Annotated in this window: 212 protein-coding genes, 5 tRNA genes and 1 other RNA gene (2 of these 218 cut by a window edge); 83 read left to right on the top strand and 135 right to left on the bottom strand. The window is 56.2% G+C overall.

Features of this window, described 5'->3' with window-relative positions; genetic code table 11:
- From ispD to cysG, 7 genes are all read right to left on the bottom strand, one after another.
- Nucleotides 1–567 carry the 5' portion of a 2-C-methyl-D-erythritol 4-phosphate cytidylyltransferase gene (gene ispD, locus ACOTX4_RS02450; RefSeq protein ID WP_022651774.1) on the bottom strand. It extends 144 nt beyond the left edge of the window, so only the first 567 of its 711 coding nucleotides appear in the window; its start codon is at nt 565–567; its stop codon lies beyond the left edge, outside the window.
- A 19-nt stretch (nt 568–586) separates the two neighbouring features.
- Nucleotides 587–898 (bottom strand): cell division protein FtsB, encoded by a 312-nt coding sequence (gene ftsB / locus ACOTX4_RS02445; protein WP_003862095.1) that lies wholly within the window; start codon nt 896–898, stop codon nt 587–589.
- A 79-nt stretch (nt 899–977) separates the two neighbouring features.
- Nucleotides 978–1,304 (bottom strand): DUF3561 family protein, encoded by a 327-nt coding sequence (locus ACOTX4_RS02440; protein ID WP_006811767.1) that lies wholly within the window; start codon nt 1,302–1,304, stop codon nt 978–980.
- Between the two features lie 58 nt (nt 1,305–1,362).
- Nucleotides 1,363–1,968 carry an adenylyl-sulfate kinase gene (gene cysC / locus ACOTX4_RS02435; protein ID WP_022651775.1) on the bottom strand — a complete coding sequence of 202 codons (606 nt, stop codon included), beginning with the start codon at nt 1,966–1,968 and terminating at the stop codon, nt 1,363–1,365.
- Complete coding sequence (gene cysN / locus ACOTX4_RS02430) at nt 1,968–3,392, bottom strand: sulfate adenylyltransferase subunit CysN (protein WP_045331308.1); 1,425 nt, start codon at nt 3,390–3,392, stop codon at nt 1,968–1,970. Before cysN ends, cysC begins: the two co-directional genes overlap by 1 nt.
- A gap of 9 nt (nt 3,393–3,401) precedes the next feature.
- Nucleotides 3,402–4,310: a sulfate adenylyltransferase subunit CysD gene (gene cysD, locus ACOTX4_RS02425; RefSeq protein ID WP_006811770.1), complete on the bottom strand. Its 909-nt coding sequence runs from the start codon at nt 4,308–4,310 to the stop codon at nt 3,402–3,404.
- A 9-nt stretch (nt 4,311–4,319) separates the two neighbouring features.
- Nucleotides 4,320–5,678, bottom strand: a complete 1,359-nt coding sequence (gene cysG, locus ACOTX4_RS02420; protein WP_022651777.1) for a siroheme synthase CysG — start codon at nt 5,676–5,678, stop codon at nt 4,320–4,322.
- A gap of 237 nt (nt 5,679–5,915) precedes the next feature.
- Between cysG and ACOTX4_RS02415 the strand changes: the two genes are divergently transcribed.
- Nucleotides 5,916–6,959 carry an aminopeptidase gene (locus ACOTX4_RS02415; protein WP_023314743.1) on the top strand — a complete coding sequence of 348 codons (1,044 nt, stop codon included), beginning with the start codon at nt 5,916–5,918 and terminating at the stop codon, nt 6,957–6,959.
- A 547-nt stretch (nt 6,960–7,506) separates the two neighbouring features.
- On the opposite strand, the gene cysH is transcribed toward ACOTX4_RS02415, so the two are convergent.
- The 3 genes from cysH to cysJ are packed head-to-tail and all read right to left on the bottom strand — an operon-like array spanning nt 7,507 to nt 11,774.
- The gene (gene cysH / locus ACOTX4_RS02410; RefSeq protein WP_003862694.1) at nt 7,507–8,241 is read right to left on the bottom strand and encodes a phosphoadenosine phosphosulfate reductase; all 735 of its coding nucleotides are present in this window, start codon (nt 8,239–8,241) and stop codon (nt 7,507–7,509) included.
- 15 nt (nt 8,242–8,256) lie between these two features.
- Nucleotides 8,257–9,969, bottom strand: a complete 1,713-nt coding sequence (gene cysI / locus ACOTX4_RS02405; RefSeq protein WP_045337392.1) for an assimilatory sulfite reductase (NADPH) hemoprotein subunit — start codon at nt 9,967–9,969, stop codon at nt 8,257–8,259.
- Nucleotides 9,969–11,774, bottom strand: a complete 1,806-nt coding sequence (gene cysJ, locus ACOTX4_RS02400) for an NADPH-dependent assimilatory sulfite reductase flavoprotein subunit (protein ID WP_023314744.1) — start codon at nt 11,772–11,774, stop codon at nt 9,969–9,971. The genes cysI and cysJ overlap by 1 nt, the downstream gene beginning before the upstream one ends.
- 303 nt (nt 11,775–12,077) lie before the next feature.
- On the opposite strand from cysJ, the gene queD reads away from it, so the two are divergent.
- Nucleotides 12,078–12,443 carry a 6-carboxytetrahydropterin synthase QueD gene (gene queD, locus ACOTX4_RS02395; RefSeq protein ID WP_006811776.1) on the top strand — a complete coding sequence of 122 codons (366 nt, stop codon included), beginning with the start codon at nt 12,078–12,080 and terminating at the stop codon, nt 12,441–12,443.
- Here the strand turns inward: queD and ACOTX4_RS02390 are convergent.
- Nucleotides 12,428–14,782 carry a helix-turn-helix domain-containing protein gene (locus ACOTX4_RS02390; RefSeq protein ID WP_045332257.1) on the bottom strand — a complete coding sequence of 785 codons (2,355 nt, stop codon included), beginning with the start codon at nt 14,780–14,782 and terminating at the stop codon, nt 12,428–12,430. The genes queD and ACOTX4_RS02390 overlap by 16 nt on opposite strands.
- A gap of 171 nt (nt 14,783–14,953) precedes the next feature.
- Here ACOTX4_RS02390 and ACOTX4_RS02385 point away from each other — a divergent pair, with 171 nt between their 5' ends.
- Both ACOTX4_RS02385 and ACOTX4_RS02380 read left to right on the top strand, forming a co-directional pair.
- Nucleotides 14,954–16,123, top strand: coding sequence for a M20 aminoacylase family protein (locus tag ACOTX4_RS02385; RefSeq protein ID WP_017692754.1), 1,170 nt, complete (start codon nt 14,954–14,956; stop codon nt 16,121–16,123).
- Between the two features lie 27 nt (nt 16,124–16,150).
- Nucleotides 16,151–17,548, top strand: coding sequence for an MFS transporter (locus ACOTX4_RS02380; protein WP_045332260.1), 1,398 nt, complete (start codon nt 16,151–16,153; stop codon nt 17,546–17,548).
- Between the two features lie 17 nt (nt 17,549–17,565).
- Here the strand turns inward: ACOTX4_RS02380 and queE are convergent, their stop codons facing one another.
- From queE to ACOTX4_RS02365, 3 genes are read right to left on the bottom strand one after another with little or no spacing between them, the layout of a single operon-like run.
- On the bottom strand, nt 17,566–18,237 hold the full coding sequence (queE, locus tag ACOTX4_RS02375) for a 7-carboxy-7-deazaguanine synthase QueE (RefSeq protein ID WP_006811780.1): 672 nt from the start codon (nt 18,235–18,237) through the stop codon (nt 17,566–17,568).
- A gap of 54 nt (nt 18,238–18,291) precedes the next feature.
- Complete coding sequence (locus tag ACOTX4_RS02370; RefSeq protein ID WP_023314748.1) at nt 18,292–18,999, bottom strand: N-acetylmannosamine-6-phosphate 2-epimerase; 708 nt, start codon at nt 18,997–18,999, stop codon at nt 18,292–18,294.
- Complete coding sequence (locus tag ACOTX4_RS02365) at nt 18,999–20,558, bottom strand: PTS transporter subunit EIIC (RefSeq protein WP_032660167.1); 1,560 nt, start codon at nt 20,556–20,558, stop codon at nt 18,999–19,001. Before ACOTX4_RS02365 ends, ACOTX4_RS02370 begins: the two co-directional genes overlap by 1 nt.
- A 166-nt stretch (nt 20,559–20,724) precedes the next feature.
- On the opposite strand from ACOTX4_RS02365, the gene ACOTX4_RS02360 reads away from it, so the two are divergent.
- A complete protein-coding gene (locus ACOTX4_RS02360; RefSeq protein ID WP_032610051.1) occupies nt 20,725–21,549 on the top strand; it encodes a MurR/RpiR family transcriptional regulator in 825 nt (274 codons plus the stop codon).
- A gap of 52 nt (nt 21,550–21,601) precedes the next feature.
- On the opposite strand, the gene eno is transcribed toward ACOTX4_RS02360, so the two are convergent.
- The 5 genes from eno to rlmD all read right to left on the bottom strand — a co-directional run bounded on the left by eno (nt 21,602) and on the right by rlmD (nt 29,284).
- Nucleotides 21,602–22,900: a phosphopyruvate hydratase gene (gene eno / locus ACOTX4_RS02355; protein WP_006811784.1), complete on the bottom strand. Its 1,299-nt coding sequence runs from the start codon at nt 22,898–22,900 to the stop codon at nt 21,602–21,604.
- An 82-nt stretch (nt 22,901–22,982) separates the two neighbouring features.
- Nucleotides 22,983–24,620, bottom strand: coding sequence for a glutamine hydrolyzing CTP synthase (gene pyrG, locus ACOTX4_RS02350; protein ID WP_003862718.1), 1,638 nt, complete (start codon nt 24,618–24,620; stop codon nt 22,983–22,985).
- Nucleotides 24,621–24,843: 223 nt separating this feature from the next.
- Nucleotides 24,844–25,635 (bottom strand): nucleoside triphosphate pyrophosphohydrolase, encoded by a 792-nt coding sequence (gene mazG, locus ACOTX4_RS02345; RefSeq protein ID WP_045332263.1) that lies wholly within the window; start codon nt 25,633–25,635, stop codon nt 24,844–24,846.
- Between the two features lie 67 nt (nt 25,636–25,702).
- Nucleotides 25,703–27,934 (bottom strand): GTP diphosphokinase, encoded by a 2,232-nt coding sequence (relA, locus tag ACOTX4_RS02340; RefSeq protein WP_003862722.1) that lies wholly within the window; start codon nt 27,932–27,934, stop codon nt 25,703–25,705.
- Between the two features lie 51 nt (nt 27,935–27,985).
- Nucleotides 27,986–29,284 (bottom strand): 23S rRNA (uracil(1939)-C(5))-methyltransferase RlmD, encoded by a 1,299-nt coding sequence (rlmD, locus tag ACOTX4_RS02335; protein WP_003862724.1) that lies wholly within the window; start codon nt 29,282–29,284, stop codon nt 27,986–27,988.
- Nucleotides 29,285–29,341: 57 nt separating this feature from the next.
- Here rlmD and barA point away from each other — a divergent pair, with 57 nt between their 5' ends.
- Nucleotides 29,342–32,101 (top strand): two-component sensor histidine kinase BarA, encoded by a 2,760-nt coding sequence (gene barA / locus ACOTX4_RS02330; RefSeq protein WP_003862726.1) that lies wholly within the window; start codon nt 29,342–29,344, stop codon nt 32,099–32,101.
- Between the two features lie 50 nt (nt 32,102–32,151).
- On the opposite strand, the gene ACOTX4_RS02325 is transcribed toward barA, so the two are convergent.
- The 8 genes from ACOTX4_RS02325 to syd form a co-directional block, all read right to left on the bottom strand.
- Entirely contained in the window at nt 32,152–33,297 is a 1,146-nt protein-coding gene (locus ACOTX4_RS02325) for a glycerate kinase (RefSeq protein WP_063937900.1), read from the bottom strand.
- 77 nt (nt 33,298–33,374) lie between these two features.
- Nucleotides 33,375–34,712, bottom strand: a complete 1,338-nt coding sequence (gudD, locus tag ACOTX4_RS02320; RefSeq protein WP_003862731.1) for a glucarate dehydratase — start codon at nt 34,710–34,712, stop codon at nt 33,375–33,377.
- Between the two features lie 15 nt (nt 34,713–34,727).
- Nucleotides 34,728–36,068 (bottom strand): enolase C-terminal domain-like protein, encoded by a 1,341-nt coding sequence (locus ACOTX4_RS02315; protein WP_003862733.1) that lies wholly within the window; start codon nt 36,066–36,068, stop codon nt 34,728–34,730.
- A complete protein-coding gene (gudP, locus tag ACOTX4_RS02310; RefSeq protein WP_003862734.1) occupies nt 36,068–37,423 on the bottom strand; it encodes a galactarate/glucarate/glycerate transporter GudP in 1,356 nt (451 codons plus the stop codon). The genes ACOTX4_RS02315 and gudP overlap by 1 nt, the downstream gene beginning before the upstream one ends.
- A 308-nt stretch (nt 37,424–37,731) precedes the next feature.
- Entirely contained in the window at nt 37,732–38,181 is a 450-nt protein-coding gene (locus tag ACOTX4_RS02305) for a flavodoxin (protein ID WP_023295346.1), read from the bottom strand.
- Between the two features lie 15 nt (nt 38,182–38,196).
- A complete protein-coding gene (truC, locus tag ACOTX4_RS02300) occupies nt 38,197–38,982 on the bottom strand; it encodes a tRNA pseudouridine(65) synthase TruC (protein ID WP_003862739.1) in 786 nt (261 codons plus the stop codon).
- Nucleotides 38,979–39,308 (bottom strand): YqcC family protein, encoded by a 330-nt coding sequence (locus ACOTX4_RS02295; RefSeq protein WP_003862740.1) that lies wholly within the window; start codon nt 39,306–39,308, stop codon nt 38,979–38,981. The genes truC and ACOTX4_RS02295 overlap by 4 nt, the downstream gene beginning before the upstream one ends.
- A gap of 631 nt (nt 39,309–39,939) precedes the next feature.
- The gene (gene syd, locus ACOTX4_RS02290) at nt 39,940–40,485 is read right to left on the bottom strand and encodes a SecY-interacting protein (protein WP_003862744.1); all 546 of its coding nucleotides are present in this window, start codon (nt 40,483–40,485) and stop codon (nt 39,940–39,942) included.
- A gap of 69 nt (nt 40,486–40,554) precedes the next feature.
- On the opposite strand from syd, the gene queF reads away from it, so the two are divergent.
- The 5 genes from queF (at nt 40,555) to xni (ending at nt 46,970) form a co-directional block, all read left to right on the top strand.
- Entirely contained in the window at nt 40,555–41,397 is an 843-nt protein-coding gene (gene queF / locus ACOTX4_RS02285) for an NADPH-dependent 7-cyano-7-deazaguanine reductase QueF (protein ID WP_023323687.1), read from the top strand.
- 116 nt (nt 41,398–41,513) lie between these two features.
- Nucleotides 41,514–42,878: a nucleotide 5'-monophosphate nucleosidase PpnN gene (gene ppnN, locus ACOTX4_RS02280; RefSeq protein ID WP_003862748.1), complete on the top strand. Its 1,365-nt coding sequence runs from the start codon at nt 41,514–41,516 to the stop codon at nt 42,876–42,878.
- Between the two features lie 504 nt (nt 42,879–43,382).
- Nucleotides 43,383–44,672 carry an HAAAP family serine/threonine permease gene (locus ACOTX4_RS02275; protein WP_003862749.1) on the top strand — a complete coding sequence of 430 codons (1,290 nt, stop codon included), beginning with the start codon at nt 43,383–43,385 and terminating at the stop codon, nt 44,670–44,672.
- 62 nt (nt 44,673–44,734) lie between these two features.
- Entirely contained in the window at nt 44,735–46,102 is a 1,368-nt protein-coding gene (locus ACOTX4_RS02270; protein WP_003862751.1) for an L-serine ammonia-lyase, read from the top strand.
- Nucleotides 46,103–46,214: 112 nt separating this feature from the next.
- Nucleotides 46,215–46,970 (top strand): flap endonuclease Xni, encoded by a 756-nt coding sequence (xni, locus tag ACOTX4_RS02265; protein WP_003862753.1) that lies wholly within the window; start codon nt 46,215–46,217, stop codon nt 46,968–46,970.
- A gap of 57 nt (nt 46,971–47,027) precedes the next feature.
- Here the strand turns inward: xni and rlmM are convergent, their stop codons facing one another.
- The 4 genes from rlmM to ACOTX4_RS02245 form a co-directional block, all read right to left on the bottom strand.
- Nucleotides 47,028–48,128, bottom strand: coding sequence for a 23S rRNA (cytidine(2498)-2'-O)-methyltransferase RlmM (gene rlmM, locus ACOTX4_RS02260; protein ID WP_003862754.1), 1,101 nt, complete (start codon nt 48,126–48,128; stop codon nt 47,028–47,030).
- A complete protein-coding gene (locus ACOTX4_RS02255; protein ID WP_003862756.1) occupies nt 48,121–48,516 on the bottom strand; it encodes a DUF423 domain-containing protein in 396 nt (131 codons plus the stop codon). Before ACOTX4_RS02255 ends, rlmM begins: the two co-directional genes overlap by 8 nt.
- 39 nt (nt 48,517–48,555) lie before the next feature.
- Entirely contained in the window at nt 48,556–49,473 is a 918-nt protein-coding gene (gcvA, locus tag ACOTX4_RS02250) for a glycine cleavage system transcriptional regulator GcvA (RefSeq protein WP_003862758.1), read from the bottom strand.
- 350 nt (nt 49,474–49,823) lie between these two features.
- Nucleotides 49,824–50,051 (bottom strand): YgdI/YgdR family lipoprotein, encoded by a 228-nt coding sequence (locus tag ACOTX4_RS02245; RefSeq protein WP_003862759.1) that lies wholly within the window; start codon nt 50,049–50,051, stop codon nt 49,824–49,826.
- A gap of 191 nt (nt 50,052–50,242) precedes the next feature.
- Between ACOTX4_RS02245 and csdA the strand changes: the two genes are divergently transcribed.
- The gene (csdA, locus tag ACOTX4_RS02240) at nt 50,243–51,448 is read left to right on the top strand and encodes a cysteine desulfurase CsdA (RefSeq protein ID WP_063937896.1); all 1,206 of its coding nucleotides are present in this window, start codon (nt 50,243–50,245) and stop codon (nt 51,446–51,448) included.
- A complete protein-coding gene (gene csdE, locus ACOTX4_RS02235) occupies nt 51,448–51,894 on the top strand; it encodes a cysteine desulfurase sulfur acceptor subunit CsdE (protein WP_003862762.1) in 447 nt (148 codons plus the stop codon). Before csdA ends, csdE begins: the two co-directional genes overlap by 1 nt.
- On the opposite strand, the gene tcdA is transcribed toward csdE, so the two are convergent.
- Together tcdA and mltA are read right to left on the bottom strand one after the other, a co-directional pair.
- Nucleotides 51,885–52,691 (bottom strand): tRNA cyclic N6-threonylcarbamoyladenosine(37) synthase TcdA, encoded by an 807-nt coding sequence (gene tcdA, locus ACOTX4_RS02230; protein ID WP_047654172.1) that lies wholly within the window; start codon nt 52,689–52,691, stop codon nt 51,885–51,887. The two genes, csdE and tcdA, sit on opposite strands and share 10 nt — an antisense overlap.
- 74 nt (nt 52,692–52,765) lie before the next feature.
- Nucleotides 52,766–53,863 carry a murein transglycosylase A gene (gene mltA / locus ACOTX4_RS02225; RefSeq protein WP_003862765.1) on the bottom strand — a complete coding sequence of 366 codons (1,098 nt, stop codon included), beginning with the start codon at nt 53,861–53,863 and terminating at the stop codon, nt 52,766–52,768.
- 208 nt (nt 53,864–54,071) lie between these two features.
- Here mltA and ACOTX4_RS02220 point away from each other — a divergent pair.
- The 3 genes from ACOTX4_RS02220 (at nt 54,072) to ACOTX4_RS02210 (ending at nt 54,517) form a co-directional block, all read left to right on the top strand.
- A tRNA-Met gene (locus tag ACOTX4_RS02220) sits at nt 54,072–54,148 on the top strand.
- 171 nt (nt 54,149–54,319) lie between these two features.
- Nucleotides 54,320–54,396 (top strand) — tRNA-Met (locus ACOTX4_RS02215).
- A 44-nt stretch (nt 54,397–54,440) separates the two neighbouring features.
- Nucleotides 54,441–54,517: transfer RNA gene (locus tag ACOTX4_RS02210), tRNA-Met, on the top strand.
- A gap of 89 nt (nt 54,518–54,606) precedes the next feature.
- Here the strand turns inward: ACOTX4_RS02210 and amiC are convergent.
- Nucleotides 54,607–55,860: an N-acetylmuramoyl-L-alanine amidase AmiC gene (amiC, locus tag ACOTX4_RS02205; protein WP_003862766.1), complete on the bottom strand. Its 1,254-nt coding sequence runs from the start codon at nt 55,858–55,860 to the stop codon at nt 54,607–54,609.
- Between the two features lie 227 nt (nt 55,861–56,087).
- Between amiC and argA the strand changes: the two genes are divergently transcribed.
- Entirely contained in the window at nt 56,088–57,419 is a 1,332-nt protein-coding gene (gene argA / locus ACOTX4_RS02200; protein WP_003862767.1) for an amino-acid N-acetyltransferase, read from the top strand.
- A 33-nt stretch (nt 57,420–57,452) separates the two neighbouring features.
- Here argA and recD read toward each other — a convergent pair whose 3' ends face one another.
- From recD to rppH, 12 genes are all read right to left on the bottom strand, one after another.
- A complete protein-coding gene (gene recD, locus ACOTX4_RS02195; RefSeq protein ID WP_023323692.1) occupies nt 57,453–59,273 on the bottom strand; it encodes an exodeoxyribonuclease V subunit alpha in 1,821 nt (606 codons plus the stop codon).
- A complete protein-coding gene (recB, locus tag ACOTX4_RS02190; RefSeq protein WP_193147449.1) occupies nt 59,270–62,812 on the bottom strand; it encodes an exodeoxyribonuclease V subunit beta in 3,543 nt (1,180 codons plus the stop codon). Before recB ends, recD begins: the two co-directional genes overlap by 4 nt.
- Complete coding sequence (ptrA, locus tag ACOTX4_RS02185) at nt 62,809–65,691, bottom strand: pitrilysin (RefSeq protein ID WP_063937892.1); 2,883 nt, start codon at nt 65,689–65,691, stop codon at nt 62,809–62,811. Before ptrA ends, recB begins: the two co-directional genes overlap by 4 nt.
- Nucleotides 65,692–65,830: 139 nt before the next feature.
- Nucleotides 65,831–69,205, bottom strand: coding sequence for an exodeoxyribonuclease V subunit gamma (gene recC, locus ACOTX4_RS02180; protein WP_047654174.1), 3,375 nt, complete (start codon nt 69,203–69,205; stop codon nt 65,831–65,833).
- A gap of 12 nt (nt 69,206–69,217) precedes the next feature.
- Nucleotides 69,218–69,541, bottom strand: a complete 324-nt coding sequence (locus ACOTX4_RS02175) for a prepilin-type N-terminal cleavage/methylation domain-containing protein (protein WP_003862776.1) — start codon at nt 69,539–69,541, stop codon at nt 69,218–69,220.
- Nucleotides 69,526–69,924: a DUF2509 family protein gene (locus ACOTX4_RS02170; RefSeq protein ID WP_003862778.1), complete on the bottom strand. Its 399-nt coding sequence runs from the start codon at nt 69,922–69,924 to the stop codon at nt 69,526–69,528. The genes ACOTX4_RS02175 and ACOTX4_RS02170 overlap by 16 nt, the downstream gene beginning before the upstream one ends.
- Nucleotides 69,921–70,481, bottom strand: coding sequence for a prepilin peptidase-dependent protein (locus tag ACOTX4_RS02165; protein WP_032610062.1), 561 nt, complete (start codon nt 70,479–70,481; stop codon nt 69,921–69,923). Before ACOTX4_RS02165 ends, ACOTX4_RS02170 begins: the two co-directional genes overlap by 4 nt.
- Nucleotides 70,472–70,936: a prepilin peptidase-dependent protein gene (locus ACOTX4_RS02160; protein ID WP_047654175.1), complete on the bottom strand. Its 465-nt coding sequence runs from the start codon at nt 70,934–70,936 to the stop codon at nt 70,472–70,474. Before ACOTX4_RS02160 ends, ACOTX4_RS02165 begins: the two co-directional genes overlap by 10 nt.
- A 184-nt stretch (nt 70,937–71,120) precedes the next feature.
- The gene (thyA, locus tag ACOTX4_RS02155; protein ID WP_003862785.1) at nt 71,121–71,915 is read right to left on the bottom strand and encodes a thymidylate synthase; all 795 of its coding nucleotides are present in this window, start codon (nt 71,913–71,915) and stop codon (nt 71,121–71,123) included.
- Nucleotides 71,916–71,921: 6 nt separating this feature from the next.
- The gene (lgt, locus tag ACOTX4_RS02150; RefSeq protein ID WP_032610063.1) at nt 71,922–72,797 is read right to left on the bottom strand and encodes a prolipoprotein diacylglyceryl transferase; all 876 of its coding nucleotides are present in this window, start codon (nt 72,795–72,797) and stop codon (nt 71,922–71,924) included.
- A 227-nt stretch (nt 72,798–73,024) separates the two neighbouring features.
- Complete coding sequence (ptsP, locus tag ACOTX4_RS02145; RefSeq protein WP_060580302.1) at nt 73,025–75,271, bottom strand: phosphoenolpyruvate--protein phosphotransferase; 2,247 nt, start codon at nt 75,269–75,271, stop codon at nt 73,025–73,027.
- 12 nt (nt 75,272–75,283) lie between these two features.
- On the bottom strand, nt 75,284–75,814 hold the full coding sequence (gene rppH / locus ACOTX4_RS02140) for an RNA pyrophosphohydrolase (protein WP_003862791.1): 531 nt from the start codon (nt 75,812–75,814) through the stop codon (nt 75,284–75,286).
- A 683-nt stretch (nt 75,815–76,497) separates the two neighbouring features.
- Here rppH and mutH point away from each other — a divergent pair.
- The 3 genes from mutH (at nt 76,498) to ACOTX4_RS02125 (ending at nt 78,710) form a co-directional block, all read left to right on the top strand.
- On the top strand, nt 76,498–77,190 hold the full coding sequence (gene mutH, locus ACOTX4_RS02135; protein ID WP_003862792.1) for a DNA mismatch repair endonuclease MutH: 693 nt from the start codon (nt 76,498–76,500) through the stop codon (nt 77,188–77,190).
- 128 nt (nt 77,191–77,318) lie between these two features.
- Nucleotides 77,319–77,537: a YgdI/YgdR family lipoprotein gene (locus ACOTX4_RS02130; RefSeq protein WP_003862794.1), complete on the top strand. Its 219-nt coding sequence runs from the start codon at nt 77,319–77,321 to the stop codon at nt 77,535–77,537.
- 132 nt (nt 77,538–77,669) lie between these two features.
- Nucleotides 77,670–78,710 carry an NADP(H)-dependent aldo-keto reductase gene (locus tag ACOTX4_RS02125; protein ID WP_003862795.1) on the top strand — a complete coding sequence of 347 codons (1,041 nt, stop codon included), beginning with the start codon at nt 77,670–77,672 and terminating at the stop codon, nt 78,708–78,710.
- A 93-nt stretch (nt 78,711–78,803) separates the two neighbouring features.
- On the opposite strand, the gene lplT is transcribed toward ACOTX4_RS02125, so the two are convergent.
- Both lplT and aas read right to left on the bottom strand, forming a co-directional pair.
- Entirely contained in the window at nt 78,804–79,997 is a 1,194-nt protein-coding gene (gene lplT, locus ACOTX4_RS02120; RefSeq protein ID WP_003862801.1) for a lysophospholipid transporter LplT, read from the bottom strand.
- Complete coding sequence (gene aas, locus ACOTX4_RS02115; RefSeq protein WP_023314771.1) at nt 79,990–82,149, bottom strand: bifunctional acyl-ACP--phospholipid O-acyltransferase/long-chain-fatty-acid--ACP ligase; 2,160 nt, start codon at nt 82,147–82,149, stop codon at nt 79,990–79,992. The genes lplT and aas overlap by 8 nt, the downstream gene beginning before the upstream one ends.
- Nucleotides 82,150–82,766: 617 nt before the next feature.
- On the opposite strand from aas, the gene galR reads away from it, so the two are divergent.
- Entirely contained in the window at nt 82,767–83,789 is a 1,023-nt protein-coding gene (galR, locus tag ACOTX4_RS02110) for an HTH-type transcriptional regulator GalR (protein ID WP_003862806.1), read from the top strand.
- On the opposite strand, the gene ACOTX4_RS02105 is transcribed toward galR, so the two are convergent.
- The 4 genes from ACOTX4_RS02105 to ACOTX4_RS02090 all read right to left on the bottom strand — a co-directional run bounded on the left by ACOTX4_RS02105 (nt 83,744) and on the right by ACOTX4_RS02090 (nt 87,829).
- Complete coding sequence (locus ACOTX4_RS02105; RefSeq protein ID WP_003862808.1) at nt 83,744–84,220, bottom strand: GNAT family N-acetyltransferase; 477 nt, start codon at nt 84,218–84,220, stop codon at nt 83,744–83,746. The genes galR and ACOTX4_RS02105 overlap by 46 nt on opposite strands.
- Nucleotides 84,217–84,990 (bottom strand): GntR family transcriptional regulator, encoded by a 774-nt coding sequence (locus tag ACOTX4_RS02100; protein ID WP_003862809.1) that lies wholly within the window; start codon nt 84,988–84,990, stop codon nt 84,217–84,219. The genes ACOTX4_RS02105 and ACOTX4_RS02100 overlap by 4 nt, the downstream gene beginning before the upstream one ends.
- 78 nt (nt 84,991–85,068) lie before the next feature.
- Nucleotides 85,069–86,496 (bottom strand): glycoside hydrolase family 1 protein, encoded by a 1,428-nt coding sequence (locus ACOTX4_RS02095; protein ID WP_045895001.1) that lies wholly within the window; start codon nt 86,494–86,496, stop codon nt 85,069–85,071.
- A gap of 7 nt (nt 86,497–86,503) precedes the next feature.
- Nucleotides 86,504–87,829, bottom strand: a complete 1,326-nt coding sequence (locus tag ACOTX4_RS02090) for a PTS sugar transporter subunit IIC (protein WP_003862812.1) — start codon at nt 87,827–87,829, stop codon at nt 86,504–86,506.
- 299 nt (nt 87,830–88,128) lie between these two features.
- Between ACOTX4_RS02090 and ACOTX4_RS02085 the strand changes: the two genes are divergently transcribed.
- The gene (locus ACOTX4_RS02085) at nt 88,129–89,166 is read left to right on the top strand and encodes a LacI family DNA-binding transcriptional regulator (RefSeq protein WP_023314776.1); all 1,038 of its coding nucleotides are present in this window, start codon (nt 88,129–88,131) and stop codon (nt 89,164–89,166) included.
- On the opposite strand, the gene lysA is transcribed toward ACOTX4_RS02085, so the two are convergent.
- Nucleotides 89,136–90,398: a diaminopimelate decarboxylase gene (gene lysA, locus ACOTX4_RS02080; protein WP_003862815.1), complete on the bottom strand. Its 1,263-nt coding sequence runs from the start codon at nt 90,396–90,398 to the stop codon at nt 89,136–89,138. The genes ACOTX4_RS02085 and lysA overlap by 31 nt on opposite strands.
- Nucleotides 90,399–90,518: 120 nt before the next feature.
- Here lysA and ACOTX4_RS02075 point away from each other — a divergent pair, with 120 nt between their 5' ends.
- Nucleotides 90,519–91,445, top strand: coding sequence for a LysR family transcriptional regulator (locus ACOTX4_RS02075; protein WP_023295367.1), 927 nt, complete (start codon nt 90,519–90,521; stop codon nt 91,443–91,445).
- On the opposite strand, the gene ACOTX4_RS02070 is transcribed toward ACOTX4_RS02075, so the two are convergent.
- Nucleotides 91,440–92,132 carry an aspartate/glutamate racemase gene (locus tag ACOTX4_RS02070; RefSeq protein WP_023314778.1) on the bottom strand — a complete coding sequence of 231 codons (693 nt, stop codon included), beginning with the start codon at nt 92,130–92,132 and terminating at the stop codon, nt 91,440–91,442. The two genes, ACOTX4_RS02075 and ACOTX4_RS02070, sit on opposite strands and share 6 nt — an antisense overlap.
- A 135-nt stretch (nt 92,133–92,267) precedes the next feature.
- Here ACOTX4_RS02070 and ACOTX4_RS02065 point away from each other — a divergent pair, with 135 nt between their 5' ends.
- Complete coding sequence (locus ACOTX4_RS02065; RefSeq protein ID WP_003862821.1) at nt 92,268–92,591, top strand: cupin domain-containing protein; 324 nt, start codon at nt 92,268–92,270, stop codon at nt 92,589–92,591.
- Between the two features lie 33 nt (nt 92,592–92,624).
- Here the strand turns inward: ACOTX4_RS02065 and wzz(fepE) are convergent, their stop codons facing one another.
- Nucleotides 92,625–93,761 carry an LPS O-antigen length regulator Wzz(fepE) gene (gene wzz(fepE), locus ACOTX4_RS02060; RefSeq protein WP_023314779.1) on the bottom strand — a complete coding sequence of 379 codons (1,137 nt, stop codon included), beginning with the start codon at nt 93,759–93,761 and terminating at the stop codon, nt 92,625–92,627.
- A 544-nt stretch (nt 93,762–94,305) separates the two neighbouring features.
- Here wzz(fepE) and ACOTX4_RS02055 point away from each other — a divergent pair.
- From ACOTX4_RS02055 to ACOTX4_RS02040, 4 genes are read left to right on the top strand one after another with little or no spacing between them, the layout of a single operon-like run.
- Nucleotides 94,306–95,196, top strand: a complete 891-nt coding sequence (locus ACOTX4_RS02055; protein WP_003862825.1) for a carbohydrate ABC transporter permease — start codon at nt 94,306–94,308, stop codon at nt 95,194–95,196.
- Entirely contained in the window at nt 95,189–96,091 is a 903-nt protein-coding gene (locus ACOTX4_RS02050) for a carbohydrate ABC transporter permease (protein WP_421635349.1), read from the top strand. Before ACOTX4_RS02055 ends, ACOTX4_RS02050 begins: the two co-directional genes overlap by 8 nt.
- A 12-nt stretch (nt 96,092–96,103) precedes the next feature.
- Nucleotides 96,104–97,231, top strand: a complete 1,128-nt coding sequence (locus tag ACOTX4_RS02045) for an ABC transporter ATP-binding protein (protein ID WP_003862829.1) — start codon at nt 96,104–96,106, stop codon at nt 97,229–97,231.
- 13 nt (nt 97,232–97,244) lie between these two features.
- The gene (locus ACOTX4_RS02040; protein WP_003862832.1) at nt 97,245–98,531 is read left to right on the top strand and encodes an ABC transporter substrate-binding protein; all 1,287 of its coding nucleotides are present in this window, start codon (nt 97,245–97,247) and stop codon (nt 98,529–98,531) included.
- Between the two features lie 82 nt (nt 98,532–98,613).
- Here ACOTX4_RS02040 and ACOTX4_RS02035 read toward each other — a convergent pair whose 3' ends face one another.
- From ACOTX4_RS02035 to kduI, 3 genes are all read right to left on the bottom strand, one after another.
- Nucleotides 98,614–100,029, bottom strand: a complete 1,416-nt coding sequence (locus ACOTX4_RS02035; protein WP_003862834.1) for a sugar porter family MFS transporter — start codon at nt 100,027–100,029, stop codon at nt 98,614–98,616.
- A gap of 312 nt (nt 100,030–100,341) precedes the next feature.
- Complete coding sequence (gene kduD, locus ACOTX4_RS02030; protein WP_003862835.1) at nt 100,342–101,103, bottom strand: 2-dehydro-3-deoxy-D-gluconate 5-dehydrogenase KduD; 762 nt, start codon at nt 101,101–101,103, stop codon at nt 100,342–100,344.
- Between the two features lie 63 nt (nt 101,104–101,166).
- Nucleotides 101,167–102,003 carry a 5-dehydro-4-deoxy-D-glucuronate isomerase gene (gene kduI, locus ACOTX4_RS02025; protein ID WP_003862837.1) on the bottom strand — a complete coding sequence of 279 codons (837 nt, stop codon included), beginning with the start codon at nt 102,001–102,003 and terminating at the stop codon, nt 101,167–101,169.
- Between the two features lie 300 nt (nt 102,004–102,303).
- On the opposite strand from kduI, the gene ACOTX4_RS02020 reads away from it, so the two are divergent.
- Nucleotides 102,304–103,479 carry an oligogalacturonate lyase family protein gene (locus ACOTX4_RS02020; protein WP_045332841.1) on the top strand — a complete coding sequence of 392 codons (1,176 nt, stop codon included), beginning with the start codon at nt 102,304–102,306 and terminating at the stop codon, nt 103,477–103,479.
- 186 nt (nt 103,480–103,665) lie between these two features.
- Here the strand turns inward: ACOTX4_RS02020 and ACOTX4_RS02015 are convergent, their stop codons facing one another.
- The 3 genes from ACOTX4_RS02015 to ACOTX4_RS02005 form a co-directional block, all read right to left on the bottom strand.
- Nucleotides 103,666–104,349 carry an oligogalacturonate-specific porin KdgM family protein gene (locus tag ACOTX4_RS02015; protein ID WP_003862842.1) on the bottom strand — a complete coding sequence of 228 codons (684 nt, stop codon included), beginning with the start codon at nt 104,347–104,349 and terminating at the stop codon, nt 103,666–103,668.
- 318 nt (nt 104,350–104,667) lie between these two features.
- Nucleotides 104,668–105,846 carry an acetyl-CoA C-acetyltransferase gene (locus ACOTX4_RS02010; protein WP_003862843.1) on the bottom strand — a complete coding sequence of 393 codons (1,179 nt, stop codon included), beginning with the start codon at nt 105,844–105,846 and terminating at the stop codon, nt 104,668–104,670.
- A gap of 92 nt (nt 105,847–105,938) precedes the next feature.
- Entirely contained in the window at nt 105,939–106,805 is an 867-nt protein-coding gene (locus tag ACOTX4_RS02005) for a LysR family transcriptional regulator (protein WP_003862845.1), read from the bottom strand.
- 101 nt (nt 106,806–106,906) lie between these two features.
- Here ACOTX4_RS02005 and ACOTX4_RS02000 point away from each other — a divergent pair, with 101 nt between their 5' ends.
- Both ACOTX4_RS02000 and ACOTX4_RS01995 read left to right on the top strand, forming a co-directional pair.
- Nucleotides 106,907–107,371 (top strand): multidrug/biocide efflux PACE transporter, encoded by a 465-nt coding sequence (locus ACOTX4_RS02000; RefSeq protein ID WP_022651793.1) that lies wholly within the window; start codon nt 106,907–106,909, stop codon nt 107,369–107,371.
- A gap of 115 nt (nt 107,372–107,486) precedes the next feature.
- Nucleotides 107,487–108,716 (top strand): amino acid permease, encoded by a 1,230-nt coding sequence (locus tag ACOTX4_RS01995; RefSeq protein WP_003862847.1) that lies wholly within the window; start codon nt 107,487–107,489, stop codon nt 108,714–108,716.
- 33 nt (nt 108,717–108,749) lie between these two features.
- Here ACOTX4_RS01995 and ACOTX4_RS01990 read toward each other — a convergent pair whose 3' ends face one another.
- Both ACOTX4_RS01990 and yjdI read right to left on the bottom strand, forming a co-directional pair.
- Nucleotides 108,750–109,022: a GNAT family N-acetyltransferase gene (locus tag ACOTX4_RS01990; RefSeq protein WP_023314784.1), complete on the bottom strand. Its 273-nt coding sequence runs from the start codon at nt 109,020–109,022 to the stop codon at nt 108,750–108,752.
- A gap of 10 nt (nt 109,023–109,032) precedes the next feature.
- On the bottom strand, nt 109,033–109,263 hold the full coding sequence (yjdI, locus tag ACOTX4_RS01985) for a 4Fe-4S mono-cluster protein YjdI (protein WP_003862849.1): 231 nt from the start codon (nt 109,261–109,263) through the stop codon (nt 109,033–109,035).
- A 453-nt stretch (nt 109,264–109,716) separates the two neighbouring features.
- On the opposite strand from yjdI, the gene ACOTX4_RS01980 reads away from it, so the two are divergent.
- The 7 genes from ACOTX4_RS01980 to ACOTX4_RS01950 all read left to right on the top strand — a co-directional run bounded on the left by ACOTX4_RS01980 (nt 109,717) and on the right by ACOTX4_RS01950 (nt 116,070).
- Nucleotides 109,717–109,905, top strand: coding sequence for a general stress protein (locus ACOTX4_RS01980; protein WP_022651794.1), 189 nt, complete (start codon nt 109,717–109,719; stop codon nt 109,903–109,905).
- 90 nt (nt 109,906–109,995) lie between these two features.
- Nucleotides 109,996–110,493 (top strand): ferritin-like domain-containing protein, encoded by a 498-nt coding sequence (locus ACOTX4_RS01975; protein WP_003862851.1) that lies wholly within the window; start codon nt 109,996–109,998, stop codon nt 110,491–110,493.
- A gap of 62 nt (nt 110,494–110,555) precedes the next feature.
- Nucleotides 110,556–111,062 carry a ferritin-like domain-containing protein gene (locus ACOTX4_RS01970; protein ID WP_003862853.1) on the top strand — a complete coding sequence of 169 codons (507 nt, stop codon included), beginning with the start codon at nt 110,556–110,558 and terminating at the stop codon, nt 111,060–111,062.
- Between the two features lie 17 nt (nt 111,063–111,079).
- A complete protein-coding gene (locus ACOTX4_RS01965; RefSeq protein ID WP_023314785.1) occupies nt 111,080–111,952 on the top strand; it encodes a manganese catalase family protein in 873 nt (290 codons plus the stop codon).
- A gap of 70 nt (nt 111,953–112,022) precedes the next feature.
- Nucleotides 112,023–113,426, top strand: coding sequence for a cytochrome ubiquinol oxidase subunit I (locus tag ACOTX4_RS01960; protein WP_003862857.1), 1,404 nt, complete (start codon nt 112,023–112,025; stop codon nt 113,424–113,426).
- The gene (gene cydB / locus ACOTX4_RS01955) at nt 113,426–114,436 is read left to right on the top strand and encodes a cytochrome d ubiquinol oxidase subunit II (RefSeq protein WP_015571779.1); all 1,011 of its coding nucleotides are present in this window, start codon (nt 113,426–113,428) and stop codon (nt 114,434–114,436) included. Before ACOTX4_RS01960 ends, cydB begins: the two co-directional genes overlap by 1 nt.
- Before the next feature lie 8 nt (nt 114,437–114,444).
- Nucleotides 114,445–116,070: an alpha-amylase family protein gene (locus tag ACOTX4_RS01950; RefSeq protein WP_032660237.1), complete on the top strand. Its 1,626-nt coding sequence runs from the start codon at nt 114,445–114,447 to the stop codon at nt 116,068–116,070.
- Here the strand turns inward: ACOTX4_RS01950 and ACOTX4_RS01945 are convergent, their stop codons facing one another.
- Genes ACOTX4_RS01945 through ACOTX4_RS01930 form a run of 4 tightly spaced genes read right to left on the bottom strand, consistent with a single transcriptional unit; the run spans nt 116,071 to nt 118,562 of the window.
- Nucleotides 116,071–117,057 carry an SDR family oxidoreductase gene (locus ACOTX4_RS01945; protein WP_022651797.1) on the bottom strand — a complete coding sequence of 329 codons (987 nt, stop codon included), beginning with the start codon at nt 117,055–117,057 and terminating at the stop codon, nt 116,071–116,073.
- A 16-nt stretch (nt 117,058–117,073) separates the two neighbouring features.
- Nucleotides 117,074–117,592, bottom strand: a complete 519-nt coding sequence (locus ACOTX4_RS01940; RefSeq protein WP_032645678.1) for a 2-oxo-tetronate isomerase — start codon at nt 117,590–117,592, stop codon at nt 117,074–117,076.
- Between the two features lie 10 nt (nt 117,593–117,602).
- Nucleotides 117,603–118,049: a DUF421 domain-containing protein gene (locus ACOTX4_RS01935; protein ID WP_003862865.1), complete on the bottom strand. Its 447-nt coding sequence runs from the start codon at nt 118,047–118,049 to the stop codon at nt 117,603–117,605.
- A gap of 9 nt (nt 118,050–118,058) precedes the next feature.
- Nucleotides 118,059–118,562: a hypothetical protein gene (locus ACOTX4_RS01930; RefSeq protein WP_045332845.1), complete on the bottom strand. Its 504-nt coding sequence runs from the start codon at nt 118,560–118,562 to the stop codon at nt 118,059–118,061.
- 139 nt (nt 118,563–118,701) lie between these two features.
- Between ACOTX4_RS01930 and ACOTX4_RS01925 the strand changes: the two genes are divergently transcribed.
- Together ACOTX4_RS01925 and ACOTX4_RS01920 are read left to right on the top strand one after the other, a co-directional pair.
- A complete protein-coding gene (locus ACOTX4_RS01925) occupies nt 118,702–119,091 on the top strand; it encodes a YdeI family stress tolerance OB fold protein (protein WP_045332846.1) in 390 nt (129 codons plus the stop codon).
- Between the two features lie 61 nt (nt 119,092–119,152).
- Nucleotides 119,153–120,037, top strand: coding sequence for an SDR family oxidoreductase (locus ACOTX4_RS01920; protein WP_022651800.1), 885 nt, complete (start codon nt 119,153–119,155; stop codon nt 120,035–120,037).
- Nucleotides 120,038–120,070: 33 nt separating this feature from the next.
- Here ACOTX4_RS01920 and ACOTX4_RS01915 read toward each other — a convergent pair whose 3' ends face one another.
- The gene (locus ACOTX4_RS01915; protein WP_045332847.1) at nt 120,071–122,053 is read right to left on the bottom strand and encodes an alkyl/aryl-sulfatase; all 1,983 of its coding nucleotides are present in this window, start codon (nt 122,051–122,053) and stop codon (nt 120,071–120,073) included.
- Between the two features lie 171 nt (nt 122,054–122,224).
- On the opposite strand from ACOTX4_RS01915, the gene ACOTX4_RS01910 reads away from it, so the two are divergent.
- The gene (locus ACOTX4_RS01910) at nt 122,225–122,623 is read left to right on the top strand and encodes a hypothetical protein (protein WP_023323707.1); all 399 of its coding nucleotides are present in this window, start codon (nt 122,225–122,227) and stop codon (nt 122,621–122,623) included.
- A 59-nt stretch (nt 122,624–122,682) separates the two neighbouring features.
- Here ACOTX4_RS01910 and ACOTX4_RS01905 read toward each other — a convergent pair whose 3' ends face one another.
- The 5 genes from ACOTX4_RS01905 to ACOTX4_RS01885 form a co-directional block, all read right to left on the bottom strand.
- Entirely contained in the window at nt 122,683–123,294 is a 612-nt protein-coding gene (locus ACOTX4_RS01905) for an outer membrane beta-barrel protein (protein WP_003862873.1), read from the bottom strand.
- Nucleotides 123,295–123,394: 100 nt separating this feature from the next.
- Nucleotides 123,395–124,024 carry a helix-turn-helix domain-containing protein gene (locus ACOTX4_RS01900; RefSeq protein WP_421635348.1) on the bottom strand — a complete coding sequence of 210 codons (630 nt, stop codon included), beginning with the start codon at nt 124,022–124,024 and terminating at the stop codon, nt 123,395–123,397.
- A gap of 63 nt (nt 124,025–124,087) precedes the next feature.
- On the bottom strand, nt 124,088–125,263 hold the full coding sequence (locus ACOTX4_RS01895; protein ID WP_032610079.1) for an OmpP1/FadL family transporter: 1,176 nt from the start codon (nt 125,261–125,263) through the stop codon (nt 124,088–124,090).
- 223 nt (nt 125,264–125,486) lie between these two features.
- Nucleotides 125,487–126,155, bottom strand: a complete 669-nt coding sequence (locus tag ACOTX4_RS01890; RefSeq protein ID WP_032610080.1) for an isochorismatase family protein — start codon at nt 126,153–126,155, stop codon at nt 125,487–125,489.
- A 259-nt stretch (nt 126,156–126,414) separates the two neighbouring features.
- Entirely contained in the window at nt 126,415–126,558 is a 144-nt protein-coding gene (locus ACOTX4_RS01885) for a hypothetical protein (RefSeq protein ID WP_015571788.1), read from the bottom strand.
- A gap of 412 nt (nt 126,559–126,970) precedes the next feature.
- Between ACOTX4_RS01885 and ACOTX4_RS01880 the strand changes: the two genes are divergently transcribed.
- A complete protein-coding gene (locus tag ACOTX4_RS01880; RefSeq protein WP_003862880.1) occupies nt 126,971–127,780 on the top strand; it encodes a DUF4225 domain-containing protein in 810 nt (269 codons plus the stop codon).
- Here ACOTX4_RS01880 and ACOTX4_RS01875 read toward each other — a convergent pair.
- The 3 genes from ACOTX4_RS01875 to actS all read right to left on the bottom strand — a co-directional run bounded on the left by ACOTX4_RS01875 (nt 127,777) and on the right by actS (nt 129,506).
- Nucleotides 127,777–128,091, bottom strand: coding sequence for a hypothetical protein (locus ACOTX4_RS01875; RefSeq protein WP_003862882.1), 315 nt, complete (start codon nt 128,089–128,091; stop codon nt 127,777–127,779). The two genes, ACOTX4_RS01880 and ACOTX4_RS01875, sit on opposite strands and share 4 nt — an antisense overlap.
- Nucleotides 128,092–128,611: 520 nt before the next feature.
- Nucleotides 128,612–128,685, bottom strand: a tRNA-Gly gene (locus tag ACOTX4_RS01870).
- 80 nt (nt 128,686–128,765) lie between these two features.
- Nucleotides 128,766–129,506: an amidase activator ActS gene (actS, locus tag ACOTX4_RS01865; RefSeq protein WP_022651807.1), complete on the bottom strand. Its 741-nt coding sequence runs from the start codon at nt 129,504–129,506 to the stop codon at nt 128,766–128,768.
- A gap of 163 nt (nt 129,507–129,669) precedes the next feature.
- Between actS and idi the strand changes: the two genes are divergently transcribed.
- Nucleotides 129,670–130,212 (top strand): isopentenyl-diphosphate Delta-isomerase, encoded by a 543-nt coding sequence (gene idi / locus ACOTX4_RS01860; protein ID WP_003863454.1) that lies wholly within the window; start codon nt 129,670–129,672, stop codon nt 130,210–130,212.
- Between the two features lie 48 nt (nt 130,213–130,260).
- On the opposite strand, the gene lysS is transcribed toward idi, so the two are convergent.
- The 5 genes from lysS to xerD form a co-directional block, all read right to left on the bottom strand.
- Nucleotides 130,261–131,778 (bottom strand): lysine--tRNA ligase, encoded by a 1,518-nt coding sequence (gene lysS, locus ACOTX4_RS01855; protein WP_003863452.1) that lies wholly within the window; start codon nt 131,776–131,778, stop codon nt 130,261–130,263.
- 9 nt (nt 131,779–131,787) lie between these two features.
- A protein-coding gene (gene prfB, locus ACOTX4_RS01850; RefSeq protein ID WP_096147815.1) for a peptide chain release factor 2 occupies nt 131,788–132,886 on the bottom strand; the annotation gives its coding sequence in 2 pieces (ribosomal slippage) (nt 131,788–132,810 and nt 132,812–132,886; 1,098 coding nt in all).
- A gap of 90 nt (nt 132,887–132,976) precedes the next feature.
- The gene (gene recJ, locus ACOTX4_RS01845) at nt 132,977–134,710 is read right to left on the bottom strand and encodes a single-stranded-DNA-specific exonuclease RecJ (RefSeq protein WP_045332852.1); all 1,734 of its coding nucleotides are present in this window, start codon (nt 134,708–134,710) and stop codon (nt 132,977–132,979) included.
- Between the two features lie 5 nt (nt 134,711–134,715).
- Nucleotides 134,716–135,429: a bifunctional protein-disulfide isomerase/oxidoreductase DsbC gene (gene dsbC / locus ACOTX4_RS01840; RefSeq protein ID WP_003863443.1), complete on the bottom strand. Its 714-nt coding sequence runs from the start codon at nt 135,427–135,429 to the stop codon at nt 134,716–134,718.
- A gap of 28 nt (nt 135,430–135,457) precedes the next feature.
- Nucleotides 135,458–136,354, bottom strand: a complete 897-nt coding sequence (gene xerD, locus ACOTX4_RS01835; protein WP_003863442.1) for a site-specific tyrosine recombinase XerD — start codon at nt 136,352–136,354, stop codon at nt 135,458–135,460.
- Between the two features lie 101 nt (nt 136,355–136,455).
- Here xerD and fldB point away from each other — a divergent pair, with 101 nt between their 5' ends.
- Complete coding sequence (gene fldB / locus ACOTX4_RS01830) at nt 136,456–136,977, top strand: flavodoxin FldB (protein ID WP_003863440.1); 522 nt, start codon at nt 136,456–136,458, stop codon at nt 136,975–136,977.
- A 1-nt stretch (nt 136,978) separates the two neighbouring features.
- Here fldB and ACOTX4_RS01825 read toward each other — a convergent pair whose 3' ends face one another.
- On the bottom strand, nt 136,979–137,389 hold the full coding sequence (locus ACOTX4_RS01825; protein ID WP_022649305.1) for a protein YgfX: 411 nt from the start codon (nt 137,387–137,389) through the stop codon (nt 136,979–136,981).
- Nucleotides 137,370–137,636 (bottom strand): FAD assembly factor SdhE, encoded by a 267-nt coding sequence (sdhE, locus tag ACOTX4_RS01820; protein ID WP_003863437.1) that lies wholly within the window; start codon nt 137,634–137,636, stop codon nt 137,370–137,372. The genes ACOTX4_RS01825 and sdhE overlap by 20 nt, the downstream gene beginning before the upstream one ends.
- 294 nt (nt 137,637–137,930) lie before the next feature.
- Between sdhE and ygfZ the strand changes: the two genes are divergently transcribed.
- Nucleotides 137,931–138,911 (top strand): tRNA-modifying protein YgfZ, encoded by a 981-nt coding sequence (gene ygfZ, locus ACOTX4_RS01815; RefSeq protein ID WP_023314796.1) that lies wholly within the window; start codon nt 137,931–137,933, stop codon nt 138,909–138,911.
- 85 nt (nt 138,912–138,996) lie between these two features.
- Here the strand turns inward: ygfZ and trhA are convergent, their stop codons facing one another.
- Complete coding sequence (trhA, locus tag ACOTX4_RS01810) at nt 138,997–139,656, bottom strand: PAQR family membrane homeostasis protein TrhA (RefSeq protein ID WP_003863433.1); 660 nt, start codon at nt 139,654–139,656, stop codon at nt 138,997–138,999.
- Between the two features lie 266 nt (nt 139,657–139,922).
- On the opposite strand from trhA, the gene ACOTX4_RS01805 reads away from it, so the two are divergent.
- From ACOTX4_RS01805 to ACOTX4_RS01780, 6 genes are all read left to right on the top strand, one after another.
- A complete protein-coding gene (locus tag ACOTX4_RS01805) occupies nt 139,923–140,654 on the top strand; it encodes a MurR/RpiR family transcriptional regulator (protein WP_023314798.1) in 732 nt (243 codons plus the stop codon).
- A gap of 116 nt (nt 140,655–140,770) precedes the next feature.
- A complete protein-coding gene (gene bglA / locus ACOTX4_RS01800) occupies nt 140,771–142,204 on the top strand; it encodes a 6-phospho-beta-glucosidase BglA (RefSeq protein ID WP_003863430.1) in 1,434 nt (477 codons plus the stop codon).
- Nucleotides 142,205–142,328: 124 nt separating this feature from the next.
- Nucleotides 142,329–142,688: a hypothetical protein gene (locus ACOTX4_RS01795; protein WP_003863427.1), complete on the top strand. Its 360-nt coding sequence runs from the start codon at nt 142,329–142,331 to the stop codon at nt 142,686–142,688.
- 48 nt (nt 142,689–142,736) lie between these two features.
- Entirely contained in the window at nt 142,737–144,746 is a 2,010-nt protein-coding gene (locus ACOTX4_RS01790; protein ID WP_045332853.1) for a protein-disulfide reductase DsbD family protein, read from the top strand.
- Between the two features lies 1 nt (nt 144,747).
- Complete coding sequence (locus tag ACOTX4_RS01785; protein WP_045332855.1) at nt 144,748–145,350, top strand: DsbA family protein; 603 nt, start codon at nt 144,748–144,750, stop codon at nt 145,348–145,350.
- The gene (locus ACOTX4_RS01780) at nt 145,340–145,840 is read left to right on the top strand and encodes a protein disulfide oxidoreductase (RefSeq protein WP_003863422.1); all 501 of its coding nucleotides are present in this window, start codon (nt 145,340–145,342) and stop codon (nt 145,838–145,840) included. Before ACOTX4_RS01785 ends, ACOTX4_RS01780 begins: the two co-directional genes overlap by 11 nt.
- Before the next feature lie 2 nt (nt 145,841–145,842).
- On the opposite strand, the gene ACOTX4_RS01775 is transcribed toward ACOTX4_RS01780, so the two are convergent.
- The 8 genes from ACOTX4_RS01775 to ACOTX4_RS01740 all read right to left on the bottom strand — a co-directional run bounded on the left by ACOTX4_RS01775 (nt 145,843) and on the right by ACOTX4_RS01740 (nt 155,873).
- Nucleotides 145,843–146,586: an SDR family oxidoreductase gene (locus ACOTX4_RS01775; RefSeq protein ID WP_022651814.1), complete on the bottom strand. Its 744-nt coding sequence runs from the start codon at nt 146,584–146,586 to the stop codon at nt 145,843–145,845.
- 70 nt (nt 146,587–146,656) lie between these two features.
- A complete protein-coding gene (gcvP, locus tag ACOTX4_RS01770; RefSeq protein ID WP_047053937.1) occupies nt 146,657–149,530 on the bottom strand; it encodes an aminomethyl-transferring glycine dehydrogenase in 2,874 nt (957 codons plus the stop codon).
- A gap of 124 nt (nt 149,531–149,654) precedes the next feature.
- Complete coding sequence (gcvH, locus tag ACOTX4_RS01765) at nt 149,655–150,044, bottom strand: glycine cleavage system protein GcvH (protein WP_006811885.1); 390 nt, start codon at nt 150,042–150,044, stop codon at nt 149,655–149,657.
- Nucleotides 150,045–150,067: 23 nt separating this feature from the next.
- A complete protein-coding gene (gene gcvT, locus ACOTX4_RS01760) occupies nt 150,068–151,162 on the bottom strand; it encodes a glycine cleavage system aminomethyltransferase GcvT (RefSeq protein WP_003860107.1) in 1,095 nt (364 codons plus the stop codon).
- A gap of 397 nt (nt 151,163–151,559) precedes the next feature.
- On the bottom strand, nt 151,560–152,762 hold the full coding sequence (gene ubiI / locus ACOTX4_RS01755; protein WP_022651816.1) for an FAD-dependent 2-octaprenylphenol hydroxylase: 1,203 nt from the start codon (nt 152,760–152,762) through the stop codon (nt 151,560–151,562).
- A 12-nt stretch (nt 152,763–152,774) separates the two neighbouring features.
- Nucleotides 152,775–153,953, bottom strand: coding sequence for a 2-octaprenyl-6-methoxyphenyl hydroxylase (gene ubiH, locus ACOTX4_RS01750; RefSeq protein WP_003860103.1), 1,179 nt, complete (start codon nt 153,951–153,953; stop codon nt 152,775–152,777).
- A complete protein-coding gene (pepP, locus tag ACOTX4_RS01745) occupies nt 153,950–155,263 on the bottom strand; it encodes a Xaa-Pro aminopeptidase (protein WP_086527952.1) in 1,314 nt (437 codons plus the stop codon). Before pepP ends, ubiH begins: the two co-directional genes overlap by 4 nt.
- Before the next feature lie 31 nt (nt 155,264–155,294).
- Nucleotides 155,295–155,873 carry a YecA family protein gene (locus ACOTX4_RS01740; protein ID WP_003860099.1) on the bottom strand — a complete coding sequence of 193 codons (579 nt, stop codon included), beginning with the start codon at nt 155,871–155,873 and terminating at the stop codon, nt 155,295–155,297.
- Between the two features lie 167 nt (nt 155,874–156,040).
- Between ACOTX4_RS01740 and zapA the strand changes: the two genes are divergently transcribed.
- The 3 genes from zapA (at nt 156,041) to ACOTX4_RS01725 (ending at nt 157,216) form a co-directional block, all read left to right on the top strand.
- Nucleotides 156,041–156,370, top strand: a complete 330-nt coding sequence (zapA, locus tag ACOTX4_RS01735; RefSeq protein ID WP_421635347.1) for a cell division protein ZapA — start codon at nt 156,041–156,043, stop codon at nt 156,368–156,370.
- Nucleotides 156,371–156,411: 41 nt separating this feature from the next.
- A non-coding RNA gene (gene ssrS, locus ACOTX4_RS01730) (6S RNA) lies at nt 156,412–156,595 on the top strand.
- A 24-nt stretch (nt 156,596–156,619) separates the two neighbouring features.
- A complete protein-coding gene (locus tag ACOTX4_RS01725) occupies nt 156,620–157,216 on the top strand; it encodes a 5-formyltetrahydrofolate cyclo-ligase (RefSeq protein ID WP_003860095.1) in 597 nt (198 codons plus the stop codon).
- Nucleotides 157,217–157,318: 102 nt separating this feature from the next.
- Here ACOTX4_RS01725 and serA read toward each other — a convergent pair whose 3' ends face one another.
- Both serA and rpiA read right to left on the bottom strand, forming a co-directional pair.
- The gene (gene serA / locus ACOTX4_RS01720; protein ID WP_023314806.1) at nt 157,319–158,551 is read right to left on the bottom strand and encodes a phosphoglycerate dehydrogenase; all 1,233 of its coding nucleotides are present in this window, start codon (nt 158,549–158,551) and stop codon (nt 157,319–157,321) included.
- 266 nt (nt 158,552–158,817) lie between these two features.
- Entirely contained in the window at nt 158,818–159,477 is a 660-nt protein-coding gene (rpiA, locus tag ACOTX4_RS01715) for a ribose-5-phosphate isomerase RpiA (protein WP_003860091.1), read from the bottom strand.
- A gap of 127 nt (nt 159,478–159,604) precedes the next feature.
- Here rpiA and argP point away from each other — a divergent pair, with 127 nt between their 5' ends.
- Complete coding sequence (gene argP / locus ACOTX4_RS01710; protein ID WP_003860089.1) at nt 159,605–160,498, top strand: DNA-binding transcriptional regulator ArgP; 894 nt, start codon at nt 159,605–159,607, stop codon at nt 160,496–160,498.
- A 48-nt stretch (nt 160,499–160,546) separates the two neighbouring features.
- On the opposite strand, the gene ACOTX4_RS01705 is transcribed toward argP, so the two are convergent.
- From ACOTX4_RS01705 to tkt, 7 genes are all read right to left on the bottom strand, one after another.
- Nucleotides 160,547–161,287, bottom strand: a complete 741-nt coding sequence (locus ACOTX4_RS01705) for an oxidative stress defense protein (RefSeq protein WP_003860087.1) — start codon at nt 161,285–161,287, stop codon at nt 160,547–160,549.
- A 92-nt stretch (nt 161,288–161,379) separates the two neighbouring features.
- Nucleotides 161,380–162,015, bottom strand: a complete 636-nt coding sequence (argO, locus tag ACOTX4_RS01700) for an arginine exporter ArgO (protein ID WP_039269094.1) — start codon at nt 162,013–162,015, stop codon at nt 161,380–161,382.
- A gap of 145 nt (nt 162,016–162,160) precedes the next feature.
- Nucleotides 162,161–163,015, bottom strand: a complete 855-nt coding sequence (locus tag ACOTX4_RS01695; protein WP_022651818.1) for a small-conductance mechanosensitive channel MscS — start codon at nt 163,013–163,015, stop codon at nt 162,161–162,163.
- A 187-nt stretch (nt 163,016–163,202) separates the two neighbouring features.
- Entirely contained in the window at nt 163,203–164,282 is a 1,080-nt protein-coding gene (gene fbaA / locus ACOTX4_RS01690) for a class II fructose-bisphosphate aldolase (RefSeq protein ID WP_003860079.1), read from the bottom strand.
- Nucleotides 164,283–164,374: 92 nt separating this feature from the next.
- Nucleotides 164,375–165,538, bottom strand: coding sequence for a phosphoglycerate kinase (gene pgk, locus ACOTX4_RS01685; RefSeq protein ID WP_003860077.1), 1,164 nt, complete (start codon nt 165,536–165,538; stop codon nt 164,375–164,377).
- Between the two features lie 49 nt (nt 165,539–165,587).
- Nucleotides 165,588–166,607: an erythrose-4-phosphate dehydrogenase gene (gene epd / locus ACOTX4_RS01680; RefSeq protein WP_003860076.1), complete on the bottom strand. Its 1,020-nt coding sequence runs from the start codon at nt 166,605–166,607 to the stop codon at nt 165,588–165,590.
- Between the two features lie 337 nt (nt 166,608–166,944).
- Entirely contained in the window at nt 166,945–168,936 is a 1,992-nt protein-coding gene (tkt, locus tag ACOTX4_RS01675; protein ID WP_003860074.1) for a transketolase, read from the bottom strand.
- Between the two features lie 272 nt (nt 168,937–169,208).
- Between tkt and ACOTX4_RS01670 the strand changes: the two genes are divergently transcribed.
- A complete protein-coding gene (locus ACOTX4_RS01670) occupies nt 169,209–169,967 on the top strand; it encodes a M48 family metallopeptidase (RefSeq protein ID WP_003860073.1) in 759 nt (252 codons plus the stop codon).
- 45 nt (nt 169,968–170,012) lie between these two features.
- On the opposite strand, the gene ACOTX4_RS01665 is transcribed toward ACOTX4_RS01670, so the two are convergent.
- From ACOTX4_RS01665 to ACOTX4_RS01600, 14 genes are all read right to left on the bottom strand, one after another.
- Nucleotides 170,013–171,653, bottom strand: a complete 1,641-nt coding sequence (locus tag ACOTX4_RS01665; protein ID WP_022651819.1) for a thiamine pyrophosphate-binding protein — start codon at nt 171,651–171,653, stop codon at nt 170,013–170,015.
- Between the two features lie 13 nt (nt 171,654–171,666).
- Nucleotides 171,667–173,136, bottom strand: a complete 1,470-nt coding sequence (locus ACOTX4_RS01660) for an aldehyde dehydrogenase (protein WP_032667307.1) — start codon at nt 173,134–173,136, stop codon at nt 171,667–171,669.
- Nucleotides 173,137–173,145: 9 nt separating this feature from the next.
- Entirely contained in the window at nt 173,146–173,916 is a 771-nt protein-coding gene (locus ACOTX4_RS01655; RefSeq protein ID WP_045332859.1) for an aspartate dehydrogenase, read from the bottom strand.
- Between the two features lie 9 nt (nt 173,917–173,925).
- Nucleotides 173,926–174,720: an SDR family oxidoreductase gene (locus ACOTX4_RS01650; protein WP_045332860.1), complete on the bottom strand. Its 795-nt coding sequence runs from the start codon at nt 174,718–174,720 to the stop codon at nt 173,926–173,928.
- Nucleotides 174,704–175,474: an alpha/beta fold hydrolase gene (locus tag ACOTX4_RS01645; RefSeq protein WP_022651823.1), complete on the bottom strand. Its 771-nt coding sequence runs from the start codon at nt 175,472–175,474 to the stop codon at nt 174,704–174,706. Before ACOTX4_RS01645 ends, ACOTX4_RS01650 begins: the two co-directional genes overlap by 17 nt.
- A 9-nt stretch (nt 175,475–175,483) precedes the next feature.
- Nucleotides 175,484–176,014, bottom strand: a complete 531-nt coding sequence (locus ACOTX4_RS01640) for a cupin domain-containing protein (protein WP_003860061.1) — start codon at nt 176,012–176,014, stop codon at nt 175,484–175,486.
- A 10-nt stretch (nt 176,015–176,024) separates the two neighbouring features.
- Nucleotides 176,025–177,281 carry an MFS transporter gene (locus ACOTX4_RS01635; protein ID WP_003860059.1) on the bottom strand — a complete coding sequence of 419 codons (1,257 nt, stop codon included), beginning with the start codon at nt 177,279–177,281 and terminating at the stop codon, nt 176,025–176,027.
- 25 nt (nt 177,282–177,306) lie between these two features.
- On the bottom strand, nt 177,307–178,494 hold the full coding sequence (locus tag ACOTX4_RS01630; protein ID WP_022651824.1) for an NAD(P)/FAD-dependent oxidoreductase: 1,188 nt from the start codon (nt 178,492–178,494) through the stop codon (nt 177,307–177,309).
- Nucleotides 178,491–179,417: a VOC family protein gene (locus tag ACOTX4_RS01625; RefSeq protein WP_003860055.1), complete on the bottom strand. Its 927-nt coding sequence runs from the start codon at nt 179,415–179,417 to the stop codon at nt 178,491–178,493. The genes ACOTX4_RS01630 and ACOTX4_RS01625 overlap by 4 nt, the downstream gene beginning before the upstream one ends.
- A gap of 78 nt (nt 179,418–179,495) precedes the next feature.
- Nucleotides 179,496–180,284 (bottom strand): IclR family transcriptional regulator, encoded by a 789-nt coding sequence (locus ACOTX4_RS01620; RefSeq protein ID WP_003860053.1) that lies wholly within the window; start codon nt 180,282–180,284, stop codon nt 179,496–179,498.
- Nucleotides 180,285–180,296: 12 nt separating this feature from the next.
- The gene (locus ACOTX4_RS01615) at nt 180,297–181,046 is read right to left on the bottom strand and encodes an SDR family oxidoreductase (RefSeq protein WP_003860050.1); all 750 of its coding nucleotides are present in this window, start codon (nt 181,044–181,046) and stop codon (nt 180,297–180,299) included.
- The gene (locus tag ACOTX4_RS01610) at nt 181,046–182,068 is read right to left on the bottom strand and encodes an aromatic ring-hydroxylating oxygenase subunit alpha (protein WP_003860047.1); all 1,023 of its coding nucleotides are present in this window, start codon (nt 182,066–182,068) and stop codon (nt 181,046–181,048) included. The genes ACOTX4_RS01615 and ACOTX4_RS01610 overlap by 1 nt, the downstream gene beginning before the upstream one ends.
- A gap of 10 nt (nt 182,069–182,078) precedes the next feature.
- Entirely contained in the window at nt 182,079–182,387 is a 309-nt protein-coding gene (locus ACOTX4_RS01605) for a recombinase-like helix-turn-helix domain-containing protein (RefSeq protein ID WP_003860045.1), read from the bottom strand.
- The gene (locus tag ACOTX4_RS01600) at nt 182,384–182,707 is read right to left on the bottom strand and encodes a Rieske (2Fe-2S) protein (protein ID WP_003860044.1); all 324 of its coding nucleotides are present in this window, start codon (nt 182,705–182,707) and stop codon (nt 182,384–182,386) included. The genes ACOTX4_RS01605 and ACOTX4_RS01600 overlap by 4 nt, the downstream gene beginning before the upstream one ends.
- Nucleotides 182,708–183,122: 415 nt before the next feature.
- Here ACOTX4_RS01600 and ACOTX4_RS01595 point away from each other — a divergent pair, with 415 nt between their 5' ends.
- Entirely contained in the window at nt 183,123–184,334 is a 1,212-nt protein-coding gene (locus ACOTX4_RS01595; protein WP_045332930.1) for an MFS transporter, read from the top strand.
- A 3-nt stretch (nt 184,335–184,337) separates the two neighbouring features.
- Here ACOTX4_RS01595 and speB read toward each other — a convergent pair whose 3' ends face one another.
- From speB to ACOTX4_RS01575, 4 genes are all read right to left on the bottom strand, one after another.
- Nucleotides 184,338–185,258: an agmatinase gene (gene speB / locus ACOTX4_RS01590; protein ID WP_017382921.1), complete on the bottom strand. Its 921-nt coding sequence runs from the start codon at nt 185,256–185,258 to the stop codon at nt 184,338–184,340.
- Between the two features lie 209 nt (nt 185,259–185,467).
- Entirely contained in the window at nt 185,468–187,444 is a 1,977-nt protein-coding gene (gene speA / locus ACOTX4_RS01585) for a biosynthetic arginine decarboxylase (protein ID WP_017382922.1), read from the bottom strand.
- 8 nt (nt 187,445–187,452) lie between these two features.
- The gene (gene yqgB / locus ACOTX4_RS01580) at nt 187,453–187,584 is read right to left on the bottom strand and encodes an acid stress response protein YqgB (RefSeq protein ID WP_057979949.1); all 132 of its coding nucleotides are present in this window, start codon (nt 187,582–187,584) and stop codon (nt 187,453–187,455) included.
- 94 nt (nt 187,585–187,678) lie between these two features.
- Nucleotides 187,679–187,819 carry a hypothetical protein gene (locus ACOTX4_RS01575; RefSeq protein WP_418235904.1) on the bottom strand — a complete coding sequence of 47 codons (141 nt, stop codon included), beginning with the start codon at nt 187,817–187,819 and terminating at the stop codon, nt 187,679–187,681.
- 425 nt (nt 187,820–188,244) lie between these two features.
- Between ACOTX4_RS01575 and metK the strand changes: the two genes are divergently transcribed.
- The 8 genes from metK to ruvX all read left to right on the top strand — a co-directional run bounded on the left by metK (nt 188,245) and on the right by ruvX (nt 195,380).
- On the top strand, nt 188,245–189,399 hold the full coding sequence (metK, locus tag ACOTX4_RS01570) for a methionine adenosyltransferase (protein ID WP_003860037.1): 1,155 nt from the start codon (nt 188,245–188,247) through the stop codon (nt 189,397–189,399).
- 416 nt (nt 189,400–189,815) lie between these two features.
- On the top strand, nt 189,816–191,213 hold the full coding sequence (gene galP, locus ACOTX4_RS01565) for a galactose/proton symporter (protein WP_015571832.1): 1,398 nt from the start codon (nt 189,816–189,818) through the stop codon (nt 191,211–191,213).
- A gap of 58 nt (nt 191,214–191,271) precedes the next feature.
- The gene (locus tag ACOTX4_RS01560; RefSeq protein WP_003860035.1) at nt 191,272–191,769 is read left to right on the top strand and encodes a SprT family zinc-dependent metalloprotease; all 498 of its coding nucleotides are present in this window, start codon (nt 191,272–191,274) and stop codon (nt 191,767–191,769) included.
- 94 nt (nt 191,770–191,863) lie between these two features.
- The gene (gene endA / locus ACOTX4_RS01555) at nt 191,864–192,571 is read left to right on the top strand and encodes a deoxyribonuclease I (RefSeq protein WP_003860034.1); all 708 of its coding nucleotides are present in this window, start codon (nt 191,864–191,866) and stop codon (nt 192,569–192,571) included.
- Between the two features lie 51 nt (nt 192,572–192,622).
- Nucleotides 192,623–193,354: a 16S rRNA (uracil(1498)-N(3))-methyltransferase gene (rsmE, locus tag ACOTX4_RS01550; protein WP_022651829.1), complete on the top strand. Its 732-nt coding sequence runs from the start codon at nt 192,623–192,625 to the stop codon at nt 193,352–193,354.
- Nucleotides 193,355–193,381: 27 nt separating this feature from the next.
- Complete coding sequence (gene gshB / locus ACOTX4_RS01545) at nt 193,382–194,329, top strand: glutathione synthase (protein WP_003860032.1); 948 nt, start codon at nt 193,382–193,384, stop codon at nt 194,327–194,329.
- 74 nt (nt 194,330–194,403) lie between these two features.
- Nucleotides 194,404–194,964, top strand: coding sequence for a YqgE/AlgH family protein (locus ACOTX4_RS01540; protein WP_003860031.1), 561 nt, complete (start codon nt 194,404–194,406; stop codon nt 194,962–194,964).
- Nucleotides 194,964–195,380 (top strand): Holliday junction resolvase RuvX, encoded by a 417-nt coding sequence (ruvX, locus tag ACOTX4_RS01535; protein ID WP_003860030.1) that lies wholly within the window; start codon nt 194,964–194,966, stop codon nt 195,378–195,380. The genes ACOTX4_RS01540 and ruvX overlap by 1 nt, the downstream gene beginning before the upstream one ends.
- Before the next feature lie 10 nt (nt 195,381–195,390).
- On the opposite strand, the gene ACOTX4_RS01530 is transcribed toward ruvX, so the two are convergent.
- The gene (locus tag ACOTX4_RS01530; protein WP_421635346.1) at nt 195,391–196,371 is read right to left on the bottom strand and encodes a type IV pilus twitching motility protein PilT; all 981 of its coding nucleotides are present in this window, start codon (nt 196,369–196,371) and stop codon (nt 195,391–195,393) included.
- A gap of 17 nt (nt 196,372–196,388) precedes the next feature.
- On the opposite strand from ACOTX4_RS01530, the gene ACOTX4_RS01525 reads away from it, so the two are divergent.
- The 6 genes from ACOTX4_RS01525 to ACOTX4_RS01500 are packed head-to-tail and all read left to right on the top strand — an operon-like array spanning nt 196,389 to nt 200,128.
- Complete coding sequence (locus ACOTX4_RS01525; RefSeq protein ID WP_023314824.1) at nt 196,389–197,087, top strand: YggS family pyridoxal phosphate-dependent enzyme; 699 nt, start codon at nt 196,389–196,391, stop codon at nt 197,085–197,087.
- Between the two features lie 24 nt (nt 197,088–197,111).
- The gene (locus ACOTX4_RS01520; protein ID WP_063937884.1) at nt 197,112–197,678 is read left to right on the top strand and encodes a YggT family protein; all 567 of its coding nucleotides are present in this window, start codon (nt 197,112–197,114) and stop codon (nt 197,676–197,678) included.
- A complete protein-coding gene (yggU, locus tag ACOTX4_RS01515) occupies nt 197,675–197,971 on the top strand; it encodes a DUF167 family protein YggU (protein ID WP_003860023.1) in 297 nt (98 codons plus the stop codon). The genes ACOTX4_RS01520 and yggU overlap by 4 nt, the downstream gene beginning before the upstream one ends.
- A 3-nt stretch (nt 197,972–197,974) precedes the next feature.
- A complete protein-coding gene (locus ACOTX4_RS01510) occupies nt 197,975–198,568 on the top strand; it encodes an XTP/dITP diphosphatase (protein ID WP_022651831.1) in 594 nt (197 codons plus the stop codon).
- The gene (gene hemW / locus ACOTX4_RS01505; RefSeq protein WP_023323732.1) at nt 198,561–199,709 is read left to right on the top strand and encodes a radical SAM family heme chaperone HemW; all 1,149 of its coding nucleotides are present in this window, start codon (nt 198,561–198,563) and stop codon (nt 199,707–199,709) included. The genes ACOTX4_RS01510 and hemW overlap by 8 nt, the downstream gene beginning before the upstream one ends.
- Before the next feature lie 56 nt (nt 199,710–199,765).
- On the top strand, nt 199,766–200,128 hold the full coding sequence (locus tag ACOTX4_RS01500) for an endonuclease domain-containing protein (protein WP_022651832.1): 363 nt from the start codon (nt 199,766–199,768) through the stop codon (nt 200,126–200,128).
- A 112-nt stretch (nt 200,129–200,240) separates the two neighbouring features.
- Here the strand turns inward: ACOTX4_RS01500 and ACOTX4_RS01495 are convergent, their stop codons facing one another.
- The 3 genes from ACOTX4_RS01495 to trmB are packed head-to-tail and all read right to left on the bottom strand — an operon-like array spanning nt 200,241 to nt 202,060.
- Complete coding sequence (locus ACOTX4_RS01495; protein ID WP_003862419.1) at nt 200,241–200,957, bottom strand: DUF2884 domain-containing protein; 717 nt, start codon at nt 200,955–200,957, stop codon at nt 200,241–200,243.
- 57 nt (nt 200,958–201,014) lie between these two features.
- Nucleotides 201,015–201,341: a YggL family protein gene (locus ACOTX4_RS01490; RefSeq protein WP_003862421.1), complete on the bottom strand. Its 327-nt coding sequence runs from the start codon at nt 201,339–201,341 to the stop codon at nt 201,015–201,017.
- Nucleotides 201,341–202,060 carry a tRNA (guanosine(46)-N7)-methyltransferase TrmB gene (gene trmB / locus ACOTX4_RS01485; protein WP_063937882.1) on the bottom strand — a complete coding sequence of 240 codons (720 nt, stop codon included), beginning with the start codon at nt 202,058–202,060 and terminating at the stop codon, nt 201,341–201,343. The genes ACOTX4_RS01490 and trmB overlap by 1 nt, the downstream gene beginning before the upstream one ends.
- 144 nt (nt 202,061–202,204) lie before the next feature.
- On the opposite strand from trmB, the gene mutY reads away from it, so the two are divergent.
- The 4 genes from mutY (at nt 202,205) to ACOTX4_RS01465 (ending at nt 206,306) form a co-directional block, all read left to right on the top strand.
- Nucleotides 202,205–203,257, top strand: a complete 1,053-nt coding sequence (gene mutY, locus ACOTX4_RS01480; RefSeq protein ID WP_168714450.1) for an A/G-specific adenine glycosylase — start codon at nt 202,205–202,207, stop codon at nt 203,255–203,257.
- A gap of 26 nt (nt 203,258–203,283) precedes the next feature.
- Nucleotides 203,284–203,556 (top strand): oxidative damage protection protein, encoded by a 273-nt coding sequence (locus ACOTX4_RS01475; protein WP_003862425.1) that lies wholly within the window; start codon nt 203,284–203,286, stop codon nt 203,554–203,556.
- A 124-nt stretch (nt 203,557–203,680) separates the two neighbouring features.
- Nucleotides 203,681–204,757 (top strand): membrane-bound lytic murein transglycosylase MltC, encoded by a 1,077-nt coding sequence (gene mltC / locus ACOTX4_RS01470; RefSeq protein WP_003862427.1) that lies wholly within the window; start codon nt 203,681–203,683, stop codon nt 204,755–204,757.
- A 292-nt stretch (nt 204,758–205,049) separates the two neighbouring features.
- Nucleotides 205,050–206,306, top strand: coding sequence for a nucleoside permease (locus ACOTX4_RS01465; protein WP_063869248.1), 1,257 nt, complete (start codon nt 205,050–205,052; stop codon nt 206,304–206,306).
- Nucleotides 206,307–206,385: 79 nt separating this feature from the next.
- On the opposite strand, the gene citG is transcribed toward ACOTX4_RS01465, so the two are convergent.
- Genes citG through ACOTX4_RS01425 form a run of 8 tightly spaced genes read right to left on the bottom strand, consistent with a single transcriptional unit; the run spans nt 206,386 to nt 213,697 of the window.
- On the bottom strand, nt 206,386–207,189 hold the full coding sequence (gene citG, locus ACOTX4_RS01460; protein WP_032610106.1) for a triphosphoribosyl-dephospho-CoA synthase CitG: 804 nt from the start codon (nt 207,187–207,189) through the stop codon (nt 206,386–206,388).
- Nucleotides 207,167–207,706, bottom strand: coding sequence for a citrate lyase holo-[acyl-carrier protein] synthase (gene citX / locus ACOTX4_RS01455; RefSeq protein WP_047053917.1), 540 nt, complete (start codon nt 207,704–207,706; stop codon nt 207,167–207,169). The genes citG and citX overlap by 23 nt, the downstream gene beginning before the upstream one ends.
- A complete protein-coding gene (gene citF / locus ACOTX4_RS01450; protein ID WP_047654200.1) occupies nt 207,703–209,226 on the bottom strand; it encodes a citrate lyase subunit alpha in 1,524 nt (507 codons plus the stop codon). Before citF ends, citX begins: the two co-directional genes overlap by 4 nt.
- Before the next feature lie 10 nt (nt 209,227–209,236).
- Nucleotides 209,237–210,112: a citrate (pro-3S)-lyase subunit beta gene (citE, locus tag ACOTX4_RS01445; protein ID WP_003862436.1), complete on the bottom strand. Its 876-nt coding sequence runs from the start codon at nt 210,110–210,112 to the stop codon at nt 209,237–209,239.
- Nucleotides 210,109–210,402: a citrate lyase acyl carrier protein gene (gene citD / locus ACOTX4_RS01440; RefSeq protein WP_003862439.1), complete on the bottom strand. Its 294-nt coding sequence runs from the start codon at nt 210,400–210,402 to the stop codon at nt 210,109–210,111. Before citD ends, citE begins: the two co-directional genes overlap by 4 nt.
- Nucleotides 210,403–210,418: 16 nt before the next feature.
- A complete protein-coding gene (gene citC / locus ACOTX4_RS01435) occupies nt 210,419–211,441 on the bottom strand; it encodes a [citrate (pro-3S)-lyase] ligase (protein ID WP_045337263.1) in 1,023 nt (340 codons plus the stop codon).
- A gap of 13 nt (nt 211,442–211,454) precedes the next feature.
- On the bottom strand, nt 211,455–212,318 hold the full coding sequence (locus ACOTX4_RS01430; RefSeq protein ID WP_023314832.1) for a fumarylacetoacetate hydrolase family protein: 864 nt from the start codon (nt 212,316–212,318) through the stop codon (nt 211,455–211,457).
- A gap of 17 nt (nt 212,319–212,335) precedes the next feature.
- Nucleotides 212,336–213,697, bottom strand: coding sequence for a 2-hydroxycarboxylate transporter family protein (locus ACOTX4_RS01425; protein ID WP_045332874.1), 1,362 nt, complete (start codon nt 213,695–213,697; stop codon nt 212,336–212,338).
- 345 nt (nt 213,698–214,042) lie between these two features.
- On the opposite strand from ACOTX4_RS01425, the gene ACOTX4_RS01420 reads away from it, so the two are divergent.
- Nucleotides 214,043–215,680 (top strand): ATP-binding protein, encoded by a 1,638-nt coding sequence (locus ACOTX4_RS01420; RefSeq protein ID WP_003862446.1) that lies wholly within the window; start codon nt 214,043–214,045, stop codon nt 215,678–215,680.
- Nucleotides 215,670–216,362 carry a response regulator gene (locus ACOTX4_RS01415; RefSeq protein WP_003862448.1) on the top strand — a complete coding sequence of 231 codons (693 nt, stop codon included), beginning with the start codon at nt 215,670–215,672 and terminating at the stop codon, nt 216,360–216,362. The genes ACOTX4_RS01420 and ACOTX4_RS01415 overlap by 11 nt, the downstream gene beginning before the upstream one ends.
- A gap of 99 nt (nt 216,363–216,461) precedes the next feature.
- Here the strand turns inward: ACOTX4_RS01415 and ACOTX4_RS01410 are convergent, their stop codons facing one another.
- Entirely contained in the window at nt 216,462–218,597 is a 2,136-nt protein-coding gene (locus tag ACOTX4_RS01410; RefSeq protein ID WP_003862450.1) for an ornithine decarboxylase, read from the bottom strand.
- 181 nt (nt 218,598–218,778) lie between these two features.
- On the opposite strand from ACOTX4_RS01410, the gene ACOTX4_RS01405 reads away from it, so the two are divergent.
- Both ACOTX4_RS01405 and ACOTX4_RS01400 read left to right on the top strand, forming a co-directional pair.
- Nucleotides 218,779–219,492 carry a DUF554 domain-containing protein gene (locus ACOTX4_RS01405; protein ID WP_003862452.1) on the top strand — a complete coding sequence of 238 codons (714 nt, stop codon included), beginning with the start codon at nt 218,779–218,781 and terminating at the stop codon, nt 219,490–219,492.
- A gap of 95 nt (nt 219,493–219,587) precedes the next feature.
- Nucleotides 219,588–219,663, top strand: a tRNA-Phe gene (locus ACOTX4_RS01400).
- A 77-nt stretch (nt 219,664–219,740) separates the two neighbouring features.
- Here ACOTX4_RS01400 and ACOTX4_RS01395 read toward each other — a convergent pair.
- Together ACOTX4_RS01395 and ACOTX4_RS01390 are read right to left on the bottom strand one after the other, a co-directional pair.
- Entirely contained in the window at nt 219,741–221,525 is a 1,785-nt protein-coding gene (locus ACOTX4_RS01395) for a hybrid sensor histidine kinase/response regulator (protein WP_003862454.1), read from the bottom strand.
- Complete coding sequence (locus tag ACOTX4_RS01390) at nt 221,522–222,154, bottom strand: response regulator transcription factor (protein WP_003862456.1); 633 nt, start codon at nt 222,152–222,154, stop codon at nt 221,522–221,524. Before ACOTX4_RS01390 ends, ACOTX4_RS01395 begins: the two co-directional genes overlap by 4 nt.
- A 175-nt stretch (nt 222,155–222,329) precedes the next feature.
- Between ACOTX4_RS01390 and ACOTX4_RS01385 the strand changes: the two genes are divergently transcribed.
- Both ACOTX4_RS01385 and ACOTX4_RS01380 read left to right on the top strand, forming a co-directional pair.
- Nucleotides 222,330–222,644, top strand: coding sequence for a lipoprotein (locus ACOTX4_RS01385; RefSeq protein WP_003862457.1), 315 nt, complete (start codon nt 222,330–222,332; stop codon nt 222,642–222,644).
- Between the two features lie 115 nt (nt 222,645–222,759).
- Nucleotides 222,760–225,837 (top strand): autotransporter outer membrane beta-barrel domain-containing protein, encoded by a 3,078-nt coding sequence (locus tag ACOTX4_RS01380; RefSeq protein WP_421635345.1) that lies wholly within the window; start codon nt 222,760–222,762, stop codon nt 225,835–225,837.
- 61 nt (nt 225,838–225,898) lie between these two features.
- Here ACOTX4_RS01380 and ACOTX4_RS01375 read toward each other — a convergent pair whose 3' ends face one another.
- The gene (locus tag ACOTX4_RS01375; protein WP_003862459.1) at nt 225,899–226,426 is read right to left on the bottom strand and encodes a helix-turn-helix transcriptional regulator; all 528 of its coding nucleotides are present in this window, start codon (nt 226,424–226,426) and stop codon (nt 225,899–225,901) included.
- A 668-nt stretch (nt 226,427–227,094) separates the two neighbouring features.
- Here ACOTX4_RS01375 and pgaA point away from each other — a divergent pair.
- Nucleotides 227,095–229,533, top strand: a complete 2,439-nt coding sequence (gene pgaA / locus ACOTX4_RS01370; RefSeq protein WP_045332878.1) for a poly-beta-1,6 N-acetyl-D-glucosamine export porin PgaA — start codon at nt 227,095–227,097, stop codon at nt 229,531–229,533.
- A gap of 8 nt (nt 229,534–229,541) precedes the next feature.
- On the top strand, nt 229,542–230,686 hold the 5' portion of the coding sequence (gene pgaB, locus ACOTX4_RS01365; RefSeq protein WP_045332879.1) for a poly-beta-1,6-N-acetyl-D-glucosamine N-deacetylase PgaB. The gene runs 793 nt beyond the window's last position; the window shows 1,145 of its 1,938 coding nt (coding positions 1–1,145); it begins with the start codon at nt 229,542–229,544; its stop codon lies beyond the right edge, outside the window.

Below are 230,686 nucleotides of genomic sequence, written 5' to 3'. Positions count from 1 at the left end.
CGTAATGGTCGCACCTTCTTTAAGCGCACGCGTTAAGCAGTCGTGGAGTAATTCGCGGGGGAAAAATTGTGGCGTCAGCGCGTGCCATAGATCGACGCGCTCGACGGTGTGGGCAATCGCCGGTTTACCCGGTTCGGCACGCTTCATGGTGTCACGCACCGGGGCGGCCAGAATGCCGCCCACGTTACTGGTTTCACTCAGGGCCAGCAGACGCGACAGATCGTCGTGATGCAGACAGGGACGCGCGGCATCGTGCACCAGCACCCACTGCGCGTTCCCGGCAGCCTGAATGCCCGCCAGAACGGAGTCAGCCCGCTCTGCGCCGCCGTCAACGACGGTAATCTGAGGGTGATTCGCCAGCGGGAGCTGGGCAAAACGTGCATCGCCGGGGCTGATGGCAATAACAACGCGTTTCACCCGAGAATGCGCCAGCAGCGCCGCCACGGCGTGCTCGAGGATCGTTTTATCGCCAATTGAGAGGTACTGCTTAGGACATTCTGTCTGCATGCGCCGGCCAAAACCTGCGGCCGGCACCACGGCACAGACGTCCGAAAAAGTTGCTGCCATGTCGTAATCCTGGGCCTGATTATCGATTGTTTTGTGCGGAGCCCTGATTGCGTTTAGACGCATCCGGAACCAGGCGATAAAACGTTTCGCCCGGCTTAGTCATACTGAGTTCATTGCGTGCGCGCTCCTCAATCGCCTCCTGGCCGCCATTGAGGTCATCAATTTCAGCAAAAAGTTGATCGTTACGCGCTTTAAGTTTGGCGTTTGTCGCCTGCTGTGCCGCGACGTCATCGCTCACCCGGCTGTAGTCGTGCAGTCCGTTTTTGCCGAACCACAGCGAATATTGCAGCCAGACCAGCAAAGCCAGCAACAGCAGCGTTAGTTTACCCATCCTGCCCCCTGAAAAAACGGCATCATCATCCCATAACTTTCCGCTGGACTCTACTGCGGGGTTTTAATTATGCCGTAAGTTAGCCCATCAGCCATAAAAACAGCAGGCCAAAGATGACCACAACGGTGGCGATAGTGATGAGCGTACTATACAGGAGCTTGCCGTTGAAAAGGGAGTGCAGCGCCACGCCCACAACCACCGCAACGGGCATCAGCGCCAAAAAGAAAGGCCAGGTATAGAGGAAGAAAAAGAGGGTGTTACCACCGTAGATCAAAAACGGGATACCCAGCGCCAGTAGCCACGACACAAAGCCGACTATCGCCCCAGGGAAGGACCAGGTCGTCTCGTCGTCGGTCGTTAACGGTTCCGACCCGGTGGTAATCATGTAGTTTTCACTGTTGCGCATAGCTAATCCTGTGACCGTGACTCATCGCTCGGGAAGACAGCTCCCGAACGATACCGTCTCAGGATCTGATAATATCGTCCCGTCTGAGCAGGTCTAATAATTGGCTTACTAAATTTGTTACCAATTGTTGACCTTCCAGCTGAATCTCAGGGGATTCAGGCGCTTCGTAAACGGAGTCAATGCCGGTGAAGTTTCGCAGCTCTCCCGCGCGGGCTTTTTTGTACAGCCCTTTAGGATCGCGCGCTTCGCAGATTGCCAGCGGGGTATCCACAAACACTTCAATAAAGCGATTCTGCCCCACGCGCTCACGCACCATCTGACGTTCGGCGCGGTGCGGTGAGATAAACGCCGTCAGCACCACCAGCCCGGCATCCGCCATCAGGCTGGCGACTTCCCCCACCCGACGAATGTTCTCTTTACGATCTTCATCGCTGAACCCTAAATCGCTGCACAGGCCGTGACGCACGTTGTCGCCGTCCAGCAGGTAGGTGCTCACCCCCTGCTGATGCAGCGCCTCTTCCAGTGCGCCTGCCACCGTGGATTTACCGGAGCCAGACAGCCCGGTAAACCACAGCACAACCCCACGGTGACCGTGGAGCTGTTCGCGCTGGGCGACGGTGACCGGATGAGGATGCCACACGACGTTCTCATCATGGGCGGCCATCACTTGCCTCCCAGCAGATCGCGTGCGCCCCAGTGCGGGAAGTGCTTACGCACCAGCGCGTTCAGTTCCAGCTCGAAGGCGCTGAACTCAGACGTCACGCTCGCCTGCGCGTCAGGCTCGCGCACCATGCCGGCACCGACGGTAACGTTAGTCAGGCGGTCAATGAAGATGAGCCCGCCCGTAACAGGGTTCTGCTGATACGGATCCAGCACCAGCGGCTCGTCGAAGGTCATATCCACCAGACCGATGCCGTTCAGCGGCAGCTCGCTCACGTCACGGTGGGTCAGGTTGTTGATGTCCACCTGGAACTGAATGCCGTCCACGCGGGCGCGGGTTTTCTTGCCGGCGATTTTAATGTCATAGCTCTGGCCTGCGGTCAGCGGCTGTTCCGCCATCCACACCACGTCCACGGATGCGCCCTGCACCGCCGCCAGCGTTTCCTGCGCGTCGACCAGCAGGTCGCCGCGGCTGATATCAATTTCGTCTTTCAGTACCAGGGTTACCGCTTCACCTGCTCCGGCTTCCTCCAGATCGCCATCAAAGGTGACGATTCGGGCAATGGCCGATTCCACACCGGACGGCAGCACCTTCACGCGCTGGCCCACTTTGACCGAGCCGGACGCAATGGTGCCCGAGAAGCCGCGGAAATCGAGGTTCGGACGGTTCACGTATTGCACCGGGAAGCGCATCGGCTGGGTATCAACCACGCGCTGAATTTCAACGGTTTCCAGCACTTCCAGCAGCGTCGGGCCGCTGTACCACGGCATGTTCCCGCTCTGAGAGGCGACGTTATCCCCTTCCAGCGCCGACAGCGGCACAAAGCGAATATCGAGGTTGCCCGGCAGCTGTTCAGCAAAGGTCAGGTAGCTCTGACGGATCTCGTCGAATCGCGCTTCGCTGTAGTCCACCAGATCCATTTTGTTCACCGCCACCACCAGATGTTTGATCCCCAGCAGCGTAGAGATAAAGCTGTGACGACGAGTCTGATCCAGCACACCTTTACGGGCGTCAATCAGCAGGATCGCCAGATCACAGGTGGACGCGCCGGTCGCCATGTTACGGGTGTACTGCTCGTGCCCCGGGGTGTCGGCGATAATAAATTTGCGCTTTTCGGTAGAGAAGTAGCGATAGGCGACATCAATGGTAATGCCCTGCTCGCGCTCCGCCTGCAAGCCGTCTACCAGCAGCGCCAGGTCGAGTTTTTCGCCCTGGGTGCCGTGGCGTTTACTGTCATTGTGCAGGGAAGAGAGCTGATCTTCGTAGATCTGGCGCGTGTCGTGCAGCAGACGTCCTATCAGGGTACTTTTCCCGTCATCCACGCTGCCGCAGGTCAGGAAACGCAGCAGACTTTTGTACTGTTGGGCGTGCAGATAAGCTTCTACGCCGCCTTCATCGGCAATTTGTTGGGCAATAGTCGTATTCATGGCGGCTCCTTAGAAATAACCCTGACGTTTCTTCAGCTCCATGGAGCCTGCCTGGTCGCGGTCAATCACGCGCCCCTGTCGCTCACTGGTAGTCGACACCAGCATCTCCTCGATGATCTCCGGCAGCGTCTGCGCACTGGATTCCACCGCGCCGGTCAACGGCCAGCAGCCGAGAGTACGGAAACGGACCATCTGTTTTTTGATCACTTCGCCCGGCTGTAAATCAATGCGATCGTCGTCGATCATCATCAGCATGCCGTCGCGCTCCAGCACCGGGCGCTCGGCCGCCAGATACAGCGGAACGATCTCAATATTTTCCAGATAGATATACTGCCAGATATCCAGCTCGGTCCAGTTGGAGAGCGGGAAGACGCGAATGCTTTCGCCCTTGTTGATCTGGCCGTTGTAGTTGTGCCACAGCTCCGGACGCTGGTTTTTCGGGTCCCAGCGGTGGAAGCGGTCGCGGAAAGAGTAGATACGCTCTTTGGCGCGGGATTTCTCTTCGTCACGGCGCGCGCCGCCGAAGGCCGCATCAAAACCGTATTTATTCAGCGCCTGCTTCAGCCCTTCGGTTTTCATGATGTCGGTATGCTTGGCGCTGCCGTGCACGAACGGGTTGATACCCATCGCCACCCCTTCCGGGTTTTTGTGCACCAGCAGCTCGCAGCCGTAGGCTTTGGCGGTACGGTCACGAAACTCGTACATCTCGCGGAATTTCCAGCCGGTATCCACGTGCAGCAGCGGGAACGGCAGCGTACCCGGATAAAACGCTTTACGCGCCAGGTGCAGCATGACGCTGGAATCTTTACCGATGGAGTACATCATCACCGGGTTAGAAAACTCGGCGGCCACTTCGCGGATAATGTGGATACTTTCCGCTTCGAGCTGCCGCAGGTGAGTAAGTCGTTTTTGGTCCATAACCGTTCCTTAAGCCAAATTTATAACAGAAGCGCCAAAGCCTTCTGTGTCGGTTGTGTGTTGGAACCAGGCGAGCGTGCTGTGCAGCTGCACCACTTCTCCCACCACAATCAGGGCGGGCATTGGGGCGTCTTTCGCCAGGGTTGCAAGGTCTTGTAAAGTGCCGATGGCGACATGCTGATCGACGCGTGTCCCGCGGGAGATCACCGCTACCGGCGTCGCCGCATCGCGACCGTGCTGAATAAGCTGTTCGCTGATGTCTGCCGCTTTCATCGTGCCCATATAAATCGCCAGCGTTTGCCGGCTCTGGGCGAGATGCGACCAGTCAAACGGCGTACTGTCGGCTTTATAGTGCCCGGTCACAAAGGTCACGCTCTGGGCGTAATCGCGATGGGTCAGCGGAATACCGGCGTAGGCCGTGACGGCAGACGCCGCCGTAATGCCGGGAACCACCTGGAACGGGACGCCCGCTTCGGCTGCCGCCTGCAACTCCTCGCCACCACGACCGAAGATAAACGGATCGCCCCCTTTCAGGCGCACCACGGTTTTGCCCGCTTTCGCAGCGGCAATCAGCATTTGATTGGTGTCGTGCTGCGGCACGGAGTGCTCGCCGGCACGTTTGCCGACGCAGATTTGCTCCGCGTCACGGCGGATCAGCTCGCGAATACCGTCGGTGACCAGGTGGTCGTAGAACACGACATCCGCATCCTGAAGAACCTGGAGGCCACGCAGCGTGAGCAGCCCGGCATCGCCCGGCCCGGCGCCCACCAGAATGATCTCCCCGCCCGTACTGCCGGGGTTATCCAGTTCGTCTTCGAGGATTTGTTGCGCCGCCGTCTCGTTACCGGCCTGCATCAGGCTGGCAAAGCGGCCGCGAAACACACGCTCCCAGAAGCGACGGCGTTCCGTCACGCTGGTCAGACGCGTTTTCAGATGGTTGCGCCAGTAGCTGGCCTTCTCCGCCATACGTCCGAGGCTGGTCGGAAGCAGCGCTTCGATTTTTTCTCTCAGCACGCGCGCCAGCACCGGGGCGGTGCCGCCGGAGGAGATCGCCACCAGCAGCGGCGAGCGGTCGACAATCGACGGGAAGATAAATGAACATAACGGCTGGTCGTCTACCACGTTCACCAGGCGGTGACGGGCCTGGGCTGCGTCGGAGATTCGGCTGTTGAGCGCCCGATCTTCGGTTGCCGCAATCACCAGTACCACGCTGTCGATCTGAGACTCTGCAAAATCCGCCTCTGCAACGATCTGCACCTGCGCCCCGGCGCGTTGCAGGAAGGCGATTTTGCGATCGGCAATTTCACCCGTCCCGACAACCAATACCGGTCGGTCTTTTAAGGCAGCAAAAAGGGGGAGATAGTCCACAGGCAACAACTCACTAACAACCACGAATAAAGGGACTATAGGGGGCGGCTTAGATCGAATGAAATTACGAATTGGAATGAGTAGTTACTCAATGGAATAACGCCGTGGAAAAGCAAATATCAAAAAGTGCTTAACACGCGAAATTTCGGGCATTTAAGAGCAATTCAAATTGTGTCTACCCGATCACAGTTTCATACTATGCGGGTTAAAATTTTGCTCTGTTTTTAAGGACTCACTATGTTTTCCGCAATGCGCCACCGATTCGTTGCCCTGGCGCTCGGCGTTTGCTTTATCCTTCCGGCTCAGGCAAAAAATCCATCTTACGGTGAAATAGCCAGTATGCAGGCGCGGCATATTGCGACGGTCTTTCCGGGCCGTATGACCGGAACCCCAGCCGAGATGCTCTCGGCAGACTATATTCGTCAGCAGTTTGCGGATATGGGCTATGAAAGCGACATTCGCGCTTTCCACAGCCGCTACATCTATACCACTCGCAATAAAACGCAAAACTGGCATAACGTAACCGGCAGCACGGTCATTGCGGCGCACGAAGGAAAGGCGGCTGAGCAGATTATTATTATGGCGCACCTTGATACCTACACGCCGTTGAGCGATGCCGATGTCGATAATAATCTCGGCGGGCTGACGCTTCAGGGACTGGATGATAATGCGGCGGGTCTGGGCGTGATGCTTGAGCTGGCCGAACGCCTGAAGAATATTCCGACGAAATACAGCATTCGCTTTGTTGCGACCAGCGGCGAAGAAGAAGGAAAACTCGGCGCTGAGAATCTCCTTAAGCGCATGAGCGCTGAGGAGAAGAAAAATACGTTGCTGGTGATTAACCTCGATAATCTGATCGTGGGGGATAAGCTCTATTTTAATAGCGGACAGAGCACGCCGAGCAGCGTACGTAAACTCACCCGCGACCGCGCGCTGGCGCTTGCCCGCACGCATGGCGTCTATGCCGCGACAAATCCGGGCGGTAACCCAGAGTATCCTAAAGGCACAGGCTGCTGTAATGACGGTGAAGTGTTTGATAAGGCGGGCATTCCGGTGCTGTACGTCGAGGCGACGAACTGGGCGCTGGGCAAAAAAGATGGCTATCAGCAGCGCAGCAAATCGAAAGCGTTCCCGGACGGGACCAGCTGGCATGATGTGCGGCTGGATAATCAGCAGCACATTGATAAAGCGCTGCCGCAGCGGATTGAGCACCGCAGCCGGGATGTCGTTAAAGTGATGCTGCCGCTGGTGAAGGAGCTGGCGAAAGCGGGGAAAGCCTGAGGCCGTTAAGCATAGTGCGGCCTTATGCCCTCACCCCAACCCTCTCCCACGGGGCTGAGGGTTCCCCACAAAATAATGCCTGCACAGACGGCCCCCTCTCCCTTGAGGGAGAGGGCTGGGGTGAGGGGGAACATACGGCTCTGGTGGTCATTCCGTTCACTTTATGTTCCTTGCTACTCTGTCACGACATGACCGGTGAACGTGCCAGGGTGGCTCAGTCGCCACCACCCTGGCGACCCGGGCTTCCGGCGGAAAATCGCCGCTTCGCGGTGCCTTCGGCTCATTCCTTCCGGCTTATCGGGGACGGGCGGAGGTAACATCCCTGTAAAGCCCGCCCTCTCGGCGCATCCCTGCGCCTCGCCCCGGCCTACAGGAAACGCCTCAGCGATTTACAGCCGGACCGAGGCATCGCTGAAAGCCCTCAGTTATTCTGAGGCAACGTTATCGCTTTTGCTTTCAAATTACTGGGGAACCCTCTACCCACGGAGAGAGGGAGAATTAAGCCTTTGTAGGCCCGGTAAGCGCAGCGCCACCGGGCGAAAAAACATTACCCTTCGTGCAGCCCGCACTCGCGCTTCAGCCCGAAGAATCGCGTCTCTTCTTCCGCCATTCCCGGTTCCCATTTACGCGTGGTGTGGGTGTCGCCTACCGACAGGTAGCCTTGATCCCACAGCGGATGGTACTTCAGCCCGTGCTTTTGCAGATACTGGTACACCGTGCGGTTATCCCAGTCGATGATCGGCAGCACTTTGAACACGCCGCGCTGCACCGCCAGCACCGGCAGCGTGGCCCGGCTCCCGGACTGCTCGCGGCGCAGGCCCGCAAACCAGGTCTGAGCGTTCAGTTCTTTTAGCGCCCGGTTCATCGGCTCGACCTTGTTGATCTCATTGTATTTCTCAATGCCCTCAACGCCCTGCTCCCACAGCTTGCCGTAACGCGCCTCCTGCCAGGCCGCGCTTTCCGTCGCACGGTAGACTTTCAGGTTCAGCCTGAGCTTATCCGTCAGCTCGTCGATAAACTGATAGGTCTCCGGGAACAGATAGCCGGTATCGGTGAGGATCACCGGAATGTCCGGACGGATCTGATTCACCAGATGCAGACTGACCGCCGCCTGAATGCCAAAGCTCGACGAAAGCACATAGTCTCCCGGCAGGTTTTCCAGCGCCCACGCCACGCGCCCTTCGGCGTCCAGCTTTTCCAGTTGGGCGTTAGTTTCCGCGAGTGCCAGAATGCGTTCGACTTTTGGCAATGCGTTAAGCGCGTTTAGATCGAGTACGGACATAATTACCTCTCGTGGTTACTCCCAGAAATCCCTTGCGGGATCGAGCACCGGGCGAATGATGCCCGCACGTACCGTAAAGTCGCCGAAGCCTTCACCCGCTTCGCGCTCTTTCGCCCAGCGTCCGATAAGCACGTCGAGGGAATCGAGAATTTCCGGCTCGGTGATGTTCTCGCGGAACATACGCGGAATACGCGTCCCGATACGGTTACCGCCCAGGTGCAGGTTATAGCGACCCGGCGCTTTCCCTACCAGACCGAGTTCGGCCAGCATCGCGCGGCCGCAGCCGTTCGGGCAGCCCGTCACGCGCATAACAATATGCTCGTCCGGAATACCGTGTTTTTCCAGAATCGCTTCCACTTTATCAGTGAAGGACGGCAGGAAACGCTCGGCTTCGGCCATCGCCAGCGGACAGGTCGGGAACGACACGCAGGCCATCGAGTTTTCACGCTGCACGCTCACCGCATTCATCAACCCGTGCTCGCGGGCCAGCTCTTCAATTCTCGCCTTTTCGCTTTCCGGCACGCTGGCGACGATCAGGTTCTGGTTAGCGGTGATACGGAACTCGCCTTTGTGGATCTTCGCGATTTCCAGCAGGCCGGTTTTCAGCGGACGGCCCGGATAATCAAGAATACGGCCGTTTTCGATAAACAGCGTCAGGTGCCATTTATTATCGATACCTTTAACCCAGCCGATGCGATCGCCGCGACCGGTAAATTCGTAAGGGCGGATCGGCTCAAACTTGATGCCCGCGCGACGCTCCACTTCTTCTTTGAACGTCTCGACGCCTACGCGCTCCAGAGTGTATTTGGTTTTCGCATTTTTACGGTCGGTACGGTTACCCCAGTCGCGCTGGGTAGTAACCACCGCCTCAGCCACAGCCAGCGTGTGCTCCAGCGGCAGGAAGCCGAACTCGCTCGCGGTGCGGGCGTAGGTTTTCTTGTTCCCATGCTCAATGGACAAACCGCCGCCCACCAGCAGGTTAAAGCCGACCAGCTTGCCGTTTTCGGCAATCGCCACGAAGTTCATGTCGTTGGCGTGCAGGTCGATATCGTTCTGCGGCGGGATCACCACCGTGGTTTTGAACTTACGCGGCAGGTAGGTCTGACCGAGGATCGGCTCTTCATCGGTGGTGGCGACTTTCTCCTGATCGAGCCAGATCTCCGCATAGGCGCGGGTACGTGGCAGCAGATGTTCGGAGATTTTTTTTGCCCACTCGTACGCTTCGGCGTGCAGTTCGGACTCGTACGGATTCGAGGTGCAGAGCACGTTACGGTTCATGTCGTTGGCGGTCGCCAGCGCGTCCAGACCCACGGAGTGCAGCATCTGGTGAACCGGCTTGACGTTCTTCTTCAGAATGCCGTGGAACTGGAAGGTCTGACGGTTGGTCAGACGAATGCTGCCGTAAATCGTGTTGTCATGGGCAAACTTGTCGATCGCCTGCCACTGTTTGGTGGTGATGATGCCACCCGGCAGACGACAGCGCAGCAGCATCGCGTGACGCGGCTCCAGCTTCTGCTCGGCACGTTCGGCGCGGATATCGCGGTCGTCCTGCTGGTACATACCGTGGAAACGGATCAGCAGGAAGTTGTCGCCTTTGAAACCGCCGGTCAGGCCGTCATTTAAATCTTCGGCAATGGTACCGCGCAGGTAGTTGCTCTCTACCTTCATGCGCTCGGCATCAGACAGTTTGCCTTCGACCACCAGTGGGCCAGGATGTTTTTCGCTCATTAGTAGACATCTCGCTGATAACGGCGCTCTACGCGCAGCTCACTTAAAAATTCATCCGCCGTTTCGGCATCCATACCGCCGAATTCGGCAATCACTTCCAGCAGTGCCTGCTCAACGTCTTTCGCCATGCGATTGGCGTCGCCGCAGACATAAATGTGGGCACCGTCATTGATCCAGCGCCACAGCTCTGCGCCCTGTTCGCGCAGTTTGTCTTGTACGTATACTTTTTCTTTCTGGTCACGAGACCAGGCCAGATCGATGCGGGTCAGCACACCCTCTTTGACGTAGCGCTGCCATTCAACCTGGTAGAGGAAATCCTCGGTAAAATGCGGGTTGCCGAAGAACAGCCAGTTTTTACCCGGTGCCTCGTCCGCTGCACGCTGCTGCATAAAGGCGCGGAACGGTGCGATGCCGGTGCCCGGGCCAATCATGATCACCGGCGTTTCCGGGTTCGCCGGCAGACGGAAGTTGTCGTTGTGCTCGATAAAGACGCGCACCTCGCCCTCTTCTTCCACGCGGTCGGCCAGGAAGCCCGAGGCCCCGCCCGCCCGCGCGCGGCCTTCGATGTCGTAACGCACCACGCCAACGGTGATGTGGACTTCGTTTTCCACTTCCGCCTGTGAGGAGGCGATGGAGTAAAGACGCGGCGTCAGTGGACGCAGCAGGCCGATCAGCGCGTCGGCATCCAGCTGTGCCGGTGAGAAACGCACCATATCGACAATCGGCGTTGTCGCCGCGTATTGCTGTAACTTCGCCTTATCCCCGACCAGCGGAAGGAGCGATTCGCTGCGGGTTAAGGTGGCGTAGTTTTCAACGATGTTGGCGGTGTTCACCGTCAGCTCGAAATGCCACTGAAGCGCCTCAGAGAGCGGTAAGGTTTTACCCTCCACCTGGACCGGCTCCGTGCCTTTCAGCCACAGCAGTTCGACCAGCTCTTTCACCAGCGCCGGATCGTTCTGATACCAGACGCCCAGCGCATCGCCAGGCTGATAACGCAGGCCGGAGTCACCGAGATCGATTTCGATATGGCGCACGTCTTTTTCCGAATCACGGCCCGTGATTTTCTGGTTTACCGACAGGCTCGCCGTCAGCGGCGCCTCTTTCGTGTAAGGGCTGGTGTGGATTTCGTTGACGGTGCCCGCTGCGGTAACGGCGGCCTGCGCTGGCGTCTCTTTCGGGACGCGGGCCTTCAGCACCTCAACGATGCGCGCCCGCCATTCGGCGGCGGCGGCCTGGTATTCGACATCAGCGTCTACGCGATCCAGCAGGCGCTCTGCGCCCAGCTCCGCCAGCTTGCTGTCGAAATCTTTACCGGACTGGCAGAAAAATTCATAGGACGTATCACCGAGGCCGAAGACGGCAAAGGCGGTGCCCTCGAGCTTTGGCGCTTTTTTCGAGAACAGGAACTTATGCAGCGCGACGGCTTCTTCCGCAGGCTCGCCTTCGCCCTGCGTTGACGCCACCACCACCAGCAGTTTTTCTGACGCGATCTGTTTGAATTTATAATCCCCGGCGTTGACCAGGTTAACGTTCAGCTTCGCGGCGAGCAGGTCATCACGCAGCGCTTCGGCCACACGACGGGCATTACCCGTTTGCGAAGCGGAGATAAGCGTGATGGCAGGAATTTCAACGGCCGTTGGCGGGACGCCAGCCACAGCACCCGGCTGCTGGTTCAGCATTCCCCAGAAATAGCCGGAGACCCAGGCGAGCTGGGTGGGTGAAAAATCGGAAGTCGCGGCCTGGAGGCGCGCCAGTTGCTCCGGGTTAAGGGGAAGCAAATTTGAAGGTGGGGCCTGTGTTGTCATGCGTCGTTATGTTCCAGTAGCAAAGCGGACTTTAAGCGAATAAATCCAAACTGAAGATAAGGTTAACGGCGGGGATAATAACAATTAAAGAAGGGATGGAAATAATAAATAACCAAATGGACTAACCTGTTTTAGTTATCGTTCTTAACGATAAAAGCGATTAAACAACTGTCTGAAATAAAACAACAAAAGTCGATAAACGCCATGAATACGAGGCGGCGACAGTTCAGAGCCGTTTTAGTTAATGATAAAAATTGTGCTTTCCGGTACTATGCGGCGGTTTTTTCCGCATTCCTGAGAGCTATGATGTCCACCACACTGTTTAAAGATTTCACCTTCGAAGCCGCACACCACCTTCCACACGTTCCTGCCGGGCACAAATGTGGCCGCCTGCATGGACACTCGTTTATGGTGCGTCTTGAAATCACCGGTGAAGTCGATCCCCATACGGGCTGGATCATGGACTTTGCCGAACTGAAGGCCGCGTTTAAGCCGACCTACGATCGTCTCGATCACTACTATCTGAATGATATTCCGGGCCTTGAAAACCCGACCAGCGAGGTGCTGGCGAAATGGATTTGGGATCAGATGAAACCGCTGGTCCCGCTGCTGAGCGCGGTGATGATCAAAGAGACCTGCACGGCAGGCTGCGTCTACCGCGGGGAGTGAATCTCCTCCGTTTCGGCCTCACGAGGCACGAGCGGCGTAAACTCGTAGAGCACCAGCGCATTACTCTCCAGTGATTCACTCAGTTGCCAGCCGTCATAAAGGCGTTCATCGCGTACGGAAAGCGTTGGACGCGCTTTATGCGCTATCCAGCGCCACATCTCTTCATCAGGGCCGCTTTCGCTGCCAACCCCTTCAAGCAACGGATAGAGCGCGCCGTTGTGCTGATCAAACAGATGACATTTAATTCGCCATTTACCGCGCATTCCCTTCAGGTGTAAATGATACTGCTGGCGAAAACGCTGGATGAAGGCTTCTTCACTGGATAGGAGCGGATTAAAAACCACCACATTACGCAGCAACAGCTGATAACCATTGCGATGGCGCGTAAGCAGGACACGCTTATCATTGACCAGCACCTCGCCCCGCAGACGTTGCCAGAGCCAGAGTACCCAATAAACCGGACGCGGCAGACCATGGTTATACTGTAGCGCAAGGCTTGAGGTATCGATGGTGTTGTTCGCACGGGCTTCTCCCTGAAGGCCCGAATTGAGCCAGAATCCCGCCAGCCAGACCTGCTCCGAAAGCCCGAGCAGGTTCTGCATCAGCAGCGCCCCACGAAAAAACCAGCCGTTTGTCGCCCGCGTGTTGCCGGTGAGGGTATTCCAGGAGAGAAGCCAGACGGGAAGCGAACATTTTCGCAGGCGAAGGTCAGCGAGGATCTGGCGGACCTTCAGTATCGGATAATTTTCCGTTGAGGAGAGAGGGGTTACCTCCAGCTGCGCGGGATCGAGAAGTTCATTGGCATCGGCAGAGCAGGCAAGAAAATCGGCCTGCATCAGGATGTCTGAACTGAACAGGGTATCGTCGCTTACGCCCGCGCTGACGGGGGCAAATCGGTGCCATAAACCAAACTTTGCCTGCGGAAGATAAGTTCGTATTGCCTTTTGCTGGGCCAGCCAGACCTGCTCCCGGGTCTCCTCACTCGCCTGTGTTGACCAGTGCATGACGAAGTGCCAGCCCGCGGTGATTTCTGGCGAAAAATGATTAACCGACTGTTGTAAAAAGCGGGTGAGAAGATCGCGACGGGTGGTTACGCCGGTGTGCAGTAGCACCGTCCACTGCTTTTTTGCCAGCCAGGTGAAGAGCTGATGCAGATTGTACCAGCAGGCGTAGCCCGCCATCTGGGGGTCATCCCACCCGGTAGCAAACAGACGACTGCTGAGAAAAGGTTCGGCGATATCAATTCCCTCAATGGGAATGGCCTCATTTATCGCCTCCAGATTTTGTCGAACGTCCTCACGGAGCAAATCGTCGAGCTCACGCAGGGTAATGACCACCCGCATACGGCGCAGCGAGGCAGAAAGAGGATTGAGCTGCTCAAGATCCAGTCTCTGCTCCTGCTGCGGGTGAACGACGAGCGGCGAGGCTCCCCAACCGCGCGCCACCGGTTCATTGAGCAGGCTAAACAGCTTGTCCACGGCGACCGGATAGCGCTGCTCACGCCTGTCCGTCCGAATACGTGCCGCCTCCGGGTGCTGGCGTCGGGCCTTACGAAACTCACCCGGAGACATATTGTGAACACGCCTGAACCGATCGCTCATCATGCGCGTGCTGGCGAAACCCTGCTCAAGCGCAATCTGGTGCAGCGGTCGGTTCGTCAGCCGGAGAGCGTTGGCCGCCTTTTCCAGCCGCAGGCGGGTGATGTACTGCATGAAACTGATCCCCACCTCCTTGCGAAAGAGACGAGAGAGCCAGGCTTCAGAAACATATTCACTCGCGGCGATTTCCGCAAGCGTAATACGGCGGGAATAACTGGCATTGATTCGCTCTATCACCCGGGCGATGCGTTTGCTGTGCGCTGAGGAAAGTTCCCGGGACAGCATACGGGCGGGCTGTTGAAAGCGGCTGGTCAGCAACAGCAAAATCTCGCTCAGCCAGCGGTACGCCTCCAGCCGGTAGCGGTGCGGGTCGTTGATGAGGGTGACCACAAGAAGCTGGCGCAGCAGATCGCGAAGCGCATCGCACTGGGGCCAGACGCCTCCGGCTTCTGCCGGTACAGCATAATCATGGGCAAAAAAATCATTGCAGAGCTGGACGACCCAGCGCCCGGAAAGGGTTACGCGCAGGGTGACATTTGCCGTTTCGCTCGTGAACTGCCAGCGCCGATGACGGTTTATGATGGCAAGGGTATTGGCCTCCAGGATGTCACGTCCCGCATCGGTGTTCAGCTCTGCCCGCCCTTCCAGCACCCAGAGCAACGTTAGCGTATCGCCTTCATCCTCCACGCAGTGGCGAATGTCCTGAATCTCTATCCAAAATTCATCTCCCCGTTGCGCCATCTTACCCCTCATCAAAGACAAATAATGACCTGCTCTTTTTTGTCATAACTGAATTGTATGAAAAACAATCAAAATAAAGCCGTCGCTTTACAACAAAAAAATGCATTTTCAGGCGGGACGATCGTCATAGACTCGAAATTATCATCGTTTGGCAGAAAAAGGATAACAAAAATGACACATCCAATTATCGAAGCTCTGCGTGGCAACGAAGCTCGGTTCACTGAATTACGGCGCTATTTTCATCAGCATCCTGAAATTGGTTTTGAGGAGCACAACACGAGCGATCGCGTTGCTGCGCTGCTTCAGGAATGGGGATATGAGGTTCATCGCGGGCTGGCGAAAACCGGTGTGGTCGGCACACTGAAGGTGGGTAACGGGCATAAACGCCTGGGCCTGCGCGCCGATATGGATGCGCTGCCAATGCAGGAAAACAACGGCAAGGCGTGGAGCAGTACCGTTGAGGGTAAATTCCACGGCTGCGGTCATGACGGCCACACCACAACGCTCCTGTATGCAGCGGAGTACCTGGCACGCACCCGTAATTTTAACGGCACGCTGCACCTTATTTTTCAGCCCGCGGAAGAACTTCTGTATGGCGGACGCGTTATGGTAGAGGACGGTTTGTTTGACCTGTTCCCCTGCGACCACATCTTTGGTCTGCACAATATGCCGTCACAGCCCCTCGGAAAAATTGGTCTGCGCGATGGCGCCATGATGGCCTCTTCCGACACCCTTCATATTGAGGTTAACGGCGTGGGGGGTCACGGTGCGGTGCCAGAACATACCGTTGACGCCACCCTGGTTGCCTGTCATATCACTATCGCGTTGCAGTCGATTGTTTCGCGCAACATTACCCCCTTCCAGCCAGCCGTCGTTACCGTAGGCAGCATTCAGGCCGGGCACGCCCCTAACATTATCAACGACAAAGTGTTGATGAAACTTACCGTGCGCACGCTGGATGAACGCGTGCGGCAAACCGTGCTACAGCGTATCCATGATATCGCCGTTGCACAGGCGGAAAGTTTCAATGCGACGGCCACCATTCGACACATTAACGGCAGCCCGGTACTGAAAAACAATCCGCAAGCCAACGAGATGGTGCGCAGCGTCGCCACCGATCTGTTCGGTCAGGATGCCGTCGCGGAGGTCAATGCGTTTATGGGCAGCGAGGACTTTGCTTTCATGCTCGAGAAAAATCCCAATGGATGCTATTTCACGCTTGGCGCCGGGGATGAGCCTGACCGCTGCATGGTACATAACCCGGGCTACGACTTTAACGACAACATTCTCCTCACCGGCGCGGCGCTGTGGGCCGCACTGACCGAACACTATCTGCGCTGATTCGCACCTTCCCGGGAGGGCTGCACTATGAGTACCGTTTCCCTGACAGGCGCATCCGCCTACGCCGGTAACGATCGGCTGCTGGCGGGTATCGTCATGAGCGTTCTGACATTCTGGCTGTTTGCCCAGTCGGTTATCAACGTGGTTCCGGCCATGCAGAATAGCCTCGATATTGCCCTCGAAACCCTTACGCTGGCCGTCAGCCTTAGCGCGTTGTTCAGCGGCTGTTTTGTCGTCGCCTGCGGTGGGTTTGCCGATAAGTATGGGCGCATGCGCCTGACCATGATTGGCCTGATACTGAGCATGATCGGGAGTGGTCTGCTGTTCATTTCATGGGAGCCCGTCCTGTTTCTGTTGGGAAGAGCGATACAGGGGCTATCAGCGGCCTGCATCATGCCCGCCACGCTGGCGCTGATTAAGACCTGGTATGACGGTAAAGCACGCCAGCGCGCCATCAGCTTTTGGGTTATCGGCTCCTGGGGCGGCAGTGGCCTGAGCTCGTTTGTGGGAGGCGCCATCGCCACCACGCTGGGCTGGCGCTGGATATTTATTTTCTCCATGGTGGTGGCTCTGGCGGCGCTATTGCTTATCCGCGCCACCCCGGAAAGCCGCAGCCCTGATGCGTGTCGACACAAACTGGATATCAGCGGCCTGGTGAGTTTTGTCCTTATGCTGGTGCTGTTCAATCTGTTTATTAGCAAAGGACACAGCTGGGGCTGGAGCAGCAGTTTATCGCTTCTTGTACTGTGTGGAGCCGTGATTGCACTGATGTGTTTTGTCGTTACCGGGCGACGGAAAGGCGATGCGGCACTGATCGATTTCGCCCTTTTTAAAAACCGGGCCTATAGCGCCTCGGTATTCTCAAATTTCCTGCTCAACGGCTGCATTGGCACCATGATGATCGCCAGCATCTGGTTGCAGCAAGGCCATCATCTGTCACCACTACAGACAGGCATGATGACGCTGGGGTATCTGGTTACCGTACTGGCGATGATCCGGGTGGGTGAAAAACTGCTTCAGCGCTATGGCGCCAGGCTGCCGATGATGACCGGCCCGCTGCTGACCGCAACAGGTATTTCGCTGATTTCATGCACCTTCTTAAGCAAAGAGGTCTACATTGTTACCGTTTTTCTGAGCAATATTTTATTCGGGCTGGGGCTCGGATGTTACGCCACGCCCTCAACGGACACGGCGGTAATGAATGCCCCTGAAAACAAAGTGGGGGTGGCTTCAGGGATCTATAAGATGGGCAGTTCCCTGGGCGGCGCAATGGGTATCGCGGTCACCGCATCGCTGTACGCGCTATGGCTGCCGATGGGAACGGCCAGTGCCGCGCAGTATGCCTTGCTGTTCAACAGTGCGATTTGCCTTGGGTCGGCAGTCGTGACCTGGGCTTTACTGCCAACAACAAAAGCCCCGCGTTAAGCGGGGCCACAAAAGTATCAGGCAATGTTCAAATATTTGTGCGTCTGCATCGACAGGCGCCAGTTGCGGGCGATACAGGTTTCAATGCACAGACGGGTTGCATCGTCTTTCTGGCTGATAGGCTGTAGCGCGATCACGCGCTGCTTTTCGTCCGTCAGCGTCGCCAGCAGTTCATCCAGCGCTTCGATGTCACGCACGCGCCCCACCGGATGTTTGATCTCATCAGCACGCTCAAGCGCCTGCGATAGTACGTCATACCCGCCGCGCATATTCACTTTCGGTGAAACCGTTACCCACGTTGAATGGGAGCAGCGCACTTCATGGGTACCGCTGGTTTCAATCTGACAGCTATAGCCGTTCTTTTCGAGCAGTTCGGTGAGCGGCATCAGATCATGAATGCAGGGTTCCCCGCCGGTGATCACCACGTGCCGCGCCGTCCAGCCCTGACGACCAATAATGGCAAGCAGATCTTCCGCGCTGCCCGCGCCCCATTTATCGCTCTCTTTGGTTTTCGCCAGAATGCTGAACAGCGACACTTCCCGATCTGCGAGCTTATCCCACGTATGTTTGGTATCACACCAGGCGCAGCCAACCGGGCATCCCTGTAAACGAATAAAGATAGCGGGAACGCCGGTAAAGTAACCCTCGCCTTGAAGGGTCTGGAACATCTCGTTAATCGGGTACTGCATAGTCAACTCTGTTAAGGGGATAAACGATAAGTATCGCAGATCCCCGTCAGATGATCATGCTCCATCGGTGCTTTGCGCGCCAATTGCCGCCATAAACCGTTCCGTAATTTGCTGCGGTCGGGTGATCGCCCCGCCGACGACAACCGTGTGCGCCCCCAGCGCCAGACACCTGGCCGCGCGATCGGGGGTATTCACGTTACCTTCGGCAATCACGGGGATCGTGACGGCAGACAGCACCTCTTTCAAAAACGCGCAGTCATTTTCCGGTAGCGAATGGCCCGCGGTCTCCGCCGTATAACCGTAAAGGGTGGTTCCGACACAATCAAACCCCAGCGCCTGCGCGGTCACGGCCTCCTGCACGGTGGCAATATCCGCCATCAGCAGCAGCGAAGGGTAACGGGTGCGGATCTGCGCGATCAGCATGTCCAGCGATACGCCACCGGGCCGTTTCCGGGCGGTCGCATCCAGCGCAACGATCTCCGGGGCGACCGCCATCAGCTCATCCACTTCTTTGAGCGTCGCGGTGATGAACACCTCGCTGTCCGGATAGTCTCGTTTGATGATGCCGATGACCGGCAGTGAGACCAGCCCTTTGATAGCCTCGATATCCACCACGCTATTGGCGCGGATCGCAGCGGCACCGCCCTGGGCCGCCGCCAGCGCCATTCGCGACATAATAAACGGGCTGTGCAGCGGTTCGTTTTCCAGCGCCTGGCAGGAGACGACCAGTTTTCCTTTCAGGTTATCCAGTACAGTTTTCATTACGATAAGATCTCTTCCACTTCGTTTTTGATAATGGTGACGTGCGGGCCATAGATGACCTGAACCCCGTTACCGCGCACGATGACGCCGCGCGCGCCGGTCGCTTTCAGTGCAGATTCATTGACTTTGCTACCGTCTTTCACCGTGACGCGAAGGCGCGTGGCGCAGCAGTCAACGTCATCCAGATTGTCTTTTCCTCCCAGCCCGGCGATCACCGCCGCGGCGCGCTCGCTTTGCGGCAGGGTAGCCTCGTCAGCCAACGCCTCCTTTTCACGGCCCGGCGTGGCAAAATCAAAACGTTTGATCAGATAGCGGAAGGTACAGTAGTAAAGGAAGAACCACGGTACGCCCACCAGCGGGACGAACATCCAGTTAGTTTTCGCTTCCCCCTGCAAAATGCCGAACAGCACGAAATCAATAAACCCGCCGGAGAAAGTTTGTCCGATGGTGATGTGCAGAATGTGCGCGAGCATGAACGCCAGCCCGTCAAACAGCGCATGAATGACGTACAGCACCGGGGCAATAAACAGGAATGAGAACTCGACAGGCTCAGTAATGCCGGTCAGGAAAGAAGTTAACGCCGCAGAAAGCAGCAGCCCGGCGACGCGCTTCTTATTCTCCGGCCTGGCCGTGTGGTACATCGCAAGGCAGGCGCCCAGCAGGCCAAACATCATGGTAATAAAGCGCCCGGACATGAAGCGCGACGTGCCCTCATAGAAATGCTGCGTGTTCGGGTCGGCGAGCTGGGCGAAGAAGATCCGCTGCGTGCCCTCAACCAGGTGACCGTTAACAATTTCACTGCCACCAAGCGCGGTGGTCCAGAACGGAAGATAGAAGATGTGGTGCAAACCAAACGGGCCAAGCATGCGCAGGATGAAGCCGTACAGCAAAGTCCCCAGATAGCCGGTGGCATCCACCAGCCCGCCGAGGCCAAAGATCAGCTTCTGAAAATGCGGCCATACCACGGTCATCAGCGCGCCGACGAGTATCGCCGCCAGTGAGCTGATAATGGGAACGAAGCGCGAGCCGCCAAAAAAGCCCAGGAATTGCGGAAGCGCGATTTTATTGAATCGATGATGCAGTGCGCAGGTCACCAGCCCAATAACTACCCCACCAAACACGCCCGTTTCAAGCGTCTGAATACCCAGCGTCATGCCCTGCCCTGCGGCGCCCGGGTTCTCATGCGCCAGTTTTCCGGTCAGGATCAGCAGCGCATTGATAGTGGCATTCATCACCAGATAAGCGAGCAACGCCGCCAGCCCTGCCGTGCCTTTATCATTTTTCGCCAGCCCAACGGCGACCCCAACAGCAAACAGTACCGACAGGTTTGCAAACACAATCGAGCCTGCGCTGCTCATGATGGTAAAGATGGCCTGTAGCCAGCCAACGTCTAAAAATGGATACGCGGTAAGCGTATTCGGATTCGATAGCGCCCCGCCGATCCCCAGCAACAGACCTGCTGCGGGCAGTATGGCGATGGGTAACATAAAGGATTTGCCAAAGCGCTGCGCTTTTTCAAACCATCCGCCGGAAGACGCTCCGCTGAACATTTGCATCATTTTTTTATCCCCCTGGTTGTTGATGAAAATTTTTACCACATATATTTTAAATTGTGAAAATTACCACCAAAAACCAGGACGCCGATCATACTTTTTCGAAATGACTGGCATCTCTCCCCCGCTTTCCGCCACACTAGTTGGCAGAGAAACGCATTAAGGATCTAGCATGTCGGACCATGAAAACCTGCTGCTGAAGCTACGCCAGGAGGCTTCCGGGTACAGCCCAACGCAACAAAAACTGGGGGAGTTTGTCCTCAACGATCCTGCCAGGGTGCTCTACCTGACGATCACCGAGCTGGCGCGTGAAAGCGGCACCAGCGAGGCCAGCGTCACACGCCTTTGCCGCACGCTGGGCTGTAAGGGATATAACGAATTTAAAATGGCGCTTGCGCTGGATATTCAGCAGGGTTTGCCGGAGCGTCAGGCAGGAGATGCAATAGATAACGTGGTGGATGAGTCTGTCCAGGCGCTGCAAGATACCGCAAAACTCCTCGACCGGGCCCAGCTTGAACAGGCGACACTGGCCCTGCATCAGGCGCAGTCAGTGCAAATTTACGGAGTGGCGGCCAGCGCGATTCTGGGGGAATATTTGCATTACAAGCTCCTGCGGCTGGGCAAACCCGCGCAGCTGTTTAGCGATATGCATCGCGCGGCCATGAATGCGGCAACGCTGTCTGACGAGACGCTGGTGGTCGCTATCTCAAGTTCGGGATCGACCCGCGATTTACTCCACGTCGTGAAGCTAGCCCGCAAGCGGGGCGTTAAGGTACTGGCGCTCAGCAATACGCCCCGCAGCCCGCTGGCCTCCCTGAGCGATTTACAGCTGGTTGCAGCCAAACCCGAGGGACCGCTGAGCGCGGGTGCGCTCAATGCCAAGGTTGGCGTGATGCTGCTGGTTGAACTGCTAACCACTTCCCTTATTGCAGTAGACAGCCATTACGGTGACGTTAGCCAGCAAACGGCAAGCGCCACGTTGCCGCTTCTGCTATAGAAAACAAAAAACCCGCCGAAGCGGGTTTTTTCGTAAGAACGAAGGTTCAGGCTTATGCCTGGCCTTTGATCTCTTTACGACCGTTGTAAGGTGCTTTTTCGCCCAGCGCTTCTTCGATACGAATCAGCTGGTTGTATTTAGCAACACGGTCAGAACGGCTCATAGAACCGGTTTTGATCTGGCCAGCAGCGGTACCAACAGCCAGGTCAGCGATGGTAGCGTCTTCAGTTTCGCCAGAACGGTGAGAGATAACCGCGGTGTAGCCAGCGTCTTTCGCCATTTTGATCGCAGCCAGCGTTTCGGTCAGAGAACCGATCTGGTTGAATTTGATCAGGATGGAGTTAACGATGCCTTTCTCGATGCCTTCTTTCAGGATCTTGGTGTTGGTTACGAACAGATCGTCACCAACCAGCTGGATTTTGTCGCCCAGTACTTTGGTCTGGTATGCGAAACCATCCCAATCAGACTCGTCCAGACCGTCTTCGATAGAAACGATTGGGTACTGTTTGGTCAGGTCTTCCAGGAAGTGGGTGAACTCTTCAGAGGTGAACGCTTTGTTGCCTTCGCCAGCCAGAACGTATTTACCGTCTTTGTAGAATTCAGATGCTGCGCAGTCCATCGCCAGGGTGATGTCTTTGCCCAGCTCGTAGCCTGCTGCTTTAACCGCTTCAGCGATAACAGCCAGTGCTTCTGCGTTAGAACCCAGGTTTGGCGCGTAGCCGCCTTCGTCACCAACAGCCGTGTTCATACCTTTAGCTTTCAGAACTTTAGCCAGGTTGTGGAACACTTCAGAACCCATACGTACCGCTTCTTTCAGGGTTTTCGCGCCAACTGGCTGAATCATGAATTCCTGAATATCAACGTTGTTGTCTGCGTGCTCACCACCGTTGATGATGTTCATCATTGGTACAGGCATAGAGTATTTGCCTGGGGTGCCGTTCAGTTCAGCGATGTGCTCGAACAGTGGCATGCCCTTAGCTGCTGCTGCCGCTTTGGCGTTCGCCAGGGAAACCGCCAGGATTGCGTTCGCACCGAAGTTAGATTTGTTTTCAGTACCGTCCAGATCGATCATGATCTTGTCGATGCCAGCCTGATCTTTAGCATCTTTGCCAACGATAGCCTGAGCAATAGGACCGTTAACAGCGCCAACCGCTTTCAGTACGCCTTTGCCCATGAAACGGGATTTGTCGCCATCACGCAGTTCCAGCGCTTCGCGGGAACCTGTAGAAGCACCTGATGGAGCCGCTGCCATACCGACGAAACCACCTTCCAGATGAACTTCAGCTTCAACGGTCGGGTTACCACGGGAGTCGATGATTTCACGACCGATGACTTTAACGATTTTGGACATTAGATTTTCCTCAGTACAAGTTAAACTAAAACTCCAGACAAACAACGCGTACCAAAGGTACGCGTTGCCGTTCTAACTTTTTTTACTTCGCCTGACGCTTCTGGTACTCGCTGGCGGCTTTCACGAAGCCTGCAAACAGCGGATGCCCGTCACGCGGCGTTGAAGTAAATTCCGGGTGGAATTGGCAGGCCACGAACCACGGATGGTTAGGCACTTCGATGATCTCGACTAACTGATCATCCCCGGAACGGCCCGCAACACGCAGACCCGCAGCTTCAATTTGTTTCAACAACATGTTGTTGACTTCATAGCGGTGACGATGGCGCTCGGTGATGACCGGCTCGCCGTACAGCTTGCGTACCACGCTATCGTCGGACAGCTGGCAGGCCTGTGCGCCAAGACGCATGGTGCCACCCAGATCGCTCTTCTCGGTACGGACTTCGACGTTACCGTCTTCGTCGCGCCATTCCGTAATCAGCGCCACAACAGGGTACTTACAGTCTGGCACAAATTCCGTAGAGTTCGCGTTTTCCATTCCCGCTACGTTGCGCGCAAATTCAATCAGCGCAACCTGCATACCCAGGCAGATACCGAGGTATGGAATATTGTTTTCACGCGCATAGCGTGCAGTGGCGATCTTGCCTTCAACACCACGGTAGCCGAAGCCGCCAGGGATGAGAATCGCATCCAGATCTTTGAGAATTTCGACGCCGCGCGTCTCCACATCCTGCGAATCAATCAGCTTGATGTTCACAGAGACGCGATTCTTCAGACCACCGTGTTTCAGCGCTTCGATAACTGACTTATAGGCATCTGGCAGTTCGATGTACTTGCCGACCATACCGATAGTCACTTCGCCGCCCGGATTGGCTTCTTCGTAAATCACCTGCTCCCATTCAGACAGGTTAGCTTCCGGACAGTTCAAGCTGAATCGTTTACAAATATAATCGTCCAGACCCTGTGATTTCAACAGGCCCGGGATTTTATAAATGGAATCGACATCTTTCATTGAAATAACGGCTTTTTCAGGCACGTTACAGAACAATGCAATTTTCGCACGTTCGTTCGCCGGAATCGCGCGATCGGAACGGCAAACCAGGATGTCAGGCTGAATACCGATGGAGAGCAGCTCTTTAACAGAGTGCTGAGTCGGTTTGGTTTTCACTTCACCAGCTGCCGCCATGTAAGGCACCAGCGTCAGGTGCATGAACAGCGCGTGCTCACGACCAATATCTACCGCCAGCTGACGAATCGCTTCGAGGAACGGCAGGGATTCGATATCCCCCACGGTACCGCCGATTTCAACCAGCACAACGTCATGCCCTTCGCCACCGGCAAGGACACGCTCTTTGATGGCGTTAGTGATGTGCGGGATGACCTGCACGGTCGCGCCCAGGTAGTCACCACGGCGCTCTTTACGCAGAACGTCAGAGTAGATACGGCCAGTCGTAAAGTTGTTACGACGGGTCATTTTGGTACGGATGAAACGCTCGTAGTGGCCAAGATCCAGATCGGTTTCAGCGCCGTCTTCAGTAACGAACACTTCCCCGTGTTGGGTTGGGCTCATGGTGCCAGGATCGACATTGATGTACGGATCCAGTTTCATCATGGTCACATTGAGGCCACGGGCTTCAAGAATGGCTGCGAGGGAGGCTGCGGCAATGCCTTTACCCAGAGAGGATACGACCCCGCCGGTCACAAAAATATAGTTCGTTGTCATGCTGAACCTGAGAAGTTAGGGTGAAACGATGGAATAACCAGGACGGGAAAGTAGTATACCCGAACACGACGAGCGCCACAAACTTTCATTCTCCGTCTCCATTCCAGGCCATGACAAACATAAGGAGTGAGAAAATAGCCCCTTTTGGGTAAATGTTTTTGACGCAAATCAAGCGCTTGTCATTTAAAAAATCACACAAATTGCGCTTGATCGCAAAATCTCGTTAGAGATCATGTTCCTGGCGTTTTACTTCCTGCCAGACTTCTTCCATCGCGTCGAGGTCAATCCCGCTCATTTCCAGGCCGCGCAAGGCCACAATCCGCTCAACTTCGCGAAAGCGTCGTTCGAATTTAATGTTCGCTTTTTGCAGGGCGGTTTCCGCTTTTACACCGAGGTGGCGTGAAAGGTTGACGGTTGCAAACAGCAGATCGCCCATCTCCTCTTCCAGCTTTGCTTCATCCACAACGGCCTGCTGCGCTTCATGCATCACTTCGTCGATCTCTTCGTGTACTTTTTCCAGCACCGGGCCGAGAGAGGTCCAGTCAAACCCTACCGCCGAGCAGCGCTTTTGAATTTTGTGCGCGCGCATCAGCGCGGGAAGGTTCAGGGGAATGTCGTCCAGCGCCGAGTGCTGGGATTTTTCAGCGCGTTCAGCGCTTTTTATCTGCTCCCAGCGCGCCAGCACTTCCGCACTGTTACCTGCGGAGGCATCACCAAAGATATGCGGATGACGACGCTCCAGCTTGTCGCTGATAGCGGCGCAGATATCGTCAAAGTTAAAGCGCCCCTCTTCCTGCGCCATCTGCGCGTAGAACACCACCTGGAACAGCAGGTCGCCCAGCTCACCGCGCAGATCGTCGAAATCCTCTCGCGAAATGGCGTCCAGCACTTCGTAGGTCTCTTCCAGCGTGTAAGGCGCAATGGTGGTGAAAGTCTGCTCTTTATCCCACGGGCAGCCGTTTTCCGGGTCGCGCAGGCGTTTCATGATGCCGAGCAGGCGGTCGATTTGAGTCATAACAGATTCCATTAAATGCCTGAGCCGGGTGGCGGCGTTGCCTTACCCGGCCTACAGAAGAGGATGTTTAGCCGCCGTGCAGACGACGCGCGTCAATCACATCCGGCACCTGGTTCAGTTTGCCGAGTACGCGGCCCAGCACCTGAAGGTTATAGATTTCGATAGTCATATCGATGGTGGCAAGCTGCTCGCGGGTATCGCTGCGGCTGGCAACGCCCAGCACGTTGACCTTCTCGTTGGCGAGAATGGTGGTGATGTCGCGCAGCAGGCCGCTGCGGTCGTTGGCAGTGACGCGCACCACCAGCGAGTAACCCGCCGAGTAGCTCTCCCCCCAGACGGCTTCCACGATACGTTCCGGCGCATGCGATTGCAGCTCTGCAAGCTGGTCGCAGTCGGAGCGGTGAATCGAGATCCCGCGCCCCTGGGTGATAAAGCCGACAATATCATCTCCCGGGATCGGCTGGCAGCAGCGGGCAATATGGTGCATGAGGTTACCCACCCCTTCAACCACCACGCGGCCATTGTCCTTGCTGCGCTGCTGCGGAGCGTAGGTTTTCTGCTGGAGCTGTTTCAGCGCCGCCGCATCCTGCTCCGCTGCGCTTGGCTTGTTGAACTGCGCTTGCAGGAAGTTCACCATCTGGTTCAGGCGGATATCGCCGCCACCAATCGCCGCTAACAGTTCGTCGAGCTCGTTGAAGTTGTAGCGCGGCAGCAGGAACTTCTCCGCTTCTTTCAGGCTAATACCAATATGTTCCAGCTCGTCGTCCAGGATCTGGCGACCGGCAAGGATGTTCTTGTCACGATCCTGCTTACGGAACCAGGCGTGAATTTTTGAGCGCCCACGGCTGGTGGTAACGTAACCGAGGTTCGGGTTCAGCCAGTCGCGGCTTGGGTTTGGCTGCTTCTGGGTGATGATTTCAATCTGATCGCCCATCTGGAGCTGGTAGGTAAACGGTACGATACGTCCGCCGATCTTCGCCCCGATGCAACGGTGCCCCACATCGCTGTGGATGTGGTAGGCGAAATCGAGCGGCGTGGAGCCTGCCGGCAAATCCACCACGTCCCCTTTCGGGGTAAAGACGTAGACGCGATCGTCGAAGACCTGACTGCGCACTTCGTCGAGCATTTCGCCGGAGTCGGCCATCTCTTCCTGCCACGCAATCAGCTTACGCAGCCAGGCGATACGGTCCTCGTGACCGGAGCGACCGCCGCCGGAGGTACCCTCTTTATATTTCCAGTGCGCCGCCACGCCCAGCTCGGCGTCTTCGTGCATCTGTTTGGTACGGATCTGAATTTCCACCGTTTTGCCGCCAGGGCCGAGCACCACGGTATGAATAGACTGATAGCCGTTTGGTTTCGGGTTCGCGACGTAGTCATCGAACTCATCCGGCAGATGGCGGAAGTGAGTATGCACTATCCCCAGCGCGGCATAGCAGTCCTGAAGACGCTCCGCCACGATACGCACCGCGCGCACGTCAAACAGCTCGTCAAAGGCGAGGTGTTTCTTCTGCATTTTGCGCCAGATGCTGTAGATGTGCTTTGGACGCCCGTAGACCTCGGCGCGCACATTCTCCTCTTTCATCGACTGGCGCAGCCCGCTGACAAATTCCTCGATATAGTGCTCGCGGTCAATGCGGCGTTCGTGCAGCAATTTTGCAATGCGTTTGTATTCCGCCGGATGCAGGTAGCGGAAGCAGTAATCTTCCAGCTCCCACTTCAGTTGCCCGATACCCAGACGGTTCGCCAGCGGCGCATAGATATTCGTACACTCTTTGGCGGCCAGGACGCGCTCGTCTTCCGGCGCATCCTTTACTTCACGCAGATGGGCAACCCGTTCGGCCAGCTTGATCACCACGCAGCGGAAATCATCTACCATCGCCAGCAGCATACGACGAACGTTATCCACCTGCTCGGAAGAGACAGAGTCAGTTTGCGCGGCTTTAAGCTGACGAATGGCTGCCATATCACGTACGCCGTGGATAAGCGCCACGACGGACTGGCCGACGCTTTCACGCAGGACGTCTTCCGTCACCACGTCGGCGTCCGCCAGGGGGAACAGCAGTGCGGCCTGTAGCGTTTCGATGTCCATGTTCAGCATGGAGAGAATTTCAACCATCTCCACGCCGCGCCACAACAGCAGTTCAGCGTCCGGATGCCCCTGCGTTGTGCGTAAACAATAGGCCCAGGTTTCGGTTAAGCGTTCACACGACTGCTGGCTGGAAATCCCCAGACTTGCGATCCATTTTTGAGGGTCAAACTCACCAGCTTTATTTAAATGTGCACTTCTTACCGCAACCATCGTCCTCTCCTTTAGGGACAAGGGCCTGTCGAAGTCGACAAGCCAAACTCATTAGATGTGCTCGAACAACACCATCGATTCCAGATGACCAGTGTGCGGGAACATGTCCAGCATTGCCAGACGCCGAATCTGGTAACCCCCGCTCAATAATGCTTCGCTGTCACGGGCAAGCGTCGCCGGGTTACAGGAAACATAGACCACGCGTTCAGGCGCGAGTTTAATTATATGCTGCATCACGCCTGGCGCACCTGCGCGCGCCGGATCGAGCAGGATCTTATCAAAGCCCTGCTTAGCCCACGGTTGCTGAGTGACATCATCCTCAAGATTTTGATGAAAGAATGTCACATTTTGCAAACCGTTCTGTTGGGCGTTCTCCTGGCCTTTCGCCACCAGCGCCTCAACGCCTTCCACTCCGACCACGCTTGCTGCTCTGCGGGCCAGCGGCAGGGTAAAGTTCCCCATGCCGCAGAACAGATCGAGCACCCGGTCAGTGGGCTGTACGTCGAGCCATTCCAGCGCATTCGCCACCATCTGCTGGTTCACGCCGTCGTTGACCTGGATAAAATCCCGCGGGCTGAACGTTAAGCGTAGCCCGTCTGACGCATACCAGGGCGCTTCTCCGCTGACCTGCTCAAGTATCTCGCTTTGCGGCGCGAGGAAAAGCGCAAGCTCATGAGAATGCGAAAAGCGTTCCAGTTTTTCGCGATCCGCCTTTGACAGCGGCGCGGTGTGGCGCAGCACCATCAGCGGGGCACTGTTGGCCAACACCAGTTCGACATGGCCGAGCGAACGCACGCCATCCAGCGATGCAAGACAGTGGTGCACGTCCGGGAGCAATGCCTCAAGATGGGGCACCAAAACAGGGCACTGCGTGACAGAGACGATATCGCTGGAGCCGGCTTTGCGAAACCCCATCTCCAGCCGCTCGGTTTTGGGCTGGTAGCTGAGGCTCAGGCGAGCGCGGCGACGGTAGCCCCAGGGCCGATCGGCAATGATGTCATTCACGTCGTGTCCGACCAGGCGGGCCAGCGCGCTGCTTTTACTTTTTTGCTGTAATTCAGTGCTGGCATGCTGTTGCTGGCAGCCACCGCAGACGCCAAAATGGGGGCAGCGAGGCGTCACGCGCTCCGGGCTATCATTAAGACGGCGCTTGACCTGACCGCGCGCATACTGACGTTTGTCTTCCGTCAGCGTAATATCTGCACGTTCTCCTGGCAGCAAACCTGTGATAAACAGTGTTTTACCCTTGTGACGCGCCACCCCCTGTCCAAAAGGATCGAGGTCAGAGGCTTCAACAGTTATGATCTGACGCGTCGTCACGCGTCGTTTTGCAGAGTAGAATTGCGCCATCGCCGAGATTGTTCTCAAATAAACATAATTAGCCTGATTGTCCCATAACGGAACTCCATGACCAACTACAGCCTGCGCGCGCGCATGATGATTTTGATCCTCGCTCCTACCGTTCTCATCGGTTTGCTGCTGAGCATTTTCTTTGTGGTGCATCGCTATAACGATTTGCAGAGACAGCTTGAAGATGCCGGGGCCAGCATTATCGAACCGCTGGCCGTCTCCAGCGAGTACGGTATGAACCTGCAAAACCGTGAATCCATTGGTCAGTTAATCAGCGTGCTGCACCGCCGTCATTCAGAGATTGTACGCGCCATTTCCGTTTACGATGAGCATAACCGTCTGTTCGTCACCTCGAATTTCCATCTGGATCCCACGTCGCTGAAAATCCCGGATGGTACCCCCTTCCCGCGTCATCTTACGGTGTTGCGGCGAGGCGATATCATGATCCTGCGCACGCCGATTATCTCCGAAAGCTATTCACCCGACGAATCTGCCCAGTCCGATGCGAAGTCCAGCAATAATATGCTTGGATATGTGGCGCTGGAGCTGGATCTCAAGTCGGTGCGGCTCCAGCAGTACAAAGAAATTTTCATCTCCGGCGTGATGATGCTGTTCTGTATTGGCATCGCGCTGATCTTCGGCTGGCGACTGATGCGCGACGTCACGGGGCCTATCCGCAACATGGTGAATACCGTTGACCGGATCCGCCGGGGTCAGCTCGACAGCCGCGTGGAAGGCTTTATGCTCGGCGAGCTGGATATGCTGAAAAACGGCATCAACTCAATGGCGATGTCGCTGGCGGCTTATCACGAAGAGATGCAGCACAACGTTGACCAGGCCACCTCTGACCTGCGCGAAACGCTGGAGCAGATGGAGATCCAGAACGTGGAGCTGGATCTGGCGAAAAAACGTGCTCAGGAGGCGGCGCGTATTAAGTCTGAATTCCTGGCGAACATGTCGCACGAGCTGCGCACGCCGCTGAACGGGGTGATTGGCTTTACCCGTCTGACGCTCAAAAGCGAGCTGAACCCGACCCAGCGTGACCATCTGCATACCATTGAACGCTCAGCCAACAACCTGCTGACCATTATTAACGACGTACTGGACTTCTCGAAGCTGGAAGCGGGCAAGCTGATTCTGGAGAGTATTCCCTTCCCGCTGCGCAGCACGCTGGATGACGTGGTCACGCTTCTTGCCCACTCATCGCATGATAAGGGTCTGGAACTGACGCTCAATATTAAAAATGATGTGCCGGATAACGTCATTGGCGACCCGCTGCGCCTGCAACAGGTCATTACCAATCTGGTGGGCAACGCGATTAAGTTCACCGAGAGCGGCAACATCGACATTCTGGTCGAAAAAAGGGCGCTCAGTAATAACAAAGTCCAGATTGAAGTGCAGATCCGGGATACCGGCATCGGTATTCCGGAGCGCGATCAGACGCGTCTGTTCCAGGCTTTCCGCCAGGCCGATGCGAGCATTTCCCGTCGTCACGGCGGAACGGGCCTGGGGCTGGTGATCACCCAAAAGCTGGTGAAAGAGATGGGAGGCGATATCTCCTTCCACAGCCAGCCTAACCGGGGCTCAACCTTCTGGTTCCATATCAACCTTGATCTTAACCCGAACGTGCAGACCGACGGCCCGGTCACCGGGTGCCTGAAGGGGATGCGTCTGGCCTATGTGGAACCGAACGCCGCGGCAGCGCAGTGTACGCTTGATGTATTAAGCAGCACGCCGCTGGAGGTCATCTACAGCCCGACCTTCTCCGCGCTGGCGAACGATCATTACGATATCCTGTTGTTGGGGATTCCGGTGACGTTTACCGGAGAACTGACCATGCAGCAGGAACGCCTGGCGAAGGCGGCCTCAATGACGGACTACCTGCTGCTGGCGCTGCCGTGCCACGCCCAAATCAACGCCGAAGAGCTGAAAAACGACGGAGCGGCGGCGTGTCTGCTGAAACCCCTCACCGCCACACGGCTGTTACCTGCGTTGACCGAATATTGCCGTCTGACGCATCAGTCCCTGCCGCTGGAAAACGACGAACATAAGCTGCCGATGACGGTGATGGCCGTGGACGATAACCCGGCGAACCTGAAGCTGATTGGCGTGCTGCTTGAGGATCAGGTTCAGCATGTTGAGCTGTGTACCAGCGGCGCCGAAGCCGTGGAACAAGCCAAACAGATGCAGTTCGACCTGATCCTGATGGATATTCAGATGCCGGGCATGGATGGCATCCGCGCCTGCGAGTTGATTCGCCAGCTTCCGCACCAGCAGCAGACGCCGGTGATTGCCGTGACGGCGCACGCGATGGCGGGGCAAAAGGAGAAACTGCTGGGTGCGGGTATGAACGATTATCTGGCGAAACCGATCGACGAAGAGAAGCTGCACAGCCTGCTGCTGCGCTACAAGCCGGGGCACATTGGCGGGACATACACCATTACAGCTGAATCGCCGGAGATCAGCGTTAACCAGAATGCCACGTTTGACTGGCAACTGGCGCTGCGCCAGGCGGCGGGCAAACCCGATCTGGCCCGCGATATGCTGCAAATGCTGGTGGACTTCCTGCCTGAGATCCGTAACAAGGTTGAAGAACAGCTGGTGGGTGAAAACCCCGAAGGACTGCTGGAAGCCATTCATAAACTGCATGGCAGCTGCGGCTACAGCGGCGTACCGCGGTTGAAAAATCTCTGCCAGTTGCTTGAACAGCAGCTCCGCGCGGGTACGCCAGAATCCGATCTCGAACCGGAGTTCCTGGAGCTGCTGGACGAGATGGACAACGTGACGCGGGAAGCAATGAAGGTGTTGGGGAGCTAAGACCAAAGCCCGGTGGCGCTTCGCTTACCGGGCCTACAGGAGCACGAACGTTAACGCGACATCCCCTGCCCCATCTTTATCACCGCCGCAATATTCCTTGCGGCCATCTGTACATTCTGTTGCGCATTTTCCAGCGCATCCTCCAGCGAGCAGATGGTGTAAATCACGCTGAATACGGCATCCAGTCCGTGCTCATGCACCACGCCAACATCCGCCGTCAGGCTGCCGGCAATGCCAATAACCGGCTTGTTATAGCGTTTCGCGACTCTCGCCACGCCAACGGGCACTTTTCCGTGGATCGTCTGGCTGTCGATACGCCCTTCGCCCGTGATCACCAGATCGGCGTCCGCGACCTGTTCATCGAGATGCAGGGCATCGGTGACAATCTCAATCCCCTGACGGAGCTGTGCGCCGAAAAATGCATACAGCGCCGCCCCCATTCCGCCGGCCGCACCACCGCCCGCCAGGTTTAAGACGTCAATATCCATATCCCGGGCGATAATTTTTGCGTAATGCGCAAGCGCGTTGTCCAGCATCCTGACCATCTCCGGCGTCGCCCCTTTCTGCGGACCAAATACCGCAGAAGCACCTGTCTCGCCGATCAGGGGGTTGGTCACATCGCAGGCCACTTCAATTCGACAGGCTGCCAGCCGCTTATCCAGCCCGCTAAGATCGATATGCGCAAGGCTTGCCAGTTCGCCGCCGCCCGGCCCAACGGGCTGCGCTTTCGCATCCAGCAGTTTTACGCCCAGCGCCTGCACCATGCCTGCGCCACCGTCATTGGTCGCGCTGCCTCCAATGCCAATAATGATATGCTTAACGCCCGCATCCAGCGCATGACGGATCAGTTCCCCGGTTCCCCAGGAGGTGGTGATTAACGGGTTACGCTTTGCAGGAGCAACAAGCTCCAGACCGCTCGCTGCCGCCATCTCGATAAAGGCGCTTTTCCCGTCTCCGGATAACCCGAAAAACCCTTCCACGCGTTCACCCAAAGGCCCGGTAACAGGAACATGGACAAGACGCCCATGCGTGGCTGCCACCATCGCTTCCACCGTCCCTTCGCCACCATCGGCAACCGGTAATTTGACATATTCCGCTGACGGGAAAATTTCGCGAAAACCGACCTCTATCGCTGTCGCCACCTCCAGCGCGCTCAAGCTTTCCTTATACGAGTCCGGAGCGATAACAATTTTCATAAGCCATCCTTACGCATGTTAGTTACGTTAAGCATACACCACGTAAGGGACCACTCATGGGAGCGGTCCCAATGAGCTTATCGTACCATGCACGGACGTTTATTGTCGAATCTCCACTCTGGGATCAGGTATTGCATCGCCAGCGCGTCATCACGCGCGCCCAGGCCGTGTTTCTGGTAAAGCTCATGCGCTTTCATGACCTGGTCCATATCCAGCTCAACGCCCAGCCCCGGCGTAGCAGGAACTTGCACCATGCCGCCTTTGATTTCAAACGGCTGTTTGGTCAGGCGCTGGTTGCCCTCCTGCCAGATCCAGTGGGTGTCGATGGCGGTAATGTTGCCCGGCGCAGCGGCCGCCACGTGGGTGAACATCGCCAGCGAGATGTCGAAGTGGTTGTTGGAGTGGGAGCCCCAGGTCAGGCCGAACTCATGGCACATCTGCGCCACGCGAACCGAGCCCTGCATCGTCCAGAAGTGCGGGTCTGCCAGCGGAATGTCCACCGATTGCAGCGAGAGCGTGTGCCCCATCTGACGCCAGTCGGTCGCGATCATGTTGGTGGCGGTTGGCAGCCCGGTGGCGCGACGGAACTCCGCCATTACTTCACGTCCGGAGAACCCCTGCTCGGCGCCGCACGGATCTTCCGCGTAGGCCAGCACGCCTTTAAGCTGCTTACCGATTTTGATCGCCTCATCAAGCGACCAGGCACCGTTCGGATCCAGCGTGACGCGCGCCTGCGGGAAGCGCTTCGCCAGCGCGGCGATCGCCTCTGCTTCTTCTTCACCCGCCAGTACGCCGCCTTTCAGCTTGAAGTCATTAAAGCCATATTTTTCATACGCGGCTTCCGCCAGGCGCACCACCGCGTCCGGGGTCATCGCTTCATCGTGACGCACACGATACCAGTCGCATTTTTCGTCCGGCTGGCTCTGGTACGGCAGCGGGGTGAGTTTGCGGTTGCCGATAAAGAACAGGTAGCCGAGCATTTCCACTTCGCTGCGCTGTTGGCCGTCGCCCAGCAGGGAGGCGACATTGACGCCCAGATGCTGGCCCAGCAGATCCAGCATCGCGGCTTCAATGCCCGTGACCACATGGATAGTGGTGCGCAGATCAAACGTTTGCAGACCACGGCCACCCGCATCACGATCGGCAAAGGTCGTGCGCACGCGAGTCAGCACATTTTTGTACTCGCCCAGCGTTTTACCCACCACCAGCGGAATGGCGTCCTCCAGCGTTTTACGGATCTTCTCCCCGCCCGGGATTTCACCGACACCGGTATGCCCTGAGTTGTCCTTGATCACCACAATATTACGGGTGAAGAACGGCGCATGGGCGCCGCTCAGGTTCATCAGCATGCTGTCATGTCCCGCGACAGGAATGATCTGCATGGAGGTAACTACAGGGGTAGAAAATGTGCTCATCGTTCGATCCTTTTATCAGTGACGTCCAAATACAGGGCGCTTACGGTCAAATGTCCAGCCGGGGATAAGGTACTGCATCGGGCCTGCGTCGTTGCGCGCGCCGCCCGGCAGTTTTTTATACGCTTCATGCGCCTTGTGGATCTGATCCCAGTCAAGCTCCACGCCCAGCCCCGGCGCATCCGGCACAGCAATTGTGCCGTTTTTGATTTCAAGTGGATTTTTGGTCAGGCGCGCTTCGCCTTCCTGCCAGATCCAGTGCGTATCGATGGCGGTCGGGTTGCCCGGCGCCGCCGCGCCAACGTGGGTAAACATCGCCAGCGAAATGTCGAAATGATTATTGGAGTGGCAGCCCCAGGTGAGGCCCCAGTCATCGCACAGCTGCGCCACGCGCACCGCGCCGGAAAGGGTCCAGAAGTGCGGGTCCGCAAGCGGTATGTCCACCGCATTCAGCATCACCGCATGGCCCATTTCGCGCCAGTTTGTGGCGATCATGTTGGTCGCAACCGGCAGCCCGGTAGCGCGGCGGAATTCGGCCATCACCTCGCGGCCAGAAAAGCCCTGCTCGGCACCGCACGGATCTTCCGCGTAGGTCAGCACGTCGCCCAGCCCTTTGCACAGCGCGATAGCTTCATCCAGCAGCCAGGCGCCGTTCGGATCGACGGTGATGCGTGCCTCCGGGAAGCGTTTTTTCAACGCGCGCACGCTGTCAATCTCCTGCTCGCCCGGCAGAACGCCGCCTTTCAGCTTGAAGTCTTTAAAGCCGTAGCGATCCTGCGCCGCCTCTGCCAGGCGTACCACCGCCTCGCCAGAGAGCGCCTCCTGATGACGCAGGTGATACCACTCGTGGCTACCCGGCGAGCGTTCCAGATACGGCAGATCGGTTTTAGTCCGGTCGCCAACGTAGAACAGATAGCCCAGCACCGTTACCGCATCACGCTGTTTGCCTGGCCCCAGCAGTTCGCAGACCGGCACGTTCAGCGCCTTGCCCAGTAAATCGAGGAGAGCCGCCTCCAGCGCCGCCACCGCGTTAACGCGCAGTTCAAACGTCCAGGCACCTTTGCCGAAGGTATCAAAATCCGCCGACTGGTTGCCCTTATGCACCCGCTGAACCACCTTGTTGAGACGGGCGACCTCCTGCCCAACCACCTGCGGGATGGCGTCGACCAGCGTCTGGTAAATCACCTCTCCGCCAGGCGCTTCCCCGACGCCGGTGTTCCCTGCGCTGTCGGTCAGCACCACAATGTTGCGGGTGAACCAGGCGTTATGCGCGCCACCAATGTTGAGCAGCATGCTGTCCTGCCCCGCCACCGGGATGACCTTCATCTCCGTCACGATCGGGCTTGATTGCGTTGTCATCATCCGCGCTCCCCAACAGGTTTCAGTTCGATTCGTTTGATGTCACCCACCAGCACCAGGTAACTGAGTACCGCCACCAGCGCATGGACGCCTACATAAATCAGCGCACCATTGAAGGAGCCGGTGGTGCCGACGATGTAACCGATAGCGATTGGGGTGACAATGCCGGAAATGTTGCCAAACATGTTGAACAGACCGCCGCTCAGGCCGCTGATCTCTTTCGGCGCGGTATCTGCCATCACCGCCCAGCCCAGTGCGCCAATGCCTTTACCGAAGAAGGCCATCGCCATAAAGCCGATAATCATCCACTCCGCGCTGACGTAGTTACAGAACACCATGGTCATGGAGAGCAGCATGCCGAGCACGATTGGCGTTTTACGCGCAATATTCAGCGAACCGGTACGACGCATCAACCAGTCGGAGATGACCCCGCCAAGCACTCCACCCACGAAGCCGCAGATGGCCGGCACGGAGGCGACAAACCCCGCCTTCAGAATCGACATGCCGCGCGCCTGCACCAGGTAAACCGGGAACCAGGTGATGAAGAAGTAGGTTAAGGCGTTAATGCAATACTGGCCGAGATAGATACCGATCATCATTCGTGAGCCGACGAGTTGTTTGATCTGCCCCCATTTCTGGCTGAACGGGACCTTAGCTTTCTGGGTTTTCTGATCCATGTTGATCAGCGCCCCGCCTTCAGCAATGTAGTCCAGCTCTTTCTTGTTCACGCCCGGATGCTGGTTTGGTTCGTGGATCACTTTCAACCAGATGAAGCTGATGACGATCCCCAGCCCGCCCATGAAGAAGAAGACGTGTGACCAGCCCACCTCATGCGTCAGCCAGCCCATGATTGGCGCGAAAATAACCGTCGCAAAGTATTGCGCCGAGTTAAAGATCGCTACCGCCGTTCCCCTCTCCTGCGCCGGGAACCAGGCGGCCACAATACGGCTGTTGCCAGGGAACGATGGCGCTTCCGCTAAGCCCACCAGGAAGCGGAGGGTAAAGAGCGCAATGATAATGCCGAAGCCGCTAAAGATATCCACGAAGCCCTGTAACAGGGTAAACATCGACCAGATGAAAATGGACCAGAAATAGACCCGTTTTGAGCCAAAGCGGTCCAGCAGCCAGCCGCCAGGGATTTGGCCGATTACGTAGGCCCATGAAAATGCGGAGAAAACATACCCCATACCCACCGGATCAAGTCCGATGTCCTTTGCCATCTCAGAGCCGGCAATGGATAACGTGGCACGGTCGCCGTAGTTGAAAGAGGTGACGATAAACAGCATCACCACTATCCAGTAGCGGGCGTTGGTGCGCTTCTCAGCGCTGCTCGCCGCGTGGCTTAATGTACTCATTGTTGCACTCCTGAAACATAGCTTTCGCCTGGTTCATTCTGTACAGCACCTGTAGGGTAATCAGAATGAGAGATTTGTGTTTGGTTTTGGTACGGCCAGAAGCCGTTTTATAGTGACGGGAAAAGTATATGAAGGAGTGACCGGTTCTCTCACCGTGCAGGAACACAACATTGACGGGCGTGGGGAACGTGGTTTGGGGCATAAGCCCAAAGTGGTGGAAGATACTTCACGGAATTGAGGATAGGATGCGGCTTCGTTGCCGGGTGGCGGCTTCGCCTTACCCGGCCTGGCGTTCGTTTAGTACAGGGTTAGTTCAGGAGCGTGGCCCAGTGTTCAACCCAGGGATTTGACTCGCTTTCTGGCTCAGGGTGTTCACCCGCATCAATCAGCAACATCTCTCCGACGCGCTGAGCGCTCTGTTCCTGCAACAGCGCGTCGAACTGTTTACCGCCGCCGCAGAAATTGGCGTAAGAGCTATCGCCGAGGGCAATGATGCCATAGTGAACATCTGGCTGATAGCCAAGCTGGTCTTTAATGCCCTGGAAAAGCGGGACGATGCTGTCCGGTAGATCGCCCTGCCCGGTGGTGGAGGTCACCACCAGGATGTATTTATCTTTATACTTTTCCCAGTCCGCCAGCTCCGGATCTTCATAGACCGTTGCTTTATGGCCCTGGTTTACGAGGATTGCTTCCGCTTCCTCCGCCACCAGCAGCGAGTTGCCGTACATCGTGCCGACAAAAATGCCTACTTCAGCCATGCTTTGCTCCCGTAATTATTGCGCTTGCTGTTCATCCTGAACGTTGCCTGCGGCAAACTCAACCCTTTCATTTTCGGGGAGTTGTCCCAGCCAGCCAAACTGTGACAGCGCCTGCATCCAGACCTTGTCCAGCCCCGCGCGAATAGTCAGCGGTTCGCCGGTAAACGGGTGCGTCAGGCGTAGCTCGCTGGCGTGCAGCATCAGCCGGTTACAGCCAAAGTGCTCGGCCGCGCTGCGGTTCTGGCGCAGATCGCCGTGCTTGCTGTCGCCGATAATGGGGTGGCGCAGATGTGCAAGGTGACGGCGAAGCTGGTGCTTGCGCCCGGTTTTGGGCAAAAGCTCCACCAGACTGTATCGCGTGGTCGGAAATTTGCTGGTCGCCACCGGCAGTTCTGTGGTCGCCATACCACGATAGTCGGTCACCGCTGGCTGCGGGCCTTTATCGTCGCGGGCAAATTTATCGGCGATTTTATCCAATTCCTCCACCAGGGGATAATCAAGCGTGGCGGAATCCATCAGCCAGCCACGCACGATGGCGTGGTAGCGTTTCTGGATCTGGTGCTGTTCAAACTGCTGCGCCAGCAGGCGCCCGGCCTCACTGGAAAGCCCCATCAGCAGAACACCAGAGGTTGGCCGATCGAGACGATGGGCAGTAAAAACGTGCTGACCGATTTGATCGCGCACGGTTTGCATGACCACCACTTTCTCATCGCGATCGAGCCAGCTACGGTGCACCAGCCAGCCGGACGGTTTATTCACCGCCACTAACCACTCATCCTGATACAGGATCTCAAGCGTCATGCATCGTCACCGGCGAAAAGCGCATCCAGCTTCTCCAGCTCCACTAGCATCATGGCACGCGCCGGGTGGGTCGCTTCCAGCGCCATTTCGTAATAGGGAGAGACGGCAAAAGACGCGGGCAACGCGTGGCCACCTTCCAGCAGCGCGTGCATACGCGGAATTAAGACCCACTGGAGCCACTCGAACGGGTCCAGCGTATCCAGACAAAACGGTTGGGTGCTGGCGAACGCGTCTGGCTGCGGCGCGTTATCCTGCCACAGCTGATGCTGGCGCATAAGGGCTTCGATGGCGTGCAACTGCGCACGAACGCTGTCATGATGCGACATATATACCTCAACTGAAAAACGGAATGGCGCGAAGCATAGCATTGCGGAAGACAGAAATAAAAAAGGGAGCACTGTAAAAACAGTGCTCCCGGTTCGTTTCGCAGCATTCCAGCTACAATACGTGCTCCCTGCTCATCCGTGACAACTTTTCCTCATGCCCGAAGGCCTGGTCATCCCTTTACCTTTTGCTTCCTGCTCACATCGTCCTGATGTGTAGGTTTCATCCTGAAACGTCCTGGCCATCCTGACCCACCGACCATCCTGACCGGCTCTCGTTCTCCTTCCTGGAGGTGTCCCTTACGCATCCTGCGTGATCCACTTTGCTTCATCCTGAAGCCTTCCTGCGGCGTCATCCTGACGTGTCCCTGGTAAGAAACGCCATCATCCTGATGTTCGTTTCTCGTGTCGGCATCCTGTCGACACAGATAGAATCCGCTATTCTGCTTCGTCTTACAACCCACCTTGTGAGCAATGTAAGCCAGGCGAAACGGGGGATTTCCTTTCAGAAAACCACTAACTTATTGAAAGAGAAGTTAATATTAATCTGAAACTCCTAAGACAATGCTAATTGTTTCGGCGATGTCTCACAGCGCGTGTAAGAGATCTCTCACACGCCCAGTAGCATCATGGATTACAGAAGAGGCTCAATTCGGGTAAGGAAATCCGCAAGTGAAGGCGCGAGAACGTCGCGATTGCGGGTGCCGAGCGTCTCTTTAATGACCTCGCCAGACAGGTTGCAGACAGAAATGACGTCCAGTTCACTGTCGAGCGTCGCAATAAAGAGAGTCGGAGAGAGCTTAAGCCGTTTTTGCGTGACCAGGTGACCAATGAGGTTTTCCTGAACGCGTTGCAGATCGTCTTCGCTCCAGGTTTGCAGCAGCGTCAGCGGCTGTCCTGCAAAACATGCAGTCATATCCCCGGCAAACTGCGTGGTATAAAATGCATGAAGCGCAGGTTGTATCACAAGGTCCATCGCGCGTTCAACAGCATTTACATTCTGCTCGCCCATGAACGGTTTCGGTTGCCAGATAACGTAATCATCCTGCGAAGCGATAATGCACGGTGACGGCACGCCATATAAGTCAGTACTTTGCGGCCACGTCCCCCGCTTTTCATGCCAGGCATCGCAATAGCGGGTCGTGAAGGACGTCAGGGCATTTGCAGTTTCGATATCCACCGATTTCTCTCTTCTTGTAAGACAGGATAAACTCAGCCCATAAGTGTACCTGTAAAGTGGCTATGAAACATGTCTTACGAAAATCATCAGGCGTTAACGGGCTTAACGCTGGGAAAATCGACCGATTACCGCGACACCTACGATGCAAGCCTGTTGCAGGGCGTGCCGCGTAGTCTGAACCGCGATCCGCTCGGGCTGCACGCTGACGCGCTGCCGTTTGTCGGCGGCGACATCTGGACGCTGTACGAACTCTCCTGGCTGAATGCGCGCGGTCTGCCGCAGGTGGCCGTGGGCCACGTTGAACTGGATTACGCCAGCGTAAACCTGGTCGAATCCAAGAGCTTTAAGCTCTATCTCAACAGCTTTAACCAGACCAAATTTAACAGCTGGGACGAGGTGCAACAGACGCTTGAACGTGATTTAAGCGCGTGCGCGCAGGGGAACGTAACCGTCTCGTTATACCGTCTGCATGAGCTGGAAGGTCAGCCCATCGCCCATTTCCACGGCACCTGCATCGACGATCAGGACATTGAGGTGGAAAGCTATGAATTTAGCAGCGACTACCTGGAAAACGCGGCGGGCGGAAAAGTGGTCAACGAGACGCTGGTCAGCCATCTGCTGAAATCCAACTGCCTTATCACCCATCAGCCGGACTGGGGCTCGGTACAGATCCAGTACCGCGGCCCGCAGATTGACCGTGAAAAGCTGCTGCGTTACCTGGTGTCATTCCGTCATCACAACGAATTCCACGAGCAGTGCGTGGAGCGCATCTTCAACGACATCCAGCGTTTCTGCCAGCCCGAAAAGCTGAGCGTTTACGCCCGCTACACCCGTCGCGGCGGCCTAGATATCAACCCGTGGCGCACCAATACCGATTTTGTGCCTGCCACCGGACGGCTGGTGCGCCAGTAAGATAAATATTTTCACAATATGCGGGCGGTATTCCGCCCGAAGTGTTGTGAAACGTCATAAGCCAGGGCTATTGTAATCAACAGGGAAAGACGATAATCGTCCCATAAGGAGCTCACTTGATTACACATATTAGCCCGCTTGGCTCTATGGATATGTTGTCGCAACTGGAAGTGGACATGCTTAAACGCACCGCCAGTAGCGACCTTTATCAACTGTTTCGTAACTGTTCACTTGCCGTACTGAACTCCGGAAGCCTGACCGACAACAGTAAAGAGCTGCTGTCCCGCTTCGAAAGTTTTGATATCAACGTGCTGCGCCGCGAGCGCGGGGTGAAGCTCGAAGTGATCAACCCGCCGGAAGACGCTTTTGTCGACGGGCGTATTATTCGCTCACTTCAGGCCAACCTGTTTGCCGTGCTGCGCGACATTCTGTTTGTTAACGGACAGATCAGCAATGCCGGACGTTTCCAGCATCTTGACCTGGAAAGTTCCGTTCATATCACCAACCTGGTCTTCTCCATTCTGCGTAACGCCCGTGCCCTGCACGTGGGCGAAGCGCCGAACATGGTCGTCTGCTGGGGCGGTCACTCCATTAACGAAACCGAATACCTGTATGCCCGCCGCGTAGGGACGCAGCTCGGCCTGCGCGAACTGAATATCTGTACCGGTTGCGGTCCTGGCGCGATGGAAGCGCCGATGAAAGGCGCGGCAGTAGGACACGCACAGCAGCGCTATAAAGAAGGCCGTTTTATCGGCATGACCGAGCCATCGATCATCGCCGCTGAGCCGCCTAACCCGCTGGTTAACGAACTGATTATTATGCCGGATATCGAAAAACGTCTTGAGGCGTTTGTCCGTATCGCGCACGGCATCATCATCTTCCCGGGCGGCGTAGGCACGGCGGAAGAGCTGCTTTATCTGCTGGGGATCCTGATGAACCCGGCTAACAAAGATCAGGTTCTGCCGCTGATCCTGACCGGCCCGAAAGAGAGCGCCGACTACTTCCGCGTGCTGGACGAGTTTATCGTGCATACGTTGGGCGAAGATGCGCGCCGTCACTACCGCATTATTATTGACGATGCCGCAGAAGTGGCCCGTCAGATGAAAAAAGCGATGCCGCTGGTGAAAGAGAATCGTCGTGATACCGGGGATGCCTACAGTTTTAACTGGTCCATCCGTATCGCACCGGATCTTCAGATACCCTTCGAGCCGTCGCATGAGAACATGGCGAACCTCAAACTCTATCCGGATCAGCCGGTGGAAGTGCTGGCTGCCGACCTGCGTCGCGCCTTCTCTGGCATCGTGGCGGGGAACGTGAAAGAGGTAGGGATCCGCGCAATTGAAGAGTTCGGGCCGTATAAGATCCACGGTGACCCGGAGATGATGCGCCGCATGGATGACATGTTGCAGGGCTTTGTCGCTCAGCACCGCATGAAGCTTCCAGGCTCTGCCTATATTCCGTGTTACGAAATCATCAAGTAAAGCGACATTTCTCTCCTCTCAAGCCGGATCGTCATCCGGCTTTTTTATTAGTGATGCAATTCATAGCGATCTTCAATGTTATTAACAAATCTGACGCCTGCGCAAACGATTACCTCGATTTTGAAACCGTAAATAATCAGCCTTAATCGAAATTACCCGCCAGAAAATCCTAAAATCCCATTTCTTTACAGCGAAAGACACCTATCTCGCGGGTCGACCTTTTCGAAAACATGTCGTTAATGGTAGCCTTCGCGCCCGTAAATTCTCTTTGATGTTTTTTTAACAGATAAATGGTCTAAAGATACCCACATCACAAGTGGATTATTGCATTTGGGATCGCGATCACTGATAGATTCATAACTAGAATGTATCTTTCCGCCCGCCAATAGTTACGGGCAAAAATTATTAAAAAACCGTCACTGAACGAATTTCATATTACCGTCAGGCACTTTTTCATCGGATTTGACTAAAAACCTGACAATTTGCTTCCTCCAGGAGATACAGATGGAAACCACTCAAACCAGCACCGTTGCTTCGATTGAATCCCGAAGCGGTTGGCGCAAAACGGATACCATGTGGATGCTTGGCCTGTACGGCACAGCAATCGGCGCTGGTGTACTGTTCCTTCCTATCAACGCAGGTGTCGGCGGTATGATCCCGCTGATCATCATGGCCCTCATCGCTTTCCCGATGACCTTCTTTGCACACCGCGGCCTGACCCGCTTCGTGCTGTCCGGTAAAAATCCGGGCGAAGACATCACTGAAGTCGTTGAAGAACACTTCGGCGTCGGCGCAGGTAAGCTGATTACCCTGCTCTACTTCTTCGCGATTTACCCGATTCTGCTGGTGTACAGCGTTGCTATCACCAACACCGTTGAAAGCTTTATGATGCACCAGCTTCAGATGACCCCGCCGCCGCGTGCGATTCTGTCCCTGATCCTGATCGTCGGTATGATGACCATCGTGCGCTTCGGCGAGCAGATGATTGTGAAAGCGATGAGCGTGCTGGTGTTCCCGTTTGTTGCGGCTCTGATGGTGCTGGCTCTGTACCTGATCCCACAGTGGAACGGCGCTGCGCTGGAAACCCTGTCTCTGAGCAGCGCATCCACGACCGGCAACGGTCTGCTGCTGACCCTGTGGCTGGCGATCCCGGTGATGGTATTCTCCTTCAACCACTCGCCAATCATCTCTTCCTTCGCAGTAGCGAAGCGTGAAGAGTACGGCAATGGCGCAGAGAAGAAGTGCTCCAGCATCCTGGCTCGCGCGCACATCATGATGGTACTGACCGTAATGTTCTTCGTGTTCAGCTGCGTGCTGAGCCTCTCCCCGGCGGATCTGGCGGCGGCGAAAGAGCAGAACATCTCTATTCTGTCTTACCTGGCAAACCACTTTAACGCACCGCTGATTGCGTGGATGGCGCCGATCATCGCGATTATCGCCATCACCAAATCCTTCCTGGGCCACTACCTGGGCGCACGTGAAGGCTTCAACGGCATGGTGATTAAATCTCTGCGTGGTAAAGGCAAGACCATTGAAATCAACCGTCTGAACAAAATCACTGCACTGTTCATGCTGGTGACCACCTGGGCGGTAGCCACCCTGAACCCAAGCATTCTGGGCATGATTGAAACCCTGGGCGGCCCGATTATCGCGATGATCCTGTTCCTGATGCCGATGTACGCGATTCAGAAAGTGCCTGCGATGCGCAAATACAGCGGCCATATCAGCAACGTGTTCGTTGTTGTGATGGGCCTGATTGCCATCTCCGCTATTTTCTACTCGCTGTTCAGCTAATACCTCCTGCGCCGTCTGCGGACGGCGCACTTCTCCCCTCTGACTGAAGCAATGGACGCATCATGATTAGCGTATTCGATATCTTCAAAATCGGTATTGGTCCTTCCAGCTCTCACACCGTCGGACCAATGAAAGCCGGTAAACAATTCACGGATGACTTGATTGCACGCGGCATTTTGCACGACATCACCCGCGTGGTTGTCGATGTATATGGTTCCCTTTCCCTGACCGGTAAAGGCCACCATACCGATATTGCCATTATCATGGGGCTGGCGGGTAATCTGCCGGATACCGTTGATATTGATGCAATACCTGGCTTTATCCAGGACGTGAACACCCACGGTCGTTTGCTGCTGGCGAACGGCGAGCATGAGGTTGAATTCCCGGTTGATCACTGCATGAATTTCCATGCGGATAACCTGTCGTTGCACGAGAATGGCATGCGCATTACCGCGCTGGCCGGCGACAAAGCGGTTTACAGCCAGACGTATTACTCCATCGGCGGCGGGTTTATCGTCGACGAGGACCATTTTGGTCAAAGCACCAATTCTGCTGTTGATGTGCCGTACCCTTACAAAAACGCGGCCGACTTACAGCGTCACTGCCAGGAGACAGGGCTTTCTCTCTCCGGCCTGATGATGAAAAACGAGCTGGCCCTGCACAGCAAAGAGGAACTGGAACAGCACTTCGCTAACGTCTGGGAAGTAATGCGCAGCGGCATTGAGCGCGGGATCACCACCGAAGGCGTGCTGCCGGGTAAACTGCGTGTTCCGCGTCGTGCGGCTGCGCTGCGCCGCATGCTGGTCAGCGCCGACAAAACCACCACCGATCCGATGGCCGTCGTCGACTGGATCAACATGTTCGCGCTGGCGGTGAACGAAGAGAACGCCGCGGGCGGCCGCGTCGTCACCGCACCAACCAACGGGGCGTGCGGCATTGTTCCGGCGGTCCTGGCGTATTACGACAAGTTTATCCGCGAAGTGAACGCAAACTCACTTGCACGCTACCTGCTGGTCGCCAGTGCGATTGGCTCACTGTACAAGATGAACGCCTCAATTTCTGGCGCGGAAGTAGGCTGTCAGGGTGAAGTGGGCGTAGCCTGCTCTATGGCGGCGGCGGGTCTGGCCGAATTGCTGGGCGCAAGCCCTGCGCAGGTTTGTATCGCGGCGGAAATCGGCATGGAACATAACCTGGGGCTGACCTGCGATCCGGTCGGCGGACAGGTCCAGGTGCCATGCATCGAACGTAACGCCATCGCCTCGGTGAAAGCAGTGAACGCGGCCCGTATGGCGCTGCGTCGTACCAGCGAACCGCGCGTCTGCCTCGACAAGGTTATCGAAACCATGTACGAAACCGGCAAAGATATGAACGCCAAATACCGCGAAACCTCCCGCGGTGGCCTGGCGATGAAGATCGTCACCTGCGATTAAGCCTCTCAGGAAGCCTCGTTTTGCGAGGCTTCTTCCTGTTTTCCCCACCATTCATAGTTTCATGCTGCGCTCAGTGTTACCCTTCACCCATTAGACAGAAGGGAGATTATCTGTGGCCGTTCATTTGCTTATCGTCGATGCTCTTAACCTGATTCGCCGTATTCATGCGGTACAGGGCACACCCTGCAAGGACACCTGTTTACACGCGCTGGAGCAGCTTATCCGCCACAGTGAACCCACCCATGCGGTCGCGGTTTTTGATGACGAAGCCCGCAACACGGGCTGGCGGCACCAGCGCCTGCCGGACTACAAAGCCGGGCGTGCGCCGATGCCGGACGATCTGCACGCAGAAATGCCCGCTATCCGCGCGGCCTTTGAGCAGCGCGGCGTTCCGTGCTGGGGCGCCCACGGTAATGAGGCTGACGATTTAGCCGCAACGCTGGCGGTTAAAGTCGCGAGCGCCGGACATCAGGCGACTATCGTTTCAACCGACAAAGGCTACTGCCAGCTGCTCTCCCCCACTATCCGTATTCGCGACTATTTTCAAAAACGCTGGCTGGACGCGCCGTTCATTGCCAGCGAGTTTGGCGTATCGCCTGAGCAACTGCCGGATTACTGGGGGCTGGCGGGGATCAGCAGCTCTAAAGTGCCGGGTGTCGCCGGTATTGGACCCAAAAGCGCCGCACAGCTGCTGACGGAGTTTCAGAGTCTGGAAGGGATGTACGCCCGGCTGAACGAGGTGCCGGATAAATGGCGCAAAAAGCTGGAGGCGCATAAAGAAATGGCGTTTATCTGCCGGGAGGTGGCGACGCTACAGACGGATTTACAACTGGACGGGAATTTACAGCAGTTAAGGTTAGAGCGTTAAAACAACTACACGATTTTGTAGGCCCGGTAAGCGCAGCGCCACCGGGCGTTACAAACGTTATCGCTCGTCGCGACGCCCCCCCACGGCCGCCCACCAGCGACGGATATGCACCGTCACTTCTTCGCGGTCGTGATAAAGCTGACGCGCCTGGATTTCCGCGTTAATCCCGTGTTCATCCAGCTGCTGCTGAATGTAGGCCAGGTTCTGCGACACCTCCTCATAGCGCTTTTTCATCGGCAGCTTGAGGTTGAAAATGGTCTCGCGACACCAGCCGTTCACCAGCCAGGAGGCCATCAGCGCGGCCACTTTCGCCGGTTTCTCAACCATGTCGCACACCATCCAGGAGATGTTGTTGCGGTTCGGGCGATAGCGGAAACCGTCTTCACGCAGCCAGGTGACCTGTCCGGTGTCCATCAGGCTTTGCGCCATTGGGCCGTTATCAACGGACGATACCCACATGTTGCGTTTCACCAGCTGATAGGTCCAGCCGCCCGGGCACGCGCCAAGGTCGACGGCATACATGCCGTTTGCCAGCCGTTCGTCCCACTCGTCCGCCGGGATAAAGACGTGAAACGCCTCCTCCAGCTTGAGGGTTGAACGGCTCGGCGCATCTGCCGGGAAGCGCAGACGCGGGATCCCCATAAAGAACGGCGAGTTATTGGTGGTATACGAGTAGCCTGCGTAACAACATCCTGGCGCAATAAAGAAGATATGCACGACTGGGCGCTTTGGCGTTTCGTAGTTTGTCAGCACACCCGCATCACGCAGCGCCGCGCGCAGCGGCACGGTGAACTTACGGCAGAACTTCATCAGCTCTTTGCTTTCGTTGGTGTCGGCCACTTCCACGCGCAAATCGCCGCCCTTCTCCACCACGCCCTGCAACAGGCCAACAATCGGCGTGATGCGATCTTCCGGCGGAAGATCTTTCAGCAGTTCACCCGCGACAAACATCTGACGGGCGAAAATCAATGAGCTGAACGGCAGTTCGCGCGCCAGCTTGTCGGCATCATCAGGCTGATAGCATTCAAATACCACATAGCCCGCGTTCTCTTTGACGCGAGCGAATCCAAAGACTTCACGCTTCGCCGCTTTATCGGTGATTTCCGCGGCGCACTCTTTCTCAAACCCCGGGCGACAATATAAAACAACCTTATTCATGAACAACGCCCTTGCGTTTCAGACGGATAGCTCCGATAAACATTAACACCCAACCCGCCAGGAAGCTGACGCCGCCGACAGGTGTAACAAACGCCCACAGGCGTAAATGCGACAGCGCCAGACAGTAAAGACTGCCGCTGAACAGTACGGTACCCAGCGCCAGAAAGACGCTGCTCCAGTAAAACCAGATGCTGATGCGGCGCTGCATCGCCACCGCCAGCCCAAAAATTGCCAGCGTGTGGAACGCCTGATATTCAAGGCCGGTCTGGATCCACCCCATCTCCACAACGCCCAGAGATTTGCTTAAGACATGCGCGCCAAACGCGCCCAGAGCTACAAAAATAAAGCCACTCACCGCGGCGAAAATCAGCATGAATCGGCTGGTCATGTTTAAGTCCTGAATTGATGCGTGCCCGGCACACAAACGTTATTGTTCATACCTGAAGCGGAATTTTTCTTGCTCGCTTGCCGCTTTCGCCAGTATCCACTGCCGGAAAGCGGCTATTTTACCCAGTTCTGCCTGACTGTCATGACAAACCAGATAAAATGCATTCTTGCTGACCAGTACATCGTTAAATGGGCAAACCAGACGGCCTGCCTCAATTTCGGACTGCGCCATAACGTTGTTTGCCAACGCCACGCCCTGCCCGTGAATGGCAGCCTGTAGCACCATCGCGCTGTGGCTAAAAATGGGCCCCTGCTGCACGTTTATATGATTAAGACCTAACTGGCGGGTATAAGTTTGCCAGTCGCGACGCGACGCATCGTGCAAAAGCGTATGTTGCGCCAGATCGGCGGGCGTTTTGAGCGCTTTATCCCCCGTCAGCAGCAGCGGTGAACAGACCGGCAACAGATATTCTGCGTATAATTTTTCCACACGCAAGCCCGGCCAGTTACCGCGACCGTAAAAAATCGCCACGTCCACATCATCTGCAAGCTTGTCTTCCTGACGGTCCACCGCCTGGATTCGGACATCGATTCCCGGATAAGTTGAGTTAAAGCTTGAGAGTCGCGGCACCAGCCACTGAATGGCAAAACTGGGCAATAAACTCACAGTCAGGGCGCCTTTTGCGCTCCGGGCCTGAAGCTTGCGAGTGGCTTCCGTCAGCTGGGAAAAAATCTCTTTAATATCCTGAAAATAGCTCTGCCCCTCTTCGGTCAACAGCAACGAACGGTTGCGTCGACGGAACAGCTTAAGCCCCAGAAAATCCTCCAGAGACTTGATTTGATGACTTACTGCGGCCTGTGTCACAAAAAGCTCATCGGCTGCGCGGGTGAAGCTGAGGTGGCGTGCTGCTGCATCAAAAACACGTAATGCATTAAGGGGTGGCAATCGCTTGGACATGGTTATCTGGCTTAGATGTTAACGAGATTTAACATATAGGAAACAACGTTTAACCTATTAGTTTTTTTTATCTGAGCCATTATAATTTGTCCGTTGAGGAACTACCAGCAAATACCTATAGTGGCGGCACTTCCTGAGCCGGAACGAAAAGCTTTTTTTGGAATGCGTGTTCTGAAGGGCTTTTGGCTTACGGTTGTGATGTTGTGTTGTTGTGTTTGCAATTGGTCTGCGATTCAGACCACGGTAGCAACGCTACCAATTTTTCACTTCCTGTACATTTACCCTGTCTGTCCATAGTGATTAATGTAGCACCGCCAACTTGCGGTGCTTTTTTTTCGCTTATCTAACTGTTAATGCTCGATTTCCTTCATCTCTTTCACGTCAGTGCGATTGATCTGCTGTTTGTTCCCGTTAGCATCTTTGTATGAAATCATCCCGGTATCATTATCGGTTGTCGGTTTCCCTTCAGAGACGATAGATCGACCATCGTTGGTATGCATTACGTAGTTATTTCCAGAACAGGCGCTCAGGGCAAAGGTCAACGCACAGGCAGAAATGATTGCAGCTGTCTTTTTCATGATTATCTCCTTTAGCAATTAATGCTATTCAAACCTCGATTTATAACAGGCTAAAACATCCGCCTAACACTATTTAGCATAACCTGCTTTTTCAGACTCGCCAGGATAAGCAGACAAATCTGATAGATATCAACTTCCTTGCCCTGCCGATGAATTTGCGCGACGATCGTAGAATCGATATGAGGAATTCCATGAACGCTTTCAGTCCTGCGCAGTTTCGCGCACAGTTTCCCGCGCTGGCCGATGCCGGCATTTATCTTGATAGCGCTGCCACGGCCCTTAAACCGCAGGCGGTGATTGAGGCAACCCGCCAGTTTTACAGCCTGAGCGCCGGGAACGTGCACCGCAGCCAGTATGCCGACGCGCAGCGCTTAACGGCGCAATACGAAGCCGCACGGGATCAGGTCGCGCGCCTGATCAATGCTGACAGCGGTAAGAACATCGTCTGGACGCGGGGCACCACCGAGGCCATTAACATGGTTGCGCAATGTTACGCGCGTCCGCTGTTGCAGCCCGGGGATGAGATCATCGTCAGCGAGGCGGAACACCACGCCAACCTGGTGCCCTGGCTGATGGTGGCCGAACAAACCGGGGCACAGGTTGTAAAGCTCCCGTTGGGTGCGGACTTCCTGCCTGACGTGGCGCGTCTGCCTGAGCTGATTACGCCGCGCAGCCGTATTCTGGCGCTGGGGCAGATGTCCAACGTCACCGGCGGCTGTCCGGATCTGGCGCGTGCCATTGAGATTGCCCATGCCAGCGGCGTGGTGGTGATGGTCGACGGTGCGCAGGGTGTGGTGCATTTTCCGGCTGATGTGCAGGCGCTGGATATCGACTTCTATGCCTTCTCAGGGCACAAATTGTACGGGCCAACCGGTATCGGCGCGCTGTACGGCAAACCTGTACTGCTGGCCCGGATGACGCCGTGGCTCGGCGGCGGCAAGATGATTACCGAAGTCACCTTCGACGGTTTTAAAACGCAGGATGTGCCCTACCGCCTGGAAGCCGGTACACCGAACGTGGCCGGGGTTATTGGCCTGAGCGCGGCGCTCGAATGGCTCACAGAAACGGACGTGGTTCAGGCTGAAAGCTGGAGCCGAGGTCTGGCGACGCTGGCGGAAGAAGAACTGAAAAAACGTCCGGGTTTTCGCTCGTTCCGCGTGCAGGACTCCAGCCTGCTCGCCTTTGATTTCGCGGGCGTGCACCATAGCGACATGGTAACGCTACTTGCCGGATACGGCATTGCCCTGCGTGCCGGACAGCACTGCGCCCAGCCGCTGCTGGCGGCTATTGGCGTGAGCGGTACTCTGCGCGCCTCGTTTGCACCGTACAATACAAAAAGTGACGTCGATGCGCTGGTTTCCGCCGTCGACCGCGCCCTGGAATTACTGGTGGATTAATGACAAGTTCAGCTTTAGCCGGACACCCGTTCGGCACCGTTATTACTGAAGAGACGTTAAAACAGACCTTTGTCCCGCTCACGCAGTGGGAAGATAAATATCGTCAGCTGATCCTGCTGGGCAAACAGTTGCCTGCACTGTCAGACGAGCTGAAATTACAGGCGAAGGAGATCGCAGGCTGCGAGAACCGCGTCTGGCTTGGGTTTAGCGTATCCGGTGAGAAACTGCATTTCTTCGGCGACAGCGAGGGACGCATTGTTCGCGGTCTGCTGGCGGTGCTGTTGACCGCAATCGAAGGGAAAAGCGCCGCAGAGCTGCTGGCGCATTCTCCGCTGGCGCTGTTTGATGAGCTGGGGCTTCGCGCGCAGCTTAGCGCCTCGCGCGGTCAGGGACTGATTGCGCTAAACGACGCGGTGCTGGATGCCGCCCGTCAGGCTCAGGCCTGACGTTCCGCCTTCGCCATCATCTTCTTCAGGGCGTGAGAGACCGCCACAAAGCCGAAGGAGGCGGTCACCATGGTGGCCGCTCCAAACCCAGAGGCACAATCCATCCGCTTTGGCCCTTCCGCCGTGCTTTTCATCGCACAAACTGAACCATCCGCCTGCGGGTAGACCAGCGCTTCGGTGGAGAACACGCAGTCGACGCCCAGCTTGCCCTTGCTGTTCTTCACCACATTGAAGTCGCTCTTCAGGCGTTCACGCAGCTTGGCAGCCAGCGGATCCTGAATGGTTTTCGCCAGATCCGCCACCTGGATCTGCGTCGGATCGATTTGCCCGCCCGCGCCGCCGGTCGTGACCAGCGGCACCTTGTAACGACGACAGTAAGCGATCAGCGCCGCTTTTGGCCGCACGCTGTCGATGGCGTCAATCACATAGCTATAGCCTCTGCTCATGTACCCCGCGACGTTATCTACCGTCACAAAGTCGTCGATCACCGTCACCCGGCACTCCGGGTTGATGAGACGAATACGCTCCGCCATCACCTCGGACTTCGCCAGACCGACGTTATCACGCAGGGCGTGGATCTGACGGTTAGTGTTAGTGACGCAGACATCATCCATATCAATCAACGTAATTGCGCCAATGCCGGTTCTTGCCAGCGCTTCTGCCGCCCACGAACCCACGCCACCAATGCCCACCACGCAGACATGCGCATCCGCGAACAGTTGCAGGGCTTTTTCACCATATAACCGTGCCGTGCCGCCGAAACGCTGGCGCCAGGCATCGCTGATTACCACAGACATAAAACCTCAGATGTAAAAAGGGTGAGGTATTCCTCACCCTGAACCGTAATCCGCTTGCGCTCAGAATACCACAATCAGCCGCTGAATACGTTTCCGGTACCCGGCGCTGTCTTCAGCACCCACACGCGTCCGTAGTGGTTATACCAGCCTGCACGATGGCCAGCATCCGGGCCGATGCCCTGATAAATGTCGAAGTGCTGGCCTTTGATCGCCCCACCCACGTCCAGCGCCACCATCAGGCGTAATTCATATTTGCCGTTGAATTTGCCGTTGTTGTCGAGGAGTGGAACTTCCGCCAGGAGCGTGGTACCCGCCGGAATAATCGAACGATCCGATGCCACAGAAGCGCGGCCAATCAGCGGGACGGCGCTCGCCCCTTTCACCGGCGCAAAGTTCTGCGGTTTGAAGAAGACAAACGATGGGTTCTGCTCAAGCAGCTCACGCACTTCCGCTTCGCTGTGCTTTTCGCCCCACTCGCGGATAGCCTGCATCGACATATCTTCTCGTTTCACTTCGCCACGGTCGATCAGCACCTTACCGATGCTGCGATAGGCATGGCCATTTTTACCGGCATAGCTAAAGAAGTTCAGCGGCGAGCCGTCGCCAAAATCAATATAGCCACTGCCCTGCACGTCCATAATGAAGTTGTCCATCAGCGAGTTGCTGTAGGCCAGAACATAATTTTCGCTCAGCGCGCCGGCGTAGATCTCGGCGCGGGACGGCAGACGACCGCGTTTCGGCGGCATACGGTAAATGGGATACTGGAACTCGCCCTGGCGCGTGTGTCGCGCCTGGACAACCGGGGTGTAGTAACCGGTAAACTGGACGTTACCGTAGTTATCCGCCCCCTCCATCTGCCAGGCATCGATACCAAACTGGCGCATATTGCGGGTATCACCGCCTGCACGCAGCCAGTCCTGCACGGCACTATAAACGTTGTTCTGTGCGCCATACAGGCGCGGCGACGCTTTGCGGATCTGGTACACCTGCTCGGAGAAATCCCCGGCATTGATTGGAGCACCCACGGCATCGGGCTGGTTAACTAAAGAGAAAGGCTGGGATAACTTCCCGTCTTTATACTGTTGACCGCGATCGGTCGGTTTGGAAGAGCAGGCCGCAAGAATCGCCACCATTGCGCCTGTCATCAGATACTTCGCCCAACGTCCTTTCATTATATCTCGTCTTTTAGTTGCCCAATTCCGCGAGATGAAGATAACAAACCCACCGTGTTAATGAAATGCAATCGCCTTCCCTTTGGCAAATTCTGCACAAAAAATAGTCCAAAGTGGCTTTTGCCGTTCATTTTGCATACAAAATAATGAATTATGTGAAAAAGGGGTTGCATCACAAACCTATCCGAGTATAGTGCGCTTCCACGGACGCGGGGTGGAGCAGCCTGGTAGCTCGTCGGGCTCATAACCCGAAGGTCGTCGGTTCAAATCCGGCCCCCGCAACCAATTAAAATTTGATGAAGTATCTTCTACGACAGTAGAAGTTTTTGCGAAGTAGTTCGAATCACAGCAAGGCGACGACGCAGTGAATCCTTAGGAGCTTACTCCAGTAAGTGACTGAGGTGAACGAGGAAAGTCAACGCAGATGTGGTTTGAAATACGAAGCAAAAAGACGGACGCGGGGTGGAGCAGCCTGGTAGCTCGTCGGGCTCATAACCCGAAGGTCGTCGGTTCAAATCCGGCCCCCGCAACCAATCAAATTTGAAGAAGTAAGTTTCTACAAGTGTAGAAAGACGGACGCGGGGTGGAGCAGCCTGGTAGCTCGTCGGGCTCATAACCCGAAGGTCGTCGGTTCAAATCCGGCCCCCGCAACCAACACTTCTTAAAACAATAAACACCCTGAAGGGTGTTTTTTTGTATCTGGCGTTTGTGAAAATGCCGGGCATGATACCCGGCTTAATGCCCTACCCCCGCCGCGCCAGCGTTTCCCCGTCTGAGAAGTAGGCCCGGATCCCCGCCAGAATCGACTCCGCCACTTCCTGCTGGAATTTAGCCGTCTTGAGCTTACGTTCCTCTTCCACGTTACTGATAAACGCGGTTTCGACCAGAATGGAAGGAATATCCGGCGCTTTCAGTACCGCAAATCCGGCCTGCTCGACGCTGTTTTTGTGCAGCTTGTTGACCCGGCCCAGTTTGCCCAGCACCGCTTTACCAAACTTCAGGCTGTCGGTAATAGTCAGCGACTGCACCATATCAAACATCGTATGGTCGACGTAACGGTCGCCACTTTTGCTCACACCACCGATTAAATCCGAGGCGTTCTGCGTGTCCGCCAGGTATCTCGCCGCGGTGCTGGTCGCCCCTTTTGTTGACAGGGCAAACACTGAGGATCCGCTCGGCTGGCGGCTGGTGAAGGCATCCGCATGAATAGAGACAAACAGATCCGCGCGCTGCTTTTGCGCTTTTGCCACGCGGACCTTCAGTGGAATAAAGACATCTTCGTTGCGCGTCATATAGGCGCGCATATTGCCCTCTTTGTCGATCAACGCCTTCAGACGACGGGCAATTTGCAGCACCACATCTTTTTCGCGGGTGCGATATTTCCCGACGGCGCCGGAATCTTCTCCGCCGTGGCCAGGATCGAGCATGATCACAATCGGGCGATCGCGCCCCGCCTTGCCAGGCTTTGGACCACTTTGCGCTGGCGGAACCTGGCTGTCGAGATCGCCTTTGTTGTAATCCTCAAGTAATGCCAGGAGCGGATCCTGAATATCCGTCGCATTCGCTGGATAGAGATCCATCACCAGACGCTCCTTAAAGGCGGCAACAGGCGCAAGGGCAAAGAGCTGCGGTTTCACGTTCTGCTTCAGCTCAAACACCATGCGCACGGTTTGCGGATCGAACTGCCCGACGCGCGCCGATTTGATAAACGGATCGTCGCCACGGATTTGTGCTGCCATGCCTTTAAGCACGGAGTTGAGGTTCACACCTTCGAGATCAACCACCACACGTTCAGGATTGCTGAGGGCAAATTGCTTGTATTTCAGCACGCGATTGGACTCGACCGTCACGCGCGTATAGGTCGACGACGGCCAGACGCGCACCGCGACTACCTGGCTTGTGGCGGCAAGACCCACCTGGCTGACGCTAAGCAACCACATCGCCCCGGCCCCTTTTAACAGGCGGCGGCGGCTTATTGCTGAATTGGATCCCGACATGCTTCTCCCGAGCAAGAAATCTGATTGATGAACAAAACGCCCAAATTGACCGAAAACTTTAACGAATGACGCATAAACTGTCATCTATAAAAGGGTAAACAATCATACGTTAACGCACGGATTACTTATTATTTTCTGTGGGTCGCAGAAAATTTAGGCTTGCACACGCGGCCACGATCGAATAAAAATACATAAATTACGAATAAACATTCACTAAGGGTTGTGTCATGGTTAAGGAACGCAGAACCGAACTGGTCCAGGGATTCCGCCATTCTGTTCCCTATATCAACACCCATCGGGGAAAAACGTTTGTCATCATGCTTGGCGGCGAAGCCATTGAGCATGAAAACTTTTCCAGCATCGTCAATGATATCGGCCTGCTGCACAGCCTCGGCATCCGTCTGGTGGTGGTGTATGGCGCACGTCCGCAAATCGAAGCCAACCTGGCCGCCCATCACCATGAGCCGATCTACCACAAACACACGCGCGTGACGGATGCGAAAACCCTCGAACTGGTCAAACAGGCGGCGGGTCTGTTGCAGCTCGATATCACCGCCCGCCTGTCGATGAGCCTGAATAATACGCCGTTGCAGGGCGCGCACATTAACGTGGTGAGCGGCAACTTTATCATCGCTCAGCCGCTCGGCGTGGACGATGGCGTGGATTACTGCCACAGCGGCCGCATCCGCCGTATTGATGAAGACGCCATTCACCGCCAGTTAGACAATGGCGCGATCGTCCTGATGGGGCCCGTTGCCGTCTCCGTAACGGGTGAAAGTTTTAATCTGACCTCAGAAGAGATTGCCACCCAGCTGGCCATCAAGCTGAAAGCGGAAAAAATGATCGGCTTTTGCTCCTCGCAGGGTGTCGTGAACGATGAGGGCGTAATTGTGCCAGAACTTTTTCCGAATGAAGCCCAGGCGCGCGTGGAAGCGCTGGAAGCAGAAGGCGATTACTATTCCGGTACCGTGCGTTTTCTGCGCGGCGCCGTTAAAGCGTGCCGCAGCGGGGTGCGCCGCAGCCACCTGATCAGCTATCAGGAAGACGGTGCGCTGTTGCAGGAACTGTTCTCCCGGGACGGGATCGGTACGCAGATCGTCATGGAGAGCGCCGAGCAGATCCGCCGTGCCACCATCAACGATATCGGCGGCATTCTGGAGCTGATCCGTCCGCTGGAACAACAGGGCATTCTGGTTCGCCGCTCCCGGGAGCAGCTGGAGATGGAGATCGACAAGTTCACCATCATTCAGCGCGATAACCTGACCATTGCCTGTGCGGCGCTTTATCCGTTCCCGGAAGAGCAGATTGGCGAAATGGCGTGCGTTGCCGTGCACCCGGATTACCGTAGCTCCTCGCGGGGGGAACTGCTGCTTGAACGCGTGGCGGCACAGGCGCGCCAGATGGGTCTGAGCAAGCTGTTCGTGCTCACCACGCGCAGTATTCACTGGTTCCAGGAGCGCGGCTTCACGCCGGTGGATATCGATTCCCTGCCGGAAAGTAAGAAAGAGATGTACAACTACCAGCGCCGCTCGAAGGTGTTAATGGCGGACCTGGGATAACAGTCACCCTCTCCTGTTGGAGAGGGTGTTCACTCAGACAGATTCAAATATCGCGCTTAATCCGCTTCTGCGCTCGGTACGGGTGGCAATCGCCTGACTCAACACGCGCTCATCCGCATACAGCGACAGGCGCTGGCGCGCACGGGTAATGGCTGTGTAGACCAGTTCGCGGGTCACTACCGGCGACAGCTGTGTCGGCAGGATCAGCGCCGCATGGTTGAACTCGGAGCCCTGAGATTTATGTACCGTCATCGCCCATGCCGTTTCATGCTCTGGCAGGCGGCTGGGCTGGACGGACTTCACGCTACCGTCCGGTAGCTGGAACCAGACGCGCAGACCGTTACCGCGATCGAGCGCAATGCCGATATCCCCGTTGAACAGCCCCAGCGCACTATCGTTGCGGGAGATCATCACTGGCCGGCCTTCATACCATCGCGAATGCAGCTGACGGTTAATTTTGCGTTTCTGCACCAGCAACTGCTCCAGCCTGTCGTTCAGGCCCGTGACGCCAAACGGCCCTTCCCGCAATGCGCACAGAAGCTGGTATTCGCCAAATGCGGCGATGACCTGTCCGGGCTGACTGCGCTGCTGCACGCAGCTCAGAAAATGCTGGTATCCCTGGAGAGCCTCCTCAAGCATAGCCTGATACTCTTCTCCGCTTTGCAGCGATTTCTTTTCAATGTCAGTGAAGGTACCGTCAAACACCGTGCGCGTGGCGTGCCTGTCGCCACGGTTGACCGCCGCAGCCAGCTGGCCGATGCCGGAGTCGCTACCGAAACGGTAGCTTTTTTGCAGCAGGCACAGGCTGTCACGCAGTGCGCCCGCGATCGGCGTGTGATCGGGTTCAAGCGAGCAGCCGGTCAGACGGGCGAGCTCCTGCGCCCGCGCGGCGGTATAACCGTAACTGGCGTAGGTACAGATATCTCCCAGCACCGCCCCGGCTTCTACAGAGGCGAGCTGGTCGCGATCGCCCAGGAAAACCACCCGCGCATGGGGTGGCAGAGCATCAATCAGGCGCGACATCATGGTCAGGTCGATCATGGAGGCTTCATCCACCACCAGCACGTCCAGATGCAGCGGATTACCCGCATGGTAGCGCAGCCGCTGGCTACCCGGCTGCGCGCCGAGCAGACGGTGCAGAGTACTTGCTTCACCCGGGAAAAGCGCAAGCTGCTCCTGAGTGAGCGGCAGCTGTTGCATCGCGCCGCCCAGTGATTCGGTCAGACGCGCCGCAGCCTTCCCGGTGGGCGCCGCCAGACGAATACGGCATCGCTGCTCTCCTGAAAGCTGTATCAGGGCTGCCAGCAGCTTTGCGACGGTCGTTGTTTTCCCCGTTCCCGGGCCGCCGGATATCACCGAGATCCGCCGCGTCAGGGCGACGGCCGCCGCCACTTTCTGCCAGTCTGTGTCCTCACCGGAGTCAAACAGCCTGTCCAGCGTCTGGCGAAGCTGTGCTTCGTCGCAGGGAAGCGGCGCATTGGTCTCACTAAAGAAACGCGCTACCGTCAGTTCATTTCGCCACAGGCGGTTCAGGTATAAGCGCTCCCCCGTCAGGATCAGCGGTGCCTGGTTGTCTCCCGGCCCAACGGCTGACGATTCCCGCAAGATTTTCTGCCAGTCCACCTTATCTCCCAGCAGCGCAAAGCAGGACTGGAGGACAGGCGGCATTTTCTCGTCAACCACCAGACGCGAGAGCGGCAGACACACATGCCCCTCTCCGGCATCTTTACTCAACAGGGCAGCGGCAAGCATCACGGCGGGCTGGTCAGCGGCAATCATCATGGCAAACTGCACGTCCAGCTGACGCAGCACGCGTTGCTCTACCGCATCCAGCAATAAGTCCTGCATCGTCATGCCATCTCCTCCGTGTTTGCTGCAAACAGGTTATCCATTTTATTAATCAATTCCGCATCCGGACGAGTGCTGAAGATCCCGGAGCGCGGATCGGCAGCGTCAACCCCGCGCAGGAACAGGTAGATGACGCCGCCAAAATGATCGTCGTAGCGGTAATCCGCAATACGGTGGCGCAAATAGCGGTGCAGCGCCAGGGTATAGAGCTGATATTGCAGATCGTAGCGATGCATTTGCATGGCGGCCGCCATCGCCTGCTGGGTATAGGCTGCGCTGTTCTCGCCCAGCCAGTTTGATTTGTAATCCAGCAGGTAGTACCGTCCTTCGTGACGGAAGACCAGGTCGATAAACCCTTTCAGCATGCCCTGCACCTGACGGAAGTTCAGCGGCGGGCAACCGGCTGACAGCGGATCGTACTGACGGATAAGCGCATCGAGCGCGTCGGCCTTAAGCGGGCCTGCGACGGGCAGATAAAACTCCATCTCAACCTGCTTATTTTTGGCCGTTAACTGGCGAAGAGAGAAGCCCTGCGCCGTCAGCGGCGCTTGCAAAATGGCGTTGATCCAGTCAGTGAGAACGGGCTGCCAGTGCGCGTCATAGCCTCCGCTCTGCAACATCTTCAGCACCCACTCCTCACTGACAGGCTGGGTGAAATCAAGCTCTTCAAAAAGGCTGTGCAAAAAGGTGCCCGGCGACGCGCCGCGTGGGAACTGATGCGGAGTTAACGTCGGTTCAACCGGAACATCGCCTACCCCTGCGGCATCCACGTCCAGCTTCGGCATGAGATCCTGCGCAATACTTTGCCCTTGCTGTTGCAGGCCAGAATAGCTGGTGACGCGCCAGTCGTCGGCAAGCACCCGTGTGATCTGGCGCGCGTTAAGATCGGTCACGGGCTCTTGCGCCATTTCCCAGCGGCTGTTGTCTGGCAGAGAAGGGATATGCAGGGCGATATCGTCTCCGCAAAGCGACTCAATACAGAGGCGCAACCCCGCCGCATCTTTTGGCTCACCACGCTGAATAAGCCGCCCTAAGGCGCTTAAATGGAAATCGCTCTCCCCTGTTTTTTCCCCGCGACGGCGGAAAACCGGCGCGACGCCCAGGCTGCAATGCCAGACAGAACGGGTCAGCGCCACGTAAAGCAGGCGCAAATCCTCCGCCAGACGCTCCGCTTCCGCCAGCTCAACGCTGGTTTCCGCCTTGCTGAGATCGAGCACCGCATCGAAAGTCTCGCGGTCATGATAATAGGCCTGATCCTGAACGCGGTAGTTGGCGATAAAGGGCAGCCAGACCAGCGGATACTCGAGACCTTTCGATTTGTGAATGGTGACGATTTGCACCAGATGCTTATCGCTCTCAAGACGCATCTGCTGGCTTGCGGCGTTACTGTTTGGATCCGCGATTTGCTGCGCCAGCCAGCGCACGAGGGCATGTTCACTTTCAAGCTGGGTGCCGGCTTCCTGCAACAGTTCGCTGATGTGTAAAATATCGGTAAGACGCCTTTCACCGCCCGATGACGCCAGCATATTTTCGGCAATCTGACGCCGCGTCATCAATTCGCGCAGCATCGCCATGACGCCGCGTTTTTGCCAGCGTTCACGGTAATGGACAAACTCTTCCACCACCGCATCCCATGCGTTTTCGTCATGGTTGAGCTCATCAATATCGCGCGCGTTCAACCCCAGCATAGAGCTGGCCAGCGCGCTTCGAAGCGTATTTTCGCGCTCCGGCGCCAGTACCGCCTGAAGCAGCCAGAGCATTTCCTGGGCTTCCAGCGTGTCGAACACGCTGTCACGGTTAGAGAGATACACTGACGGAATATCCAGCAACGTTAGCGCATCGCGGATTAACGCCGCTTCCTGACGACTGCGCACCAGCACGGTAATATCAGAGGCTTTAACAGGATTTGCCTGTTCCCCCTTCCACAGCAGCGCCTCGCCGCGGTTGCCTGCGCTCAGCCAGTCACGGATTTGCGCGGCGCAGTGCTGGGCCATCGCCGCCTGATAATCAGCAACGCCATAGCCTTCCCCTTCAAGCAGCCAGAAGGTCATGGCGGGCTGCTCCGCGCCACTGACTTCGAAGCGCAGGGATGCGTTTTTTGGGGCGGATTTCACCGGCAGAAAAGGGATTTCCTTGAACATGAACGCCGTCTCCATACGGCTGAACAGCGCATTGACGCTCTCAACCATCCCCGGAGCGGAACGCCAGTTGGTGTCTAACGTGTAATGCGCGACAACTTCACTACGGGCTTTCATATAGGTGAAGATATCTGCCCCACGGAAGGCGTAAATCGCCTGTTTAGGGTCGCCAATCAACAACAGGGCAGTGTCGGGCTGCTGTCGCCAGATGCGGCGAAAAATGCGGTACTGCTGGGGGTCGGTGTCCTGAAATTCGTCAATCATCGCCACCGGAAAACGGGTACGGATCGCGCTGGCGAGCGCTTCACCATTCTCGCTGGACAGGGCTTCGTCCAGGCGGCTCAGCATGTCATCAAACCCCAGCTCGCCCCGGCGACGTTTTTCGCGCGCGACGGCCTGGCGGATCTCCGTCATGGCGCGGGTGATCATCAGGTCATTGAGCGTTAATGGCTCCGCAAGCAGCGCTTCAATCGCCACAAACAGGGGATGCTCAGGCACAATACCGTCGGCTTTGGTTCGCTCGGTCAAAAAGCGTTGCGAAAATTTTTCCAGTGCGTCCGGAAGCTGGTAACCCCGCGTCTCCTCCTGGGCCCAGGCGCTGATCTTTTCGATCCACTTCCCCTGGTTCCCACGGTTGAACTTGCGTCTGTCGATGCCTGAGTTTTCGATGATTGCATCAATTTCACCAACCGACTCATTCCACTTCTGCTTAAGCGCGGTAATTTTGGCGACGATCTTTTCATGGCGCGAGGCCAGCGTTTCATCGGCAGGCGGAGGAGATTTAATGACCGGCGCCTCGCCTTGCAGGTAACGGTCGATGGCGCGAAGAAGCTCTTCCGGACCTTTCCACAGGGCGTGAACCGCTTCGGCAATGTCGCGCTGCAACGGATAACAGTGTCGACGCCAGAAATCCGCACAGGCCTGATAGCGAAGCTCGGATTCATCTTCAATAAGCTGCTGCTCAAAGAGCATGCCGGATTCAAACGCATTCAGGCTCAGCATGCGCTGACAAAAACCGTGAATGGTGAAGACGGACGCTTCATCCATTTGCCGTTCGGCCAGCAGCAGCCATTGCGCAGCCTGTTGCTTATCCGCAATCTCGTCCAGCAGGCTCGCGTAGAGGGGGTTATCCGTCGTCTGACGCAGACAGGCGATGCGCAGCTCATGAATGTTGCTGCGAATACGGCCACGCAGCTCGGCAGTGGCCGCTTCGGTGAAGGTTACCACCAGCAGCTCTTCCACGCTTAACGGGCGCGAAAAAGCGGCGTTGCCGCCGAGCCCCAACAGCAGACGCAGATAGAGCGCGGCGATGGTATAGGTTTTTCCCGTTCCCGCTGAGGCTTCAATCAGTCGCTCACCCTGTAGAGGTAAACTTAGGGGATCAAGCGGCTCAGCGGTATGGGTCATTCTTTCTTACTCCAGGGCATTGTTTGTTGCAGCGCGCTGACGCTCTTCCAGACGGTCCACTCTTTTGATTTTACGTAGTCCGTTTTCCCGTTCTGGCTGCCAGAAACCTGAGACAGGATGGCCATACCCTGCGGTTTTACTACCGCCTGATGGAAGAAATCGGCAACCTTTTGTGGCGTCAGCTGTTTTATTTCGGCCACTATTTTATCATGCGAATCAAATTTCATATTACCGCGATCAAAATCTTTGCTCAGCTGCGAGGCCTCTTCACCCAGCGTCTGCGGCGGCTGCATCACCTGGGCGATTACTGCCTGCTGGATTTGGGCAAACTCTTCCGGCTTCATGGCGCGCAGTTTTGCTTCCGCCTGCGGGAAGAACGCCTGATAACGCTGCCACAGGTAAGCGGGTTGCTTGTCACTGCTTTGCAGAAGGAAGCCCAGCCCCCACTGACGGCCCACATTCATGGAGAAAGCGAACACCGCATAGCCCAGCTGCTCTTCGGTGCGCAGCTGGTTGTAAAACCACGGCTGAATAATTTGACCAAGCACAGCACTCTGGGCAGAGCTGGTAAATTCGTCATAACCGACAGGGACAAACACCGCGGCCAGCGCGGAATCCGTGCTGCTTCCCGCTTTTTCGAAGATCACGTTCTGCTTTTTCTCTACCAGCACATCCTGGTTACGGCACCACTCATCGCCTTTTGAACCCAGTTGCGCACGGACGTTTTGCGCCAGCGTTTTAGCCTGATCTTCGCTCATATTCCCTACAACCAGGAACTCCGGACGGGTATTGGTTTTCAGCGCATCACGGTAAGCCAGCACCTCTTTTAAGGTGACTGAGGGCAATATCGCGCGGCGATCTTCGCGCTGGAAGTACGGAATTTGCGACAGCATCTGTGCTGGCATAATCGCCTGATCGTAGGCTTTACCCTTCTCGGCAGAATCCATCATCTGGGCATACCAGGACTTAGCCTGCTCGAGCTGTTCTTCCGTAGGCGTATAGCTGAAATAACCGTCCAGCAGCGCCTGGAACAGCTGCGGCAAACGCTGGGTATAGCCGTTGGCATTCACCATCAGGCCGTTATTGGCGTTGGTGGAGAAACTGATACCACCAACGGCAGCCTGGTTGCTGAGCTGATCGAGGGCAATACCGGCCAGATAATCATTAAGCGCAAACAGCACCTGGTTTCTGGCGCTGTCCATTGCTTTGGGGTTACGCAGCACCACGCTGACATCCGCTTTTGGCTCGTCGGCGAAATAGCGGCTTGGGGTGTAGACCACGCGCAGCGTCGGCTCATCAACAATCAGCTCCGGGTGCGGATACGCCTTTGCGGGTTTGATCAGCGAGAAATCGTCCGGAATGTAGGGGTTAAGCTCCGGTAACTTCAGCGCAATTTCCCCCGCCTTTTTCTGCCAGCCCGCGAAGGTCTGTTCGCTGATTTTTTCAACCTGATACGGGGCATCAACGAAGTAGGCCATTTTGTTATGCGGTTCGTTCGGGCTGATATACCAGACGCGGGCATTCTGCGGAGTCATCATCGCCAGACGCGCTTTGAGCGCTCCGGCGTCAAACTGGTCGGCAATATTTACCGCATCCAGCGTATGTTCCACCGGCACGCGGATCATGGTATCTGCCAGCCACTCAACGTAGTCCATATCACGCGTGATAGAGGGATAGCGGAAATCGAGATCCAGCACATGCGCCAGCTCGTCAAAGTAGCGTTTATCGACGCCTTTGTCGCGCAGCAGAGAGAGATAACTGAAAATGGCCGCAACGACGTCGTTCCGGTGAGCCAGCCCTTTATCGGTCAGCGTCGCGGAGATGGCCAGCACGCCGCTATTCCCATTTACAACGGGATCGGAGTCAGCGCGAATACCTTCCACCAGCCCCTGCTTTTGCAGCCAGTCGGAGAGCGTACCCGGGCTGCGGTTGCCGATAAGATACGTCACCAGCTCGTCGGTTTTGCTGCGGAACTGCGCCGTGTTGTTATCAATACGGAATTCAACGCGTAACACCTTGCGCGGCAAGGCCGGCACATAGTGAATAACAATGCCTTTTTGCGCGTCCGTGACAACTGGCACGTTAATCTGCGGCAGATCGATATTTTTATTTGGCACCCTGCCGTAGGTCTGCGCGGCCATGTTTGCCAGCGTCGGCAACGGTTTATTGCTGTAGATAACCGCTTTCATCAGATTGGCGGAATAGTATTTTTCACGAAACGCATGCAGCGCATCGAGCACCGGGCTACCTGGCTTGTCGCTCAGCGTTTCAAGGTTGCCGCCTGAGAAGCGCGAACCCGGGTGCGCCGGATTGATGGTTTCAGCACTAACCTGCGCCATGCGCATACCGTCTCGCGTGCGCGCCATCGTCAGTTCGGCGTTCACGGCATTACGTTCACGGTCAGCGTATTTTTTATCCAGCAGCGGTGCGGCGATGGCATCCGCCAGACGATCCACCGCCCCATCAAGCGCATCATTTTCCACTTCCAGGTAAAACGCGGTGCGATACGGCGCGGTACTAGCGTTGTGGCTGCCGCCATGCATTTTCAGAAATTCGGACAGGCTGTCAGGCTGTGGGTATTTTTTAGATCCCATCAGCGTCATGTGCTCAAGGTAGTGCGCCAGTCCCGGATGGGCGTCAGGATCTTCCAGCGAACCCACCGGCACAACCAGCGCGGAGAGCGATTTCACCGCCTGAGGATCGGAAACCAGCAGTACGGTCATCCCGTTATCAAGACGAATCGCCTGATACTGACGGGTGTCCTTATCGCTCTTACGGATTGTTTCCTTGACAGGTTGCCAACCGGAATCGGCCTGTGTGACGGGAGCCCAAAGGGCGATAAACAAAACAAACGCTTTGAACAAGGTGCTGCCTGGCATTACGACCTCTTTATCACGGCTACATCATTAACAACGTGCGTGCTGGACACGCCAGCATCTCTTTCTTTGGGTACATCAGTCCGTGATAAGAGGTGCATCATAAATGAACACCTCATACTGCGCAATTTTTATACAGCACTCAGGACTGATTAAATTTGTATAACGGTAACAGGTAGCGTTGCGCCTCCTGGGTGATAATGTCGAAATATTCTGGCTCCAGCGTTCGCCATAAACGTTGATACCAGACATCGTCACCTTCGCCACGTACCATCATGTTCCCTTCGTAGGCCTGCAAAAACTTGCTGCGCGCTTTCTGGAGCGAAGCCTCATCCGTTAACATGGCATTATTCTGCGCGTCATAACAGGCTTTTATCCATGCCCCCCCACTTTCAGGCAGCAAAAGCAGGGGTTTGTTCATGCCCTGACGGTAACCTTCAATATAAAGCGACAGGTACGTCAACGCCTGCTCAGGCTCCATCCGCGGGAAGCGCCATTCGCCGTCCTTACGTACAAACAACCGGCTTTCACCTTCGTGACCACTCGCACTGTAGACAAGATGTTCGAGCCAGAGTTGCAGGCCATGTGAAACGCTGAGCATGGATGGGCGCCAACGCAGCAGCCCGTCAGACTGCACGTGCGTGAGCCAGCCGCTAAGGTGCATACCGTTACAATCGAGATCGATTTCAATGCTGCTCGCCGGCTGCCGACACGCGATAACGCGGTCAGCTAGCGCTCGCATCTCCTCGCACTGGGCATCCCAGACGATTTCACCGAATGCACCATACGGAAGTAATCCCGACGCCCTGTAACGTCGGAACAGTTTACTGGCGTCTTCTTCGTCAACCAGCGCATTCAGAAGCTGGGAATTAAGCTTAAAACGCTCCAGCCCATCAAGAATAAACGGTTCCGCATCGGGGATTTCGCTCTCTTCAGAGCGGAAATTCACCTGCAAGCGTTGCTGGAAAAACGCCCGAACCGGGTGTGCCCAAAAGCGCTGTAGCTGCTCAAACGTGAGGGTGTCTATAGCGCGCGGTTCGAGCGCCTGAATAAAATCGGTTTGCGGCGTCCCCGCTTTCTTCGCGGCGGGAAGCCACTCGCGGGCATAGCTTTGCAGTTCATCAGGAACGTAGTTGACAGGATCGAACGGCATACGGCTATGGTGGCAAGTGATATGCGCTATCACCCGACGTTCGCTTTCGTCGCAGTTGCAGGCTTCATCGCCCGGCAGATAGTGGCTCTGTCCAATGTAGTCCACCAGCTCCTGCACCAGCACAGACGGGAAACGCTCGCTGTTATCCTGAATTGAACGTCCGATATAGCTGATATACAGCCTGCTTTGCGCAGACATCAGCGCCTCAAGGAAGAGATAACGGTCATCATCGCGGCGGCTGCGGTCACCCCGCTTCGGTTGTGCGCTCATAAGATCAAAGCCCAGAGGCGGCAGCGCACGCGGATAAATACCGTCGTTCATGCCAAGCAGACAGACCACTTTGAACGGGATTGAACGCATTGGCATCAGGGTACAAATATTCACCGGCCCCGCAAGGAAGCGCTGGCTGATGCGCTCCTGATCGAGACGTTGCGTCAGCTCATCACGCAGAAGCGAAAGGGGAACCGCCTCGTGATAGTGCGAATTAACCCCTTCATCAACGATGGCCTGCCACTGCTTCTCGATAAGCGCCATGGCGGCTTCAGTTTCGCTGTCCGGCAGGAAGAAATCATTCAGCATTTCGCGGCAAACTGGCAGCCACTCTTCGAGCAGGCGGGGCTGCATCAATGCACGGCGCCAGCGGTTGAGCTGCATAAGCAGCGTGGCTAAGTGACCAACCAGTTCCGCGATCAACCCACTGGATTCATCGTACGGCAGCACGTCATTCCATTCGCCGTGGATGCTCTCCATTGCATACCCCAGCAGCATGCGCGTCAGCCCAAACTGCCAGGTATGCTGGCCGGTTGCTGGCAGTTCGAACTCCTGGACGTTATCATCGTCGATACCCCAGCGGACACCGGATTCGTTGACCCACTGGCGCAGATAGCGCAACCCCTCTTCGTTAATGTTGAAACGTGCGGCCAGAACTGGCACATCCAGCAGTGCCAGCACATCCTCAGAGATAAACCGGCTATCAGGCAGCGAAAGCAGGCTGATAAAGGCCTGTAGCGCCGGGTGTGACTGACGAGCGCGACGGTCAGAGATTGCGTAGGGCAGATAGCGGTCGCCCGTTGCGCTGCCAAATACCGCCTGAATAAACGGGCTGTAGCTGTCGATATCCGCCACCATCACCACGATATCGCGCGGTGTCAGGGTTGGGTCGTCCTGCAACATGGCCAGCAGGCGGTCATGAAGAATTTCAACTTCACGCTGTGGGCTGTGACAAACGTGGATCGCGATACTACGATCGTCAGGATCCAGTTTTCGCTTCTTATCGCTTCGCGCAAACTCCTCGGCAGTGATCCCGGCAACGGCACGGTTCTCTAAATCCAGAATATCAAGCTGAATATTGTGCAGCAGGCTATCCGGCGTAATATCGGCAAACGCATCCACATCCCCTTCTCCCGAGGAGGTGATATCTGAAAGCAGATAAATATAGTCACGTCCGAGCTTGCCCCACGAGGCAAGCAGCGGGTTCGGCAGGTTCTGAATCCCCTCTTCATCAAAAAGCTGCGCCGCGTTTTCACTGTCTTTAAACAGCGGCACCGCGCGTTCTTCAAAGAGACGTTTTCTCTGACGGGTGACCAGCCGTGAAAGCCAGCGCGGATCCTGAATATCCCCCCAATAGTGCCGACACGGGTTGGTAAAGAGGATATGGATATCAGTGTGCTTACCGAGCGCTTTTAGCGCGTTCAGGTAGACAGGGGGCAACGCGGAGATACCGCAAATGAACACGCGTGACGGCAAACGGGCTGGCCGTTCTGCGCTGTTCTCAAGTATCGAGATAAAGCGATCGTACAGGTTAGCACGGTGCCACTTAGGCTGACCGAGTTTCCCGGTATGCTCGACCAGCGCTTTCCAGAGCGGCGCCTGCCAGATTTGCGCTTCCGGTAACCCATCGACTAATTCTCCTGCTTCCCAGCGAATCAGCCAGTCTGCACGGTAAACCAGATACTGGTCATAGAGGTCGGCAGTACGTGAGGCCAGCTGGAAAAGTTTACGCTTGTCGGCGTCGTCATTCAGGTAGTGCCGCAGCATGGCAAACTCATCACGCGCCAGCATGTCCGGCAGCAGCGTCATCAGTTTCCAGGCCATGCTTTGTTTGTTGAAGGCGCTCTGCTCAGGGATGTCCGGCAGGACGCGAACAAACATCTCCCAGATAAAGCTCGCGGGCAGCGGAAAATCGATGTTCGCCGCAATGCCAAATTTCTGCGAAAGGGACATTTGCAGCCACTGCGCCATACCGGTGCTCTGCACCAGCACCATTTCTGGCTCAAACGGATCGTCAAGACGCTCTTGCTCAACGATATACTCCATCAGTGCTTCCAGCACATCCAGACGATTTGAGTGGTAAACCCTTAGCATAAACGCTCCCGACTAGCGGCTAACCGGGCAGTGCAGACGCGTTAACGCGCCCTGCCGCCCCATAGGAGAAATAAGTGTGACCGTGATGCTGACACATCCGGACTGTGTTGTCTGCCCCCGACTGACTTGCCAGCCCGGCGGGAGTGTTAATGTTGAGATCTGCGATTGATTCCACGCATGATGCCATAGCTGACGATACTGGCTAAGCGCCGCATACCGGGCTGCCAGCGCGCGATGATATCCGGATAACGCCGTCACAACCACAACCAGCAACATCATTGCCAGCAAAACCTCCACCATGCTAAATCCTTTTTGTCTGCTCAGGGTAACTGACATAGCGTACTTTCCTTAAGGGGGCAGAAATCACTCCAGCCGTGGGCGGAAAAGCGTATCTGCCCTTCCGCGATGTCCCCGCCTTGCCATAGCAACAGATCGTCATTGCCGGCAATAAGCAAAACACGCTCCCCAAACAGCCTTACACAGACCCGCAAACGCTGTGTCTGTTTGCACTGAACCTCTGGCTGTAAAGCCCATTCCTGAACGCGCCCCCACTCCAGTGCAGATTGCACGGCAGCCTGCTGGCGAACAGACAAACTCTCGCCACTTACCAGCGTGCTAAAGGTTTGCAACTGCTGATTTAATCCGGTGAGGATCAGCGTGCCGAGCACCAGCAATAGCAGGACCAGCGCCAGCGATGACATGCCCCGCTGACGATTCACAGATTAAACCCCGTTACGGTATGGCGAGCCGAAAAGGGGGCGGTCAGTTCACCTTTACGGCGGGCACGCAGCTCGATACTGATGACCGGCGCAAAGCCAGCACGATCGGTTTTAGTGACCATAAATTGCTCTATCAGGACCCGATCCGGGTCGGTGAGCTTATCCCATCCCTTACCGTCACAGGATGTGGCGCCCCGCAGCGTTTCAAGCGATCCGGACTCAAGCCGGAATCCCGTACTGTCGTTTTCTGACGCGGTGCTATCCCACTGGCCGTTGCTGTTCGCATCCCATTGCACAATCGCACATCGTCCTTGCCTGCCGATGATCATCCCCTGTCCCTGGCAATGCCCTGCACAGTATCCTGCTCTCTGAAACTGTTTACCGACCGCGAACAGACGTTGCCAGACCTCATCCTCCAGCTCCTGCTGCCCGGATTGCAGTAAAACCCCCCGCTGTAGCCCCGGTAAAAAACGTGACGTGCTGAGTAACAGAATGCTGCTTATCGTCATCGTAATCAGCACTTCCAGCAGGGAAAACCCTTTTCGATTTACTGGCATGCACCTTCTCCTGCGGCATTACACAGCCTGATACGTCCGCCATTTGAGACAATAACCCACCACCCACCAGCGCGGCTCTGCACCCGGATATGTCCGGCCCACGCGGTATCTCTTAAACCGTAAAATCCCAGCGCAGGTGTTATGTCGCTTATCGTGACCCCTGGCCACATCGGCTTCATCACGAACGGTCCGCCGCTGTCACAACCGGTCACCGCTGAACTGGCCAGACAGTTCTTTTCACCGTCGTTATACTGCGCGATCCTGTGCTCGCTGTTGTGACGGTTGGCGTCATTGCGCAAAAACACCAGGTAATCCCGCACCTGGCAGGCGGTTTGCCAAAGCCGCTGCCGCTGCTGCCAGCTGTCCCAGCCATAGAGTCCTGTGGCGCTGAGGATCACTGCCAGCGAAACGGCGATAAGGGTTTCGATAAGCGTAAAGCCTTGTTCGTTTTTCATGGCGGGAGTGTGGAGGAATAGCAGAAACGGTGCGAGCGTCAAACCAGAACTTTACGAGCCGCTTTCAGGAGATTTTCACCCGTTGCAACGCGTTGCATCATCTCTGGAAACAGGTTCGAAAAACAAAACGGGCGTGAAAAAAAACCGGCGCTAAAGAGCACCGGTTGTGTCAGGATTTGCCGTATCAGATGGCGACAGGAGCTTTAATGCCGGGATGCGGGTCGTAACCCTCAATCTCGAAATCATCAAAACGGTAATCGAAGATCGAGTCCGGTTTACGTTTGATCACCAGCTTCGGCAATGCACGCGGTTCGCGCGTCAGCTGGAGATGCGTCTGTTCCATATGATTGCTGTAGAGGTGGGTATCACCGCCCGTCCAGACAAAATCGCCCACTTCAAGATCGCACTGCTGCGCCATCATGTGCACCAACAGCGCGTAGCTGGCGATGTTAAACGGCAGGCCGAGGAACACGTCGCAGGAGCGTTGATAGAGCTGGCAGGAGAGCTTGCCGTCCGCCACGTAAAACTGGAAAAACGCGTGGCAAGGCGCCAGCGCCATTTTATCCAGTTCACCCACGTTCCAGGCAGAGACAATGATACGGCGCGAGTCCGGATCATTTTTCAGCTGGTTTATGACGGTCGTGATCTGGTCGATATGGCGGCCGTCCGGGGTAGGCCACGCGCGCCATTGCTTGCCGTAGACCGGACCCAGGTCGCCGTTCTCATCAGCCCACTCGTCCCAGATGGAGACATTGTTTTCATGTAGATAAGCAACGTTGGTATCGCCTTGCAGGAACCAGAGCAGTTCATGAATGATCGAGCGCAGATGGCAGCGCTTCGTTGTCACCAGAGGAAAGCCTTCTTGCAGATTGAAGCGCATCTGGTGGCCAAAAATGGAGAGCGTACCGGTGCCGGTGCGGTCGTTTTTCGGCGTGCCCTCGTCGAGCACTTTTTTCATCAATTCAAGATACTGTTTCATGATTCCTCAGGAAAGTTGTTGCTGTGGACGACGACGATACGCCCAAATCATCATAATGGCACCCGCGACAATCATCGGGATGGAGAGGATCTGCCCCATGCTGATGTACTGTACCCATTCACCGGTAAACTGCGCATCCGGCTGGCGGAAGAACTCGACGATGATACGAAACGCGCCGTAGCCAATCAGGAACAGACCGGAGACAGCCCCCATTGGACGCGGTTTGCGGATATAAAGATTCAGGATGATGAATAGCACCACGCCTTCCAGCGCCAGCTCATAGAGCTGTGACATATGGCGCGGCAGGACGCCGTAGGTATCGAAAATGGGCTGCCACTCAGGATGCGAAGGCAGCAGCGCGATATCCTCTGCGCGGGAGCCCGGGAACAGCATGGTAAACGGCACGCTCGGATCGACACGCCCCCACAGCTCACCGTTGATGAAATTGCCCAGACGCCCTGCGCCCAGCCCAAACGGGATTAACGGCGCAATAAAATCAGCCACCTGGAAGAAGTTGCGTTTGGTGCGTCTGGCGAAGATCACCATCACGAGGATCACACCAATCAGTCCGCCGTGGAAGGACATACCGCCGTCCCAGACGCGGAACAGATAGAGCGGGTCGTTCAGGAATACCGGGAAATTATAGAACAGGACATAACCGATGCGACCTCCCAGGAATACGCCGAGGAAGCCGGCATAAAGCAGGTTTTCCACTTCGTTCTTCGTCCATCCACTGCCCGGACGACTGGCGCGACGGCCAGCAAGCCACATGGCAAAAACGAAGCCCACCAGGTACATCAGACCGTACCAGTGCAGCGCTACAGGTCCTATTGAGAAAATAACCGGATCGAATTCCGGAAAATGCAGATAACCACTGTTCATCTGTCACCACAAGATGTTGTTATTCCGCTGAAAGTGGACAGCGGGTGAATTGCATTCCCGCCGTTGGCAGGTGCTCCAAAGTTGCGAATCATAGCATAAGGCAGGCGCGGAGGATGCGCCTGAGATGTAAAAGATGTGTATAGGGGTTCATGCGCGCAGTTCTCCCTCACCCCACCCCTCTCCCTCAAGGGAGAGGGGTCGTCCGAGCAGTCATTATTTTGTGGGGATCAGCGGCCGCCGCGGATCAAACCGCCCATGCCGCGTCGCTCCATAAACGCAGCCACCTGATGGCGCACTTCTGCTGCCAGCTGTGCTTCCAGGCTACGCGAGGCCAGTTCGCGCGCCTCATCTTGTTCGATGTGACGTAACAGGTATTTCACACGCGCAACGGAACGTCCGTTCATTGACAGGTGACGGAAACCGAGACCAATCAGGATCGCCACGCACATCGGATCGCCGGCCATTTCACCGCACAGGCGCAGGTCGATATTATGCTGCTCGGCTTCGCGGGCGATCATCGCCAGGGCACGAAGCATCGCCGGATGCAGGCTATCGTAGATGCTGGCAACACGCGTATTGTTGCGATCGACTGCCAGAATGTATTGCGTTAAGTCGTTGGTACCAACGGAGATAAAATCAACGCGGGTCGCCAGCTGCGGCAACATAAAGACCATCGAAGGCACTTCAAGCATCACGCCGATACGGGGTTTAGGGATCGCATAGCCGATCATCTCTTCCACTTCGCGCCCTGCACGTTCTATCAACCGCCGCGCTTCGTCGATCTCGTCAATACTGGTGACCATCGGCAGCAAAATGCTGAGATTCCCCGTGGCCGCGTTGGCACGCAGCATGGCACGAACCTGGATAAGGAAGATTTCCGGCTGATCGAGGGTTATGCGGATCCCACGCCAGCCGAGGCAGGGATTCTCTTCACTGATGGGCATATAGGGCAGTTGCTTATCCGCGCCGACGTCCAGGGTGCGCAACGTGACGGGTTTGTCATTAAACATCTGCAACATGCCCTGATACTGCGCCACCTGCTCCTCTTCTGACGGGAAGCCGCTTTGCAGCATAAACGGTATTTCAGTGCGGTAGAGGCCGATGCCATCGATGCGGCTGCCGAGCTTCTCTTCATGCTCGGGGCTTAAGCCAGCGTTGAGCATCACCTTCACCCGCTCACCGCTCTTGAGCTGCGCGGGCAGGTTGACGTCATCTTCCGCCAGCTTGCTTAATTCATTCTCTTCGCTGATAAGACGCTGGTACTCCTGAAGGAGAACCGGTTCAGGATCCACCAGCAACTCACCACGATATCCGTCCACCACCAGCGTACGGCGATGCAGTACGGAGGGCTGAATATCCGCCCCCATCACGGTCGGAATACCGAGCGCGCGCACCATAATGGCGGCATGGGAGTTAGCAGCGCCATCGCGCACCACCACGCCCGCCAGCCTGTCCTGCGGTAATTCAGCCAGCGTCGTCGCTGAGAGTTCATCGGCCACCAGCACAAACCGGTTCGGCCAGGCGTTCGCCCCCTGAATAGTATCATCGAGGTGGAACAGCAGACGTTGCCCAAGCGCGCGTAAATCGCCGGCGCGCTCTTTCAGATAACCGTCAGTCAGCACCGCAAACTGCTCAGCAAATTTTTCAATGACCTTTTTAACCGCCCATTCTGCCACCGACCCTTTATCGACCTCGGCAAATAACTCACGACGCAAACGCGCATCGGAAAGCAGGTGTGAGTAGAGATCGAAAATAGCCGCCGTCTCTTTTTGCGCGCCAGCGGCAAAGCGTTTGCTGTAGCGACGAAACTCATTCGCCGCCTCTTCCAGCGCAGCGGTAAGCCGTTCGCGCTCAAGCGCTTCATCCAGCGTCGAGGCTTCATAGACCTGCTCCATCAGCGGGAGCGTGGCATCCATCCAGCCTTCGGCAATCGCGACGCCCGGCGAGGCCGGAAGCGCGCGGATGCGGGTATGACGATACTGCCCAAAAAGGGCTGCCAGCTGAGACTGGGAGAGGATAGCAGCCATCTGCGTTGCCAGCGTGACGAGGAAAGACTCCTCGCTTTCGTCGTACTGCCGCAACTCTCGTTGCTGGACAACAAGCACGCCAAGCAGTTGGCGGCGCTGAATAATCGGCACGCCAAGGAAAGCGCGGAACCGCTCCTCTTTGACGGAAGGGATATATTTGAAGCTGGGGTGTTTTTGCGCATCGGCAAGGTTGATTGGCTCCGCCAGTCGCCCGACCAGGCCAACAATACCTTCATCAAACGCGAGCGTGACGGTGCGTCCCCGTGGTTTTTTTAAACCGCGGGTTGCCATCAGGTAGTAGCAACGTCGGTCATGATCGGCCAGGTAGACCGAACAGACCTCGGTTTCCATCGCAAGACAGATGTCCGTCACCAGAATATTCAGCGCCTCGTTGAGGCGAGGCGCACTGGCAACCTTTTCAACTATTTCTCGCAAGCGGGTGAGCATGATTTGCGTAGCTTAACCTCTTTTACGTCGCCAGGCAGGTGCGCTCTGTGGCTTCGGAGGCGTCTCCTGAAGCTGCATCACGACACTTGCGAACTCTTTCATCACCCTACGATATACATCGCGCTTAAATGACACGACCTGACGAACCGGATACCAGTAGCTTACCCAGCGCCAGCCATCAAACTCTGGCGTGCTGCTGGTTTGCATATTGATATCTGAATCGTTGCCCACCAACTGCAAAAGAAACCACTTCTGTTTCTGGCCGATACAAACCGGCTTTGTGTCCCAACGCACCAAACGTTTCGGTAACTTGTAACGCAACCAGTTGCGGGTCGAAGCCAGAATACGAACATCTTTTCGGCTTAAACCAACCTCTTCAAACAGCTCCCGGTACATCGCTTGTTCTGGGGACTCTCCAGGATTGATCCCGCCTTGCGGGAACTGCCAGGAGTGCTGACCATATCGCCGGGCCCACATCACCTGGCCCTGACGATTACAAATTACTATTCCTACGTTTGGGCGGTAGCCATCGTCATCAATCACCGGACTACCCCAAACTAAATCTGATATATGAATGATTGTTTCACACTACAGGGAGGCGGTAAACCACTCTCTTACAGGCCTGCAACCTAATAACATTTGAATAACTCACAATTTAGTGAGGAGTTATAAACAGATGCGGGCGACAGAGACCATTTTTATTCACCTTTTCTGTGGATATAGTTGTGAAGAAGTGCGGAATTACCGATGAACAACCTTGTAACCCGGCGAAACGCCAATTTACCCTGCCAATAATAAATCATTTAAATTCATAATATTAGATTGGAATTAAGGGTGCCAGAGGCGATTAACGTGACGATCGTCACATCAAAGATCCTCCTGCTGATGAAAGATCGAACAGCGTCGGTTTTATCCACAGATTGTGCCAATAAGTTAGGCACAATTTGTGTGAAAATTCGATTTTCATCGCACGTCAAGGCTGTAAATTGAAACAGTAGTGGCAGTTATTCCCAGTTATCCCATTTTTCTGTGGATAACATGGTGTAAGATCCTGTTTATTGTCAGTGACCAGAATTGCACAACCTGTTTTTTAGCCGCGGCGCGACGGACTATAGTCTAAAAAAGATTAAATAAATCATCCACATGGAATAGGTGCACAGAAAAAGGTAAACTCTGTCCACAAGGGATAAAATATCAGCTCATTTTTTAATCAAAAGGTTGTTAGCATGCATTCTCTCGCCCCACTGCTCTCCCCTCCCGTCAGTGAAGCCCAGTTGCTCCAGCAGGCGCAACGTCTGGCAGGCTATTCACTGGGCGAGCTGGCCGTGATGGCGGGGTTGACGATACCCAACGATCTAAAGCGTGATAAGGGCTGGATCGGCGTGTTGCTGGAACGCTGGCTGGGCGCAAGCGCGGGCAGTAAACCCGAGCAAGATTTTGCGGCGCTGGGGGTGGAACTGAAGACGATCCCCATCGATAGCCAGGGGCGGCCGCTGGAAACCACCTTTGTCTGCGTTGCGCCGCTCACGGGTAACAGCGGAGTGACCTGGGAAACCAGCCACGTCAGGCATAAGCTGAAGCGGGTGTTGTGGGTACCCGTTGAGGGCGACAGGCAGATCCCGCTGGCAGAGCGTCGCGTTGGCGCCCCGCTGCTCTGGAGTCCGAATGATGAAGAGGAGAGACTGCTTTCCCAGGACTGGGAAGAGCTGATGGACATGATTGTGCTGGGACAGGTTGAGCGGATCACCGCCCGGCATGGCGAAGTGCTGCAACTTCGTCCTAAAGCCGCCAATAGCAAAGCGCTCACTGAAGCGGTAGGCGCACAGGGCGAACCGATCCTGACGCTGCCGCGCGGTTTCTATCTTAAAAAGAATTTCACCGGGGCACTGCTGGCACGCCACTTCCTGTTGAAAACATAGTTTTTTACTAATTTTGCGCTCCGGCTAACATAATCTCCTCCTTTTTAAGATTTCCCCCCTTTCACCTGTCGTAATATCAGGTTATTACTACACTATGATTTGATACGAGCCAGGTGAGGATGAGAACGATGAAAAAATGGGCAGTAATTATCTCAGCAGTCGGTTTAGCGTTTGCGGTATCGGGTTGTAGCAGCGACTATGTCATGTCAACGAAAGATGGTCGTATGATCCTGACCGATGGCAAACCCGAAGTCGACGACGATACCGGTCTGGTGAGTTACCGCGATCGCGAAGGCAATCAAATGCAGATTAATCGCGACGAAGTCTCCCAGATCATCGAGCGTTAAACAGATAAAGGTCAGTAGCTTGCTGGCCTTTTTGATTTTTTCCTTCCCCTTTTGCCTTCCCTCTGCCATGTTTATATTCCTTTGTCGGGAGGTTCCTGACGCAGTCTGTATGTCTAAAAAAGGAAACCGGCTATGCATTATCATCGTATCCCCCACAGCGCTCTGGAGATCAGCCAACTGGGGTTGGGCACCATGACATTTGGTGAACAAAACAGCGAAGCCGATGCCCATGCACAACTCGATTACGCCGTCAGCCAGGGCATTAACCTGATTGACGTGGCGGAGATGTACCCCGTTCCTCCCCGCCCGGAAACACAAGGTCTTACTGAAACGTATGTCGGCAACTGGCTGGCGAAACGCGGCAATCGCGAAAAGCTGGTCATCGCCTCCAAAGTCAGCGGACCTTCCCGTAATAACGATGCCGGGATCCGCCCTAATCAGATCCTCGATCGCAAGAATATCCGTGCCGCGCTGGATGCAAGCCTGAAGCGCCTGCAAACCGACTATCTCGATCTTTATCAGGTGCACTGGCCGCAGCGTCCGACGAACTGCTTCGGTAAGCTTGGCTACACCTGGAACGAAAGTGCTCCGGCCGTTACCCTGCTGGAAACGCTGGAAGCGCTCACGGAGTGCCAGCGGGCGGGTAAGATCCGCTACATCGGCGTTTCCAACGAGACGGCGTTTGGCGTGATGCGCTATCTGCATCTGGCCGATAAACACGATCTGCCGCGCATCGTGACCATTCAGAACCCGTACAGCCTGCTGAACCGCAGTTATGAAGTGGGTCTGGCGGAGGTGACGCAGTACGAAGAGGTGGAGCTGCTCGCCTACTCCTGTCTGGGCTTCGGTACCCTGACGGGCAAATACCTGAACGGCGCGAAACCGGCTGGCGCGCGTAACACGCTTTTCAGCCGCTTCACCCGCTATAGCGGCGAGCAGACGCAAAAAGCCGTTGCGGCCTACGTGGATATCGCGAAACGCCACGGACTCGATCCGGCGCAGATGGCGCTGGCCTTCGTGCGTCGTCAGCCGTTTGTGGCGAGTACCCTGCTCGGCGCAACGACGATGGATCAGTTGAAAACCAATATTGAGAGTTTCAATCTGAACCTGAGTGAAGAGGTATTAGCGGAGATAGAAGCGGTGCATCAGGTTTATACCTACCCGGCACCGTAATAAAAGCAAAACGGCAACGCACGTTGCCGTTTTTAGGGTTTTCACCCTCTCTCTGTGGGAGAGGGCCGGGGTGAGGGCATCAGGCAGCACAATTCAACGACGACGCTGCCAGACCCACAGCCCGCTAATCGCCAGCGCGAACAGCGCGCCGAATCCTACCCCGATTGCCACGACCGGCGCACCTGCTTTTACCGCCAGCGAGTAAATCCCCAGCATCAGTAACATCGCCATGTTTTCACCAAGGTTTTGCACCGCAATGGCGTTACCCGCCCCAACGGTCTGTTTGCCGCGCTCCTGTAACAGCGCGTTTAGCGGCACCACAAAGAAACCGCCTAACATGCCGATCAGCAACAGCAGGGCATAGGCAGGCAATAGGGCATGTTGCAGGGAGAAGAACAGAACGCCGACGCCAATCAGGATCCCCGCAGGCATGCAGCGCGCGACGGTTTCCAGCGTCACCAGTTTTGCCGCAGCCCCGGCCCCGACAACAATCCCGACGGCGACCATGGCATTCAGATAAGTCGGCGTGGCGTTGTCAGTAATGCCCAGCGCCACCGGCACCCACAGCACCAGCAGGAAACGCAGCGTAACGCCGGCCCCCCAGAACATGCTGGTGCCCATCAGCGAGAAGCGTGTTTCACCGTTACGCCACAGTACGCGGCAGGCGTTGAAGAAGCTGCCGGTCATGGGCCCGAAGCGCCAGGATTGCCCCGGACGCGCCACGGCCAGTTTGGGGATAAACAGGTTGGCGATCACCGCGCCACCGTACATCAGGGCGCAGATGCCAAGCGCGGCGAGCACATGCCAGTCTGCCAGTACGCCACCCGCCACCGAACCCAGCAGAATAGCCGCAATGGTGGAGGACTCCATCAGGCCGTTGGCCTTCACCAGCTTATCACCGGTGGTGAGCTCACCCAGAATACCGTACTTCGCCGGGGAGTAGGCTGCCGCACCAATGCCCACCAGTGTGTAGCCGACAAACGGGTTGATACCAAAGCAGATACTTGCCGCGCCCAGAAGCTTAAGGCTGTTGGCAAACATCATGACACGACCTTTCGGGAAGCTGTCCGCCACCTGGCCGACAAACGGCGCAAATACGATGTAAGCACCCACAAACACCATCTGTAGGATCGGCTGGCTCCAGTCGGGATAAAACTCAGCTTTCAGCAATGCCAGCGTGGCAAACAGCAACGCGTTATCGCCGAACGCGGAAAGAAACTGGGCGGCGATAACCGCCATCATGCCTTTCGACCAGATTGAAGTGTTAGTGTGCACTGACTCACGCATTTTGCTGTTCTGCCTCTTCAACCATGCCCTTCAGGGTCACGAAATCGGGTTTACCGCTGCCCAGCACCGGTAACTGTTTGAGGTAACGAATATCGCGGGGGACCGCCAGCTCGGGGATACCGTGTTCGCGTGCATACCTGAGCAGCGCGTCACGCTTCAGTTCACCGTCTGTCGTGAAGAGCACCAGCGCCTCGCCTTTACTGGCATCACTTTTCACCACGGTCGCATGCATTTTCTCTGCTGAGACTGCGGTCGCCAGCGTCTCGACCATTTCAAGAGAGACCATTTCCCCGGCGATTTTGGCGAAGCGTTTTGCGCGTCCCTGGATCTGCACGAAGCCCTGATCGTCGAAGCGCACGATATCGCCCGTGTCGTACCAGCCCGTTTCAACCTCGCCATTGACGTTCTCAGCCGTCGGCGCCTCAAGCACCCCCGGGTTTTCCACACGCAAATAGCCGTTCATGACGTTCGGCCCTTTCAGCTGAAGACGTCCGCCGTCTTCAATACCCGGCACCGCCAGCAGACGCGCGTCCAGCCCCGGCAGAATGCGGCCAACCGTTCCGGGTTTTGCCGCCATCGGAACGTTGATGGAGACCACCGGCGCGCACTCCGTCACGCCATAGCCTTCCAGAATGCGCAGGCCAAACTTGTCCTGCCAGATTTGGCGCGTGCTGTCCTGGAGTTTTTCTGCCCCCGCCACCACGTAGCGCACGCGGAAGAAATCATACGGGTTGGCGAAGCGCGCGTAGTTTCCGAGGAAGGTGGACGTCCCGAACAGCACCGTGCAGTTACGGTCATAAACCAGTTCCGGCACAATGCGGTAGTGCAGCGGGCTTGGGTAGAGGAACACCTCGGCACCGGTCAGCAGCGGCGTAAAGAGCCCCACGGTCAGACCAAATGAGTGGAACAGCGGCAGCGCCGACATAAAGCGATCGTTGGCGGTAAAGTCAGCAATGGTTTTAATCTGTTCGACGTTCGCCAGAATGCTTTTGTGACTGTGAACCACACCTTTCGGGTTGCCTTCAGAGCCGGAGGTAAAGAGGATAATGGCATCATCCTCCGGCTGCTGCTTAACCTGCGCCAGACGCGGCATCAGCAGGTGCGCGAAAATCCACAGCTTGTCGGCGGTCGTGACGTCTGCTTTCAGATCTTCCAGGAACACCCAGCGCACCTGCGTCAGCTGTTCCGGCAGGTGCCACAGCTTGCCTTTATCCAGGAACTGGCGGGAGGTAAAGACGGTGTTGATTTGCGCCGCGGTAATCGCGCTGGAGAGCCCTTTCACGCCCGCCGTGTAGTTCATCATCGCCGGAATGCGGCCCCGGGAGACGGCACCAAAGATCACCGCCGCGCTGATACCCGCGTTTGGCAGCATCAGGCCGATCTTTTCACCCTGTTTGCTGTATTTTTCCAGGATACGCCCGACAAACAGCGTTTTGGTCAACAGCTTACGGTAGGTATCCGGCGTAAAGTTGATGTCTTCGATGCAGTTTTTCTTCGCACCGTAGCGATACTGGGCTGACAGCAACGATTCATACAGCGTTTCGCGCGGGCGAACGGCCATGCGCGCTTCCATCATAATCTGGTGCAGCATTTCCCCGGCGATTTTACGGCGGTCGCGCGCACGCGGCGCCTCGGGCATCGGCAGTGACGTCGGCGGTAATATATGCAGCGTAATTTTCGGGAACAGACGCTGCTTCACCAGCCCTTTCAGACGGCTGAAAAAGGTCAGCTCAGCCCCGTCGATGCGTAGCGGCACGACGGTGGCCTGAGACTTCGCCGCGACAAAACCGGCCCCATCGTAAATTTTCATCAGGGAGCCCGTCACTGAAATCCGCCCTTCCGGGAAGATAACCACCGGACGCCCCTGCCCAATCAGACGCACCAGATGTTTAATCATCATCGGTTTGGTTGGATCGAGCGGGACAAAATCAATCAGCGGTTTGAGCCAGCGCATGTACCATTTTTCACTGATGGAGCTGTACACCGCGAAGACGGGCCGCACGGGCAAAAACAGCGCCAGCAATACGCCATCAAGAAAAGAGACGTGATTCGGTGTGATAAGAACACGCTCGCCATAGAGTGCCTGCGTATCGCCAGTCACGCGGATGCGAAACAGGACACGAAACAGTGTGCGGAAGAACCCAAAAAGCATTTCAACTCCCTTTGCCAGCCAGTGTGAAAGGTATAAATGGTGGCAGATTACACGAGAAGTAGTGAGGGAGCGATAGCAAAAACAGAGGCGAAAAAAAACCTGCGCATCCGCGCAGGTTGGTGCAAGAGAAGAGTACGAAAACGTACCAGGAATTCTCACCAATCAATACCTCTGGGATCTTGATTGTGGCCTCCGGCGACAGGCTTCGCCAGCGGGAAAACGCAAGGGAATGCGCCGAAGTGCAACCAGGTGTGAATATTCTCTTTTGCTGTTACAGGTTGAACTTACAGGCAAAAAAAAACCTGCGTAAAACGCAGGTTGGTGTAAATCGTGTTAATCAACCGAAGTTGATTCCACCTATCAATACCTCTGGGATCTCGACTCTAGCAATTCATAACGCATCGTTGCTAACGGACAATCGCAACAGCCTGAGGCAAAGTGTAACTAAAGGTTCAGATTACCATTATTCAGACATGACTGGCCGTGTAACGATTACACCGCGAGGGATGTTCTGCTTCACGTTTGCAGAGGACGCTCACCCGCTCCCCTTGAATGCGCGCCGCTTTTCCGCAACACTAGTTAGTGTGTAAACGCTTACCCCTATAAGAAGGTATTGAATGGCGACAATTAAGGATGTGGCTCGTCTGGCCGGTGTTTCCGTCGCGACCGTCTCCCGCGTAATCAACAACTCCCCTAAAGCGAGTGATGCATCGCGCCAGGCCGTGCAGGACGCCATGGAAAACCTGAATTATCACCCTAACGCCAACGCGCGCGCCCTTGCCCAGCAGTCGACAGAAACCATCGGGCTGGTGGTCGGGGATGTATCCGATCCGTTTTTCGGTGCGATGGTCAAAGCCGTAGAACAAGTCTCTTATCACACCGGAAATTTCCTGCTGATTGGTAATGGCTACCACAATGAACAGAAAGAGCGCCAGGCCATTGAGCAGCTGATCCGTCATCGCTGTGCGGCACTGGTGGTCCATGCCAAAATGATCCCCGACGCCGAGCTGATCCATCTGATGAAACAGATGCCGGGGATGGTGATTATCAACCGTATTATTCCCGGTTTTGAAACCCGCTGCGTGGCGCTCGACGACCGTTACGGCGCATGGCTCGCAACCCGTCACCTGATCCAGCAGGGCCATACCCGAATTGGTTATCTGTGTTCCAACCACCCAATTTCCGATGCGGAAGATCGCCTTCAGGGCTATTACGACGCGCTGCGCGAAGCCGGTCTGCCCTGCAACGATCGCCTTGTGGCGTACGGAGAACCGGATGAGAGCGGCGGCGAGCAGGCGATGACCGAGCTGCTGGGACGCGGGCGGAATTTCACCGCCGTGGCCAGCTATAACGACTCCATGGCCGCCGGCGCAATGGGCGTGCTGAATGATAACGGGATTGACGTCCCGGCAGAAATTTCGCTGATTGGCTTTGATGATGTGCTGGTGTCGCGCTACGTGCGCCCTCGCCTGACCACCGTGCGTTACCCGATTGTAACCATGGCAACGCAGGCGGCAGAACTGGCGTTAGCGCTGGCCGAGCATCGCCCGCCGCCGGAAATTACCCACCTGTTCAGCCCAACCTTAGTGCGCCGTCACTCGGTGGTATCGCCCGCGGAAGCTGTGAGCGAACAGCGATAGAGATGGACGGTTTTATCCGGGTATTCCAGCGCATCGCCGATGTAGTGCCAGCCGTAACGTTCGTAGAAGTCGCGGCAGGCAGACCAGAGATGAAGCTCGTGATACCCGGCGCGTCGCGCGTAGCCGATAACATGCTGCTGAAGTTTTCCCGCCAGCCCGTTTCCCCGGGCGGCTTCATCGACATACAGCGCAGCCAGCCAGGGGTGGAGATCCTGTCGGGAAATTAAATCGCAACGCCACAGCCCAACGGTGCCCAGCAGCTGGTCATCCTCAACGGCAATAAAGGTGAGCGGTAACTCGCCTGGCGTCAGGCTGTGCTCGACAATGCTCTGGAAAAAGGCACGCGGCATACCTTCACCAAACGCGTACCAGATCCAGTCGATCACCTGCTGTGTAAACTGCGGCGCAGCGTGAAGCGGCAGTATATTCACACCAGCTTCCCCTGGAAAAGAGGGACCGATTCGAAGAGATAGCCGTCGAAATCGGGTGCGTCTTCGTCTGACAGCTCAAGCAGGCTCTTTTTGACGTTTTCAAGATGCTGGAACATCGCCTGCCACGCCCCCATCACGTCGCGGCGGCGGAGCGCAGCGAGAATGGTTTGCCTGTCGCCGAGCCATTTCAGCCGCCATGCGCGGCTGGCGATGTGGCCGTTGAATTGCTGCCACAGTGGGCTGCTGTCCATGTGATGCCAGACGCTTTCAACGGTCGCCAGCAGCATCTGGTTTTGTGTGGCCCCCGCCAGTACAAGGTGGAACATTTTGTTGTTGTCCTGGCTGCGATCGTCTGCGGCAATCGCCCGTTGCTCCTGCTCGATGATGCGGCGCAGGTTGTCGATATCCGCCCGCGTCGCCATTTTTGCGGCAAAGGCGGCAATGTTGCTTTCAAGCAGCTGACGCGCCTGGAGAATTTCAAACGGCCCCACGTCACTGTTCAGAAAACGCTCTTCCTCGTTTTCATGCTCCTCCGGAATGCGCATCACGTACACGCCAGACCCCTGGCGAATATCCACCGTCCCCTGAAGCTCAAGCATCAGCAGCGCCTCGCGCACAATAGTGCGGCTCACGCCATACGTCTCGGCGATGTTGCGCTCCGGCGGCAGACGCGATCCCACGGGATAATGCCCCTGGATAATCTGCGCCCGTAAATCCTCGCCAATCTCCTGGTACTGTTTTTTTTCCGGCAGGATGACAGCCTTATCCACGTTTTCACCTGTGTTTTTCAGTTAATGCGCGGGCCGGACGTCCTCCCGGCCAGTTTGTGCGCTATTTTACCAGAAGGCTTACTTCCATTCATCGTCAACACTGAGCGTCAGCACACGCTCATCGCGCAGCTGGCGGAACCAGGACGCCGATTTCTTTGCCCGCCGTGCGCGATGGTTTTCAAGGTCGATCTCAATAAGCCCGTAGCGGTTTTTGAACGCGTTCATCGGCGAGACGTTGTCGGTGAAGGCCCACAGCATATAGCCGTGGCAGTTAGCCCCCGCCTCCCGCGCCAGCAGCGTGTAATAAAGATGTTCGCTGATAAACGCGATGCGGTACGCGTCATCGATAATGCCGTCGCGATTGCGAAACTGCGCTTCGTTCTCCACACCCATCCCGCTTTCCGCTACAAACCAGTCAATGTTGCGATAGTCGTTTTTAATCCGCATCGCCATGTCGTAAATAATGCGCGGGAAGATCTCCCAGCCGCGGGAGGTGTTCATCCTCCGCCCCGGCAGCTCGAACGGCTCGTAGTAATACGCCGGGTGGAACGGCGTCTCCGGGTGCCAGGCGCGGGATGGCGCTTTAACGCGATGCGGGTAATAGAGGTTAATTCCCAGCTCATCGACGGTGTTGTCGGCAATCAGCGCCAGCTCGTCAGCCGTGTAGTCCCACTGCACCTGATGCTGCGCCAGCAGGGTAAAGAGCGCCTGCGGATAGCGCCCGTGCACCAGTGGGTCGAGAAAGACGCGGTTGTAGAACAGATCGTACATCTCTGCCGCTCGCACGTCATGCGGTGCGCGCGAGCGTGGATAGGTCACTTCCGGGTTAAGAATACAACCCACTGAGCCGTCATACCCTTTCTCGCGAAACAGCTTCACCACTTTCGCCGTCGCCAGCACTTTATGGTGGTTCCACTGCATCCAGGTGCTGGTGTTCTGCTCATAGGGCCAGCGCAGTGCGTCAAGGTAGACGCGCGTCTGGACCACAATCGGCTCGTTGAAGGTAAACCAGCGGGTGACTTTGCCGTGAAAGCGCTCAAACACTTTTTCCGCATAGCGAACGAACAGCTCGACGACGTGCTTCGACGCCCAGCCGCCGTAGGTTTCCAGCAGCACGCCCGGCAATTCGTAGTGTTCCAGGCAGATCATCGGCTCAATGCCCTGACGGTGCATTTCATCGAACAGCGCGTCGTAATAGGCGGCGTACTCTTCATCTACGGTGGCGTTTTCATAGTCGGTCAAAAAGCGCGACCAGTTGATCGAGGTGCGATAGTGCGTCAGGCCCGCCTGCTTCATCAGCGCCACATCTTCACGGAAGCGATTAATAAAGTCGGTTGCCACCGCCGGGCCATAGCCGTTGTGCCAGACGTGACGATCGTTCTTGTACCAGAGATCGATCCACGAATCCTGCCCCGGCTTTTTGCCGCTCCAGCCCTCGGTCTGCCAGGCCGATGCCGCCGCGCCCAGCATAAAATCCTGCGGTATAGTTATCTGTTTTATGCTCATCCGGTCCTCATGCGTTATCGGTGGCTTGTTGCAGCGCGGCCTGCTCTGCGCGGCGTGAGGCAATTTTCACAAACGGCAGATAGATAATCACCGCGGTCACGATGCAGATAAACTGGGTGATCACCGCCCCCATGGAGCCCGCGGTTGACAGCCAGGCGTTGATCAGCGGCGGCGTGGTCCAGGGCACCATCACCACGGCTTTCCCGGCAAATCCGGTCACGGTGGCAAAGTAGCCAATCGAGCCCGTCACCAGCGGCGTGATGATGAACGGGATAGCCAGGATCGGGTTGAGCATGATTGGCATCCCGAAGATCACCGGCTCGTTGATATTAAAAATACCCGGGCCGATGGAGAGCTTAGCGATCTCCTTCATCTCTTTACGTTTGGTGGCAATCATGACGGCGATCAGCAGGCCGATGGTCAGGCCGGAGCCGCCGATGCTCATATAGACGTCCCAGAACGGCATGGTGATGATGTTTGGCACCTCTTTGCCCTGCTCGAACGCGCTCATGTTAACGGTGATTGCCCCCAGCAACAGCGGCTCGCGGATCGGCTTGATCATCTGGTTGCCGTGAATACCAATCACCCAGAACAGCTGGGCGACAAACATCAGCAGCAGGATCCCCGGCAGGCTTTGCACCACGCGCTCCAGCGGCTGTTGCACCACCTGGTAAACCGCGTCGTAGAGATACATGCCGGTAATCTGATGAAACACGAAGCCAAAGGTGGCGATGGCAGTGGTGGTGATAATGGCCGGGATCAGCGCAGAGAACGACGCGGCGACGTTCGGCGGCACCGTGTCCGGCATCCTGATTTTCAGCCCCTTGCGGTTTTCCAGCCAGCAGTAAATCTCCACTGACAGGATGGCGATAAACATGCCGAGGAACAGGCTGCGGGTATCGGAGAACTGGCGCAGCAGCACGTCTTTCACCACGTGCATCTCGCCGTCCACCAGCATTTCCACCGTGGTTGGCGTCACGCAGATAAAGCAGATCACCGCCAGCAGGCCGGGGAACAGGGACTTAATGCCGTTAATACGCCCCAGCTCAATGCCGATTAAAAACACCGCACCGATGTTGAGAAAGTTAAGCGTGGCATAGTTGAGCGCGCTGGTGATCGGCTTTAACGCCGCCAGAAACGACAGCGACTGAAAGCTCGCCAGGCCGTTTTTCGGATCCAGCACCATATTGGAGATCAGTACCGAGAACGCCCCCACAATGATGACCGGCATTAAGGTAATAAACGCAGACTTGATCGCCTGGATATAGCGATAGCTGTTGAAGGTGGTGGCAAAACTGCCCAGAGCGTCGATCAGTTTTTCCTGAAATGCCATAGGGTAATACCTCAGTAAAAGGGCTTTTATTGAATAAGATGGACAGCCGGATACTATTGGTATGCCAAAAATAGCGTCCACAGGCGCTTTGTTCTGTGATTAAGCTCTCAATGAGGTAAGAGGTATTCCAGATTGCGATTTATCACCATTTTGGCATGCCAATGACAGGCATTTATCCCGCGGGCGAGGATCGTTACCGAAAAGCGTGATCGTTATGGGGTTTTGCCCTTCCCACGTCGCTTATGCGCCGGATGGTCTGTGTTAAACTGCAAACCATTACGTGGAAACAGGAATTTCGAATGGCAACAATGCTGGATGTCTCACTGCGTGCGGGCGTGTCGAAGGCCACCGTTTCGCGCGTGCTGAACGGCACAGGTCAGGTTAAAGAGAGCACGCGTCAGCAGGTATTTCGCGCGATGGAGGAGTTGGGCTATCGTCCGAACTTTCTCGCGCGTTCGCTGGCTAACCAGACCAGCAACAGCATTGGTCTTGTCGTCTCGACGTTCGACGGTTTTTACTTTGGTCGTTTGCTACAGCAGGCGTCACGGCAGACCGAAAAGCACGGAAAACAGCTGATTGTTACCGACGGTCACGACGCCCCTGAACAGGAAGAACAGGCGGTGCAGATGCTCGCCGACCGCAAGTGCGACGCCATCGTGCTGTACACGCGATACATGAGCGAAAAGACGATCCTGAAGCTGATCAACAGCGTGCAGACGCCGCTGGTGATCATTAACCGTGAAGTGAGCCAGGCGGCGGATCGCTGCGTCTTCTTTGAACAGCAGGACGCGGCCTTCAAAGCGGTGGATTACCTGATAAGCCAGGGTCATCGGGAGATCGCCTGTATCACCGTCCCGATCCACACCCCAACGGGTAAAGCGCGGCTGATGGGCTACCGTAAGGCGCTGGAGAAGCACGGTATTCGTCTCGACGAGCGGCGGATTAAATACGGCGATGCAGGCATGACGCGGGGTTACGAGCTGTGCAAGGAGCTGATTGCGGAAAAGACATCGTTCAGCGCCCTGTTTGCCTGTAATGATGATATGGCCCTGGGCGCCTCCAAAGCATTACACCAGGCCGGGCTGAAGATCCCGCAGGATATTTCGCTGTTTGGTTTTGACGATGCCCCCAGCGCAAAGTGGCTGGAGCCTGCCCTGTCGTCGGTATATTTGCCGATCGACAACATGATCGTCACGGCAATCGACCAGGCGATCCGGCTGGCAAAAAACCAGCCGGTTGAAGCGATCCCGCCGTTCACCGGCACGCTGGTTTTACGCGATTCGGTGACAACAGGGCCGTGGTTTTATCAGACCAGCTCTAACGCCAGCAGCTCCTGAATGGTCTGGCGACGGCGAATCAGCCGCGCCACGCCGTTATCAAACAGCACTTCCGGCAGCAGCGGGCGGCTATTGTAGTTGGAAGACATAGACGCCCCGTACGCACCGGTATCATGCAGCACCAGATAATCTCCCGGTTTTACCTCTGGCAGCGAACGGGTTTCGACTTTCCCGCCTTCCTGCTGAGTAAAGACGTCACCGGATTCACACAGCGGGCCGGCAACAACGGTCTCGATGCGCGGCGCGTTGACCAGATCGCGGCCATCGGCGGCAAGCGCGGTAATGTGATGATAGCTGCCGTACATGGACGGGCGCATCAGGTCGTTGAAGCCAGCATCAATCAGCACAAAGTGACGGCTTCCCATCTCCTTCACGCTCCGCACCTGCGCCACCAGCACGCCAGCTTCGGCGACCAGGAAACGACCCGGCTCAATCTCCAGCTTCACCGCATGGCCCAGATGGGCAGCGATCCTGTCACGCGCGGCGCTCCACAGGCCGTAATAGTGATCCGTGTCGATCGCCTCTTCTCCTTCGCGGTAAGGGATCGAAAGCCCTCCCCCGGCGGAGATCGCCTCCAGATCCTGACCAAAATCGATAACCTGACGCACCATTGCGCCACAGACCTGCTCAAGATGGCCATAATCCACGCCGGACCCGATATGCATGTGAATGCCCACCAGCTTGAGGTTGTAGCGTTGTAAAACCTCCAGCGCCGCAGGCATATCGGCATACCAGATCCCGTGTTTACTGTTTTCGCCCCCGGTGTTGGTTTTCTGACTGTGGCCGTGACCAAAGCCCGGGTTGACGCGCAGCCAGACGCGATGGCCAGGAGAGACCTGCCCAAGCTGTTCCAGCATATCCACCGAACCAGCATTGACCGGGATTTGCAGCTCGTGCACGCGCGCCAGCGTGGCGTCGTCTATCAGGTCAGCGGTGAAGACGATCGCGTCGCTGTCGGCTTTCGGATCAAACCCGGCCGCCAGCGCACGTTCGATCTCACCCAGCGATACGGAGTCAACCTTCACGCCCTGCTCGCGCATCAGGCGCAGAATATGAATATTGGAGCAGGCCTTCTGCGCAAAACGCACCACGTCAAACTGATGCAGCGCGGCGATCTTCTCGCGGACAATCTGCGCATCGTAAACCCACACCGGACAGCCGAATTCGGCAGGCAGGCGCAGCAGGTTATCGGCGTTTAAATCGGTTTCGGTCTGGTTGAGCGGGCGTGGCATGGTCGTCTCCGGAAATCTGTTTTTTATCATTACGCCATAGCCTGAAGAGAATAAAAAATATCGTTTTATCGTGAGTCTATGCAAAAATGATATGGAACACGCTCAGCCATCAGGTGCCCTATGCCCGCCGTTAACCTACGCCATATCGAGATTTTTCATGCGGTGATGACCACCGGCAATCTCACTGAAGCCGCGCACATGCTGCACACCTCGCAGCCGACGGTCAGCCGCGAGCTGGCGCGTTTTGAGAAAGTGCTGGGGCTGAAGCTGTTTGAACGCACCCGCGGCAGGCTGCATCCAACGGTGCAGGGTTTACGTCTGTTTGAGGAGGTTCAGCGCTCCTGGTACGGGCTGGACAGGATCGTGAGCGCGGCAGAGAGCCTGAGGGAGTTCCGCCAGGGCGAACTGTCCATCGTCTGCCTGCCGGTCTTTTCCCAGTCATTCCTGCCGGTACTGTTACAGCCGTTTCTGGCCCGCTATCCGGAGGTCAGCCTGACCATCGTGCCGCAGGAGTCGCCGCTGCTGGAGGAGTGGCTTTCGGCCCAGCGCCACGATCTGGGTCTGACTGAAACCCTCGTCACGCCAGCGGGAACGGAACGCACGGAGCTGCTGTCGCTGGATGAGGTCTGCGTGCTGCCTGCCAGCCACCCGCTTGCCCACAAAACCGTGCTGACACCGGCGGATTTTCACGGTGAGAACTATATCAGCCTGTCGCAGACCGACAGCTACCGGCAGCTTCTGGATGGCCTGTTTGCCGAACATCAGGTGAAGCGGCGGATGGTGATGGAAACGCACAGTGCGGCGTCAATTTGCGCGATGGTGCGCGCGGGCGTGGGTATTTCGGTGGTGAACCCGCTCACGGCCATGGACTACGCCAGCAGCGGCGTGGTTCTGCGCCGTTTTAGCGTTTCCGTTCCCTTTACCGTGAGCCTGATCCGCCCGCTGCACCGGCCCGCCTCAGCGCTGGTTGATGCCTTTAGTGAACATCTGATTGCGCACGCGCGTCAGGTGGCGCTTCGCTTACCTGACCTGCAAAAACCTTTATGACAGCATAAACTCCACCGCATCCGCGGCATGGATGGCGGCGGTATCGAAGACCGGTATCGGGCTTCGGTCTGCCGGCACCAGCAGACCGATTTCGGTACAGCCGAAGATGACCCCTTCCGCTCCCTGCTGCGCCAGTTTCTCTATCACGCTGACGTACCAGGCGCGCGAAGCTTCGCTGAAGGTGCCCAGACACAGCTCATCAAAAATAATCTGGTTAATGCGCGCCCGGTCAGCCTCCTCCGGGATCAGGCTTTCAATCCCGAACTGGCTGCTCAGCCGCCCGCGGTAAAAATCCTGTTCCATGGTGTAGCGCGTCCCCAGCAGCGCCACGCGCGTCATGCCGGCGGTACGTATGGCACGCCCGGTGGCATCCGCGATATGTAAGAACGGCAGCGAACAGCGGTCTTCAATGTGCGACGCCACCTTATGCATGGTGTTGGTACACAGCAGAATACCCTGCGCGCCCGCACGCTCCAGCCCGAGCGCGGCGTCCGCCAGTATCTGCCCCGCTTTGTCCCACTCCCCGCTCGACTGGCAGGCTTCTATTTCATGGAAATCCACGCTGTGCAGCAGCAGGCTGGCTGAATGCAGACCGCCCAGACGCTGTTTAACGCCTTCATTAATCAGGCGGTAGTACGGGATCGTTGATTCCCAGCTCATGCCCCCTAACAGACCGATCGTTTTCATCTTTCCTCCTGTGCGTTTCACCCAGTGAAGCAAACTTGTGATCGCCTTTCCAGTTATTTGGCTAAACGTTTCCTTTTCTCGGCGGGTGAGATAAGTTAATTGAAACAATGTTTCATTACATAACAGGGCGAAAATATGTTTATTTTCCATAAAGAGACCACGCTTGAGGATCTGGGCAACGGCGTGACGCGTCGTATTCTGGCGCACGACGGCAGGATGATGGCGGTGGAAGTGAATTTCGAGGAAGGCGCGATTGGCCCGATGCATAACCACCCGCATGAGCAACTCACCTACGTTCTCTCGGGGGAATTTGAGTTCACCATTGGCGAGGAGAAGCATGTGGTGACCGCGGGCGACACCCTCTATAAAGCGCCGCACGTGATGCACGGCTGCGTTTGCCTGAAACCCGGCACCCTGCTGGATACCTTTACGCCGGTACGCGAAGATTTCCTGAAATAAAAAAAGGCGCTCAGTTGAGCGCCTTTTTTGATGTTATTCCGTTACCGGCTCAGGAAGTTGTTCCGGCAGCGGGTTGCGGGTGCTCATAGCCTCGCGCAGCAGCACGCTGCCACAGGCGAACAGTCCACCCAGAATACACGCCAGCAGCACGATGAGGGCTTTGCCCGGGCCATCTTTTTTCACCGGCATAGAAGGTGAAAGCTGGTATTTGAACGGCTCCAGGCTCACATCTTCGAAGGAGAGTTTTTGCAGCTGTGCCAGATAGTATTCGCGGTTCTGGAAATCGGCGTTCAGCTCAGAAACGTCCTTGAGATTTTTTTCAATCTGCAGTTTCTGCGCAATCCCGTCCGCACCGAGGGCGACGGAATAATCCGGATCGTCTTTCACCGCCTGTCCATTGCTGTAAACCGGCTTTTTGATCCCAGCCGCGTTCGCCACTTCCAGCGAGTAGTTCAGGCGTTGCAGGTTGGTATTGTGGATATTGGTCAGACGGACCCGATCCAACTCCAGCTGCTGCTGTACCGTTTTGGTTCTCAGGATCAGCTGATCGCGAATGTTTTGCATGGTCTCCTGCTCGACGATGCGGGAGATGTACTGAATGTAACCATTCAACACTTTCTGCGCATCCTCTGCCGTTGGGGCTGTGAAGCTTAACGTCCAGGAGAGGTATGGTGCTTTATCGGCATTTTTTTCCTGCGTGTTATCAACAGCCTTCATCTTTTCGGCAATATTGACCACCGCGCGGTGCAGCTCCAGCGGGTCAACCTCAGCGCCATCGAGCTGAGCCATCACGTAAGGTGAGCTCTTCATGTACTCTTCAAGCAGAGACTGGGACTGAAACTTTTTGATAAACAGATTAAACACATCCGCACGGGTAATTTTCACGTCGACATCAAGCACCTGGAGCGCCACCATCATCTGGCGCAGCGAACTCCACTGCGTCTGTTCCGCGGGCGTAATGACCGCTTTACTGGTCCATTTTTGCGGTATCAGAAAGGCGATTGCCAGGCCGACCAGTGCAAATGCAAAGACAATGGTGATGATGCGTTTTTTTGCTGCCAGCAGGACGTCCAGCAGACCCAGAAGATCTATTTCTTTAGCGCTGACCGCCGGGGGAGCATAGTGAGGAAAATTGAGATCCGTATGTTTTTTGAAATCCATCGCTGACATAACTGTTCTTCTTTTAAGGATGCAGTGAAATTCTGCCTGACTGGTTCCGGTGTAACAAATCATACAAGAATGTAAGAATTATCTGAATGACGAATTGGTACATCTGTAGACCTGCTATCAGATCTGGTAGTTAGCCACGCTGCGTGACTATTGTTATTCCTGCTCCCCTTTTGCTTCATTATCTCTTCCTCATGGGCCGCGGCGAATGTCCGTGGAAAGTCAAAAATGCCACCTCCCTCACTATATTGAAACAGCGTTTCGACGCTGATCACATTTCCACCATTAACCGAATGACGCAGAAATAAATCGCAATAATATAAAATAAAACGATGTTTTAGTATCCAAGAACACCGGTTCAGCTCTTTTGAAACCCGAAGCGCTTACACCACGACGAAAGACAAAAAAGCGTTAAAAAACAAACGTAGGTTTTGCCGTTGCCAGACGTTGCACCCTGAATTTCAGCTCCCATGCCGCGCATCGCAGGCCTGGGAAAATGTAACAAAGCAGATTTCGTATTAAACCATTGATTGCCAGGTAGGTATGTATGAATGAAAACAAGCTGCTGGGGCTCGCATGGATATCACCCTATATCATCGGGCTGATACTCTTTACGGCATTCCCCTTCGTCTCATCGTTTTTCCTCAGCTTTACGGATTACGATTTGATGAGTCCGCCGGTGTTTAACGGCATCGAAAACTATCGCTACATGTTTACCGAAGACACGCTCTTCTGGAAATCCATGGGCGTGACCTTTGCCTATGTATTTTTAACCATCCCGCTAAAGCTCGCCTTTGCATTAGGAATTGCCTTTGTCCTGAACTTTAAATTACGCGGCATCGGCTTTTTCCGAACGGCCTACTATATTCCGTCGATCCTCGGCAGCTCCGTCGCCATTGCCGTATTGTGGCGCGCCTTATTTGCCATCGATGGCCTGCTGAACAGCTTTATCGGCGTTTTTGGCTTTGATCCGGTGAACTGGCTGGGCGAGCCGTCGCTGGCGCTGATGTCCGTTACCCTGCTGCGCGTCTGGCAGTTCGGTTCCGCGATGGTCATCTTCCTGGCCGCGCTGCAAAACGTACCGCAGTCCCAGTATGAAGCGGCAATGATCGATGGCGCATCGAAATGGCAGATGTTCATGAAGGTGACCGTGCCACTGATTACGCCGGTGATCTTCTTCAACTTCATCATGCAGACCACGCAGGCGTTCCAGGAATTTACCGGGCCGTACGTGATTACCGGCGGCGGGCCAACCTATTCGACCTATCTGTTCTCGCTCTACATCTACGACACCGCCTTTAAGTATTTCGATATGGGCTATGGCGCGGCGCTGGCGTGGATCCTGTTCCTGGTGGTGGCCGTCTTCGCCGGTATCGCCTTTAAGTCGTCGAAATACTGGGTGTTCTACTCCGCCGATAAAGGAGGCAAAAATGGCTGATATTCAACAACTCTCCACGGCAAGAAGCGTCGCCGAACGCGAAGTGGCCCGCACGCTGCGCAGAGAGAAAATCAACGCCTCCGTTCGCTATGTGATTCTGCTGGTTGTCGGCCTGCTGATGCTTTACCCGCTGGTGTGGATGTTCTCCGCGTCGTTCAAACCGAACCACGAGATCTTCACCACATTGAGCCTGTGGCCTGCCCACGCTACCTGGGATGGTTTCGTAAACGGCTGGAAAACCGGCACCGAGTACAACTTCGGCCATTACATGCTGAACACCTTTAAGTATGTGATCCCGAAAGTGATCCTGACCATTATCTCCTCCACCATCGTGGCGTACGGCTTTGCCCGCTTCGAGATCCCGTGGAAGAAGTTCTGGTTCGCCACGCTCATCACCACCATGCTGCTGCCCAGCACCGTGCTGCTGATCCCGCAGTACCTGATGTTCCGTGAAATGGGCATGCTCAACAGCTATATGCCGCTGTACCTGCCGCTGGCCTTCGCCACTCAGGGGTTCTTCGTCTTCATGCTGATCCAGTTCCTGCGCGGCGTCCCGCGTGACATGGAAGAGGCGGCGCAGATTGACGGCTGTAACTCCATTCAGGTGCTGTGGTACGTGGTAGTGCCGATCCTGAAACCGGCCATTATCTCCGTCGCCCTGTTCCAGTTCATGTGGTCCATGAACGACTTTATCGGGCCGCTGATTTACGTCTACAGCGTGGATAAATACTCCATCGCACTGGCGCTGAAAATGTCCATCGATGTCACCGAAGGCGCGCCGTGGAACGAAATTCTGGCAATGGCGAGCATCTCCATTCTGCCATCCATCATTGTCTTCTTCCTGGCACAGCGCTACTTCGTACAGGGCGTCACCAGCAGCGGAATTAAAGGTTAAGAGGGAAATACCATGGCTGAAGTTATTTTCAACAAGCTGGAAAAGGTCTACTCCAACGGCTTTAAAGCGGTACACGCTATCGATCTTAAAATTGCTGAAGGGGAATTCATGGTGATCGTCGGCCCATCCGGCTGCGCCAAATCCACGACCCTGCGCATGCTGGCGGGGCTCGAAACCATCAGCGGCGGCGAGGTGCGCATTGGCGACAAGATCGTGAACAACCTCGCGCCGAAAGAGCGCGGTATTGCAATGGTGTTCCAGAACTATGCCCTCTATCCGCACATGACGGTGCGCGAGAATCTGGCCTTTGGTCTCAAGCTGAGCAAACTGCCGAAAGATCAGATTGAGTCTCAGGTGAATGAAGCTGCCAAAATTCTTGAACTGGAAGAGCTGCTCGACCGCCTGCCGCGCCAGCTTTCCGGCGGCCAGGCGCAGCGCGTGGCGGTAGGCCGTGCGATTGTGAAAAAACCGGATGTGTTCCTGTTCGATGAGCCGCTTTCAAACCTCGACGCCAAACTGCGCGCTTCGATGCGTATTCGTATTTCCGACCTGCACAAGCAGCTGAAGAAGTCAGGAAAACCGGCGACCACCGTTTACGTGACACACGACCAGACCGAAGCGATGACCATGGGCGACCGCATCTGCGTGATGAAGCTCGGCCATATCATGCAGGTGGATACGCCGGACAACCTCTACCACAGGCCGAGGAACATGTTCGTGGCGGGCTTTATCGGCGCGCCGGAGATGAATATACGCAAAAGCGTGCTGGTCGAAAAAGCGGGCCAGCTGCACATCGCCATTGGCGATGAAACCATGCCGCTGAACGCGGAGAAGCAGGAGAAAGTCGCGGCCTACGCGGGTCAGGAGATTTACTACGGCGTGCGTCCGGAATTTGTGTCGCTCTCTGATGAGCCCTTCCCGAACGGCGGCTGTAGCGGGGAGATGGTGCGCGTTGAGAACATGGGCCACGAATTCTTTGTGTACCTGAAGGTCGCGGACTACGAACTGACCGCCCGAATCCCGTCCGATGAAGCTAAGCCAATGATTGATAAGGGGCTTCATCGTAAGGTGTATTTCACGTTTGAGATGAACAAGTGTCATATTTTTGACGCAAAAACTGAACAGAACCTCTCTCTCTGATGGAGTGATAAAAATGAAAAAAGTGCTTTTAAGCGCAGCAATCTCCGCGACCCTGGGTCTTACCGCTTTGCCATCGATGGCGCAGAATGTGGATTTACGGATGTCCTGGTGGGGCGGCAACGGCCGTCACCAGGTCACCCTGAAAGCGCTGGAAGAGTTCCATAAGCAGAACCCGGACATCAACGTGAAAGCGGAATACACCGGCTGGGATGGTCACCTCTCCCGTCTGACCACCCAGATTGCGGGCGGCACCGAGCCGGACGTAATGCAGACGAACTGGAACTGGCTGCCGATCTTCTCGAAAACCGGTGACGGCTTCTACGATCTGAACAAGATGAAGGACGTGATTGACCTGTCGCAGTTCGATCCCAAAGAGCTGCAAACCACCACCGTGGACGGCAAGCTGAACGGCATTCCGATCTCGGTGACGGCGCGCGTGTTCTACTTCAATGACGAAACCTGGAAAAAAGCGGGTATTGCGTACCCGAAAACCTGGGACGAGCTGATGGCGGCCGGTAAAACCTTCGAGAGCAAGCTCGGCAAGCAATACTATCCGGTGATCCTGGAGCATCAGGATACGCTGGCGCTGCTGAATTCGTACATGATCCAGAAGTACAACATTCCTGCGGTGGATGAGAAAACCAAAAAGTTCAGCTACACAAAGGAACAGTGGGTAGAGTTTTTCCAGACCTACAAAAAGCTGATCGACAGCCACGTCATGCCGGACACCAAATACTATGCCTCGTTCGGTAAGAGCAACATGTATGAAATGAAGCCGTGGATCCAGGGTGAATGGGGCGGCACCTACATGTGGAACTCCACCATCAACAAATATTCCGACAACCTGAAGCCACCGGCGAAACTGGAGCTGGGCAACTACCCAATGCTGCCGGGCGCCACCGACGCAGGTCTGTTCTTCAAACCGGCGCAGATGCTGTCGATTGGTAAGACGACCAAAAACCCAGAGGCGGCAGCGAAGCTGATTAACTTCCTGCTCAACAGCAAAGAAGGGGTCGATACGCTGGGTCTTGAGCGCGGCGTGCCGCTGAGCAAAGTGGCGGTGCAGTATCTGACCGAAGACGGCACCATTAAAGAGGACGATCCTTCCGTGGCGGGCCTGCGCCTGGCGCAGTCGCTGCCGGCGAAACTCACCGTCTCGCCATACTTTGACGACCCACAGATTGTGGCGCAGTTCGGTACCTCTTTGCAGTATATCGACTACGGGCAGAAAACCGTGGAAGAGACGGCCGCTGACTTCCAGCGTCAGGCGGAGCGTATTTTGAGACGTGCGATGCGGTAAAAACAAAGCCGGGTGGCGCTTCGCTTACCCGGCCTACACGGTATCGTAGGCCCGGTAAGCGAAGCGCCACCGGGCAATGACATTACACGCCGATATTACGTAGTTTCTCCCCTTTCATCAGCTTGCGTTCAATATGCTCCAGGGTCACGCCTTTGGTTTCCGGGATCAGCCAGAATGTCACGCCGATAAACGCCACGTTCAGCACCGTATAGAGCCAGAAGGTGCCTGCCGCGCCAATCGCATCCAGCAGCGTCAGGAAGGTCGCGCCAATGATCATATTCGACACCCAGTTGGTGGTGGTGGAACAGGTGATACCAAAGTCGCGGCATTTCAGCGGCTGAATTTCAGAGCACAGGATCCACACCACCGGTGCGGCGCTCATCGCGTAACCGGCGATGCACATCATGGTCATGCCAACGGAGAGCCAGGAGAGGCCGCTTGACGCCGTGCCGTTATCGAACTGCATCAGGCAGTAACCAAGGATCAAGGTGCCGAGCGCCATTACGCTAAAGCCAATTTTCAGGGCCGGTTTACGTCCGGCCTTATCGACGGTGAACACCGCGATAAAGGTGGCGAACATAAAGGTCAGCCCCACCACCAGCGTGGCGATCATCTGCTGTTCGGTGGTGGTAAAACCAGCCATTTTAAAGATGCGTGGGGCATAATACATGATGATGTTCATCCCCGTGAACTGCTGCATCGCCTGTAACAGCATGCCGAGGAACACCGCGCGGCGCACGTTGCGGTTCGCCTTAAACAGGGACCAGCCGCCCTGCTTCAGCTTCAGGCTTTCGCGGATTTCGTTCAGCTCTTCACGCGCTTTTTCAGACGTGTCGCGCAGCATGCGCAGCACCTCTTCCGCCTCCACGTGACGCCCTTTTTGCGCCAGCCAGCGCGGGCTGTTCGGCAGGAAAATGACTAACACAATCAGCAGCACCGCAGGCAGCGCCAGCACGCCAAGCATTGCCCGCCAGTTGCCGCTGTAGCTGAAGTACGTATCCGACAGGAACGCCAGCACGATACCGAGCGTCACCATCAGCTGGTACATGCTGATCATCTTCCCGCGCACGTTTTCGCTCGCCATTTCGGAGAGGTAAAGCGGCGCGGTGTAGGACGCGATACCTACCGCCACGCCCAGCAGCACGCGGGAAAGCAGCAACACTTCAACGTTGGTGGCAAACGCCGAACCAAGAGAGCCAGCAACAAACAGGATCGCCCCGACCATCAGGCTGTATTTGCGCCCGAGACGGAACGACAGCCAGCCGTTAAACAGTGCGCCGATGGCCGCACCCAGCATCATGCTGCTCACCACCCACTCTTGCAGGCGGTTGCTTAACGTAAAGTGGTCGGTAATAAAGGGCAGTGCGCCCGCGATAACGCCGATATCCAGACCAAACAGTAAACCGGCTACGGCGGCCGCAACAGAAACAAACTGGTTCATGCGTCGGGTATCGCGCAGCGCAGCGGGCATAAGGGTAGAGTCATTTACAGATGTCATTGTTTCCTGCCTCAACAGCGAAATTCGTTAAGTGAAATTACGAGATACCGGAAGAAAGTGTCAGGCCGGAAATGGTGAAGATATGGATTATTTCGCTACGACACACCGATCTGTGATGGACATTACAATTTCAAATCAGGATGGTTTAACCTTATTTTTGATTAATTAGTTAATATTTAAGCAATAAATGTGTGACACCCGTCATTCATTCCTTTTCAGTATGGATTTTTCATCTTTATGGATATGGATAAAGCCAATTTTGGCGCAAAAAAAACCTCTACACGAGGGCAGAGGTTCTTTATTCGGGCTGACTTAACGTGCCAGCCAGCCGCCGTCTACGGCAACGGTGTAGCCGTTAATGTAGTCCGAAGCCGGGGACGCCAGGAATACAACCGGGCCCATCAGATCGCTCGGCAGACCCCAGCGACCCGCTGGAATACGCTCCAGGATTGCCGCGCTGCGCTCTTCATCCGCACGCAGCTGCTGGGTATTGTTGGTGGCCATGTAGCCCGGCGCAATCGCGTTGACGTTGATGTTGTGCTGCGCCCACTCGTTCGCCAGCAGGCGGGTCACGCCCATCACGGCACTCTTCGATGCGGTGTAAGACGGCACGCGGATGCCGCCCTGGAAAGAGAGCATGGAGGCAATATTAATGATCTTGCCACCTTTCCCCTGAGCAATGAAGTGCTTCGCAGCCGCCTGGGACATAAAGAACACGCTCTTGATGTTCAGATTCATCACGTCGTCCCAGTCCGTTTCGCTGAAGTTAATCGCGTCTTCACGACGGATCAGGCCGGCGTTGTTGACCAGAATATCGATATGCCCAAACTCCGCCACCGCGCGATCCAGCAGCTCAGGGATCGCATCGATTTTGCGCAGGTCCGCGGTCAGGCTCAGGAAACGGCGGCCCAGCGCGGTGACGCGCTCGATGGTTTCCGTTGGCTCAACGATGTTAATCCCGACGATATCGCAGCCCGCTTCCGCCAGACCTAACGCCATACCCTGCCCCAGCCCGGTGTCACAACCGGAAACCACAGCCACTTTACCTTGCAGAGAAAATGCATCCAGAATCATGTTTGTTCCTTAATCGTTCAGCGCCTGTCAGCAACAGGCAGATGTATGCTTAACTGCCTGCGACTAGCGCAGATCCTTAACAGCGACGTGGTCCATGTCATCAAAGACCTGGTTTTCACCGACCATCCCCCAGATAAAGGTATAGGCTTTCGTTCCCACGCCAGAGTGGATGGACCAGCTCGGCGAAATGACTGCCTGCTCGTTGTGCATAACGATATGGCGCGTCTCCTGCGGCTGTCCCATCATGTGGAACACGCAGGCGTCTTCATCCATGTTGAAATAGAAGTAGACTTCCATGCGGCGCTCGTGGGTATGGCACGGCATGGTGTTCCACAGGTTGCCCGGCGCAAGCTCGGTCAGCCCCATGCTGAGCTGGCAGGTTTCCAGCACATCCGGAACAAAATATTTGTTGATGGTGCGACGGTTGCTGGTGAGGTTATCGCCAAGGGTCACCGGGGCAACGTCCGCTGGCGTGACTTTTTTGGTTGGATAAGTCGTATGAGCCGGGGCGCAGTTGTAGTAAAACTTCGCCGGTTTGCTGGCATCAATGCTGGCGAACACCACCTCTTTCGCGCCTTTGCCGACGTACAGCGCGTCGCGGTGACCAATTTCGTAGCACTGGCCATCGACGGTAATGGTGCCCGGCCCGCCGATGTTAATCACGCCCAGTTCACGGCGTTCGAGGAAGTAGCTCACGCCCAGCTGTTTGCCCACTTCACCGCCCACGGAGACGGTTTTCGCCACCGGCATAATCCCGCCCACAATAATGCGGTCAATATGGCTGTAGACCATGGTGTACTTGTCGGCTTCGAACACTTGCTCAACTAAAAACTCACTGCGCAGCCCCTGAGTATCCAGCATTTTAGCGTGCGCACTGTGGATGCTTTGTCTGACGTCCACGTAAACCTCCAGAATTGATCGTGCCCGAAGGCAAAGATAAATAACGAAACAACGTTCCGTTTTCGTGATGAACACATATTATCCCCTGACAACGGGGTTTTCAATTGCATTTAAAACAACGTTTCATTTTTTCTGCCTGTTTATGCCAGAAATGGAGTTTCGATCACGATAAATCTTTAAGACCCTCAATCTGGTTAATGAAAATGAGAAAGTGCGCTGTCAGTCACACATAATGAAACAACGTTTTGATAATTTATCACCTAGTTTTCAACCTACATTACGCGTTCAAAGGAGTGCATTATGGCTAAAGGTATGCGGGTCAAGCTGAACTATGAGGTCAGCCGCGATCCGGATACAGGCGTGGAAGTCACCCGCCTGACCCCACCGGAAGTAACCTGTCATCGCAACTACTTTTACCAGAAGTGCTTCTTTAACGATGGCAGCCACCTGCTGTTCGCCGGGGAGTTCGACGGTCACTGGAACTATTACCTGTTGGATCTGAAAAACGCCGAAGCGGTACAGTTGACCGAAGGCGCGGGCGATAATACCTTTGGCGGGTTCCTCTCTCCGGACGATAAATCCCTCTACTATGTGAAGAACGATCGCACCCTGCTGGAGGTGGATTTACAGACGCTGGCAGAGCGCGAAGTGTACCGCGTTCCGGAAGAGTGGGTCGGCTACGGCACCTGGGTCGCGAACAGCGACTGCACCAAACTGGTGGGTATTGAGATTGCCAGATGTGACTGGACGCCACTCAACGACTGGAAAATTTTCCACGACTTCTTCCACAAAGGGCCGCACTGCCGCCTGCTGCGCGTTGATCTGAAAACGGGTGAAAGCACCACCATTCATGACGAGAAGATCTGGCTGGGACATCCGATTTATCGTCCGTTCGATGACAATACCGTGGCCTTCTGTCATGAAGGGCCGCACGACCTGGTCGACGCCCGCATGTGGCTGGTCAACGAAGATGGCAGCAACGTGCGGAAAGTGAAAACGCACGCGGAAGGTGAAAGCTGTACACATGAATTTTGGGTGCCGGACGGGTCCGCGCTGATCTACGTCTCTTATCTGAAAGGTCAGCAAGGGCGTACCATCTCCCGCTTCAACCCGGACACCGGCGTGAATGAAGCGGTAATGAACATGCCCGCCTGTTCGCATCTGATGAGCAACGTTGACGGCAGCATGCTGGTTGGCGACGGTTCCGGTACGCCTGTTGACGTGAAAGACACCGGCGGCTACACCATTGATAACGATCCTTATCTGTATGCCTTTGACGTGGCGAAGAAATCTTATTACCGCATCGCCCGTCATGACACCTCATGGGCTACGGTGGCGAACAGCCGCCAGGTAACCCACCCGCATCCGTCCTTCACCCCGGACGAAAAAGCGGTGCTGTACAGTTCCGATAAAGACGGCAAACCGGCCCTCTATATTGCGAAACTCCCCGAGCAACCTGAAATGTTGCATGCCTGAATGAGTTAGTGTTTCTGTAACTGGCCTTGCCCTCCGATTCGGAGGGCTTTTTTTTGGGTGATTGCGCGGCGCTTTTTGCCGGGTGGCGCTTCGCTTACCCGGCCTACGAAAAAATGGATTGGAAAGAATGTGTAGGCCGGGTAAGCGAAGCGCCACCCGGCGGTTTTTAGCGAAGGAACTGAATTATCAGAAGGAGTACGCCACACCTAAACGGAAACGGGTCTGGCGTTCGTCCGTGTCTTTAACCCCCACGTTCCCCACCTCCACATACGGTGCCCAGTTTTTATCCCATTTGTAGGCCAGCTTGGCGTTATATTCGTTGGAATAATCTTTATTATTATTTCGGGCCACGCCTTCAGAACTTTTCGCGTAAACATAGTTCAGCTCGGTACGCCAGTCACCTAATACCCAACCGACCCACGCATCGCCTCGGTTAACTTTATCATCGTCCTTATTTGAGCTTGACGGGTAGCGAGTATATTCGTAACGGTAACGCGCAGCCACGTAGAAGCCATTATCGAAGCTATATTGCACATGCAGATTCGGTTTATAAATGGTGCGACTGTCTGTGCTTTCAATCGTAAACGCAGGGGTCAGGGCGATATTGTCTGTCGCTTTCCAGCGCCAGCTAATCTGATCTTCGTGACCGTTCCCCACTACATCCGCGAATGGCTGATCTGCCTTGTCCCCGCCTGATTTCCACTTCGCCTCGACTGAAAAACCGAAGCCATTATCAAAGCGGTGCGAGACGGCAACACGGTCGGCATTCGAGCCGCTGTCAATATATTCGTGACGCAGATCGACGGTAACGGCGCTAGCCGCAAAAGAGGCACTAATAAGGGAAGCAAGGAGCAGAGATTTCTTAAACATGAAAAAACCCTCAATTAAAATAACGTTTCGTTTTTATGAAACTTGAGTTTATTTTTTATGCACCGTTATTTTAGTGACAAGGATCGAAATTATTTGTTTCATTTTTTTTGGCAAAGATCGACGTGAACCCCATCAACAAAAAAAGGGCATTAACCGTAAATTTCAGGGGGAAGATCACATTAAGCACTTCACAAAGCAAATAATTAACCGCGCAATAATTATTGCGGGCTTCAGAAAGAACGCAGAAGTGTTAAAAAAGGATTCTGCGGACACAAAAAAACCTCCCGTGGGAGGTTTTCTGTGCACAGAGAGGGGAAACTACCGTTCGATAGCCAGGGCCACCCCCTGCCCTCCGCCAATACAGAGCGTTGCGATCCCTTTTCGGGCGTTACGCTTTTTCATTTCGTGGACCAGCGACACCAGAATGCGGCAGCCGGAGGCGCCAATGGGATGACCCAGCGCAATTGCACCGCCGTTGACGTTGACCCGCAGCGGATCCCATTCCAGCATTTTCCCGACCGAGATCGCCTGTGCAGCAAAGGCTTCGTTGACCTCAATCAGATCCACATCGCTCAGCTCCCAGCCCGCCCGCTCCAGGCAGCGGCGCGTGGCATAGACCGGGGCGATCCCCATTAACGCAGGATCAACACCCACGCTGGCAAACGCTTTGATGCGCGCCAGCACCGGCAGCGCCAGCTCCTGGGCTTTGCTTTCACTCATCATCATCACCGCCGCCGCACCGTCGTTAATGGATGAGGCGTTGCCTGCCGTTACAGAACCGAGCGTTTCAAAGGCCGGATCGAGTTTTGCCAGCCCTTCTGCGCTGGCATCGGTGCGCGGCTGCTCGTCGGTATCGACGATGAGCGCTTCGCCGTTCTGGCGCTGGGTACTGACCGGGACAATTTCATCGCGAAAACGCCCGGAGTCGATCGCTGCACGCGCTTTTTGCTGTGAGCTGAGGGCATATGCATCCTGAAGCTCGCGGCTGATACCGTATTCCCGCGCCAGGTTTTCCGCCGTTACGCCCATATGGTAGTCGTTGAAGGCGTCCCACAGCCCGTCGTGAACCAGACTGTCAAGCAGCTGACTGTTCCCGAGCTGCGCGCCGGTCCGGCTGTCGGTCAGGACGTGCGGGGCGCGGCTCATATTCTCCTGCCCGCCGGCAATAACCACGTCCGCTTCACCGCACTGGATGGCCTGCGTCGCAAGATGGAGCGCTTTCAAACCTGAACCACAGACGTCGTTGATGGTAATTGCCGAAACGGTATTGGGCAGGCCCCCCTTCAGCGCTGCCTGGCGCGCAGGGTTTTGTCCCGCGCCAGCGGTCAGCACCTGGCCAAGGATCACCTCATCAATTTCATGTGCGGCAATCCCGCTGCGTTCCACCAGCGCTCTTACCACCACGCTGCCGAGATCAACCGCAGAGTGACGCGCAAGCGCTCCCTGAAAACAGCCGATAGCCGTACGTAACGCACCCACTATAACGACATCTTTCATCACGACCTCTGTGCAAAATGACATGACGATAGTAGAGGATTGTTATCAACAATTGACGCAAATGTTTAAAATTAGTGAGTTTAGTCACAGGATTATCGTGCGTCCTGCAAGTACTGGCGCAGCCAGCTTCCGGCGACGCCGGGCGGGGTTCGTTTGTTCCATACCAGATCGATGGCAATCGACCTCGGCCAGCCCGGCACGTTCAGCTGCACCAGCGATTTCGACGCGGCAAATTCGTCGACCAGCGCGCAGGGTAACGCGCACCAGCCAAAGCCCTGTACCGCCATACTCAGCAGTAACAGGTAATTCGGCGCAGACCAGACCGGCCCGCGCGCAAGGGGCGCTTCCCGTTCAAGATAGGTACTCAGCCGCAGCTCGCGCCAGCCATGGAGCTCGTCCGCCTGCGTCTCATGTTGCCCTGCCAGAGGATGTCCGGCAGAAACGTAAATAGCCATCCTTGTCTGCATAGGCAGACGGGTCGCGCCAATATCGGTCGGGTAGCTGTCGCGCGCTTCCGTCAGGCCAATTTGCGCCCGCTCCTTTTGCAGCAGATCGATCACGTCTTCCTCTTCACCAATCAGGCACTCAAATTCCGTGTGCGGAAAACGCTGGTCGAACTGGCTCATCATCTGTTCCAGCACGGCCGGGTTAAGCGTATCGGAGAGAACAAAGGTAAAACGCGCCTCCGTTTGCGCGGTTAAAGATACGGCCAGCTCATCCAGGCGCGCGCTGGCGGCGAGTATCGACTGGACATAGCCCAGCACCTGTTCACCCTGGGCGGTCAACACCGGGTGACGCGCCGAGCGATCGAACAGCTCAAAGCCAAGGTCAGCTTCAAGGTTGGCGATGGAGGTGCTGATGGTGGACTGGCTTTTACGCAGCCGCCGTGCCGCAGCAGAAAACGAACCTGCGGCGACAGTTTCAACAAACGCGGTCAGTGCTTCGGGAGAATAACGCATGATGTATCTACTTTATCGATGGATACCATCTTTTATATATCACCTTAAACGATAAGAATAGACCGCATCAACGCCCATACTGGCGTCAATATGAGGTAAATATGCAACATCAGGATGCACTCCAACGTAAATTGCCGGAGCGGATCTTCCATGCCGTCTGTTTTGAAGGCATTGCTACGGCGATCCTCGCCCCGACGGCCGCGTGGCTAATGCAGCGCTCGGTGGTTGAAATGGGGGGTCTCACCATAATTCTGGCGACCACGGCAATGCTCTGGAACATTATCTATAACTTTGGCTTCGACCGTTTCTGGCCCGTCCAGCGGGTGAAGCGCACGGCGAAAGTGCGCGCCCTGCATGCGCTGGGTTTTGAATGCGGTTTTATTGTGATTGGCGTAACCATCGTTGCCGCCGTGCTGGGCGTGACGCTGCTCCAGGCCTTTACGCTGGAAATTGGTTTCTTCCTGTTCTTCCTGCCGTACACCATGCTCTACAACTGGGCGTACGACACCCTGCGGGAGAAAATCATCAAGCGCCGCCAGCAACGCCGCGCCCTGGCAAGCGAATAACCTTCCGGCCGGAGACCTGCTCCGGCCCACCCCTGCGAAGCAACGGCGACCTCAACGCATAATTATGGTAAATTGCACTCCTTTTTGTTCGTTTTATAGTTGATACGTTGCTCTAATGTCGAAAATTTGGTCAAAAGAAGAGACTCTCTGGAGTTTCGCCCTCTACGGCACTGCCGTGGGCGCAGGAACCCTGTTCTTGCCCATTCAGCTCGGCTCTGCTGGCGCGATTGTCCTGCTGATCACCGCCCTTGTGGCGTATCCCTTAACCTACTGGCCGCATAAAGCGCTGGCGCAATTTATTCTGTCGTCGAAGACGAAAGGCAACGAAGGGATCACCGGTGCCGTTTCCCATTACTACGGCAAAAAGATCGGCAACCTGATCACCACGCTCTATTTTGTGGCTTTCTTTGTGGTGGTTCTGATTTACGCGGTGGCGATAACTAACTCACTCACTGAACAGCTGGCGAAACGGATGACGGTGGATACCGGCATGCGGATGCTGGTGAGTTTTGGCGTGGTGCTGATTCTGAATCTGATCTTCCTGATGGGGCGGCACATCACCATTAAGGTGATGGGTTTCCTTGTTTTTCCGCTGATCGCCTATTTCCTGTTTGTCTCGCTGTATCTGACGGGCAGCTGGCAGCCGTCGCTTCTGACGAGCCAGATGGCCTTCGACCAGCATACGTTGCACCAGGTGTGGATTTCGATCCCGGTGATGGTTTTCGCTTTTAGCCATACTCCGATCATCTCGACTTTCGCCGTGGACCGTCGCGAGAAATACGGTGAAGAGGCGATGGGTAAATGCAAAAAAATCATGAAAGTGGCGTATCTGATCATCTGCCTCAGCGTGCTGTTCTTTGTGTTCAGCTGCCTGCTTTCGATTCCACCGTCGTATATCGTGGCGGCAAAAGAGGAAGGGGTGACGATCCTGTCCGCGCTGTCGATGATGCCTTCGTCCCCGGCATGGCTGGGCATTTCCGGCATTATCGTGGCGATTATTGCGATGTCGAAATCGTTCCTCGGCACCTATTTTGGCGTGATTGAAGGGGCAACGGAAATTGTGAAATCGTCGCTGAATCAGGTGGGTGTGAAGAAAAGCCGCGCCTTTAACCGCGCGGTTTCTATTCTCGGCGTGTCGCTGATTACATTTGCGGTCTGCTGCATCAACCCGAACGCCATTTCAATGATTTACGCTATCAGCGGTCCGCTTATCGCCATGATCCTGTTCATCATGCCGACGCTGTCGACGTACCTGATCCCGTCGTTAAAACCGTACCGCTCCATCGGTAACCTGCTGACGCTGATTGTAGGTGTGCTGTGTGTGTCGGTGATGTTTGTCGGTTGAGTATGCTGCCCGGCGCAATGCCGGGCATCAGTTTTACGCCCGAATATCGTCATACTCCCGCGTATTATCAAACTCATGCTTCGCAAACGGACACAGCGGGATAATTTTACGGTTCTCCTCGCGCATCTTCTCTACCACCCTCGCCACCAGCTGCTTACCCACACCCTGCCCTTTCAGGCTTGGATCCACATCGGTGTGCTCAATGATGCTCAGATGCTCGCCGGTCGGGACAAAGACAATCTCCGCTACCTGATTGCCTTCGGCGTCGTTGACGTAAAACTTGTTATGGCCTTCAAGAATTTCCATGGTTCCTCACTTATTTTTGGCGGTACTTCAGCGCACCGCTCGGGCAGGTATCAATTACGCGCACAACCGTTTCTGCATCTACTTCATCCGGCGCGATCCATGGTTTACGCTTCAGGTCGAACAGCGCCGCGCTGCCGCGCACGCAATTGCCCGAGTGTTTGCAGATCCCGGTGTTGAAGTAAACATCAATTTTCTCACCGGTGTAGGCCCGGTACCCCGCATCCAGTAGCTCCTGATCCATGATATTGCCTCTGTAATTATTGTGGTGACAAAAGAAGCATACCCTCAGCCGATCCGCCTGACCACGTCAAAAACGAGGTTTGGCCACCTTCTTTTCAACACGTTATTTCGCCAGGCACTTAAGATTATTCCGAATACAGAAGCACCCGTTGCGACGATATATTTTTGCGTTGTGTCAACTCTTGTAATAATTCACGCCACGTTCACATTAGGATTATTAGCTAAGCGAACTCCCAACATCCAGATTTATTTCTCCCTAACCAGTGGATTTATCGTCCGTTTTTAAAGTTCGTAACGAAGCGGTATTTCCTGAACACCTGCAAAATTACCGCAAAACAACCCAGACATGAAATTTGACTCTTCTCACATAACGACTAATGTTAATTCCTGAACGACAACTGATACGAATTACTTATCGTATCTCCTGACATAAACGCAACATGAGGGTTGATATATGGCAGAGCAACATCGTGGTGGTTCCGGTAATTTCGCTGAAGACCGTGAAAAGGCATCAGAAGCTGGACGTAAAGGCGGCCAGCACAGCGGCGGTAATTTCAAAAACGATCCGCAACGCGCATCTGAAGCGGGTAAGAAAGGGGGCCAGAACAGTCACGGCGGAGGCCGTAAATCTGATAACTCCTGATCTTATTTAAAGCTCTTATAAATATACCGAGAGCATGCTGCGGGCCCGTCGGCTCGCAGTACCTTCCCTTTATTTCACTGGAGCGAAAATATGAATATGAAAACTGTTGAAGATGTATTTATTCACCTGTTATCCGACACCTACAGCGCTGAGAAGCAGCTGACCCGCGCTCTAAGCAAGTTAGCTCGCGCCGCATCCAGCGAGAAGTTGAGTGCCGCGTTCACGGCCCACCTCGAAGAGACTCAGGGACAAATCGAGCGTATCGATCAGATTATTGAGCAGGAATCCGGCCTCAAACTGAAGCGCATGAAATGCGTTGCGATGGAAGGCTTAATTGAAGAAGCCAACGAAGTTATTGAGAGCACTGAGAAAAATGAAGTGCGTGACGCTGCATTAATTGCCGCAGCACAAAAAGTCGAGCATTACGAGATTGCCAGCTACGGCACCCTGGCCACCCTGGCTGAACAATTAGGCTATAAAAAAGCCGTTAAACTTCTTGCCGAAACGCTGGAAGAAGAAAAAGAAACCGATCTCAAATTAACCGATCTGGCTGTCGGCAATATTAATCAAAAAGCCCAGAAAGGATAAATATTAATTTGATGAGCATCAGCAACAAAAATTAACCAGATAATAAATCACAGGAGTTAATTATGAATCATGTAGAACACTACCATGATTGGCTACGCGATGCCCATGCGATGGAAAAGCAAGCCGAATCCATGCTGGAATCTATGGCCAGCCGTATTGATAATTATCCCGACTTACGTGCACGAATTGAACAACACGTTAATGAGACTAAACACCAAATTACCGTGCTGGAAGAAATTCTCGACCGCAATGATATTTCCCGTTCGGTCATAAAAGATTCCATGAGCAAAATGGCGGCGCTCGGCCAGTCCATTGGCGGCATGTTCCCTTCCGACGAAATTGTTAAAGGCTCCATCAGCGGCTACGTTTTTGAGCAGTTTGAAATTGCCTGCTACACCTCTCTGCTGGCTGCGGCCAAACAAGCGGGCGATACCGCCTCCATTCCTGCCATTGAGTCCATTCTGGAAGAAGAGCGCCAGATGGCTGACTGGCTGCTCCAGCATATTCCACAGACGACGGAACAGTTCCTGCTGCGCTCCGATGCGGACGGTGTTGAAGCGAAAAAATAACGAAAGAGGGAGAAACTATGTTTCGACACGTAAAACAGCTGCAATACACGGTACGCGTAGCCGAACCGAATCCGGGCCTGGCCAATCTTCTGCTTGAGCAGTTTGGCGGGCCACAGGGCGAACTTGCCGCGGCATGTCGTTACTTTACGCAAGGATTGAGCGACGACGATCCCGGTCGTAAAGATATGCTGATGGATATCGCGACCGAGGAGTTAAGTCACCTGGAAATTATCGGCACCCTGGTGGGTATGCTGAATAAGGGTGCGAAAGGTGAATTGGCGGAAGGCGTTGAAAATGAAGCGGAATTGTACCGCTCCATGACCGAGAACGGCAACGACAGTCATATCACCTCCCTGCTCTACGGCGGCGGTACTCCACTGACCAACTCCGGGGGCGTACCATGGACGGCGGCGTATGTGGATACTATTGGCGAGCCCACCGCCGATCTGCGCTCTAACATTGCGGCCGAGGCCCGCGCCAAAATTATCTACGAACGGCTTATTAACGTAACGGACGATCCGGGTGTTAAAGATGCGCTGGCGTTTTTAATGACGCGTGAGGCAGCACACCAGCTCTCATTTGAGAAGGCGCTCCAGTCGATCCGTAACAATTTCCCACCGGGTAAATTGCCGCCAATCGAAGAGTACACTAATAAGTACTACAATATGTCTGAGGGGGGAGAAGTTCGCGGTAGCTGGAACAGCGATAAGCACTTCGACTACGTGGAATCTCCTCAGCCCGCGGTCGATGGCGGTGACGGCGGCGCAAGCGTAACGCTCACGACAGAGCAGGCCACGCTGGTCAAAGCGATGTGCGCACGTACGAAATCCGACCCTAACGCCGATCCGCTTACCGGTGCCGAGCTTGGCGCAGGTAAGAAAAAACCGTAACCGGTTTTGCCAGGCAGCCTGAGGCTGTCTGGCAATGCCTTGTGCGCTATCAGTTCCAGAGGTACGGAGCATGTTCGAGCTTGATGCGTTTCATCTGGCCAGGATACAGTTCGCCTTTACCGTCTCTTTTCATATTCTCTTCCCGGCGATCACCATCGGGCTTGCGAGCTATCTGGTGGTTCTCGAAGGCATGTGGCTTCGCACAAAAAATGATGTCTGGCGCTCGCTATACCATTTCTGGCTAAAAATTTTCGCCGTCAACTTTGGTATGGGCGTGGTTTCCGGGCTGGTGATGGCTTACCAGTTTGGGACTAACTGGAGCGGCTTTTCCCAGTTCGCGGGCAGCATAACCGGCCCTTTGCTCACCTATGAAGTCTTAACCGCCTTCTTCCTCGAAGCCGGATTCCTGGGTGTGATGCTGTTCGGCTGGAACAAGGTTGGCCCCGGCCTGCACTTCTTTGCCACCTGCATGGTGGCGCTGGGCACGCTGATGTCCACCTTCTGGATCCTCGCCTCTAACAGCTGGATGCACACCCCGCAGGGCTTCAGTATTCAGAACGGTCAGGTCATTCCCGAAGACTGGCTGGCCATTATCTTTAACCCCTCATTCCCTTACCGCCTGATCCATATGTCCATCGCCGCCTTCCTGTGCAGCGCCTTGTTTGTGGGCGCGTCCGGGGCATGGCATCTGCTGCGCGGTAACGATACGCCCGCGATCCGCAAGATGTTCTCCATGGCCATGTGGATGGCGCTGCTGGTCGCGCCCATTCAGGCCGTGGTTGGGGATATGCACGGGCTGAATACGCTTGAGCACCAGCCTGCCAAAATCGCCGCGATTGAAGGCCACTGGGAAAACCCGCCCGGCGAGGCCACCCCGCTGCTGTTGTTTGGCGTACCGGATATGGAAGAGGAACGCACCAAATACGGGCTTGAAATTCCCGCGCTCGGCAGCCTGATCCTGACGCACAGCCTGGATAAACAGGTCCCGGCGCTGAAGGATTTCCCGAAAGAGGACCGCCCTAACTCGCTCATCGTCTTCTGGTCCTTCCGCATTATGGTCGGCATGGGGCTGCTGATGATTACCCTTGGCGTACTGAGCGTCTGGCTGCGCTATCGCCGTCGACTCTATCACTCACGGCCATTCCACTGGTTTGCCCTCTGTATGGGGCCTGCCGGATTACTCGCGCTGCTCGCCGGGTGGGTCACCACCGAAGTGGGCCGCCAGCCGTGGGTCGTTTACGGCTATCTGCGCACGATAGATGCGGTGTCTCTGCACAGCACGTTGCAGATGAGCATCAGCCTGCTGGCCTTTATCGTGGTCTACTGTTCGGTATTTGGCGTGGGATATGTGTATCTCGCCCGGTTGATTAAAAAAGGTCCGCAGCCTGTGGGCACGCTAACGTCTAATACATCGGGTACCCCTGCCCGTCCGCTGTCCGCCGCCGAGTCTGTTCCGGAAGAGGAGAAGATCTGATGGGCGTCGATATCCCGGTCATCTGGTTTGCCATTATTGTCTTCGCCACGCTGATGTACATCATCATGGACGGTTTCGATCTCGGTATCGGCATGCTGTTCAGCTTTGTGGGTGATGCCAAAGAGCGCGACGTGATGGTGAACAGCGTCGCCCCGGTCTGGGACGGAAATGAAACCTGGCTGGTTCTCGGCGGCGCAGGGTTGTTCGGCGCGTTTCCGCTGGCCTACGCGGTAATAATCGATGCCCTGACCATCCCGCTGACGGCCATGCTGATCGGGCTTATTTTCCGCGGCGTGGCATTTGAGTTTCGCTTTAAGGCGACCCCTTCCCACCGCAAATTCTGGGACTATTCTTTTGCTGGCGGTTCCCTGCTCGCAACCTTCAGCCAGGGGATCGTGGTTGGCGCGATGATCAACGGCTTTGACGTGGAAGGGCGTCGCTTTGTGGGCTCCTCGCTGGACTGGTTCACCCCGTTTAACCTGTTCTGCGGGCTGGGCTTAATTGTCGCCTATACCCTGCTGGCCACCACGTGGCTGATCATGAAAAGCGAAGGCGCGCTGCAAAACCGGATGCGCGAGCTGACCCGCCACGTTCTGCTGGCGCTGATTGCCGTCATTGCGGTGGTAAGTATCTGGACCCCGCTCGGCTGGCAGTTTGTCGCCGAACGCTGGTTTACTCTGCCTAACTTCTTCTGGTTCCTGCCGGTTCCGGTTCTTGTGGCGGTATTCAGCCTGTGGATCTGGCGGCTGACGCGTAATCCCGACAGCCATGCCCGTCCGTTCCTGTTAACGCTGGGCCTGATCTTCCTCGGCTTTAGCGGCCTGGGCATCAGCCTGTGGCCACACATAATTCCGCCGCACATCACCCTGTGGGAAGCCGCCGCGCCGCCTGCCAGCCAGCTGTTTATGCTGATCGGCACGCTGTTAATCATCCCGGTGATCCTGGTTTATACCGCCTGGAGCTATTACGTCTTCCGGGGCAAAGTGTCTGATACCGAAGGTTATCACTAAGGATTACTATGGCAGGCTGGCATACACGCGCCATTATTTACCAGATAGATACTGCCCTGTTTTACGATCTGAACGGCGATGGCTGTGGCGACATCGCCGGAATCGCCGCGAAGCTACGCTACATCCGCCGGATGGGCGCGACGGTTATCTGGATCACTCCGTTTTACCTCACGCCTTTTCTCGATGAAGGCTATGACGTGAGCGACCATTTGCAGGTCGATCCCCGCTTCGGCAAGCTCAACGATATCATCGCCTTTATTGAACAGGCGCGGGAGCTGGGGATGCAGGTCATTATTGAGCTGCTGATCCAGCATACCTCGGATGCGCATCCCTGGTTTCAACAGGCCCGCCGCAACCCTCAATCACCCTATCGTGACTATTACCTGTGGTCCGACACGGACGACGACGATACGCCGCCCATGTTCCCCGGCGTGGAGAAGAGTATCTGGACATGGGACGACGAGGCGGGGCAATACTATCGGCATATGTTTTATCACCACGAGCCGGATCTCAATCTGGCCTCCCCTGCGGTGCTGAAGGAGGTTGAGAACATCATCATCTTCTGGCTAAAGCTCGGGGTGTCGGGCTTTCGCCTGGATGCGGCGTCGCACCTGACAAAACAGGCCGGACGTGGGGATGATAAACGCGGCCTGTGGATCCTGGAGCATCTGCGCCGTCTTATCGAGCAGCGTAACCCGGATGCGATCCTGCTCGGCGAAGTCGACGTGGAGGTCGAGGCCTACAAAGATTATTTTGGTCAGAACGACCGGCTCAACCTGGTGCTGAATTTCTGGCTCAATAAGTACTTCTACGTCAGCCTTGCGGAGAAAAGCGCACGACCGCTGCACAACGCGGTGAAGAAGATGATTGTGCCGCCGGACTCCTGCTGCTTCGCCAACTGGCTGCGCAACCATGATGAGCTGGATCTGGAAGGGATAGGAAAAAAAGCGAAGCAGACCGTCATTGATGCCTTTGCCCCTGACAAAGAAATGAGTGTGTATCAGCGAGGTATCCGCCGCCGTCTGGCGCCGATGCTTAATGGCGATCGTAAGCGGCTGGCCTTTTGCCATGCGGTCTTGTTTTCGCTGCCGGGCGTACCGGTCATGCGCTACGGGGATGAGATTGGCATGGGAGATGATTTGGAACTGGAGGAGCGTTACGCCGTACGCACCCCGATGCAGTGGGCCGGATCGCAAGGCGGCGGTTTCTCAGACGCCGACCCGGAAACTTTTATCGCCCCGATGATTGACCGCGGCCCGTACCGCTATCAAAAAATCAACGTGGCGGATTCGCTGTTGCACCGCAACTCACTCCTGCACTGCATTATCGATATCGCCAATACGCGCTCGGAGTTCCCTGAGATCGGCGTCGCGCCGTTTCGTCTTATTAATATCGACAGCGATGCGGTGCTGGGGATCTATTACGAAACCGACACGCGCAGCATTCTGACCTTCGTTAACTTTAGCGATAAGCCCGTTAATTTTACCGCCAGAGGGATCCGGCATGCGACCTGGACCGCCTGCCTGGCGGACAAACGCTACAACGACGCGCTGGTGTGCGGCAAAACCGTCGCGCTTAACCTCAGCGGCTATGGCTACCGCTGGTTCTGGACCGATCGTACCGCACTGCGCTGATTATCGTCTCCGCGAGAGCAGAAGACGCGCCACGATCGCGCCCGTGACGGCGAGGGAGCCGAGCAGCACTTTCCCCGGCATGCCGGAGGTAACGGTGGTGGCGCGCTCTTTTGCTTCGTCGGTGAAGTGCCCGTGGATTTTATGCAGATCGTTAACCGGCTGATCCAGATAGTCCTGACGGTCATCCGCATTTAGCGTATCGGTCATCTGCCCTTCCCAGGCCTTTTTAACCATCAGCCGATCCAGAAAGCCGGGAAAAAGAAATTGCCCGACAATCGACTGGACGGTGCTGCTGCCCACCCACAGCTCCCGCACCGGTTTTTGCGCTACCTTGAAAATCGCGCTGGCAGCCACTTCCGGCTGAAACACGGGGGGAACCGGTCGCATCGCCCAGGCAAATTTATTCCTCGCCCACTCGAACTGCGGCGTATTGAGGCCCGGCATCTGTACCATTGCGATCTGCACCCGGCTGTTTTCATGCATCAGCTCGGTGCGCACGGCGTCGGTAAACCCGCGGATCGCGGCCTTCGCCCCGCAGTAGGCTGACTGCAAGGGAATGGAGCGGTAGGCCAGCGCGGAGCCAACCTGAATAATCGTCCCCCGGTCACGAGGAGTCATTAACTCCAGCGCGGCGCGGGTACCGTTAACATAGCCCAGATAGGTCACCTCGGTGACGCGGCGAAACTCCTCAGGCGACATGGTGCGAAACGGCGCCAGCATCCCGCCCATGGCGTTATTCACCCACACATCGATGGCCCCAAGCCGGTATTCAATCTCGTTAGCAGCATCGGTCACCGCCTTGCTGTCCGCCACGTCGGCCTGAACGGCACAGGCGTTGATCCCGAAACGGCGCAACTCCTCTTCTGTGGAGCGCAGGCTCTGCTCATCGCGGGCAATGATGCCCACATCGTAGCCCGCTTTGGCAAAGTGCAGCGCCGTGGCCTTCCCCACGCCCGCCGTACCGCCGGTAATAACGATGACAGCCATAGCCTTTCCCCTTGTTTCAGACGTTATCCCAACCGGAGAGTATTTCGATCAGTTCAGACAGGGAATAACGCACCGCTTTATCCACCACATCCTGACATTCACCGGAAAACAGCACGGTGCGGGTTTCCATCTGTCCGCGAATATTCCAGCCGAAGCAGACCGTACCGGCTGCGGTGCCATCGTCTCCGCCTTCCGGTCCCGCATAGCCGCTGATGGCAAGGCCAATATCCGCCTCGGCAATTTCGCGAATTTTAGCGGCCATCTCGGTCACCGTTTGTTCACTGACGGCGGTGAAGCGCTCAATGGTTTCGTGCCGCACGCCGAGGATCCTCTCCTTCGCCGCATCGCTGAACACCACCATGCCAACGTCATAAAATTCCGCCGTGTTCTCTTCGGCACAAAGCGCAACCGCGAGATTGCCGCCGGTACAGGACTCTGCGGTAGTTAACCGCAAACCTCTGTCCGTAAGCTGAGTGGCGAGCTTTTTCGTCAGCTCGCTGATGGTGCTGTTACTGTCGTGAATAAGATTGCTCATCGCGTTGCCCTTAATTTTCGTCAGGAATAATAGAAATATGACCATTACGCTCAAGAATAGCGTATTTTATCTTCTTCAATTCTGTAATACCGTGATTCTGGCGGGCTGATACCAATATATCATCACAGGATACATCGACCTTTTTCAGTTTATCGGCAAGGGGGACACCGTTCTCCACCAATATCACCGGCGTGCCATCAAGAATATTCTCAACAGTGGAAAAATATTTTTTCAGGAGGCCAAATATAATATCCACCACCACCAGCGTTGTTATTGTAATCATCGCACCGGTGATGGAAAAATCTTCGCCAAGCAGCGCCTGCTGTGTCGCCTCACTGATAATTAAGAGCAAAATAAGGTCAAAACTGGTCATTTGTAACAGGGCGCGCCGCCCGGCAACTTTAAACACAATGACCAGAAACAGGTAAATTGCTAGGGCACGAAAAACCATGTCCATATTCGACTCCTAGGGGTAAATAAACTGCCAGAAACGGATATCTGGCTCGTTGTTTACGCGGATGCTGTTTGTCCACTTCCCTGCTTTTGACGGCGTGATGAATAATAGAACGGTAAATTTATCGGTCTGTTGTAAACGATCGTAGACGAGAAACAGGGTATTCCCCCGGCTGTACATGCTGTCCGGTTGTGGCCAGACGCTGCCGGGCTCATACGCGTCGCTGCTTTCGCTGGTCAGGCTGAGGGTATATTTCCCCTCAGACGTCACCGGAAACGTCAGCGCCATCCGCGATTCGGTCTGGCGGCGACCGAAGCGCTCATAGCTCAGGGTCAGGGATTTTGCATCGTTTGTTTTCTCCACGTCACTGACCACACCGCTTGAAAACAGCCCGGCAATTGCCGCCACGATAATAGCTAACAGCACAATAAAACCCACCTGACGAAATGCGTACTCAAACGTCAGTAAACGATAACTCTCTTTTATCCCAGGCACTTTTTCATTTTTTGGTTCCATGGCAGTCGTCACCGTTTCGCTTAATTGCCGAAATTTTTGATTTCTCTGTGAAAATGCTTTTAAGACTTATCACATTTGCCACATAAAGAAATAGCAACAATACTTAATAAGTCAAGACATCCAAAATGAAGGATATCAGATGAAATTATCAGTGATTTCAGCTTTGTTAATATTAATTATCCCTACTGCCTGGGCAGATAATAACGGCGGGTTACAAAAGGGTGACGCGCCGCCACCGCCGCATGCGCTGGACAGCGGTTATCGTGGTACCGATGATGCGCGCATTATGACCATTACTCAGGCGAAAGAGATGCATGATGGCGCCTCTATTTCACTGCGCGGCAATCTTATTGATGGCAATGGAGATAAATACTTATTCCAGGATAAAACCGGGAAAATCGACGTTATTATCCCGAAAGCCGTATTTGACGACAGAACCGTGGAACCTGACAACATGATCAGTATTAGCGGCTCGCTCGATAAAAAATCATCCCCACCCGTAGTCCGGGTCAGCCACTTGCAAAAATAATTCAGCGAAGCGTTAACGCTGTAACTATCCATCAAATCTCACCCCTAACAAGGAGTTAGCTATGAGTGATAATGAACAACGTACGAACGCTTACCCAACGCCACCTTTCCCGGAGCAACCCCAGACGCCGCCGGGCCTGTCCTCAGAAATGGAACCCGTACCCGACCACGGCGAGAAGAGCTACAAAGGGCATGGACGTCTTGCCGGTAAGAAGGCGCTAATTACCGGGGGCGATTCCGGCATCGGACGCGCGGTAGCCATTGCCTATGCCCGCGAAGGGGCAGATGTCGCCATTAACTATTTGCCGGAAGAGGAAGAAGACGCAGCGGAAGTCATCGCCCTGATTAAAGCGGAAGGACGGAACGCCGTCGCGCTTCCGGGCGATGTGCGCGACGAAACTTTTTGTCAGAACCTGGTGGAGCAGGCCGTCTCAAAACTGGGCGGGCTGGATATCCTGGTGAATAACGCAGGCCGCCAGCAGTATCGTGAGTCGCTGGAAGAACTGACTACGGAAGATTTTGACGCGACCTTTAAGACCAACGTCTATGCGCCTTTCTGGATCACAAAGGCGGCGTTGCGCCACATGAAAGCCCCTGCATCCATTATTAACACCTCCTCCGTTCAGGCGGTTAAACCGAGCGCCGTACTGCTTGACTATGCGCAGACCAAAGCCTGTCTCGCGGTGTTTACCAAAGCGCTGGCGAAACAGCTGGGTCCGAAAGGGATCCGCGTGAACGCGGTAGCGCCCGGACCTTACTGGACCGTGCTCCAGCCCAGCGGTGGGCAGCCACAGGAAAAAGTGAAACATTTTGGCGAGAGTACCCCTCTGGGACGCCCGGGACAGCCCGTGGAGATCGCACCGCTGTATGTCACTCTGGCCTCGGATGAGTGTTCATACACCTCCGGGCAGGTCTGGTGTTCAGACGGCGGCGACGGCGTCATTTGACGAAAAAGGCTGCGAAAGCAGCCTTTTTTACTTTTAAGGGGTGACGACAGGAAACCAGAAACTGAAGCTCTCCATGCAGCGCAGCATTTCGTCTACCTTCGCGGCGTTGCCGACGATCGTCACCTCTCCTGCCTGTTGCGCCTTTTTCAGCGTGGTTTCCTTAAGGATGATTTTGTTCAGCGTTTCGCGGCTGAGCGTAATGGTTGCATCCGGATCTTCTGCCTGGATATTGGCACTATGGTTCAGCACGCCATTCTCCAGCTCCAGCTTATACCTGCCGCCCTCGCGGCCTAAATCAACGTTAAAAATACCTCTGGCATTCGCCGCTCTGACGCCGTTAAGGTGAACGCCGAAGTAGTCAAAAATCATCTCAGTCGACATGGCACGGACCGCATCCGGGCTGGCGGTTTTGGGCGTCGGCTTTATCTTCACGCCGTTACGCAACTCTTGCGCACCGGTGAGGTAGGCGTTACGCCACGGCCCTGACTCCGCATGGTATCCCAGCTGTTCAAACGCATCGGCTTCCAGTTCGCGCGCCGCCTTATTATTCGGATCGGCAAAAACGACTTTACTGACCACCTGAGCCACCCAGCGATAATTCCCCCGGGCATAATCGACACGGGCTTTTTCAAGGATCGCGCGGGCTCCGCCCATGTAATCGACATACTTTTTCGCCGCCTCGACCGGAGGCAGTTCATCGAGCGTCGCCGGATTGCCGTCGAACCAGCCAAGATAGTAGACATAGGTGGCTTTGACGTTGTTGCTTACCGAGCCGTAATAGCCACGGCCTGCCCAGGATTTAGCCAGTCCGTAAGGCAGGGCGAAATTTGCGGCTATTTCATCCCTCGTCAGCCCCTTATTCGCCAGTCTGAGCGTCTGGTCGTTGATATAGCGGTAGATATCACGCTGGCTTTTCATCAGCTTCACCACTTTCTTATTACCCCATGTGGGCCAGTGGTGCTGCGCGATAATAATTTCCGCTTTACCCCCCCAACGATCGAGAGCGTTATTGATGTATTTTGACCATGCCAGCGGATCGTGTATCTTCGACCCGCGCAGCGAATAAGTATTGTGCAGGGTGTGAGTGACGTTCTCTGCTGCTTCAATCAGTTTTTTCTCTTCCACATACCAGAGCATTTCAGACGGCGCTTCCGACCCCGGCGCCAGCATAAAATCATAGGTGAGACCGTCGATGATCTCTTTCTGCCCGTCTTTGGTAATGGCGTGAGTGGGCGCGATAAGCGTGACCGTCCCCGCTGAGGTGGTCGTCCCCAGACCCGCTCCTATCTGACCTTTTACATTGGCCTTTAACAGGTTTCCGTAGATATAACTGGCACGGCGGCTCATGGCATTTCCGGCCATGATATTTTCCGATACCGCCTCTTCCATAAAACCTGCTGGAGCATAGACTTTCACTTTGCCGGTCATCACTCCCGCTTCATCGACCACGCCACGCACGCCGCCATAATGATCGACGTGGCTATGGGTATAAATAACGGCAACAACCGGACGTTTGCCGCGATGCTTAACGTAAAGATCCATGCCCGCTTTAGCCGTTTCCGCAGACAGCAGCGGATCGATAACCGTGATCCCCTCTTTGCCCTCTATAATCGTCATATTCGACAGATCGAGGTTGCGGATCTGGTAGACGCCTTCCGTGACCTCAAACAGACCGCCAATATTATTCAGCTGCGCCTGACGCCACAGGCTCGGGTTGACGGTATCCGGCGCTTTTTGCCCTTCTTTGATAAAAGCGTATTTCTGGGGGTTCCAGATAACGGCGCCTTTTTCGTCTTTAATCACCGCGGGTGGCAGCGAGGCAATAAAGCCTTTGTGCGCATTTCGGAAATCGGTCTTATCAAAGAAGGGCAGTTGACCATAAAGTGCATCATTCATCTCTTTCGTATGGGCAGTGGCTCCCTTCCCTTCCTTTTGTGCCAGGACAGGCAATGAGGTCAACGAGACTAATAGCAGACCAGCAACGGCCATCGCACTAACGAGAGTTTTAAATTTCATACTTCCTCGAGGAGTTATATTCACGCTGGCGGTACATGGGGGGAAAGGAGGCTATCACCAGGCTTATCTTTAACCTATGAAATTAACGTTTATAAATAAATAAGTTAATTCTTTCGTCGCTGCGGCCTTCAGGGATAATGCTGAGTCCAGTTATTTCCCCGGAGTGATTCGATGAAGAGCCTGCCGTTCTTTTTCGCTGTATTAACCCTCAGCACATTAACAGCCTGTAGTTCTCCCCAACCAGACAATGTTGAAAAAATTAATCATCTGCAAATTCCACTGGTGTTGCCGGGGGAAAAATCGCCGCAGGTACAGATATCGCATATCGCGTCTCTTTATCAGGAAAATAAACAGCAGATCGAGACCCTAACGCGCAGCGTAAAATCACAGTATCTACAGGACACCACCGCAAAAGAAATTTTTGTTGCGGACAGTGCCGTTCAACGCGTCTATGCCTCGCTGACCAAGCTGGAACAGCTAGATATGGTTAACCAGCAATACCTGAAAGATAATAATGTCACGGGCCTGCAAAATATTCATATCGTTCTTGAACCATTATTCACCAGCTGAAAACAAAAAACCCGGCAACTTAAGCAGCCGGGTTTTTATTAATGGGCATATCACGGACATCAGTCGTACTGACCAAAGCGATAGCTAAGCCCTGCGGTGACGGAACTCAGGTCGCTGCTCACGCCGATCTGGTTAACATTGCCCACGTTGCTTACCCACTGATACTCCAGGCGGCCCGCCCAGTTTTTATTGAAGGCGTATTCAGTACCCACGGCAGCAAGCGGGCGCACACCTGTTTCAAAACGATTGTGACCACTTACATCGGATTCAGCGCGATAGCCCATTGCGCCGGCACGGCCGTAAATATCCCAGTCATTGGTCAGGGCATAACTGGCCTTCAGAGACAGTTGCAGGCCCTGCGTCTTCATTTGCGCCCCTGCGCCATGCTGGCCTTTAATCTGCATGTTGCCTAAATAATCATAACCACCTTCTACCGCAAGCCATGGGGTAATCTGATAACCCGTATAAACACCCCCGCCGACATTATCATGGTCAAAATCGAAGTGATCGGAATGCGTGTTCTCAAACGCTTTTGAACCCATATTGGTATCAAAATAGTGAGACCAGCCGAATTTCGCCCCGCTATACCAGGTGCCCGCATCCGCGGCGGCGAAGGCGGAAGTGGCGGTAAATACATTAGCCACAATTAATGCGATAACTGTCTTTTTCATAAAAATACCGTTTACTTGATAAAGTTAAATCTGAGAAAGCAAACGATATAGAAAATTAACGGCAGCGTTAATTCCATTTCTGTTTAATTTTAAACTTCCGCTAGAATGATTCGGGTAAATGTCTGACTTCAAGCAGGTATCCGCCGCGCTTAAAGGAGATATATTCTCCCTGCTTAAGGGCGGATAATACATTGAGTATACTGCTGCGAGAGAGCAGTGTACGATCCTGAATATATTCCAGAATCGTGGTACGCAGACGCGTCTCTTCCGGGAGCAAAATCATTTCCTGAAGGTGGTTACGAATAACGGAATAGGTACGCTGCTGGAGTACCTGTGCATCACGAAATATTAAATAGGCCGTATGGTATGAAAGCTGCGCGGCGACATCCTCCCAGACGCCCTCGGCGCGAAACAACTCAGCCGCCTTGTCCGCATCAAGACGTAAAATAGTCGACTCCCTTTCCGCACGGAGAAGATGCCCCTGGGTAGGCTGGATCATCTCTGCGATACCAAACAAATGCGGCTCGTAAACGGTTACTACCACCAGTCCATCCGAGGCCCGCAGCAGGGATAACTCCCCTTCCAGAAAGAGGTACATCTGCTGTTTCCCCTTCCGTAACCAGGTGAGTCGCTTACGCGGAACAACGTGCACTTTCTCCGCTATCGGCTCAAGGATAGCGGTCAGTCGTTCGATGGATTTTTCGGGTCGAACAGGCGGTAAAATATGCATGGTACAACCTTCTGACATTCAATATCTGCCATTATAGACCATATATTTTAAGCGGTTAGCCGATCAAAACTGATAGCTGTAGTTGACGCTGGCAAACCAAAGATAAGGATGGTCGTAACTTCCGGCAAACGCCACCGGCGATTTCACATGCGACGACTGCATATGAAGATACGACACGGCAATACCAATATTGCTGGCCGGGGTGATCTGATACTGGGCCCCCGTGCCAAATCGCCACTCATCGCCGGTAGGTAAGGTTAAGGCCACATCGCTCTGGCTTTCATACGGCGAGCTGTCGAACGCCACACCGGCATTCAGTCGCCACTGAGGCGTTGGACGATACTGCACGCCCACCGCACCGTGCCACGTGTCCTTCAGGCGGCTGACGTTGTTCAGCTGCTGGTCCCCGACGACGATTTGCGGCGCGCCGAACTGGCTCCAGTCCTGCCAGCCGAGATCGCCCATAACCGACCACCGCGGGTTAATATCATGCACCAGACTGAGCATGATTTGCTGCGGTGCGCTGATCTGTGCCGACAACGGCAGGTCGTAGGTGCCGTTCTGTAGACGCGCGTTGCCGTCAATATTGAAGCTGAAGTCCGTTTCGCTGTTCCAGGTAATACCGGCTCGGGTCTGGTCAGTTAGCTGCATCAGCAGCCCAAGCCGATAGCTCATGGCCAGGTCTTCATCGCGTCGCTGGTAGTCATCATCGTTAACGCTGCGAGTCAGCGAGAAGTAACCGTAGTTAACGTTGGCGGACGCGCCAATCGAAAGACGGTCGTTAAGCTTATAGGCCAGCGAGGGGCTGAGCGTCATGGCTACCATGGTACTCTTTTTAATCAACCTGTCGCCCGCCCAGCTGCCGTAGTCGATCCCCAGGCCGTAATTACCGTAAAGCCCGATCCCGGCATAAAGATCATCGTTTATCTTCTGGCTATAAAAGGCGCTGGCATTCGGGATGGTTTTCATCACATCGCCGGGGCTTTGATGGGCATCGTTATCCAGCTGGTTGTCGATGGAGCCATCCATAACCTGTAACCCACCGGTGACCATATGATCCGGTAAGCGCGTCATGCCAGCCGGGTTGGTCATGATTGTCGAGGCGTCCTTCGCACGAGCCGCCTGCCCTGCTCCGGCAAGCGCGGTATCTTCGGTGCCGGCTTCATAAAAATAGAGGGCGCTGGCATGGGCACTGGAGACAGCTAATACTCCAGCGCACAGGAGGAGTCGTGTTTTCATCTGTGGTCCGGGAAATAAAAAATTTGCCGACAGATATAACAGGGGCGATTGATTACGTAAAAAGAAAGAGGGTTTAATTTTAAATTATGCGCGGTTCAGCCCCTCTTAATATCTCTGACAATTCAGCGACGTCCGGAATACGACGCTGCTACGTCCTGCACCTGTAATACGCTCAGGTACAGGACGATAAAATCCAGCAACTTTTATACATGTTTATTAGGACTTACTTATAATGCTCCAGATTGGTTTCCGGGCCCGTTCTGGCAATTTCCTGAGCTTTGCCGAAACTTTCAATCAGGCACTTATATTCCGGACAGACATGCTCTGCCAGGATCTCAGCAAAGCGAGAACCTTCCTCGCGGTTCCAGGTTCTCATTAATTCAGCGACAATGGCAAACGTATCGGTAGGGATCGCCCCCGCCTGAGCCACGCGCGCGATGGTGGTATCGGTCGCGATTTTGGACCAGTTCCCCGAGGCATCCACAACACAGTAAACCTTATACCCCTCGTGGACAGCGCTAACCGCAGGGAACGCCATGCAGACGCTGGTGAGCGTGCCGGCAATAATCAGGGTCTTTCTGCCCGTCTTTTCCACTTCCTTCACAAACGCCGGATTATCCCAGGTATTAATCTGCCCGGTGCGTGGAACATACACGGCATGGGGTGCATATTTGTGAATTTCCGGGATGAGCGGGCCATTGGGACCGTCAGGAACAGAGGCCGTGGTGATCACCGGGATATTTAAAAGCGTGGCAACTTTGGCTATCGCTGTCACATAATTACGAAGGTCTGGTACAGGCACATCACGTACCGTGTTGAATAAGCCACTCTGATGGTCGATGAGTAAAATTACAGCGTCATCAGTATCAATCATACCGTTTGTAGCAGCCATATTTCTTTCCTCATGATTTCTTTTACATTGCCGTCAACTCTCCCGGCTCCGCGATTTTACATGCACATGGTCAGGGTATAATGCATTGATAAATCATAATGAATAGTAGTTCGATCCGGTCTGAATACCGCATCATTTCAGGACAATTTCTGGCACGGTACGCTGAGCCATCGACGCTGACGGAAAGCCCTCGTGAGGAGAAAAAATCTTTACAATGCCGTTATGCGGCCATTCGTATTCGTTCGGCTGAAGGCAAGCGTTACTCACTACTGGGATCGCCCTTATCCTCCCGCATGGATTCGATAAACTCCCGTTGCTCCTCTGTGAGTTCAAGCTCATCCAGCAAGCGATCTAACTCTTCTTCAGGTGATTCCTTTTGGTTCTTTCTCTTCCCGGTAGCCATACTCACCCTTGAGTTATTAGGATTAATCTCAGGGTATCCAGGGTACAGGAAATGTGCAACTTAGCGTGTTATGCCATGGGTGATTCCTTGTTTAGCAAAAGAAGGCTTTTTACTACGAAAAGAGAGCTTTGTGCCTGTTGCAATAAAGCGAGGCAAATTGCAGCGTAAGCAAAGCGGTGTGACGCAGTGGCAACACCAGAATATTTCATGCAGATCCAGTGAAATTATTAGGCGGTTAATCGTTCCACTCAGCGGCTCTATAATAGAGCCGGGGATATTTTAAGCAGGAGGAAGTAAACTGGGAGGATAAAGAGACGGGACACCCACGGGGGTGGGTTGTGAAAGTATTTCCTATGGTCTTCGACCTTATTGCACCTAAAATGACCAGACACATTTTGGGAAGGAGTCTTTAATGGATATTGCGTTGCTTAACAGGGGCTGGAACAGAACATGGTCAGATACCATGGTGAATCTAGAGGCCCGGAAACTCGTCGAAACAGCAAACCGGCTGTCAGCATTCTATTTGCAAGATGGTCTTACACGTATCAAGTTTGTCGAAGAGATAAAACAGGTTGTAGATAAAGAATTTGAAACAGCACGACGAGCTAAAACCGATGAAGAATGCATTGCATGCATCAAAAATCTGCGTGCTGAAACAGATAATCTACACGAACAAGAACGCCTGTTAAGAACCAGAGCCGCACAGCTTTACGCGAAGGTCGAGTTTGTTAAGGAAAATAATAAAATCGTCGGTTATGTTATATCCGCCGTAAACGTGGTGCTATCAGGCGTGGTTCTCTTTGGTGGCTTTATGATGTTATCCACTATGGGGCCGATTGGTATGCTGGCTGGGGCAGTCCTGATTGCCGATGGAATGAACGGATTAACGAAAGAAGTGCTCAACTTTGATCAGCCAGAAGGACATAAACCCTCGCAAGGTATCATTGCTGACTCCGCGATGCATACGGCCCAGTTCATGGGATTTAATCCTAACACGGGCTTGGCTCTCTATAATGGTGTTACTCTCGGTGCCAGTGTGTACAGCATTGTAGGACTCGCTCGAAAAACTGGAGCCTGGAGATTATTTCGCTGGCTTCCACACGATTACTATCGCAAAGTCAGCACAATGAGCACTCCTAAGCTAACAATGAAGATTGTCGGTTATGGTGTTAAAGCAAAAGTGATTTTCGATCTATTGACAACCGAAAATGGAACCAGTTAATCCTTGATAGTTTTTCGGTAACGCCAGGATTTATAGGAAATTACCGGCGGCTGCGCGAAGGACATAATGGCAACCCCAAAGATCATCGCCAGCCCCCATGCAACTGCTCTATCAGGTGAGCTGAAGACGATAAGTAGCAGTAGGATTAAGGCACACACAGCCACCACTCCCGCCAAGGTAACAAATCGCCTAGCGAGGTCATTTATGGCCTCTCCAAGCGTTCCTCCATATTTTTCAATGTTGCTTTTTATCTTCTGCAATTCGGGCTGCGTAAACCCTGAACGTAACAAAGCCTCATCAGTCACTTTCATATCGTCTCGTCCCTTATCTCCCAGAAGTGTTTTCCCAATCGCTGATTGTGCAAGCAATCATACTGATGAACTTTACAGCAATCCACATGATGTTTGTCCAATGAATCAGATTTCAGACAATAGAAGCCATAAAGCCCCGTTGGTGATACAGCAACAAGTGGAGCCGTTAGGCGACAACATCAGACTGTCAGAGGGATCACACCTTATCAGGATAACCGTGTACCCTTGCGGGAGCGTGGCTGAAACGCTGATAGATCCTACATGTCGTTTGTAGGTACGTTATCACCATAAACCTGTTTTCGGGAGTTATGCCAGATATGCGGCTTTTAGTTCGTTGTTGTGCTGTCGCGGTAAGAAACTGGAACCACCGCCAGCGTGGATGATATGTTTCCTTGTACTACAGACCCTGTCACGCGACGCCAGATACGGGCATAGAACATTGGGTAGTTTTAGTTGTACCTGCTAAAGCGGAGCAAAGTAACTAACTGATAAATTATAACTTGTTAATTTATGAGGAGACTGGAGCGGGCGAAGGGAATCGAACCCTCGTATAGAGCTTGGGAAGCTCTCGTTCTACCATTGAACTACGCCCGCTTTGAGGTGCGTAAGGCATTATAGACCTTACGCCTCTTCATACAAGCCTTTACCCCACTAAGTGGCGATTAAATAATCACTTAGCACTTCGGCTTACTGCCCTGCGCCGGAAGATAACGCTGCGGATCGATGGCTGTGGCCTTATAGCGGATCTGGAAGTGCAGCTTCACCGTATCCGTCCCGGTACTGCCCATGGTCGCAATCTTCTGCCCCGCCTTCACGTTCTGCCCGTTATTGACCAGCATCGTGTCGTTATGCGCATAAGCAGTAATGTAGTCCTCACCATGCTTAATCATGATCAGGTTACCGTATCCACGAAGCTGGTTACCGACATAGACCACCTTCCCGGCCCCTGAAGCGTAAACCGGCGTGCCGCGTGCGGCAGCGATATCAATACCTTTATTGCCACCTTCCGAGAGCGAGTACGGCGCAACCACTTTTCCGCTTGCAGGCCAGATCCAGCAGCGCTGACCGACCGGCGGCCAGGATGATTTAGGCACCTGATAGGATGGCGTGACTTTGGCTGTTTTACGCGTTGAGGACTTTTTCCCTGAGGAAGAACCGCCGTTAACCTTGAGCTTCTGCCCTACCTCAATAGTATACGGTGGAGAAATATTATTCAGGCGCGCCAGCTCCTTCACGCTGGTTCCCGTGGCGCGTGAGATGCGGTAGAGCGTGTCCCCGCGCTTAACGGTATAGACTGCACCGGAATAACTGCCCATATCCGAAGATTTACTCCCCGAGCATCCTGCTACAAGTAGCGTCAGCGTCAGGCAGAAAACGGCAATGATCGGGTTTCTCGTCAGGCTTCCTGCAAACAAAACAGCTCCTCGGTCAGCGTGAATGGCGCACTATGATAGCAGCCCAAACTGATGCGGGTCATGCCCTTTTCCGCTCTGTGGGCCAAACCGTTCGCATAAGAATGCAGTATAATAATTCCGCTGATGGTGCTGAACCATTAAGCATTTTGGCACTGGAGCATCAATGAGTATTCAAGAACACGTTATTTTGGTAAATGACCAGGGAAAAGTGATTGGCACTCAGGAGAAGTACGCCGCGCACACGTCACACACCCCGCTACACCTGGCCTTCTCTTCATGGCTGTTTAACGCTAACGGAGAATGTCTGATCACCCGTCGCGCCTTAAGTAAAAAAGCCTGGCCCGGCGTATGGACCAACTCCGTTTGCGGTCATCCACAGGCCGACGAAGCGACAGAGCAGGCGATTATCCGCCGCTGCCGCTTTGAAGTCGGCGCCGAAATCACAGACATCACCCCCATTGCCCCGGAGTTCCGCTACCGTGAAGCCGACCCGTCAGGGATCGTTGAAAACGAAATCTGCCCGGTCTATGCCGCCCGCGTAACGAATACCCTCGCAATCAATGACGATGAAGTGATGGAGTATCAGTGGGTGGAGCTGGACGCGCTATTCCGCGCGCTGGACGCCACACCGTGGGCATTTAGCCCGTGGATGGTGCAAGAAGCGAACACTGCGCGTGAAAAACTCAGCGCCTTCGCGGCGCAATAAAAAAGCCCCGGCGATAAACGCACGGGGCTTTTTTTACGTCTTAACGGCTTATTTCACCGGACGCATCGCCGGGAACAGGATCACGTCGCGAATGGTGTGGCTGTTGGTGAACAGCATCACCATACGGTCGATACCAATACCCAGGCCAGCCGTCGGCGGCAGGCCGTGCTCCAGCGCGGTCACGTAGTCTTCGTCGAAGAACATCGCTTCGTCATCGCCTGCCGCTTTCGCGTTAACCTGATCCTGGAAGCGCTGCGCCTGATCTTCTGCATCGTTCAGCTCGCTAAAGCCGTTACCGATTTCGCGGCCCCCGATGAAGAATTCGAAGCGGTCAGTGATTTCCGGGTTCTCGTCATTACGACGCGCCAGCGGAGACACTTCCGCCGGGTATTCGGTGATGAAGGTAGGCTGAATCAGGTGCGCTTCGGCCACTTCTTCGAAGATCTCGGTCACGATACGGCCCAGACCCCAGCTCTTCTCAACCTTAATACCGATGCTTTCAGCGATCGCTTTCGCAGAGTCGAAGTTATCCAGATCCGCCATATTGGTTTCAGGACGGTATTTCTTGATCGCTTCGCGCATGGTCAGTTTTTCGAACGGCTTGCCGAAGTCGAACACCTCTTCACCGTAAGGTACCTGGGTGGTGCCCAGAATGTCCTGCGCCAGGGTGCGGAACAGGGATTCGGTCAGCTCGATCAGATCTTTGTAATCCGCATAGGCCATATAGAGTTCCATCATGGTGAACTCTGGGTTATGACGTACGGAGATACCTTCGTTACGGAAGTTACGGTTGATCTCAAACACGCGGTCAAAACCGCCGACCACCAGACGCTTCAGGTACAGTTCCGGCGCGATACGCAGGTACATGTCCAGGTCCAGGGCGTTGTGATGGGTGATGAACGGACGAGCGGAGGCTCCGCCTGGGATCACCTGCATCATCGGGGTTTCTACTTCCATAAAGTCGCGGTTAACCATGAACTGGCGAATGCCGGCCATGATCTGGGAGCGAATTTTGAAGGTCTTACGGGATTCATCGTTAGAGATGAGATCCAGGTAACGCTGACGATAGCGCGCTTCCTGATCCTGCAAACCGTGGAACTTGTCCGGCAGCGGGCGCAGGGCTTTGGTCAGAAGACGCAGCTCGGTGCAGTGGATAGACAGTTCACCGGTCTTGGTTTTGAACAGTTTACCTTTAGCGCCCAGGATGTCGCCCAGGTCCCACTTCTTGAACTGCTCGTTGTAGATGCCTTCCGGCAGGTCGTCACGAGAGACGTACAGCTGAATGCGGCCGCCAACGTCCTGTAAGGTCACGAAGGACGCTTTACCCATGATACGACGGGTCATCATGCGGCCCGCCACGGACACTTCAACGTTCAGCGCTTCCAGCTCTTCGTTCTCTTTACCGTCGAAGTCTGCGTGCAGTTGGTCTGAGGTGTGGTCACGACGAAAATCGTTCGGGAACGGCACGCCCTGCTCGCGCAGCGCTGCCAGCTTCTCGCGGCGGGTTTTCAGTTCGTTGTTAAGATCGACTACCGCGTCAGCGCCCTGTGCTTGTTGTTCAGACATGTTGGTTCCTCATAACCCTGCTTTCAAACTTGCTTCGATAAATTGGTCCAGGCTGCCGTCCAGCACCGCCTGCGTGTTACGGGTTTCAACCCCGGTGCGCAGGTCTTTGATGCGGGAGTCATCAAGGACGTAAGAACGGATCTGGCTGCCCCAGCCGATATCGGACTTGTTGTCTTCCATCGCCTGCTTCTCAGCATTTTTCTTCTGCATCTCCAGCTCATAAAGCTTCGCTTTCATCTGCTTCATGGCCTGGTCTTTGTTCTTATGCTGGGAACGGTCGTTCTGGCACTGTGTTACCAGCCCGGTTGGAATGTGGGTAATACGCACCGCAGATTCCGTACGGTTAACGTGCTGACCACCCGCGCCGGATGCGCGGTAAACGTCGATACGCAGGTCCGCCGGGTTGATGTCGATATCGATATCTTCATCCACTTCCGGGTAGACAAACGCGGAGCTGAAGGAGGTGTGACGACGGCCGCCGGAATCGAACGGGCTCTTACGCACCAGGCGGTGAACGCCGGTTTCAGTACGTAGCCAGCCGTAGGCGTAATCGCCAATAATCTTGATGGTGACGGATTTAATACCCGCCACTTCACCTTCGGATTCTTCGATAATCTCGGTTTTGAAACCGCGCGCTTCCGCCCAGCGCAGGTACATGCGCATCAGCATGCTCGCCCAGTCCTGTGCTTCGGTACCGCCAGAACCTGCCTGAATATCGAGATAGCAGTCAGCGCTATCGTATTCGCCGGAGAACATGCGACGGAATTCCAGCTGCGCCAGCTTCTCTTCCAGCACGTCGAGCTCTGCCACGGCTTCGTTAAAGGTTTCTTCGTCGTCGGCTTCGACAGCCAGCTCCAGCAGCCCAGAAACATCTTCCAGACCCTGCGCCATTTGATCCAGCGTATCTACGATGGCTTCGAGGGAAGAACGCTCTTTACCCAGCGCCTGCGCGCGCTCAGGTTCGTTCCAGACGTCCGGCTGTTCCAGCTCGGCGTTTACTTCTTCGAGACGCTCTTTCTTGGCATCGTAGTCAAAGATACCCCCTAAGAACGTCAGAGCGCTCCGTGAGGTCCTGAATGCGGTTTTTTACCGGATTAATTTCAAACATGGTCTGTTTTCTTTTATGAGCTTGTCAAAATGCGGTGATAAGAGCGGGATTGTACCGAATCCACGCCCTTTTTTATAGAGATTACTGACGCTAAATTGGCCAGATATTGTCGATGATGAGCTGAAGGGAGCGGTTACCACGGAACTCGTTAATATCCAGCTTATAGGCCAGCTCAACCTCGCGCACGCCGTTGTCCGGCCAGATGGAGGTATCAACGTTAAAGGCGATGCCGTCGAGCAGCGGTCCGCCGCCGACCGGTTCCACCATCACTTTGAGATGGCGTTCGCCCACGATGCGCTGTTGCAACAAACGAAAACGTCCGTCGAAAAGCGGCTCCGGAAACATCTGCCCCCACGGGCCGGCATCGCGCAGCATCTGCGCCACCTCCATGGTCATTTCAGCCGGTGAAAGCTCACCGTCAGAAACCACTTCACCCTGCAACAGAGCCGGATCGATCCACTCGGTGACCAGTTCGCCAAACAGACGCTGGAACTCGTCGAACTTCGCCTCTTCCAGCGACAGGCCTGCCGCCATCGCGTGACCGCCGAACTTAATCATCAGGTTCGGATGCAGCGTATCCAGACGCTCCAGCGCATCGCGCATATGCAGCCCCTGAATGGAACGACCGGAGCCTTTCAGCGTGCCGTCCCCGGCGGGGGCGAACGCGATCACCGGGCGGTGGAAACGCTCTTTAATACGCGACGCCAGAATGCCCACCACGCCCTGGTGCCATTCGGGGTGATACATCGCCAGCCCGCCCGGCAGGGTGTCACCGCTGCGCTCCAGCTTTTCGCACAGGGTCAGTGCTTCGGCCTGCATCCCCTGCTCAATCTCTTTACGGGTCTGGTTGAGTGCGTCCAGCTCACTGGCCAGCACGCGCGCTTCGCCGATGTTGTCACACAGCAGCAGCGCGACGCCAACCGACATATCGTCCAGCCGCCCCGCCGCGTTCAGGCGCGGGCCGAGGGCAAAACCCAAATCGCTTGCCGCGAGCTTCAGCGGATCGCGGTTGGCAATTTCCAGCAGCGCCTTAATCCCCGGACGGCATTTACCTGCCCGAATGCGGCTCAAGCCCTGCCAGGTGAGAATACGGTTATTGGTATCAAGCGGCACCACGTCCGCCACGGTTCCCAGCGCCACCAGATCGAGATACTCCGCGAGGTTCGGCACGGCAATCCCGCGCGATTCGAACCAGCCCTTATCACGCAGCAACGTGCGTAACGCCAGCATCAGATAAAACGCCACCCCTACTCCGGCCAGCGATTTCGACGGGAAATCGCAGTCGCGCAGGTTCGGGTTAATGATGGCTTCGGCGGCAGGCAGAGTTTCGCCTGGCAGGTGGTGATCGGTGACCAGTACCGGGATCCCCAGCGCATGGGCATGATCGACCCCCGCATGAGAAGAGATCCCGTTATCCACGGTCATGATCATCTGTGCGCCACGGGCATGGGCCTGATCGACCACTTCCGGGCTGAGGCCGTAGCCGTCTTCAAACCGGTTCGGCACCAGGTAAGTCACGTTATCACAGCCCAGCGCACGCAGGCTGAGCACGCTCAGCGCGGTACTGGTTGCGCCGTCGGCATCGAAATCGCCCACCACGACAATCCGCGTGCCTTCCCGGAACGCGTCGTAGAGCATTTCACTCGCTTGTTCGATGCCACTCAGCGCTTGCCAGGGCAGCATGCCTTTGACGCTGCGCTCAAGATCGCTTGCCGTACGCACGCCACGGCTGGCGTACAGCCGCTTTAGCAGCAGCGGAAGCGTGTCTGGTAAATCCGCGGTTTCACCCGCATCGCGGCGGCGCAGTTTTATCGGGGCTTTCACGCGAATTATTTACCACCCATCTGTTTCTGGTGCTCGTCGAGGAACGCTTTCATCTCTTTTGGCCCCTGGTAGCCCGGCACCACATAGCCGTTACTCAGCACAATGGCTGGCGTACCGCTCACGCCAAACTGTACGCCCAGCGCGTAATGGTTAGCGATGTCGATATCGCAGGACGCGGGCTTCACGCCTTTGCCGTTCATCGCGTCATCAAAGGCCTTGTTGCGGTCTTTCGCACACCAGATCGCTTTCATATCCTGCTCAGGCTGGCTCTGCACGCCAGCGCGTGGGAAAGCCAGGTAACGCACGGTAATGCCCAGCGCGTTGTAGTCTTTCATCTCTTCATGCAGCTTGTGGCAGTAGCCGCAGGTGATGTCGGTGAAGACGGTAATAACGTGCTTTTCCTGCGCCGCTTTGTAGACAATCATCTCTTTTTCGAGCGCGTTCAGGTTTTTCATCAGCAGCTGGTTGGTGACGTTCACCGGCTGCGCGCCGCTCACGTCGTACATGGGTCCCTGAATGATGTGCTTACCGTCTTCGGTCACGTACAGCACGCCGCTGTTGGTCAGCACCGTTTTCATGCCAGCCACCGGCGCTGGCTGGATCTCGCTGCTGGCGACGCCGAGTTTCGTCAGAGACTGTTTAATGGCGGCATCATCCGCATGGGCAAAACCGGAAACCGAAGCTGCCAGCAGGGTGAACAGCGCTAAAGACTTTTTCATATATGTTCCTGTAACAATTCGTCGGCACTCACGCGCGAGGGTGGTGCTGTTGGTGTAGCTGCCGCAGGCGTTCCGTCGCGACATGGGTGTATATTTGCGTCGTTGAAAGATCGCTGTGTCCAAGCAACATCTGCACCACGCGTAAATCAGCGCCGTGGTTTAACAGATGCGTCGCGAAGGCGTGACGCAAAACGTGCGGCGACAGCTTCTCACTGTCAATACCCGCCAGTGTGGCGTAATGTTTAATGCGATGCCAGAACGTTTGTCGCGTCATCTGCTGCGCGCGCTGGCTCGGGAACAATACATCTATGGAGACGCCGTTCAGCAGCCACGGACGCCCGTGTTCCAGATACGTCTCCAGCCAGTAGACCGCCTCTTCACCCAGCGGCACCAGCCGTTCTTTGTTCCCTTTACCGATAACGCGCACCACGCCCTGACGCAGGCTGATATCGCTCATCGTCAGGCCCACCAGCTCGGAAACGCGCAAGCCCGTGGCATACAATAGTTCAAGCATGGCTTTATCGCGTAACTCCAGCGGAAGGTCAACTGCGGGCGACTGTAATAATCTCTCAACTTGTGCTTCGCTGAGATCTTTTGGCAGCCGCTGAGGCAATTTAGGCGATGCCAGCAGTGCGCTGGGGTCATCCGCGCGGATCTTCTCGCGGTACAGGTGCTGGAACAGGCGGCGCATGGCGCTCAGCAGACGCGCGGAGCTGGTGGCTTTGTACCCCCCTTCCATCCGCTCAGCCAGCAACCCTTGCAGGTCATCGCTTTGCGCGCTTTCAAGCGTCAGCCCCCGATGCGCCAGCCACTCGACCAGCAGCGTGAGATCCCGACGATAGGCGCTGAGCGTATTTTCAGCGAGGTTTTTCTCCAGCCACAGCGCGTCGAGAAACTGTTCGATGAGTGCGAGATCCTTTTCCACATCAGCCCCTTTGGTTCTGCAATCTGGCCATTATGCCTGATTGCCATCGGTTTCTGGTACACTACGCGCAAAGTCATAGCAAGAATTGAGATAGTTACGCGATGAATATTGGTCTGTTCTATGGTTCCAGCACCTGCTACACCGAAATGGCAGCGGAGAAAATTCGTGACATCATTGGCCCGGAACTGGTGACGTTGCATAACCTGAAAGATGACGCGGTTGCCTTGATGGAGCAGTACGATGTGCTGATTCTGGGTATCCCTACCTGGGACTTTGGTGAGATTCAGGAAGACTGGGAAGCCATCTGGGATCAGCTCGATTCAGTCAATTTTGAAGGCAAAATCATTGCGATGTACGGCATGGGCGACCAGCTGGGCTACGGGGAGTGGTTCCTCGACGCGCTCGGCATGCTGCATGACAAACTGGCGCCAAAGGGCGCGACGTTTATCGGCTACTGGCCTACGGAAGGCTATGAGTTCACCAGCCCAAAACCCGTCATTGCCGACGGCCAGCTGTTTGTCGGGCTCGCGCTGGATGAAACCAACCAGTACGATCTCAGCGACGAGCGCCTCCAGACCTGGTGCGAACAAATTCTGGGTGAGATGGCCGAGCAGTTTAGCTGATTTATTCCTGCGTCGGCTGTTGCACGATTAGCCGGCGCAGATCCCGCCACTCCGCGGGATCCATACTGTCTGCGGCCAGCCACAGGTGCTGGCGACGGTTGTCCTCGACCCGACGCAGCCGTAGCATCATCCCGGTATTGAGCATCCACGGCGTCCCTATCATTTCCCACTCTTTTCCCTGCCAGCGCAGGCGAGAATCCATCAGCAGCTTAATTTCACCCTGACGGGCGTTGATTCGACGCTGGCTGCGCACGCTATCAAACACTACAAACGACAGCAAAAGCAGCCACAGAGGGGTATAGCTTAGCGGCCACGGCACCAATAACACCATTGCCGCGACCAGACCGTGGAGCAGTAAGGACATCCACTGTGAGCGCCACGAGACGCGAAGATCAGATTGCCACAGGACCACGTTCCTGATTCCGTGTTTGAATTAATTGCACCATCCGTTGCAACTCGGTGTCGGCGGGCTTGCCGTGATTCATCAGCCAGTTGAATAAATCCGGATCGTCAGACTCAAGCAGACGGACAAACAGGCGCTTATCGTCATCGCTTAAGCTGTCGTACTCATACTCGAAGAAAGGCATGATGGAGATATCAAGTTCACGCATGCCGCGACGGCACGCCCAGTGAATACGGGCCTTGTTGTTAATATCCATGTTCTGTTTCCTGCATTACGTTTGGCACAGTCGGTATCCCGTTTGGTATTCATTATTGCTCTCCGGGAACACCTGCTAGTGTAACGTGTTTTTGACCGTTTCTTTACTGGAATATTGCGAACCTCGAGCAGGCTCCCTGAATAATCCTTATAAAGACAGCGGATTACACTATTTTGCGTAGCGCCACGCATAACCGCGTAATGGCACGAATGGCCTGCTGAAAGCGCTTGCATTGAATACAGTCTCTTTTACCATTAGGTATTATCAAAGCGTTAAGCAATTCAGGACATCACTATGGCATTTACACCATTTTCTCCTCGCCAGCCCGCCGCCTCTGCGCGTCTACCGCTGACGCTGATTACTCTTGATGACTGGGCACTGGCGACACTGACCGGTGCGGACAGCGAAAAATACCTGCAAGGCCAGGTCACGGCGGACGTGGCGCAGTTGACTGAGCACCAGCATCTGCTGGCCGCGCATTGCGATCCAAAAGGCAAAATGTGGAGCAACCTGCGTCTGTTCCGCCGTCAGGACGGATTCGCCTTTATTGAGCGCCGCAGCCTGCGTGACGCCCAGCTTAAAGAGCTAAAAAAATACGCGGTCTTTTCTAAAGTCACCATCGCCCCGGACGATGAACACGTTCTGCTGGGGGTCGCGGGTTTCCAGGCGCGTGCAGCGCTGAAAAACCTGTTTGCCGAGCTACCGGATGCTGAAAAACAGGTGGTCAGCGAGGGAGCGACCTCCATTCTGTGGTTCGAGCACCCGACGGAGCGCTTCCTGCTGGTAACCGACGAAGCAACGGCGGAACGCGTCACTGACGCCCTGCGCGGTGAGGCACAGCTCAACAACAGCCAGCAGTGGCTGGCGCTGAACATCGAAGCGGGCCTGCCGGTCATTGACGCGGCAAACAGCGCGCAGTTTATCCCGCAGGCGACAAACATCCAGGCGCTGGGTGGTATCAGCTTTAAGAAGGGCTGCTACACCGGTCAGGAAATGGTGGCGCGTGCGAAATTCCGCGGCGCGAACAAACGCGCCCTGTGGACGCTGGCTGGTCACGCCAGCCGTGTGCCGGAAGCGGGTGAAGATCTTGAAATGAAGATGGGCGAAAACTGGCGCCGTACCGGCACCGTGTTAGCCGCCGTCCAGCTCGATGATGGCCGCCTGCTGGTGCAGGTTGTCATGAATAATGATATGGAGCCCGACAGCGTGTTCCGCGTGCGTGATGATGCAAACACGCTCAGCATTGAGCCGCTGCCGTATTCACTGGAAGATTGATGCTGTATCGCCCGGTGTTGATATTCACCCTCTCCCTGTGGGAGAGGGTCGGGGTGAGGGCATCAGACCGCACCTTACAAAAAAACTACACCTGCCCAACATACAGATAAATTGCCAGGAAGTGACACACGCTGCCGCCCAGCACAAAGCCGTGCCAGATGGCATGGTTGTACGGAATACGCTTGCAGACGTAGAAAATCACGCCCAGCGAGTAGACCACACCGCCCACCGCCAGAAGCGTCACGCCCCCCACCGCCAGCTTAATGGCTAACTGATACACCACAATCAGCGACAGCCAGCCCATTGTCAGATAGGTAACCAGCGACAACACTTTAAACCGGTGCGCAATGGTCAGCTTAAACAAGATCCCCAGCAGCGCCAGGCTCCAGATCACAATCATCAGGCCACGCGACAGCGGTGAGTTGAGCCCCACCAGCAAAAACGGCGTATAGGTACCCGCAATAAGAAGATAGATAGCGCAGTGGTCAAATTTCTTGAGCCATATCTTCGCCCGTTGATGCGGAATCGCGTGATACAGCGTTGAGGCAAGGAAAAGCAGGATCATACTCCCGCCATACAGGCTGTAGCTGGTAATGGCCATCGCGCTGGCGTTGGTATCCACTGCCTGTACCAGCAATAACACTAAGCCGACAATCCCAAAAACCAGGCCAATGCCATGGCTTATACTGTTGGCTACTTCCTCAGCCAGCGAATATCCCTGTGCGATTAATGGTCTGCTCACCATACTTAACTCCGGGAAAACAAAAGATGATTATTCATCGCCAGTCTATGCTAACTGAGAATGATTCCAGTGAACACCTGTTAGCTAAAATAAATCCATAATCAAGATTTATTCTTATAAATCAGTACAATGCAAAAGCAATCCACCGCACAGGTGTAAATGATTTTATTAACACCTGAGTAATCAAGGAGATAAATCCGTCTCCCGCCCTTCGTCATCATGGTATGCTTCAGGAATAGTGTCCGACAGCGAGTTTAGCCATTGTGAGTATGTTCAGCCATTCCGCCATTGCCAGCCTCAACAATCTGGAAATGATGGTCTACAACTATGTCATTAAGAACCGCGATAAAGTGATGTACATGACCATCCGCGAGCTGGCGGATGCTGCTGGGGTCTCCACTACCACTATCCTGCGCTTCTGCCGCAAGCTCAACTGTGATGGTTACTCGGAATTTCGGGTGCGCTTTAAACTCTATCTGGAGCAGAACGAGCCGCAGCAGGCGAATTTTGGTGCCAGTGAAATTATCAGCTTCTTTAAAAGCGTAAATAACGAAGAGTTTGATGCGCTATTAGATAAAGCCGTCGATATTATTTTATCATCTGAACGAATTATTTTTGTCGGTGCGGGCACCTCCGGATCGCTGGCAAAATATGGCGCACGTTTCTTTTCAAATATCGGCAAATTCAGTAACCATATCGACGATCCTTATTTCCCGGTCACTAACGACATGGCTAAAAATGCGCTGGCCATTGTACTCTCCGTCTCCGGCGAAACCGAGGAGATCCTGCGCTTCGCCAGCCAGTTCAGCCTGCACCACTGCAAGGTGCTCTCCGTCACCAGCCATGAACATTCTCGTCTCGCAAAGCTGGCGGACTTTAACCTCTCCTGGCATGTCCCGCAAACGCGTATTGGCGGCGTTTACGATATCACCACGCAAATTCCCGTCATCTATATTCTGGAATCATTAGGCCGAAAACTGGCGAAGAAATTAACAGAATAAAACATCCTGTTTTTTTGATGTGACAAATTACAATTTCCACAAATTGTTATATCGTGACATTTAATTCCGCTTTGCTAGACTCGAAATCAATAAGTCCTGAATTGAGAATAGCAAAGATGAAAAAACTCACCTTACCGAAAGATTTTTTATGGGGCGGCGCGGTGGCGGCGCACCAGGTTGAAGGCGGCTGGAACAAAGGCGGCAAAGGGCCAAGCATCTGCGACGTGCTCACCGGCGGCGCACACGGCGTTCCGCGTGAAATCACGCAGGAAGTGATTGAAGGCAAATATTACCCGAACCACGAAGCCGTCGACTTCTATGGCCATTACAAAGAAGATATTAAGCTGTTTGCCGAGATGGGCTTCAAATGTTTCCGTACCTCCATCGCCTGGACGCGCATCTTCCCGAAAGGCGACGAAACTCAGCCAAACGAAGAGGGGCTGAAGTTTTACGACGACATGTTCGATGAACTGCTGAAGTACAACATCGAGCCGGTGATCACCCTCTCCCACTTTGAAATGCCGCTGCATCTCGTTCAGGAATATGGCGGATGGACCAACCGTAAAGTGGTCGATTTCTTTGTGCGCTTCTCGGAAGTGGTATTTGAGCGCTACAAAAATAAGGTCAAATACTGGATGACCTTCAACGAAATCAACAACCAGCGCAACTGGCGTGCGCCGCTGTTCGGCTACTGCTGCTCTGGCGTGGTCTATACCGAGCACGACAACCCGGAAGAGACCATGTACCAGGTGCTGCACCACCAGTTCGTGGCCAGCGCGCTGGCGGTGAAAGCCGCACGCCGCATTAACCCGGAGATGAAAGTCGGCTGCATGCTGGCGATGGTGGCGCTCTATCCTTACTCCTGCAAGCCAGAGGACGTCATGTTTGCTCAGGAATCCATGCGCGAGCGCTACGTCTTTACCGACGTGCAGCTGCGCGGCTACTACCCGTCTTACGTGCTGAACGAGTGGGAGCGCCGTGGGTTCTCCATCAGGATGGAAGCGGGCGACGAGCAGATCCTGCGTGAGGGCACGTGCGACTACTTAGGTTTCAGCTACTACATGACCAACGCGGTCAAAGCGGAAGGCGGCACCGGTGACGCCATTTCCGGCTTCGAGGGCAGCGTGCCGAACCCACACGTCAAGGCGTCCGACTGGGGCTGGCAGATTGATCCGGTAGGCCTGCGCTATTCGCTGTGCGAACTGTACGAACGTTATCAGAAGCCGCTGTTTATCGTCGAAAATGGTTTCGGCGCCTACGACAAAGTGGAAGAGGACGGCAGCATCAACGATGACTACCGCATCGACTACCTGCGCGCCCACGTGGAAGAGATGATGAAGGCCGTGACCTGGGACGGCGTGGATCTGATGGGCTATACCCCGTGGGGCTGCATCGACTGCGTCTCCTTCACCACCGGCCAGTACAGCAAGCGCTACGGCTTTATCTACGTCAACAAGCACGACGACGGCACCGGCGACATGTCCCGCTCCCGTAAGAAAAGCTTTGAGTGGTACAAAACCGTGATTGCCAGCAACGGCGAAACGCTGTAACGGCTCGCCCTCTCTGCAAGCGGAGAGGGCAAACCGCTTATCTTCCAGACACTTCTTTACAGCTTTTGCGTTGCCAAAATATGTTCGCCCGATAATATAGGCGTCCTGAATATTTGAGGCGAACATGATCAAGCGACAACGCAACGCTATCCTGCTTGTAGCCCTGGCCTGCCTGGTGGTGCTGATATGCACCGCCCAGCGGATGGCCGGGATGCACGCGCTTGTCATGAACGTCACCGCCACGAGCCAGTCTGTCCAGCAGGGGCAGGAGAGTACCGACGCACCGGTAACCCCGTGTGAGCTTAGCGCCAAGTCGCTGATGTCGGTCCCGCCTGTTTTGTTTGAAGGCGCCCTGATTGCCGTCACCCTGCTGCTGGCGTTGCTGGCAGCCAGCCCGCCGCGCCGCGAACGGCAGTGGCCTCCCCGCGTTATCTCCCCGCCCCGGTTAAGGGTGCATCTGCGATTATGCGTCTTCCGTGAATGAGCCTTCGCCTGTTACTTCAGGTTAATTCATCATTTACGGAGATAATTTATGTTTACTGTATTCAGGCGACTGCTGGTCTGCCTGCTTTGGCTATGGCTGCCCCTCAGCCAGGCTGCCGACAGCGGCTGGCTGCGCGCCGCCGATAATCAGCACGCCAGCGTCAGGCTGCGTGCGCAACCCGAAAGCACTGGCGAAACCCGCCTGCTGCTGGACGTCGCCCTGCAAAAAGGCTGGAAAACCTACTGGCGCTCGCCGGGCGAAGGGGGCGTCGCACCCACGATTAAATGGCATCAGCCCGTCGAGGCGAAATGGCGCTGGCCTGTGCCGCAGCGTTTCGACGTCGCGGGTATCACCACGCAGGGCTATCACGGCGATGTCAGCTTTCCCATCACCCTGCGGGGCGACGTCCCGAAGATCCTGAGCGGCGTGCTTACGCTCTCCACCTGTAGCAACGTCTGTATTCTTACCGACTACCCGTTTTCACTGAACATGACCGCATCCGCAGGCGCCGGTTTTGATTACGATTTCAGTCGGGCCATGGGCACCCTTCCGCTCAGCGGCGGGTTGACCTCAACGCTTAACGCCACCTATGCCCCCGGCAAGCTGACCGTAACGGCGCAGCGTGACGCAGGCTGGCAGGCGCCGTCCCTGTTTATCGACGGTATGGATGATGTTGATTTCGGCAAACCGGCCCTCACCGTGCGCGGTGATTCGCTGGTCGCCACCGTGCCCGTGACGGACAGCTGGGGCGAGGCCGCGCCCAACCTCAGCGGCAAAACCCTGTCGCTGGTTCTGGCCGATAGCGGGCAGGCGCAGGAGTCCAGCCTGAGCATTCAGCCGGGGAACGCCGCGCCGACGCTCTCGTTAGGCTGGGTGCTGCTGATGGCGCTGGCGGGCGGTCTGATCCTTAACGTCATGCCCTGCGTACTGCCCGTGCTGGCCATGAAGCTGGGCACGCTGATGCAAACCGAACGGCAGGCGCGGGGTCAGGTACGCCGACAGTTTCTTGCGTCGGTAGCCGGGATCGGGATCTCGTTCCTCGCGCTGGCGCTGATGATGACGGTTTTACGCTTAGGCAATCAGGCGCTCGGCTGGGGGATCCAGTTCCAGAACCCGTGGTTTATTGGTGCGATGGCGATGGTGATGGTGCTTTTCAGCGCCAGCCTGCTGGGGTTGCTTGAAATCCGTCTCCCTTCCGGCGCCAGCACCTTCCTCGCCACGCGCGGCGGTAACGGGCTTGCGGGTCATTTCTGGCAAGGCGCGTTTGCCACGCTGCTGGCGACACCCTGCACCGCGCCGTTCCTGGGTACGGCGGTCTCGGTCGCGCTGGCGGCGCCGCTTCCCCTGCTGTGGGGGATCTTCCTGGCGATGGGTATCGGCATGAGCCTGCCGTGGCTGCTGGTGGCGGCCTGGCCGGGGCTGGCCCAGCGGTTGCCGCGTCCGGGACGCTGGATGAACGTCGTACGCGTAGTGCTGGGGATAATGATGCTCGGCTCATCGCTGTGGCTGCTGAGCCTGCTGACGGTGCACATTGGCAGCCTGCCCGTCATCACGCTGGGCGTGCTCCTGATCCTTACGCTGCTGCTGGTCACCGCCTGGCGCTACCGCTGGCAAACGGCACTGCGCGCCGGGGTATTAGCTGTAGTGGTGGCCGGAGCAGTCGCGTTTGTATCCGGCTCCGGCGGCGAGGGTTCCCGCCGCGATCGTATCCACTGGCAACCGCTCAGCGAGCAGGCCATTGCCCGCGCGCTGGCGGAGAACAAACGGGTGTTCGTCGACGTGACCGCCGACTGGTGCGTGACCTGTAAAGCCAATAAATACAACGTGCTGCTGCGCGGCGACGTGCAGGATGCGCTCTCCGCCCCGGACGTTGTCGCCCTGCGCGGCGACTGGAGCCGCCCCTCAGATACCATCAGCCAGTTCTTAACCACGCGCGGCAGCGCCGCCGTGCCGTTTAACCAGATCTACGGACCGGGATTACCGCAGGGCCACGTGCTGCCTGCGTTGTTAAGCCGCGAAGCGGTGCTGAGCACCCTGTCCGATGCAAAAGGAAAATAACATGAGAGCCTTGATAGCCTTACTTCTGCTGTCGTTATCAACGTTCGGTTTCGCCGCACCGTCAGATGACGCTTCCAGCGACCAGCTGGCAAAACTGCTGTTTAACGACCCCAACAGCCCGCGAACCGGCGCGGCATCGCCGAAGCTGACCATCGTCTCCTTCACGGACTACAACTGCCCGTATTGCAAGCAGTTCGACCCAATGCTTGAGAAAATTGTGCAGGAAAATCCCGACGTGCAGCTCATCGTCAAACTGCTGCCGTTTAAGGGACAAAGCTCGGTAAATGCCGCGAAAGCGGCGCTCTCGACGTGGCAGCAGGCGCCGGATAAATTCTGGGCGCTGCACCAGCGGCTGATGATGAAAAAGGGCTATCACGATGACGCCAGCATCGCCGCCGCAAAGGTCAAGACCGGAACGGACAGCATTAAAACGGATGATAAAACCATGGACAGCTTAAAGATGAACCTCATCCTGGCGCAGGTGCTGAATATTCAGGGTACCCCGGCGACCATTATCGGCGACCAGATGGTGGCGGGCGCCATTCCGTATGACGACCTGGAGGGGCTGGTCAAAGAACAGCTGGCAAACGTCCGTGGCAAGTAAGCTTCCGCGCCTGCTGCGCGAACTGGGCGTGTGGCTGCTGATTGGCATAGCCGTGAGCCTGGCGGTGGACTATTTCCGCCAGCCCGCGCTGCCGCAGAATTTCTCCGCGACGGCACTGCACACCCTCGACGGTCAGCCCGTCGATCTTATCGCCATGAGTAAGGAGCGACCGCTGCTGGTCTACGTCTGGGCGACATGGTGCGGCGTTTGCCGCTACACCACGCCGTCGGTGGCGGCGCTTGCCGCGGACGGGGGTAACGTGATGTCGGTTGCGCTGCGCTCGGGCGATAACGCGACGCTCGAAACATGGATGAGGAAGAAGAAGGCGATGATGCCCACGGTCAACGACGCCAGCGGAGAACTGGCGCGTGAGTGGGACGTTAAGGTGACGCCAACGCTGGTGGTGATCTCTCACGGTGAGGTGAAGTCGATCACCACCGGCTGGACCAGCGGCTGGGGAATGCGCCTGCGGCTGTGGCTGGCGTCGTAGCGTTACTTCCCGCCAGCCAGCTCCAGGAAGCTACCGGTAACATAGGAGGCTTTGTCGCTCAGCAGCCAGGCAATGGCCTGGGCGACCTCCTCCGGCTGACCGCCACGCTGCATCGGTAACATCGACTTCACCCGATCCACACGCCCCGGCTCGCCGCCGGAGGCGTGAATATCGGTATAAATCAGGCCTGGCCGCACGCAGTTAACGCGAATGCCCTGTGCCGCCACCTCCAGCGCGAGGCCGGTAGTCAGGGAATCCACCGCCCCTTTTGAGGCGGCATAATCCACATATTCCCCCGGCGCGCCCAGCCGTGACGCCGCCGAGGAGACATTCACAATCGCGCCGCCCTTGCCGCCGTGTTTATGCGACATGCGCTTAACCGCTTCACGGCAGCAGAGAAAATAGCCGGTGACGTTGGTAGCCAGCACGCGGTTAATACGTTCAGCGGAGAGGTGTTCGATGGTGGATTGTTCAAACAAAATCCCGGCGTTGTTCACCAGCGCGGCGAGCGGCTCACCTTCGCGATCGATGCTGGCGAACATCGCCATCACCTGCGCCTCATCGCTGATGTCCGCGCGCACGGCAAAGGCTTTACCGCCCGCGTCCACGATCTGATTAATGACCTCTGTCGCGGCTTTGATGTTGTGATGAAAATTCACCGCAACGGTGTAGCCTTCGCTTGCCAGCTGTAGCGCGGTGGCTTTACCAATACCCCGGCTGGCGCCGGTGACCAGTGCAATTGCCATTCTTTTCTCCCAATAAAAAAGCCGGGTAGCGGCTTCGCTTTACCCGGCCTACGTTACTACAGGAACAACGTTACTGGTATTCGCTCATCGGTACGCAGGAGCAGAACAGGTTACGGTCGCCGTAAACATCATCAAGACGTTTCACGGTTGGCCAGTATTTGTTTGCCACACCTGCCGGGAAGACAGCCAGCTCGCGGGTATAACCGTGGTTCCACTCTGCTACCAGTTCGTTCTGGGTATGCGGCGCGTTAACCAGCGGGTTATCTTCCAGCGTCCACTCCCCGCCTTTCACGCGGTCGATTTCGCTGCGGATCGCCAGCATGGCGTTGATAAAGCGATCCAGTTCCACCTTGCTTTCAGACTCGGTCGGCTCAACCATCAGCGTTCCCGCAACCGGGAAGGACATGGTTGGCGCGTGGAATCCGTAGTCGATCAGGCGCTTGGCAATATCCAGCTCGCTGATGCCCGTCTCTTCTTTCAGAGGACGAATATCGAGGATGCATTCGTGCGCCACGCGACCGTCGCGGCCGGTATAGAGCACCGGATAGGCGTCCTTCAGACGCGTTGCGATGTAGTTGGCGTTAAGGATCGCTACCTGGCTGGCCTGCTTCAGCCCTTCCGCGCCCATCATGCGGATATACATCCAGCTGATTGGCAGGATAGAGGCGCTGCCGAACGGTGCCGCGGAGACCGCGCCCTGACGGGTCAGCATGCCTTCAATCTGCACCACGCTGTGGCCTGGGACAAACGGCGCCAGGTGCGCCTTCACGCCGATAGGACCCATGCCCGGGCCGCCACCGCCGTGCGGAATGCAGAACGTTTTATGCAGGTTCAGGTGCGACACGTCCGCGCCAATAAAGCCCGGAGAGGTGATGCCCACCTGGGCGTTCATGTTTGCGCCGTCGAGGTAAACCTGGCCGCCGAACTGATGCACCACTTCACACACTTCACGGATAGTTTCTTCGTACACGCCGTGGGTGGACGGGTAGGTCACCATGATGCAGGAGAGTTTGTCGCCCGCCTGCTCGGCTTTGGCGCGCAGGTCGGCCAGATCGATGTTGCCGTTTTTGTCGCACGCCACAACCACCACTTCCATTCCTGCCATCTGGGCAGAAGCCGGGTTGGTACCGTGGGCGGAGCTTGGGATCAGGCAGATATCACGGTGGCCTTCATTGCGGCTTTCGTGATAGTGACGGATCGCCAGCAGACCAGCGTATTCACCCTGCGCGCCGGAGTTCGGCTGCATGCAGAGCGCGTCGTACCCGGTCAGCTTCACCAGCCAGTCGGAGAGCTGGTTGATCATCATGTGATAACCTTCCGCCTGCTCAGCCGGGCAGAACGGGTGCAGCTCAGAGAATTCAGGCCAGGTAATTGGGATCATCTCAGCCGCGGCGTTCAGCTTCATGGTGCAGGAGCCCAGCGGGATCATCGCCTGGTTCAGCGCCAGATCTTTACGTTCCAGCGAGTGCATGTAACGCATCATCTCGGTTTCGCTGTGATAGCGGTTGAACACCGGATGAGTCAGGATCGCGTCGTCGCGCAGCATGCTTTCCTGAATGGAGCGGCTGTCGAGCGCAACCTCTTTGTCGAGCGTATCAACGTCCAGACCGTGTGCGTCACCCAGCAATACGTTGAACAGGGTCAGGATATCGTCACGGGTGGTGCTTTCGTCCAACGTAATGCCGACCGCATTGTGAATGTCGCTGCGCAGGTTGATTTGCGCTGCCTCGGCGCGCGCCAGCACGGCCGCTTTGTCTGCCACCTCGACGCACAGGGTGTCGAAATAGTGTTCATGACGCAGTCTGAGATCTTTCTGTTGCAGACCGCAGGCCAGGATATCGGCCAGACGGTGGATGCGGCTGGCAATACGCTTCAGGCCTGCCGGACCGTGGAACACCGCGTACAGGCTGGCAATGTTAGCCAGCAGCACCTGCGAGGTACAGATGTTGGAGTTCGCTTTCTCGCGGCGGATATGCTGCTCGCGGGTCTGCATCGCCATGCGCAGCGCGGTGTTACCGGCGGCATCTTTCGATACGCCGATAATACGGCCTGGCATGGAACGTTTAAATTCATCTTTCGCGCCAAAGAACGCCGCGTGCGGGCCGCCGTAGCCCATCGGCACGCCGAAACGCTGGGCTGAGCCGAAGACAATATCCGCGCCCTGTTTACCTGGCGCCGTCAGCAGCACCAGTGCCATAAAATCAGCGGCGACGCTAATAATAACCTTACGGGATTTCAGCTCGGCGATCAGTGCGCCGTAGTCGTGTACTTCCCCGGTGGTGCCCACCTGCTGCAACAGCACGCCGAAGACGTCCTGGTGATCCAGCACTTTTTCAGCGTCGTCGACAATCACCTCAAAGCCGAAGGTTTCCGCACGGGTGCGCACCACGTCCAGCGTCTGGGGATGCACGTCCGCCGCGACGAAGAAACGGTTGGCGTTTTTCAGTTTGCTCACGCGCTTCGCCATCGCCATCGCTTCGGCGGCGGCGGTGGCTTCATCCAGCAGCGAGGCAGAGGCGATATCCATACCGGTCAGATCCAGCGTCACCTGCTGGAAGTTCAGCAGCGCTTCCAGACGGCCCTGGGAGACTTCTGGCTGATATGGGGTATAAGCGGTGTACCAGCCCGGGTTTTCCAGCATGTTACGCAGGATCACCGGCGGTAACTGCACGTTGGTGTAGCCCATGCCAATGTAAGACTTATAGCGCTTGTTAAGGCTGGCGATGGCCTTAAGCTCCGCCAGCGCGGCGAACTCCGTCGTGGACTCGCCTACCTGCGGCGGCGTGGCAAGCTGGATGTCCTTTGGCACGATCTGGCCGATCAGTGCGTTTAATGAATCCGCGCCAACTGTCTTCAGCATCTCCTGCTGTTGCTGAGCATCCGGCCCAATGTGACGTTCAATGAAGGCGCCACGGTTTTCAAGCTGGCTTAAAGTCTGTGTCATGAGCGATGGTTCCTGAAACGTGCAGTGAATTTAAGTTCCCTCTCCCTTTGGGAGAGGGTTAGGGTGAGGGGAAGATTAGCACCCTCACCCCTGCCCTCTCCCAAAGGGAGAGGGGGATTACTGATTACTCGTCTTCTAACAGTGCTTCGTACGCGGTCGCATCCAGCAGCGCGGCAACCTGCGCTTCGTCGCTGGCTTTGATCTTGAAGATCCAGCCGCCTTCATACGGTTCGCTGTTCACCAGCTCCGGGGAGTCGCTGAGCGCGTCGTTCACGGCAACAATTTCACCGCTTACCGGGGCGTAGATGTCAGAGGCCGCTTTAACGGATTCCGCCACCGCACAGTCATCGCCTGCGCTCACGGTTGCGCCCACTTCCGGCAGGTCAACAAACACCATGTCGCCCAGCAGCTCCTGCGCGTGCTCGGTGATCCCAACGGTGTAAGTGCCGTCCGCCTCTTTGCGCAGCCACTCGTGTTCTTTGCTGTATTTCAGTTCTGCTGGCACATTGCTCATTGAAGTTCTCCTGATAAAAATAGTTAGGCGACCGGCTTACCGGCGCGAACAAAAATCGGTTTGGTCACGTTGACCGGCATTTCGCGGTTGCGGATCTGCACCACCGCCGTTTCGCCAATCCCCGCCGGCACGCGTGCCAGGGCAATACTGTAGCCGAGCGTCGGGGAGAACGTTCCGCTGGTGATCACGCCTTCGCGATGATTGCCATCGGCATCGGTGAAGCGCACCGGCAGCTCGCCGCGCAGCACGCCTTTTTCTTTCATCACCAGGCCTACCAGCTGTTCAGTGCCCTTCTCGCGCTGCATCTCCAGCGCTTCACGACCAATAAAATCACGGTCAGCCGGTTCCCATGCGATGGTCCAGCCCATGTTGGCGGCCAGCGGAGAGACGCCTTCGTCCATCTCCTGACCGTAGAGGTTCATCCCCGCTTCCAGACGCAGCGTATCGCGCGCGCCCAGGCCCGCAGGCTTCACACCTGCCTCCACCAGCGCACGCCAGAAATCAGCGGCCTTCTCGTTTGGCATGGCAATTTCATAGCCCGCTTCACCGGTGTAGCCGGTGGTGGCGATAAACAGATCCCCCGCCTGCACGCCGAAGAATGGCTTCATGCCTTCGGTGGCTTTGCGCTGCTCGTCGCTAAACAGAGACGCGGCTTTCGCCTGGGCGTTTGGCCCCTGTACGGCAATCAGCGACAGATCGTCACGGACAGTGATGTCAATGGCGTAAGGTTCAGCGTGTTGGGAAATCCAGGAGAGGTCTTTTTCGCGGGTGGCGGAGTTTACAACGAGGCGGAAGAAATCTTCGGTGAAGTAGTAGACGATGAGGTCGTCAATCACGCCGCCAGAGGCATTGAGCATACCGGTATAGAGCGCTTTGCCCGGCGTCTTCAGTTTGGCGACGTCGTTTGCCAGCAGATAACGCAAAAACTCCCGGGTGCGGCTACCGCGCAGGTCGACAATCGTCATATGAGACACGTCGAACATACCGGCATCGGTGCGCACCGCGTGGTGCTCATCAATCTGCGAGCCGTAGTGCAGCGGCATCATCCAGCCGTGGAAGTCCACCATGCGGGCACCGCATAACACGTGCTGTTCGTACAAAGGAGTCTGTTGAGCCATCTTTTCCTCGTTGAAAAATTCACCGTGAAACCCGGTGTCGGCCTCGCGATCGGGGGCCGACGCAAACGTTCTCTTTTACCTGAACTTACCACCGAAACCGGCGGTTAACCATAAGGTAAAACGGGTCATCACATTAGCTTATGACCAAAAATCGCTGAAAAGCCTACAGAGTTATTCACTGGGAAAATGCGATTAAACCCGCATAAAATTAACAATGATCTAACAGGATTTAGCAGATGCTGATATTTCATGCGGAAAAATGGGCCGAATTTCCGTAACATAAAAATAGTAAGATTAGATTTTCTAATGCGAAAAATGACGTGAAATTAGATTATTTCAAACGAGGGAATTTCCCCGGCGCGCAGGCCGGGAAAATAAAGTGTGACGGGGATCGAGATTAACGTAACCAGTCGGGAAGATCGTTGAGGCCCATTGCCTGACGAAGAAGCTGCGGTTTTACGCCGGGAAGGGTGTCGGCCAGTTTGAGGCCAATATCGCGCAGCAGTTTTTTCGCCGGGTTCGCTCCGGCAAACAGCTCGCGGAAGCCCTGCATACCCGCCAGCATCATAGCCGCACTGTGTTTGCGGCTGCGCTCGTAGCGACGCAGATACAGATGCTGACCAATATCTTTGCCTTCCCGATGCAGGCGACGCAGCTCTTCAACCAGCTCAGCCGCGTCCATAAAGCCGAGGTTCACTCCCTGCCCGGCCAGCGGATGAATGGTATGCGCCGCATCCCCCACCAGCGCCAGACGGTGCGCGGCAAACTGACGCGCGTAGCGACCGGTTAACGGAAACGTCTGGCGTTCGCTTTCAAGCCCGCACAGGCCCAGACGGTTATCAAACGCCACGCATAGCGCCTGACTGAAGGCATCCGGCGTCGTCTCCTGCATCTGCTGCGCTTTCTCCGGCTCTAAGGACCAGACGATGGAGCAGAGATGCGGATCGGCAAGCGGCAGGAAGGCCAGAATGCCGTCATTATGGAAAATCTGGCGCGCCACGCCGCCGTGCGGCTCTTCGGTGCGGATTGTGGCCACCAACGCGTGATGACGGTAATCCCAGAAGGTCAGCGGAATATCCGCTTTGTTACGGAGCCAGGAATTAGCGCCGTCGGCACCCACTACCAGACGCGCAGTCAGCATATCGCCACTTTCAAGAGTGATAAACGCGTCGTTTTCGCCCCACGCCACCTGATGAAGTTTCGCCGGTGCGATCAGCGTGACGTCGCTGCACTGCTGCGCTTTCTGCCACAGCGCGTGGTGGATCACCGCGTTTTCAACGATATGTCCAAGGTGGCTGTAACCCATGCTTTCATCGTCAAACGCGATACGGCCAAAGCTGTCTTTGTCCCACACTTCCATCCCGTGATAGCAACTGGCACGGAGCGCCACGATTTCAGACCAGACGCCAAGGTGCGTCAGTAGCTTTTCGCTGGCGGCATTGATCGCCGAGACGCGAAGCTCTGGCGGTGCATCCTGCGCCACAGGCTGCGGCGCTTTTTGCTCAAGCACGGCCACGCGCAGGCCGCTGCCCTGTAAACCACAAGCCAGCGCCAGTCCTACCATTCCGCCGCCCACAATGGCGACATCAACATTTTGCACGGTCAATACTCCTTAACGCGCGACCCAACCCAGGGTCCGCTGCGCCAGCACGTCACGTGCCGGAATGAACAGTTCCATCGCCATAAGCCCAAGGTTGCGACCCGCAACCAGCGGTGCCCAGCGATTGGCAAACAGGTGGACTAAACCGTCGGTGACGCCAATGGTCGCCGCTTTGTCCGCCTGGCGTCGTTTCTGGTAATGGCTCAGCACTGAGTATGCGCCACAATCCTGTTGTTCGCTCCACGTTCGGGCCAGGAGCTCGGCCAGGCTCATCACGTCACGGAGGCCAAGGTTGAAGCCTTGCCCGGCGATGGGGTGTAGCGTCTGCGCGGCGTTGCCGACCAGGGCGACGCGATGGGAGACAGTCTGCGATGCGGTCGTCAGCGCAAGCGGATAGGCCACGCGTTTTCCGGCGTGGGTGATGCGCCCAAGCCGCCAGCCGAAGGCCTTTTGCAGCTCGGAACAAAAACGTTCGTCGGACCAGGAGAGAACCTCATCGGCCCGATCCTGCGCATGGCACCATACCAGCGAGCAGCGCCCGTTCGACATCGGCAGCATGGCCAGCGGGCCGTGCTCCGTGAAGCGCTCAAATGCCCTGCCGTTATGCGCGCCAGCCGTAGAGACATTAGCGATGACCGCCGCCTGTCCATAGGGTTCAGAGCGCCATTCGACGCCGCACTGCGTGGCGATCGCGGAGCGTGAACCATCTGCCGCCACCAGCAGTTGCCCCTCCAGCGTGGTGCCGTTGTCCAGCGTCACGCTGACGGCCTCGTCACGGCGGCTGAAGCTGGCGACGCGCGCCGGACAGTGCAGCGTGACGCCAGGGGCATCCTGTAACAGACGGAACAGCCGCAGCCCCACGTCATGCAGCTCGACGACCTGCCCCAGTGCCTCAATTCGGTAATCGTGGGCATCCAGCGTCACAAACCCGGCGTGGCCGCGATCGCTGACGTGAACGGTGCCGATGGCCGTCGCGCAGTCCGCTATCGCCTGCCAGATGCCAATGCGCGCAAGCTGCTGGCAGGTTCCCTGGGCCAGCGCGATGGCGCGGGCATCGAAGCCGGGATGATCGGCCGCCTGCGGCGCAACCGCCTCAACAAGATGCACCGGAAGCTGGCCTTTGGTTAACTGCGAAATGGCCAGCGCCAGAGTAGCGCCGGTCATGCCTCCGCCAACGATGATCACGCTCATACGCGTGCCGCCGCCATCAGCGCCTCGATGTCGTCGGCTTTTTTCACCACGGTCGCGGTCAGGTTTTCGTTACCGGTTTCGGTGATGACGATGTCATCTTCAATGCGAATGCCGATCCCGCGGTACTGTTCTGGCACGTCGGCATCCGGCGCGATGTACAGCCCAGGCTCAACGGTCAGCACCATGCCTGGCTCCAGCACGCGCGAACGTTCCGGACCGTATGCCCCGACGTCATGCACATCCAGCCCCAGCCAGTGGCTCAGGCCGTGCATAAAGTACGGACGATGGGCGTTTTCGGTTATAAGGGTGTCCACATCGCCTTTCAAAATGCCGAGCTTCACCAGCCCGGTAATCATGATGCGCACCACCTCGCCCGTAACCTCCTGGATGGAGGTGCCAGGGCGGAACAGCGTCAGCGCGGTCTCCAGAGACTCAAGCACGATGTCATAGATTTCACGCTGCGCGGTGGTGAATTTACCGTTCACCGGGAAGGTACGGGTGATGTCGCCCGCGTAACCCTGATATTCACAGCCCGCGTCAATCAGCACCAGATCGCCGTCGCGCAGTTCACTTTCGTTTTCGGTGTAGTGCAGAATGCAGCCGTTTTCACCGCCGCCTACGATGGTGTTATAGGACGGGAAGCGCGCGCCGTGACGGTTAAATTCATGGTGAATTTCGCCTTCAAGCTGGTACTCGAACATACCGGGACGGCACTTTTCCATGGCGCGGGTATGCGCCAGGGCGCTGATTTCGCCCGCGCGGCGCATCACGTTCAGCTCTTCTTCAGACTTAAACAGGCGCATCTCATGCACCATCGGACGCCAGTCCGTCAGCGTGGCAGGTGCGGACAGGTTCTGGCGCGAGCCTTTACGCAGCTTATCCAGCGCGGTGAAGACAATGTCATCCGCATACGCGTATTCGCCCTGCGCGTGATAGAGCACGTCCAGGCCGTTCAGCAGTTGGTAAAGCTGCTGGTTGATTTCGCTGTAGGCCAGCGCACGGTCCACGCCCAGTTTTTCCGGCGCCGCCTCCTGCCCTAAGCGGCGGCCAAACCAGATTTCCGCGGTCAGATCGCGCACGCGGTTAAAAATCACGCTGTGGTTGTGGGTGTCATTGCTTTTAATCAGCACCAGTACCGCTTCCGGCTCGTTAAACCCGGTGAAGTACCAGAAATCACTGCTCTGGCGATAGGGGTATTCGCTGTCGGCGCTGCGCGTCACTTCCGGCGCGGCGAAAATCAGGGCAGCGCTTCCCGGCTGCATTTTTGCCAGCAGCGCCTGACGACGGCGAGAATACTCTTGACTGGAGATAACCATGACACCCTCCTGTGCGTTATTTTTCTTAGTGTAATGTTGGCTTGCGAACTTCCGGCGCGGTCGGCTGCGAGCGCGTAAAGTTGTCGTGGCACAGCAGAGACGCCACGCGCACGTACTCGATAATCTCTTCGAGAGACATTTCCAGCTCTTCCTGGTCTTCGTCTTCATCGTAGCCGAGCTGGGCGATATTACGCAGATCGTCGATCGCTTCACCCGCTTCGCCGGTCACTTTATCCAGTTTAGGCTGGGTTACGCCCAGGCCAAGAAGATAGTGGTTTACCCAACCCGCGAGCGCATCGGCGCGATCGAAGACGCTGACATCGTCGCCTTCAGGCAGATAAAGCTGAAAAAGAAAGCCATCGTCTTCCAGGGAATCGCTGGTTGCGGCGTGCATTTTACGCAGCGCTTCCGCCAGTTCGTGGCCAAACGCCAGCCCTTCGTTGGTGAGGTCGTGGATCAGCGGCTGCCATGAGCTGTCGCTGTTTCCGCCGCACAGTATGCCGCTGATCAGACCGTGCATTTCGGCAGGGGTCAGACCGACTCCCTGCTGGTTCAGTAACTGGTTTAAATCCTTGTAACCAGGCATTTCGTTCTGTATAGACATACGCATTCGTCATCAAAGGGAGGATATTCATGATATGCTACCACTTTGGACCCTGGTGATACCAGAAAAGGGCTTGTATCTTCACATCAGGGTAGCTATAGTGTCGCCCCTTCGCAGCCCCCGGGGCAGTAAGCGAAGGCAGCGCAGTCAATCAGCAGGAAGGTGGCATGTCTGCACAACCCGTCGATCTCCAGATTTTTGGCCGTTCACTGCGAGTGAATTGTCCGCCTGAACAAAGGGATGCCTTGAATCAGGCTGCGGACGATTTGAATCAGCGGTTGCAAGATCTAAAAGAACGCACTAGAGTCACAAATACTGAGCAGCTGGTTTTCATCGCCGCGTTGAACATCAGCTATGAACTGACTCAGGAAAAAGCGAAGACCCGCGATTACGCGGCAAGCATGGAGCAGCGCATTAAAATGCTCCAGCAGACCATAGAACAGGCATTGCTTGATCAAGGTCGCAGTCCCGAAGGACCGGGACCAAAGTTTGAATAACACTTCTCAGTTGACTATGGTAGAGTAACTGTGAAGACAAAATTTCTCTGAGATGTTCGCAAGCGGGCCAGTCCCCTGAGCCGATATTTCATACCACAAGAATGTGGCGCTCCATGGTTGGTGAGCATGCTCGGTCCGTCCGAGAAGCCTTAAAACTATGACGACACATTCACCTTGAACCAAGGGTTCAAGGGTTACAGCCTGCGGCGGCATCTCGGAGATTCCCTCTCTTTTCTTCTACCGACTACCATGACTCAATTCCCTGAAGTTTCTGCTTCACGCCAGGACATCCGTCAGCTTATTCGCCAGCGTCGTCGCGCCTTAAGCGCCGAGCAACAGGCACATTTTGCCCAGCAGGCCGCCGCCCGCATGATGGCCTATCCGCCTGTGGTGATGGCAAACACCGTCGCCCTGTTTCTCTCGTTTGATGGTGAGCTGGATACCCAACCGCTTATCGACCAGCTCTGGCGCGCCGGGAAAAAAGTTTATCTGCCGGTGCTACATCCCTTTAGCCGAGGCAATCTGCTGTTTCTGCACTACCATCCGCACAGCGAGCTGGTGGTAAATCGTCTGAAAATCACCGAACCCAAACTCGACGTGCGCGACGTGCTGCCGCTATCTGAACTGGATGTGCTGATTACGCCGCTGGTGGCGTTTGACGAGCAGGGCCAGCGATTAGGCATGGGCGGGGGGTTCTACGACAGGACGCTGCAAAACTGGCAGCAGTACGGATTGCAGCCGGTGGGGTATGCGCATGATTGCCAGGGCGTGGAGGTATTACCCGTAGAGAAATGGGATGTGCCGTTGCCGGCGGTGGTGACGCCCAGTAAAACCTGGACCTGGTAGAATAAAGCCGGGTGGCGGCTACGCCTTACCCGGCCTACATAAATCATCGAACATTGTAGGTCGGGTAAGCGTAAGCGCCACCCGACACCACAGACCGCACCATCAGTACAGCAGACGCGCGCGAATCGTCCCCGGAATGGCCTTCATGCTCTGCAATGCTTTCTCGGCGATGTCTTCATCCGCTTCAATATCAATAACCACATAACCCATCTGCGAGTTAGTTTGCAGATACTGCGCAGCAATGTTAACGCCCTGCTCGGCAAAGATCTGGTTGATGGCGGTCAGCACGCCAGGACGGTTTTCGTGGATGTGCAGCAGACGACGCCCACCGTGCAGCGGCAGAGACACCTCCGGGAAGTTCACCGCAGAGAGCGTTGAACCGTTATCGGAATATTTGCTCAGTTTACCCGCCACTTCCAGGCCGATATTCTCCTGCGCTTCCTGAGTAGAACCGCCGATGTGCGGCGTCAGGATCACGTTGTCGAACTCGCACAACGGAGAGGTGAACGGATCGCTGTTGGTGGCCGGTTCCGTCGGGAACACGTCAATCGCCGCACCCGCCAAATGTTTACGCTTCAGCGCGTCGCACAGTGCAGGAATATCGACCACCGTACCGCGCGCGGCGTTGATCAGCAGAGAGCCCGGCTTCATCAGCGCCAGCTCTTCTGCGCCCATCATGTTTTTGGTGGACGCATTTTCCGGCACGTGCAGGCTTACCACGTCGCTCATATTCAGCAGGTCAGACAGGTGTTGAACCTGGGTGGCATTGCCTAACGGCAGCTTGCTTTCGATATCGTAAAAATAGACATGCATACCGAGAGATTCCGCCAGAATCCCCAACTGGGTACCGATGTGGCCATAGCCGATGATACCCAGTTTTTTCCCACGGGCTTCGTAGGAGCCCGCAGCCAGCTTATTCCACACGCCGCGGTGCGCTTTGGCGTTAGCCTCCGGAATGCCGCGAAGCAGCAGCAGCAGCTCGCCAATTACCAGCTCCGCCACGGAACGGGTGTTAGAGAACGGCGCGTTAAAGACCGGGATACCGCGTTTTGCGGCGGCATTCAGATCAACCTGGTTGGTGCCGATGCAGAAACAGCCAATCGCCACCAGCTTTTCCGCCGCAGCAATAACGTCTTCAGTCAGTTGGGTACGGGATCGCAGGCCAATGAAATGGGCATCACGGATGGACGCTTTCAGCTCTTCAGTGTCCAGCGCGCCTTTGTGAAATTCGATGTTGGTGTAGCCTGCTGCGCGAAGGCTATCGAGCGCTTTCTGGTGCACGCCTTCAACCAGCAGGAATTTAATCTTGTCTTTCTCCAGTGATACCTTTGCCATTTACCCGACCCTGTTTTTGTCTGAACTGATGTTGTGCTGGATATAAATCCGCTGTAGCCAACATATCAAAAAAAACTATTGCAGCAATATGAACGTTTGCGTCAGTACGCTGAAGGAAAGTCATACAGCGCAAAATGGCAGAGGAAAATGCTATGGAAATTTACAAACGCGGAAGGATCGGCAAAAGAGACATAAAAACGTGACACAAGTCACCGAATTTAGCGTTTCAAAAATTTTTTAGCGGGGGGAGGACTCCCCCCGTCAGATCATTTTACGATGGTTTTCACGCCGTCAGCGGTGCCGATCAGCGCCACATCCGCGCCACGGTTGGCAAATAACCCTACGGTAACAACGCCTGGAATGCCGTTGATCGCATTTTCCAGCGCAATGGCATCGAGGATCTCAAGGCCGTGAACGTCGAGGATCACGTTGCCGTTGTCGGTCACCACACCCTGACGGTATTCCGGACGACCGCCCAGCTTCACAAGTTGACGGGCAACCGCGCTGCGCGCCATCGGGATCACTTCGACCGGCAGCGGGAAATTCCCCAGAATGTCGACCTGCTTGGAGGCGTCCGCGATGCAGATGAACTTATCCGCCACGGAAGCGATGATTTTTTCGCGGGTCAGCGCCGCGCCACCGCCTTTGATCATCTGCATGTGGCCGTTGATTTCATCCGCGCCATCAACGTAAATGCCCAGACGGTCCACTTCGTTGAGGTCGAAAACGGTGATGCCGAGGCTTTTCAGCTTTTCCGTGGAAGCATCGGAGCTGGAAACCGCGCCCTCGATCTGCCCCTTCATCGTGCCCAGCGCATCGATAAAGTGCGCCGCCGTCGACCCCGTACCAACACCGACAATGGTACCCGGCTGTACGTACTGGAGAGCGGCCCATCCTACTGCTTTTTTCAGTTCATCCTGCGTCATGATCGTTTTGCCTGTGGTGTGAAAACTCAGGGCGCATTATAGAACACGTCGAATGGATTTCGTCTGCCACGAAGGGAAAATTGTGTCATAGTGCAGATTAAGCAAAATTAAGGAGTCAGCCAGAGCAATGAAACGTCCGGACTACAGAACACTACAGGCACTTGATGCAGTTATTCGTGAACGCGGTTTTGAGCGCGCGGCGCAAAAGCTGTGCATCACCCAGTCCGCCGTATCACAGCGTATCAAACAGCTTGAAAACATGTTCGGGCAGCCGCTGCTGGTGCGTACCGTACCGCCGCGTCCGACAGAGCAAGGACAAAAGCTCCTCGCCCTGCTGCGTCAGGTTGAACTGCTGGAAGATGAATGGCTGGGCGATGAACAAACCGGCTCCACGCCGCTGCTGCTGTCGCTGGCGGTGAACGCCGACAGTCTGGCAACCTGGCTGCTGCCGGCCCTTGCGCCGGTGCTGGCCGACTCCCCAATCCGCCTGAACCTTCAGGTTGAAGACGAGACCCGCACTCAGGAACGCCTGCGCCGTGGCGAAGTGGTTGGGGCGGTCAGTATTCAGCCGCAGGCGCTGCCAAGCTGTCTGGTGGATCAGCTGGGCGCGCTGGATTACCTGTTTGTCGGTTCAAAAGCCTTTGCCGAGCGCTACTTCCCGAACGGCGTGACTCGCGCCGCGCTGCTGAAAGCCCCTGCCGTCGCGTTCGACCATCTGGACGATATGCATCAGGCCTTCCTGCAACAAAACTTCGATTTGCCGCCGGGCAGCGTGCCGTGTCATATCGTTAACTCGTCCGAAGCCTTCGTACAGCTCGCGCGTCAGGGCACGACCTGCTGCATGATCCCGCATTTGCAGATTGAGAAAGAGTTGAAAAGTGGTGAGCTGATTGATTTAACCCCGGGGCTGTATCAGCGCCGGATGCTCTACTGGCACCGTTTTGCCCCGGAAAGCCGCATGATGCGCAACGTCACCGACGCGCTACTGGCGTTTGGGCATAAGGTGTTGAGACAGGATTAATCGCTTGAATTCCCTCTCCCTGTGGGAGAGGGTTAGGGTGAGGGCAAACTACTGCGCCTTAGCCGCCTCAGTTTGCTGAGTTTGAGTTGGCTCCAGCTGGAACACCACATCAACCTGATCGTCGAACTGAATGGTTGGCTGCTCGTAGGTTTCCTGAGCAGAAACCGGCGCGGCGTCCGCCTTCATCATCCGCACCATCGGGCTTGGCTGGTAGTTTGAAACGTGGTAACGGACGCTGTAAACCGGACCGAGCTTGCTCTTGAAGCCGGATGCCAGCTGCTGCGCCTGATGAATGGCATCATCAATTGCCGCTTTACGCGCTTCGTCTTTATATTTTTCCGGTTGCGCAACGCCCAGCGAGACGGAACGAATTTCGTTCAGCCCTGCCTTCAGCGCACCATCCAGCAATCCGTTGAGCTTATCAAGCTGGCGTACAGTCACTTCCACAGTACGCACGGCGCGATAGCCTTTCAGGATGCTTTTGCCGTTCTGGTAGTCGTAATCCGGTTGGGTACGCAGGTTCGCAGAGCTGATGTCTTTTTTCGCGACACCGTTCTGTTCTAGGAAAGAGAGGTATTGCGCAACACGATCGTCTGCCTGTTTCTTGGCGGAAGCAGCATCTTTCGCCGCCACGTTCACTTCAATTGCCAGGGTTGCAACATCGGGTACCGCATCCACACTTGCCGTGCCTGAAGTGACAATGTGCGGGCCGTTTGGCAGTTCATTCGCCTGCACCGACACCGCACCTAAACTTACTAATGCCGCCAGGGCCATCACCTTAAACTTCACTGTCATTCCTCCATGTTGCGAAGAGTGCCCTGTTAACAGGGCTCATGCCAGCAAGCTTAGCGGGTCTTGTTCAGATGTCCATAAGACAACGCTTAGTTGAACAATCCCTGTACGTGATGAATGCCCTCTTTCGCCAACTGGAAGGCAATAAACCACATCACCAGCCCCACCAGGGTATTGATAATGCGCTGCGCTTTGGCGGTACGCAGTCGTGGTGCCAGCCATGCCGCCAGGATCGCAAGACCAAAGAACCAGAGGAAGGAGGCGCTGACCGTACCGAGCGCAAACCAGCGTTTCGGCTCAACGTCCAGCTGTCCGCCCAGGCTGCCCAGCACCACAAAGGTATCAAGGTAGACGTGCGGGTTAAGCCACGTTACGGCGAGCATGGTGACGATAATCTTCCAGCGCCCCTGCTTCATCACTTCGGCGCTCGCCAGCTCAAGATTGCTGCTCATGGCCGTTTTCAGGGCACCAAACCCGTACCACAGCAGAAACGCTACGCCGCCCCAGGTAACCAGCGCCAGCAGCCACGGCGACTGCATCAACAGGGCGCTGCCGCCAAAAATCCCGGCGCAAATCAGCAGCAGATCGCTCACCGCACACAGCAGGGCAATCATCAGATGATACTGGCGGCGAATGCCCTGGTTCATCACGAACGCATTTTGTGGACCAAGGGGAAGGATCATGGCCGCACCTAACACAAGCCCCTGAAAATAATAAGATAACATGACGTAATTCTCGCAGAGTTGTCCTGGAGGCAGACTATACTGCGGGAACGTCATTAGAGGAAATGGATAATATTAATTGGGGATTAGCTGGGCTAATAAAAGAAAAGCCCGGTGTCGCTGACGCTTACCGGGCCTACGGGAGACGTTACTCTGCTTCTTTGACTTTTTTGACGTTTACGTCCATCTGCGGGTACGGGAAGCTGATGCCGTTGGCATCGAAATCACGCTTGATGCGCTCCAGCACATCCCAGTAAACGTTTTGAAGATCGCTGCTTTTGCTCCAGATGCGCACCACAAAATTAATAGATGACGCGCCCAGCTCATTCAGACGAACGGTCTGCTCGCGGTCCTTCAGAATACGGTCATCTGAAGCAATGATGTTGGTAATCAGAGACTTAACCTGATCGATATCGGAGTCGTACGCCACGCTGATGATCAGCTCGTTACGACGCACCGGCTCGCGGGAGAAGTTAATGATATTGCCCGCAATGATTTTCCCGTTCGGGACTACCACAATGCGACCATCCACGGTACGCAGGGTCGTGGAGAAAATCTGAACCTGCAACACGGTACCGGCAATACCGCCCAGATCCACATACTCACCGGAACGGAACGGACGGAAGGTCACCAGCAATACGCCCGCCGCCAGGTTAGACAGCGAACCCTGCAATGCCAGACCAATGGCCAGACCGGCAGCACCGAGCACAGCGATGACGGATGCCGTCTGCACGCCGACACGCCCCAGCGCCGCAATCAGCGTAAAGGCGATAATGCCGTAACGGACCAGCGCGGAGAGGAAATCGGCGACTGTGGCATCAATGTGTCGTGCGACCATCACCCGGTTGACAGCGTTCGAAACGATACGCGCCACGATCATCCCGACAATGATGATGGCAATAGCGGCAACAATATTCACGGCGTAGCTCAGCAGTAGCGCCTGGTTGCGCACCAGCCAGTTACCCGCGTTATTGATGCTGTCTACAACATCAAGTTGTTCCATTTATTCTTCCTTTTGTTAAACCAAAACACAAAATCCATCCCCCATGGAGACAGGCAGGTCAGTAAAGGGTAAACAAAAAGCACCGGCTTTGCCAAACAGATCACAAAATCAGGTATTGCAGGATATTGAAAAAGCATAAAAAAAGGCCCGCATATGCGGACCTTCTTGACGCTATGAACAGCTCAAATTACAGAACGTCAACCGCGTTCAGTTCTTTGAATGCCTGCTCCAGACGAGTAATCATAGAAGTCTGGGCAGCGCGCAGCCATACGCGTGGATCGTAGTATTTCTTGTTCGGCTGGTCTTCGCCTTTCGGGTTGCCCAGCTGACCTTGCAGGTAAGCTTCGTTGGTTTTGTAGTATTGCAGGATACCGTCCCAGGTTGCCCATTGGGTGTCGGTATCGATATTCATTTTCACTACGCCGTAGCTTACGGAATCTTTGATTTCCTGAGCAGAAGAACCGGAACCGCCGTGGAAGACGAAGTTCAGGCTGTTGTGCGGCAGGTTGTGTTTTTTGGACACGTATTCCTGAGAATCACGCAGGATGGTCGGGGTCAGAACCACGTTACCTGGTTTGTATACGCCGTGTACGTTACCGAAGGACGCTGCGATAGTGAAGCGTGGGCTGATTTTGCTCAGCTCGGTGTAAGCGTAATCAACGTCTTCTGGCTGAGTGTACAGTGCAGAAGCGTCCATGTGGCTGTTGTCCACACCATCTTCTTCACCGCCGGTGCAACCCAGTTCGATTTCCAGGGTCATGCCCATTTTGGACATACGCGCCAGGTACTTAGAGCAGATCTCGATGTTTTCTTCCAGAGACTCTTCGGACAGGTCGATCATGTGAGAAGAGAACAGTGGCTTACCGGTTGCTGCGAAGTGTTTTTCACCTGCGTCCAGCAGACCGTCGATCCATGGCAGCAGTTTTTTCGCGCAGTGGTCAGTGTGCAGGATAACCGGAACACCGTAGTGCTCAGCCATCTGGTGAACGTGATGTGCGCCAGAGATAGCGCCCAGGATTGCAGCACCCTGAGGAATGTCAGTTTTCACGCCTTTACCTGCGATGAACGCAGCGCCGCCGTTAGAGAACTGAACGATAACTGGAGCTTTAACTTTAGCAGCAGTTTCCAGTACGGCGTTGATGGAGTCGGTACCCACGCAGTTAACTGCTGGCAGAGCGAAGTTGTTTTCTTTAGCTACCTGGAACACTTTCTGTACGTCATCACCAGTGATAACGCCAGGTTTTACGAAATCAAAAATTTTAGACATGTTGCTTAGTCCTGTATCTTCGGCCGTTAGAAATGGTGCGAGCTCTGATAAGCGCGCTGAAAATTGGGCAGGTTTCCCTGCCCCTGAATGGCTTACTTCTTAGCGCGCTCTTCGAGCATTGCTACTGCTGGCAGAACTTTGCCTTCCACGAATTCGAGGAATGCGCCGCCACCAGTGGAGATGTAGGAGATCTTGTCAGCGATACCGAACAGGTCGATTGCTGCCAGGGTGTCACCACCGCCTGCGATAGAGAACGCTTCGCTGTCTGCGATTGCGTTAGCCACGATCTCAGTCCCTTTGCGGAAGTTCGGGAATTCGAACACGCCGACAGGACCGTTCCACAGGATAGTTTTTGCGTTTTTAAGGATTTCAGCCAGTTTCTGTGCAGAAACGTCGCCCAGGTCCAGAATCTGCTCTTCATCTTTGATGTCGTTAACAGATTTCAGGGTTGCGGTAGCAGTTTCGGAGAACTCGGTTGCCACGCGAACGTCAGTTGGAACCGGGATATCACAGGTACCCAGCAGACGTTTGGCTTCGTCAACCAGATCCGCTTCGTACAGGGATTTACCCACGTTGTGGCCTTGCGCAGCAACGAAGGTGTTCGCGATACCACCGCCAACGATCAGCTGGTCAGCGATTTTGGACAGAGAATCCAGTACGGTCAGTTTGGTAGAAACTTTAGAACCACCAACGATAGCGACCATTGGACGAGCAGGTTCTTTCAGTGCTTTACCCAGCGCTTCCAGTTCGTCAGCCAGCAGCGGACCTGCACAGGCGACGTCTGCGAATTTACCGATACCGTGGGTAGATGCCTGCGCACGGTGAGCCGTACCGAATGCATCCATCACGAATACGTCGCACAGCGCAGCGTATTTTTTGGACAGGGTTTCGTCGTCTTTCTTTTCGCCTTTGTTGAAGCGAACGTTTTCCAGAACAACCAGCTCACCTTCGGCAACTTCCACGCCGTCCAGGTAATCTTTCACCAGGCGAACCGGGCTGGACAGTTTGTCTTTCAGGTAATTAACAACCGGCAGCAGAGAGAACTCTTCGTTGTACTCGCCTTCAGTTGGACGGCCCAGGTGGGAGGTGACCATCACTTTAGCGCCCTGCTTCAGAGCCAGTTCAATGGTTGGCAGAGATGCACGGATACGCGCGTCGCTGGTCACTTTGCCATCTTTAACCGGTACGTTCAGATCGGCACGGATGAAAACGCGTTTACCTGCCAGATCCAGATCGGTCATCTTAATTACAGACATGGTGAATCCTCTCGTTGATTCTTAAAGTTTTGCAAGCGCAAGGTGCGCTCTACCTGAAACCTTTCGCGGCCATGGCTAACGTGGTGTCGAGCATTCGGTTAGCAAAGCCCCATTCGTTATCACACCAGACCAGCGTCTTGATGAGGTGCGCACCACTGACTCGCGTCTGCGTGCCATCCACGATGGCGCTATGCGGGTCGTGGTTAAAATCTACTGAGACCAACGGTAATTCCGTATAGTCAACTATACCATGAAATGCTCCCTGTGCCGCTTTTTGCAGCAACAGGTTGACTTCACAGGCTTTTACCGGTTTTTTCACCGTCACGCTAAGATCGATTGCGGTGACGTTTATGGTCGGAACGCGCACGGCAATCGCTTCAAAACGATCGTTAAACTGCGGGAAAATACGGGTGATCCCGGCAGCCAGTTTCGTATCCACCGGAATGATTGACTGGCTCGCCGCGCGAGTGCGTCGTAAATCCGGATGGTAGGCGTCGATTACCTGCTGATCGTGCATGGCGGAGTGAATCGTGGTCACGGTGCCGGATTCAATGCCATAAGCATCGTCTAACAGTTTAATGACCGGAATAATGCAGTTGGTGGTGCAGGAGGCGTTGGAGACAATGCGGTGTTCAGCGTGCAGCTCGTGCTGGTTAACACCAAACACGACGGTGGCGTCGAGGTCGTTACTGCCGGGATGGGAGAACAGCACTTTTTTCGCGCCAGCATTCAGATGCGCTTCGCCATGTTCACGGTTACCGTACACGCCGGTACAGTCCAGCACCACATCCACACCCAGTTCGCGCCAGGGCAGCCCTTCAATACTGTTCTCATGCAGCACGCGGATGGCATCGTCACCGACGAACAGCTGTTCCCTTTCCTGGCGAACGTCCCAGGCAAAGCGACCGTGGCTGGTGTCATATTTCAACAAATGCGCCATGCCCGCAGCATCCGCCAGTTCATTGATTGCCACCACGGTGATTTCCGCACGACGCCCGGATTCATATAAAGCACGAACCACGTTGCGCCCGATGCGACCGAAGCCATTAATCGCTACGCGTACGGTCATAGATCTCCTGCAAAGCTATCCCTGAGTTTGAGGTGGCTGAAAGAGTAATCCAGCGACGCCCGAAGGGGAATCCTTGCTGTCACAAACTGCGATTGATTGGTCAATTGTCGAACATTTAATCGACTGAAACGCTTCAGCAAGAATAAGCGAATCGGGGAATAAAAGGAATGTCTGTCCAGATGAATAAGCGAGCTATATGACTTGCGTCACATTTTGGGTGGAATAATGCTTACAAAAAAGCCGGGTGGCGCGTTAGCGCTTACCCGGCCTACTTTATTCTCCCTCTCCCCGTGGGAGAGAGCCAGGGTGAGGGCATCAGCCCGCACCGGACAAACAATTACAGCAGTTCTTTCGCCTTAGCGACAACGTTTTCAACGGTGAAGCCGAACTCTTCAAACAGCTGTTCAGCTGGCGCAGACTCACCAAACGTGGTCATCCCGACGATAGCGCCGTTCAGACCCACGTATTTGAACCAGTAGTCTGCGATACCCGCTTCCACTGCCACGCGAGCGGAGACCGCTTTAGGCAGTACGGATTCGCGGTACGCGGCATCCTGCTTGTCGAACGCATCGGTAGACGGCATGGAAACCACACGCGCCTTCACGCCTTCGGCAGTCAGTTTTTCCCATGCTGCTACAGCCAGTTCAACTTCTGAACCGGTGGCGATGAAGATCAGCTCAGGCTGGCCCGCGCAATCTTTCAGCACGTAACCACCGCGTGCGATGTTCGCCAGCTGCTCTGGAGTACGCTCCTGCTGCGCCAGGTTCTGACGGGAGAGGATCAGCGCGGTTGGACCGTCCTGACGCTCAACGCCGTATTTCCACGCCACCGCAGATTCAACCTGGTCACATGGACGCCATGTGCTCATGTTCGGGGTCACGCGCAGGGAAGCCACCTGCTCTACTGGCTGGTGAGTTGGACCATCTTCGCCCAGACCGATGGAGTCGTGGGTGTAGACCATCACCTGACGCTGTTTCATCAGCGCAGCCATACGCACGGCGTTACGTGCATATTCCACAAACATCAGGAAGGTAGAAGTGTACGGCAGGAAACCACCGTGCAGAGCGATACCGTTGGCAATCGCAGTCATACCGAACTCACGTACACCGTAATGGATGTAGTTACCGGCAGTATCTTCGTTGATTGGCTTAGATCCGGACCACAGGGTCAGGTTTGATGGCGCCAGGTCAGCGGAGCCGCCGAGGAATTCTGGAAGCAGAGGGCCAAACGCTTCGATCGCATTCTGAGATGCTTTACGGCTGGCGATCTTGGCTGGGTTCGCCTGCAACTTCGCGATGAACTCGTTCGCTTTGGCGTCGAAGTCAGACGGCATGTCACCTTTCATACGACGGGTGAACTCAGCCGCTTCCTGTGGGAAGGCTTTCGCGTAAGCCGCGAACTTCTCGTTCCAGGCCGCTTCTTTCGCCTGACCCACTTCTTTCGCATCCCACTGAGCGTAGATTTCAGACGGGATTTCGAAGGCAGGGTGTTTCCAGCCCAGCGCTTCACGGGTCAGTGCAATTTCCGCGTCGCCCAGCGGTGCGCCGTGGGAGTCGTGAGTGCCCGCTTTGTTCGGAGAACCGAAGCCGATGATGGTTTTGCACATCAGCAGGGACGGTTTGTCGGTCACGGCGCGCGCTTCTTCTACGGCACGTTTAATCGAGTCAGCATCGTGGCCATCAACGCCGCGCACAACGTGCCAGCCGTAGGCTTCGAAACGTGCTGCGGTGTCGTCAGTGAACCAGCCTTCAACATGACCGTCGATGGAGATACCGTTGTCGTCGTAGAACGCAACCAGTTTACCCAGCTTCAGGGTGCCTGCCAGGGAGCACACTTCGTGAGAAATGCCTTCCATCATGCAGCCGTCGCCCAGGAAGGCGTAGGTGAAGTGGTCAACGATGTCGTGGCCAGGACGGTTAAACTGCGCCGCCAGGGTCTTCTCTGCAATCGCCATACCTACGGCGTTAGCGATGCCCTGACCCAGCGGACCGGTAGTGGTTTCAACGCCAGCGGTGTAGCCCACTTCCGGGTGACCTGGAGTTTTGGAGTGCAGCTGACGGAAGTTTTTCAGCTCTTCGATTGGCAGATCGTAGCCGGTGAGGTGCAGCAGGCTGTAGATCAGCATAGAGCCGTGGCCGTTAGACAGCACGAAACGGTCGCGGTCTGCCCATGCCGGGTTCTGCGGGTTATGGTTCAGGAAATCACGCCACAGGACTTCGGCGATGTCAGCCATGCCCATAGGGGCGCCCGGGTGGCCGGATTTGGCTTTCTGTACTGCGTCCATGCTCAGCGCACGAATAGCATTAGCAAGCTCTTTACGTGAGGACATTTTAACTCCAGATCGGACTGTTAAAGGCCATGCCCTTGACGACAGCGCGTTTTGGGCTACGCCGGAAAAAAGTGCCAACAATGTAACCCAAGCCGCAGGGCATGTACATGGAGCATTCTTTTGCTGCTTAAGAAATCTCTGGATCATGCTCGCATGTTGCGCAATCTGCTCGCCCGCCCCTGTAGATATTCCTTATACTTAGCCCGACACCGGCTTCGTTGACGGTGCATTTTTCGGAATTAATTCAGATTAACGAGTACGGAAGCAACATCATGAAAATGCGTGCAATCGGGCTGGCTGTGGGAACAACGCTCCTGCTAAGCGGCTGTCAGAATATGGATTCTAACGGCCTGATGACCTCAGGCGCAGAAGCTTTTCAGGCCTACTCACTGAGCGATGCGCAGGTGAAAGCGCTGAGCGACGAGGCCTGTAAGGATATGGATGGAAAAGCTACGCTTGCCCCGGCAAACAGCACCTACACGCAGCGTCTGAACAAGATTGCTTCCGCGCTGGGCGACAACATTAACGGTCAGCCGGTGAACTACAAGGTGTATATGGCGAAAGACGTGAACGCCTTCGCGATGGCTAACGGCTGTATCCGCGTATACAGCGGCCTGATGGACATGATGACCGACAACGAAGTGGAAGCGGTGATCGGCCATGAAATGGGTCACGTTGCTCTGGGTCACGTGAAGAAAGGGATGCAGGTTGCGCTGGGCACCAATGCCGTGCGTGCAGCGGCGGCCTCTGCGGGCGGCATTGTCGGCAGCCTGTCCCAGTCGCAGCTGGGCGACGTGGGTGAGAAACTGGTTAACTCCCAGTTCTCCCAGCGTCAGGAGTCGGAAGCGGATGACTACTCTTACGATCTGTTGCGCAAACGCGGCATCAATCCATCAGGTTTAGCCACCAGCTTCGAAAAACTGGCGAAACTGGAGGAAGGCCGTCAAAGCTCCATGTTTGACGATCACCCGGCCTCCGTTGAACGCGCGCAGCATATCCGTGACCGCATGGCGGCAGACGGTATTAAATAATACTCCGGCCCGGTGCGCGCCGCGCTACCGGGCAACAAGACTCAATCAGTACAGCGTTTTCTGTGGCGGCCCGGCAAACTTAAGGGCGCCAATCTGCCCCATCCGCACCTCTACCACCGACGGCCCCGGCATCGCTAACGCTTCCATCATCACCGCGTCAAAATCCTCGGCCTGCTCAACGCTCCAGGCCTGTAGACCAATCGCCTGCGCCAGCAGGGTAAAATCCGGCGTATGCAGCGCGTTATAATACTGACGCCCGCCAAAATATTTATCCTGAATACCACGCATTACGCCGTAGCCCCCGTCGTTCATGATCAGCAGCGTCACGTTGGCTTTCTCCTGCGCCAGCGTCGCCAGTTCGCCTAAATTGAGGCTCAGGCCGCCGTCGCCCACCAGCCCCACCACCTTGCGCTGTGGGTTGGCAATCGCGGTGCCGATAGCCATCGGCAGGCCCATGCCAATCGCCCCGGCGAGGGAGTGAATATTCATCAGCGGACCGTTAGCCCTGAACAGGCGGCTACCCCACAGGCTGCCGGACACGGTGATATCGCGCACCAGCAGGCCGTCTTTCGGCAGGGCTTTCTCAATGGCGTCGTTAAGCTTCGCATAGGCGCCGCACTGCTCGCGCAGCCCCTGCTCAGCTTGCCCGACAGCCTGCTGTACCTGCGTATCCCACTGGGCGTTGCCCCACTCGCGGCCCTGCACTTTTTCAGCCAGCGCGCCAAGCAGCGCGGAACAATCGGCTATCAACGTGCTATCCATCAGATAGTTACGGCTTGCTGCCGCCGGGTCGATATCGAGCTGCACCCGCGGGGAAGGCAGCTCAAGCGTCCAGGATCGGGTTTCGTTGCTGCGCAGGCGAGAACCGGCCACCAACGTAAAATCACACTGCGCAATCAGCGCCTCAACCGACGGCGAATTATGGAACGCGCGAAGGCTGGCGCGGTGGTTGTCCGGCAGCACGCCGCGCGCGTGGGTGCTGGAAATCACGGTGATGCCCGCATCCGCCAGTTTTTTCACTGCCTCAGCGCTACCCAGCGCCCCGCCGCCCAGCCACAGCAGCGGCTGTTTCGCCTGTTTGAGCTGCGCCCACAGCGCGTCAACCATTCCGGTATCCACGGCCGGTGCCGATACCGGTTTGATCGGAGCGGTTACCAGCGACAGCGGAATTTTGGCGCTCTGAATATCAATCGGGATTTCCACCGAGACCGGTCCGCACGGCGGGGTCTGCGCGTCCTGGATGGCTTTATGCAGAATCGCTATCGCCTGATTCGCATTGCTGATGCGGTACGCCCGTTTTGAGCTGGCCTTCAGGAAGGTCAGCTGGTCACGGGTTTCATGGATAAACCCGGTGTCGGCGTCCAGCCAGGCTTTCTCAACCTGCCCGGTTAAATGCAGCAGCGGCGTGCAGGCATTCATGGCTTCCACCAGCGCGCCTACCGCGTTCCCGGCCCCCGCGCCGGTGCTGGTCAGCGCCACGCCGAGGCCGGAAAAGCGCCCGTGAGCATCGGCCATGGTGACGGAACCGGCTTCACCGCGCGCGGGCACAAAGCGGATATTGCCCCGCTGCCCAACCGCATCCGCGATCGGCAGGTTGTGAATGGAGATGACGCCGTAGATGGCCTCAACCTGATACTGCTCCAGCGTTCTGGCGATGGCGTCGCCGACGGTTATCATTTCGCTCATTGCTCACCCTTTCTCAGTCGCACCAGTGGTTGACGCTGTTACCCGTCGCCAGATAAATGCTCTTTTGTTGCATCCAGGCTTTCAGCCCCTGGATACCCTTCTCGCGGCCCAGACCGCTCTCTTTAAAGCCCCCGAACGGGGTCGAAATCGCAAAAACCTTGTAGGTGTTGATCCACACCGTGCCTGCCTCCAGCTGCTCGCTGAGACGCAGGGCGCGACCGGTATCGCGCGTCCAGATCCCCGCCGCCAGGCCGTACACCGAGTCGTTCGCCTCGTGGATAAGCGTGGCTTCATCGCCAAACGGCATCGCCACCAGCACCGGGCCGAAGATCTCTTCCTGACAGGCGCGGGCGCTGTTGCTCAGCCCTTCGATAATGGTTGGCAGAAAGAAGCTGCCGTTTACCAGAGCGGGATCGGCGGGGATCTCGCCGCCGCACAGCACGCGGCCCCCTTCACGCTTCGCCAGTTCGACGTACTGGATCACGCTCTGGCGATGTTTTTCGTTGATCAGCGGTCCTACATGGACGCCGTCGGTAAACGGATGTCCGACGCGCAGCCCGCGTGTTAATTCCAGCAGCCTCGCCATCAGCGGGGCGTAAATACTCTCGTGGATAAACAGCCGCGACCCGGCGATACACGCCTGCCCCGCCGAGCTGAAAATGCCGTAGCAGATCCCGCGCGCGGCCTGTTCGATATCGGCATCCTCCAGCACGATGGTCGGCGATTTGCCGCCCAGTTCCAGCGAGGCCGGGATCAGTTTTTCCGCCGCCACGTGCGCCAGATGACGGCCCGTGGTGGTGCCGCCGGTAAAGGAAATTTTCCGCACGCGAGGATGACGCGCCAGCGCATCGCCAATCACCGAGCCTTTGCCCGGCAGGACACTCAGCAGCCCGGCGGGCAGCCCGGCCTGTTTAAAAATCCGCGCCAGCTCCAGCGCCATCAGCGGCGTGGCTTCGGCGGGCTTGAGGATCACCGCGTTCCCGGCGGCAATCGCCGGTGCGACCTTCTGCATTTCGCTGGCAATCGGCGAGTTCCACGGCGTGATGGCCGCCACCACGCCAAGGGGCTCGTAGCAGCTCAGCGTCAGCAGATCCGGCTGGCGCGGCGTCGGAAGTTCCCCTTCCAGCAGCTCGCAGGCGGCGGCAAAGTAGCGCGCCGTTCCCGCCGCGCTCATCACCAGCCCGCGCGCTTCCGCCAGCGGCTTGCCGTTATCACGGCTCTGCATCTGCGCCAGCGCATCGACGCGGGATTCAATAAGATCGGCAACTTTATGCAGGATCTTCGCGCGCATGTGCGGCAGACTGTTACGCCATGCGGGATCGCGCCAGGCGCGCTCTCCGGCGGCTACCGCCTCCTCCAGGTCATCCAGACTGGCGGCATTCAGCGTCGCGTTGAGCGACCCGTCTGCCGGAAAGTGGCTCTGCATCGGGTTGCCGCCGCCGCGTCGCCACTGGCCGCCGATAAAAATCTTCAGATCGTCCATCGTCACTCCTCAGCTCAGGGCCAGCTCGCGGCAGGCGCGCACCGCGCTCAGTGCCGCCAGGGTGGAGGTTTTAGGATTAGAAGCCAGCGGCAGTCCGCTCAGTTCCAGATGGAACTCGCCGAATAATCCTTCGACATGCAGCGTGTGGGTGTTACGTTTCGTTGCCGGGTCAACCATCAGTTGCACGCGGGTGTCCTCCATCCCGACGCCGCCGAGCGCCACGGTCGCCGCCACGTTGGCGTTCGCCGGGAACAGGCGCGCCGCCTCGCGGGCGCTGCCCTCGAAGAAAACCTTTGCCTCTGACACCGCATTCAGATCGATAAGCTGCTCGGCATAGCTGCCGCGCCAGCTGGCCGGGCTTTTGCGCGACTGATAGGTGACGCGCTCAAGCCCGCCCTCTTTCGCCGCCGCCAGCCCGTCGATACCGGCCACCGCACCGGAAAGCAGGGTCAGTTTTCCGCCCGCGGCGAGCAGACGCTGCTCCAGCGCGCTGTCCGCCAGCGCGCCGGTGGAAATGATGGCCAGATGCCAGCCGCGACGCAGGATCTCTTCCCCGTACTGGGCCACCGCCTCCTGGCTGGCGCATTCCAGCACCAGATCCGGCGTTTGTGCGCACGCCATCGGCGACGTCAGCGCCTCAACCGCATCGCCAAACTGGTCGTGAATGGCGGGATGGTGAGACGCGCGCGCCACGATCCAGCCGATAGCCACACCGGCGGGCAGGCGCTCAATCACCGCCTGCGCCATGGCGCCTAAACCAATCAACATTACCTTTTTCATGATGTGTCCTTACAGATGGCGGCAGAAGCCGCCGGAAACGTCCAGCGCCGCGCCGGTGGTAAACGAGGCCAGCGGCGAGGCGAGGAACAGCAGCGCCTGCGCGGGCTCCTGCGGCTTGCCGAGGCGCGCCATCGGAATGCCGCGCTTGCGCGCGATCTCCGCCGTCCACTCCGGCCAGCTCTGGCTTTTATCCGCCCGGCTTTCAAAGCGGCGCTGCCACTGGCCGGACTCGACCATACCGAGCAGTATGGAATTGACGCGAATCCCTTTGCCCACCAGCTCTTTCGAGAGCGTCAGCGTCATGTTCAACAGCGCGGCGCGGGCTGCCGACGTGGCGATCATGTGCTCTTCCGGCTGAAGCGCCAGCAGGGAGTTCACGCAGGTGATGGAGGCGATGTCGGACCGTTCCAGCAGCGGCTGAAACGCCTGCACCGGGTTAATCACCCCGAACAGTTTGAGTTCGGCTTCGTGCAGCCACGCCTCGCGCGGGGTGTCATGGAAGTGCGCCACGTAGCCCTGCCCGGCGTTGTTGATCAGCATATCCGCCGCGCCAAAACGCGCCTGCACCGCATCCGCGAAGGCCTGAACTTCGTCGGCATTCAGCACGTCGCAGCGGAAAGCGAAAATCTCCCCGTGGGGAAATTCGTTTTGCAGCGTCGCATGGGCGCTGGCGAGCCGGTCCTCGTCACGGCCGCAGAAGGCGACTTTCGCCCCTTCCCCCAGCAGCAGGCGCAGCGTTTCAAAGCCAATGCCGGAAGAACCGCCGGTGACTACCGCTACGCGCCCGTCAATTTGTGCATTCATCGCGCACCTCTTCGTTAATGCGTAAAAGCTGTTGGTTGAAAAACGCGTCGTTATCGAGATAGCTGGCGTGCCCGGCCTGCGGAATGGCGATAAACGGCATGCCGTAGCGCAGCGCCAGACCCTGAACCAGCTCCGGCTGGGTGATGGCATCCTGCTCGCCGCACCAGACTTCAAAACTGCCGGAATAACGCTTCAGCCAGCCGTGGATGTCGTCATGCGCCAGCATCCACGAGGCGGCAAGGTAGCCTTCCGGGCGCAGCACCCGCATGCCCGCCGCGACGGTGGCGATATCTTCCGCGCGCGCGCCGGGGCGCAGCAGCTTCGGGGCGCGGGTCTGGGCGAGGATTTCGCCCCCCAGCGCCATCTGCTGCTCTCGGTTGCGCCAGACCTGCTCCCGCTGCTCCGGCGCGGCATTGCCGTACCCCTGCGCCGCGTCGGCCAGCACCAGATGAATGACGCGATCCGGGAACTTTGCCGCAAAGGCGCTGGCCACCAGCGCCCCCAGGGAATGGCCGACCAGCACTGCCTGCCAGACACCGGCGCGATCCAGCATGGCCGCCAGCGCGTCGGCGTAATCCCCCGCGTTTGCCCGCGCTACGGCCAGCATCGGGCTTTCGCCATAGCCCGGCATGTCCCACGCCAGCACGCGAAAACCGTTCAGCGCCATCTGCTTGTGCCAGGAGGCGGCGCCGGAGCTGATCCCGTGCAGCAGCATCAGCGGAATGCCGCTTCCCTGTTCACGAAAACCCGTCATCATGCCCCCTTAGTTCCGCTTCACTTTGGAAAGCGGATGATCGGACGGATAGGTCGGGATTTCCGGCTTATTGGTCCCCAGCATGACGCACATCAGCGCCTCTTCTTCACCGTGGTTAAACAGGCCGCGATAGATGCCCGGCGGAACGGAGATCAGGTCACGCTCGCGCAGCACGGTTTCGGTGTAGTTGTCGCCGTCCTGGATCATCAGCGTGATCTGCCCCTTGAGCATGAAGAACACCTCTTCCACGTCGTCGTGCAGGTGCAGCGGTCCTTCGCACTTCGACGGCAGCACCATGGTGGAGAAGGTAAAATGGTCCGCCTGCACGGTATTGGTGTCGTTCGCCACGCCGGTTGCGCCGGTGCCGATGTAGCGCATCTGCGCCCGGCGATATTTCGGATCAAAATCGGCCTGGAACTTCAGCGCGTTCCAGTCGTATTTACGGCCTTCGAAGCGCGCGATGCGCGACTCGACCCACTCTTCCATCGTCAGATGGTCAGGTTTGATGCCTGTTTTGTTGGTTACGATTGAATCAGTCATGACACTCTCCTCAGTAACGTCTCAGCAGCGGCAGTAACAGGACGCAGCCCACCGCCGCCATCACCGCCAGAAAAATCAGCCCGGAATCCATGCTGTGGGTAAAGGCGATCAGCGCGCCCATCACCGCCGGCGACAGCGCGCCCGCAAAGTTTCCCAGCCCGTTGAAGATACCGCCCGCCGTGGCGCTCACCCGGGGATGGGTGGCCTTCGCCAGCAGGGCGAAAATGTTGGGTGCGCCGGTGCCCCACATAAAGGTGCTGAAGCTCATCGCCGCAATGATGGCAAGCGGGGTGTCGAGGTGCATCACCGCCGCCAGGCCTACCGCCGCCCCCGCCATCGAGATAAAGCAGGCCGCCGCGCGCTTATCGACCCGGTCAGAGAGCCACGCGCCAATCACTTCCCCTGCCAGCATGGCGATGAACGGCATCGACGACAGCCAGCCCGCATGCTCCAGGTGGATGCCTTTGCCCTTAATTAAGTAGCCAGGCAACCAGCCGTTGATGCCCCACAGGTAGGTCAGGAAAGCGATGTTAAAGATGCAGATGATCCAGAAGTGCGGGCTGACAAACAGCTCGCGCCGTGCGGCGCGCCGCTCGTCCTGTGATGCCTGCGAGGTACCGGGTTTTGCCTCCAGGCGGATACCGCGCAGACCAATGCGCACAAAGATAAGCACCGGCACGGTAAGCATGGCCATCACAAAGAAAGTGCTCTGCCAGCCAAAGGTGTTTAGCAGCCAGAGGGAGAGCGGGAAACCAATCGCCGCGCCCACCGGGGTGCCCAGCAGCCACAGCATGGTGGCGCGCGCCTGCAAATGCTGCGGGAAGTTGTGGCGCACAATGGCGAAGGCCAGCGGGAACAGCGGTCCTTCCGCCACGCCCAGCAGAATACGCAGGACGATCATCAGCGTGTAGTTATGGGTAAAGCCCATCGCCACCATCAGCACGCACCACACTGCCATCATCCCGGTGAGCAGGCGCAGCGGCGCGATTTTGTCGCCTAAACCGCTTAAAAACACCGATGAGAAGCCGTAGCTCAGCAGGAAAGCGCTCATCAGAATGCCGAGGCGCGTGGTGTCGAAATCAATGCCCATCGCCTGCTGGAAATGGGTATCTGAAAAGAGCGCCGCGATGCTGATTTTGTCGAAAAAGGCCAGCAGCACGCAGGCCAGCAGCGACAGCGGGATGGCCCAGCGCACCGCTTTTTCGGGCGTGCGGGTCCCCTCACCGCTCGCCTCAACCGGCGCGGTGTTAGTCTCTAGTGTGGTCATTTCTCCCCCTACGGGTGCGGGTTAGCTATCGCAGTGACATCAGTGAAAATGTCGGGTCGGCAAGCGGTACGTCCGACAGATCCCGCCCCGCCGCCATCCAGCGCTTCGCCAGCTTGACGGTGCGCGCATCGTTGAACGCCACAAGCTGCGTTAGCCGCCCGTTGTCGTCCAGCGAGAAGTACAGCGCCTCTTCACGCAATATCGTTCGGCAGCCTGCCTGCGGAATGCCGAGGATCTGAATGTTGTGCTGGTATTGATCCGACCACAGCCACGGCGCGTCGTCATAACCTGGCGCATCGGGATTGAGCATCGCTTTCGCCGTCGCCACCGCCTGATTCTGGGCGAAGGCCCAGGACTGGATGCACAAGCCGTAGTGATGGTGCTGGGCGACATCTCCTGCGGCAAAGATGAACGGATCCGAGGTGCGTCCCTGGGCATCCACCACGATCCCGCGCCCGGTTTTCAGCCCCGCGTCACGCGCCAGCTCCAGATTGAGATCGACGCCGATCCCCACCACCACTGCATCAAAGGTTTCACGGTTGCCGTCGCAGTGGACGACCGGCAGGCCGCCGTCGTCCTCCAGCTCCAGCGCGCCGCAGCCGGTACGGATCTCCACCCCCTGCTCGCGGTGGATGGCCTCCAGGCGCTGCGACACCTCGCCGCTCACCGAGCGCATGCACAGCGCAGGCTGCTGCTCGAACAGCGTGACCGCCACGCCGCTTTTCCGCGCGGAAGCGGCAATCTCAAGGCCAATCCAGCCGCCGCCGATAATCGCGAGTTTGTGACTTTCCGACAGGCGACTTTTCAGGCGCTGCGCGTCCTGCCAGTGGCGCAGGGTATAGACCTGCGGATGGCTGGCCCACGCCTGCGAAGGCAGGCGCGCCCGACCGCCGGTAGCGATTAAAAGGATGTTGTAACTAAGCTGCTCGCCGTTGCTAAGAAGGACTTTTTTTTCATCGCGATCGACAGATTCAGCGCGCAGCGGTCGGTACCAGGTCAGGTCCAGCGCCTGCTGCACCTCGTCGGTAAACAGCCTTGGGAGCGCCGCGTCCGGTTCCAGCAGAGACGCTTTTGACAGCGGCGGCCGCTCGTAGAAATCCCATTCCTCTTCCGCTACCACGCAAATCTCGCCGTCGAAGCCCTCGTCACGCAGGGTTTTCGCCGCCCAGCCGCCTGACTGGCCGCCGCCGATAATGACAATGCGCGATGTCATACCGCCTCCGGCTTTTTCTGCTGACGGCGCGTGTCGTGGTCAATCCCGCCTTCCACCGCCCACTCGGTGAAGGAGACCAGGGAATGCTCCAGCTCGCGCGGCTGCCAGTTTTCCGTCAGGTAATCATCGTTGGTGTAATACTCAAACGCGCCGCCGGTCGGGCTGTTGACGTACCAGAAGTACGCCGACGACACCGGATGACGTCCCGGCCCGATAAAGGTGCTCCAGTCATGTTTATTCATCGCGATACCGCCGCCGATCACCTCGTGGATATCGCGCACGGTGAAGGCCACGTGGTTAAGGCCGCGCTTGCGGTTCGGCAGTTGCAGCAGGAACAGGTTGTGATGGCCGCCACGCACGCCGCAGCGCAGGAACACGGCGCGGTTGATATAGCGATCCGAGACCTGGAAGCCGAGCACCTCGCGGTAGAATTTTTCCACCGCCGCCAGCTCCTCCACGAAGAACACCACATGCCCCACGTTGATCGGCTGGGCGCGATCGTAAACCGGGCTGGGCGTGTCGATACGGCGGGCGTCGCCCCACTGGTTTATTGGCTCGACGTTAAGCTCCACGTCGGTCTGCTGGGTCACCTGCACGCGCAGCGTCATGCCGTTCGGATCGAGGCATTCCAGCGCGTCGCCCACTTCGCGAAAGCCGGGCTGCTGCGCCAGCTTCGGGCGCAGCGCGTCGAGATCGGACTGTGCGGCAACCGCCCAGGTCATGCGGCGCAGGGTGTTGCCCGCTTCAAACGCGGGCGGCAGGTCGGGGCTGTCGATCGGGTTAAGCTCCACGCGCGCGCCGCTCAGGGTGGTGAAACGCTGGCCGCTGGCATCGCCCGTCAGGCCAAAATCACGCATAAATTTGGCGCAGTGCGTCAGGTCTTCCACACCAAATTCCAGCTTTTCAATTCCGGTTACACTCATCGTTCGTTGCCTCATCTGGCCCAGATTGGGCGTAAAACATGCCCGACGCAGTCAAGCGCCTGGCGTTAACTCACTGATTTAACTGGCCTGTGATAGATACCCTAAGAAGCCAGAAATTTTATCCGCCGCAAGGCGAACCTCGTTTTGCAGGCGCTCGCGGTCGCTCTGCGGGATCTCCTCCGACGGCACCAGAATGCTGACTACCGCCGCCACGCGGCCGCTTCGGTCATACACCGGGTAGACGATGGAAGAGATGCCGTGGCGGAAGAAGGATTCGCCGATGACATACCCGCGGGCTTTGTCCTGCTGCACCATCTGCCACAGGGCTTCACGGTCGTGAAGCTGCCCCGGCGTGTTGCCCGGCAGACGCTCATGCGGGAACAGCTGTTCGAAATCAGCGCGGGAAATATCGGTCAACAGCATGCGGCCCAGCGAGGTACAGTGCACCGGCAGACGGGTACCAATGCTGACCTGGTTGATACGCGACCCGGCGGCGCTGACGCGGGCGATGTATATAATGTCGCGCCCGTCGCGGATCGCCAGATGGCTGCTGCACTGGCTCACGTCGCGCAGTTGCTCGATCACCGGCTGGCCGACCTGCGCCACGTCCAGCGAGGCGATGTACTCAAAGCCAAGACGCAGCACGTTCATGCCCAGCGAAAAGGTATTGGTGCGCGTGTTGCGCTCCAGAAAGCCCATGTACTCCAGCGTCTGCACCACGCGATAGGCGGTCGCCTTCGGCATATCCACCAGCCGGTGCAGCTCGGCAAAAGTCAGATCGCGATGCTGCTCGCCAAAGGCCAACAGCAGCTGTAAACCGCGCTCCAGCCCCGGCACCAGATACTTCACTTCCTGATCGTTTGCCATCATCGCCCTACCTTAGTTAAAGACAAAACCGCCGTTGACCGGGATCAGCTGTCCGGTGATGAACCGAGACAGATCGCTTAGCAGCCAGACCACGCTGCCAGTGACATCTTCCGGCTGCTGCGCGCCGGTTAACGCGCGTCCGTTTTCGTAGAGCTGATGCCGTTCGGCGGGGACATATTCCGTCGCCTCGACGCGGGTTAACCCCGGCGCGATGGCATTAATGCGTATACGCTTTTCACCCAGTTCGCGCGCCATTGATCGGGTCATGGCAATGACGGCCCCCTTGCTGGCGACGTAGGCCATCAGGCGCGGCGCGCCCCACAGCGCGGTGTCGGACGCCACGTTCACAATGCCCGCCCCTTCACGCAGCAGCGGCACGGCGGCGCGCGTCACCAGCCAGGTGCCTTTGACATTGACGCTCATCACCCGATCCCAGAGATCCGGATCGTAATCGAGCATGTTTTTGCCGCCGACGCCCGTCGCCATCGCCGCGTTGTTCACCAGGCCATCGATCTGACCCTGCTCGCCAATGGCGCTGAACACCTGCTCAATGGACTGTGGATCGGCCAGATCGATAACGTGCGGTTCGATCGCATAGCCCCGCTCGCTCAGGGCGTGGGCGCTTTCGGCCAGCTCGCCCTTCAGGATGTCGCACATCACCACCGCCGCGCCCTGCTCCGCGCAGGCTTTGGCAAAGTGAAAGCCCAGCCCGCGCGCGGCGCCGGTTATGACGATGCGCTTGCCGCTCAGCAGCCCGTTCATCAGGCGGCTCCCTGCTGTGCTTCACGCATCGCCAGCTGCTCTTTGGCGGCCTTTTGCATCATGCGGCGCAGGCGCGAAAGACCGACGTCGTGCTGATACAGGTACTCATGATCGCGCGCGTTTGGCGCCAGGCTTTCCAGCACCACGCGGTCCTGCTCCAGCACTTCCCAGTGCAGTTTTTCCAGACGGTTGCGGTACATGAAACGCCACATATCGCGCTGCCAGCCCTGCACCCGGCGAATGCGCCAGAAGAAGACGCGGCAGTTGTCGTTATCTTCCGGCACCACCATGCCGACGATAAAGAAGTGGCCGCCCGGCCCGAAGCGCTTCTTGTACGGAATGGAGAGGCGCATCCAGCAGGTGCCGCTGTTGCCCAGCTCCACCCAGTCAAAATTGACGCCGCTCTGCCCTTTCTTCTCGAAAATAAAACCGGTTTTGGTCGGCTGGAGCACCATGTCGGCCTTGCGATCCCCTTCCGCCATCGAGTGCGACGAGGAGTGCAGATAGGTGCCGTGCATCGGGTCCATCACGTTTTCCAGCGCGTACTGGTAATTGCATTTCCACGCGGCGGTGCAGAGGAAGTTGCTGAAGCTGTCCGTATCGGCGAGCTCGTCCGGGAAGGTCAGCTCGTCCGGCTGCTGGTCCGCGGTGACGCCAAACCAGAGGAAGATGGCGCCGTGCGCCTCCTGCACGTTATAGCTGCGTACGCACTGCTGGCCGACCAGCGGACATTTATCTACGGCGGGCACGTCTTTCACTTCGCCGTTGCCCGCCACCTCTACGCCGTGATACCAGCAGGCAATGCGGTCCCCGAGGTTCCAGCCCATCGACAGGCGCGCGCCGCGGTGCGGGCAGCGGTCCTCCAGCGCCTGAACCTGGCCATCTTTATTGCGCCAGACCACAATCTGCTCGCCCAGGCGGGTGATGCCCACCGGCGCAGACTGCACTTCCCAGCTCGCCAGCACCGGATACCAGAGGCCGCGCAGACCTTTATCCAGATAATGTTGTACGGTCGTCGTCATCACGTTGCCCTCAGTAGCCGTTAACCTGTAAGAATGCCTGGAAACTGGCGTCGCTCCACGGCTCGCCCTGCTGGTCGTGCATACGCACCGCGTTCAGCCCGCTTACCAGCTCCGGCAGAGTTTCAACGCCCTGCTCGAAGAGATCTTCCAGCGTCGCAATCAGCTTCACTTCCCAGCTTTCCGGCTCGCGGCTGCGGGTCTGCCAGATCAGGTTCTGGTACTCGCCCGGCTTGTGAATGGCGCCATTACCGCCCTCTGCCGGCGGGGTAAACTGGCGGCTTTCCGGCAGCGCCGGGTTGTAGTTCAGCGTGTCGCTCATGCCACGGTCTCCTCAACGAAGGTAATCTGAATCTGGTTTTCAAAGACCCGAACCGGGTATCGGTTGAGGTTGCGTCCTCCGGGGCCGTGCAGACACTGGCCGGTTTTGACGTCGAACACCGCCTCGTGCAGCGGGCATTCCACCTTGCCGTCTTCCACGAACCCCTGACTCAGCAGGGCATAGGCGTGCGGGCATACGTCCTCCAGCGCGTAATATTCACCGTCGATCAGGTAAACGCCGATCTCTTTACCGTCGACGTTGCCGCTAAAAGGGAAATCTTCCTGTACTTGCTCTGCGTCACATACGCCTATCCAGCTCATCACGATCCTCCAGGCTTTTGTTTCATATATGAAACTCTGTTTCTTATTTAATACGGTCAATATAAAAGCGATGAATGTTTCGTCAAGCGACAATGTGACGAATTTGTTAATCGATCAGCAATTAATTAACTAAGTGTGCAAGGGATCACGAAAAAATGCAGCGATATGAAATTTTCATTATTGCAGCGTGAGAAATACGTTTTTTTAATGGCCTCTTATTTTGAATAAAAGATATTGACTTCCTTTCTTTTTACTCTTTAAAAATAAATGAACGTCACCTCTTTCGCGTTTCACCTGTGAAACTCATTTTTAATTTATCTTTACTAAACAAAGAGTTTCACAGGTGAACCATTTTAGCTCCGTGACAATCACATTGATGAAAAATATAAGTTACAAAAAACGTAAGGCGGACATGATGACGGCAAGATGGCAAGGCACGATTGCGCTTTTATTACTCATTATTATTTCGTACGTCGATCGGGTAAATATCTCGGTAATGATTTTAAACCCGGAATTTGCCGAACATTTTCAGTTAAATGAAAACAGAATGTTACAGGGTATGCTCATGACCTGCTTTCTTCTGGGTTATGGTTTTTCCGCTCTATTATTAACGCCGGTTATTGAAAGCAAACTTCATTATCGGCAGGGATTATTAAGCAGCATTGCGATTTGGGCCGCGGTCTGCGCGGTTTCGCCTTTGCTCGGCTCGCTGACGGGAATGCTCATCGCCCGCGTGATTCTGGGGATCGCGGAGGGTCCGCTATTTTCGCTGAAAACGCGCTTTATCAGCGATAACTTTAGCGCGCAAGAGATCGGTAAACCCAACGCCGTGACCGCGCTGGGCGTCTCGCTCGGGCTGGCCGTGGGCTTTCCGCTGGTGACCTGGCTGATGTCGCATCTGGGCTGGGCCGGATCGTTTTATGCACTGGCGGCAATCAACCTTCTCCTCGGGGGCAGCTTAATCTGGCGTTTTCTGCCCGCGCCGCGCAAGCTCCCGACCGCGAAAAAACCGGGGTTTGTCCACACCTTCACGCTGGCCTGGCAGACGCCGCTGCTGGGCTGGATCATGGTGGTTGAAATCGCCACCCTGAGCTATCTCTGGGGGAGCAGCGCCTGGCTGCCCGCGTGGCTGCGCGACGAGCATCATTTCTCGCTGCATGCCACGGGCTGGCTTGCGGCGATCCCCTTCCTGCTCAGCCTGGGGTCAAAGTTTCTGGGCGGCGTGCTGCTCGACAAAATGCGTCCGGAACAGGCACCGGTGCTGTTTGTGGTGGGCGGGGCGATGACGGCGCTGTCCGTGGTCGCGCTGATGCTCAGCCATCAGCCTGCCTGGCTGGCGCTGTTTATGCTTTCGGCTAATGTCTTCTGGGGGCTACAGGGGGCGGCTATTCCGGCGGTGATCCAGCATCACGCCGCGCGGGAAGCGGTGGGCAGCGCTTACGGCATAATCAATGGGATCGGCAATATCTGCGCGGCGTTTATTCCGCTGCTGATGGGGATGGTGATGAGATCGGTGGGGTCGGTCAGTTCAGGCTTTTCGGTGCTGGTCGTTTCGCAGGTTATCACCCTGCTTGCCGGGGGAATGTTGCTGCTGCGCATGCGGCGCGCAGCAGCAATCAGCGCGTAAGGCTTATTCGCCTTTTTTCGCCGCCTGGATGTAGAGCATTTCCAGCGCCAGGGTCGCCGCGGCCAGCGCGGTGATCTCGGACTGGTCATATGCCGGAGCCACTTCCACCACGTCCATCCCGACGATGTTCAGATCCTTCAGGCCGCGCACCAGCTTGATGGCGCGGTCTGATGTCAGGCCGCCGATCACCGGCGTACCGGTACCCGGTGCGAATGCCGGATCCAGGCAGTCGATGTCGAAGGTCAGGTAGACAGGCATATCGCCGACGATCTGCTTAACCTGAGCCAGAATATCGTCCACGCCGCGATCGTTCACCTGGCCCGCGTCCAGCACGGTAAAGCCGTTGTCTTTGTCAAACTCGGTGCGGATGCCGATCTGCACGGAGTGGTTCGGATCGATCAGGCCTTCCTTCGGCGCGGTGTAGAACATGGTGCCGTGGTCGAACTCGCAGCCGTTCGCGTAGGTGTCGGTGTGCGCATCGAAGTGCACCAGCGCCATTTTGCCGAAGTGCTTCGCGTGGGCGCGCAGCAGCGGCAGGGTCACGAAGTGGTCACCGCCGAAGGAGAGCATGCGTTTACCGGCCGCCAGCAGCTTCTCGGCGTGCGCCTGCAATTTTTCGCTCATCTCACGCGCGTCGCCGAAGGCGTACACCAGATCGCCGCAGTCCACCACGTTCAGGCGCTCGCGCATGTCGAAGTTCCACGGGAAGCGGTTGTGCTCCCAGGCCAGGTTAGTGGAAACCTGACGGATCGCCGCCGGACCATGACGACCACCCGCGCGACCGGACGTTGCCATGTCGAACGGTACGCCGGTGATCACCCAGTCCGCATCGCTGTCGTACGGCTGGAAGTTCATCGGAAGGCGTAAAAAACCAAACGCGTTAGATACCAGAGAGTTATCGTACTGATGACCTAAAGTGCTCATGTCCTGACCTCTTATAAAGTCGATACATTAAAAACAGATGAAAAAAAATCCCCTCCGCGTCGTTAAACCCGACGAGGAAGGGATTGATTCGTAAATCGCTAATTGGGGCGAATTATCGCCGTTAATTCATACGGGTTCAAGTGAGTATAGGGCATTGTGCGGTCTGTTGCCCTCACCCCGCCCCTCTCCCACGGGGAGAGGGAGTTTACCTACTCATCTTCCAGGTAGGTGTACCCGTACAGACCCGCTTCAAACTCTTCCAGGAACTGCTGCTGCAAGGCATCGTCCAGACCGGTGTTTTTCACCTGATCGCGGAACTGGGTGAGCAGTTTTTTCGGATCCAGCTGAACGTATTCGAGCATGTCCGCCACGGTGTCCCCTTCGTCGGACAGCTCAACCTCCACGCTGCCGTCAGGGAAGACAAACACGTCAACCGCTTCGGTATCACCGAACAGGTTGTGCATGTTGCCGAGGATCTCCTGATACGCCCCCACCATAAAGAAGCCCAGCATTGGCGGGTTCTCCGGATCGTACTCCGGCATTGGCATCGTCGTTGCGATACCGTCACCGTCAACGTAATGGTCAATCGCGCCGTCAGAGTCACAGGTGATGTCCAGCAGCACGGCGCGGCGTTCCGGGGCGTGGTTCAGCCCTTCCAGCGGCAGAACCGGGAATAGCTGGTCGATACCCCAGGCATCCGGCATCGACTGGAACAGGGAGAAGTTGACGTACATTTTGTCCGCCATACGCTCCTGCAACTCGTCGATAATCGGACGGTGCGCGCGGTTGCTCGGGTCGAGCTGTTTCTGCACTTCGTGGCACATATTCAGGTAGAGCTGCTCGGCCCACGCGCGCTCTTGCAGGCTGAATGTGCCTGACGAGTAGCCGACGTGAATATCGTGCAGGTCCATCTGGCTGTCGTGCAGCCATTCGCGCAGGGAACGACGCGTGCCCGGCTCGTGCATCTCCTGCCAGGTTTCCCACATGCTTTGCAGGGAACGTGGGGCATCGTCTGCCGGAGGCGTGGCTTCGGTGATTTCGCTACGCTCAACGCCAATGATGTTAGAGACCAGTACCGTATGGTGCGCCGTGACCGCGCGGCCGGATTCGGTGATCACCGTCGGGTGCGGCAGGCCGTGCTCTTCGCAGGCATCGCCAATCGCCCAGATGATGTTGTTGGCATATTCGTTCAGGCCATAGTTTACCGAACAGTCAGACTGCGAGCGGGTCCCTTCGTAGTCCACGCCCAGGCCGCCGCCCACGTCAAAGCACTGAATATTCACGCCGAGCTTATGCAGCTCAACGTAGAAACGTGCCGATTCACGCACGCCGGTGGCGATGTCGCGAATGTTGGCCATCTGCGAGCCGAGGTGGAAGTGCAGCAGCTGAATGCTGTCCAGACGACCGCGCTCGCGTAGAATTTCCACCAGCTGAAGCACCTGGTTCGCCGCGAGGCCGAACTTGGATTTTTCACCGCCGGAAGACTGCCATTTACCGGAACCCTGCGACGCCAGTCGCGCACGCACGCCAAGGCGTGGGATCACGTTCAGACGCTCGGCCTCTTCCAGCACGATCGCGATTTCGGTCATCTTCTCGATCACCAGATAGACCTTGTGGCCCATCTTCTCGCCAATTAATGCCAGACGAATGTATTCGCGATCTTTATAGCCGTTACAGACGATCACCGACCGGGTCATGCCCGCGTGCGCCAGAACCGCCATCAGCTCCGCTTTAGAGCCTGCTTCCAGGCCCAGCGGCTCGCCGGAGTGGATCAGGGACTCAATCACGCGACGGTGCTGGTTGACCTTGATCGGGTAAACGAGGAAATAGTCGCCGTTATAACCATACGATTCCCGCGCGCGTTTGAACGCGGCGTTAATAGAACGCAGGCGATGTTGCAGGATCTGCGGGAAGCAGAACAGTGCAGGCAAGCGCTGACCCTGCGCTTCACGGGTTTTCACCAGTTTAGCGAGATCCACGCGCGCTTCCGGGACGTCCGGATCCGGGCAGACACTGATGTGGCCCAGCTCGTTAACGTCGTAGTAGTTATTGCCCCACCAGGCAATATTGTAAGTGCGCAGCATCTTGCTGGCTTCCTGGGAGCTCATCGCAACCTCCTGCATAGAACGTAGTACACCCTGTTCGCCTGCTGACGAAGGCGAAAGCGAAGACATGTCGTCAGACATAGCGAACCTCAACTCTTTGTATTAAGTGTAAAACAGTTGACTACTATCGCAGCGTTATACGGCGATAACAACCCATTAACGGCTCCATTTCCCAGCAGAGTATGCTGAAACCCAGACCGTGCGACCGGTTTCTTATTCATATCATTGTAAAACACGTATCCGAACTCTGTATGACAAGGTTCGGCGAAACCACGAGAAAACTCCTGTATTAACAAGAGCGCCCTTGTTCAGTTTTCACAAAGCGTGACCGGCTCTGGAATCCTGAGAAGCACCGAGATGGGTATAACATCGGCAGGTGTTTAGACCAGAAGTGCGGGTGGGAATCAAATGCGCGCCAGAACGGCTGCGCTGAATGAGCGGAAAACGATGGTTCATTATCTGGTATCACCTCCACGGCCGCCTCTGCTGAAACGGACCACAAGCCAAAGCTAAAAGTTCACTGCTTAACCCGGCTGGAAGTGGCGACACGATGTGTTCATCGAGCGCTTATTTTATATGAGCCGCGCGCCGCGTTTTATACCGAGAAGGTCGCTAAAAAGCAAAACAAAAATGCGCAGGTTGCCAGCGTCGTCAGGAAAAATTTCCAGCCGTGTTTTCAACGCAATGAGAGGTGAGTCAAAAAAAACTGGAAATCGGGTGAAGAAGTGACCTAAAATAGACGTCCAGATGTTAATCCATCCATACCGATTAACACTCAGACTGCCAGTGTCAAAATCCTGTAGGCCTTGGTAGAATTATCTCCTATGGCTATTCCACACAGCAGCTTGAGCTAACCAAATTCCTCTTAGGTGAAATAAAACATGGCAAAACACCTGTTTACGTCCGAGTCCGTATCAGAAGGACATCCTGATAAAATTGCTGACCAAATCTCCGATGCGGTGCTGGATGCGATCCTCGCGCAGGATCCAAAGGCGCGCGTAGCGTGTGAAACCTATGTCAAAACCGGCATGGTTCTGGTTGGCGGTGAGATCACCACCAGCGCATGGGTTGATATCGAAGAGATCACCCGTAACACGGTGCGTGAGATCGGCTATGTACATTCTGATATGGGCTTTGATGCCAACTCCTGCGCCGTACTGAGCGCGATTGGCAAACAGTCTCCGGACATCAACCAGGGCGTTGACCGTGCCGATCCGCTGGAACAGGGCGCGGGCGACCAGGGCCTGATGTTCGGCTACGCAACCAACGAAACCGACGTGCTGATGCCAGCGCCGGTGACCTACGCACACCGTCTGGTGCAGCGTCAGGCTGAAGTACGTAAAAACGGCACCCTGCCGTGGCTGCGTCCGGATGCGAAAAGCCAGGTGACCTTCCAGTATGACGACGGGAAAATCGTCGGTATTGATGCCGTGGTTCTTTCCACGCAGCATGCTGAAGAGATTGACCAGAAATCCCTGCAAGAAGCGGTGATGGAAGAGATCATCAAGCCGGTTCTGCCAACTGAATGGCTGAGCTCTGCGACCAAATTCTTCATCAACCCAACCGGACGCTTTGTTATCGGCGGCCCAATGGGTGACTGCGGTCTGACCGGTCGTAAAATCATCGTAGATACCTACGGCGGCATGGCACGTCACGGCGGCGGCGCATTCTCCGGTAAAGATCCGTCTAAAGTTGACCGTTCTGCCGCGTACGCTGCACGTTATGTGGCGAAAAACATCGTTGCTGCCGGTCTGGCTGACCGCTGTGAAATTCAGGTTTCCTACGCCATCGGCGTGGCTGAGCCAACCTCCATCATGGTGGAAACCTTCGGTACTGAAAAAGTGCCTTCTGAACAGCTGACCCTGCTGGTGCGTGAGTTCTTCGACCTGCGTCCATACGGTCTGATTCAGATGCTGGATCTGCTGCACCCAATCTACCAGGAAACCGCAGCGTACGGTCACTTTGGTCGCGAACATTTCCCATGGGAAAAAACCGACAAAGCCGCCCTGCTGCGTGATGCTGCCGGTCTGAAATAATCGACTGCCAGCAGCTTAAACAGGCCAGCCTTTGTGCTGGCCTTTTTTATGTCGGGTGGCGGCTATGCCTTACCCGACCTACGGGTAGTGAGTTTTTGTAGGCCGGGTAAGGCGCAGCAGCCACCCGACAATGTTTGGAACCGTTTACACCTCACTCTCTATACCCCGCTTTCAGAATATTCTCTTTGCATGATCGCATTTCTTCTGCTGTTACATTCCCTTTCAGTTAAGTCTGAAATTTGTGCAAACGCGATGCACATCAATTAATTTACCTCTATATTTTCAAAGCTTTAATTATTTTTACGGTTACAAGCCAGTGTAACCGATTACACCGTTGTGATTTGACTCACATATTTTTATGAGCCGCTCACCTACTCTTTATATCGTAAAAACTGATAACCCAACTGGAGGGCATAATGCCTGACAATAATAAACAGGGGCGTACGTCCAATAAGGCAATGACGTTCTTCGTCTGCTTCCTCGCCGCTCTGGCAGGATTACTCTTTGGCCTGGATATTGGCGTAATTGCCGGTGCATTACCTTTCATCACCGATGAGTTCCAGATTAGCGCACACACTCAGGAATGGGTGGTTAGCTCCATGATGTTCGGTGCCGCCGTCGGCGCGGTCGGCAGCGGCTGGCTCTCCTTTAAGCTCGGGCGTAAAAAGAGCCTGATGATTGGCGCGATCCTGTTCGTTGCCGGCTCACTGTTCTCTGCCGCTGCGCCTAATGTTGAAGTGCTGATCATCTCCCGCGTGCTGCTCGGTCTGGCAGTGGGCGTGGCGTCTTATACTGCCCCGCTGTACCTGTCTGAAATCGCTCCGGAAAAAATCCGCGGCAGCATGATTTCCATGTATCAGCTGATGATCACTATCGGTATTCTGGGGGCTTATCTCTCCGATACCGCATTCAGCTACAGCGGCGCATGGCGCTGGATGCTGGGCGTCATCATCATTCCTGCCATCCTGCTGCTGATTGGCGTCTTCTTCCTGCCGGACAGTCCGCGCTGGTTCGCCGCCAAACGCCGCTTCCATGATGCCGAACGCGTGCTCTTACGCCTGCGTGATACCAGCGCCGAAGCCAAAAACGAGCTGGAAGAGATCCGCGAAAGCCTGAAGGTCAAACAGTCCGGCTGGGCGCTGTTCAAAGAGAACAGCAACTTCCGCCGCGCGGTGTTCCTCGGCGTGCTGTTACAGATCATGCAACAGTTCACCGGGATGAACGTCATCATGTATTACGCGCCGAAAATCTTCGAACTGGCGGGCTACACCAACACCACCGAGCAGATGTGGGGCACCGTGATCGTTGGCCTGACCAACGTGCTGGCGACCTTTATCGCTATCGGTCTGGTGGACCGCTGGGGACGTAAGCCAACCCTGACGCTGGGCTTCCTGGTGATGGCCGTCGGGATGGGCGTGCTGGGTACCATGATGCACATGGGCATTCACTCCCCAACGGCACAGTACTTCGCCGTGGCGATGCTGCTGATGTTTATCATTGGGTTTGCGATGAGCGCCGGTCCGCTGATTTGGGTGCTGTGCTCTGAGATCCAGCCGCTGAAAGGACGTGATTTTGGCATCACCTGCTCTACCGCGACCAACTGGATTGCCAACATGATCGTCGGCGCAACGTTCCTGACCATGCTTAATACTCTGGGTAATGCCAACACCTTCTGGGTGTACGCCGGTCTGAACCTGTTCTTTATTGTTCTCACTATCTGGCTGGTTCCTGAAACCAAACATGTTTCACTGGAACACATTGAACGTAACCTGATGAAAGGTCGTCCTCTGCGCGAAATCGGCGCACACGACTGATCCTCCTGCGGGAGGCGCCTCTTGCGCCTCCCCGCTTCCCGCTTTATGCTCTGCCCCTATGAAAGCACCCCGTCTCCCCATCGCCATTCAGCAAGCCGTTATGCGCAGCCTGCGGGAAAAACTCGCCCAGGCCAACCTGAAGCTCGGCCGCAATTATCCTGAACCGAAGCTGGTCTATCAGCAGCGTGGCACCGCGGCAGGTACCGCCTGGCTGGAATCGTATGAGATCCGCCTCAACCCGGTGTTGATGATGGAAAATCAGCAGGCGTTTATCGAAGAAGTGGTGCCGCACGAGCTGGCGCATCTGCTGGTGTGGAAGCACTTTGGCCGCGTCGCGCCGCACGGCAAAGAGTGGAAGTGGATGATGGAGGCGGTGCTCGGCGTTCCGGCCCGTCGCACCCATCAGTTCGAGCTGGAATCGGTACGCCGCAATACCTTCCCCTACCGCTGCCAGTGCCAGCAGCACCAGCTTACCGTCCGCCGCCATAACCGCGTAGTGCGGGGCGAGGCGACCTACCGCTGCGTTAAATGCGGCGAACCGCTGGTTGCGGAATAATCACGCGAACTTTCAGGAACTTTCCTGATCTGACTGATTGCATACGGGAACAACATTCGTTACGTTGCGGGCTCGTTTTGACACGGAGTGTAAGATGTCCCGTAATGTTTCTCTCGCTGTCGCTTTTCTGGCGACAGCGCTCTCCGGCCATGCTCTGGCCGACGGTATTCACAGTTTCTCTCAGGCAAAAACCGCAGGCGTAAAGATTAACGCCGACGTACCGGGTGATTTCTACTGCGGCTGTAAAATTAACTGGCAGGGTAAGAAAGGGGTCGTGGATCTGGGATCCTGCGGCTATAAGGTGCGCAAGAACGAGAACCGCGCCAGCCGAATCGAATGGGAACACGTCGTTCCGGCCTGGCAGTTTGGCCACCAGCGCCAGTGCTGGCAGGACGGTGGACGTAAAAATTGCGCAAAAGATCCGGTCTACCGCCAGATGGAAAGCGATATGCACAACCTGCAACCCGCCGTGGGTGAGGTCAATGGCGACCGCGGAAACTTCATGTACAGCCAGTGGAACGGTGGCGAAGGCCAGTACGGCCAGTGCGCCATGAAGGTCGATTTCAAAGAGAAAGTCGCCGAACCGCCTGCCCGCGCGCGCGGTAGCATCGCCCGCACTTATTTCTATATGCGCGACCGCTACGATCTCAATCTTTCCCGCCAGCAGACGCAACTCTTCAATGCCTGGGACAAGCTCTACCCGGTGACGGACTGGGAATGCCAGCGCGACGAACGTATCGCCAAAGTCCAGGGGAATCACAACCCTTACGTCCAGCGGGCTTGCCAGGCGCAAAAGAGCTAACCTACACTACGGCAATTCGCTTATATCGCATGACACATGGAATTTCTGACTATGCGCATCCCTCGCATCTATCACCCTGAACTGATTACCCCAGGCGGCGAAATCGCCCTGTCTGATGATGCTGCAAACCATGTAGGTCGCGTGCTGCGCATGGGTGCAGGCCAGGCGATTCAGCTCTTTGACGGCTCTAATCAGGTTTTCGACGCTGAAATTACGCGCGCCGATAAAAAAAGCGTGCACGTGAAGGTGCTGCGTGGCGACGTGGATGACCGGGAATCGCCGCTGCACATTCACCTGGGCCAGGTGATGTCGCGTGGGGAAAAGATGGAGTTCACCGTTCAGAAATCCATTGAACTGGGTGTAAGCCTCATTACGCCACTTTTTTCTGAGCGCTGCGGCGTTAAACTGGATGCGGAACGTCTGAACAAAAAGATCCAGCAGTGGCAAAAAATTGCCATTGCGGCCTGCGAACAGAGCGGCCGCAATCGTATCCCGGAGATCCGCCCGGCGATGGATCTGGAGGACTGGTGTGCAGAAGAGGAAAGCGGGCTTAAGCTTAATCTTCATCCGCGCGCCAGCGCCAGCATCAATACGCTGCCGCTGCCCGTTGAGCGTGTACGCCTGCTGATTGGCCCGGAAGGCGGCCTGTCGGCTGACGAAATTGCCATGACGGCGCGTTACCAGTTTACTGATATTCTGTTGGGACCTCGCGTTCTGCGCACTGAGACAACGGCACTCACCGCCATTACCGCGCTACAGGTGCGATTTGGCGATCTGGGTTGAAGCAAAGACCCATAACCGGAGAAGAAGATGATTAAGCTCGGCATCGTGATGGACCCCATCGCAAACATTAACATCAAGAAAGACTCCAGCTTCGCTATGCTGCTGGAAGCGCAGCGTCGCGGCTATGAACTCCACTACATGGAGATGAACGATCTTTACCTGATCAACGGTGAAGCCCGCGCACGCACCCGCATCGTTAACGTCGAGCAGAACTACGAAAAATGGTACGAATTCGGTACCGAGCAGGATATTGCCCTGGCCGACCTCAACGTCATCCTGATGCGTAAAGATCCGCCGTTCGACACCGAATACATTTATTCCACCTATATCCTTGAGCGTGCCGAAGAGAAAGGCACGCTGATCGTCAACAAGCCGCAGAGCCTGCGCGACTGCAACGAGAAGCTCTATACCGCATGGTTCTCTGACCTGACGCCGGAAACGCTCGTCACCCGCAGCAAAACGCAGCTGAAAGAATTCTGGCAGAAGCACGGCGACATCATCATGAAACCGCTGGACGGCATGGGCGGCGCGTCGATCTTCCGGGTGAAAGAGGGCGATCCGAACATTGGCGTGATTGCCGAAACGCTGACCGAGCTGGGAACCCGCTACTGTATGGCACAGAACTATCTGCCGGCCATTAAAGACGGCGACAAGCGTGTGCTGGTCGTAGACGGCGAGCCGGTGCCTTACTGCCTGGCGCGTATTCCGCAGGGAGGGGAAACCCGTGGCAACCTGGCGGCTGGCGGCCGTGGCGAACCGCGTCCGTTAAGCGAAAGCGACTGGGAAATTGCCCGCCGCGTCGGCCCTACGCTTAAAGCCAAAGGCCTGATCTTCGTTGGCCTCGATATCATCGGCGATCGTCTGACCGAAGTGAACGTCACCAGCCCAACCTGCATTCGTGAAATCGAAGCGGAATTCCCGATCTCGATCACCGGAATGCTGATGGACGCTATCGAAAAACGTTTACAGAAATAACCTGTGACAGCGCCTGTGTTTATCCCCATACTGGGCGCTGTCGCTTTTTAAACCAGGAAACAGTACCTCTGACAATGAATTTACAGCATCACTTTCTTATTGCCATGCCTGCTCTCCAGGATCCGATTTTCCGCCGCGCCGTGGTCTATATTTGTGAATACAACGAAGACGGCGCGATGGGGATTATCATCAATAAGCCGCTGGAAAACCTTCAGGTTGAAGGGATTCTGGACAAGCTGAAAATCCCTGCTGAAGCGCGGCTGCCGGAAATCCGTCTCGATAAACCGGTGATGCTCGGCGGTCCGCTTGCAGAAGATCGTGGTTTTATCCTGCATACCCCGCCGGTTTTCTCGTCCAGCATTCGTATCTCCGATAACACCGTCGTCACCACCTCTCGCGATGTGCTTGAAACGCTGGGCACTGCCAGTCAGCCTTCTGAGGTGCTGGTTGCGCTCGGTTACGCCTCCTGGGAAAAAGGGCAGCTGGAACAAGAAATTCTGGATAACGCCTGGCTGACGGCCCCTGCGGATATGAATATCCTGTTTAAAACCCCTATCGCCGATCGCTGGCGTGACGCGGCAAAACTGATTGGCATTGATATTCTGACCATGCCTGGCGTTGCGGGGCACGCGTAATGAGCGGCACCCTTCTCGCCTTCGACTTCGGCACCAAAAGCATCGGCGTCGCTGTGGGTCAACGGATCACCGGCACCGCTCGCCCGCTCACTGCGCTGAAAGCTAACGACGGCACGCCGGACTGGAACCTTATTGAGCGCTTGCTCAAAGAGTGGCAGCCGGACGACGTGATTGTCGGTCTGCCGCTGAACATGGACGGCACCGAGCAGCCGCTTACCGCCCGCGCGCGCAAGTTCGCGAACAAAATCCATGGCCGCTTTGGTGTCTCCGTTAAGCTGCACGATGAACGTTTGAGCACCGTCGAGGCACGCGCTGGCCTGTTCGAGCACGGTGGCTTCCGGGCGTTGAACAAAGGCAGCGTGGATTCAGCTTCAGCCGTCATTATCCTCGAAAGCTATTTCGACCAGGGTTACTGAGCGCCGGGGCCTACACCCGCCCCTGCGCCCGTCGCTCCGCCAGACTCTGCTCAAAGTTCTGCATCCCCGCCTGCTGCCCCGTTTGAATAATGCCCGGCAGTTGCCAGGTTTTGCCTTCGCGGATCAGGTTTGCCGCCGCCGACGTATTCACCAGTAGCTCATACAGCGCCACGCGCCCGCCCTGGACATCCTGACGCAGCTTCTGCGCCAGAACCGCACGCAGGCTTCCCGCCAGTTGATTACGCACCGGATCTTTCTCCTGCGCCGGAAAGGTGTCGACCAGGCGCTCGATCGCCTGCGCCGCACCGCGCGTGTGCAGCGTGGCCAACACCAGATGGCCGGTTTCCGCCGCCGTCAGCGCCAGGCGTATCGTCTCGCTGTCGCGCAGCTCACCAAGCAGAATCACATCCGGATCTTCACGCAGAGCGCTGCGCAGGGCCTCGGCAAAGGACGGGCTGTGCAGGCCTATCTCCCGCTGCTGGATCAGGCAACGTTCACTCTGGTACATAAACTCCACCGGACCTTCCAGGGTCAGAATATGCCCGTCCGTCTGGTGATTGAGGAAATCGACCATCGCGGCCAGAGTGGTCGATTTCCCGCTGCCGGTGGCGCCGGTGACCAGAATCAGGCCATTGTCATTGGACAAAAGCTCCGGGATCGCGCGCGGCACGCCTAACGCAGAGAGCTGCGGGCACGTCAGCGGCAACAGGCGCAGCGCGATCGAAACGCCGTGCATATGCTTAAACGCACTGCCGCGCAGCCGCTGACCGCCTGTGAGGGTAACGGCAAAATCCACCTGCCCGTTTGCCCACCAGGCGCCCTGCTGTTCGTCATTGAGCCACGCTTTTAATAATGCCTCCACATCCGGGGGCGGAAACGGCGCAGGTTCAAGACGGCCTGACCTGCGCCAGCGCGGTGGTGAATCACTGCACAGGTGTAGATCGGAGACGTTATGCTTTACACTAAGGGCCACAATTTCTTCCACATCCATAGACAACTCCTCGGAAAATGAACGACATTGCGCATAACCTGGCACAGGTCCGGGACAAAATCTCAGCCGCGGCAACGCGTTGCGGCCGTGCTTCAGAAGAAATTACGTTGCTTGCAGTCAGCAAAACCAAGCCTGCGAGCGCCATCGCAGAAGCGATAGCCGCCGGTCATCGTGCCTTTGGTGAAAACTATGTGCAGGAAGGCGTAGATAAGATTCTCGCTTTCCGGGAACGGGGAAATGCAGACCTGCAATGGCACTTTATCGGTCCGCTACAGTCGAACAAAAGCCGTCTGGTAGCAGAGCACTTCGACTGGTGTCACACCATCGATCGTCTGCGTATCGCTACCCGTTTGAGCGACCAGCGCCCTATTGAGATGCCAGCGCTTAACGTGCTAATTCAAATCAACATCAGCGATGAAAACAGCAAGTCCGGCATTACGCTGAGCGAACTGGATGCGCTGGCGGCGGACGTGGCGGCGCTGCCGCGCTTAACCCTGCGCGGGCTGATGGCTATCCCGGCGCCAGAGTCAAGTTATGAAAGGCAGTTTGCCGTAGCACAGCAAATGGCTGTAGCATTTGAGGCGCTTAAAGCGCGCTATGACACGGTAGACACGCTTTCTCTGGGCATGTCGGATGATATGGAAGCCGCCATCGCGGCAGGCAGCACCATGGTGCGCATCGGCACAGCAATTTTCGGTGCGCGCGATTACCCCTAATAATAAGGAAACCTGAGGAACGCCATGAAGACGTTGACTTTCCTGCTTTCAACGGTCATTGAACTGTATACGATGGCGCTGCTGTTGCGCGTCTGGATGCAGTGGGCCCGTTGTGATTTTTACAATCCATTCTCACAATTTATCGTGAAAATCACGCAGCCCATTGTGGGGCCGCTTCGCCGCATCATTCCGGCAATGGGGCCGATTGACAGTTCATCTCTGCTGATGGCGTTTATTCTGAGCGTTATCAAAGCGATCGTGCTGTTTATGGTCATCACTTTCCAGCCGATTATCTGGTTTTCAGCCGTTCTGATCCTGGTTAAAACCGTCGGCTCGCTGATCTTCTGGGTCCTGCTGGTGATGGCGATCATGAGCTGGGTAAGCCGGGGCCGTAGCCCGGTGGAGTACGCGTTGATTCAGCTGACAGAACCGTTGCTGCGTCCAATTCGTAGCCTGCTGCCTGCGATGGGCGGAATCGACTTCTCGCCGATGCTTCTCGTTCTGCTGCTGTACGTGCTGAATATGGGTATCGCGGAACTGTTACAGGCGACGGGTAATATGCTGCTGCCGGGGCTGTGGATGGCGTTATGAGTGCAGTTAGCCCCTGCGCCGACGGGCTGGTTTTACGGCTGTACATTCAGCCGAAAGCCAGCCGCGACAGTATTGTTGGGCTGCATGGCGACGAGCTAAAAGTCGCCATCACGGCCCCGCCGGTTGACGGCCAGGCGAATGCGCATCTGACCAAATATCTGGCTAAACAGTTTCGCGTCGCTAAAAGCCAGGTCATCATTGAGAAAGGTGAACTTGGCCGGCATAAACAGGTAAAAATCCTTAACCCGCAATCTATCCCGACGGAAGTCGCGGCTCTGACAGAACAGGACTAAACCATGCAGAAAGTTGTTCTCGCCACCGGTAACGCCGGTAAAGTGCGCGAGCTGGCCTCGCTATTAAATGATTTTGGGCTGGACGTGGTGGCTCAGACCGAGCTGGGCGTGGACTCCGCCGAAGAGACCGGCCTGACGTTTATCGAAAACGCCATTCTGAAAGCGCGCCATGCGGCGCAGGTAACCGGACTGCCCGCGATTGCCGATGATTCCGGTCTGGCCGTGGATTTTCTGGGCGGTGCGCCGGGGATTTACTCCGCCCGCTATTCCGGGCCGGACGCCACCGACCAGCAGAACCTGGAAAAGCTGCTTGTGGCCCTGAAAGACGTTCCTGACGAACAGCGTACCGCGCAGTTCCACTGCGTGCTGGTCTACATGCGTCACGCGGAAGATCCCACGCCGATTGTCTGTCACGGCAGCTGGCCGGGCGTGATCACCCGTGAAGCGGCGGGCAACGGCGGCTTTGGTTACGACCCGATTTTCTTTGTCCCGACCGAGGGCAAAACCGCTGCGGAACTCACCCGCGAAGAGAAAAGCGCGATCTCCCACCGTGGACGCGCCCTGAAACTGTTACTGGAAGCACTGCGTAATGGCTAATTTGCCGCCTCTGAGTCTTTATATTCACATCCCATGGTGCGTGCAGAAATGTCCGTACTGTGATTTCAACTCGCACGCGCTGAAGGGTGAAGTGCCGCACGATGATTACGTCGCGCATCTGCTGGCCGATCTGGATGCCGATGTACCGTACGCACAGGGACGTGAAGTGAAGACCATTTTTATTGGTGGCGGTACGCCGAGCCTGCTTTCAGGCCCGGCGATGCAGACGCTGCTGGACGGTGTGCGCGCACGCCTGAACCTGGCAGCGGATGCTGAAATTACGATGGAAGCCAACCCCGGCACCGTTGAGGCCGACCGTTTTGTCGAGTACCAGCGTGCGGGCGTGAACCGTATCTCTATCGGCGTGCAGAGCTTTAGCGAGCCAAAGCTGAAGCGTCTGGGGCGCATTCACGGCCCGGAAGAGGCAAAGCGCGCGGCAAACCTGGCAACGGGGCTTGGGCTGCGCAGCTTTAACCTCGACCTGATGCACGGCCTGCCGGATCAGTCGCTCGAAGAAGCGCTTGACGATTTGCGTCAGGCGATTGAACTGAACCCGCCGCATCTGTCGTGGTATCAGTTGACCATTGAACCGAACACCCTGTTTGGTTCGCGCCCGCCGGTGCTGCCGGACGACGACGCGCTGTGGGATATCTTCGAGCAGGGCCACCAGCTTTTGACCGCGGCGGGATATCAGCAATACGAAACGTCGGCGTATGCGAAGCCGGGCTATCAGTGTCAGCACAATCTGAACTACTGGCGTTTTGGCGACTATCTCGGAATTGGCTGCGGTGCGCACGGCAAGGTGACCTTCCCGGACGGACGCATTCTGCGTACCGCCAAAACGCGTCATCCGCGCGGGTATATGGAAGGCCGCTACCTGGAGCGTCAGCACGACGTCGAGGCGGTGGATAAGCCGTTTGAGTTCTTTATGAACCGCTTCCGTCTGCTGGAAGCCGCTCCGCGCGCGGAATTTACGCGTTATACCGGGCTGCCGGAGTCAGTGATTCGCCCGCAGATTGACGAGGCGCTGGCGCAGGGGTATCTGACCGAGTGTGATGAGTCCTGGCAGATCACCGAGTACGGCAAGCTGTTCCTGAACTCCCTTCTTGAGTTGTTCCTCGCTGAAAATCCTGAAGGCTGATTCAGGATTTTACATCCCGTTCTGCTGGCTGAGGGAAAGGCTGGCAGAGTGTGGGGATGGAAACAATACGTTCATACGCAAAGCAGCTCAGACGCGAGCTGACACAGGAAGAAAGACGGCTTTGGTATTTACTGCGCAGCCGCCGTTTCGAAAATTATAAATTTCGCCGACAGCACCCGGTAGGTAACTACATTCTGGATTTCGCCTGTTGCGCGGCTCGGCTGGCCGTTGAGCTGGATGGCGGACAACATGATGAAAATCAGGAATACGATCGACAAAGGACATTGTGGTTAAACCATAAGGACTGGCACGTCATTCGATTCTGGAACAACGAACTCTGGAATAACGAAGAGGCGGTGTTAGAAAGGATCCTTGAAACGCTGCAAGCGCTGCAACCCTCACCCCGGCCCTCTCCCTGAAAGGGAGAGGGGGCAAACATCCCCTCGCCCCTTTAGGAAAAGGGTTAATGTGAGGGCGCAAACTATTCCCTCGCCCCTTTGGGGAGAGGGTTAGGGTGAGGGGCTAAGTGAATTACTTCAGCGTCCCCACCAGCGCCTTCCGGCTGTCTTCCAGCGACACCACGCGCTTACACACGTCTTTGCCGAACTGCTGGAAATCGGCTTCCTGATTCTTCCACTCGTTCTGAATCGAGGTTTGCAGTCCGCCCAGACTACCCAGTACACCCTGCAAAGGATTACCGCCACCCTTCAGCACCGCTTTGGCGCCCATCTCGTTGATGCTGTCCTGGAGAATGCCGCCCATCGCCTGGTTCACCAGCTGCTGACCGTCGGCACGCACCTGATCGATCGCCTTATAATGGAACGTCAGGCCATCAGAGCGCGTCTCGATAATACGGTTCATCTGCTCTTTCAGCTGCTTATCCAGCTTCGTCAGGCGGGTGCGCATATTGCTGCTCTCCCCCACCTCTTTGGTGATGATTTTATCCAGCGCCACGCGGCTCTTTTCAACGCGGGTCAGCGCGCCATCGTTGATCCAGGGCAGCGCGGTACGCAACTCGGCCTGGTAGTCCATCGCCTGCTCGCGCTGTGCGGCCGTCAGGTTTTGCGGTTTGCCGTTAAAGGTCACGTTGCCATCCGGCGTAATCACCAGATTGCCATTCTCGCCCTTAACCTGCACGGTTTGCGGACTCAGCACCACGTCATCACGCGGGGTGACGCTACATTTATACTCCGCATGGGCGGTGGATCCGATTGCCAGTAAAGCAACAGCCAGCAACGTTTTGCGCATCTTAAACACTCCCTCAGACAAAATGGGCCAGCTAATGCTGGCCCCGTTCTTGCTTTATTAGTCCCACCAAACGTCGAAAAGTTCGCTAACGCGGACATCTTCCAGTTTGTGGTCTTCAAGCCATTTGCGTACCAGCGCCTGATGCTCTTCGGTGCATTTCCCCACTTCCTGGGTGCAAATCAGACCTTCCCACGCCAGATAGCCGCTACCGTCGAAGGCCAGCTTGTTTGGCTCGATCACCTCGTTGATGAACGCATCAACGTCCTGATCGATCTGCTCAACGCTGGTGCCTTCCGGGAAACGCCAGGCAACGGAGAAACCCACTTCCTGGAATTCTTCGATGTGCATCTTTTTACGCAGACGACGGCTACGATTCTTTGCCATTATTTCACCCTCTCGAACATTAAGTCCCATACGCCGTGACCAAGACGATGGCCACGCTGTTCAAATTTTGTCACCGGACGTGAATCCGGACGCGGTACGTAGTCGTTGCTCTCGGACTGGTTTTTATACCCCTCCAGGGACGACATCACTTCCAGCATATGTTCCGCATAAGGTTCCCAGTCGGTTGCCATGTGGAAAACGCCGCCCAGCTTGAGCTTACTTTTCACCAGCTCGGCAAACGGTGCCTGAACGATACGGCGTTTATTATGACGCGCTTTGTGCCATGGGTCAGGGAAAAAGAGCTGAACCATGTTCAAAGAATTGTCAGGAATCATTTTGTGCAGCACTTCCACCGCGTCGTGACACATCACGCGCAGGTTCTCAACGCCCTCTTCGTGGGCCGTTGCCAGGCACGCGCCGACGCCCGGCGAATGTACTTCAATACCGAGGAAGTTCTGCTCCGGGCGCGCTTTCGCCATAGTGACCAGCGAGGTGCCCATACCAAAGCCGATCTCCAGGGTCACTGGCGCGTCGCGGCCAAACAGGTCGGTGAAGTCGAGCGGTTGCTCGCTGAACTCAACGCCCTTCACCGGCCAGTAGTTGTCCAGCGCGTGTTGCTGCCCTTTTGTCAGGCGCCCCTGACGGCGGACAAAGCTGCGAATACGGCGCAGCGGGCGACCGTTTTCATCAAATTCCGGTGAAATGACGTCGTTTTTCATAAAAGAGTTGTCTGCTTGTGAGAATGTTCGGGAAACGGGCATTATCCAAAGTTAAGGCTTCTATGCAAGCATGGGAAAGATCCGGTTTACAGCAGATTGACGCTGTGCTGCAATCTGCGTCCCTGATTAAGCGAATCGATGACCATGCAAGCCTCTCAATTTTCAGCCCAGGTGCTGGACTGGTACGACAAATACGGGCGTAAAACCCTGCCCTGGCAAATTGAAAAAACGCCGTACAAAGTATGGCTCTCCGAGGTGATGTTGCAACAAACGCAGGTCGCGACGGTCATTCCTTATTTCGAGCGTTTTATGGCGCGCTTCCCGACAGTTACCGATCTGGCGAACGCCCCGTTGGACGAGGTGCTGCACCTGTGGACCGGGCTTGGCTATTACGCCCGCGCGCGCAACCTGCACAAGGCCGCACAGCAGGTCGCGACGCGCCACAACGGTAAATTCCCGGAAACCTTCGACGAGGTGGCGGATTTGCCCGGCGTCGGGCGTTCGACCGCAGGCGCAATCCTCTCCCTCTCTTTAGGCAAACATTTCCCTATTCTCGACGGCAACGTCAAGCGCGTGCTCGCACGCTGCTACGCCGTAGATGGCTGGCCGGGTAAGAAAGATGTTGAGAAACGCCTGTGGGAGATCAGTGAAGCGGTCACTCCGGCGAAAGGGGTGGAGCGTTTTAACCAGGCGATGATGGATCTGGGCGCGATGGTCTGTACCCGTTCAAAACCGAAGTGCGAACTCTGCCCGGTAAACAACCTCTGCGTGGCCTATGCGAACCACACCTGGGCGCAGTATCCGGGGAAAAAACCGAAGCAGACGCTGCCTGAACGCACCGGGTACATGCTGCTGATGCAGCATGGCGACGAGGTGTTTCTCGCTCAGCGCCCGCCGAGTGGCCTGTGGGGTGGTCTATACTGCTTCCCACAGTTTGAGGATGAAGCCTCGCTTCGGGCATGGCTTGAACAGCGCGGCATTGCGGCCGAAACCCTGACGCAACTCAACGCGTTCCGTCATACCTTCAGCCATTTCCATCTGGACATTGTGCCGATGTGGCTTCCCGTGTCCTCATTCACGTCGTGCATGGATGAAGGCACCGCTCTCTGGTATAACTTAGCGCAACCGCCATCAGTCGGGCTGGCGGCTCCCGTGGAGCGCCTGTTACAGCAATTACGTGTCGGTGCAATGGTTTAGCATCGGCAAGACAAAGAGGAATGAGTATGGCCAGAACCATTTTTTGTACTTTCCTACAGCGCGACGCTGAAGGCCAGGATTTCCAGCTCTACCCGGGCGACCTGGGTAAGCGCATTTACAACGAGATCTCCAAAGAAGCCTGGGGACAGTGGCAGAAAAAACAGACCATGCTGATCAACGAGAAAAAGCTCAGCATGATGAACCCGGAACACCGCAAACTGCTGGAGCAGGAGATGGTGAACTTCCTGTTCGAGGGTAAAGACGTCCACATCGAAGGCTATACGCCACCGGAAAAATAATAACGCGCAGCTGCTGCCCGGCTGCGCTGCGCTTGCACGGGCCTACGGTTTTGTAGGTCGGGTAAGCGCAGCGCCACCCGGCAACAGCAACCCCAAAGCAAACACAACACGCACTCCCGGAATGATGAAAAAACTTTTAGCGCTAGCCCTTGTTGCGCCGTTGCTTGTGTCTTGTTCTTCCAAAAAAGGCGATGAATACAACGAAGCCTGGGTCAAGGACACCAACGGTTTTGACATTTTGATGGGGCAGTTTGCCCACAACATCGAGAACATATGGGGATTTAACGAAGTTCTTATTGCCGGACCGAAGGACTACGTTAAGTATACCGACGCCTATCAGACCCGTAGCCACATCAACTTTGATGACGGTACGATTACGGTTGAAACCATCGCGGGGACTGAACCTGCGGCGCATTTACGTCAGGCCATCATTAAAACCCTGCTGATGGGCGACGATCCGGGGTCTATCGACCTCTACTCTGATGCCGATGACATCACCATCTCCAAAGAGCCGTTCCTGTATGGCCAGGTCGTTGACCAGACCGGTCAGCCGATCCGCTGGGAAGGCCGCGCCACGAAATTTGCCGACTATCTGCTGCAAACGCGCCTGAAAAGCCGTACCAACGGCCTGAAAGTGATCTACAGCGTCACCATCAACCTGGTGCCGAACCACCTCGACAAGCGTGCGCATAAGTATCTGGGCATGGTGCGTCAGGCGTCGCGTAAGTATGGCGTGGATGAGTCGCTGATCCTGGCGATTATGCAGACCGAGTCCTCGTTCAACCCCTACGCGGTAAGCCGTTCCGACGCGCTGGGGCTGATGCAGGTTGTGCAGCACAGCGCCGGTAAAGACGTGTTCCGCGCGCAGGGGAAATCCGGCACGCCGAGCCGCAGCTACCTGTTTGACCCGCAGAGCAACATTGATACCGGCACGGCCTATCTGGCGATGCTGAACAATGTCTATCTCGGCGGGATTGATAACCCAACCTCACGTCGCTATGCGGTGATCACCGCCTACAACGGCGGGGCGGGCAGCGTGCTGCGCGTCTTCTCGAATGACAAAGTGCAGGCCGCAAACATCATCAACAGCATGGCGCCGGGGGATGTGTACGCTACCCTCACCACCCGCCACCCGTCTGCGGAATCCCGCCGCTATCTGTATAAGGTGAATACGGCGCAGAAGAACTATCGTCGCCGCTAAAAACCAACACCACCCCTCACCCTGCCCTCTCCCCAAAGGGGAGAGGGTGTTCAAGTTCCCTCTCCCCTTTGGGGAGAGGGTTAGGGTGAGGGGGCATCAGGCCGCACTCACTCCACCCCACCCATACGAAAATGCTATTTGCATCACAATCCAGACTGCAAATTAATGTGGATTGCATTTTTTTGCGGGAGGTAACAAAACATAACGTTGCCAACTGATAGAATTGCATCAAATAACAACCCTGAATGTTCCTATAACAACATATCTCCCGCTCACTTGTGAGGAAAGTAACATGAACCTTAAGCTGCAGCTTAAAATCTTGTCGTTTCTGCAGTTCTGCCTGTGGGGTAGCTGGCTGACTACACTCGGCTCCTATATGTTTGTGACGCTCAAGTTCGATGGTGCGTCGATCGGTGCCGTTTACAGCTCGCTGGGCATTGCGGCTGTTTTCATGCCAACGCTGCTCGGTATCGTGGCGGATAAATGGTTAAGTGCGAAATGGCTATACATGCTTTGCCATCTGGTGGGTGCGGGGACGCTGTTTATGGCGGCCGAAGTGACCACGCCGGGGGCGATGTTTATGGTGATCCTGCTTAACTCGCTGGCGTATATGCCAACGCTTGGCCTGATCAACACCATCTCCTACTACCGCCTGAAATCTGCCGGACTGGATATCGTCACCGACTTCCCGCCTATCCGTATCTGGGGCACCATCGGTTTTATCATGGCGATGTGGGGCGTGAGCTTCGCGGGCTTTGAACTGAGCCATATGCAGCTCTACATCGGTGCGGCGCTCTCCGTGGTGCTGGCACTGTTTACCCTGACGCTGCCGCATATTCCGGTATCTAACCAGCAGAAAAACCAGAGCTGGAGCACCATGCTTGGCCTGGACGCCTTCGCACTGTTCAAAAACAAGCGCATGGCGATCTTCTTTATCTTCTCCATGCTGCTGGGCGCGGAACTGCAAATCACCAACATGTTCGGTAATACCTTCCTGCACAGCTTCGATAACGATCCGCTGTTTGCCGGGAGCTTTATCGTCGAACACGCGTCGGTGATGATGTCCATCTCGCAGATCTCCGAGACGCTGTTCATCCTGACCATCCCGTTCTTCCTGAGCCGCTACGGTATCAAGAACGTCATGCTGATCAGTATCGCCGCCTGGATGTTGCGCTTCGGTCTGTTCGCCTATGGCGACCCAAGCGCGTTCGGCACCGTGCTGCTGGTTCTGTCGATGATTGTTTACGGCTGTGCCTTCGACTTCTTCAACATCTCCGGCTCGGTGTTTGTGGAAAAAGAGGTGAAGCCTGAAATCCGCGCCAGTGCGCAGGGCATGTTCCTGATGATGACCAACGGCTTCGGTTGTATTCTGGGCGGCGTGGTAAGCGGTAAAGTGGTTGAGATGTACACCACCAACGGCATTACAGACTGGCAGCCGGTGTGGCTGATCTTCGCCGGGTACTCGCTGGTGCTGTTCTTCGCGTTCATCGCGCTGTTCAAGTACAAGCATGTTCGCGTGCCGAATGGTGCGCAGCCGATCGCGCATTGATTGTTGTGCCCGGTGGCGCTGCGCTTACCGGGCCTACAAAACCAGACCGTAGGCCGGGTAAGGCGTAGCCGCCACCCGGCTATTTTATAGCAGACAGCACCCACCCCACCGACAGCAAATCCGCGCTGCCGCCCGGACTCAGGTTTCGTTCAATCAGTGCCTTATCCATCTTAAGCAACGCCTCGCGATCCCAGCCGTTAGCCAGCAGTTCCCGCGCGTAGCCCTGAACATAGCGCAGCCCCTGAATGCCGCCGCGTGACACGAGATTACTGTCCTGATTGACCGCCATCAGGCGCAACAGCAGGTCGTGAAGCAACTGTCCGTTCCACTGCCCCAGCGCCTTACGCACCGTCGCAAAGCCGCTCTCCGCCTCGCCTCGCGCCCCGGTTAAGCCGTAATGCTGAAACTGCCGCTCCCCCGCCGTTGCCTGCCCGCTGCGCCCGGCCAGCTCCCGCGCCACCAGCCCGCGACAGATGTTACTTACCTCACAACAGAGGCTATCCGCAGAGATATTTTTCACACGACCGGCGGCGAAGCAGAGCAAACCAAGAGCAAAAATACCGCCCTTGTGGGTATTTACCCCGCCCGTGGCGGCGTACATTGCCTGCTCGCAGGCCATTCCCATTGGGCGGAGAATCCGCAACTGCCGATCGGCAGGTTTGGCCGCATGTGCTTCACCCAGTTCCGCAAACCGGGCAAACCACGGCGTAATCGCCATAATGCTGCGGACAAACAAGGCATGGTCCATATCCCGATGCGAGCCGTTATTGAGCCTGTCCACCAGCCCCGGCTTGGGCGTCAGCTCCAGCTCCTGCCACAGCGCCGCTTCGGCAAGCGCAGGCACGTCAACCGGGCGCGGTTTAGTCGCGAGCAAACCAGTCATCGATCATCTTCTCCACGCGGGAAACCACCTGCTCAACGGGATGGTGGCGCGAACGGGAACACGCGTGGGCGGGCTCGTCGCAAATCAGACAGCGTCTGAGGTGTGAACCCAGCGACTGACGGCCCACGAGGCCGTTTTCAGGGCAGATCACGTCCAGATCCCACAGTCTGCCGAGCGGGTGCGTCTGCTCCAGTTCTGCACAGTGCGCTTTGATTTCCGCCGCCGGATGCGCGACGCACCACAATGCTTCAGGTCCGGTGGGTAGCCAGAGCACCAGGCGGTCCAGCACCTGCCAGCGGTTTTCCCACAGCAGCTGGTCGCACATCTGTAACGCCACCCCCATGGTGTTGCGGTAGCGCAGGCTGTCTTTGATTTCCCCGGGCGTGACCAGCGTGAGGGAGATCACCGGTTGTTGATAGTGCGTAAGCCAGTCAGCCTGGCGGGCTGCGCGGCGCTCTTTCGCCGCCAGCAGTTCCTCCAGGCTGACACCCGCCCGCACGGGTGTCGCAAAAGTCATACTTCCTCCTTCACCTGTCGCACAGTGTCGATCACGCTGCCGTCGCGGTAGCGGATCACCCCGACGATTTTGTCGGTGAACTCAATCGGTTTCGGTACGCCTGTCAACGAAATCGCTCGCTCATACAGCGCGTTGATATCTACAACCTTCATCCCTGCTTCCATGAGTCGTTCGCGGATCTCCGGGCGCGCCGGGTTGACCGCAATACCGTGGTCGGTGACCAGCACGTCAATGCTCTCCCCCGGCGTGAGGCGAGTGGTAACGCGCTTCACGACGGTCGGGATGCGGCTTCGCAGCAGCGGCGCGACCACAATGGTCAGGTTGGCTGCCGCCGCCACGTCGCAGTGTCCGCCGGATGCGCCACGCATCACGCCATCGGAGCCGGTGATGACATTGACGTTAAAGTCGACGTCGATTTCCAGGGCGCTGAGGATCACCACGTCGAGCTGGTCGCAGCTTGCCGCCTTGCTGCCGGGGTTGGCGTAGACGTTGGTGGAGATCTCCACGTGGTTCGGGTTGCGCGCCAGCGAGGCCGCTGCCTGGCCGTCAAAGCACTGGGTGTCGAGCAGCTTTTCGATGAGCCCCTTCTCGTGCAGATCCACCAGGCTGCCGGTGATGCCGCCGAGCGCAAAGCGCGCCTTCACGCCGCTGCGCTCCATCTTCTCTTCCATAAAGCGAGTGCAGGCCGTGGCCGCCGCGCCGGAGCCGGTCTGCATCGAGAAGCCCGGTTTGAAGTAGCCGGAGTGTTCAATCACGTCCGCCGCATAGCGGGCGATCATCAGCTCGCGCGGGTTGCTGGTGACGCGCGCTGCGCCGACGCTGATTTTCGCCGGGTCGCCCACGCTCTCCACCTGCACGATGTAGTCCACCTGATCCTGCACCAGGCTGGCGGGCATATTGGGGAACGGCACCAGCGCTTCGGTCAGCAGCACCACCTTACGGGCAAACTGCGCGTCCACCATCGCGTAGCCCAGCGAGCCGCAGCACGATTTGCCGTGCGTGCCGTTGGCGTTGCCAAACTCATCGCTGCACGGCACGCCGAGAAACGCCACGTCGATGTTCAGTTCGCCGTCCTGGAGTAGCTTCACGCGCCCGCCGTGGGAGTGAATTTGTACCGGCTCGTCCATCAGCCCGTGAGAGATGGCATCCGCCAGCCTGCCGCGCATGCCGGAGGTGTAAATCCGGGTGATGACGCCGCTTTCGATATGCTCGATCAGCGCGTCGTTGCAGGTCATCAGCGAGCTGGAAGCCAGGGTCAGATTTTTGAGGCCCATCCGCGCCAGCAGCGCCACGACGGTGTTGATCACCCGGTCGCCTTCGCGAAAGGCGTGGTGGAAGGAGATGGTCATCCCGTCCTGCAAGCCGCAGCGCTTAACCGCCTCTTCAATAGAGGCGCAGAGCTTGCGGCTGTGCTTCGCCTCGCTGTCCGCCAGCCACGGCGTCGCGCTGTGGGCGGTATCAAAGGGTTTCAGATCCCGCAGATGGGGGAAATTCATATGGAGAAGTTCTGTCTGATTCATTATGTCATCCTTACCGACGCACGCCGGAGGCCGCCGCGCGCTCCAGCACCACCTGCGCGTGGTTAATAATCGGTGCATCCACCATTTTGCCGTTGAGCGACACCACGCCCAGGCCGTTACGCTCGCCCTCTTCTGCCGCCTCAATCACCCGTTTCGCGTGTTCCACTTCTTCCCGTGTCGGGGCGTAGGCGTTGTGCAGCAGGTCTATCTGGCGCGGGTTAATCAGCGATTTGCCGTTAAAGCCCATCTTGCGGATCAGATCGACTTCGCGCAGGAACCCGGCTTCATCGTTAACGTCTGACCACACCACGTCGAAGGCGTCGATGCCTGCCGCGCGGGCGGCGTGCAGCACGGCGCAGCGGGCGTAGAACAGCTCGGTGCCGTCGCCGCGCTCGGTCTGCATGTCCATCACGTAGTCAAAGGCGGCCAGCGCAATGCCGATGAGGCGCGGAGAGCTGCGGGCAATCGCCACGGCGTTGATGACGCCAATGGCCGATTCAATCGCCGCCATCACGCGGGTGGAACCCACCTCGCGGCCGCACGCCTGCTCGATACGCTCGAGGTGGCCTTCCAGCTCGTAAATATCGTCCGGGGTGTCGGTTTTCGGCAGGCGTATCACGTCCACGCCCGCGCGCACGGCGGCTTCCAGATCCAGCAGGCCAAACGGCGTGCTCAGCGGGTTAATGCGCACCACGGTTTCGATATCCTGATACATCGGGTGCTGCAACGCGTGGAACACCAGCATGCGTGCGGTGTCTTTCTCGCGCAGGGCCACGGCGTCCTCAAGGTCAAACATGATGGAGTCGGGACGGTAGATAAAGGCGGTAGAGAGCATGGCGGCATTGGCGCCTGGCAGGAACAGCATACTGCGGCGGAGTTTGCTCATTTCAGCGCCTCCCAGTTGATGGCCTGTTCATCGGCGGCACGCATCAGCGCGCTTTGCAGGCGGGCACGAATAACACAGTCCAGCGCCCCTTTGTCTTCAATAATGATTAATCCCTGGTGCACGTTCATGGCGCGCAATGTGTCGTTGACCACCTGGCGAATCTGCTCGCCAAACTGCTTAATCACTTCGCTGTGGATGACGATCTCCAGCTCACCGTGAGCGGGGGCGATTTTCACCATCAGGTCGCTGGACTCCTGCGTTCCGGCCAGCGCCTCCCTTACAATTTTCATGATAAATTCCTGGTAGTTAAGCGACTTCGGCACTCGCACGGTAATGCGTTTCGAGGTGCGCGAAGGTGGAGTCCGGGACAATCTCCCGGATCCGGGAAAACTGCTGTGTCTTCAGTAAGCGGCGCACTTCGGACGCCGATATGGCGTTACCGGTGGCCTTGATGCGCGGCATTTCAACCACCTCGATATGCGAGGCCAGCAGGTCGTGCAGCGTCTGGTTGTACTGGCGGGTGATATCGCAGAACGGCTCCGAGCCGATGAAGCGGTGCGTGATGCCCAGCGCCGGGGCGATGAAGTCCCGGAAGATCAGCACGTCGATCTCGCTCCACGCCTGCTGCACTTTGCCGGTCTCCTTCAGGAAGTAGGCCGGAAACGTGGCGCGGGAGATGATGTACTGCGAGCCTTCATGCACCACCACGTTCGGCAGATGCGCCACGCCCGCGCGCACCATCTCAAGGCGCGCGCTGAACGGGAAGAACGAGGCGTCTTCACGCACCACAAACAGATGCAGGGCATCGCACTGCGCCGCCGCCTGCTCCACCAGATGACGGTGGCCGAGGGTGAATGGGTTGGCGTTCATCACAATGGCACCAATTTTTTCCCCGCCCCTTCGCATCCGGCTTAAGGTACGGCAGTAGCGCGCGATCCCCTGCGGGGTGTTCTCCATTAGCACCGCGTTGTTCCCGCTCTGGGCAATCGGCCAGAAACCGCTGCGGCCAAAGCGCTCCTTATTGCACGGACGGGTGCAGAGGAAGAGGTGAAAATGGCCGCGCTCCAGCGCCGCATTTTCCACCTCTGCCAGCAGACGCGCGCTGAGGTTTTCCCCACGAAGCTGCTCGTTGACCGCCACGCATTTGATGACGTTGGCAGCCAGCCCGGCGCAACCCACCAGCTGCGCGCCGGACCAGGCTTCGACAAACAGCGTGATGTCGTTGTCCAGGCCAAGGCCGCTGTCTGCCAGCAGGTAGCGGATCTGGCTTAAGCGTTCCGGGTGTTTCGCCACCAGCGTGTGGCGAAAATCGATGGGTTGCGATTGCATGCTGCCGCCTTACTTAATGTGCTGCCGCAAGCCCGACGGCTGGCGCTTCCACGATCACGTTGCTGAGATGACCGATATGCTCGATCTCCACCTCAATGCGATCCCCCTCTTTCATAAACAGCGGCGGGTTACGCTTTTTACCCACCCCACCTGGGGATCCGGTGATGATCACATCGCCAGGACTTAAGCGGGTGAAGGTGCTGATGTACTCGATCAGCTCCGCCACCTTGTGGATCATGCTGCTGGTGTTGTCTTCCTGCACCATGCGGCCGTTCAGCCAGGTGCGGATTGCCAGTTGGTGCGGATCGGGGATCTCATCCGCCGTCGCCATCCACGGGCCGAACGCCCCGGTCTGCCGCCAGTTTTTCCCGGCGGTGAACCAGGTGTGCTGCCAGTCGCGGGCGGAGCCGTCCATGTAGCAGCTGTAGCCCGCCACGTGGCGAAGGGCGTCGTCGCGGCTGATGTTCTCCCCGCCTTTGCCGATGATCACCGCCAGCTCGCCTTCGTAGTCGAATTCGCTGGAGTGGCGCGGCTTCAGCACCGGCTCGTTGTGGCCGGTCTGTGAGTCCGGGAAGCGGACAAACAGCGTCGGGGCCGGGTTGTGCTGGTCAAACTCCTTGCGCTTGTCGGCATAGTTCATGCCCACGCAGAGGATTTTTTCCGGCTGGACAATCACCGGTAAGAAGGTGATGGCGTTCAGCGGCACGTCCACCGCGTCGTTCAGGAATCGGGTGGCCTGCGCCAGCCCGTTCCCCTGCAACAGCGCTTTAAGGTCGCCATAGCGGTCGCCGAGGCGGCGGCCTAAATCAATCACGCCGTCGGCCTGAACGATGCCGTAGCTGCGTTTTCCCTGGTATAAAAAGCTTGCGAGTTTCATTGTTCTTTCCTGAAAACTTAAACGAGGAAGTTGCCCAGAATCAGCAGAGAGATGGAGACGTTAATCGCCCCGCCGATACGGGTAGCAATCTGGGCGAACGGCATCAGGCTCATGCGGTTGCCTGCGGTCAGGATCGCCACGTCACCAGTACCGCCCTGGCCGCTCTGGCAGCAGGAGACGATGGCGACATCAATCGGGTGCATGCCAATCTTTTTGCCGACGAAGAACCCGGTTGCCACCAGCGCGGAGACGGTGCTGATAATCACCAGCAGGTTGGTCAGCGTGAAGGCGGCCACCAGTTCATGCCATGGGGTGATGGCTACGCCAACGGCAAAGAGAATCGGGTAGGTCACAGAGGTCTGGAAGAATTTGTACACCACCTGAGAGCCCTCCAGCAGACTCGGAGAGGCACCGTTGCAGAGCTTCACCAGCACCGCCATAAACAGCATGCCCACCGGCGCTGGCAGACCAATCAGCTTGTGACCGAGCATGCCCAGCATGTACAGCAGCACCGCCAGCAGCGCGCCGGAGGCGATGGTCGTCACGTCCGCTTTGCCGGAGAACGCAGGCTGAGAGACGGTGGCATCGGCATTGGCGCGATTCGGCATCAGCTGGCCTTCACCGGTCAGGTGCGGGTAGCGTTTCCCGAGCTGGTTGAGGCAACCGGAGATAATGATCGCCGTCAGGCCGCCGAGCATCACCATCGGCAGTACGCGGCCGAGCGCCACGCCCTGATCCATATGCAACAGGGTGGCATAGCCGATGGAAAGCGGGATTGCCCCTTCCCCGACGCCGCCCGCCATGATCGGCAGAATGATAAAGAAGAAGATCTGGAACGGCTCGAGGCCCAGCGCCAGCCCAACACCCATGCCGACAATCATGCCGACGATTTCACCGCACAGCATCGGGAAGAAGATGCGCAGGAAGCCCTGGATCAGCACGGTGCGGTTCATACTCATGATGCTGCCGACGATAATGCAGCAAATATAGAGATAAAGAATGTTGGTGGATTTATAGAACTTAGTGGTGGATTCCACTACTACATCCGGCAGCAGGCCGTAATAGACCAGCGCGGAAGGGATAAAGGTGGCGCAAATTGCCGCCGCGCCGAGCTTGCCGACAATCGGCAGGCGTTTGCCGAACTCACCGCAGGCAAAGCCGAAGAAGGCCAGCGTGGCCACCATGACCACAATGTCGCTCGGTAGTTTTCCGCCCAGGCAATCAATCGCAATCAGCGCGCCCGCCAGAACGAACAGCGGCAGAGGTATAATGCCGATTTTCCAGGTATCCATAATATGCCACCAGCGCTCTTTGAGCGATGGCCGCTGAATATCAATCGGGTCGTGGGTAACAGAGAATGAATCGTCAGTTGTGCTCATAATAAGCCCCTTAGTTATTTTGTGCGTTCAGCTTAGAGTCACAAAGGCTTACTTTATGTGAGGGATGGCATATTAAAAGCGAAGTTTTAATGGACACTATGGTTTTAATGGTTTCTTTTATTTAATGTGATTTATGCCTTATTTATTGCCGTGGTTTTTATGGTTTCTTTTCTTAACTGAACAAAGAAATAACATTTATTCATTTAACCTTAAGAGGATGAGACTTTCGGAAAAATCTTTTACAGGCTGCGCTGTGCAAGGGATCACAAGTTTTCGGCAAAGCGGGCATCCTGGCCTTAAAAGATGATATATTCAGCCGACCTGTTGATATCTCGCGTGATAGTTATGAAAGTATCGTTTCAGATCAAGCTGTTTATTTCGCTGGTCGCCTTTTTCTCAGTGCTGTTCGCATTACTGGGCGGATATTATTATGTCGATGTCGGCAGGCAGCTTTATCAGGAAATGAGCGCGCGCGCAAAAATACAGGCTGAAGAAATTGCGCTTATTCCAACCCTGCGAAAAGAAGTCGAACAAAAGGATATCCAGGGCATCCATGACTTTATGCAGAAAATAGCCGCCCGCAGCGACGCCAGTTTTATTGTGATTGGTGACAATAAGGGGCTGCATCTTTTCCACTCCGTGTTTGCCGACCGGGTAGGCAAAACGCTGGTTGGCGGAGATAACGACGAGGTATTACACGGCAAAAGTACCATCACCATCCGCAAGGGCGGGTTAGGCATTTCACTGCGCAGCAAAGCGCCCATTTTTAATGATGCCGGGCAGGTGGTGGGGATTGTTTCGGTAGGCTATCTCACAAGCTATCTGGACACCATCACCGTCAGCAAGGTGGTTAATATCCTGATTGCCGCCGTGCTGCTGCTTATCGCCCTGTTTATTTTCTCCTGGTTCTTCACCCGCAGCATCAAGAAGCAGATATTCTCTCTGGAGCCGCGCGAAATCGGCCTGCTGGTGCGCCAGCAAAAGGCGATGATGGAATCCATTTATGAAGGGGTGATTGCCATCGATGACGATCTCCGCATTGAGGTGATCAACCAGGCGGCGCGTAAATTATTAGGCTTACGCCAGCCCGCCCGCGAACTGCGGGGTCAACTCATCAGCCAGGTGATCGCGCCCGTCCCGTTCTTCAACGCGCAAACCATGCTTGCGAAAGACACCCACGATGAGATCTGTCGCTTTAACGATCTCACGGTCATTGCCAGCAGGGTGCGGATAATGCTGGAAGATGCATTGCAGGGCTGGGTGATCACCTTTCGCGATCGCAACGAGATCGACTCGCTCAGCGCCCAGCTCAGCCAGGTGAAGCGCTACGTTGATAACCTGCGCATCATGCGCCATGAACAGCTGAACCGCATGACTACGCTGTCCGGCCTGCTGCATATGGGCCGTTATGACGAGGCAATTCGCTACATACAGGCGCAGTCGGAACACGCTCAGGAGCTGCTGGACTTTATCTCGTCCCGCTTTAGCTCTCCGACGCTGTGTGGTTTGCTGCTTGGAAAGGCCGCCCGCGCGCGTGAAAAAGGCGTTGAGCTGAGTTTCGATCCGGCCTGCCGGGTGGATAAACCGTTCCTGCCGCTGCTCGAATCGGAACTTATCTCGATCATCGGGAACTTGCTGGATAACGCCATTGAAGCGACCCAGCGTGCACCGCTCCCGCATGCCCCGGTGGACGTGCTGATAAAGCTGAACGAGCAGGAACTGATTATTGAAGTCGCCGACCAGGGCGTCGGCATCACACCGGAGATCCGCGACCGGATCTTTGAGCGCGGCATCACCACCAAAACGCGCGGCGATCATGGTATTGGCCTGTATCTGATTGAAAGCTATGTCACACAGGCTGGCGGTGCAATTGAAGTTGCCGATAACACCCCACGCGGTGCCATTTTCTCACTGTTTATTCCCGCCACGGGAACGGCCCGGCACCCCGTACAGGAACTGGAAGATACCGACTATGCAACATGAACTTATCGACGTACTGATTGTTGAAGACGAGAACGAACTGGCGCAACTGCACGCGGAGCTTATCGGTAAACATCCGCGTCTGAGGCTGGTGGGGATTGCCGCGTCGCTGGCCGACGCGCAGGTACAACTGGAGAGCAAACAGCCGAAGCTGATGCTGCTGGATAACTACCTGCCGGACGGCAAAGGCATCACCCTTATCAGCAACCCGATGCTCACCCGCGCCAACTGCTCGGTGATTTTCATCACCGCCGCCAGCGATATGGACACCTGTAGCCAGGCCATTCGTAACGGCGCGTTCGACTATATCCTTAAGCCGGTCTCCTGGAAGCGGCTCAGCCAGTCGCTGGAGCGTTTTGTGCAGTTTGCCGAACAGCAGCGCGTCTGGAAGATTGTCGACCAGCAGAACGTGGATTCACTCTATCAGTTACAGGCGAAAAACTATCGTCTGGACAACGGCAGCAAAGGGATAGAGGAGAACACGCTGGCGCGGGTGCAAATGCTGTTTAACAACAAGGCGGCGCACTGTTTTACGGTGGATGAGGTGGTGAGCGAGACGGGCCTGAGTAAAACCACCACCCGGCGCTATCTGGAACACTGCGTGGAGGTGGGTTTTCTGACGGTGGAGATGCTGTACGGTAAGATTGGACATCCGAGAAGGATGTACAGGCGTAGTGCGACTTAACTCCCCTCACCCCGGCCCTCTCCCCAAAGGGGCGAGGGTGAAAAGACGGCTCCGTGCAATCCCCTCTCCCCTTTGGGGGGAGGGTTAGGGTGAGGGTCCCTACTTTAATACGTACCCATACAGCCGCTTAATCCCGTCCGCATCCTTCTCGCTGTAAACGCCCTGCAACTCTGGGGAGAAACCCGGCAGCATATTAATGCCCTCTTCCAGTGCCAGGAAGTAGCGCTGTACTGCTCCACCCCAGACTTCCCCCGGCACCACGCACAGCACGCCCGGCGGGTATGGCAGCGCACCTTCGGCGGCAATGCGTCCTTCGGCGTCACGAATACGCACCAGTTCGACGTTCCCGCGAATGTACTCCTGGTTGGCATCCTGGGGGTTCATCACCACGGCAGGCAGGCTCTCCTGACGGAACATCGCCTTCTGTAAATCCTTCACGTTAAAGCTGACGTAGAGATCGTGCATCTCCTGGCATAGCTGACGGATCGTATAGTCGCGGTAACGCACCGGGTATTTCTGATAGATGGTCGGAAGCACATCCGCGAGCGGTGTGTCGTCTTCAATATGCTGTTCAAACTGCCCCAGCATCGCCACCAGCTGCATCAGCTTCTCCGCGCTCTCGGCTGGCGTCAGCAGGAACAGGATGGAGTTGAGATCGCACTTCTCCGGCACAATGCCGTTCTCGCGCAGGTAGTGGGCGAGAATGGTCGCCGGAATGCCGAAATCGGTATAGTGCCCTGTTTCAGCATCAATGCCCGGCGTGGTCAGCAGCAGCTTGCACGGATCGACGAAATACTGCTCGCGGGCATAGCCTTCAAAACCGTGCCATTTTGCACCCGGTTCAAAACTAAAGAAGCGACGTTCGCTGGCGATGGCCTGCGTGGGGTGATCCTGCCATGGCCGCCCCGCCACCACCGGTGGGATAAACGGTTTGATCATATGGCAGTTAGCGATGATGGCCTTGCGCGCTTCAATGCCCAACTCGACACACTCCGCCCACAGCCTGCGTCCGCTTTCGCCCTCGTGGATCTTGGCGTTCACGTCCAGCGCCGCAAACAGCGGGTAAAACGGGCTGGTGGAGGCATGCAGCATGAACGCGTTGTTCAGCCGCTTGTGCGGGCAGAAGCGCGACTGACCGCGAATATGGTTATCCTTTTTATGGATCTGCGACGTTTGTGAGAACCCGGCCTGCTGCTTGTGGACCGACTGGGTCACGAAAATTCCCGGATCGTTCTCGTTCAGTTCCAGCAGAAGCGGAGACGTTTCCGCCATCATCGGGATAAATTGCTCGTAGCCGACCCAGGCGGAGTCAAAGAGGATGTAGTCGCAAAGGTGCCCGATCTTGTCGATCACCTGACGGGCGTTGTAGATCGTGCCATCGTAGGTGCCGAGCTGAATGATCGCCAGACGGAACGGGCGCGCCTCGGCGGCTTTCTGCGGCGCGACGTCACGGATCAGTTCCCGCAGCCAGGCCTCATCAAAGCAGTGCTCATCAATCCCGCCGATAAAACCAAACGGATTACGGGCTGCCTCAAGATAGACAGGCGTTGCCCCGGCCTGGATCAGCGCCCCATGATGGTTGGACTTGTGGTTGTTACGATCGAACAGCACCAGATCGCCACGAGTCAGCAGCGCATTGGTCACCACTTTATTGGCCGCCGACGTGCCGTTCAGCACGAAGTAGGTTTTATCCGCGTTGAACACTTTCGCCGCGAACTTTTGCGCGTGCTTGGCAGAACCTTCGTGGATCAGCAAATCACCGAGCTTCACGTCGGCATTGCACATATCGGCACGAAACACGTTTTCACCGAAGAAGTCGTAAAACTGCCGCCCCGCCGGGTGTTTTTTGAAAAAGGCGCCGTGCTGGTGACCCGGACAGGCAAAGGTGCTGTTTCCCATCGCCACATACTGGCTCAGGGTGTCAAAAAAGGGTGGCAGCAGGTTCTCTTCATACCGGCAGGCGGCAGATTCCAGTTCCAGCAATTCCTGTGCTTTACCCGAGATGATCGCCGTGACACCCTCTGGCACCTCTCCTGGCTCTGTTGAGAACATAAATACCGGTAGCTGAAAGCCCGTACGCTTCAGCAACGCGAGAATGCCGCTGTAGCTTTCAACAACCGTAATGACGACTGCCGCCACATCGGTGAAATCAGTGTTATCCAGCATAACCTTTTCGCGATGCGTAGAAACTTTGGATACCAGCTCGCGGCTGACGGCAATTTTCATGGTTTTCATAGGCGCAAATACCCTCACCGAGCGGTGAGACAGGAAGGAGAAAATTCGCGCAATCATGTCACCTTTTATTTTCAGGTGCAAGAAGGAATCAGTATGCGTTACGCCTCCCAAAGCTAAGCGTAATCAGGGACGAACGTGCCATAATGATGCAATGCCAGTGCTTAAATAACAGGAGTTAAACGTGGTAATTGGACCCTTTATCAATGCGGGAGCCGTATTGCTGGGCGGTGTACTTGGGGCAGTATTAAGCCAGCGGTTGCCGGAGCGTATTCGCGTCTCCATGCCCTCCATTTTTGGCCTGGCGTCGTTAGGGATTGGTATCCTTTTAGTGGTGAAATGCGCCAACCTGCCGGTGATGGTACTGGCGACGCTGCTCGGCGCGCTGATCGGCGAATTTTGCTATCTGGAAAAGGGCATCAATCACGCGGTAGGCAAAGCCAAAAATCTGATTGCCCGACCGGGCAAGGCGAAGCACGGCACGCACGAGTCGTTTATTCAAAACTACGTTGCGATCATTATTCTGTTCTGCGCCAGCGGCACGGGGATATTCGGTTCGATGCAGGAAGGGATGACCGGCGATCCCAGCATATTGATTGCGAAAGCGTTTCTGGATTTCTTTACTGCCACCATCTTTGCCACCACCCTCGGCATCGCCGTCGCCGCGATTTGCGTGCCGATGTTGCTTATTCAACTGGCGCTGGCCACCTGCGCCACGCTGATCCTGCCGCTGACAACACCAGCGATGATGGCAGACTTTACCGCCGTCGGCGGCCTGTTGCTGCTGGCGACAGGGCTGCGAATCTGTGGCATTAAGATGTTTGCAGTGGTGAACATGCTCCCTGCCCTCCTGCTCGCGATGCCGCTATCCGCGCTCTGGACGCACTTTTTCGCTTAAGTTTGCGACGAAATGGTGAGAGAGTGTGCAGTCTGCACCGAAAGCAACAAATTTCGTTGACGCCGGAGGGAGGATCGGGTTTAATGCGCCCCGTTGCCCGGATAGCTCAGTCGGTAGAGCAGGGGATTGAAAATCCCCGTGTCCTTGGTTCGATTCCGAGTCCGGGCACCAAATTTCATATTAACGGACCTCCACGGAGGTCCGTTTTTGCATTCTGAGCCCGCCAGAATCATTACTTCTGCATTCCCTTAACGACACCCCAACCACTGCGTCAGCAGCGCATGCAGTTTAGCTGGCTCCAGAGGCTTGCGGAGTACCAGGTACCCCTCCTGCTCCGCCTCCAGCAGAACCGGTGAATTAAATTCGCCGCTAACTATCGCGCCGCTCATATCCGGCAGACGTTCAAAAAGCGCTTTCAGGATATCGAAGCCGCTTTCGCCGGATCGCAGGCGCTGGTCGCACAGCACGGCGAACGGCGTAAAGCCGTCGTCGATTATGGCAAACGCTTCTTCAGCGGAGGCCGCACAGCGTACGTCGATTCCCCAGACGCTCATCAGGCTCTCCCAGGCAGACGTCACCAGCGGGTCGTCATCGACGACCAGGCAGGAACCGTGCAGCGGCGCATAGCGTACCGGCGTGGCGGTGTTATCAGCGGCGGGCGGGGTATCCAGCACGCTATCTTCGCCAGCATATTGGGTAAAGCGCATCCAGAAGCGTGAGCCTTTCCCTTCAATGGATTGCATCCCGTATTTCACCTTCATCAGCTTGGCACAACGGGCAACGACGGCCAGTCCCAGCCCGTGTCCGGCGCTGTCGATCTTCCATGCCAGCTCGGGGCGGTAGTAAGGTGAGAAGATTTTGCCCTTCTCTTCATCGGCGATACCGACTCCCGTGTCCCACACCTCCACCATACACTCGTCACCGCGCGGTCGGATGGCGACCAGCACCCCGCCCTGGAGCGTGTAGCGAAGGGCGTTTTGAATCAGGTTGATCAGGGACTGTCGCACCAGTAGCGGATCGCCCATCACGTAGATATGGCGTTTAGGCCGCCGGATGCACAGCCTAAGCGCGCGGCTGTTGGCCTCTTCACGAAACAGCGTGATGACCGAGTCGAGCAGAGCACCGATATCCACTTTGGTCGGGGCAGAGAGGACATTCCCGGATTCTATTTTGCTGAGATCGAGCAGAGAGTTGAGCATTAAATGTACCGAGCGAACGCTCTGCTGAAGGTCAAGAAGCTGTGGCGTCAGGCTGCCGTCCCGGTTTCGATGGAGGATGGCTTCGATCAGAAAGCCCATAGCATGCACAGGCTGGCGCAAATCGTGGCTGGCGGTGGTCAGAAACTGATTTTTATCCAGCAGTGCCTGCTCCGCGTCCTCTTTGGCCTGACGAAACTGTTCCGCCAGCCGTGAGCTTTTTTCCTCCAGCAGCGCTTGCTGAATAAAGAACGCATGGGAAGTTAACGCATGGCGGTAAATTGCGAAGCCGTAAAGCAGATTCAGCATGAGCACGATGAACATCAACTCATCCAGCCGCCAGATAATACCGAGGTTCAGCACCCCCCAGGAGGCGAAGAAAAAACGCGTGAAGGTACTAATGACAGGCGTCAGATGTGTCGCATTGGCGGCGACGATGGCGGCGATGCTGATATTAAGTAACAGGAAAAAGTCAAAATTCTGCGTCTGTGGCGTAATTAAATAGAGTGAAGAAATTCCCAGCCCGTGAATAAAGGCAATATTATTAATACGCGGAAGCCAGCGTCGCAGGACGTCCCTCTCACCGTTTTCTTTCGCTTCACGCTGATAGCATCGGTGCAATAGTCGTATCGCCACGGCACATAGCAGATAAATAATTATCCAGATAATCGTTGGGCCGAGGTCGTCCCCAAGCATATAAATCCAGATGGCGAAAGGAATACCCACAAAGGGCACAGCACTAAAGCTAAATACCAGCCGAAGAAAGGTGTTGTTTAGCAAACGGATCTGCGCCGGAGCAGAGATACCATCATTTTGTAAGCTCTGGAAAAACCTCATTCCGACGGTTCCTGCTTGCCATGCAGAAGCGTGATGGCTTCAACCCGGCTGTTAACGCCTATCTTTTTCAATATATTGCTGATGTGTTCTTTAACCGTGGGCTCAGAAATTGAAAGCTGTGCGGCGATTCGTTTATTTGGCAGGCCGCGCATAATCATATTTAACACGTCTATTTGTCGCGGCGTTAAGTTAAATTTACTTAACTTCTCATTATTGGCCTTAACGGAAATTTCGTTTCCCTCAGGAAACCAGGTCTGATTATCAGTGAGTGCGAAAACGGCCCGCGAGAACATCTCAGGTGGCTCGCTTTTCAATACAAAACCGTGTCCCCCGGCGGCATTAACTTTGCGCCAGATATCATTATTGTCATCCCCGCTGACCACCAGGAGTCGTACCTGTGGGTAAAGTTGTTTTACTTCTTTGAGTAATTTCAGGGCCGTTCCGGAAGAGAGCCAAAAATCGATTACCAGCAAACGTGGCGGGCCATGATCTCTAATTTGTCGGTAGCAATCATCCTCATTCGTCACCACACACGCCTGTTTAAACTGGCAATGTGTAATCAGAAAATTGGCGATGCCGCTTGCTACCAATGGATGGTCATCAACGACTAACGCATAATTCTGTCCCAAAGGAGCCTCCTTTTACCTTCGCATATCTTAGAGTACAGATGAATTATTATCTACCCACCCTACTTTAGGAGGGTTTTTTCGATTAGGAAAGAGAAATATATTATTCGCTGATTTGGGTAAAAGAAAACATAAATACAATCAGTGAAATTAACTGGTTGGATATCAAGGATAATTTATGAAAAAACCACTAATCGTTTTAACCGTTACGTTGATGTTAGCCGGTTGTTCCACGTTGAAAACCGATCAGGCTATTCCACTCCTCCAGGCGGAGACCGCTAAAATGCTGGGATTGGGCTCATCGGATGAAATAACTGTGACCAACGTTAATGGTGCCCAGCCGGACGCACTGGGAGGACAAAAACTCTCTTATCGCGCCACGACGGAAAAAGGGCGTATTTTCGATTGCTCATCAATGATGATGCCGGGGATTTTAGGATCCGCACCGACACTCAGCGCGCCAACCTGTACACCTGTTGTCACACATAAATAATTAACGCCGCATCAAAAGGCGTACATAAATAACGCCTTTTACATTATCTGGCGTATCTGAGTTTTCATAAAAAACGATGTTCCTGACATCATGCTAATGAGTACGGAGATAGCCCGTGAATAACTCTACATCGCATTCTTTAGCGGTTAAGACACCGCTTTCCAGACTTTACCTCGCTCTATTTTCCGCGCCGCTGTTACTGTTTTTACCTGCCGATATCGCGCGTGCAGCCGATGCCTTTTTTGATGGCGACTCGCGTATTACCGAAACGCTGGGTTACACCGGTGATGTTTATGTTGGACGTAATCAACGCGGAAATCTGTTGATCGATAATGGCAAAATCACCGCCTATAACATCAATATCGGTCGGCTGTTCGACGGCAAAATTTATGAAAGCGTGGTCACGGTCCGTGGGCCAGACGCTGAGCTTAACGCGGTGAACGATCGGTACGTCCTGCGCGGCGACCTGAATCTTGGCCTCGGCACCCTGCGAGTCGAAGAGGGCGCGCTGGCGAGTGCAAAGGAGATTGTTGTCGGCACCACCCGCGGCTACGACAGCCACCTTATCGCCACGGGTGCTGGCTCTCGTGTGACCAGTAATTTTCTCAGCGTAGGCACCGATCTGGGCGCACGCTCCACGCTTGCGATTGAAGACGGCGCTGCGCTCAATACCGCTTACGATGCACGCATCGGCAACGGTACCGGACCGGGTGAAACCGACACGCTGAGCCCGAAAGCCACCGTCACAGGGAGCGGCTCACAGTGGAACGTTGGCCGTACGTTGACGCTTTATGGCGACCTGGACGTGCTGAACGGCGGAACGGTTAACGTTGGCGGCGTGCAGGTGGCAGGCGTCTCCGGGGCAGGGAAAACCGCCGAGCTGGTTATTGCGGGCGAGGACTCACGCTTTACCAGCGGCAGCAGCGTGAGCGTGGGCGATTACGGCAATGGCGTGCTGTCTGTGATTGACGGCGGTTCATTTTCCGCTGGCAGCAATGCGCTGATCGTGGGGACATCGGGTTCCGGCTCGAACCGGGGTGCGCTCATCATCGGCAGCCGCGGCAATATGGACACCGGCACGGGTTTAACTGAGCCAACGCTTGGCACGGCGGGCGGCGCAGGTACCCTCGATGCGAAGACGGCAATAAGCCTGCGTGGCGGACTGTTCGGCAGCTATGTCTACTTCAACCATACCGACGGAAATTACATCTTCAGCAACACGATGAGCGGTGAAGGTGATGTGATCAACACCTCCGGGCAGACGACGCTGAACGGCGATCTTTCCGCACTCAAGGCGAACGTCACCGCGCGGGGCGGTAAAGTCATTATTGCCAGCAATATTAATACCCAACCAGAAGACGATATTTTTGACGTCCAGACGCTTAGCGCGGAGAACGGCGGCACGCTGATCCTCAATGCGACGGCGGGTTCAGACGTCAGCAACGGGGTGGGTTACAGCAGCGCCGCGTCAATCAAGTCCGGCGGCACGCTGGGCGGCAACGGGACGCTGGGCCAGACCGAGATCCTGTCCGGCGGACATATCTCGCCCGGCGACGGCACTATCGGTACGTTGACGCTGAAACGCTATCTGAACTTTATCGGCGAATCCTTCTATGACGTCGATATCGCAGGAGATGGCCGCAGCGACCAGCTACTGGTATCGGGCAAAACCACCATCAGCAATCAGGCTAAGGTACAGGTCACCGCGCTGGATCCGCAAACCAGCTATAAAACGGGCCAAAGATACCGCATTTTGACCTCCGACGGGGGAATTGACGGTGAGTTCGCCGGCGCGATCTCCAAATCCGCCTTCCTCGACGTAGCGCTTAAGCAAAGCACCAACGCCGTCGATCTGACCATCGCGCAGAAAGAGACCGGTGGCGAGAATCCTGGAGGAGAAAATCCCGGAGGCGAAAACCCTGGCGGTGAGAATCCTGGTGGTGAAAACCCCGGAGGCGAAAACCCTGGCGGTGAGAATCCTGGTGGAGAAAACCCCGGAGGCGAAAATCCTGGCGGTGAGAATCCTGGTGGTGAAAACCCCGGAGGTGAAAACCCGGGCAGCGGCAAGCCGGGCATTTTCCAGACCGTGGCCCAAAGCAGCAACCAGTGGAATACCGCTGGCGCGCTCTCCACGCTGACGCAAAGCGGCCCGTCTCTGGCGCTGTATAACTCGCTGCTTCTGCTGAGCGCACCGGAAGCGCGCGAGGCGTTCAACCAGCTTTCTGGTGAAGTTTATCCGTCAATGCAATCCAACCTGATCGCTGGCAGCACGCAGGTGTTTAACGTGTTAAACCAGCGCATGCAGCGCGCGTTTGATAACGACAGCCTGCCGATACCACCGTTAGCCATGTCGCTGGTGCAGCAGCCGGAGCCGCAAAACAATGGCGTCTGGGGCCAGACCTTCAGCTCCTGGAGCCGAAACAGCGGCGACGGTAACGTGGGCAAGCTGGACGGCAACACCACCGGCTTCCTGCTGGGGGCAGATCGCAAGCTGGCGGACCATAACGTGCGGGTCGGCGGCTACTTCGGCTACAGCCGGGGTGATTACGACGTCGACAGCCGTCGATCCTCAACGGATACCGACAACTATCACCTTGGCCTGTATGCGGCGGGTCAACATGATGCGTTCTCCCTTCGCGGCGCGCTGGGTTATACCTGGCACAAGATCGAAGGCGAGCGCAATGTTGATTTCAGCGGTTTCTCGGATCGGCTGAAGTCAGATTACGACGCCAACTCCCTGCTGGCGTTCACCGAAGCGGGCTACCGTTTCGGCCAGCCAGACAGGAATATTGAGCCGTTCGTCAATTTATCGTACATCCGGCTACATACCGACAGCTTCAGGGAAGACGGCGGTGCCGCTGCGCTGAGCGTCCGTAACGAAACGATGAACACCTTCTACACGACACTCGGGTTGCGCGGTGTGACCGAGCTGCCGAAGCACGTTAACCTCTACGGTTCATTGGGCTGGCAGCACGCCTATGGCGATAAGAATACCTCTTCGCGCATGGCGTTTGCGGGCAGCGACGCGTTCATTACTCAGGGACAGGCCGTGGATGAGGATGTGATGGTCGGTGATATCGGCGTGAGCGTACAGCTGTCGCGTGCTGCGACGCTGGATGTGGGTTACCAGGGACAATATGGTGCGGATACCCGCGTCAACTCGGTTAACGCCAATCTGCGCTGGTCGTTCTGAATTATTTCCATTAAAAGAACCCGCCCTCGTGGCGGGTTTCTGCTTTTGGCTTCTGACGAGGCTAGGGATCGTTCCCAACCGCGTCCAGCAGTTTGTTTTTAAAGATAAACAAACACGCCTCGTTGAAGTTCCCTGCACCTAACCGCTCTGACAGCACCGTTCGCTTGCGATAGAGACTTTTAACCGACATATTCAGCTTATCTGCAATCTCTTCCATTGACCTCCCTGCCTTCAGCAACCGGATCATTATCGCTTCGTGTCGACTCAGCCGTAAGTTAAGCAGCCATTTGGTTGTCAGACGCCTGCCTTTCATATCGAGCACCAGATTGAATAACGACGCCATATCCGGAGCCGTAAGCGACGTGTTCATAAACAGCTTCATACTGAGAAGATCCTCCTCTCGAGGACGCATATCCAGCATAACGCAGCAGATCGTTTTTCTCGTTCTGGCCGGATGGCGTATCAGGTAATCATATAAACGGAGCGGCGTACGGCTATCAATCAGTACAGTATATTCATTTGCGTCGGTATCAAATATGTTTCTGTCTATCGAACTGAGGCAAATTATATCCGGGAAAAATAGCCGCATCCCCCTGACAAGGAAACAATCCTGAGTCACTAACACTATTGAAGTCGCCACTAACCATCCCTTTTAGATTAAAGCAAGCCCGCCTCTTAAGAAACAAGAACGCTTTCGTTTATAGCGTTTTACATTAACGGCAAATGTTTTCTGGCTTTGATCATCCCTCAATATGACATTGGTGAGCTAGACTTTTTGCAGACTATCACTCAATGCCTGGCGTTAATTATAAATAAAAAAGAATTTCAGAAAAGTCACTTCTCTGAACATTAAGAATTTTTGTCATGAAACTTCCCAAACATGCACCAGAAAGTACTTTAATTAACTCAGAAGAACTTCATTTTGAATATAACAAAACAGGAAGCAGAGAAAGAAAAATCATTTAATATCAATTAATTAAAAACTTCAACCCTGCACTAAATTATCTAAAAAACTTACTTCTCCCAGAATTATCTCAAAACCTTCCAGCCGCTTTTCAACTTATTTATCCCCCAACACATCGGGTGTACATTAAGCCCAATCAGACCACTGAGATGAGGGCTCATAATTACCTTTAAGTAAGTACCCCATAACGTAGCATCATTCAGATTTAATGTTCTCCTTTATGCCCTTTAACGCAGAGTTAAAAGGCGGCCGTGTTATGCAATGGATTCACAATAAACAAATGGCAAATAGATATGGAAAGATCGCTTAGCTTCACTACGTTATTCTTTTATCGCACCACAATATTATTGTTCCTGCTTTTACTCTTTCCTGTTCTGGTTCAGGCTGATGAATCCGTTTATGAGCATCAGATACAACAGGCACGTAACGGTAATTACGCTCTGTTTCTTGATTACCTACAGCGCTATGAGCAACAACATGCTTTAACACCCGGACAGGTTGCGGACTGGTTACAGGTAGCCTCCTGGGCAGGACGCGATGACGAAGTTATCCGGGTCTGGCAGCGTTATGGTATTTATATGCCGCTTCCCGCTCGCGCCATCGCTGCCGTCGCCCAGTCCAGAAGAAACCAAAAAGCCTGGCCATCCGCCTTATCGCTGTGGAAAGAGGCGCTCAGCCTTGCGCCGGATAACGACGATTACCGCATCGGCTATGTGAAGACTCTGGCCGATGCCCGCAAAGATCGCCTCGCGCTTTCGGAAGCCCGGCAGCTGGTTAAAGACAATCCTTCTCCCGCGCACCTTGAGACGCTCTCCTATGTCTGGATGCGCCAGGGAAAAAACAGGGATCGGCTGCTGGCTGACATGCGCGCGCTGAGCGCCGCGCCAGGGAATGAGGCCCTTCTTCGCGAGACGATCGATGCGCTAACGGATAACCGGGTAAGCACGCCCGCACTCTGGCTGTCACAAAACGCGGCGCTCTCTCCTGCGGAGCGCCGCCGCCTTGAGCGTAACGCCGCGGCTGAACGGGTACGCCTGGCGGATGTGCCTGGCAGAACGGAGAAAGAGCGCCTGCGGCTGGCACAAAACGCATTAGATCGCTATCACGCCCTGCTTTCCCGCTGGCAAAACGACCCGCAGGCGGCTGAAGACGTCATCCTTGCCCGTATCGATCGGCTTGGCGCCCTGTATGCGCAGGGTAATTACCAGCAGGTCATTAGCGAATATGAGTCGCTGACGGCCGCACAGCATCCGGTGCCGGACTGGGCCATCGGCTGGGTGATCTCTGCATATTTGCAGGAGAAAAACACCGTTGCCGCCTTCTCGCTTGTGCAACGCTATCCACACTACGCCTCCGATCCGCAGGATGAGGAGCATGCGCTTTTCTACGCCTGGCTGGATACGGGGCAATATCAGGCCGCCCGCCGCTACGTTGAGCGCGAGACCCGCAGCGTTCCCTGGACCCGCTACGATTTCGGGTCCCCCACCGCCCAGCCAAACGATCGGTGGCTTACCGGGCAGTCACTCAAATTTAACTATTTGCTGGCAACCAACGCCCTGCCGGAGGCCGAAAAGCTGTCGTATCGTCTGGCGTCAACGGCGCCGGGAAATCAGGGATTACAGATTGATTATGCCGCCCTGCTTCAGGCCAGAGGCCTGCCGCGTGCGGCCGAGCAAAAGCTTAAACGAGCAGAGACGCTCGAACCCACGAATCTGGAGCTTGAAAAACAGCAGGCTTACGTCGCAATGGACCTTCAGGAGTGGCGCCAGATGGATTCACTGGCTGATAACGTAATTGCTCGCGCCCCCGCCGATCGCAGCGCCCGTCGCCTGGACAGACTCAGAATGGTCCACCATATGTCTGAGCTGCGTCTGAAGGCGGGTAAAGGATTGCACTCAGATAACCCCGTCAGCGGTAGCCACGACATGAACTGGGACGCCACGCTCTATGGCCCGCCCGTGGCGGATAACTGGCGGCTGTTTGCCGGCACCCGCTATGCCCAGGGGAATTTCGACGAAGGTAAAGGCATCAGCCGCCACCTGTTGGGCGGCGTTGAGTGGCGCCCCCGTGACCTCACGCTCGAAGCCGAGCTCTCCGGCAACCGCTATCACAGCAAAAACAGGCCGGGCGCACGGCTCTCAACAACTTACAGCCTGAGTGATAACTGGCAGGTCAGTGGTAACCTCGAGCGCTTGTCACGCGCCACACCCTTACGGGCATTACGCAATGGGATTAGCGCCAACCGGGGTGAAGGTGGGGTGCGCTGGTATCAAAACGAGCGACGTGAATACCAGTTCAACGCCGCAATCAGCCGCTTCTCAGACCACAACCGCCGTCAGGAATACACCCTCTCTGGGAAAGAGCGTCTCTGGCAGACCCCGACCCTGACGCTGGAGCTCGAACCGGGGATCGCCGCCAGTAAAAACAGCCTGCGGAATACGCTCTATTACAACCCGGCACGGGATCTGTCCGTGGCGGCTGCCCTGTCCGTTGACCATGAGATGTACCGCCACAACGACACCCTCTGGAGCCAGCAGTTCGTGGCAGGCGGGGGCAGCTACTGGCAGAAAAATCAGTCACCTGGCGCCGTTACCCTGCTGGGTTACGGGCAACGCATCCAGTGGAACAACGTTGTCGATACTGGCGTGATGCTGAACTGGGATAAGCGCCCTTACGACGGCAAACGCGAGAGCAATCTCTCCGTCACGTTAGATGCGACTTTACGCTTTTAAGGATGAATATGCTGAACACACGTTTTTCTGTAAGCCTGATTGTCATCGGCTGGCTCTGCCTCAGCGCGAGCCTCTGCGCGCAGCCGCTCTCCTTTATGGCCCCTGAAGAGAGGCCGCAGCTGGAGGCCAGCAAACCCTGGCCGGAGAATCAGTTTTTGGTCCTGGCCTACCACGACGTCGAAGATGATGCCGCCGATCAGCGCTACCTCTCCGTTCGCACCAGCGCGTTAAACGAGCAGATAAGCTGGCTTTTGCACAACGGCTATCACGCCGTTAGCGTGCAGGACATTCTGGATGCGCATGAAGGAAAAAAAGCGCTGCCGCCGAAAGCCGTTTTGCTCAGCTTCGACGACGGTTATAGCAGTTTTTACACCCGGGTCTGGCCCCTGCTTCAGGCCTGGAACGTTCCTGCGCTGTGGGCACCGGTGGGCAGCTGGGTGGATACGCCGGCAAATCAAAAAGTTAACTTCGGCGGTCTGATGACGCCCCGCGATCGCTTTGCCACCTGGGATATGGTTCGCGAGCTCAGCCAGTCCCCGCTGATTGAGATTGGCTCGCATACCTGGGCCTCGCATTACGGCATTCCGGCCAACCCGCAGGGAAGCCGTGAACCCGCCATCGCTAACCGTTTTTTTGATAACGCGACGGGGCATTACGAAACCGATGAACACTTCAATCAGCGGATCGCCGCAGACGTACGGAAAGTCACCGATAAAATCACCCAGGTGACGGGAAAAGCGCCGCGTGCCTGGGTGTGGCCCTATGGGGCTGCTAACGGTACATCGCTCGCTATCGCCCAGAAACAGGGCTATCAGCTGGCCTTCACCCTGGAGGACGGGCTGGCAAACGTGCGCGACCTCGGCAACATCCCGCGCCTGCTGATTGCCGGAAATCCGTCGATAAAAACCTTTGCCAACACGGTTAGCCGCGTTCAGGAGTTTGAACCGGTGCGCGTCATGCATGTTGATCTCGATTACGTCTACGATCCCGATCCGGCCCAGCAGACGAAAAACATCAACAAACTCGTCCAGCGGGTCTACGACATGAAAATCAGCCATGTGTTTCTCCAGGCGTTTTCGGATCCGCGGGGCGACGGCAGGATCAGCGCGCTCTATTTCCCCAACCGTCGTCTTCCGGTCCGGGCCGATCTCTT

The sequence above is a fragment of the Enterobacter cloacae complex sp. IR5459 genome (assembly GCF_049238005.1).
Taxonomy (GTDB): Bacteria; Pseudomonadota; Gammaproteobacteria; order Enterobacterales; family Enterobacteriaceae; genus Enterobacter; species Enterobacter hormaechei_C.
Note: the sequence above shows the minus strand (reverse complement) of the source record. Positions and strands in the feature narration are given on the sequence as shown.

Bases quoted from the DNA above. Each gene is read 5' to 3' on its own strand.
- gudP (WP_003862734.1), bottom strand. From the start codon at position 37,423: ATGAGTACATTAAGCCACGCGGCGAGCAGCGCTGAGAAGCGCACCAAC.
- ACOTX4_RS02165 (WP_032610062.1), bottom strand. From the start codon at position 70,481: ATGCCAGTAAATCGAAAAGGGTTTTCCCTGCTGGAAGTGCTGATTACG.
- ACOTX4_RS02385 (WP_017692754.1), top strand. From the start codon at position 14,954: ATGACACATCCAATTATCGAAGCTCTGCGTGGCAACGAAGCTCGGTTC.
- galR (WP_003862806.1), top strand. From the start codon at position 82,767: ATGGCGACAATTAAGGATGTGGCTCGTCTGGCCGGTGTTTCCGTCGCG.
- ACOTX4_RS01795 (WP_003863427.1), top strand. From the start codon at position 142,329: ATGATCAAGCGACAACGCAACGCTATCCTGCTTGTAGCCCTGGCCTGC.
- ACOTX4_RS01625 (WP_003860055.1), bottom strand. From the start codon at position 179,417: ATGAGTGTAACCGGAATTGAAAAGCTGGAATTTGGTGTGGAAGACCTG.
- ACOTX4_RS02050 (WP_421635349.1), top strand. From the start codon at position 95,189: ATGGCTGATATTCAACAACTCTCCACGGCAAGAAGCGTCGCCGAACGC.
- ACOTX4_RS02075 (WP_023295367.1), top strand. From the start codon at position 90,519: ATGCCCGCCGTTAACCTACGCCATATCGAGATTTTTCATGCGGTGATG.
- cysH (WP_003862694.1), bottom strand. From the start codon at position 8,241: ATGTCCGTACTCGATCTAAACGCGCTTAACGCATTGCCAAAAGTCGAA.
- lysS (WP_003863452.1), bottom strand. From the start codon at position 131,778: ATGTCTGAACAACAAGCACAGGGCGCTGACGCGGTAGTCGATCTTAAC.
- argO (WP_039269094.1), bottom strand. From the start codon at position 162,015: ATGTTATCTTATTATTTTCAGGGGCTTGTGTTAGGTGCGGCCATGATC.
- argA (WP_003862767.1), top strand. From the start codon at position 56,088: ATGGTTAAGGAACGCAGAACCGAACTGGTCCAGGGATTCCGCCATTCT.
- kduD (WP_003862835.1), bottom strand. From the start codon at position 101,103: ATGATTCTGGATGCATTTTCTCTGCAAGGTAAAGTGGCTGTGGTTTCC.
- endA (WP_003860034.1), top strand. From the start codon at position 191,864: ATGTCCCGTAATGTTTCTCTCGCTGTCGCTTTTCTGGCGACAGCGCTC.
- relA (WP_003862722.1), bottom strand. From the start codon at position 27,934: ATGGTTGCGGTAAGAAGTGCACATTTAAATAAAGCTGGTGAGTTTGAC.
- cysN (WP_045331308.1), bottom strand. From the start codon at position 3,392: ATGAATACGACTATTGCCCAACAAATTGCCGATGAAGGCGGCGTAGAA.
- ACOTX4_RS02365 (WP_032660167.1), bottom strand. From the start codon at position 20,558: ATGATGCAAATGTTCAGCGGAGCGTCTTCCGGCGGATGGTTTGAAAAA.
- ACOTX4_RS01495 (WP_003862419.1), bottom strand. From the start codon at position 200,957: ATGCGCAAAACGTTGCTGGCTGTTGCTTTACTGGCAATCGGATCCACC.
- barA (WP_003862726.1), top strand. From the start codon at position 29,342: ATGACCAACTACAGCCTGCGCGCGCGCATGATGATTTTGATCCTCGCT.
- ACOTX4_RS01665 (WP_022651819.1), bottom strand. From the start codon at position 171,653: ATGAGCGAAATGATAACCGTCGGCGACGCCATCGCCAGAACGCTGGAG.
- ACOTX4_RS01430 (WP_023314832.1), bottom strand. From the start codon at position 212,318: ATGAAACTCGCAAGCTTTTTATACCAGGGAAAACGCAGCTACGGCATC.
- ACOTX4_RS01635 (WP_003860059.1), bottom strand. From the start codon at position 177,281: ATGACCACACTAGAGACTAACACCGCGCCGGTTGAGGCGAGCGGTGAG.
- ACOTX4_RS01630 (WP_022651824.1), bottom strand. From the start codon at position 178,494: ATGACATCGCGCATTGTCATTATCGGCGGCGGCCAGTCAGGCGGCTGG.
- ACOTX4_RS01695 (WP_022651818.1), bottom strand. From the start codon at position 163,015: ATGGAACAACTTGATGTTGTAGACAGCATCAATAACGCGGGTAACTGG.
- ACOTX4_RS01490 (WP_003862421.1), bottom strand. From the start codon at position 201,341: ATGGCAAAGAATCGTAGCCGTCGTCTGCGTAAAAAGATGCACATCGAA.
- gudD (WP_003862731.1), bottom strand. From the start codon at position 34,712: ATGAGCACATTTTCTACCCCTGTAGTTACCTCCATGCAGATCATTCCT.
- ACOTX4_RS01785 (WP_045332855.1), top strand. From the start codon at position 144,748: ATGAGAGCCTTGATAGCCTTACTTCTGCTGTCGTTATCAACGTTCGGT.
- ACOTX4_RS01520 (WP_063937884.1), top strand. From the start codon at position 197,112: ATGAAGACGTTGACTTTCCTGCTTTCAACGGTCATTGAACTGTATACG.
- ACOTX4_RS01740 (WP_003860099.1), bottom strand. From the start codon at position 155,873: ATGTCTATACAGAACGAAATGCCTGGTTACAAGGATTTAAACCAGTTA.
- ACOTX4_RS02270 (WP_003862751.1), top strand. From the start codon at position 44,735: ATGATTAGCGTATTCGATATCTTCAAAATCGGTATTGGTCCTTCCAGC.
- ACOTX4_RS02015 (WP_003862842.1), bottom strand. From the start codon at position 104,349: ATGTTTAAGAAATCTCTGCTCCTTGCTTCCCTTATTAGTGCCTCTTTT.
- ACOTX4_RS01510 (WP_022651831.1), top strand. From the start codon at position 197,975: ATGCAGAAAGTTGTTCTCGCCACCGGTAACGCCGGTAAAGTGCGCGAG.
- ACOTX4_RS01610 (WP_003860047.1), bottom strand. From the start codon at position 182,068: ATGACGACGACCGTACAACATTATCTGGATAAAGGTCTGCGCGGCCTC.
- lysA (WP_003862815.1), bottom strand. From the start codon at position 90,398: ATGCCACGCCCGCTCAACCAGACCGAAACCGATTTAAACGCCGATAAC.
- ACOTX4_RS01615 (WP_003860050.1), bottom strand. From the start codon at position 181,046: ATGAACGGGCTGCTGAGCGGCAAGCGCATCGTCATAACCGGCGCCGCG.
- ptrA (WP_063937892.1), bottom strand. From the start codon at position 65,691: ATGCCAGGCAGCACCTTGTTCAAAGCGTTTGTTTTGTTTATCGCCCTT.
- ACOTX4_RS02415 (WP_023314743.1), top strand. From the start codon at position 5,916: ATGTTTTCCGCAATGCGCCACCGATTCGTTGCCCTGGCGCTCGGCGTT.
- ACOTX4_RS02090 (WP_003862812.1), bottom strand. From the start codon at position 87,829: ATGGCATTTCAGGAAAAACTGATCGACGCTCTGGGCAGTTTTGCCACC.
- metK (WP_003860037.1), top strand. From the start codon at position 188,245: ATGGCAAAACACCTGTTTACGTCCGAGTCCGTATCAGAAGGACATCCT.
- ACOTX4_RS02000 (WP_022651793.1), top strand. From the start codon at position 106,907: ATGCAACATCAGGATGCACTCCAACGTAAATTGCCGGAGCGGATCTTC.
- recB (WP_193147449.1), bottom strand. From the start codon at position 62,812: ATGACCCATACCGCTGAGCCGCTTGATCCCCTAAGTTTACCTCTACAG.
- ACOTX4_RS01415 (WP_003862448.1), top strand. From the start codon at position 215,670: ATGCAACATGAACTTATCGACGTACTGATTGTTGAAGACGAGAACGAA.
- yqgB (WP_057979949.1), bottom strand. From the start codon at position 187,584: ATGAATAAGAAACCGGTCGCACGGTCTGGGTTTCAGCATACTCTGCTG.
- ACOTX4_RS01890 (WP_032610080.1), bottom strand. From the start codon at position 126,155: ATGGCTGCTACAAACGGTATGATTGATACTGATGACGCTGTAATTTTA.
- csdE (WP_003862762.1), top strand. From the start codon at position 51,448: ATGACAAGTTCAGCTTTAGCCGGACACCCGTTCGGCACCGTTATTACT.
- ACOTX4_RS01875 (WP_003862882.1), bottom strand. From the start codon at position 128,091: ATGAAAGTGACTGATGAGGCTTTGTTACGTTCAGGGTTTACGCAGCCC.
- ACOTX4_RS01910 (WP_023323707.1), top strand. From the start codon at position 122,225: ATGAAGAGCCTGCCGTTCTTTTTCGCTGTATTAACCCTCAGCACATTA.
- ftsB (WP_003862095.1), bottom strand. From the start codon at position 898: ATGGGTAAACTAACGCTGCTGTTGCTGGCTTTGCTGGTCTGGCTGCAA.
- pgaA (WP_045332878.1), top strand. From the start codon at position 227,095: ATGGAAAGATCGCTTAGCTTCACTACGTTATTCTTTTATCGCACCACA.
- rsmE (WP_022651829.1), top strand. From the start codon at position 192,623: ATGCGCATCCCTCGCATCTATCACCCTGAACTGATTACCCCAGGCGGC.
- mutY (WP_168714450.1), top strand. From the start codon at position 202,205: ATGCAAGCCTCTCAATTTTCAGCCCAGGTGCTGGACTGGTACGACAAA.
- ACOTX4_RS02005 (WP_003862845.1), bottom strand. From the start codon at position 106,805: ATGCGTTATTCTCCCGAAGCACTGACCGCGTTTGTTGAAACTGTCGCC.
- ACOTX4_RS01940 (WP_032645678.1), bottom strand. From the start codon at position 117,592: ATGAGCAATCTTATTCACGACAGTAACAGCACCATCAGCGAGCTGACG.
- ACOTX4_RS01950 (WP_032660237.1), top strand. From the start codon at position 114,445: ATGGCAGGCTGGCATACACGCGCCATTATTTACCAGATAGATACTGCC.
- ACOTX4_RS01960 (WP_003862857.1), top strand. From the start codon at position 112,023: ATGTTCGAGCTTGATGCGTTTCATCTGGCCAGGATACAGTTCGCCTTT.
- ACOTX4_RS01410 (WP_003862450.1), bottom strand. From the start codon at position 218,597: ATGAAAACCATGAAAATTGCCGTCAGCCGCGAGCTGGTATCCAAAGTT.
- fldB (WP_003863440.1), top strand. From the start codon at position 136,456: ATGAATATTGGTCTGTTCTATGGTTCCAGCACCTGCTACACCGAAATG.
- ACOTX4_RS01980 (WP_022651794.1), top strand. From the start codon at position 109,717: ATGGCAGAGCAACATCGTGGTGGTTCCGGTAATTTCGCTGAAGACCGT.
- ACOTX4_RS01530 (WP_421635346.1), bottom strand. From the start codon at position 196,371: ATGGATGTGGAAGAAATTGTGGCCCTTAGTGTAAAGCATAACGTCTCC.
- ACOTX4_RS01805 (WP_023314798.1), top strand. From the start codon at position 139,923: ATGTTCAGCCATTCCGCCATTGCCAGCCTCAACAATCTGGAAATGATG.
- ACOTX4_RS02065 (WP_003862821.1), top strand. From the start codon at position 92,268: ATGTTTATTTTCCATAAAGAGACCACGCTTGAGGATCTGGGCAACGGC.
- ACOTX4_RS01640 (WP_003860061.1), bottom strand. From the start codon at position 176,014: ATGACTGATTCAATCGTAACCAACAAAACAGGCATCAAACCTGACCAT.
- gcvH (WP_006811885.1), bottom strand. From the start codon at position 150,044: ATGAGCAATGTGCCAGCAGAACTGAAATACAGCAAAGAACACGAGTGG.
- rlmD (WP_003862724.1), bottom strand. From the start codon at position 29,284: ATGGCGCAATTCTACTCTGCAAAACGACGCGTGACGACGCGTCAGATC.
- ACOTX4_RS02035 (WP_003862834.1), bottom strand. From the start codon at position 100,029: ATGACATCTGTAAATGACTCTACCCTTATGCCCGCTGCGCTGCGCGAT.
- ACOTX4_RS01575 (WP_418235904.1), bottom strand. From the start codon at position 187,819: ATGAACCATCGTTTTCCGCTCATTCAGCGCAGCCGTTCTGGCGCGCAT.
- ACOTX4_RS01540 (WP_003860031.1), top strand. From the start codon at position 194,404: ATGAATTTACAGCATCACTTTCTTATTGCCATGCCTGCTCTCCAGGAT.
- queD (WP_006811776.1), top strand. From the start codon at position 12,078: ATGATGTCCACCACACTGTTTAAAGATTTCACCTTCGAAGCCGCACAC.
- cysI (WP_045337392.1), bottom strand. From the start codon at position 9,969: ATGAGCGAAAAACATCCTGGCCCACTGGTGGTCGAAGGCAAACTGTCT.
- citF (WP_047654200.1), bottom strand. From the start codon at position 209,226: ATGAATCAGACAGAACTTCTCCATATGAATTTCCCCCATCTGCGGGAT.
- ACOTX4_RS02045 (WP_003862829.1), top strand. From the start codon at position 96,104: ATGGCTGAAGTTATTTTCAACAAGCTGGAAAAGGTCTACTCCAACGGC.
- rlmM (WP_003862754.1), bottom strand. From the start codon at position 48,128: ATGAATAAGGTTGTTTTATATTGTCGCCCGGGGTTTGAGAAAGAGTGC.
- gcvP (WP_047053937.1), bottom strand. From the start codon at position 149,530: ATGACACAGACTTTAAGCCAGCTTGAAAACCGTGGCGCCTTCATTGAA.
- ACOTX4_RS02040 (WP_003862832.1), top strand. From the start codon at position 97,245: ATGAAAAAAGTGCTTTTAAGCGCAGCAATCTCCGCGACCCTGGGTCTT.
- cysD (WP_006811770.1), bottom strand. From the start codon at position 4,310: ATGGACCAAAAACGACTTACTCACCTGCGGCAGCTCGAAGCGGAAAGT.
- ACOTX4_RS01930 (WP_045332845.1), bottom strand. From the start codon at position 118,562: ATGGAACCAAAAAATGAAAAAGTGCCTGGGATAAAAGAGAGTTATCGT.
- ACOTX4_RS01935 (WP_003862865.1), bottom strand. From the start codon at position 118,049: ATGGACATGGTTTTTCGTGCCCTAGCAATTTACCTGTTTCTGGTCATT.
- ACOTX4_RS02125 (WP_003862795.1), top strand. From the start codon at position 77,670: ATGCATTATCATCGTATCCCCCACAGCGCTCTGGAGATCAGCCAACTG.
- ACOTX4_RS01965 (WP_023314785.1), top strand. From the start codon at position 111,080: ATGTTTCGACACGTAAAACAGCTGCAATACACGGTACGCGTAGCCGAA.
- dsbC (WP_003863443.1), bottom strand. From the start codon at position 135,429: ATGAAAAAGTCTTTAGCGCTGTTCACCCTGCTGGCAGCTTCGGTTTCC.
- ACOTX4_RS01395 (WP_003862454.1), bottom strand. From the start codon at position 221,525: ATGAGGTTTTTCCAGAGCTTACAAAATGATGGTATCTCTGCTCCGGCG.
- lgt (WP_032610063.1), bottom strand. From the start codon at position 72,797: ATGAACAGTGGTTATCTGCATTTTCCGGAATTCGATCCGGTTATTTTC.
- ACOTX4_RS02360 (WP_032610051.1), top strand. From the start codon at position 20,725: ATGTCGGACCATGAAAACCTGCTGCTGAAGCTACGCCAGGAGGCTTCC.
- ruvX (WP_003860030.1), top strand. From the start codon at position 194,964: ATGAGCGGCACCCTTCTCGCCTTCGACTTCGGCACCAAAAGCATCGGC.
- citG (WP_032610106.1), bottom strand. From the start codon at position 207,189: ATGACTGGTTTGCTCGCGACTAAACCGCGCCCGGTTGACGTGCCTGCG.
- mltC (WP_003862427.1), top strand. From the start codon at position 203,681: ATGAAAAAACTTTTAGCGCTAGCCCTTGTTGCGCCGTTGCTTGTGTCT.
- ACOTX4_RS01790 (WP_045332853.1), top strand. From the start codon at position 142,737: ATGTTTACTGTATTCAGGCGACTGCTGGTCTGCCTGCTTTGGCTATGG.
- pyrG (WP_003862718.1), bottom strand. From the start codon at position 24,620: ATGACAACGAACTATATTTTTGTGACCGGCGGGGTCGTATCCTCTCTG.
- argP (WP_003860089.1), top strand. From the start codon at position 159,605: ATGAAACGTCCGGACTACAGAACACTACAGGCACTTGATGCAGTTATT.
- ACOTX4_RS01425 (WP_045332874.1), bottom strand. From the start codon at position 213,697: ATGAGCACAACTGACGATTCATTCTCTGTTACCCACGACCCGATTGAT.
- hemW (WP_023323732.1), top strand. From the start codon at position 198,561: ATGGCTAATTTGCCGCCTCTGAGTCTTTATATTCACATCCCATGGTGC.
- ACOTX4_RS01475 (WP_003862425.1), top strand. From the start codon at position 203,284: ATGGCCAGAACCATTTTTTGTACTTTCCTACAGCGCGACGCTGAAGGC.
- ACOTX4_RS01645 (WP_022651823.1), bottom strand. From the start codon at position 175,474: ATGACGGGTTTTCGTGAACAGGGAAGCGGCATTCCGCTGATGCTGCTG.
- trhA (WP_003863433.1), bottom strand. From the start codon at position 139,656: ATGGTGAGCAGACCATTAATCGCACAGGGATATTCGCTGGCTGAGGAA.
- cysC (WP_022651775.1), bottom strand. From the start codon at position 1,968: ATGGCCGCCCATGATGAGAACGTCGTGTGGCATCCTCATCCGGTCACC.
- ACOTX4_RS01900 (WP_421635348.1), bottom strand. From the start codon at position 124,024: ATGCATATTTTACCGCCTGTTCGACCCGAAAAATCCATCGAACGACTG.
- ACOTX4_RS01670 (WP_003860073.1), top strand. From the start codon at position 169,209: ATGAAAATGCGTGCAATCGGGCTGGCTGTGGGAACAACGCTCCTGCTA.
- ACOTX4_RS01655 (WP_045332859.1), bottom strand. From the start codon at position 173,916: ATGAAAAAGGTAATGTTGATTGGTTTAGGCGCCATGGCGCAGGCGGTG.
- ptsP (WP_060580302.1), bottom strand. From the start codon at position 75,271: ATGCTCACCCGCTTGCGAGAAATAGTTGAAAAGGTTGCCAGTGCGCCT.
- ACOTX4_RS02390 (WP_045332257.1), bottom strand. From the start codon at position 14,782: ATGGCGCAACGGGGAGATGAATTTTGGATAGAGATTCAGGACATTCGC.
- ACOTX4_RS01975 (WP_003862851.1), top strand. From the start codon at position 109,996: ATGAATATGAAAACTGTTGAAGATGTATTTATTCACCTGTTATCCGAC.
- ACOTX4_RS02275 (WP_003862749.1), top strand. From the start codon at position 43,383: ATGGAAACCACTCAAACCAGCACCGTTGCTTCGATTGAATCCCGAAGC.
- tcdA (WP_047654172.1), bottom strand. From the start codon at position 52,691: ATGTCTGTGGTAATCAGCGATGCCTGGCGCCAGCGTTTCGGCGGCACG.
- ACOTX4_RS01650 (WP_045332860.1), bottom strand. From the start codon at position 174,720: ATGAATGCACAAATTGACGGGCGCGTAGCGGTAGTCACCGGCGGTTCT.
- idi (WP_003863454.1), top strand. From the start codon at position 129,670: ATGAGTATTCAAGAACACGTTATTTTGGTAAATGACCAGGGAAAAGTG.
- mutH (WP_003862792.1), top strand. From the start codon at position 76,498: ATGCATTCTCTCGCCCCACTGCTCTCCCCTCCCGTCAGTGAAGCCCAG.
- yggU (WP_003860023.1), top strand. From the start codon at position 197,675: ATGAGTGCAGTTAGCCCCTGCGCCGACGGGCTGGTTTTACGGCTGTAC.
- ACOTX4_RS01995 (WP_003862847.1), top strand. From the start codon at position 107,487: ATGTCGAAAATTTGGTCAAAAGAAGAGACTCTCTGGAGTTTCGCCCTC.
- ACOTX4_RS01885 (WP_015571788.1), bottom strand. From the start codon at position 126,558: ATGGCTACCGGGAAGAGAAAGAACCAAAAGGAATCACCTGAAGAAGAG.
- ACOTX4_RS01465 (WP_063869248.1), top strand. From the start codon at position 205,050: ATGAACCTTAAGCTGCAGCTTAAAATCTTGTCGTTTCTGCAGTTCTGC.
- ACOTX4_RS02085 (WP_023314776.1), top strand. From the start codon at position 88,129: ATGGCAACAATGCTGGATGTCTCACTGCGTGCGGGCGTGTCGAAGGCC.
- gshB (WP_003860032.1), top strand. From the start codon at position 193,382: ATGATTAAGCTCGGCATCGTGATGGACCCCATCGCAAACATTAACATC.
- ACOTX4_RS02095 (WP_045895001.1), bottom strand. From the start codon at position 86,496: ATGAGCATAAAACAGATAACTATACCGCAGGATTTTATGCTGGGCGCG.
- ACOTX4_RS02055 (WP_003862825.1), top strand. From the start codon at position 94,306: ATGAATGAAAACAAGCTGCTGGGGCTCGCATGGATATCACCCTATATC.
- citD (WP_003862439.1), bottom strand. From the start codon at position 210,402: ATGAAAATTGTAAGGGAGGCGCTGGCCGGAACGCAGGAGTCCAGCGAC.
- gcvA (WP_003862758.1), bottom strand. From the start codon at position 49,473: ATGTCCAAGCGATTGCCACCCCTTAATGCATTACGTGTTTTTGATGCA.
- lplT (WP_003862801.1), bottom strand. From the start codon at position 79,997: ATGCGTGAGTCAGTGCACACTAACACTTCAATCTGGTCGAAAGGCATG.
- citX (WP_047053917.1), bottom strand. From the start codon at position 207,706: ATGACTTTTGCGACACCCGTGCGGGCGGGTGTCAGCCTGGAGGAACTG.
- serA (WP_023314806.1), bottom strand. From the start codon at position 158,551: ATGGCAAAGGTATCACTGGAGAAAGACAAGATTAAATTCCTGCTGGTT.
- ACOTX4_RS01500 (WP_022651832.1), top strand. From the start codon at position 199,766: ATGGAAACAATACGTTCATACGCAAAGCAGCTCAGACGCGAGCTGACA.
- citE (WP_003862436.1), bottom strand. From the start codon at position 210,112: ATGAGCAAACTCCGCCGCAGTATGCTGTTCCTGCCAGGCGCCAATGCC.
- pgk (WP_003860077.1), bottom strand. From the start codon at position 165,538: ATGTCTGTAATTAAGATGACCGATCTGGATCTGGCAGGTAAACGCGTT.
- ACOTX4_RS02380 (WP_045332260.1), top strand. From the start codon at position 16,151: ATGAGTACCGTTTCCCTGACAGGCGCATCCGCCTACGCCGGTAACGAT.
- ACOTX4_RS01945 (WP_022651797.1), bottom strand. From the start codon at position 117,057: ATGGCTGTCATCGTTATTACCGGCGGTACGGCGGGCGTGGGGAAGGCC.
- speB (WP_017382921.1), bottom strand. From the start codon at position 185,258: ATGAGCACTTTAGGTCATCAGTACGATAACTCTCTGGTATCTAACGCG.
- truC (WP_003862739.1), bottom strand. From the start codon at position 38,982: ATGACGCTTGAGATCCTGTATCAGGATGAGTGGTTAGTGGCGGTGAAT.
- ubiH (WP_003860103.1), bottom strand. From the start codon at position 153,953: ATGAGCGTGATCATCGTTGGCGGAGGCATGACCGGCGCTACTCTGGCG.
- ACOTX4_RS01880 (WP_003862880.1), top strand. From the start codon at position 126,971: ATGGATATTGCGTTGCTTAACAGGGGCTGGAACAGAACATGGTCAGAT.
- tkt (WP_003860074.1), bottom strand. From the start codon at position 168,936: ATGTCCTCACGTAAAGAGCTTGCTAATGCTATTCGTGCGCTGAGCATG.
- ACOTX4_RS02295 (WP_003862740.1), bottom strand. From the start codon at position 39,308: ATGTCGCATCATGACAGCGTTCGTGCGCAGTTGCACGCCATCGAAGCC.
- gcvT (WP_003860107.1), bottom strand. From the start codon at position 151,162: ATGGCTCAACAGACTCCTTTGTACGAACAGCACGTGTTATGCGGTGCC.
- ACOTX4_RS01920 (WP_022651800.1), top strand. From the start codon at position 119,153: ATGAGTGATAATGAACAACGTACGAACGCTTACCCAACGCCACCTTTC.
- ACOTX4_RS01525 (WP_023314824.1), top strand. From the start codon at position 196,389: ATGAACGACATTGCGCATAACCTGGCACAGGTCCGGGACAAAATCTCA.
- zapA (WP_421635347.1), top strand. From the start codon at position 156,041: ATGTCTGCACAACCCGTCGATCTCCAGATTTTTGGCCGTTCACTGCGA.
- ACOTX4_RS01605 (WP_003860045.1), bottom strand. From the start codon at position 182,387: ATGAGCGACACGCTGAACTACAACCCGGCGCTGCCGGAAAGCCGCCAG.
- ACOTX4_RS02315 (WP_003862733.1), bottom strand. From the start codon at position 36,068: ATGACAACGCAATCAAGCCCGATCGTGACGGAGATGAAGGTCATCCCG.
- aas (WP_023314771.1), bottom strand. From the start codon at position 82,149: ATGCTTTTTGGGTTCTTCCGCACACTGTTTCGTGTCCTGTTTCGCATC.
- rpiA (WP_003860091.1), bottom strand. From the start codon at position 159,477: ATGACGCAGGATGAACTGAAAAAAGCAGTAGGATGGGCCGCTCTCCAG.
- ACOTX4_RS02325 (WP_063937900.1), bottom strand. From the start codon at position 33,297: ATGAAAATTGTTATCGCTCCGGACTCGTATAAGGAAAGCTTGAGCGCG.
- ACOTX4_RS01560 (WP_003860035.1), top strand. From the start codon at position 191,272: ATGAAAGCACCCCGTCTCCCCATCGCCATTCAGCAAGCCGTTATGCGC.
- thyA (WP_003862785.1), bottom strand. From the start codon at position 71,915: ATGAAACAGTATCTTGAATTGATGAAAAAAGTGCTCGACGAGGGCACG.
- ACOTX4_RS01970 (WP_003862853.1), top strand. From the start codon at position 110,556: ATGAATCATGTAGAACACTACCATGATTGGCTACGCGATGCCCATGCG.
- epd (WP_003860076.1), bottom strand. From the start codon at position 166,607: ATGACCGTACGCGTAGCGATTAATGGCTTCGGTCGCATCGGGCGCAAC.
- ACOTX4_RS01895 (WP_032610079.1), bottom strand. From the start codon at position 125,263: ATGAAAACACGACTCCTCCTGTGCGCTGGAGTATTAGCTGTCTCCAGT.
- ACOTX4_RS01915 (WP_045332847.1), bottom strand. From the start codon at position 122,053: ATGAAATTTAAAACTCTCGTTAGTGCGATGGCCGTTGCTGGTCTGCTA.
- ACOTX4_RS02010 (WP_003862843.1), bottom strand. From the start codon at position 105,846: ATGAAAGATGTCGTTATAGTGGGTGCGTTACGTACGGCTATCGGCTGT.
- ACOTX4_RS02245 (WP_003862759.1), bottom strand. From the start codon at position 50,051: ATGAAAAAGACAGCTGCAATCATTTCTGCCTGTGCGTTGACCTTTGCC.
- sdhE (WP_003863437.1), bottom strand. From the start codon at position 137,636: ATGGATATTAACAACAAGGCCCGTATTCACTGGGCGTGCCGTCGCGGC.
- ACOTX4_RS02440 (WP_006811767.1), bottom strand. From the start codon at position 1,304: ATGCGCAACAGTGAAAACTACATGATTACCACCGGGTCGGAACCGTTA.
- ACOTX4_RS01600 (WP_003860044.1), bottom strand. From the start codon at position 182,707: ATGAGCTGGATAGGCGTATGTGACGCAGAGCAAGTACAGGAAGATTTC.
- recC (WP_047654174.1), bottom strand. From the start codon at position 69,205: ATGCTAAGGGTTTACCACTCAAATCGTCTGGATGTGCTGGAAGCACTG.
- galP (WP_015571832.1), top strand. From the start codon at position 189,816: ATGCCTGACAATAATAAACAGGGGCGTACGTCCAATAAGGCAATGACG.
- speA (WP_017382922.1), bottom strand. From the start codon at position 187,444: ATGTCTGACGACATGTCTTCGCTTTCGCCTTCGTCAGCAGGCGAACAG.
- citC (WP_045337263.1), bottom strand. From the start codon at position 211,441: ATGCAATCGCAACCCATCGATTTTCGCCACACGCTGGTGGCGAAACAC.
- ACOTX4_RS01775 (WP_022651814.1), bottom strand. From the start codon at position 146,586: ATGGCAATTGCACTGGTCACCGGCGCCAGCCGGGGTATTGGTAAAGCC.
- queE (WP_006811780.1), bottom strand. From the start codon at position 18,237: ATGCAGTACCCGATTAACGAGATGTTCCAGACCCTTCAAGGCGAGGGT.
- ACOTX4_RS01595 (WP_045332930.1), top strand. From the start codon at position 183,123: ATGACGGCAAGATGGCAAGGCACGATTGCGCTTTTATTACTCATTATT.
- ACOTX4_RS01660 (WP_032667307.1), bottom strand. From the start codon at position 173,136: ATGGACGATCTGAAGATTTTTATCGGCGGCCAGTGGCGACGCGGCGGC.
- ACOTX4_RS01925 (WP_045332846.1), top strand. From the start codon at position 118,702: ATGAAATTATCAGTGATTTCAGCTTTGTTAATATTAATTATCCCTACT.
- ACOTX4_RS01620 (WP_003860053.1), bottom strand. From the start codon at position 180,284: ATGGCAAACGATCAGGAAGTGAAGTATCTGGTGCCGGGGCTGGAGCGC.
- bglA (WP_003863430.1), top strand. From the start codon at position 140,771: ATGAAAAAACTCACCTTACCGAAAGATTTTTTATGGGGCGGCGCGGTG.
- ACOTX4_RS02305 (WP_023295346.1), bottom strand. From the start codon at position 38,181: ATGGCTGAAGTAGGCATTTTTGTCGGCACGATGTACGGCAACTCGCTG.
- mazG (WP_045332263.1), bottom strand. From the start codon at position 25,635: ATGACTCAAATCGACCGCCTGCTCGGCATCATGAAACGCCTGCGCGAC.
- csdA (WP_063937896.1), top strand. From the start codon at position 50,243: ATGAACGCTTTCAGTCCTGCGCAGTTTCGCGCACAGTTTCCCGCGCTG.
- ACOTX4_RS02370 (WP_023314748.1), bottom strand. From the start codon at position 18,999: ATGAAAACTGTACTGGATAACCTGAAAGGAAAACTGGTCGTCTCCTGC.
- queF (WP_023323687.1), top strand. From the start codon at position 40,555: ATGTCTTACGAAAATCATCAGGCGTTAACGGGCTTAACGCTGGGAAAA.
- cysJ (WP_023314744.1), bottom strand. From the start codon at position 11,774: ATGACAACACAGGCCCCACCTTCAAATTTGCTTCCCCTTAACCCGGAG.
- ygfZ (WP_023314796.1), top strand. From the start codon at position 137,931: ATGGCATTTACACCATTTTCTCCTCGCCAGCCCGCCGCCTCTGCGCGT.
- yjdI (WP_003862849.1), bottom strand. From the start codon at position 109,263: ATGGATCAGGAGCTACTGGATGCGGGGTACCGGGCCTACACCGGTGAG.
- fbaA (WP_003860079.1), bottom strand. From the start codon at position 164,282: ATGTCTAAAATTTTTGATTTCGTAAAACCTGGCGTTATCACTGGTGAT.
- ACOTX4_RS01375 (WP_003862459.1), bottom strand. From the start codon at position 226,426: ATGCGGCTATTTTTCCCGGATATAATTTGCCTCAGTTCGATAGACAGA.
- ACOTX4_RS02255 (WP_003862756.1), bottom strand. From the start codon at position 48,516: ATGACCAGCCGATTCATGCTGATTTTCGCCGCGGTGAGTGGCTTTATT.
- ACOTX4_RS02130 (WP_003862794.1), top strand. From the start codon at position 77,319: ATGAAAAAATGGGCAGTAATTATCTCAGCAGTCGGTTTAGCGTTTGCG.
- mltA (WP_003862765.1), bottom strand. From the start codon at position 53,863: ATGAAAGGACGTTGGGCGAAGTATCTGATGACAGGCGCAATGGTGGCG.
- ACOTX4_RS02020 (WP_045332841.1), top strand. From the start codon at position 102,304: ATGGCTAAAGGTATGCGGGTCAAGCTGAACTATGAGGTCAGCCGCGAT.
- amiC (WP_003862766.1), bottom strand. From the start codon at position 55,860: ATGTCGGGATCCAATTCAGCAATAAGCCGCCGCCGCCTGTTAAAAGGG.
- ACOTX4_RS01385 (WP_003862457.1), top strand. From the start codon at position 222,330: ATGAAAAAACCACTAATCGTTTTAACCGTTACGTTGATGTTAGCCGGT.
- ACOTX4_RS02175 (WP_003862776.1), bottom strand. From the start codon at position 69,541: ATGTCAGTTACCCTGAGCAGACAAAAAGGATTTAGCATGGTGGAGGTT.
- eno (WP_006811784.1), bottom strand. From the start codon at position 22,900: ATGTCCAAAATCGTTAAAGTCATCGGTCGTGAAATCATCGACTCCCGT.
- ACOTX4_RS01905 (WP_003862873.1), bottom strand. From the start codon at position 123,294: ATGAAAAAGACAGTTATCGCATTAATTGTGGCTAATGTATTTACCGCC.
- ACOTX4_RS02070 (WP_023314778.1), bottom strand. From the start codon at position 92,132: ATGAAAACGATCGGTCTGTTAGGGGGCATGAGCTGGGAATCAACGATC.
- recD (WP_023323692.1), bottom strand. From the start codon at position 59,273: ATGACGATGCAGGACTTATTGCTGGATGCGGTAGAGCAACGCGTGCTG.
- ACOTX4_RS02160 (WP_047654175.1), bottom strand. From the start codon at position 70,936: ATGAAAAACGAACAAGGCTTTACGCTTATCGAAACCCTTATCGCCGTT.
- ACOTX4_RS01420 (WP_003862446.1), top strand. From the start codon at position 214,043: ATGAAAGTATCGTTTCAGATCAAGCTGTTTATTTCGCTGGTCGCCTTT.
- cydB (WP_015571779.1), top strand. From the start codon at position 113,426: ATGGGCGTCGATATCCCGGTCATCTGGTTTGCCATTATTGTCTTCGCC.
- ACOTX4_RS01725 (WP_003860095.1), top strand. From the start codon at position 156,620: ATGACTCAATTCCCTGAAGTTTCTGCTTCACGCCAGGACATCCGTCAG.
- ACOTX4_RS01990 (WP_023314784.1), bottom strand. From the start codon at position 109,022: ATGGAAATTCTTGAAGGCCATAACAAGTTTTACGTCAACGACGCCGAA.
- trmB (WP_063937882.1), bottom strand. From the start codon at position 202,060: ATGAAAAACGACGTCATTTCACCGGAATTTGATGAAAACGGTCGCCCG.